This is a genomic window from Croceivirga sp. ABH4_376, from assembly GCF_056160685.1.
On record NZ_JBSWXQ010000003.1, the window covers coordinates 57672 to 288357 of the forward strand.

General features: G+C 37.7%; 196 protein-coding genes, 5 tRNA genes, 1 pseudogene and 2 riboswitches (2 of these 204 only partly in view). Of the genes and pseudogenes, 66 read left to right on the forward strand and 136 right to left on the reverse strand.

Going from position 1 to position 230686, the window contains the following annotated elements:
* On the forward strand, positions 1-399 hold the 3' portion of the coding sequence (locus ACXAGS_RS08760; RefSeq protein ID WP_474906181.1) for a hypothetical protein. It extends 42 nt beyond the left edge of the window; 399 of the gene's 441 nt are visible here — the last part of the coding sequence; the start codon falls outside the window, past its left edge; the stop codon is at positions 397-399.
* A gap of 64 nt (positions 400-463) precedes the next feature.
* On the opposite strand, the gene ACXAGS_RS08765 is transcribed toward ACXAGS_RS08760, so the two are convergent.
* From ACXAGS_RS08765 to ACXAGS_RS08785, 5 genes are all read right to left on the reverse strand, one after another.
* The gene (locus tag ACXAGS_RS08765; protein ID WP_474906182.1) at positions 464-1138 is read right to left on the reverse strand and encodes a head GIN domain-containing protein; all 675 of its coding nucleotides are present in this window, start codon (positions 1136-1138) and stop codon (positions 464-466) included.
* A gap of 122 nt (positions 1139-1260) precedes the next feature.
* The gene (locus tag ACXAGS_RS08770; protein ID WP_474906183.1) at positions 1261-2343 is read right to left on the reverse strand and encodes a chorismate mutase; all 1083 of its coding nucleotides are present in this window, start codon (positions 2341-2343) and stop codon (positions 1261-1263) included.
* Positions 2344-2354: 11 nt separating this feature from the next.
* Positions 2355-3215 (reverse strand): prephenate dehydrogenase, encoded by an 861-nt coding sequence (locus ACXAGS_RS08775; RefSeq protein WP_474906184.1) that lies wholly within the window; start codon positions 3213-3215, stop codon positions 2355-2357.
* Between the two features lie 2 nt (positions 3216-3217).
* Positions 3218-4360 (reverse strand): pyridoxal phosphate-dependent aminotransferase, encoded by a 1143-nt coding sequence (locus ACXAGS_RS08780; protein ID WP_474906185.1) that lies wholly within the window; start codon positions 4358-4360, stop codon positions 3218-3220.
* Positions 4357-5187, reverse strand: a complete 831-nt coding sequence (locus ACXAGS_RS08785; RefSeq protein WP_474906186.1) for a prephenate dehydratase — start codon at positions 5185-5187, stop codon at positions 4357-4359. Before ACXAGS_RS08785 ends, ACXAGS_RS08780 begins: the two co-directional genes overlap by 4 nt.
* 389 nt (positions 5188-5576) lie before the next feature.
* On the opposite strand from ACXAGS_RS08785, the gene gldA reads away from it, so the two are divergent.
* Positions 5577-6473: a gliding motility-associated ABC transporter ATP-binding subunit GldA gene (gene gldA / locus ACXAGS_RS08790; RefSeq protein WP_474906187.1), complete on the forward strand. Its 897-nt coding sequence runs from the start codon at positions 5577-5579 to the stop codon at positions 6471-6473.
* Here gldA and ACXAGS_RS08795 read toward each other — a convergent pair.
* Positions 6460-6855 (reverse strand): group III truncated hemoglobin, encoded by a 396-nt coding sequence (locus ACXAGS_RS08795; RefSeq protein ID WP_474906188.1) that lies wholly within the window; start codon positions 6853-6855, stop codon positions 6460-6462. The two genes, gldA and ACXAGS_RS08795, sit on opposite strands and share 14 nt — an antisense overlap.
* Position 6856: 1 nt before the next feature.
* Complete coding sequence (locus ACXAGS_RS08800; RefSeq protein ID WP_474906189.1) at positions 6857-7138, reverse strand: hypothetical protein; 282 nt, start codon at positions 7136-7138, stop codon at positions 6857-6859.
* Positions 7139-7301: 163 nt separating this feature from the next.
* Here ACXAGS_RS08800 and ACXAGS_RS08805 point away from each other — a divergent pair, with 163 nt between their 5' ends.
* Positions 7302-8735: a pyridoxal phosphate-dependent decarboxylase family protein gene (locus ACXAGS_RS08805; protein ID WP_474906190.1), complete on the forward strand. Its 1434-nt coding sequence runs from the start codon at positions 7302-7304 to the stop codon at positions 8733-8735.
* Position 8736: 1 nt separating this feature from the next.
* Here ACXAGS_RS08805 and ACXAGS_RS08810 read toward each other — a convergent pair whose 3' ends face one another.
* The 25 genes from ACXAGS_RS08810 to ACXAGS_RS08930 all read right to left on the reverse strand — a co-directional run bounded on the left by ACXAGS_RS08810 (position 8737) and on the right by ACXAGS_RS08930 (position 40528).
* Positions 8737-9780, reverse strand: a complete 1044-nt coding sequence (locus tag ACXAGS_RS08810) for a serine hydrolase domain-containing protein (RefSeq protein ID WP_474906191.1) — start codon at positions 9778-9780, stop codon at positions 8737-8739.
* Between the two features lies 1 nt (position 9781).
* Entirely contained in the window at positions 9782-10549 is a 768-nt protein-coding gene (locus ACXAGS_RS08815; RefSeq protein WP_474906192.1) for a head GIN domain-containing protein, read from the reverse strand.
* Between the two features lie 9 nt (positions 10550-10558).
* A complete protein-coding gene (locus tag ACXAGS_RS08820; RefSeq protein ID WP_474906193.1) occupies positions 10559-11659 on the reverse strand; it encodes an acyloxyacyl hydrolase in 1101 nt (366 codons plus the stop codon).
* 63 nt (positions 11660-11722) lie between these two features.
* Positions 11723-12676, reverse strand: a complete 954-nt coding sequence (metF, locus tag ACXAGS_RS08825; protein ID WP_474906194.1) for a methylenetetrahydrofolate reductase [NAD(P)H] — start codon at positions 12674-12676, stop codon at positions 11723-11725.
* A gap of 107 nt (positions 12677-12783) precedes the next feature.
* A complete protein-coding gene (gene metH, locus ACXAGS_RS08830) occupies positions 12784-15489 on the reverse strand; it encodes a methionine synthase (protein WP_474906195.1) in 2706 nt (901 codons plus the stop codon).
* The gene (locus tag ACXAGS_RS08835; RefSeq protein ID WP_474906196.1) at positions 15486-15836 is read right to left on the reverse strand and encodes a four helix bundle protein; all 351 of its coding nucleotides are present in this window, start codon (positions 15834-15836) and stop codon (positions 15486-15488) included. Before ACXAGS_RS08835 ends, metH begins: the two co-directional genes overlap by 4 nt.
* Before the next feature lie 15 nt (positions 15837-15851).
* On the reverse strand, positions 15852-16850 hold the full coding sequence (locus tag ACXAGS_RS08840; RefSeq protein ID WP_474906197.1) for a homocysteine S-methyltransferase family protein: 999 nt from the start codon (positions 16848-16850) through the stop codon (positions 15852-15854).
* A gap of 115 nt (positions 16851-16965) precedes the next feature.
* Positions 16966-17090, reverse strand: a riboswitch (SAM riboswitch).
* A gap of 128 nt (positions 17091-17218) precedes the next feature.
* Positions 17219-18280: an NAD(P)/FAD-dependent oxidoreductase gene (locus ACXAGS_RS08845; protein ID WP_474906198.1), complete on the reverse strand. Its 1062-nt coding sequence runs from the start codon at positions 18278-18280 to the stop codon at positions 17219-17221.
* A 98-nt stretch (positions 18281-18378) separates the two neighbouring features.
* Complete coding sequence (locus tag ACXAGS_RS08850) at positions 18379-18957, reverse strand: precorrin-2 dehydrogenase/sirohydrochlorin ferrochelatase family protein (RefSeq protein WP_474906199.1); 579 nt, start codon at positions 18955-18957, stop codon at positions 18379-18381.
* A complete protein-coding gene (cobA, locus tag ACXAGS_RS08855) occupies positions 18957-19766 on the reverse strand; it encodes a uroporphyrinogen-III C-methyltransferase (RefSeq protein WP_474906200.1) in 810 nt (269 codons plus the stop codon). The genes ACXAGS_RS08850 and cobA overlap by 1 nt, the downstream gene beginning before the upstream one ends.
* Positions 19767-19769: 3 nt before the next feature.
* Entirely contained in the window at positions 19770-21860 is a 2091-nt protein-coding gene (locus tag ACXAGS_RS08860) for a HEPN domain-containing protein (RefSeq protein ID WP_474906201.1), read from the reverse strand.
* Between the two features lie 197 nt (positions 21861-22057).
* Positions 22058-23305, reverse strand: a complete 1248-nt coding sequence (locus ACXAGS_RS08865; RefSeq protein ID WP_474906202.1) for a sulfate adenylyltransferase subunit 1 — start codon at positions 23303-23305, stop codon at positions 22058-22060.
* An 82-nt stretch (positions 23306-23387) separates the two neighbouring features.
* On the reverse strand, positions 23388-24344 hold the full coding sequence (gene cysD / locus ACXAGS_RS08870) for a sulfate adenylyltransferase subunit CysD (protein ID WP_474906203.1): 957 nt from the start codon (positions 24342-24344) through the stop codon (positions 23388-23390).
* 44 nt (positions 24345-24388) lie between these two features.
* The gene (locus ACXAGS_RS08875; RefSeq protein ID WP_474906204.1) at positions 24389-25006 is read right to left on the reverse strand and encodes a phosphoadenosine phosphosulfate reductase domain-containing protein; all 618 of its coding nucleotides are present in this window, start codon (positions 25004-25006) and stop codon (positions 24389-24391) included.
* A gap of 6 nt (positions 25007-25012) precedes the next feature.
* Entirely contained in the window at positions 25013-25279 is a 267-nt protein-coding gene (locus ACXAGS_RS08880) for a DUF2061 domain-containing protein (protein WP_010519084.1), read from the reverse strand.
* Between the two features lie 158 nt (positions 25280-25437).
* Positions 25438-25845, reverse strand: coding sequence for an RrF2 family transcriptional regulator (locus tag ACXAGS_RS08885; RefSeq protein ID WP_474906205.1), 408 nt, complete (start codon positions 25843-25845; stop codon positions 25438-25440).
* Positions 25846-25867: 22 nt separating this feature from the next.
* Entirely contained in the window at positions 25868-27031 is a 1164-nt protein-coding gene (locus ACXAGS_RS08890; RefSeq protein ID WP_474906206.1) for a trans-sulfuration enzyme family protein, read from the reverse strand.
* Positions 27032-27052: 21 nt separating this feature from the next.
* Positions 27053-30439, reverse strand: coding sequence for a bifunctional aspartate kinase/homoserine dehydrogenase I (thrA, locus tag ACXAGS_RS08895; protein WP_474906207.1), 3387 nt, complete (start codon positions 30437-30439; stop codon positions 27053-27055).
* Positions 30440-30481: 42 nt separating this feature from the next.
* Positions 30482-31759 (reverse strand): O-acetylhomoserine aminocarboxypropyltransferase/cysteine synthase family protein, encoded by a 1278-nt coding sequence (locus ACXAGS_RS08900; RefSeq protein WP_474906208.1) that lies wholly within the window; start codon positions 31757-31759, stop codon positions 30482-30484.
* A gap of 108 nt (positions 31760-31867) precedes the next feature.
* Positions 31868-31988: riboswitch (SAM riboswitch) on the reverse strand.
* A 162-nt stretch (positions 31989-32150) separates the two neighbouring features.
* Positions 32151-32690: a DinB family protein gene (locus tag ACXAGS_RS08905; protein WP_474906209.1), complete on the reverse strand. Its 540-nt coding sequence runs from the start codon at positions 32688-32690 to the stop codon at positions 32151-32153.
* A gap of 83 nt (positions 32691-32773) precedes the next feature.
* Positions 32774-33391, reverse strand: a complete 618-nt coding sequence (locus ACXAGS_RS08910) for a class I SAM-dependent methyltransferase (protein ID WP_474906210.1) — start codon at positions 33389-33391, stop codon at positions 32774-32776.
* Positions 33392-33447: 56 nt separating this feature from the next.
* Positions 33448-35385 (reverse strand): CocE/NonD family hydrolase, encoded by a 1938-nt coding sequence (locus tag ACXAGS_RS08915; protein WP_474906211.1) that lies wholly within the window; start codon positions 35383-35385, stop codon positions 33448-33450.
* Between the two features lie 114 nt (positions 35386-35499).
* Positions 35500-36753: a methionine adenosyltransferase gene (gene metK / locus ACXAGS_RS08920; RefSeq protein WP_474906212.1), complete on the reverse strand. Its 1254-nt coding sequence runs from the start codon at positions 36751-36753 to the stop codon at positions 35500-35502.
* Between the two features lie 179 nt (positions 36754-36932).
* Complete coding sequence (locus ACXAGS_RS08925) at positions 36933-39623, reverse strand: carboxypeptidase regulatory-like domain-containing protein (protein WP_474906213.1); 2691 nt, start codon at positions 39621-39623, stop codon at positions 36933-36935.
* Positions 39623-40528, reverse strand: a complete 906-nt coding sequence (locus ACXAGS_RS08930; RefSeq protein ID WP_474906214.1) for a GLPGLI family protein — start codon at positions 40526-40528, stop codon at positions 39623-39625. Before ACXAGS_RS08930 ends, ACXAGS_RS08925 begins: the two co-directional genes overlap by 1 nt.
* A gap of 178 nt (positions 40529-40706) precedes the next feature.
* Here ACXAGS_RS08930 and ACXAGS_RS08935 point away from each other — a divergent pair, with 178 nt between their 5' ends.
* The 3 genes from ACXAGS_RS08935 to ACXAGS_RS08945 all read left to right on the forward strand — a co-directional run bounded on the left by ACXAGS_RS08935 (position 40707) and on the right by ACXAGS_RS08945 (position 42779).
* Positions 40707-41324 (forward strand): deoxynucleoside kinase, encoded by a 618-nt coding sequence (locus ACXAGS_RS08935; RefSeq protein ID WP_474906215.1) that lies wholly within the window; start codon positions 40707-40709, stop codon positions 41322-41324.
* A 174-nt stretch (positions 41325-41498) separates the two neighbouring features.
* A complete protein-coding gene (locus tag ACXAGS_RS08940; protein WP_474906216.1) occupies positions 41499-41942 on the forward strand; it encodes a hypothetical protein in 444 nt (147 codons plus the stop codon).
* Positions 41943-42077: 135 nt separating this feature from the next.
* Positions 42078-42779, forward strand: a complete 702-nt coding sequence (locus tag ACXAGS_RS08945) for an energy transducer TonB (RefSeq protein ID WP_474906217.1) — start codon at positions 42078-42080, stop codon at positions 42777-42779.
* Between the two features lie 73 nt (positions 42780-42852).
* Here the strand turns inward: ACXAGS_RS08945 and ACXAGS_RS08950 are convergent, their stop codons facing one another.
* The 4 genes from ACXAGS_RS08950 to ACXAGS_RS08965 all read right to left on the reverse strand — a co-directional run bounded on the left by ACXAGS_RS08950 (position 42853) and on the right by ACXAGS_RS08965 (position 49654).
* Positions 42853-45273, reverse strand: coding sequence for a sodium-translocating pyrophosphatase (locus tag ACXAGS_RS08950; RefSeq protein WP_474906218.1), 2421 nt, complete (start codon positions 45271-45273; stop codon positions 42853-42855).
* Between the two features lie 140 nt (positions 45274-45413).
* Positions 45414-45962, reverse strand: a complete 549-nt coding sequence (locus ACXAGS_RS08955; RefSeq protein ID WP_474906219.1) for an inorganic diphosphatase — start codon at positions 45960-45962, stop codon at positions 45414-45416.
* A 70-nt stretch (positions 45963-46032) separates the two neighbouring features.
* On the reverse strand, positions 46033-48528 hold the full coding sequence (locus tag ACXAGS_RS08960) for a DUF5686 family protein (protein WP_474906220.1): 2496 nt from the start codon (positions 48526-48528) through the stop codon (positions 46033-46035).
* 145 nt (positions 48529-48673) lie between these two features.
* Positions 48674-49654 carry a pyruvate dehydrogenase complex E1 component subunit beta gene (locus ACXAGS_RS08965; RefSeq protein WP_474906221.1) on the reverse strand — a complete coding sequence of 327 codons (981 nt, stop codon included), beginning with the start codon at positions 49652-49654 and terminating at the stop codon, positions 48674-48676.
* A 161-nt stretch (positions 49655-49815) separates the two neighbouring features.
* Here ACXAGS_RS08965 and ACXAGS_RS08970 point away from each other — a divergent pair, with 161 nt between their 5' ends.
* The 5 genes from ACXAGS_RS08970 (at position 49816) to ACXAGS_RS08990 (ending at position 54988) form a co-directional block, all read left to right on the forward strand.
* Positions 49816-50562: an electron transfer flavoprotein subunit beta/FixA family protein gene (locus ACXAGS_RS08970; RefSeq protein ID WP_474906222.1), complete on the forward strand. Its 747-nt coding sequence runs from the start codon at positions 49816-49818 to the stop codon at positions 50560-50562.
* A gap of 27 nt (positions 50563-50589) precedes the next feature.
* Positions 50590-51558, forward strand: coding sequence for an electron transfer flavoprotein subunit alpha/FixB family protein (locus tag ACXAGS_RS08975; protein ID WP_474906223.1), 969 nt, complete (start codon positions 50590-50592; stop codon positions 51556-51558).
* Positions 51559-51649: 91 nt separating this feature from the next.
* Positions 51650-52279 (forward strand): bifunctional nuclease family protein, encoded by a 630-nt coding sequence (locus ACXAGS_RS08980; RefSeq protein WP_010518312.1) that lies wholly within the window; start codon positions 51650-51652, stop codon positions 52277-52279.
* A gap of 10 nt (positions 52280-52289) precedes the next feature.
* Positions 52290-53810 (forward strand): NupC/NupG family nucleoside CNT transporter, encoded by a 1521-nt coding sequence (locus ACXAGS_RS08985; RefSeq protein ID WP_474906224.1) that lies wholly within the window; start codon positions 52290-52292, stop codon positions 53808-53810.
* A 353-nt stretch (positions 53811-54163) separates the two neighbouring features.
* Positions 54164-54988: a thymidylate synthase gene (locus tag ACXAGS_RS08990; RefSeq protein ID WP_474906225.1), complete on the forward strand. Its 825-nt coding sequence runs from the start codon at positions 54164-54166 to the stop codon at positions 54986-54988.
* An 80-nt stretch (positions 54989-55068) separates the two neighbouring features.
* Here the strand turns inward: ACXAGS_RS08990 and ACXAGS_RS08995 are convergent, their stop codons facing one another.
* Positions 55069-56481: a hypothetical protein gene (locus ACXAGS_RS08995; RefSeq protein WP_474906226.1), complete on the reverse strand. Its 1413-nt coding sequence runs from the start codon at positions 56479-56481 to the stop codon at positions 55069-55071.
* 221 nt (positions 56482-56702) lie between these two features.
* On the opposite strand from ACXAGS_RS08995, the gene ACXAGS_RS09000 reads away from it, so the two are divergent.
* From ACXAGS_RS09000 to egtD, 4 genes are read left to right on the forward strand one after another with little or no spacing between them, the layout of a single operon-like run.
* A complete protein-coding gene (locus ACXAGS_RS09000; protein ID WP_474906227.1) occupies positions 56703-57407 on the forward strand; it encodes a response regulator transcription factor in 705 nt (234 codons plus the stop codon).
* Complete coding sequence (locus ACXAGS_RS09005) at positions 57404-58903, forward strand: sensor histidine kinase (protein ID WP_474906228.1); 1500 nt, start codon at positions 57404-57406, stop codon at positions 58901-58903. Before ACXAGS_RS09000 ends, ACXAGS_RS09005 begins: the two co-directional genes overlap by 4 nt.
* A gap of 43 nt (positions 58904-58946) precedes the next feature.
* Complete coding sequence (gene egtB / locus ACXAGS_RS09010) at positions 58947-60107, forward strand: ergothioneine biosynthesis protein EgtB (protein WP_474906229.1); 1161 nt, start codon at positions 58947-58949, stop codon at positions 60105-60107.
* A gap of 8 nt (positions 60108-60115) precedes the next feature.
* The gene (egtD, locus tag ACXAGS_RS09015; protein ID WP_474906230.1) at positions 60116-61087 is read left to right on the forward strand and encodes an L-histidine N(alpha)-methyltransferase; all 972 of its coding nucleotides are present in this window, start codon (positions 60116-60118) and stop codon (positions 61085-61087) included.
* 33 nt (positions 61088-61120) lie between these two features.
* On the opposite strand, the gene ACXAGS_RS09020 is transcribed toward egtD, so the two are convergent.
* Both ACXAGS_RS09020 and ACXAGS_RS09025 read right to left on the reverse strand, forming a co-directional pair.
* Positions 61121-61417, reverse strand: coding sequence for an isoamylase early set domain-containing protein (locus tag ACXAGS_RS09020; RefSeq protein WP_474906231.1), 297 nt, complete (start codon positions 61415-61417; stop codon positions 61121-61123).
* 153 nt (positions 61418-61570) lie between these two features.
* On the reverse strand, positions 61571-62665 hold the full coding sequence (locus tag ACXAGS_RS09025; protein WP_474906232.1) for an aminotransferase class V-fold PLP-dependent enzyme: 1095 nt from the start codon (positions 62663-62665) through the stop codon (positions 61571-61573).
* A 46-nt stretch (positions 62666-62711) separates the two neighbouring features.
* Between ACXAGS_RS09025 and ACXAGS_RS09030 the strand changes: the two genes are divergently transcribed.
* Both ACXAGS_RS09030 and ACXAGS_RS09035 read left to right on the forward strand, forming a co-directional pair.
* A complete protein-coding gene (locus tag ACXAGS_RS09030) occupies positions 62712-63098 on the forward strand; it encodes a 2TM domain-containing protein (protein WP_080318198.1) in 387 nt (128 codons plus the stop codon).
* Positions 63095-63586 carry a dihydrofolate reductase gene (locus ACXAGS_RS09035; protein ID WP_474906233.1) on the forward strand — a complete coding sequence of 164 codons (492 nt, stop codon included), beginning with the start codon at positions 63095-63097 and terminating at the stop codon, positions 63584-63586. Before ACXAGS_RS09030 ends, ACXAGS_RS09035 begins: the two co-directional genes overlap by 4 nt.
* On the opposite strand, the gene murI is transcribed toward ACXAGS_RS09035, so the two are convergent.
* From murI to ACXAGS_RS09075, 8 genes are all read right to left on the reverse strand, one after another.
* On the reverse strand, positions 63587-64366 hold the full coding sequence (gene murI, locus ACXAGS_RS09040; RefSeq protein WP_474906234.1) for a glutamate racemase: 780 nt from the start codon (positions 64364-64366) through the stop codon (positions 63587-63589).
* A 78-nt stretch (positions 64367-64444) separates the two neighbouring features.
* Positions 64445-64954, reverse strand: coding sequence for an OmpH/Skp family outer membrane protein (locus ACXAGS_RS09045; RefSeq protein ID WP_010518326.1), 510 nt, complete (start codon positions 64952-64954; stop codon positions 64445-64447).
* A gap of 45 nt (positions 64955-64999) precedes the next feature.
* Positions 65000-65851: an OmpH/Skp family outer membrane protein gene (locus ACXAGS_RS09050; RefSeq protein WP_474906235.1), complete on the reverse strand. Its 852-nt coding sequence runs from the start codon at positions 65849-65851 to the stop codon at positions 65000-65002.
* 104 nt (positions 65852-65955) lie between these two features.
* On the reverse strand, positions 65956-68586 hold the full coding sequence (gene bamA, locus ACXAGS_RS09055; RefSeq protein WP_474906236.1) for an outer membrane protein assembly factor BamA: 2631 nt from the start codon (positions 68584-68586) through the stop codon (positions 65956-65958).
* Positions 68558-69298, reverse strand: a complete 741-nt coding sequence (locus ACXAGS_RS09060) for an isoprenyl transferase (protein ID WP_474906237.1) — start codon at positions 69296-69298, stop codon at positions 68558-68560. Before ACXAGS_RS09060 ends, bamA begins: the two co-directional genes overlap by 29 nt.
* A 2-nt stretch (positions 69299-69300) precedes the next feature.
* Positions 69301-69987 carry a type IX secretion system protein PorG gene (porG, locus tag ACXAGS_RS09065; protein ID WP_474906238.1) on the reverse strand — a complete coding sequence of 229 codons (687 nt, stop codon included), beginning with the start codon at positions 69985-69987 and terminating at the stop codon, positions 69301-69303.
* 136 nt (positions 69988-70123) lie between these two features.
* On the reverse strand, positions 70124-71005 hold the full coding sequence (locus ACXAGS_RS09070; protein WP_474906239.1) for an NAD kinase: 882 nt from the start codon (positions 71003-71005) through the stop codon (positions 70124-70126).
* Between the two features lies 1 nt (position 71006).
* Positions 71007-71663, reverse strand: coding sequence for a CBS domain-containing protein (locus tag ACXAGS_RS09075; protein WP_474906240.1), 657 nt, complete (start codon positions 71661-71663; stop codon positions 71007-71009).
* Positions 71664-71750: 87 nt separating this feature from the next.
* On the opposite strand from ACXAGS_RS09075, the gene ACXAGS_RS09080 reads away from it, so the two are divergent.
* The 7 genes from ACXAGS_RS09080 to clpX all read left to right on the forward strand — a co-directional run bounded on the left by ACXAGS_RS09080 (position 71751) and on the right by clpX (position 78874).
* Entirely contained in the window at positions 71751-72464 is a 714-nt protein-coding gene (locus tag ACXAGS_RS09080; protein WP_474906241.1) for a pyridoxine 5'-phosphate synthase, read from the forward strand.
* Positions 72464-73234 (forward strand): alpha/beta fold hydrolase, encoded by a 771-nt coding sequence (locus tag ACXAGS_RS09085; protein ID WP_474906242.1) that lies wholly within the window; start codon positions 72464-72466, stop codon positions 73232-73234. The genes ACXAGS_RS09080 and ACXAGS_RS09085 overlap by 1 nt, the downstream gene beginning before the upstream one ends.
* A 133-nt stretch (positions 73235-73367) precedes the next feature.
* On the forward strand, positions 73368-74951 hold the full coding sequence (locus tag ACXAGS_RS09090) for a G-D-S-L family lipolytic protein (RefSeq protein WP_474906243.1): 1584 nt from the start codon (positions 73368-73370) through the stop codon (positions 74949-74951).
* Positions 74952-75021: 70 nt separating this feature from the next.
* Positions 75022-75372, forward strand: coding sequence for a phage holin family protein (locus ACXAGS_RS09095; RefSeq protein ID WP_474906244.1), 351 nt, complete (start codon positions 75022-75024; stop codon positions 75370-75372).
* A gap of 92 nt (positions 75373-75464) precedes the next feature.
* Positions 75465-76787 carry a trigger factor gene (tig, locus tag ACXAGS_RS09100; RefSeq protein ID WP_474906245.1) on the forward strand — a complete coding sequence of 441 codons (1323 nt, stop codon included), beginning with the start codon at positions 75465-75467 and terminating at the stop codon, positions 76785-76787.
* 84 nt (positions 76788-76871) lie between these two features.
* On the forward strand, positions 76872-77552 hold the full coding sequence (clpP, locus tag ACXAGS_RS09105; protein ID WP_474906246.1) for an ATP-dependent Clp endopeptidase proteolytic subunit ClpP: 681 nt from the start codon (positions 76872-76874) through the stop codon (positions 77550-77552).
* Between the two features lie 86 nt (positions 77553-77638).
* Entirely contained in the window at positions 77639-78874 is a 1236-nt protein-coding gene (gene clpX, locus ACXAGS_RS09110) for an ATP-dependent Clp protease ATP-binding subunit ClpX (RefSeq protein WP_474906247.1), read from the forward strand.
* A 66-nt stretch (positions 78875-78940) separates the two neighbouring features.
* Here the strand turns inward: clpX and ACXAGS_RS09115 are convergent, their stop codons facing one another.
* Both ACXAGS_RS09115 and ACXAGS_RS09120 read right to left on the reverse strand, forming a co-directional pair.
* Positions 78941-79483 carry a hypothetical protein gene (locus tag ACXAGS_RS09115; RefSeq protein WP_474906248.1) on the reverse strand — a complete coding sequence of 181 codons (543 nt, stop codon included), beginning with the start codon at positions 79481-79483 and terminating at the stop codon, positions 78941-78943.
* Between the two features lie 165 nt (positions 79484-79648).
* Positions 79649-81163: a GH3 auxin-responsive promoter family protein gene (locus tag ACXAGS_RS09120; RefSeq protein ID WP_474906249.1), complete on the reverse strand. Its 1515-nt coding sequence runs from the start codon at positions 81161-81163 to the stop codon at positions 79649-79651.
* 83 nt (positions 81164-81246) lie between these two features.
* On the opposite strand from ACXAGS_RS09120, the gene ACXAGS_RS09125 reads away from it, so the two are divergent.
* Positions 81247-82041 carry a DUF2797 domain-containing protein gene (locus ACXAGS_RS09125; RefSeq protein ID WP_474906250.1) on the forward strand — a complete coding sequence of 265 codons (795 nt, stop codon included), beginning with the start codon at positions 81247-81249 and terminating at the stop codon, positions 82039-82041.
* Positions 82042-82046: 5 nt separating this feature from the next.
* The gene (locus ACXAGS_RS09130) at positions 82047-82394 is read left to right on the forward strand and encodes a tRNA-binding protein (RefSeq protein WP_474906251.1); all 348 of its coding nucleotides are present in this window, start codon (positions 82047-82049) and stop codon (positions 82392-82394) included.
* A 7-nt stretch (positions 82395-82401) separates the two neighbouring features.
* Here the strand turns inward: ACXAGS_RS09130 and ACXAGS_RS09135 are convergent, their stop codons facing one another.
* Genes ACXAGS_RS09135 through sppA form a run of 3 tightly spaced genes read right to left on the reverse strand, consistent with a single transcriptional unit; the run spans position 82402 to position 87646 of the window.
* Positions 82402-85134: an AsmA family protein gene (locus ACXAGS_RS09135; RefSeq protein WP_474906252.1), complete on the reverse strand. Its 2733-nt coding sequence runs from the start codon at positions 85132-85134 to the stop codon at positions 82402-82404.
* Between the two features lie 31 nt (positions 85135-85165).
* A complete protein-coding gene (locus ACXAGS_RS09140) occupies positions 85166-85879 on the reverse strand; it encodes a queuosine precursor transporter (protein WP_474906253.1) in 714 nt (237 codons plus the stop codon).
* 6 nt (positions 85880-85885) lie between these two features.
* A complete protein-coding gene (sppA, locus tag ACXAGS_RS09145) occupies positions 85886-87646 on the reverse strand; it encodes a signal peptide peptidase SppA (RefSeq protein ID WP_474906254.1) in 1761 nt (586 codons plus the stop codon).
* A 68-nt stretch (positions 87647-87714) separates the two neighbouring features.
* Here sppA and folK point away from each other — a divergent pair, with 68 nt between their 5' ends.
* Complete coding sequence (gene folK, locus ACXAGS_RS09150) at positions 87715-88860, forward strand: 2-amino-4-hydroxy-6-hydroxymethyldihydropteridine diphosphokinase (protein ID WP_474906255.1); 1146 nt, start codon at positions 87715-87717, stop codon at positions 88858-88860.
* 122 nt (positions 88861-88982) lie between these two features.
* Here the strand turns inward: folK and ACXAGS_RS09155 are convergent, their stop codons facing one another.
* Positions 88983-89513, reverse strand: coding sequence for an RNA methyltransferase (locus ACXAGS_RS09155; protein ID WP_474906256.1), 531 nt, complete (start codon positions 89511-89513; stop codon positions 88983-88985).
* Between the two features lie 131 nt (positions 89514-89644).
* On the opposite strand from ACXAGS_RS09155, the gene mutS reads away from it, so the two are divergent.
* The 3 genes from mutS (at position 89645) to ACXAGS_RS09170 (ending at position 92554) form a co-directional block, all read left to right on the forward strand.
* Positions 89645-92227 (forward strand): DNA mismatch repair protein MutS, encoded by a 2583-nt coding sequence (gene mutS, locus ACXAGS_RS09160; protein WP_474906257.1) that lies wholly within the window; start codon positions 89645-89647, stop codon positions 92225-92227.
* A gap of 75 nt (positions 92228-92302) precedes the next feature.
* Positions 92303-92375: transfer RNA gene (locus ACXAGS_RS09165), tRNA-Gly, on the forward strand.
* 94 nt (positions 92376-92469) lie between these two features.
* Positions 92470-92554: transfer RNA gene (locus tag ACXAGS_RS09170), tRNA-Leu, on the forward strand.
* 44 nt (positions 92555-92598) lie between these two features.
* Here ACXAGS_RS09170 and ACXAGS_RS09175 read toward each other — a convergent pair.
* Both ACXAGS_RS09175 and ACXAGS_RS09180 read right to left on the reverse strand, forming a co-directional pair.
* Positions 92599-93801, reverse strand: a complete 1203-nt coding sequence (locus ACXAGS_RS09175; protein ID WP_474906258.1) for a hypothetical protein — start codon at positions 93799-93801, stop codon at positions 92599-92601.
* Positions 93802-93948: 147 nt separating this feature from the next.
* A pseudogene (locus ACXAGS_RS09180) lies at positions 93949-94380 on the reverse strand (sodium-dependent bicarbonate transport family permease); the annotation flags it as partial.
* Between the two features lie 57 nt (positions 94381-94437).
* Between ACXAGS_RS09180 and ACXAGS_RS09185 the strand changes: the two are divergent.
* Positions 94438-94749: a LysR substrate-binding domain-containing protein gene (locus ACXAGS_RS09185; protein ID WP_474906259.1), complete on the forward strand. Its 312-nt coding sequence runs from the start codon at positions 94438-94440 to the stop codon at positions 94747-94749.
* Positions 94750-94794: 45 nt separating this feature from the next.
* On the opposite strand, the gene ACXAGS_RS09190 is transcribed toward ACXAGS_RS09185, so the two are convergent.
* The 3 genes from ACXAGS_RS09190 to ACXAGS_RS09200 form a co-directional block, all read right to left on the reverse strand.
* Positions 94795-96111, reverse strand: coding sequence for a Gfo/Idh/MocA family protein (locus ACXAGS_RS09190; RefSeq protein ID WP_474906260.1), 1317 nt, complete (start codon positions 96109-96111; stop codon positions 94795-94797).
* 2 nt (positions 96112-96113) lie between these two features.
* Positions 96114-97493, reverse strand: coding sequence for a 3-keto-disaccharide hydrolase (locus tag ACXAGS_RS09195; protein WP_474906261.1), 1380 nt, complete (start codon positions 97491-97493; stop codon positions 96114-96116).
* A 79-nt stretch (positions 97494-97572) separates the two neighbouring features.
* Positions 97573-98586: an alpha/beta hydrolase gene (locus tag ACXAGS_RS09200; protein WP_474906262.1), complete on the reverse strand. Its 1014-nt coding sequence runs from the start codon at positions 98584-98586 to the stop codon at positions 97573-97575.
* 85 nt (positions 98587-98671) lie between these two features.
* On the opposite strand from ACXAGS_RS09200, the gene ACXAGS_RS09205 reads away from it, so the two are divergent.
* Positions 98672-99922 (forward strand): NRAMP family divalent metal transporter, encoded by a 1251-nt coding sequence (locus tag ACXAGS_RS09205; RefSeq protein WP_474906263.1) that lies wholly within the window; start codon positions 98672-98674, stop codon positions 99920-99922.
* A 277-nt stretch (positions 99923-100199) separates the two neighbouring features.
* Here ACXAGS_RS09205 and ACXAGS_RS09210 read toward each other — a convergent pair whose 3' ends face one another.
* The 7 genes from ACXAGS_RS09210 to ACXAGS_RS09240 all read right to left on the reverse strand — a co-directional run bounded on the left by ACXAGS_RS09210 (position 100200) and on the right by ACXAGS_RS09240 (position 111857).
* A complete protein-coding gene (locus ACXAGS_RS09210) occupies positions 100200-102131 on the reverse strand; it encodes an OmpA family protein (RefSeq protein WP_474906264.1) in 1932 nt (643 codons plus the stop codon).
* A 14-nt stretch (positions 102132-102145) separates the two neighbouring features.
* Positions 102146-103120, reverse strand: coding sequence for a PorP/SprF family type IX secretion system membrane protein (locus ACXAGS_RS09215; protein ID WP_474906265.1), 975 nt, complete (start codon positions 103118-103120; stop codon positions 102146-102148).
* 14 nt (positions 103121-103134) lie between these two features.
* A complete protein-coding gene (locus ACXAGS_RS09220) occupies positions 103135-107337 on the reverse strand; it encodes a T9SS type B sorting domain-containing protein (RefSeq protein ID WP_474906266.1) in 4203 nt (1400 codons plus the stop codon).
* 140 nt (positions 107338-107477) lie between these two features.
* Positions 107478-108362, reverse strand: a complete 885-nt coding sequence (fabD, locus tag ACXAGS_RS09225) for an ACP S-malonyltransferase (protein WP_474906267.1) — start codon at positions 108360-108362, stop codon at positions 107478-107480.
* Positions 108363-108412: 50 nt separating this feature from the next.
* Positions 108413-108925: a gamma carbonic anhydrase family protein gene (locus tag ACXAGS_RS09230; protein ID WP_474906268.1), complete on the reverse strand. Its 513-nt coding sequence runs from the start codon at positions 108923-108925 to the stop codon at positions 108413-108415.
* A 4-nt stretch (positions 108926-108929) separates the two neighbouring features.
* Entirely contained in the window at positions 108930-109664 is a 735-nt protein-coding gene (locus tag ACXAGS_RS09235) for a LytR/AlgR family response regulator transcription factor (RefSeq protein WP_474906269.1), read from the reverse strand.
* Positions 109665-111857 carry a tetratricopeptide repeat-containing sensor histidine kinase gene (locus ACXAGS_RS09240; RefSeq protein WP_474906270.1) on the reverse strand — a complete coding sequence of 731 codons (2193 nt, stop codon included), beginning with the start codon at positions 111855-111857 and terminating at the stop codon, positions 109665-109667. It abuts the gene before it with no gap.
* A 222-nt stretch (positions 111858-112079) separates the two neighbouring features.
* Between ACXAGS_RS09240 and ACXAGS_RS09245 the strand changes: the two genes are divergently transcribed.
* On the forward strand, positions 112080-113261 hold the full coding sequence (locus ACXAGS_RS09245; protein WP_474906271.1) for a vWA domain-containing protein: 1182 nt from the start codon (positions 112080-112082) through the stop codon (positions 113259-113261).
* Between the two features lie 55 nt (positions 113262-113316).
* Here ACXAGS_RS09245 and ACXAGS_RS09250 read toward each other — a convergent pair whose 3' ends face one another.
* On the reverse strand, positions 113317-114312 hold the full coding sequence (locus tag ACXAGS_RS09250) for a PorP/SprF family type IX secretion system membrane protein (protein ID WP_474906272.1): 996 nt from the start codon (positions 114310-114312) through the stop codon (positions 113317-113319).
* 120 nt (positions 114313-114432) lie between these two features.
* Here ACXAGS_RS09250 and ACXAGS_RS09255 point away from each other — a divergent pair, with 120 nt between their 5' ends.
* The 4 genes from ACXAGS_RS09255 to ACXAGS_RS09270 all read left to right on the forward strand — a co-directional run bounded on the left by ACXAGS_RS09255 (position 114433) and on the right by ACXAGS_RS09270 (position 118671).
* Positions 114433-115329, forward strand: coding sequence for a NifU family protein (locus ACXAGS_RS09255; protein ID WP_474906273.1), 897 nt, complete (start codon positions 114433-114435; stop codon positions 115327-115329).
* 52 nt (positions 115330-115381) lie between these two features.
* Complete coding sequence (locus ACXAGS_RS09260) at positions 115382-115582, forward strand: dodecin family protein (protein ID WP_010518444.1); 201 nt, start codon at positions 115382-115384, stop codon at positions 115580-115582.
* 62 nt (positions 115583-115644) lie between these two features.
* A complete protein-coding gene (locus tag ACXAGS_RS09265; protein ID WP_474906274.1) occupies positions 115645-117750 on the forward strand; it encodes a thioredoxin domain-containing protein in 2106 nt (701 codons plus the stop codon).
* Positions 117751-117837: 87 nt separating this feature from the next.
* Positions 117838-118671 (forward strand): mechanosensitive ion channel family protein, encoded by an 834-nt coding sequence (locus tag ACXAGS_RS09270; RefSeq protein ID WP_474906275.1) that lies wholly within the window; start codon positions 117838-117840, stop codon positions 118669-118671.
* On the opposite strand, the gene tsaB is transcribed toward ACXAGS_RS09270, so the two are convergent.
* From tsaB to gtfA, 25 genes are all read right to left on the reverse strand, one after another.
* Positions 118668-119348, reverse strand: a complete 681-nt coding sequence (tsaB, locus tag ACXAGS_RS09275; protein ID WP_474906276.1) for a tRNA (adenosine(37)-N6)-threonylcarbamoyltransferase complex dimerization subunit type 1 TsaB — start codon at positions 119346-119348, stop codon at positions 118668-118670. The two genes, ACXAGS_RS09270 and tsaB, sit on opposite strands and share 4 nt — an antisense overlap.
* 17 nt (positions 119349-119365) lie before the next feature.
* Entirely contained in the window at positions 119366-120706 is a 1341-nt protein-coding gene (locus tag ACXAGS_RS09280; RefSeq protein WP_474906277.1) for a TolC family protein, read from the reverse strand.
* 44 nt (positions 120707-120750) lie between these two features.
* The gene (locus ACXAGS_RS09285; protein WP_474906278.1) at positions 120751-121860 is read right to left on the reverse strand and encodes an efflux RND transporter periplasmic adaptor subunit; all 1110 of its coding nucleotides are present in this window, start codon (positions 121858-121860) and stop codon (positions 120751-120753) included.
* A 37-nt stretch (positions 121861-121897) separates the two neighbouring features.
* Complete coding sequence (locus ACXAGS_RS09290; RefSeq protein ID WP_474906279.1) at positions 121898-123154, reverse strand: ABC transporter permease; 1257 nt, start codon at positions 123152-123154, stop codon at positions 121898-121900.
* A gap of 2 nt (positions 123155-123156) precedes the next feature.
* The gene (locus ACXAGS_RS09295; RefSeq protein ID WP_474906280.1) at positions 123157-124386 is read right to left on the reverse strand and encodes an ABC transporter permease; all 1230 of its coding nucleotides are present in this window, start codon (positions 124384-124386) and stop codon (positions 123157-123159) included.
* Entirely contained in the window at positions 124379-125080 is a 702-nt protein-coding gene (locus ACXAGS_RS09300; protein ID WP_474906281.1) for an ABC transporter ATP-binding protein, read from the reverse strand. The genes ACXAGS_RS09295 and ACXAGS_RS09300 overlap by 8 nt, the downstream gene beginning before the upstream one ends.
* Before the next feature lie 92 nt (positions 125081-125172).
* Complete coding sequence (locus ACXAGS_RS09305; protein ID WP_474906282.1) at positions 125173-126285, reverse strand: efflux RND transporter periplasmic adaptor subunit; 1113 nt, start codon at positions 126283-126285, stop codon at positions 125173-125175.
* 31 nt (positions 126286-126316) lie between these two features.
* The gene (locus ACXAGS_RS09310) at positions 126317-127573 is read right to left on the reverse strand and encodes an ABC transporter permease (protein WP_474906283.1); all 1257 of its coding nucleotides are present in this window, start codon (positions 127571-127573) and stop codon (positions 126317-126319) included.
* A 2-nt stretch (positions 127574-127575) separates the two neighbouring features.
* Positions 127576-128820 (reverse strand): ABC transporter permease, encoded by a 1245-nt coding sequence (locus ACXAGS_RS09315; RefSeq protein WP_474906284.1) that lies wholly within the window; start codon positions 128818-128820, stop codon positions 127576-127578.
* Between the two features lie 86 nt (positions 128821-128906).
* Complete coding sequence (locus ACXAGS_RS09320) at positions 128907-129140, reverse strand: hypothetical protein (RefSeq protein ID WP_474906285.1); 234 nt, start codon at positions 129138-129140, stop codon at positions 128907-128909.
* Complete coding sequence (locus ACXAGS_RS09325) at positions 129133-129663, reverse strand: DUF420 domain-containing protein (RefSeq protein ID WP_474906286.1); 531 nt, start codon at positions 129661-129663, stop codon at positions 129133-129135. The genes ACXAGS_RS09320 and ACXAGS_RS09325 overlap by 8 nt, the downstream gene beginning before the upstream one ends.
* A complete protein-coding gene (locus ACXAGS_RS09330; protein WP_474906287.1) occupies positions 129664-130407 on the reverse strand; it encodes an SCO family protein in 744 nt (247 codons plus the stop codon).
* Positions 130388-131020, reverse strand: a complete 633-nt coding sequence (locus ACXAGS_RS09335) for a hypothetical protein (protein ID WP_474906288.1) — start codon at positions 131018-131020, stop codon at positions 130388-130390. Before ACXAGS_RS09335 ends, ACXAGS_RS09330 begins: the two co-directional genes overlap by 20 nt.
* A gap of 117 nt (positions 131021-131137) precedes the next feature.
* A complete protein-coding gene (locus ACXAGS_RS09340) occupies positions 131138-131521 on the reverse strand; it encodes a cytochrome C oxidase subunit IV family protein (RefSeq protein ID WP_010518462.1) in 384 nt (127 codons plus the stop codon).
* Between the two features lie 30 nt (positions 131522-131551).
* Positions 131552-132529 carry a cytochrome c oxidase subunit 3 gene (locus tag ACXAGS_RS09345; RefSeq protein WP_474906289.1) on the reverse strand — a complete coding sequence of 326 codons (978 nt, stop codon included), beginning with the start codon at positions 132527-132529 and terminating at the stop codon, positions 131552-131554.
* Between the two features lie 91 nt (positions 132530-132620).
* Complete coding sequence (locus tag ACXAGS_RS09350; RefSeq protein WP_474906290.1) at positions 132621-133205, reverse strand: cytochrome c oxidase subunit 3; 585 nt, start codon at positions 133203-133205, stop codon at positions 132621-132623.
* A gap of 10 nt (positions 133206-133215) precedes the next feature.
* On the reverse strand, positions 133216-134115 hold the full coding sequence (gene cyoE, locus ACXAGS_RS09355) for a heme o synthase (RefSeq protein ID WP_474906291.1): 900 nt from the start codon (positions 134113-134115) through the stop codon (positions 133216-133218).
* Positions 134116-134259: 144 nt separating this feature from the next.
* The gene (locus ACXAGS_RS09360) at positions 134260-134964 is read right to left on the reverse strand and encodes an energy transducer TonB (protein WP_474906292.1); all 705 of its coding nucleotides are present in this window, start codon (positions 134962-134964) and stop codon (positions 134260-134262) included.
* Positions 134965-135033: 69 nt separating this feature from the next.
* The gene (locus tag ACXAGS_RS09365) at positions 135034-135444 is read right to left on the reverse strand and encodes a VanZ family protein (protein ID WP_474906293.1); all 411 of its coding nucleotides are present in this window, start codon (positions 135442-135444) and stop codon (positions 135034-135036) included.
* Complete coding sequence (gcvH, locus tag ACXAGS_RS09370) at positions 135413-135793, reverse strand: glycine cleavage system protein GcvH (protein WP_474906294.1); 381 nt, start codon at positions 135791-135793, stop codon at positions 135413-135415. Before gcvH ends, ACXAGS_RS09365 begins: the two co-directional genes overlap by 32 nt.
* 85 nt (positions 135794-135878) lie before the next feature.
* A complete protein-coding gene (sov, locus tag ACXAGS_RS09375) occupies positions 135879-143069 on the reverse strand; it encodes a T9SS outer membrane translocon Sov/SprA (protein ID WP_474906295.1) in 7191 nt (2396 codons plus the stop codon).
* Positions 143070-143074: 5 nt separating this feature from the next.
* Positions 143075-143656 (reverse strand): Holliday junction branch migration protein RuvA, encoded by a 582-nt coding sequence (gene ruvA, locus ACXAGS_RS09380; protein ID WP_474906296.1) that lies wholly within the window; start codon positions 143654-143656, stop codon positions 143075-143077.
* A gap of 3 nt (positions 143657-143659) precedes the next feature.
* A complete protein-coding gene (locus tag ACXAGS_RS09385) occupies positions 143660-145954 on the reverse strand; it encodes an NADP-dependent malic enzyme (RefSeq protein WP_474906297.1) in 2295 nt (764 codons plus the stop codon).
* Positions 145955-146056: 102 nt separating this feature from the next.
* Positions 146057-147331: an MFS transporter gene (locus ACXAGS_RS09390; RefSeq protein ID WP_474906298.1), complete on the reverse strand. Its 1275-nt coding sequence runs from the start codon at positions 147329-147331 to the stop codon at positions 146057-146059.
* Between the two features lie 136 nt (positions 147332-147467).
* Positions 147468-148922, reverse strand: a complete 1455-nt coding sequence (gene gtfA, locus ACXAGS_RS09395; protein ID WP_474906299.1) for a sucrose phosphorylase — start codon at positions 148920-148922, stop codon at positions 147468-147470.
* Positions 148923-149211: 289 nt separating this feature from the next.
* On the opposite strand from gtfA, the gene ACXAGS_RS09400 reads away from it, so the two are divergent.
* Positions 149212-150243, forward strand: coding sequence for a LacI family DNA-binding transcriptional regulator (locus tag ACXAGS_RS09400; protein ID WP_474906300.1), 1032 nt, complete (start codon positions 149212-149214; stop codon positions 150241-150243).
* Here the strand turns inward: ACXAGS_RS09400 and queG are convergent.
* The 11 genes from queG to ACXAGS_RS09455 form a co-directional block, all read right to left on the reverse strand.
* A complete protein-coding gene (queG, locus tag ACXAGS_RS09405; RefSeq protein WP_474906301.1) occupies positions 150226-151149 on the reverse strand; it encodes a tRNA epoxyqueuosine(34) reductase QueG in 924 nt (307 codons plus the stop codon). The genes ACXAGS_RS09400 and queG overlap by 18 nt on opposite strands.
* Before the next feature lie 2 nt (positions 151150-151151).
* The gene (gene ruvB / locus ACXAGS_RS09410) at positions 151152-152174 is read right to left on the reverse strand and encodes a Holliday junction branch migration DNA helicase RuvB (protein WP_474906302.1); all 1023 of its coding nucleotides are present in this window, start codon (positions 152172-152174) and stop codon (positions 151152-151154) included.
* Between the two features lie 14 nt (positions 152175-152188).
* Positions 152189-152980, reverse strand: coding sequence for a GIN domain-containing protein (locus ACXAGS_RS09415; protein WP_474906303.1), 792 nt, complete (start codon positions 152978-152980; stop codon positions 152189-152191).
* 170 nt (positions 152981-153150) lie between these two features.
* Entirely contained in the window at positions 153151-154971 is a 1821-nt protein-coding gene (locus tag ACXAGS_RS09420) for a cytochrome c oxidase subunit I (RefSeq protein ID WP_474906304.1), read from the reverse strand.
* A gap of 38 nt (positions 154972-155009) precedes the next feature.
* Entirely contained in the window at positions 155010-156074 is a 1065-nt protein-coding gene (locus ACXAGS_RS09425; protein WP_474906305.1) for a cytochrome c oxidase subunit II, read from the reverse strand.
* Positions 156075-156098: 24 nt separating this feature from the next.
* Positions 156099-157442: a quinol:cytochrome C oxidoreductase gene (locus tag ACXAGS_RS09430; RefSeq protein ID WP_474906306.1), complete on the reverse strand. Its 1344-nt coding sequence runs from the start codon at positions 157440-157442 to the stop codon at positions 156099-156101.
* 10 nt (positions 157443-157452) lie between these two features.
* A complete protein-coding gene (locus ACXAGS_RS09435) occupies positions 157453-158022 on the reverse strand; it encodes a c-type cytochrome (RefSeq protein ID WP_474906307.1) in 570 nt (189 codons plus the stop codon).
* 2 nt (positions 158023-158024) lie between these two features.
* Positions 158025-158552, reverse strand: a complete 528-nt coding sequence (locus tag ACXAGS_RS09440; RefSeq protein WP_474906308.1) for a DUF3341 domain-containing protein — start codon at positions 158550-158552, stop codon at positions 158025-158027.
* Complete coding sequence (gene nrfD, locus ACXAGS_RS09445; protein ID WP_474906309.1) at positions 158552-160297, reverse strand: NrfD/PsrC family molybdoenzyme membrane anchor subunit; 1746 nt, start codon at positions 160295-160297, stop codon at positions 158552-158554. Before nrfD ends, ACXAGS_RS09440 begins: the two co-directional genes overlap by 1 nt.
* 32 nt (positions 160298-160329) lie before the next feature.
* Positions 160330-163464: a TAT-variant-translocated molybdopterin oxidoreductase gene (locus ACXAGS_RS09450; RefSeq protein ID WP_474906310.1), complete on the reverse strand. Its 3135-nt coding sequence runs from the start codon at positions 163462-163464 to the stop codon at positions 160330-160332.
* Between the two features lie 30 nt (positions 163465-163494).
* On the reverse strand, positions 163495-164841 hold the full coding sequence (locus ACXAGS_RS09455) for a cytochrome c3 family protein (RefSeq protein WP_474906311.1): 1347 nt from the start codon (positions 164839-164841) through the stop codon (positions 163495-163497).
* Between the two features lie 219 nt (positions 164842-165060).
* On the opposite strand from ACXAGS_RS09455, the gene ACXAGS_RS09460 reads away from it, so the two are divergent.
* Positions 165061-165441, forward strand: a complete 381-nt coding sequence (locus tag ACXAGS_RS09460; RefSeq protein WP_474906312.1) for an SPOR domain-containing protein — start codon at positions 165061-165063, stop codon at positions 165439-165441.
* Positions 165442-165490: 49 nt separating this feature from the next.
* On the opposite strand, the gene infB is transcribed toward ACXAGS_RS09460, so the two are convergent.
* The 4 genes from infB to ACXAGS_RS09480 all read right to left on the reverse strand — a co-directional run bounded on the left by infB (position 165491) and on the right by ACXAGS_RS09480 (position 170233).
* On the reverse strand, positions 165491-168262 hold the full coding sequence (gene infB, locus ACXAGS_RS09465) for a translation initiation factor IF-2 (protein ID WP_474906313.1): 2772 nt from the start codon (positions 168260-168262) through the stop codon (positions 165491-165493).
* Positions 168263-168304: 42 nt separating this feature from the next.
* Positions 168305-169537, reverse strand: a complete 1233-nt coding sequence (gene nusA / locus ACXAGS_RS09470; RefSeq protein WP_474906314.1) for a transcription termination factor NusA — start codon at positions 169535-169537, stop codon at positions 168305-168307.
* Between the two features lie 12 nt (positions 169538-169549).
* The gene (rimP, locus tag ACXAGS_RS09475; protein WP_474906315.1) at positions 169550-170011 is read right to left on the reverse strand and encodes a ribosome assembly cofactor RimP; all 462 of its coding nucleotides are present in this window, start codon (positions 170009-170011) and stop codon (positions 169550-169552) included.
* Positions 170012-170161: 150 nt separating this feature from the next.
* Positions 170162-170233: transfer RNA gene (locus tag ACXAGS_RS09480), tRNA-Gln, on the reverse strand.
* Positions 170234-170400: 167 nt separating this feature from the next.
* Here ACXAGS_RS09480 and ACXAGS_RS09485 point away from each other — a divergent pair.
* Positions 170401-173748: a DUF2723 domain-containing protein gene (locus ACXAGS_RS09485; protein ID WP_474906316.1), complete on the forward strand. Its 3348-nt coding sequence runs from the start codon at positions 170401-170403 to the stop codon at positions 173746-173748.
* Between the two features lie 60 nt (positions 173749-173808).
* Here the strand turns inward: ACXAGS_RS09485 and ACXAGS_RS09490 are convergent, their stop codons facing one another.
* The 3 genes from ACXAGS_RS09490 to ACXAGS_RS09500 form a co-directional block, all read right to left on the reverse strand.
* Positions 173809-174105: a thioredoxin family protein gene (locus ACXAGS_RS09490; protein ID WP_010518491.1), complete on the reverse strand. Its 297-nt coding sequence runs from the start codon at positions 174103-174105 to the stop codon at positions 173809-173811.
* A gap of 88 nt (positions 174106-174193) precedes the next feature.
* Positions 174194-175420, reverse strand: coding sequence for a metallophosphoesterase (locus ACXAGS_RS09495; protein WP_474906317.1), 1227 nt, complete (start codon positions 175418-175420; stop codon positions 174194-174196).
* Positions 175421-175473: 53 nt separating this feature from the next.
* Entirely contained in the window at positions 175474-176193 is a 720-nt protein-coding gene (locus ACXAGS_RS09500; protein WP_474906318.1) for a copper homeostasis protein CutC, read from the reverse strand.
* 38 nt (positions 176194-176231) lie between these two features.
* Here ACXAGS_RS09500 and ACXAGS_RS09505 point away from each other — a divergent pair, with 38 nt between their 5' ends.
* Positions 176232-177230, forward strand: a complete 999-nt coding sequence (locus ACXAGS_RS09505; protein ID WP_474906319.1) for an isoaspartyl peptidase/L-asparaginase family protein — start codon at positions 176232-176234, stop codon at positions 177228-177230.
* A 158-nt stretch (positions 177231-177388) separates the two neighbouring features.
* Positions 177389-180223: a DNA polymerase I gene (polA, locus tag ACXAGS_RS09510; protein ID WP_474906320.1), complete on the forward strand. Its 2835-nt coding sequence runs from the start codon at positions 177389-177391 to the stop codon at positions 180221-180223.
* Positions 180224-180272: 49 nt separating this feature from the next.
* On the opposite strand, the gene ACXAGS_RS09515 is transcribed toward polA, so the two are convergent.
* On the reverse strand, positions 180273-180830 hold the full coding sequence (locus tag ACXAGS_RS09515) for a hypothetical protein (protein ID WP_474906321.1): 558 nt from the start codon (positions 180828-180830) through the stop codon (positions 180273-180275).
* Between the two features lie 193 nt (positions 180831-181023).
* Between ACXAGS_RS09515 and ACXAGS_RS09520 the strand changes: the two genes are divergently transcribed.
* Positions 181024-181482: a hypothetical protein gene (locus tag ACXAGS_RS09520; protein ID WP_474906322.1), complete on the forward strand. Its 459-nt coding sequence runs from the start codon at positions 181024-181026 to the stop codon at positions 181480-181482.
* A gap of 37 nt (positions 181483-181519) precedes the next feature.
* On the opposite strand, the gene ACXAGS_RS09525 is transcribed toward ACXAGS_RS09520, so the two are convergent.
* From ACXAGS_RS09525 to ACXAGS_RS09535, 3 genes are all read right to left on the reverse strand, one after another.
* Entirely contained in the window at positions 181520-182698 is a 1179-nt protein-coding gene (locus tag ACXAGS_RS09525; RefSeq protein ID WP_474906323.1) for an acetate/propionate family kinase, read from the reverse strand.
* A gap of 25 nt (positions 182699-182723) precedes the next feature.
* Positions 182724-184823: a phosphate acetyltransferase gene (pta, locus tag ACXAGS_RS09530; RefSeq protein WP_474906324.1), complete on the reverse strand. Its 2100-nt coding sequence runs from the start codon at positions 184821-184823 to the stop codon at positions 182724-182726.
* A 193-nt stretch (positions 184824-185016) separates the two neighbouring features.
* Positions 185017-185463, reverse strand: a complete 447-nt coding sequence (locus ACXAGS_RS09535; RefSeq protein ID WP_474906325.1) for a MarR family winged helix-turn-helix transcriptional regulator — start codon at positions 185461-185463, stop codon at positions 185017-185019.
* Between the two features lie 117 nt (positions 185464-185580).
* Here ACXAGS_RS09535 and hppD point away from each other — a divergent pair, with 117 nt between their 5' ends.
* From hppD to ACXAGS_RS09560, 5 genes are all read left to right on the forward strand, one after another.
* The gene (gene hppD / locus ACXAGS_RS09540) at positions 185581-186711 is read left to right on the forward strand and encodes a 4-hydroxyphenylpyruvate dioxygenase (protein WP_474906326.1); all 1131 of its coding nucleotides are present in this window, start codon (positions 185581-185583) and stop codon (positions 186709-186711) included.
* A gap of 81 nt (positions 186712-186792) precedes the next feature.
* Positions 186793-187950 (forward strand): homogentisate 1,2-dioxygenase, encoded by a 1158-nt coding sequence (locus ACXAGS_RS09545; protein WP_474906327.1) that lies wholly within the window; start codon positions 186793-186795, stop codon positions 187948-187950.
* Between the two features lie 78 nt (positions 187951-188028).
* On the forward strand, positions 188029-189249 hold the full coding sequence (fahA, locus tag ACXAGS_RS09550; RefSeq protein ID WP_474906328.1) for a fumarylacetoacetase: 1221 nt from the start codon (positions 188029-188031) through the stop codon (positions 189247-189249).
* A gap of 6 nt (positions 189250-189255) precedes the next feature.
* Complete coding sequence (locus tag ACXAGS_RS09555; RefSeq protein WP_474906329.1) at positions 189256-190131, forward strand: flavin reductase family protein; 876 nt, start codon at positions 189256-189258, stop codon at positions 190129-190131.
* 1 nt (position 190132) lies between these two features.
* A complete protein-coding gene (locus ACXAGS_RS09560) occupies positions 190133-191236 on the forward strand; it encodes a pyridoxal phosphate-dependent aminotransferase (RefSeq protein WP_474906330.1) in 1104 nt (367 codons plus the stop codon).
* Between the two features lie 32 nt (positions 191237-191268).
* Here ACXAGS_RS09560 and ACXAGS_RS09565 read toward each other — a convergent pair whose 3' ends face one another.
* Together ACXAGS_RS09565 and ACXAGS_RS09570 are read right to left on the reverse strand one after the other, a co-directional pair.
* The gene (locus tag ACXAGS_RS09565; RefSeq protein ID WP_474906331.1) at positions 191269-191766 is read right to left on the reverse strand and encodes a hypothetical protein; all 498 of its coding nucleotides are present in this window, start codon (positions 191764-191766) and stop codon (positions 191269-191271) included.
* A 72-nt stretch (positions 191767-191838) separates the two neighbouring features.
* On the reverse strand, positions 191839-194517 hold the full coding sequence (locus tag ACXAGS_RS09570) for a DUF5916 domain-containing protein (RefSeq protein WP_474906332.1): 2679 nt from the start codon (positions 194515-194517) through the stop codon (positions 191839-191841).
* A 232-nt stretch (positions 194518-194749) separates the two neighbouring features.
* Between ACXAGS_RS09570 and rplM the strand changes: the two genes are divergently transcribed.
* The 10 genes from rplM to ACXAGS_RS09620 all read left to right on the forward strand — a co-directional run bounded on the left by rplM (position 194750) and on the right by ACXAGS_RS09620 (position 205017).
* The gene (gene rplM / locus ACXAGS_RS09575) at positions 194750-195205 is read left to right on the forward strand and encodes a 50S ribosomal protein L13 (protein WP_474906333.1); all 456 of its coding nucleotides are present in this window, start codon (positions 194750-194752) and stop codon (positions 195203-195205) included.
* Positions 195205-195591 (forward strand): 30S ribosomal protein S9, encoded by a 387-nt coding sequence (gene rpsI, locus ACXAGS_RS09580; protein ID WP_474906334.1) that lies wholly within the window; start codon positions 195205-195207, stop codon positions 195589-195591. Before rplM ends, rpsI begins: the two co-directional genes overlap by 1 nt.
* Before the next feature lie 220 nt (positions 195592-195811).
* Positions 195812-196615 carry a 30S ribosomal protein S2 gene (gene rpsB / locus ACXAGS_RS09585; RefSeq protein ID WP_474906335.1) on the forward strand — a complete coding sequence of 268 codons (804 nt, stop codon included), beginning with the start codon at positions 195812-195814 and terminating at the stop codon, positions 196613-196615.
* A 71-nt stretch (positions 196616-196686) separates the two neighbouring features.
* Positions 196687-197511 (forward strand): translation elongation factor Ts, encoded by an 825-nt coding sequence (gene tsf / locus ACXAGS_RS09590; RefSeq protein ID WP_474906336.1) that lies wholly within the window; start codon positions 196687-196689, stop codon positions 197509-197511.
* A 124-nt stretch (positions 197512-197635) separates the two neighbouring features.
* Complete coding sequence (pyrH, locus tag ACXAGS_RS09595; RefSeq protein ID WP_474906337.1) at positions 197636-198343, forward strand: UMP kinase; 708 nt, start codon at positions 197636-197638, stop codon at positions 198341-198343.
* Between the two features lie 42 nt (positions 198344-198385).
* Positions 198386-198940: a ribosome recycling factor gene (gene frr / locus ACXAGS_RS09600; RefSeq protein WP_474906338.1), complete on the forward strand. Its 555-nt coding sequence runs from the start codon at positions 198386-198388 to the stop codon at positions 198938-198940.
* Positions 198941-199014: 74 nt separating this feature from the next.
* On the forward strand, positions 199015-201411 hold the full coding sequence (locus ACXAGS_RS09605) for an efflux RND transporter permease subunit (protein WP_474906339.1): 2397 nt from the start codon (positions 199015-199017) through the stop codon (positions 201409-201411).
* Between the two features lie 71 nt (positions 201412-201482).
* Complete coding sequence (asnS, locus tag ACXAGS_RS09610; protein ID WP_474906340.1) at positions 201483-202916, forward strand: asparagine--tRNA ligase; 1434 nt, start codon at positions 201483-201485, stop codon at positions 202914-202916.
* Between the two features lie 38 nt (positions 202917-202954).
* Entirely contained in the window at positions 202955-204412 is a 1458-nt protein-coding gene (gene rpoN, locus ACXAGS_RS09615; protein ID WP_474906341.1) for an RNA polymerase factor sigma-54, read from the forward strand.
* The gene (locus ACXAGS_RS09620; RefSeq protein WP_474906342.1) at positions 204412-205017 is read left to right on the forward strand and encodes a hypothetical protein; all 606 of its coding nucleotides are present in this window, start codon (positions 204412-204414) and stop codon (positions 205015-205017) included. Before rpoN ends, ACXAGS_RS09620 begins: the two co-directional genes overlap by 1 nt.
* On the opposite strand, the gene ACXAGS_RS09625 is transcribed toward ACXAGS_RS09620, so the two are convergent.
* The 8 genes from ACXAGS_RS09625 to ACXAGS_RS09660 all read right to left on the reverse strand — a co-directional run bounded on the left by ACXAGS_RS09625 (position 205012) and on the right by ACXAGS_RS09660 (position 210130).
* Complete coding sequence (locus ACXAGS_RS09625; protein ID WP_474906343.1) at positions 205012-205695, reverse strand: porin family protein; 684 nt, start codon at positions 205693-205695, stop codon at positions 205012-205014. The two genes, ACXAGS_RS09620 and ACXAGS_RS09625, sit on opposite strands and share 6 nt — an antisense overlap.
* Before the next feature lie 79 nt (positions 205696-205774).
* On the reverse strand, positions 205775-206257 hold the full coding sequence (locus tag ACXAGS_RS09630) for an ExbD/TolR family protein (RefSeq protein ID WP_010517693.1): 483 nt from the start codon (positions 206255-206257) through the stop codon (positions 205775-205777).
* 11 nt (positions 206258-206268) lie between these two features.
* On the reverse strand, positions 206269-206877 hold the full coding sequence (locus ACXAGS_RS09635) for an ExbD/TolR family protein (protein ID WP_474906344.1): 609 nt from the start codon (positions 206875-206877) through the stop codon (positions 206269-206271).
* Positions 206878-206885: 8 nt separating this feature from the next.
* The gene (locus tag ACXAGS_RS09640) at positions 206886-207332 is read right to left on the reverse strand and encodes a hypothetical protein (protein ID WP_474906345.1); all 447 of its coding nucleotides are present in this window, start codon (positions 207330-207332) and stop codon (positions 206886-206888) included.
* Between the two features lie 30 nt (positions 207333-207362).
* Entirely contained in the window at positions 207363-208097 is a 735-nt protein-coding gene (locus ACXAGS_RS09645; protein ID WP_474906346.1) for a MotA/TolQ/ExbB proton channel family protein, read from the reverse strand.
* A gap of 78 nt (positions 208098-208175) precedes the next feature.
* A tRNA-Ser gene (locus ACXAGS_RS09650) sits at positions 208176-208263 on the reverse strand.
* Between the two features lie 62 nt (positions 208264-208325).
* Entirely contained in the window at positions 208326-209360 is a 1035-nt protein-coding gene (locus tag ACXAGS_RS09655; protein WP_474906347.1) for an asparaginase, read from the reverse strand.
* A gap of 2 nt (positions 209361-209362) precedes the next feature.
* Positions 209363-210130: a TatD family hydrolase gene (locus tag ACXAGS_RS09660; RefSeq protein WP_474906348.1), complete on the reverse strand. Its 768-nt coding sequence runs from the start codon at positions 210128-210130 to the stop codon at positions 209363-209365.
* Between ACXAGS_RS09660 and ACXAGS_RS09665 the strand changes: the two genes are divergently transcribed.
* The gene (locus ACXAGS_RS09665; protein ID WP_474906349.1) at positions 210129-210614 is read left to right on the forward strand and encodes a retropepsin-like aspartic protease family protein; all 486 of its coding nucleotides are present in this window, start codon (positions 210129-210131) and stop codon (positions 210612-210614) included. The two genes, ACXAGS_RS09660 and ACXAGS_RS09665, sit on opposite strands and share 2 nt — an antisense overlap.
* 2 nt (positions 210615-210616) lie before the next feature.
* Here the strand turns inward: ACXAGS_RS09665 and odhB are convergent, their stop codons facing one another.
* From odhB to ACXAGS_RS09695, 6 genes are all read right to left on the reverse strand, one after another.
* Positions 210617-211831, reverse strand: a complete 1215-nt coding sequence (gene odhB / locus ACXAGS_RS09670) for a 2-oxoglutarate dehydrogenase complex dihydrolipoyllysine-residue succinyltransferase (RefSeq protein ID WP_474906350.1) — start codon at positions 211829-211831, stop codon at positions 210617-210619.
* Positions 211832-211865: 34 nt separating this feature from the next.
* Positions 211866-214661 (reverse strand): 2-oxoglutarate dehydrogenase E1 component, encoded by a 2796-nt coding sequence (locus ACXAGS_RS09675; protein WP_474906351.1) that lies wholly within the window; start codon positions 214659-214661, stop codon positions 211866-211868.
* Between the two features lie 119 nt (positions 214662-214780).
* The gene (locus ACXAGS_RS09680; protein WP_474906352.1) at positions 214781-215131 is read right to left on the reverse strand and encodes a hypothetical protein; all 351 of its coding nucleotides are present in this window, start codon (positions 215129-215131) and stop codon (positions 214781-214783) included.
* A gap of 18 nt (positions 215132-215149) precedes the next feature.
* A complete protein-coding gene (locus ACXAGS_RS09685) occupies positions 215150-216433 on the reverse strand; it encodes a metal-dependent hydrolase family protein (protein ID WP_474906353.1) in 1284 nt (427 codons plus the stop codon).
* Positions 216434-216519: 86 nt separating this feature from the next.
* Positions 216520-217545, reverse strand: a complete 1026-nt coding sequence (gene galE, locus ACXAGS_RS09690; protein WP_474906354.1) for a UDP-glucose 4-epimerase GalE — start codon at positions 217543-217545, stop codon at positions 216520-216522.
* A gap of 3 nt (positions 217546-217548) precedes the next feature.
* The gene (locus ACXAGS_RS09695; protein WP_474906355.1) at positions 217549-218706 is read right to left on the reverse strand and encodes a DegT/DnrJ/EryC1/StrS family aminotransferase; all 1158 of its coding nucleotides are present in this window, start codon (positions 218704-218706) and stop codon (positions 217549-217551) included.
* Between the two features lie 91 nt (positions 218707-218797).
* Here ACXAGS_RS09695 and ACXAGS_RS09700 point away from each other — a divergent pair, with 91 nt between their 5' ends.
* From ACXAGS_RS09700 to ACXAGS_RS09710, 3 genes are all read left to right on the forward strand, one after another.
* Complete coding sequence (locus ACXAGS_RS09700) at positions 218798-220033, forward strand: 3-deoxy-D-manno-octulosonic acid transferase (RefSeq protein ID WP_474906356.1); 1236 nt, start codon at positions 218798-218800, stop codon at positions 220031-220033.
* A gap of 37 nt (positions 220034-220070) precedes the next feature.
* Positions 220071-221447: a sugar porter family MFS transporter gene (locus ACXAGS_RS09705; RefSeq protein ID WP_474906357.1), complete on the forward strand. Its 1377-nt coding sequence runs from the start codon at positions 220071-220073 to the stop codon at positions 221445-221447.
* A 101-nt stretch (positions 221448-221548) separates the two neighbouring features.
* The gene (locus ACXAGS_RS09710) at positions 221549-221716 is read left to right on the forward strand and encodes a hypothetical protein (RefSeq protein WP_474906358.1); all 168 of its coding nucleotides are present in this window, start codon (positions 221549-221551) and stop codon (positions 221714-221716) included.
* Positions 221717-221788: 72 nt separating this feature from the next.
* On the opposite strand, the gene ACXAGS_RS09715 is transcribed toward ACXAGS_RS09710, so the two are convergent.
* Positions 221789-222064 (reverse strand): winged helix-turn-helix transcriptional regulator, encoded by a 276-nt coding sequence (locus tag ACXAGS_RS09715; protein WP_474906359.1) that lies wholly within the window; start codon positions 222062-222064, stop codon positions 221789-221791.
* Positions 222065-222218: 154 nt separating this feature from the next.
* On the opposite strand from ACXAGS_RS09715, the gene ACXAGS_RS09720 reads away from it, so the two are divergent.
* A complete protein-coding gene (locus ACXAGS_RS09720) occupies positions 222219-222734 on the forward strand; it encodes a VOC family protein (protein WP_474906360.1) in 516 nt (171 codons plus the stop codon).
* A 124-nt stretch (positions 222735-222858) separates the two neighbouring features.
* The gene (locus tag ACXAGS_RS09725) at positions 222859-223362 is read left to right on the forward strand and encodes a GyrI-like domain-containing protein (RefSeq protein ID WP_474906361.1); all 504 of its coding nucleotides are present in this window, start codon (positions 222859-222861) and stop codon (positions 223360-223362) included.
* A gap of 35 nt (positions 223363-223397) precedes the next feature.
* Here ACXAGS_RS09725 and ACXAGS_RS09730 read toward each other — a convergent pair.
* A tRNA-Leu gene (locus tag ACXAGS_RS09730) sits at positions 223398-223479 on the reverse strand.
* Between the two features lie 102 nt (positions 223480-223581).
* On the opposite strand from ACXAGS_RS09730, the gene ACXAGS_RS09735 reads away from it, so the two are divergent.
* Positions 223582-224976 carry a dipeptidase gene (locus ACXAGS_RS09735; protein WP_474906362.1) on the forward strand — a complete coding sequence of 465 codons (1395 nt, stop codon included), beginning with the start codon at positions 223582-223584 and terminating at the stop codon, positions 224974-224976.
* A 174-nt stretch (positions 224977-225150) separates the two neighbouring features.
* Here the strand turns inward: ACXAGS_RS09735 and ACXAGS_RS09740 are convergent, their stop codons facing one another.
* Positions 225151-225288 (reverse strand): hypothetical protein, encoded by a 138-nt coding sequence (locus ACXAGS_RS09740; RefSeq protein WP_474906363.1) that lies wholly within the window; start codon positions 225286-225288, stop codon positions 225151-225153.
* Positions 225289-225578: 290 nt separating this feature from the next.
* Here ACXAGS_RS09740 and ACXAGS_RS09745 point away from each other — a divergent pair, with 290 nt between their 5' ends.
* The gene (locus ACXAGS_RS09745) at positions 225579-226679 is read left to right on the forward strand and encodes a DUF4407 domain-containing protein (protein ID WP_474906364.1); all 1101 of its coding nucleotides are present in this window, start codon (positions 225579-225581) and stop codon (positions 226677-226679) included.
* Here ACXAGS_RS09745 and rfbD read toward each other — a convergent pair.
* From rfbD to ACXAGS_RS09765, 4 genes are all read right to left on the reverse strand, one after another.
* Complete coding sequence (rfbD, locus tag ACXAGS_RS09750) at positions 226676-227539, reverse strand: dTDP-4-dehydrorhamnose reductase (protein WP_474906365.1); 864 nt, start codon at positions 227537-227539, stop codon at positions 226676-226678. The two genes, ACXAGS_RS09745 and rfbD, sit on opposite strands and share 4 nt — an antisense overlap.
* A gap of 77 nt (positions 227540-227616) precedes the next feature.
* Positions 227617-228840 carry a response regulator gene (locus ACXAGS_RS09755; protein WP_474906366.1) on the reverse strand — a complete coding sequence of 408 codons (1224 nt, stop codon included), beginning with the start codon at positions 228838-228840 and terminating at the stop codon, positions 227617-227619.
* Between the two features lie 30 nt (positions 228841-228870).
* Complete coding sequence (locus ACXAGS_RS09760; RefSeq protein WP_474906367.1) at positions 228871-230100, reverse strand: glycosyltransferase; 1230 nt, start codon at positions 230098-230100, stop codon at positions 228871-228873.
* Positions 230101-230103: 3 nt separating this feature from the next.
* Positions 230104-230686, reverse strand: partial view of an MATE family efflux transporter gene (locus ACXAGS_RS09765; RefSeq protein WP_474906368.1) — the 3' portion only. Its footprint extends 680 nt past the window's final position; the window shows 583 of its 1263 coding nt (coding positions 681-1263); its start codon lies beyond the right edge, outside the window; the stop codon is at positions 230104-230106.

A 230686-nucleotide genomic window follows, 5' to 3' on the forward strand; every position in this document is an offset into this window, starting at 1 on the left:
ACCGTAAATGTACAAGCGCAACAATACAAGGTTATTACCAGTGTTGAATCTATTGTACCAAATGGTTTAGGTAGATCAAGGATTATTAATGCCCAAGAAGAGAAAGATTATAGAGAGTTTACCTCTGTACAGACCGAAGAGGATAATACCAGAAACAAATCTAAACGAGACGAAATACGTGTTAAGAATTTTGAAGAAACCAAGTTATTGAACTTTTACAACATTGGTGGTATTCGTTTTCAAAATATAGCCGCTAATGATGCTTTGATTACTTCTATGATAAACGACATGGTTTCTCAAGGATGGCAATTAGAGCATGTAATCAGTGCCGTGGAAAGCGAAGGCGGAAAAGGAGACGGACAAGGTATATTTATTACGCGTTATATCTTTAAAAAGTAAAACGATTTTACAAAAAATAAAAAGCCCCAGCCTACAGCTGGGGCTTTTTATTTTTTCTATCAATTTAATTTCTTACCCGTATACTACCGCCTACCAAGGTTTTCTTCCTTACCTTCTTTGGGTTTCCAAAAATATCCACATCTCCGCCAGCTTTAACATTTACATCTATACTTTCAGAAGCATAGACTTCCGCTTCTCCTCCTGCAGATATTTTTACTTCAGATGCCATAGTTCTTAATTCCCTGCCTTCAAAAATACCTCCGGTGTTCAATGTTACCGTTTGGTTCTCTGCTAAACCAGACACTTCTAAAATACCACCTGTAACGGCTCTCATTTCTGCATACTCTACATCTAAACCGGCAATAATTCTAGCGCCTTCTTGTGTTCTTAATTCAATTCTATTCTGCTCTATAAGTTCATTACAGACAATTTTTGCGCCTTCATTACCATCTATAACGTCAATATCCTTATAGTACACTTCTATAAACGTATCTTCTCCGGTAAACTTTTTGTCCAACTGCATTCTAAGTTTTAAAACGCCATCGTTATTGGTCCATTTAATATCGTCTACATTTAGGCCTTTAATAATGATTTTATCCTCGTCTGATTGGATTAGATTGACTTCTATCAAATCAAAAACTTTGATTTTATGAAAATCACCAACGTTATTTTCTATCATCCGTTGAGAAAAAACTGAAGATGAAATGGCCAATATTAAAAGGGCAACTATTTTTTTCATGACTGTTTGTTTTTTGTTTGCCTTAAAGATGACACCTTTTTTGATTTGTTACACTTGTAAAAATAAAAAGGCCATTTCTATATAGAAATGACCCTTTTGCCTTGACACTAAGATTTTAACTACTAAGAGTTGATTATCTTCTCTTGGTGGTTAATAGATTCTTGGTGAATTGCTTTAAACATTTTTAAAACGAATTCTTCACTTAATCCATGCTGCTCACCCTCTAAAATCATTTTACCTAAGATAGTATTCCATCTATTGGTTTGTAAAACAGCAACGTTCTTTTGTTTTTTCAACTCACCAATACCATCAGAAACTTTCATCCTTTTACCTAAAGTCTCAATCAATTGGTTATCAATAACATCAATCTGTGCTCTTAGGTTACTTAAATGCGCATTGTATTCTGCTTCTGGATCACTTTCTTTTCTGATTTTTAGATCTCTCATGATTTGAACCAATTTCTCAGGAGTTACCTGCTGTGCGGCATCACTCCATGCATTATCTGGATCATGGTGTGTTTCAATCATCAATCCATCAAAATTTAAATCCAAAGCAGTTTGCGAAACATCAAAAATCATGTCTCTCTTACCTGTGATATGAGATGGATCATTGATCAAAGGTAAATCTGGAAATCTGTTCTGAAATTCAATCGCCATTTGCCATTCTGGGATATTTCTATACTTGGTCTTCTCATACGTAGAAAACCCTCTGTGTATTGCCCCTAGCTTTTTAATACCTGCAGTATGCAAACGCTCTATACCACCTAACCACAAGGCTAAATCTGGGTTCACAGGATTCTTTACCAAGACAATTTTATCCGTGCCTTTTAGGGCATCTGCCAATTCTTGCATTATAAACGGGCTCACCGTAGAACGTGCGCCGATCCATAACAAATCCACATCGTGCTCCAAAGCCAAATCTACGTGTGCTTTATTAGCAACCTCCGTGGCCGTTTTTAAACCGGTCTCTTCTTTAACTTTTTGCAACCACTTTAATCCTATGGCGCCTACTCCTTCAAAATTTCCTGGTCTTGTTCTTGGTTTCCATATCCCGGCACGGTAATAATTTACATCGGTGTCTTTAAGCTGGTGTGCAATTTTAAGCACCTGCTCTTCGGTTTCTGCGCTACATGGACCTGCAACAACTAATGGATGTGGCAACGCCATATCATCCAACCATTTCCTCATCTCTTTTGAATTTTCCATAATCCTAATCTCTATTTTTTAGTAAGTGGTATTCCGTTTAATATTTGTTTTATTCTATTGGTATTGTTCATTTCTTCATAAAGTCCATCAAAATTATCCTCCTCCATCATTTTTTTAAAGGATTCTAAGTTATTAATGTACTCTGTTAGTGACTCTAACACATTCGCTTTGTTCTGCTCAAAAATTGGCGCCCACATCGCAGGGGAACTTTTGGCTAACCGCACCGTACTTTCAAATCCACTCCCAGCCATGTCAAAAATATCACGCTCATTTTTTTCTTTCTCAATAACCGTCTTTCCTAACATAAAGGAGCTAATGTGTGATAGATGGGATACATAAGCTATATGTTTGTCATGGTTATCCGGATTCATATACCGTATTCTCATGCCCAGTTTTTCAAACAAGGCCAATGCCTTTTCTTGTAACTTAAATGCCGTCTGCTCTACCTCACAGATAATATTGGTTTTGCCATTGTACAATCCACTTATTGCTGCAGATGGGCCAGAAAACTCCGTGCCCGCTATAGGGTGGCAAGCCAAATAATTTCTTCGTTTTGGATGCGCTGCCACAGCCTTACAAATCTGTGCTTTGGTAGAGCCCGCATCTATAACTACAGTTTCTTCCCCTACATGGTTTAGTATGATGGGTAACTCCTTGGCCAAAATCGTAACCGGAATGGCAACAATTACCACATCTGCATTTGCCAAACCTTTATACGTAGTACCCGCGTCTATTAAGCCTAAAGCAATAGCTTCTTCTATGTGCGATGCATTTGCGTCTATACCTTCTATGCGTACCTCTGGATGGGTTTCCCGAATGTCTTTTGCAAAAGACCCACCAATTAAACCAATGCCAACTACAACTACCTTCATGCTTAGAATCTTTCTATGGCTTCTTGTATTTTTTCTTCTTTTACGCAGAGCGAAAAACGGATGTATCCTTCACCGTTGGACCCAAAAATGGTTCCTGGAGCAATAAAAATATCCTTATCGTATAGCACCTCATCAATAAAACTTTCGGAGTCTTTGGCACCTGCTGGCAGTTTACACCAAACAAACATGCCAACGGCATTGGTATCATAAGTGCACCCTAATTTATCAGCTAATTGATAAATTAGTGCTCTTCTTTTTTGGTAAACTTCATCCAAAGCCTCAAACCATTCTTTACCGCTTTCTAAGGCAGCTACGGCTCCTTTTTGAATGCCGTAGAACATACCAGAGTCCATATTACTTTTAACCTTAAGCACCGCATTTATATGATGGGCATTACCCAATAACATCCCTACACGCCAACCCGCCATATTAAAGGTTTTGCTTAACGAATTTAATTCTAGGGCCACCTCTTTTGCTCCGGGTAAGGATAACATACTGCTTGGGTTATTGGCCAAAACAAAACTATACGGATTGTCATTCACCAATAAAATAGAGTTGCGCTTGGCAAATGCCAATAGTTCTTGCATTTGCTCGGTGGTTGCGGTTGCTCCTGTTGGCATATGCGGATAACTCACCCACATTAATTTAACCTTGCTTAAATCTTCTTTCTCTAGCGCTTCCAAATCTGGAAACCATCCATTCTCCGCAGTTAAATCATACGTTTTTGGTACTGCTTCTACCAATTTGGTTACCGACCCATAAGTAGGATATCCTGGATTAGGCAACAGCACCTCATCACCTACATTTAAAAAGGCCATGCTAATGTGCATAATCCCTTCTTTAGACCCCATTAAAGGCAGTACCTCTGTATTGGCATCTACAGCCACATTAAATTTATCTTGATAAAATTTGGCAATGGCCAACCTTAATTCTGGCAAGCCCTGATAACTTTGGTATTGATGTGCGCCTGCATCTAAAATAGCTGCACTTAGCGTTTTTAACACCTTAGGCGAAGGTGCCAAATCTGGACTACCTATACCCATGTTAATTATTGGCTTCCCTTCTGCCATAAGCCCACGCACCTCTCTTAATTTTCTAGAGAAATAGTATTCTTGTACCGAGTTTAATCTGTCTGCCGTTGTCATTTTATCAATGCATTTTTATATTCTCCCAATACCCTAAAATCTTCTGCCATTATATCTAGTAAGCTTTTTGCTTTGGTAAAATTTTGATATGCATCAAAAGTCACATCAACAAAGAAAGCATACTTCCAAGGGGTTTCTATTACGGGTAAGGATTGTATTTTAGTAAGGTTAAGGTGGCAATCGCTCATTACATTAAGCACCGTTGCCAAACTACCTCTTTTATGGTCTGTTATAAACCTAAGAGATGCTTTGTTAATTGCTTCTTTAGGCCATTCCTTATTCTCCTTTTTTAGGATTATAAAACGCGTAGCGTTATTTTTTATGGTTTGTATAGCTGGCGCAATAATTTCCAAATCGTATAGCTCTGCAGCTACATCTGGGGCTATTGCGGCTACATGTGTTAATTGTTTTTCTTGGATTTGTTTTGCAGTTTCTGCTGTATCCACATCTTCTACCAGCTTAATATGGTCATACTGCTTTAAAAAATTTATACACTGCAACAATGCCATAGGATGGGAGCGCACTTCTGTTATTTTAGAAATATCTTGCCCTTTTAACACCATTAAGTTATGGTTGATGTTTAAGTACTGCTCGCCTATAATGTGCAAATTATTATGATACACTAAATTGTAATTGGGAATTATGCTCCCCGCAATAGAGTTTTCTATGGCCATGACCGCCTTGTCCGCAGTACCATCCAAAACACTGGCTACCAACTTATCAAAAGACAGGCACTCTACCAAGCTAATGGCATCTCCAAAGTAGTCTTTGGCTACCTTGTGGTGGTTACTTCCTTTTATTCCTTGTATGGCTATTTTTAAATCCATTGCAAAAAAAAAGTCCCGAATTTAACATCGGGACCTTATAGTTTTATTTTGTTACATATAGCTAGAACAGTCCCGTACCTCTTTGGTAAAAGAAGTAAAAATAAAAACGGTTCCAGAAATATAATTTGCTCATCTTGTTGTAAATGTTCGGCTAAGATTACCCTTTCTTTAGGAATGACAAAGTTAATTTTTCAATTTTTAGAATTTTTAACAAAAACGCTCATATTGCTGATTTTTATCGCATAAAAAAGCCGATTTATTATTAAAATCGTACATCATCGAACACTTTCCCAAAAGTGTGCTCTGGAAACCTTCGCTTTATTAATTATCCTCAAATTCACTTCTAAAAAAAATAAGTAAAACGTACTTTTGGCGGTAAATACCTGTATATGTCCATAGTTGTAAAAGATATTGTGAAAACTTACGGCGAACAAAGAGCCTTAGACCAAGTCTCCTTTTCTATTGATAAAGGAGAAATTGTTGGTTTTCTAGGTCCTAATGGCGCTGGCAAGTCTACTATGATGCGTGTATTAACCACCTTTCACGCTGCAGATACAGGTAGCGCCATAGTTAATGGTTTTGATGTTAACACCCAAGCTAAAGACGTACAAGCTAGTATTGGCTTTTTACCAGAGCACAACCCGCTATACCTAGATATGTATGTTAAGGAATACCTTTCTTTTAATGCGCAAGTACATAAAGTAAAGAAAAATCGTATTGCAGAGGTTATAACACAAACGGGACTAACACCAGAGGCCCACAAAAAAATAGGGCAACTTTCTAAAGGATACCGCCAACGTGTTGGCCTTGCAGCAGCTTTACTGCATGACCCGGAAGTACTAATTCTAGATGAACCTACCACTGGTTTAGACCCTAATCAGCTTATAGAAATAAGAAAACTGATACAAGAAATTGGTAAAAATAAAACTGTAATGCTTTCTACGCATATTATGAAAGAGGTAGAAGCCGTTTGCGACCGAGTAATTATAATCAACAAAGGAAAATTAGTGGCAGATAAATCACTAGAAGATTTAAGACAAACGGAACAACAAATTATAGAAGTAGAATTTGACTACCGTGTGGAGGATGTATTACTTCAAAAGCTTCCTAACGCGGTGCATGTAAAAAATACTGGCGGTTTTGTCTACGAAATTACTTTTGACAGCCAAAAAGACATGCGCCCAGCGGTATTTGATTTTGCGCATGACAATCAACTTAAAACATTGCAATTAAGTAGAAAAAACAAAAATTTAGAAGGTCTATTTACCGAGCTCACTTCTGCTTAAGTTTACGGTGCTCATAGATAGTAAAGAACATACGCACGCTCATATTTCTAGCGCGCTGCTTGGCTTTTTCTGCTGTTGCACCCTCAAAATAATTATCTAGCGTAGCAATCCAATGGCGTAGCCATATACCAAAATGGTAATTATCTACGGCACCATTAAATCTTGCATCTACCTCGGCATGCACCAACAACGGATTTCCTAAGTATTTTTGTTGGTAAAAGAGGTTGCTCTCCCAAAAGTCCGTGAGCTTATCTAAATGAGCAGGCCAGTCTGTTATGGTCTCATTAAAAAAATGACCTATCTCTTTATCCTTACGCACCCTATCATAAAACCGATGCACTAGAAGAGCAACATCTTCTCTAGAAGCTATTTCCGTTTTCATCTTAAATTAAATTAGCCCCTAAAACTAGGCTACTTACCAATAGGCTCAAAATAAAAATATTAAATGTAATCTTAGAAGGCAGCTGTGCTAATACAGCCGCATTAAAAGACATACACCCCATAACCACTAAAAACAATTGTATCATTTGAAAAACACCTATACCTTGCATTAAGACCGCCATAGCCGCAACAGCGCCAATACAACTTTGTATCATTACAAATATGCTGGCATATCCCGTTTCGTTTTTTCTATACTCTCCCAAAAATTCATTATACGTTGTCATACCTGATAATTTTTAATTATGGTGTAAAAGTATCTGGGTCCGTTTAGGTAAAATATGACATATGTCAGCTAGCATGTTCTTTTGTGTTTAAAAAAGAATACTGCCCTAAAGTTTTATTAGCCTAAGGCGATGGGTATCTTTGCAAAAAAATAAATTCCATTGCATGAGCAAGTCTAATCCACGTTTAGAACTATCTAAAGAAGAAATGAAAGCTTTAGGGTACGAAATTATAGATGCCATTGTGGACCATCATCTTACCCAAGACAAAAAGCTTCCTGTGGCCGTAGGCACGCGTGCAGAGATGGATTCTATTTTTTTGGAAGAAGCCCCAGAAAAAGGAATGGACGCACAAAACGTGCTAGATTTTGTTTTAAAGAATGTTATGGTCAATAGCACTTTGTTATCACACCCTAAAGCCTATTCTTTTGTACCTGGCCCAAGTAATTATGTGAGTGTTATGGCAGATGCCTTGGCAACTGGTTTTAATGTTTTTTCTGGAGGATGGTCTGCATCCCCTGCAGCTGCGGAACTAGAGATTATTACCATACAATGGTTGTTAAAGATTTTTGGCTTCCCTAAAAAGAAAGGTGGCGGAATTTTTACCTCTGGTGGCTCTATGGCCAATTTAACCGCTTTAACCACCGCACGAAATATTAAGTGCGGGAAAGATTTTTCTAAAGCCGTAATTTATTTGTCAGACCAAGCACACAGTTCTAATGTAAAGGCCATTCGCGTTATTGGTTTTAGAGAAGAGCAAGTACGGATTATACCCACAGATAGCGAGTTTAACTTCCCTATCAACAAATTAAAAAATGCCATTGCCAAAGACCGTTTAGCAGGTTTACAACCGTTTTGCCTAATTGGTACTGCGGGCACTACCAATACAGGTACGGTAGACCCCTTAACAGAATTGGCTGCTATCTGTAAAAAAGAAGACATATGGTTTCATATTGATGGTGCCTATGGCGGCGCAGCCATTTTAGCACCCAAAGGAAAAAAAGCACTAAAAGGAATAGAAAAGGCAGATTCTGTTACCATTGACCCCCATAAATGGTTATACCAACCTTACGAAATGGGTTGTTTACTGGTAAGAAATCACAAACATTTAAGCCACACCTTTACAGAAAAGCCAGAATATCTAAGGGACGTAGAAGGAAATACTTCTGAAATTAATTTTTATGATTTAGGCATACAGCTTACTAGGCGTTTCCGTGCTTTAAAATTCTATATGTCTATTAAAACCTACGGTTTGCAATCTTTTCGTGATGCCATTGCGTACAATATGGACTTGGCGGAACAACTAGAAGAACAAATGCGAAAAAGTAGTCTTTGGGAAATTGTGCACCCTGCAACCTTAGCCATTATCAACTTTAGGTACAACCCTATTGGAAAAAATTATTCCGCCAAAAAGTTAGATAAGCTTAACCAATACATATCAGAAAAGGTAGTGAGTTCACAAAAGGCATTGTTGGTAACTACCATATTAAACAATCAAATTGTATTGCGCATGTGTTTGATTAATCCGCGCACCACCATGGCAGATGTGCAAGAGACACTAGAACTTTGTGAAGCGTTTGCCGCAGAAGCGGATAAATAAATTAGGTGATTTTGGTTAAAATATCATCCCAAAAGGGTTGCACCTTGGGGTCTGTACAATTGGTTAATAAAACCGCGACCAATTGCTGCTCCGGATATACAAATAAATTGGAATAGGCCCCTACACTATTGCCCACATGGCCAACGTATTTTCTACCCAAAACATCTTGGCTTACCTGGAAACCTAATCCGTAATACGTGCTTTTACCATTTACCTCTTGGGCGGTCAGCAACTCTTTATAGGTTTCTGGTTTCAATATGGTTTGTTGTAGCAGCTCCTGTCCTAATTTGGCAATATCTGCACTAGTAGACAAATAACCGCCACCCGCCAATTTGTAATAATTATCTACCTCACTGGCCGCCCTGAAACCCATACCACAACGGGTAAAAAACGGCACAGTATCAACTGCTTTTCTTGGAGATTTAGTTTGATGCATCCCTAACGGAGTTAGAATTTCTTTGCTTACATAATCTTCAAAAGGCATTTTTGCAGCATTTTGTAGCGCTATAGCGAGTAAAACAAAATCTAAACTGTTGTACAAATACCCCTTCCCAGGTTCAAAGACTAAGGGGTCGTTTTTAAAAAAAGTGACACTCTCTGCTATCTCCCAAGGTTTGTTCCAAGCATATTCCTTACCCTTGTAACTACGTATTCCTGCGGTATGACTTGCCAATTGTCTCAGCGTAAAGTCATATTTTTTTTTAGGATAATCTGGAACGTGCATGTAAAAAGAATCGTCCCAAGAAACCAATCCTTGTTCCACCATTTTCCCAAAGGCCAAACCCGTAATGCATTTAGATATACTAGCAATTCTAAATACCGATTCTGCTGGTTTTATAGCTTCTTGTTGTAGGCTGGTATTGGTATAGCCTTTTTGCAAATAAATTTCTCCTTTCTTAAGGATAGTCACAGAAATGCCTGGAACTTTATTTTCTAGGACCAAATTACCTAAGGCGGAATTCACATAGGTTTTCCCTTCCAAATTAGCCAGCGACACTGGCTTCTTGCGGCTAAAAATGCCAAAAAGGGTATTCCACCACGCCATACTAATCCTTAAAAATTAGTTTACCTCTAAATTCTTCTGTTACCCTAACCGTTTCTGGTCTGTTAAAACTCACCACATCTCCATACCCCCTAATAACCCCGATTAGGCGTTCTTGCGGATTTACCAAAATATCGTTAGAACCTCTATGGTTTAGATTTACATTGGTAGTGGTAAGTTCTTGCGCTTCAATACGGGTATCCCCTGCAGCTACGGTAATATCAAGATTGGTAGTATTACCTTTTAGATTGAAGTAAGCGATGCCGTTTACCACTATAGATACGGTAGTAGTATTTAAATCGAGTTCAAAAGAACCATCTGTAGTTTCCGTTTCTGGATTATTAAAACTTTCCGAAACTAAGCGAAGCGTAGGATAACTTAATACCCCATCACTAGAAATGGCAAGCCCGGTACTGCTTCGTATTTCCTCTAAATTGGGCGCTGTAACATATACTGTAGACAACCCATAATCCCGTAGCAGGTTACAGCCATTTTCATTTTTTACAATTAAACGCCCCTCTACTACTTCCGCAGAAATTTCATTTAACAAATATTCACCAGATTCTATACTAACTTTCTGCTCTGGACCTTCTTTAAGTACTAAATTTAATTGCTCAAATACCGTAATCTTGGTAAAGTTGGGCAAAGCTACTTCCACCTGTTGCAAATCGCCTGCATTTTGAAAACAATCTGAAGCATTTTCTGAGTTACAACCTAGGAAGATAAGCGCCACCGCACTATACAAAACCACTATTAATTTTCTTTTCTGCATCGTTCTAATTTATAACCGCACTCCAATACCAAATTCTAGCGCCTCTGCTGCCGCACCATGAGATTTTAAGGTAATAGCTCCAAAAACCTTATCACCAAAATAGCGTTTTAAACCTACCCTGTTGTACACTTTTCCTTCAAAATCAAAAGGGTAATACACGTAATATCCCAATTGGGTAACTACACTTAGTTTGTTAACAAACAACTCGTGCCCCAAAAACAAGCCTACACGTTTATAATCATCATCTAGCTGTACGTCCATCTCTGGAAAAGAAGTGGCTTGAAAAGCAATAAGTTCCTTTAAAAAATTAGAGAAGAAAGCATCTGCCCCAAATTGAATAGCACTTTTTCTACCGAAGCGTTTGTCTGCATACGCAGATGCAATTACAAACCCATACTGGCCACTATTAACTACATCGCTCTCATTAACACCACCACGCAAAACCAAATTCAACTTAATGGGCTCTTTATATTTTGGCTCCTTATCATACGTTATGAAATCTGGTCTATCTTCTGCATTTAAATCGTACGTAACCCCTACATTGAATGCAAAAGTATTGGTAGAGGTATTGGGTGCCTTAAAATTAGCATTAGAATAATGGATTAAAGACAAACCGGCCTTAACACCAAAACGGTCTATAAGTCGCTCCTTATTGTAATTAAGCATTACCATTGTGGAACTCAATAAATGAGAACCGTAAGCATTGTTTCTAAAGTTATTGGCCTTATCATACGGATTGGTATTGTAGCTAATTCCCTGTGCTACCCTAAACTGTAGATTTCGTTTTAGAAAATAGAAATTATAATGCGCATATAGCCCAAAATGCTCCCCTAAGGTGGTGTTGTTCATGTCTTGATAGACAAAAGTGAAACCCGTATCTGGATAACCAAAATCTGCTTCCCACTTTTGTTTGCCAAAGCGTTTTCTATTAAATCCTAAAATAACACCCCCAGGATGGTTTTTAATTAAATGCGAAATATCCGTGTTGTGCAATAATACAGATCCATAAAACTGATTGGCTTCTAACACAAAATGTGGGGCATCTTGCTTTTGTTGTGCCCTAGCGCAGATAGACAAAACCAAGAAAAAAAGTATCCAAGCTTTTTTCATAAGCCCCCAAAGGTATTTAATCTAATGGCAATCTACCAAAGATATGCGCAAGGGTTATGTTAATTAAAACAGGGCTGCCGCAATAGCTTTAATATTGCTAGACTTACCCATGGAATAATAATGCAAAACAGGAACGCCAGCATCTTTTAATTCTTTAGATTGCTGTATGGCCCATTCTATACCAACTTGCCTTACCGCTTTATTATCTGGGCAGGCCTCTACGGCATCTATTAAATCTTCGGGTAAGTTAACCCAAAACACTTGGGGCAATAAACGTAAATGCTTTTGTACGGCTAAAGGTTTAATCCCCGGAATTATAGGAATAGTAATCCCAATTGCTCTTGCGGCATCTACGAATTCAAAATATTTTTTATTGTCAAAAAACATCTGGGTTACTACATAATCTGCCCCAGCGTCTACTTTTTCTTTTAGGCGTTTTAAATCATTTTGAAGACTTGGCGCCTCCAAATGCTTTTCAGGATAACCCGCCACACCAATACAGAAATTTGGTGTGTGTTCCATCTTAAGTTCGTCTATTAAATATTTACCTTGGTTTAATGCAGCAACCTGTTCTACCAAGCCTTTAGCGTAGCTATGCCCACCTTCACAAGGGCTAAAATACTGCTCGCCCTTCATGGCGTCTCCACGTAGTGCCATGATATTGTCTATACCCAAGTATTGGCAATCTACCAACATGTATTCTGTCTCCTCTTTGGTAAAACCACCACAAAGTACATGGGGTACGGTATCTACATTGTATTTGTACTGCAAAGACGCACAGATACCAACAGTACCCGGACGCATACGTGTAACCTTTTTTTCTAAAAGCCCATTTTTTTCTATGTACACATACTCCTCCCTAGAGGTAGTAACGTCAATAAATGGTGGTTTAAACTCCATTAAGGGGTCTATATTATCATACAAATCTTGTATGTTTTTACCCTTTACCGGAGGTACAATTTCAAAACTGAATAACGTTTCTCCCTTAGCGTTTGCTATATGTTCGGTTACTTTCATAAGCCTCTAACCCGCCCTCTCCAAAAGAGAAGAAATTTTACGGGGACTATTTTTATTTGTTAGTTTTCAAACTTTTATCGCTCTTAATCAATATTACCTTTTAACGGTCAAGGAGCTTCTGCAATGTTAGGTGCCAACCATCTTTCTGCAACTTCCTTTTCTATGCCTTTACGATTAGCAAAATCTTGTACTTGGTCTTCTTTTATCTTTCCTAATCCAAAGTATTTAGCTTCTGGATGCGCAAAATAATACCCACTTACACTGGCTGCGGGCCACATGGCCAAACTATCTGTCAATTCCACCCCAATGGTTTCTTCTACCTGCATTAATTCCCAAATGGTTAGCTTCTCTAAATGGTCTGGACAGGCAGGATAACCCGGTGCAGGACGTATACCCCGATAACTTTCTTTGATAAGTTCCGTATTGTCTAAATTCTCTGCATTGGCGTAACCCCAATAGTTAGTGCGCACCTCTCTGTGCAAATATTCTGCAAATGCCTCTGCCAAACGGTCTGCTAATGCTTTGACCATTATACTAGAATAATCGTCATGGGCAGCTTCGTATTTTTCTGCCAATTCTTTGGTTCCAAAACCTGCCGAAACACAGAAACAGCCAATATAATCTTGTAACCCACTTTCTTTAGGTGCAATAAAATCTGCTAACGCGATATTTGCCACACCATCTCGTTTTTTAGTTTGCTGTCTTAGTGTTCTAAAAACGGTGGCTTCACTACCTGGTACACCCAATTCAATGTCATCATCATTTATCTGATTGGCAGGGAACAACCCAAAAGTAGCTTTTCCTTTTAGCAATTCTTCCTCTAAAATTTCTACAAGCATTTTCTGCGCATCTGAAAACAGTTCTTTTGCTTGTGCACCTACCACCTTATCTTCTAAAATTTCTGGATATTTTCCATGTAAATCCCAGCTTCTAAAAAACGGCGTCCAGTCTATAAAGTCTACTAAGACTCTCAAATCAAAATCTTCTAAAACCGTAGTTCCTAAAGCCTTTGGTTTTACAATATCTTCTGGTTTAAAATCGATTTTTAATTTATTCGCTCTAGCCTGTTCCAAAGTCAAGTATTCTTTATGCTTGGAACGATTCAAAAACTTTTCCCTAAAGCTTTCGTAATCTAACTTTACCGACTTTTTATAGGTATCAGATGATTCTTTTTGAAGCAAATCGCCCACCACGGTTACCGCTCTAGACGCATCATTTACATGTACGACTGCATGTTTATATACTGGGTCTATTTTTACTGCAGTATGTGCTTTACTGGTAGTTGCCCCTCCTATTAACAAGGGCACATTAAAGTTTTGGCGTTCCATTTCTTTGGCCAAGAAAACCATCTCATCTAAAGAAGGTGTTATTAATCCACTAAGACCAATTACATCTACCTGCTCTTCTATTGCACGATTGATAATTACCTCTGGCGGTACCATGACCCCTAAATCTACAATCTCATAATTGTTACAAGCCAATACCACCGATACAATATTTTTACCAATATCGTGCACATCGCCTTTTACAGTAGCCATTAGCACCTTTCCGTTAGCCCCCGTAGATTTGTCCTTAGATGCTTCTATATAAGGTGTTAGGTAGGCAACCGCTTTTTTCATAACCCGAGCAGATTTTACCACCTGGGGCAAGAACATTTTTCCGCTCCCGAACAAGTCGCCCACCACATTCATACCCGTCATTAAATTGCCTTCAATAACGTGCAATGGTTTTGCTGCCTGTTGTCTAGCCTCTTCTACATCTTCTATAATATATTGGTCAATACCTTTTACTAAGGCTCTGGTTATACGGTCTTGCAATGGCTCTTCTCGCCAAGATAAATCTACCGTACTTTCCTTGGTTTTTCCTTGAAAGGTTTCTGCAAACTCTAATAATCGCTCTGTTGCATCATCCCTTCTATCTAAAATCACATCCTCTACGTGTTCTAAAAGGTCTTTAGGGATATCATCATAAACCTCTAACATAGTTGGGTTTACAATACCTATATTCATGCCCGCCTTAATAGCATGGTATAAAAATACAGAGTGCATGGCTTCCCTAACGGGATTATTACCCCTAAACGAAAACGAAACATTACTTACCCCACCACTTACACTACAATACGGCAAGTACTGGCGCACCCAACGCGTAGCCTCGATAAAATCAATTGCGTTTTTTCGGTGTTCTTCCATTCCCGTGGCTACGGGGAAAATGTTCAAATCGAAAATGATGTCTTCTGGAGCAAATTTTACTTTATCTACCAGAATTCGGTACGAGCGTTCCGCAATTTCTATTCGCCTTTCATAATTATCTGCCTGGCCAACCTCATCAAATGCCATTACAATAACGGCCGCCCCATATCTCTTGATCAATTTGGCATGGTGAATAAACTCTGCCTCACCTTCTTTTAAACTAATAGAATTTACGACACATTTACCTTGTACCACTTGTAATCCAGCCTCTATAATTTCCCATTTAGAACTATCTATCATGATAGGCACACGGGCAATATCTGGCTCGGCGATTATTAAATTTAGGTACTTTACCATGGCCGCCTTACCATCTATAAGGCCATCATCCATGTTAATATCTATTATCTGTGCGCCACCTTCTACCTGATGTCTGGCAACATCCAAAGCCTCTTCGAACTTTTCTTCCTTTATTAAACGCAAAAAACGCTTAGAACCAGCCACATTGGTGCGCTCCCCTACATTTATAAAGTTACTTTCTGGGGTTATGACCAAGGGTTCTAGACCACTCAACCTCAAAAACCGTTGACCGTTATTCGTTTTATGTTGTTCGTTTGACAGACTCATAACTTTCTATGGTAATTAATGAATCCATTGAGCAGTTTTTTAACTCGCTCAATTTCATTTAAAATTTCACTTTCATTGTGCCGAAGATATTCTAAATCTGACGCTAAAATTGTTTGAGTCTCCAACTCAAACAAAGAACCTCTGGCGATATGCAAGAAATTAATCGTGTCTTTAGCAGTCTGCCTTCCACAGCCCTCGGCTATATTTGAGGAAACCGATACCGCACATCTTCTAATTTGAGAAGTAAGACCATAACGCTCATCATCAGGAAAAGCCTTTGAAAGCAAGTATATTTTCTTTACTAATTCTCTAGCTTGCACCCAAACATCCAATTCTTTGTAATCCATCCTTTCGACCTACGATTAACGTTTAACGGATAACGGGCGAGGCGCATAGCCAGCAGCCAATTTTGCTATCGCACTAATATGTTCTGGCGTAGTTCCACAGCATCCACCCACAATATTCACTAAGTTTTTATCTAAATATTCTTTTATCTGTGCGGCCATTTCTTCTGGAGTTTCATCATACTCTCCAAAAGCATTTGGTAGACCAGCATTAGGGTGTGCAGAGGTGAAAAAATCTGACTTTGCAGAAATTACCTCTAAATGGGGTGTCAATTGTTTAGCACCCAAAGCACAATTAAAACCTACACTTAGTATGGGTAAATGCGAAATTGAAATTAAGAAAGCTTCTGCGGTTTGTCCGGATAAGGTTCTGCCAGAAGCATCCGTAATAGTACCGCTAACCATGATGGGCACTTCTATATTGCGCTCTTCTTTTACCTCTTCTATGGCAAAAAGTGCGGCTTTGGCATTTAGGGTATCGAATATGGTTTCTACCAACAATAAATCAGCTCCACCATCTAACAATGCCTCTACTTGTTGTTTGTACGCCACTCGTAACTCATCAAAAGAAATGGCTCTAAATCCAGGGTCGTTTACATCTGGACTCATACTAGCTGTTTTGTTGGTTGGGCCAATACTACCAGCCACAAACCTTGGCTTTTGTGGCTCTTTGGCAGTAAATTCTTCCGCAACGCGCTTGGCTATTTTGGCCGACTCGTAATTAAGTTCGTACACCAAATCTTGCATGCCATAATCTTCCATGGCAATGGTAGTCCCAGAAAAAGTATTGGTTTCTACAATATCCGCTCCAGCTTCAAAATATTTGGCATGCACGGTGGCAATGGCTTCGGGCTGGGTTATGGATAATAAATCGTTATTGCCTTGTAAAGGACTTGGCCAGTCTTTAAAACGCTCTCCCCTAAAATCTTCCTCAGTAAATTTATAGCGTTGTAGCATGGTACCCATGGCACCATCCAAAACTAAAATGCGCTCCTTTAAAACTTCTTCAATCTTCATATCTACAAAGGTCACCAAAATTGGTGACGTATTATTTTAGTAGGCTAGCAAAGTTACAAGGGTACACAAAAGACTGTTGTTTTTGTTATCCTTCTTCATTAACGCTGCTTTAATAAGGCAACAAACCCTGAATTGATTTCAGGATGAAGTAGAATGTAGCACCTTCATTGCTTAGCATATTTAAAGCAAGGGTTGCTAAGGTTTCAACGGGTCTATTCCCTCCACCTTTCTTGATAACCTACATTATTTTTAATGAACTGCGTGCAAAGAAAAGGCCCTTGCTGGTTAAATACAAAAAAACCGTTTCTTTTATCACAAAAAAGCCTCCCTTGGTAAGGAGGCTCGCTAACTCAAACTCATCTAAGATTTTAGACGATACTTTGCACCACCTCTTTTTTGGCTTCTTTCTTGGATCCGTCGAATCCTTCTACACCGCCAACCGTGGTATACTTCATTACAAATCGTTTATCTGGATTTATAATTTGATAGGCATATTGACACATTACCGCTGCTTCATGAAAGCCCGATAAGATTAGTTTTAACTTTCCTTCGTACGTATTCACATCACCAATAGCAAAGACTCCCGGTATATTGGTTTGGTAATCTTTGGCATTATTTACTTTAATAGCATTCTTTTCTATCTCTAGACCCCAACTACCTATAGGTCCTAATTTAGGAGATAGACCAAACAATGGAATAAAATAATCGGTCTCTACGTACTTGGGTTCCACACCTTGTTCTGTAGACTTTATAACTACCGCTTCTATAGAATCCGCGCCATGCAATTCTTTTACTTCTGCTTTGGTGTGTAACTTAATTTTACCCACCTGCGCTAATTCTCTTGCTTTTTCCACAGAGTCTAAAGCACCACGGAATTCGTTTCTACGGTGTACCAAATGTACCTCTGAAGCTACATCTGCCAAGAAAATAGACCAATCTAGGGCAGAATCTCCCCCACCAGCAATTACCACTTTTTTATCCCGATACACTTCTGGGTCTTTTATCATGTATTCCACACCTTTGGTCTCATAGATATCCAAATTTGGAATTTGCGGCTTTCTTGGCTCAAAAGAACCCAAACCACCAGCAATAACAACCACTGGCGCATGGTGTTGCGTACCCAAATTAGTAGTAACAATGAACGAACCGTCTTCTTGCTTATCTAAAGTCTCTGCACGCTCTCCCAAGGTAAATCCTGGCTCAAAAGGCTTTATTTGCTCCATTAAACGGTCTACCAAATCGCCCGCTAAAATTTCTGGATAAGCAGGAATATCATAAATTGGTTTTTTAGGATAAATCTCTGAGCACTGCCCACCCGGTTGTGATAATGCATCTATAATGTGGCATTTAAGTTTTAACAATCCTGCTTCAAACACAGTGAACAATCCTGTTGGTCCTGCACCAATAATAAGTATATCAGTCTTTATCATGTTATCTACTTTTGTATTTCCGCTAGCGCGGGAATTTCAATCTATTTTAATTTTCTTTTTCTAATGCTTTCTCTTTGACCGTGATTATTCACGGTCAGTTATTTTTTATTGACCAGCTTTTCTGTAATCTGATTCATCTGGTCTACTTTCTCTTCAAAATTGCCCTTAATGGTTTTTCTATACTCATTAAGGTTCTTTACCATTTGGTCTATGTCTTCTGGAATTACTTCTTCAAAAAACTGACGTAAACGTTTTGCTGTTGTCGGCGACTTCCCATTGGTAGAAATAGCAACTTTTACATTCCCTTTAGTAACAATTCCCCCCATGTAGAAATCGCACAAAGGCGGGTTATCTGCAACATTCACCAATTTACTCTGGGCCCTACAGTCATTATACACTTGTATATTCACTTCTGGCACATCTGTAGTAGCCACTACAATATGTTTACCTTCTAAATATTTAGGGTGATAAACATCGGTTATCATAGTCACATTAAATGCATTGGCCAATTCAACAGTTGCTTCTCTAAACATAGGAGATACCATTGTTACTTTTGCATCTGGACTAGACTTGGTTAAAAAATGCAACTTTTCTTCGGCTACAAATCCACCGCCAATGATAAGCACTTCTAACTGCGAGGTTTTTAGGAAAATGGGATAAAGATTATTGCGTTCCATTAGGCTTGTACGTTTTGTTCTTGTTGTACTGCTAAGATACGCGCTCTATGCGCCACCACATCTCCTATAATAATGATTGCAGGATTGGACAGCTGCTGCTCCTTTGCCTTGGACTCTATGGAAGCAACAGTGCCAATACCTATTTTTTCATCTTTTCTAGTACCATTTTGTATAATGGCAACCGGAGTTTCTGATTTACCTTCTTGTTGAAACAAGGTCATGATTTCTGCTAATTTGCTCATGCCCATTAAAATCACCACCGTTGCGGAAGATTTTGCGGCCAACGCCACGTCTTTAGACAATTTATGTTCCTTTGTTGTACCGGTAATTACCCAAAAACTTTCTGCCGCGCCTCTTTTAGTAACTGGAATATTTTGATAGGCAGGAACGGACACCGAGGAAGAAATACCGGGCACCATGGCTACTTCTAAGCCAAAACCAGCGGCATATTCCATCTCTTCTGCACCACGACCAAACACAAATGGGTCGCCACCCTTAAGGCGTACTACGTGTTTTCCTTCAAGGCCACGTTGTACAATTAGCTCGTTTATTTGTTCTTGTTGGTAACTGTAACAACCTTTGCGTTTCCCCACAAAAATTTGTTCTGCTTGCGGGGCATACTCCAATAAATCAGGGTTCACTAGGGCATCAAACAGAACCACGTCCGCACTTTTTAAGGCTTTTATACCTTTAAGTGTAAAAAGGTCTGCGTCTCCTGGTCCGGCCCCTACCACAGTAAGCTTACCATCGGTCCCAAATGGCCCTGAAAATGGAGTAGTGTTTTCTGTATGATTGTTACTATGACTCATTTTTTAGGCTTCTTGTAATTCTAGATTTCTAAATGCTTCTAGTTTGGCCAATACCTGTTTGGCGTCTTCTAAATAACTTTTAGCAAATGCTTCGGTAGGTTGGTTTTGATTTAGTTGTAGCACCAAATCACTAAAACCATCTTTAAAATCTATTTTATTAGTTTCAACAAACAAGGCATCAAAATCCTTGATGATGCTGTTGTGGGTATTTACCTTAGTCTTTTCTGATGTCAATAAGGCTTTTGCGGAATTTACCATAGACTGATAGCTATAGTAAATACTTGCTGCCCATTTACCTTGTTCTAGGGCTTCTGCAGCATTATCAATTTTCTCTTGGCTTTCAAAAAATAGCGTAGCTACCAAATCCACAATCACCCCTGCACATTCTCCTACACCAATCTCTTTTTTGTATTTTTCTGTATTTCCCCAGTCTACAAAATCTTCTGCGGTAAGATTATCTACATCCGTTAACTCTTTAAGAAAATCGTAGAAGTATAATTGGCCCTTTTCTGCATAATAGGCATCAAAAGATTTACCTTGCCCGTTAGCTTCATAATCATCCAAGATTAAGCGCAATGCCTGCGGCCCTCTTTTAGAAGGTACTTTAACCACTTTATCTGCAAACGTTCCGTTACCATTACCGTGGTTACCACCACCTAGTAAAACCTGTAATGCCGGCGCCACCAATTTATCCTTGGTACGTACACTCATCCCTTGAAAACCTATGTGCGCCATGTTGTGTTGCCCACAGGCATTCATACATCCGCTGATTTTTATAACCACATCTGGATTGTTGATGTACGATGGGTATTCCGCCTTAATTACACGCTCTAACTCTTCTGCAATACCAGTACTACTGGCTATACCTAGATTACACGTATCCGTTCCTGGGCATGCCGTAATATCCAAAGCTTTGTTATACCCAGCTTCTACAAAACCAAGTTTTTCTAATTCTTGGTAGAAGAAAGGAACCAACTCCTCTTTTACATAAGGAATTAAGATATTTTGACGTAGCGATAAGCGTAACTCACCAGCTGCATATTCTTTTACAAGATTCGCTAATTTTCTTGCTTTGTCCGTATAAAAATCGCCCAACAAAACTTTAATACCAATAGCTACGTAGCCTTCTTGCTTTTGTGGAATTACGTTGGTGCTTTTCCACAACTCGTATGCTAAAGTTTCTTTTATTTCTATTGTCGGAACTTTTTGCTGCGCGATGTTCACCTTTGGGTACGACTCGGCATCAATAGGATAGGTTTGGTGAGGTACCGCTGTTTTTTCTTGCTCTAGTAATTCTTTAAACGCATCTAGACCAATGTCTTTCAGCAGAAACTTCATTCTTGCCTTGGCTCTACTTTTACGCTCCCCGTATCTATCGAAAACGCGAATAACCTGCTCCATTAAAGGAATTATTTGGTCTGATGGCAAAAAGCTATACAATTCATCTGCATGCCTTGGTTGGGAACCCAAACCGCCGGCCAACATCACCTTGAAACCTTTTACACCATTCTCTATTTTAGCAATGAAACCCAAATCGTGCATGTAAGACAAGCCCGTATCTGCATCCGAAGCAGAAAATGAAACTTTGAACTTACGCCCCATTTCTTGCCCAATAGGGTTTCTAAGAAAGTACTGAAAAACAGCATGTGCATATGGCGAAACATCAAAAGGTTCGTCCAAATCTATCCCAGCAGTCTCACTAGCAGTTACGTTACGCACGGTATTACCACAGGCTTCCCTAAGGGTAATATCGTCTTTTTCTAGCTGCGCCCACAATTCTGGAGTACGTTCCAAATCCACATAATGAATTTGTATGTCTTGCCTTGTGGTAATGTGCAAACGACCGGTAGAAAACTCGTCCGAGACATCGCAGATACGTAACAATTGATTTGCAGTAACCTTACCGTAAGGTAGTTTAATACGAATCATCTGCACGCCCGGCTGTCTTTGACCATAGACCCCACGGGCCAATCTAAGACTGCGGAAGCGCTCCTCGTCTACCTTACCTTCTTTAAACTGGCGAATCTTCTTCTCCAATTCAATGATATCCTTTTCTACTACTGGATTTTCTATTTCGGTTCTAAAACTTTGCATTGCCACACCCGACCTTTCTAATGGAAAGGAGCACTTTACGGTAATATTTAATTAAACTTTTACTATCCTATTTAAACCTCTCAAAAGAGCGGAAAACTCCTTAGAGGAAGTGGTATTTTAAATAATTTATAATTCCTATAGATTTTATAGGTTATAAGTCTAAAAAATTCTGGAACCTTACGCTCCAGAACTTCATTTTATTCTATAAAGCCAACGCCAGCTGTAGCGTTAGACCGTGCATCTATCAATATAAAAGAACCGTTGGTTCTATGGTCTTTAAATGCATCGTAAAAGATAGGCTTGTTCAATTTAAAGCTCACTTTTGCAATATCATTCATACCCAAACTTGTTGCCGCTTCATCTATACCCGTATAGTCTGGTTTAATTTTATGATGAATAGCATCTACTTTAGCCAACACCTTATTGACCCCATGCTGTACCACGTATTTTTTACCAGGAGTAAGTTGGTCAGAATCCATCCAAGATACCGTTGCGGTAAATTGCTTTTCTATCTGCGGCAAATCGTCTGCCTTAACCAACATATCTCCCCTACTCACATTAATCTCATCTTCTAGCGTAATGGTTACCGAAGACCTTCTAGATGCCGTTTGGAATTTTTTATCGTGAAAATAAATTTCCTTGATTTTAGAACGCGTTTGTGATGGTAAGGCTACCACCTCATCCCCTACACTTAATTCGCCACCGTACACTTTCCCAGCAAAACCACGAAAATCATGATAATCGTCTGTTTTAGGACGAATTACATATTGCACCGGAAAACGAGGTGTTCCCGTATTGTAGATATCTTTTAAATCTAATTCTTCTAAATGCTGTAGCAATGTTTGTCCTTGGTACCAAGGCATTGCATCAGATTTGTGAACTACGTTATCACCTTTTAATGCACTTACTGGAATAAACGTGATGTTCTGATCTTGATAATCGCGTTTCGCCATTAATTCCTCAAAGTCTACTTTTATGGCATTAAAAGTGTCCTCTGCATAATCTACCAAATCCATTTTATTGATAGCAACAATGACATCTTTAATGCGAAGCATGTTATTGATAAAAAAGTGTCTGTAGGTTTGCTCAATAACCCCCTTACGCGCATCGATTAAAATAATCGCCGCTTGAGAAGTAGAAGCACCGGTAACCATGTTACGGGTATATTCTACGTGCCCTGGAGTATCTGCTATAATGTAACTCTTGGTTGGTGTAGAAAAATAAATGTGGGCAACATCTATAGTGATACCCTGCTCACGCTCTGCCACCAAGCCGTCTGTTGCCAAGGAAAAATCCAAATAGTCATAACCACGTTGCTTACTGGTTTTTTCTATGGCTTCTAATTTATCTGTAGTCAAAGATTTTGTATCGTATAACAAACGTCCAATTAAGGTACTTTTACCATCGTCTACACTCCCTGCTGTTGCTAATTTTAAAACTTTCAATTTCGTTTATCGTTGTTAGTTCATAGTTGTTGGTGGTATTCGTAGAAATGTAGCAACGAACAACCAACGGCCATCAACTAGATTAAAAATATCCTTGTTGTTTACGTTTTTCCATGGCAGCCTCAGAACGCTTATCATCTATACGTGCTCCACGCTCAGAGATAGACGATTCACGAATTTCTGCCACTACTTTTGCTATGGTATCCGCATTGGATTCTACCGCTGCAGTACAAGACATATCCCCTACTGTTCTAAAACGAACGGTACGTTCTTCTACCACCTCATCTTCTGCTCTAAAAACAACATCATCTTCTGCGGACCATATTAAGCCGTCTCTCAAGAAAATTTTACGTTGGTGTGCAAAATAGATAGAAGGTATTTCAATTTGTTCTCTTTCTATGTAGCTCCACACATCTAGTTCTGTCCAGTTACTTATTGGAAAAACACGTACGTTTTGCCCCAATTCTATCTGGCCATTTAGCATATCGAACAATTCTGGACGTTGGTTCTTTTCATCCCACTGCCCAAAATCATCACGCACGGAAAAAATACGCTCTTTAGCACGCGCCTTTTCTTCGTCTCTGCGGGCACCACCTATACACGCATCAAACTTAAACTCTTCAATAGCGTCTAATAAAGTAGTTGTCTGTAGCATATTTCTACTAGCATACTTACCCGTTTCTTCCTTTACCTTTCCTTGGTCTATGGAATCTTGTACATTACGCACTATCAAATCCAAGCCCAATTCTTCTACCAACCTATCTCTAAATTCAATAGTTTCTGGAAAGTTATGTCCCGTATCTATGTGCATTAACGGGAACGGAATTTTTGCAGGCCAAAATGCCTTTTGTGCCAAGCGCACTAAGGTTATAGAGTCTTTACCTCCAGAGAATAACAACACGGGCTTCTCAAATTGAGCTGCCACTTCTCTGATAATATAGATAGCTTCGTTTTCCAGTGCATTAGCCACATCTCCTGTTGCGCCCAATACTTGCGAATCCGTTGCCGAAATTTCTTTTGTTACTGTGTCCAAGGTCATATTTTTATTTAGCCAACGCAGTTGGCGTTCTTTCTAATCATCTATTAGGTATGCAATCCACATTCACGGTTTTCTAAAACCTTTGTAGGATCAAAATACTTATGTTCGTTAGGTAAATTGTATTGTTTTAAATAGGCATCTAATTGAGCATCGCTGTAGTTGTAAAAAGGACTCACCTTTAATACTCCGTCTTTGCTCAAACTTAAAATATCTAAAGAATCCCTAAGTGCTGTCTGCCCCTTTCTTAAGTTGGTAAACCATACATCTGGCTTATGCTCTGCCATTGCTCTTTGAAAAGGCTCTAGTTTTACTTGCTCTGTAAATAGCTTATGTCTTGGGTCATCTATTTGCGGAATACCCATTACTGCATCTCTATGTGCTACTGTTTGTTTTGGCACATATAATTTTACGTTTAGCTTTAAACGCGCTATTAATTCTTCTGCATGCTTGTAGGTATTAGGGGTGTTATAGCCCGTATCGCACCAAATTACTGGAATATTAGGAGCCACGTCTGTTACAGCGTGTAATATGGCCACCTCGTATGGTCTAAAATTGGTGGTTAATACAGGGTTATCACCGTGCTGTAATGCCCATGCTATGATTTCTTGTGGCGGAATACCTTTTAGTTGTGCATTCCATTTTGGTAATTGATCTTCTGACATAGCTTTTTATTTTTTACCCCAACTAATGCTGTTCCAAATACGTTCGTGAAAAAAGTAAAGCACCATCTTAGTTACCAGCTCTATTAAACCAATAGAAAAGGCCAAGGTTAACGTACCCGTAACTATCCAAGAAATTATTACCGTATCTATTGTACCTACAATACGCCAGCTTATACTTTTAGCAATGCTACGCTTAGGACTTTCTGCATTTTTGTCCTTTGCATAGGTGCTTTTCTCTTTTTTGGAATCTACAACAAGTTGATCTGCAATCATAATCTTATTATCCTATCTATTTACTAGAGATTACAAACATAGGGCAATTTTTTATACCAAAATGCAGAATAAGGTTAAATTTCACATTTACCCTACCGTTTTAGTAGATTATTAAAAATTAGGTGATTTTTTTAAGAAAATTTAAGATGGAATCTATCTTATAGCAGGTCTGCCAAGGTGTTATTTCTGTACACTTCTAGCGCACTATCCCTAACTTGAAGCATTAATTTGTGCACGGAACAAGTAGCTTCGTCCGGGCAATCATCACAAGATTCATAAAAATTTAGGCTTACACAAGGCACCATAGCAATAGGCCCTTCTAAAACCCGCATTACCGTGGTCATAGGGATGTCTTTTGGCTCCTTAATTAAATAATAGCCACCGCCTTTTCCTTTTTTAGAACCCAAAAAACCATTGCGCCTTAAAGACAACAGAATACTTTCCAAAAATTTTTGGGAGATATTCTCTTCTTTGGCAATTTCTGCAATTTGCACTGGGGTTTTACCCTCTTGTTGTGCTAGGTAGGCCAAAGCCTTTAATCCGTACTTGGTTTTTTTGGACAGCATAGTACGAATATAGTGAAAATGCCTATCCCAATGCCTGACTTATATCTGCAATAATATCATCTATATGCTCCAAACCTACCGATACCCTTACAGCACCTTCTGTTATACCTGCTTCTAAACGCTGTTCTGGCGTTAATTTGCTATGCGTTGTAGATGCTGGATGCGTAACAATACTACGGGCATCACCTAAATTGGCAGATAACGACAATAACTTAATGGAATCAAAGAATTTTCTACCTGCTTCTAAACCACCTTTAACTTCAAAAGCTACTACACAACCACCAGCTTTCATTTGCTTTATGGCAACGTCATATTTGGGGTGCGACTTTAAAAATGGGTACTTAACCCAATTAATCTTGGGGTGCGATTCTAAATACTCGGCAAGCTTTAGGGCGTTTTCGCAATGCCTATCTACACGTACCGCCAGAGTTTCTAAACTTTTGGAAAGCACCCACGCATTAAAAGGCGAAAGTGCCGGCCCCGTAATTCTTGAAAAACGATATACCTTATCTACCAAATCTCCCTTACCTACAGTAATACCGCCCAAGACCCTACCCTGACCATCTATTAACTTAGTTGCCGAATGAATAACCAAATCGGCTCCAAATTTCATGGGTTGCTGTAAGTAGGGCGAAGCAAAACAGTTGTCTATTATCAATATGAGGTTATGCTTTTTAGCTATTGCTCCCAGCACCTCCAAATCTACAATATCCACACCCGGATTTGTAGGTGATTCGGCATATAATATTTTGGTTTTTTCCGTGATAAGACCTTCAATCTTATCTACCTCATTAACACCAAAATAGCTGGTTTCTATGTTCCATTTGGGTAAGAACGAGTTGAATAGATTAAGCGTAGAGCCAAAGATACTTTTAGAGGCAACAATGTGGTCTCCGCTTTCTGACAAAGCAGCAAAAGTGGAAAAAACTGCAGCCATACCTGAGGCAAATGCAAAACCAGCCTCCGCACCTTCCATCTCGCAAATCTTTGCCACAAATTCATTGTTATTAGGATTGCTGTAACGCGAATAGATGTTTCTATCTTTTTCTTCTGCAAAAGAAGCACGCATATCTTCAGCGTCATCAAAAACAAAACTAGAGGTAACGTACATAGGTACGGAATGCTCTAGGTATTGTGACCGTTCTAGTTGATTTCTTATTGCATTGGTTTCAAACTTATTCTCCATTCTCCTTTTCTTTTAAAAAAACTAGCCTTTCTCTGCTATGCGCAAAATATCTCCAAATACACCGCGTGCAGTTACCGCAGCACCCGCGCCGGCACCTTGTATGGTAATTGGGTTCTCACCATATGATTCCGTATAAATTTCAATAATGGAATCTGAACCGGTTATTTGCCCTAAAGCACTTGACTTGGGCACTGACACCAATTTTACTTCTAACACTCCTTTATCTTGTTGCAAATCGCCATGCAAATCGCCCACGTATCGTAGAACATGGTCTGCATCTTGATTTTCTTTTACCGCTTTAAATTCGGCATCCAACTCGGTTACGCGTTCCAAAAAGACATCTTGCTCTACAGCTCTCAATTGCTCTGGAATCAAATTTTTAATTTCAATATCTGTAAACTCGTTCTCCAATTCTAGCTCACGTGCCAGAATCAACAACTTTCTACCCACATCGTTCCCAGATAAATCCTCTCTTGGGTCCGGCTCCGTGTATCCCTTCTCTTTTGCTTCTAAAACTACTTTAGAAAAAGGCACATCGTTCACGGAAAACGTATTAAAAATATAACTTAAAGAACCCGAAAACACCCCTTTTATGCGGGTAATATTCTCACCTGACAAATGCAACAATTTAATGGTGTCTATCAAAGGTAAGCCTGCCCCCACATTTGTCTCGTACAAATACTGTTTACGGTTGGCATTCAACTCCTTTCTAACATCTTTATAAAACTGATAATCAAGGGTGTTAGCTATTTTATTAGACGATACCAAGTCGAAACCGCCTTTAATAAGTTTGCTATAGTTTAGCACAAATTCTGCATTCGCCGTGTTGTCTACAGCGATTAAATTTTCTAAGTGATTTTCTTGTGCAAACTTTATAAGCGTGTCTAAATTATATGCTTCTCCCTGCGCTAGGAGGTTCTCTTTCCATTGTGTACCAATTCCTTTTCTATTTAACAGCACTTGCTTAGAATTGGCAATCGCGAAAATATTTACCTCTATTCCCTTTCTATCTACAATACTTTCCTTAGACGCTAAAATTTGGTCTATAAGCGTACCACCAACGGTACCTACACCAAAAATGGCTAGGTTAATTCGCTTTGCGATACCGAAAATTTGGCCGTGCATAACATTTGCCGCTTTGTGCAAATCTTGTTTATGAAACACCAAACTGATGTTTTTTCCAGATACTGTATTATTGAATAAAATGGGCACCACCTTATTCTTAATCAATGCATTAAAGGGTTCATGAAAGGAACTCAAATCTTGCCCTACTACGGAAATTACCACCACTTCTTTATTTACTGAAATACTGTTAACGTCTTTAGAACCAAAATCATTGGCAAATTCATCTTCAAGCGCTTTTTTCGCATCCAAAGCACGCTTGGCATTTACTACCAAACCAATACCTCTTTCTGAGGAGCCTTGAGATATGATACCCACACTTATATTTCTACGTCCCAACGCATTAAAAATACGCGCATCTACACCCGCTTTACCGAGCAAACCACGACCTTCTAGGTTAATTAGGGCCATGTTTTCCATAACACTCAAAGAAGTAATCCCCTGTTTACCGCCATCCGCGCTAATTAGCGTGCCTTTTGAGTTTGGATTGAATGTATTTAAAATTCGTAATGGAATATTCTTTTCTAAAAGCGGAATTATGGTTTTTGCATGGAGAATATAAGCCCCAAAATTAGCTAGCTCATTGGCCTCTGCAAATGAGAGTGAATCAATAATTTTAGCATCGGTTACCACATCTGGATTTGCGGTAAAAATACCATCTACATGCGTGTAATTCAGTAATTCTTCTGCATCTAAGAAATTGGCAAAAAGAGATGCCGTGTAGTTACTTCCATTTCTACCCAAGGTAGTGGTTTCTCCTTTTTCATTAGAGGCGATAAAACCCGTAATTATTGGCACCGCATCTGGTTCTAACTGGGCAAATTTTTCTACTACCTTAATTTTGGACAAACCTTCATCTACCTTTGCCTCACCAAAAGCGTTATCCGTTTTTATGAGCTGGCGCGAATCTATAAATACCGCATTAATACCCTTTTCTTTTAACAATCTGCTCACCAATTGGCCAGAAATAAGCTCACCAAAAGACAAGACTTCATCTTTGGTTTTGGCACTATAATCCCCCAAAAGAGCAACACCGTTCAGTTTACTTTCTAGTACCGAAAGTTCTTGGCTCATATCTACCTGGGCCAAACCTGCCTGTTGGTATAGGGCAAAACTTTGTAAATCCGATTTATAATCACCCCCAGATGCTGCTTTTTCTAACAAGCGCTCTAAGGTGTCCGTAGCTTTTTCTCTAGCAGAAAGTACAACCGCTAAACGTTCGCCCGCAGCAACCCTTTGGGTTAGTATATCTAAAACCGCATTTAATCCTTTACCATTGGACAAAGAACGACCACCAAATTTTAAAACCTTTAATCCAGATTGTACGCGTTGTTGCTCAAATACAGGGCGAATTAAATTTTCTAATTGTTTAAATTCGATTAAAAACGCATCGTGGCCATGTAACGATTGTACTTCACCGTAGGTAACATTGCTACTACTTTGGGCTAATCTTTTGTAGGTTTCCTTGTTTTCTTCTGCCGTAAAAAACAAATCGGAATTCACCCCAATAATGTGTATGCGTATGTTGCTTTCTTCAATCTTAGTGAAAATGGTTTCGCCATTGCGAGTTATATCAATGGTCTTAAGCAATTGGTTCATCAACTTATATGCTGATAGTTGAAAACGCTCCTGCAACTTTTTACCATGGTGCATTAACCAACTTTCTACGTTAAACACATTGAGCTCCTCATTGGTACTTCTTTTAAAGCGTTCTTTAAAAGACTCCGGCGTACGGTAACACAACATAGCATGCATACGGGCATCATGCACTGGATTTTTAGAATTGACCAAGAACTGCTCTTGAATTTGACAGTTGGCAATAAGCCAATCCGTAGATTTCCAATCCGATGCTACAGGAATTAAATTATCGGCAATGTCAGGATTCAACGCAATCATTTCCCAGGCAATGCCGCCACCCAAAGAACCGCCTACCAAAGCGTGTAAGTGGTTTACCTTAAGCAATTCTAATCCTTTTAGAAAAATACGCGCCATGTCGCCTGCCACAAAATCCTTATAGTTTTCTATGACAAAACCATCAAACCCATTACCCGGAATGTTAAATGCCAACACGGTATAAATTTGGGTATCTATGCATTTTCCTTCTCCAATAATTTCTGACCACCAGCCATCATCTCCCGTAACATTTGAGTTACCTGTCAACGCATGATTCACCATCACAATTGGGGCCGTGTGCAATTCTTTACCAAATAGTTGATACGACAATTGAATGTCTTGCGTAGCTCCGCTTAGGGTCTTGAAATTTTCTATCTTAAATTGATGTAACATGTATGCGTTTAAATTACTTAGGGCAAACCCTAGTTAACTGTATTATTTTACCGCAGCAAAAGCCTGTTCTAAATCAGCTTTTAAATCTGCTATATCTTCTAAACCAACAGACAAGCGAATCAAGTCTTGGGTAACCCCTGCGCTTTCTTGCTGCTCCACACTCAATTGCTGGTGTGTGGTACTTGCTGGGTGAATGATTAAAGATTTGGTATCACCAATATTGGCTAGTAAAGAGAAAACTTTGGTTGCGTCTGTTAATTGCTTAGCCGCTTCAAACCCACCTTTGACGCCAAAAGTAACAATACCACTTTGTCCTTTAGGCAGATATTCTTGCGCAAGATTATTATACTTACTACTTTTTAAACCGGGGTAATTTATCCAAGCTACTTCTTCCCTACCTTCTAACCATTCTGCCAATGCCAATGCATTTTCACTATGCTGTTTTATTCGTACAGGCAAGGTTTCTAATCCTTGAATAATTTGGAAGGCGTTAAACGGACTTAGTGCTCCGCCAAAATCTCGCAACCCTTCTAAAATCAACTTAAAAGTAAATGCCGCCGCACCTAAGGCCTCATGATACACTAAGCCATGATAACCTGCAGAAGGTTCTGTAAATTCTGGGAATTTTCCGTTGCTCCAGTCAAACGTGCCAGCATCTATGATAGCACCACCTAAAGAATTTCCTTGCCCACCTATGTACTTAGTTAACGAGTGTATTACCAAATTGGCACCATGCTCAATAGGATTTAGTAAGCCCGGTGTAGCTACCGTATTATCTACAATAAAAGGAACCTGTGCTGCTTTTGCCTGTTTAGAAATCCCTTTTAAATCCAACACATCTAATTTTGGATTCCCCAAAGATTCTACAAAAATGGCACGTGTATTTTCTTGCACTGCCTTGCCAAAATTCTCAGGGTCTTCTGCATCTACAAACGTAGTGGTAATACCCAACCTTGGTAAGGTTACATTTAATAAATTATAGGTGCCGCCATACAAACTGCTAGAAGCTACAATATGGTCTCCTGCTTTTAATAAAGTTAGTAAACCAGTAGAAATGGCAGCGGTACCAGATGCAAAAACTACAGCACCTACGCCACCTTCAATAGCTGCCAAACGCTCTTGCAAAATCTGATTGGTAGGATTGTTTAAGCGTGTATAGATAAAACCAAGTTCTGCCAAAGAAAATAAATTGGCCGCATGGTCCGTATTATTAAATACGTAAGAGGTAGATTGGTAAATAGGAACAGCTCTTGTACCGCCTGTTTGGGTGGTGTCATGACCTGCATGTAAAACGTTGGTTGCAAATTGTGAATTACTCATGTGTTCTGTTTTTATCGACTAATTAAAATTGATTACTAAAAGCCAACGACGTGCTTGTCGTAAACAGGTATAAAAAAGTTATAAGAAGATAGATGAGAAATTCTCTGTGTGTTATCCTTCCCTAATGGGTAGAATGTAGCACCTTCTTAAAGCACCTGCGGTTGCTGGGAGCATTCAAGGGTTGCTAAGGCTTCAAAGGGTCTATTCCCTCCACCTTTCTTGATAACTATTCAATACGTGTGTGAACTTTACAGGACAAATATAAAGGCAGAAAAATTACAATTCCTAATGTTTTACCATTTTTTAAAGGATTTGGACTTTTCTATTGAATTTATAACAGTTACTTATCGCTTTGGTTTGATGCAGACCTAACAACCAATTTTTAATTCAATTATTGATACAGCACATACCGGGGCGGTGTAATACCATTCAATCTTAAATAAACAATCATCTGAGCTCGGTGATGCGTAATATGGTCTGCCAAAAGCATACAGATTTGCCGTTTGTTCCTATCTAAACCAAAATAATCTAATCGATTGTCCAGTTCACTAGAATCTAATTGCTTTAATATTGCAATAGCCTCCTTAAACGTGGTATTCAGAATTGCTAGCATTTCTTTTTTTGACTTTCCCTTAGTTTTGTACACTGTATCTTCTTGCCAAGTTGGAGTTTTTATTTCACCTAGTAAGGTTTTAGAATGCCAGTTTAAGGCAAAGCCAATATGCAATAGATTTTGGGCAAAACTCAAGGATTCTTCTGATGCCTTATAGTGATAATTTTCCTCTGGCATAAGCTCCGCTACTTGCTCTACATACTTTTGCGAATTTTCTAATCGCTCTACAAAATCGGACACAAAAACAGTTTCTTGCGCTTGCATTGGGTAAGAAACAAGCAGTATAAAAAGCATATACACAAAAGATGAAGTTTTCATGAGTCTTAGATTTGTTTTAAACTTAAACAATAATCGCCATAAACCGAATTCTAAAAAAGTATACTGATTCAAAAATGGGTTTTCTATTTACATTGATACAAAGTAGTGATAATTACACCTCCATTTGTGGTATCTGGAATAGTTATCAATTGCTTTTTTGCTATTGGTTTAAAGTTAAAGGGTGCCAATTCTAGATTAACACCGCTATTTTTTCTTAAACGTATGTTTCTACCGGAAATAATATCTAGATTAGGCTGATATTCCCCTTCTGGGAGGTGTTCGGTTACAATTAGATACTTGTACTGATATAACTTCGGCAATATGCCTTCAATCTCTTTATTGGATAAATGTTGTAGTACCTGCCTTAGAATAGCACAATCTGCCTCTGGCAGTTCATCTTCTGCCAAATTTAAACACTTAAAACGCACGCCATCCAAGCTATACTTTTCTTGGTTGAATTGAATAAGTGCTGGTACGATATCTACTCCAATATATTCCGAAGCGTAAGGAAGCAGCTGCTTCCCTATATTGAAATCCCCACAGCCTAAGTCGCAAACCGTAATCGGTTTTGTAAATCGGTCTAAAAACTGGGATACCACAGAGATATAGGGCGTAACAAATTCTGGATGATGAGAACCATGACCCGAATAATATAGATTGCTCCCTTTACCCCAAAAACCTAGTTCATAGATTTGCTCCATAGCGTCCTTGGTAGGCCAAGGACGCTTTTTTAAACTATATTTTATGGAGTTTGATTTCACTGTAGCACAGTAAATTCAATATTGGAATCTGTAAACACCGTATGTGTCTGTGTTTTAAAATCAGACGCTTTAGCCTTGAAAATATTATCCACATAGGTTTGCGGATTTAAATCAATTAGCGGAAACCATGTACTTTGAACCTGAATCTGCAGTTTGTGCCCTTTTTTAAAGGTGTGAAAAACATCTTGCAGTTTTAGGGTAACGGCAGTCTTTTCATTGGGGGTAAAAGGTTCTGGTTTTGAAAAACTATTTCTAAACCTTCCCCTTAAAACCTCACTTCTTACCATTAAATGGTAGTTGCTCATTTTTAGGTGATCTTGCATTTCTTCATTAGTTTCTACATCTTCGGGGTGTACATCTATAACCTTAACTACCCAGTCTGCCGCAGTACCAGTTGTGGCCACCTGTAAATTGGCCAATATGGAACCCGCCATGGTTAAATCTTCGTCTAACACCTCGGTTTCAAAAACCAAGACATCTGACCTACGAGCCGCAAAACGTTGGTCGTCTGTCATGTATTTTCTAGGTGTAAAAACAGATTTAATATCTTCAGAATACGGTACTGGTTTCTTTACATTACTAACAAATTGAATACCGGAGGTAGCTTCTTGATTCACCGTTAACTTTTCATCGGCACTCAAGTAAAAGGTCTTTTTAGAAGTGTTTTTGGGTGGCCATGCATCAAATTGAGACCAATCTTTTTTACCAGAGTCAAACACATAGGCTTCTGGTAGTCCAGAATCCTCGTCACCTTCCCCTTTCAAGAAATGATGAAAAAATTTAGTTTCTATTTGATCCTGATAAAAAACGGAGATAGAATCACCAAAATAATAATTACCTACTAAATTTCTTTCGCTTCTGCGTGCCCATCTGCCATGGTCCCAAGGTCCAAATACCATTGTGTTATATGCCCCTTTGTTGTGCTTTTCTATATTCTTGTATGTCTCTAAAGGACCATACAGATCTTCGGCATCAAACCAGCCACCTACAACCATTGTTGCAACATGGCTCTTGGTTTTATCTAAATGTTGAATTAAACCACGGCTCTGCCACAACTCATCATAATTTGGATGCTCTTTTAACTCGTTCCAGAAATAATCGTCTGTTTTACCTTCTGGTCGCATTTTAGGGGTATCCGCTGTTTCATATTCAAAAAATCGGTCTAAATTCTCTAACGGTCCTTGGTCCAAGAAAAACTGATATTGGTCTTCTGTTCCTATGTTTGGCAAGGTATACCAGGCCGTATCTATTGGGCTGTCCCCATTTGGCCTAGGTGTACCAAAAAGAGAGGTGGCCCTAAAATAACTTAACATATAAGCTCCGTTGTGATGAAAATCGTCAAAGAAAAAATCGCCAATACATGCCTGTGGCGAAGCGGCTTTTAAGGCAGGATGCGCATCTATGGTAGCGTAGGTAGCATACATTCCAGGATATGAAATTCCCCATACCCCAACTCTACCGTTGTTGTTTTTTACATTTTTTACCAACCAATCAATAGTATCATACGTGTCCGTACTTTCATCCACTTGTTCATTACTTGTTTTGTTAGGGATGTATGCGCGCATATTCTCATAATGTCCCTCACTCATCCACCTACCCCTTACATCTTGGTAAACTACAATGTAGCCTTCTTGCATCATATTAACGTTTGGGGCTATTTTACTTTTAAACTCACCTTCTCCATAAGGCGCGGAACTATAGGGTGTTCGCTGCATAATTATTGGATATTCTTGGGAGGTATCTTTTGGAGTATATATGGTGGTATGCAAATTTACCCCGTCTCGCATGGGTATGTCTACTTCTTGTTTGGTGTAATTATCGGCAACGTAATTATCTGATAATTCTGCATTTGTATCAGCTTTGCCGGTCTTTTTACATGCTTGGGCAGCAATTAGGAATACAACTAATACGGTGTACTTAAAGATAAACTTCATAGATGGTCTGTTTGTTAGCATTTAAAACTACGAAGTTTTTAATTTTATTTAAACTAAAAAACCGCTAATTGCTTAGCGGTTTCTTCTATTCTAAATCTTTTTTAGATTATTCTTCTAAATTTCAAAAGCAGCTTTAACCGCATCTACTTGGTCTAATTTTTCCCAAGTAAACAACTCTACCTCTTTTTCTATTCTACCGTTATAAGGAGACTCATAAACCTTGGTTACGGTTTGCGGGGTTTTACCCATATGCCCGTAAGCGGCGGTCTCTAAATAGATAGGGTTACGTAGTTTTAGACGTTCTTCAATAGCAAACGGACGCATATCAAACAATTCTGCTACTTTCTTAGCTATTGCACCATCAGACAAATTAACTTTTGCCGTACCATAGGTATCCACAAAAATAGAGGTTGGCTCTACCACACCAATAGCATAACTAACCTGCACCAAAATCTCATCTGCAACCCCTGCAGCCACTAAATTTTTAGCAGCATGCCTTGCCGCGTATGCGGCACTACGGTCCACTTTGCTCGGGTCTTTACCACTAAAGGCACCTCCACCGTGAGCCCCTTTACCCCCATAGGTATCTACAATAATCTTACGACCAGTAAGTCCAGCATCCCCGTGGGGACCCCCAATAACGAATTTACCTGTAGGGTTTATATGATAGATAATATCATTAGTAAACAAAGCTTGTACATAGCTTGGCAATTGCTCCTTAACACGTGGTATTAAGATTTCTATAATGTCTTTTTTGATTTTTGCCAACATGGCATCGTCCGTATCAAAAGCATCGTGCTGGGTAGAAACCACAATTGTATCTATACGCTGCGGCACGTTTTCATCAGAATATTCTATGGTAACCTGCGCTTTGGCGTCTGGGCGTAAATAAGATATTTCTTTACCTTCTCTTCTTAAATCCGCTAAAACCTGCAAAATTTTATGAGAGATATCCAGAGCCAATGGCATGTAATTTTCGGTTTCCTTAGTGGCATAACCAAACATCATCCCTTGGTCTCCTGCACCCTGCTCTTCTTTGGTTGCACGGTCTACACCTTGGTTAATATCTTGACTTTGCTCGTGAATTAAAGAAATTACACCACAAGAATCTCCGCTAAACTGGTATTCCCCTTTGGTGTAACCTATTTTATTAATTACCTCTCTAGCTATGGTTTGCACATCTAAATAAGTATCGCTCTTTACTTCACCGGCCAATACTACCTGACCTGTAGTTACCAAAGTCTCACATGCTACTTTGCTTTCTGGGTCAAATGCCAAAAAATTATCTAATAAGGCATCGCTAATCTGGTCTGCTATTTTATCTGGATGTCCTTCACTAACGGACTCCGAAGTAAATAAATAGGGCATTCGTTTCAATTTTATGGATAGATTTGACGAAACACCCCAAAGAAGTTAACACCACTTTTTAGCATTTTTTTATTTCCGCCGAAAACCAGTTTCAACTTCTGAGGTTGCAATCAGTCAAATCCTTCCTCATTAATGGAGGACAAAAGTAGGAAGCCAAATGCTTTTGACAAAATTGAAAATTATAATTCGTACTTAATTTTAAATATCAGATACCTTGGTTGCACAAAATAGGCAGAAGTACTGATAAAATTGTCGTTATAGGTATCCCTATTAAGCACCTCATTATTGGTTAAATTGGTTGCTTCTATGCTATATTCCCATTTGCTTTTAGGCTTTTGATAGGATAAACTGGCATTTAAGAAACCGTATTTATTTTCTACCGTTTCTGCCTTATCTCTATAAAAATAGTAATCGTAGTCTGCCAAAAACACAAAGCCGTTTAAAAAAGCGGCATCAAACTTAGCAAAAGGTCTATCTGTATAAAATGTGGAATTAGTAGCACCCGTATTATAGTCATTTACCGTGTAGCGGTAACCCAACTCTAAATTAGGTGCATTTACAAAACTACTACCCACAGAAGCCGTATAATTTTGGGTGAAGGATTGCGAATTTTGAGCATCACCGTTCACAATGTTATTGGTGTTACCATAAGAAAGTCCGGTTTGGGCACTAACTTTTACCTTACCAAAAGTTCTTTGGTAATTACCGTTTGCAGAAAGGGTCTCATCTTCTAAATTGGAATTTATAGGTGAATTTACCTGATTTATGCCAGTAATACTGGTATTGGTCTTAAAGGCATCAATGCGTTTGCTGTAAGAGGCATTTGCAAAAATATTTTGCTGATTAAACATTTTAAAGCTGAAAAAGTTTAAGCTCACATTGTGATACAACGCACTTTCTAAATCGCGATTACCTTGATATAACGTATTGTAATTGTTAAAGATATAGCCAGAAGCAAAGCTATTGATATCTGAAAAACTACGCGTAATGTTATAGTTTAGGCGCAAACTCTCCGAATCTTTAAATTGATATTGCATAAACATATCTGGCACTATATTCACTAAATCATCGCTTACAGAAGTTCCCAACTGAGCGTTAGTAGCCTTATAAGCATGCACATGAAAACCAGGATTAAACGTAAACTTACCGGCAACTAGCTTGTAGTGCATACCCAAGTAAGCATCAGAAAAAGAAAAGTCAACATCGTTATTTAGCTCACTCTCATTAAAATTTTGCGTAGTACCGTTATCTAAAATTTGAAATATTTTAGAATTAAAACGTTGCTCACTTACCGTAGTACCCAAGGTAAAGTTTAAATGACTTTTAGGAGAGGTTACCCAAAAATAATCCAGTTTAGCATCTAATCGATGCGTTTGGGTGTACTGATCCTGATTTACATTATACACAGACTGCTCTTCATTAAAAGGAATAGTCCCTAAAAAAGGTTGCTGCTGCCTAATGGCATTATAAAACGGGTTTTCATCTGCATACTCATAACTAGCCTCCAAAGCAAAAATATTGCTTTCGTTTGCCGTGTAATATACATTACTGTTTTGGGTAATTGTTGTTGGTCTTTGGCTGTTTTGTTCAGTAATATTATCTGTAGTAGTTGTTAGCGACAAGGTGTTTGTTAATTCTTCCTCATCCGACAACCTTACCAAAACATCATAATTCCATTGAAAACTATCGTTAGGCTTGTAATTAGACCCCAATTTTATAAGCCCCAGTTTAGAAACTTGGTCTGTACTAGCGCTGGTTTGTTCTGTTTCGTTACTTGCAATAAAAACCCGGCTTGCATCCGTTTCCATTAGGGTATTGGTATAGGAGTAGATTCCAAAGCCATTTAATTTCCAAACATCTGATGGCTTTAAGGTAAAGTTTAAAGCACCAAATTTAGTGTCTATCTCTTTTGCCCTATCGTTTTGTGCCGTACTTATTCCTAATCCGCCAGAACCGGTAGAAAAGCTTGTACCCACATTGTTACGGGTAGCCCCTTGAAAACCTCCTGTAAAATTCCAATAATCCCTTCTAGAAAAAGCTACTTCGCCCACATTATTGAGATTTGTAAGCAGGTTTAAGCTAAAATCAGGGCTATAGTAAAACAGCTTAGGGTTAGCAGTATACCTGCCATCCAGACCAGCACCACCAGTAATTTCTCCAAACCAAAACTTCTTTTTACCCGCTTTAAGTTTTAAATTGATAGCTACATTATCTTGGTTATTGGTAACACCTTTTAATTGGGAGACTTCACTATAATTACGTAATACTTCTATCTTATCTAAAGCGTTGGCAGGAATATTTTTAACAGCAAGCTTAGAATCGCCATCAAAAAAATCCTCCCCCTCTACCATTACCTTGGTTACCGTTTTACCTTCTACTTCTATCTCTCCGTCATCATTTACTTCTACCCCGGGTAAACGACTTAAAACATCTTCTAATTTCTTTTCTGTTCCCGTTACAAAAGAGTCGGTATTATAAATAATGGTATCGCCTTTTATAGAAACTGGAATTTCATAGACCACCTCTACCTCATCTAAACTTTCTGCTGCCTCAAATAAAACTATATCTAGATTAACATCTTGTGCCGTTGTGGCCAACGGAATTTCTTTAGTAGTAAATCCTAAGAAACTTACTCTTACCGTGTAGGTAGAATTTGCCTTGATACTAAATTGAAATTTACCTTCTGGGCTGGTAATTCCAAAGCCATCTAACGCCTGCCCTTCTTGGTTTACCGCCATAACATTGGCCATATCCAATGGATTTTGAAGACTATCTTTAACCATACCTTTTAGGGTAATGTTTTGTGCCAGTGCTCCTACGGTAAAAAGTAAACTCCCTACCCATACCGTAATTCTATATGTACCCTTCATTAGCCTCTTGGTCTAAATCCGCCTTGTCTACCTCTGTTTCCCCCTCTAAATCTTTCAGACATTTCTTCCATCTTTTCCACAAGAATCTCATCATACTCGTTTTGGGTAACCTCTTTACCTTTTTTAGGCGCTTCAATTTTAGATTTCTCTGCTGGATTTAGCACCAATTTAGAACAAAGGATTACGGTTTTATCATCGTGAATTTCCAAAATCAGTCCTGGCAAGCCCCAATAATTTCCTGGCCCTGTACTTACTGGAATTTCCGGAGTATACCACGCTACAACTTCTTTCTCTGTAGGTTGGTTAATTCGGCTTAAAAGCGAATTACTTCCTTTTGCCGTGGTGCTATCCTTTTGTATGGTTTTTTTCTCCTCTTCTCCTGGTGGAGGTGGAGGGCCAAAGCCTCTAAACGCATTAACTTTGGACGTATCTATTGTTTTAATTGCCGTTGCTTTGTAGGCCGTATAGTTCCCTATTTTCTTGGTTTCTGCACCTAATTTCCATTGCCATTGCTCCAAACTGTCTACTACCAAAAATACTTTTCCAAATAGTTCTTTTTGACTTTTAAATGTTTTGGTCTGTACATCTTTGTAGTAAATTCCAGAAGAGCCACCCATCATCATTCTAAAACGGCCTCCCCTACCATCGGTATTGGGTGTTTCCAAAGCTTGCTGTTCTGTGTACAAGCTTGCAGTTCTATTAAAATTTAAGTCGTAGGTACGCTCCATACCTTTTTTCATCCGTTCCATTATCTCGGCCTTTCTGTCCTCTGGTATGCGTCTACCCTCTAAATTAATATCTAAAGTTGTCTTGCTTTGATACGTTGCTACGCCTTGAAAATCTTGAGCGCAAATAAATCCCAAATAAAAGATGGTACAAACGGTTAAAATGTGGTTCAATTTCATGTATATGGTTGTTTTATGAACTTTAGACCTCTTCTCGCAAAAAAGGTTTAATCTGTCTTAAAAAAATTTGAATATTATTTTTCTTTTTTACCTGCTTAAAAAGATTTTTTAGGACCTAGGATTACTTGTATATTGCAGCCCCCTATTCATTTAAGAACTCTGTTTAAAAAAAACGAACATGCACGTTGCCATTGCAGGAAATATTGGAGCTGGTAAAACCACTTTAACTACTTTGTTAGCCAAACATTACAATTGGGAAGCACATTTTGAGGATGTTGTGGACAATCCTTATTTGGACGATTTTTATACTCAAATGGAACGCTGGAGTTTTAACCTACAAATCTATTTCTTAAATAGTAGGTACAGACAAATTTTAAATATTAGGGAAGCCGGTAAAAAGGTAATACAGGATCGTACCATTTATGAAGATGCACACATATTTGCCCCAAACCTGCATGCCATGGGTCTAATGACCAATAGGGATTTTGACAACTACAAAAGTTTATTTGAATTGATGGAAAGTTTGGTGCAACCGCCAGACTTATTGATTTATCTAAGAAGTTCTATCCCAAATTTGGTAAAACAAATACATAAAAGAGGCAGGGACTATGAGAGCAGTATAAGCATAGACTACCTAAGCCGATTGAACGAACGCTACGAAGCCTGGGCCAACACCTATGAAAAAGGAAAGCTATTGATAATTGATGTTGATGATATCGATTTCGTATCTAACCCAGAAGACCTTGGTAATATAATCAACAGGATAGATGCAGAGATTCACGGACTGTTCGAGTAACAGTACCAATTCTCAGTTGTTCTTAAATTGCCTGTCTTCGATGTTTTGCTCTTTTTATCGTCAAAAGAATTTTTTAGTTTAATCAACTAAAATAGTTGCATTTAAACGAGTTGCGCTTATATTGTTTTCTTCTAGACCTAATTTTGTTACAGAAAATAATGATAGAAGGAATAGATGTTAAGTATAAAACAATCCCCCCATTATCACCGTGCTTTTCAAGAACTTAATTATGCGCATGGCGATTATTATTTGTTTGAGCATTTTATTATTGCAGAAATTAAGGAAGATATAATCTTTAATTGGAAGGAGCATGCCAAAAAAGTAGTGGCAGAAATTTCAGATTTATATGAAAATAACGGCCAAGACTTAGTTTATATCTCTAACCGGGTAAACAACTACTCTGTTGTACCTACAGATTGGGTTCATTTTTTTAAGTACCAATACAATTTAAAAGGATATGCAGTAGTAGCATCCAAAAAAGGGAAAGCATGGTATAATAGCCTTTTAGAAAAAATGTTTGTTCGCAACCAAATGCAAACATTTTTGGATTTGCACGAAGCTATTGAATGGGCAGAAAGTCTTTACCCTGCAAAAAAGAAGCTACGCTCTGCAGTTTAAGAAACCAAACTAACTAAATATAAAACCCTGTCAATTATTAGTTTACTCATTAATTGGCAGGGTTTACTCATTGTTGGTTTTACCCATAACCAATGCTTACTACATTAAAGACACTAATTTTAAAATTTAAGTGTCATGAATGTAAAAAAGCATCCAAAAACTCAATTAGAACCCCTTAGGAATTTGTTTTTTGTAAGTGGTTTAGCATTAATTCTTTGCTTAAGCTACCTAGCTCTTGAGTGGAAAACCTACAAGCCCTTACCTCGTTATAAACAAATTAGCGCCCAACTTACTAGTCTAGACGAGGCACCCCCTATTACCTATCATACATTACAAGAACCACCTAAAAAAAGCTATACTGCTCCAACAATCATTAAAATTGAGGAAGACGATGCAGGAACAATTGAAGACCTAATTGAAATACCCAGCGCAACAACCCACAACATTTTGGCCGTAAACCAAATTACCGTGATTGAGGAACCAGAGGACGAAATAATTCCTATTAACCTAGTTGAAGAAGCACCAATTTTTCCCGGGTGCGAAAATGCGATCGACAAAAAGGCCTGTTTTCAAGAAATGATGCTTCTACATATAAAAAACACGTTCAAATATCCTGAGCAAGCCATAGCTATGAATTTGCAAGGTAAGGTCCATGTTTTATTTACTATTGATAAAGGTGGGGTAATTACCAATGTACAACTGCGTGGACCTCATAAAATTTTAGAACAAGAAGCAAGCCGAATTATGGCGAAATTACCGAACATTAAACCTGGAAGACAAGGCGGAAGACCGGTTAAAGTTCCGTTTTCAATACCAATTACTTTTAAACTGCAGTAAATAAAAGAAGCCACCTTTTAAAAGGTGGCTTCTTAAATAACTCGGGGAAGTTAATTTGTAGTACATAAATATACTATTCTATTTTTAGTTCTACCTGTTCTAGACTTTTAAGTTTAGCTTTTACCTCTTCCTCAGTTCCCGTGAATACTTTTTCTGTTGCCTCTCCATCTACACTAGAGGTAACAGTAGCAGTAACCGTACCATCCTCGTTCTTAAGCATTTCTACTTTTACTTCTTTCTGTTTTGTTTGCACATCCGAAAAATGGATTTCTTTATCTGCAGTTAATTCATGACGTTTTCCATCTTCATCAATCCATACCCTCTTTTCAATATTTACAGCCATTTCTGTACTATCCGCACTTACTGCTATACTTGGGGCAATTACCAAAGCAACTACACTCATTAATTTTAAAAGAATATTTAAAGAAGGGCCAGATGTATCTTTAAATGGATCACCAACGGTATCCCCCACAACTGCTGCTTTATGTGCATCCGTTCCCTTGCGGCCATCACTTTCTATGGTTTTTTTAGCGTTATCCCAAGCACCCCCGGCATTAGATTGGAATATGGCCATTAAAACCCCACAGGTTGTAACACCTGCCAATAGCCCACCTAGCATTTCTGCACCACCAATAAAACCAACAGCAACAGGAACTGCAATTGCCAGTAAGCCCGGTAATACCATTTCCTTAATAGAAGCTTGTGTAGAGATGGCCACACATTTATCATATTCCGCTACACCGTCTGCCGCATCAAAAATAGCACGCTGTTCTGGAGTAGCTTTGGACATATCCGTATCTACCGCTCGCATAACTTCTAAGGCTGCTTTTAATTGCGGTATGTCTCTAAATTGTCTTCTAACCTCTTCTATCATGGCCATTGCCGCCCTACCTACTGCATTCATGGAAAGAGCAGAGAATACAAAAGGTAGCATGCCACCAATTAACAAACCAGCCATAACCGTAGGTTTAGACACATCTATACCGGTTACACCAGCAGTTTGCATAAACGCTGCAAATAAAGCTAGAGCGGTTAAGGCTGCAGAGGCTATGGCAAAGCCCTTACCTATGGCCGCCGTAGTATTACCTACTGCATCTAACTTATCTGTACGCTCACGTACTTCTCCCGGTAATTCTGCCATTTCTGCAATACCACCGGCATTGTCAGAAATGGGTCCGTAGGCATCTACTGCCAATTGTATTCCCGTATTGGCCAACATACCAACCGCCGCTATGGCAATACCATAAAGGCCAGCAAAATGATGAGAGACTAAAATGGCCGCAGCAATTAAAATAATTGGAAACATAGTAGACATCATACCCACGCCCAAACCAGCAATGATATTAGTAGCGGCGCCGGTCTCTGACTGACGCACGATGCTATTTACCGGTTTGGTTCCGGTTCCCGTATAATACTCCGTAACCTTACCAACCGCTAAACCAGCAATTAAACCTGCCAAAACGGCTATAAAAACACCTAAAGAACCGTATTCTACACCATTGAAAGACCAACTTTCTGGCAGCATCATATTTATAATAAAGTAACAGGCCACCAACATTAATCCGGCAGAACCAAATTCACCAATATTTAAGGCAGTCTGCGGATTGCCCCCATCTTTAACTTTTACAAAAAACGTTCCTATAATGGACATTAAAATACCTACGGCGGCAAGTACCAAAGGAAGATAAACCGCTCCCAACCCATCAAACGAAGACTGGAATGCCGGTATTTGCGTAAATGCAGCACCCAACACCATAGTACCAATAATAGAACCTACATAGGATTCAAAAAGGTCTGCACCCATACCGGCTACATCCCCTACATTATCTCCCACGTTATCTGCAATGGTCGCAGGATTCAACGGATGATCTTCAGGAATACCCGCTTCTACCTTTCCTACCAAATCTGCCCCAACATCTGCCGCTTTGGTATAAATACCACCCCCAACACGCGCAAAAAGCGCAATAGAGGAGGCTCCTAAAGAAAAGCCAGATAAAACATTTAACACTTCGCCCAAGGCCCAGCCTTGACCGCTATATACCATAAATAGGCCACTTAATCCTAAAACACCAAGACCAACAACACCTAGCCCCATTACTGCGCCTCCTGCAAAGGCTACCTCTAAAGCTTTCCCCAAAGAAGTTCTTGCCGCTTGCGTTGTACGTACATTTGCTTTTGTTGCCACCTTCATTCCAATGAAACCGGCCAGTGCGGAACAGATAGCACCTACAATAAAGGAAACGGCAACCATGCCATTAGAACCTGTCTCATTGCTCCCTTTAAAGAATAGTAGAATTGCAACGGCCAGTACAAAAACGCTTAGTATTTTATACTCTGCTTTTAAGAAAGACATGGCTCCGTCGGCAATATTTTTGGCTATACGGGCCATTTTTTCATCGCCCACATCTTGTTTAGAGACCCATCCGGATCTAATAAAAACATACAACAGTGCCAACACACCAAATGCTGGCAAAAAATTCACAAGTTGCTCCATAGTTTTAAATCAGTTTAGTCAGTTAATTATTATTCTGTTAATTTTTTAAACATCTTCTAAATGTAAGCAATTGTATAGGAATAAAAAAAGCCATCTTTTTCAAGTAAAAGATGGCTTTATAATTTTATTGAAGCGAGAACTTATATCATAAATGTTCTATTGGCTTTGTGTTCGCTATTCTCATAACGCTCTACACATTCTTGGAAAATTTTTATTGCTTCTTGTGCATCTCCCCAACCACCAGTATCTACTTTTTTCTCTTCTAAATCTTTGTAAACCGCGAAGAAATGCTCTATTTCCTTCATTCTGTGCGGGTTTATTTCACTAATATCTTTTTTTCTGTTCCATACGGGATCGTTAACCGGAACACAGATAATTTTTTCATCAGGTCCTTTTTCATCCGTCATATGAAAAACACCTATAGGACGCACCTCCATAACTACCATTGGAAAGGTTGGTTCCGTACCCAATACCAAAACATCCAATGGATCTTTATCTAAAGCCAAGGTTTCTGGTACAAAACCATAATCTCCAGGATACATCATGGATGAAAATAATGTTCTATCAAAACGGATTTTATTCAAGGCGAAATCATACTCATATTTGTTTCTACTTCCTTTTGGAATCTCGATAAGAACATCAAATGTGACTGTGTTTTTTCCTTTATTTTCTCCTGCTTGCTTAGCCATATTTTAAATTTTAGGTTGCAAAAGTAACGTAAACAATGGATTTCTATGTTAATTGTAGTTCAATTATTGTCTAAAAATTAAAACCAAACGTTCCTGTAACGCCAAATGGACGCGCATTTGGAGCCTCGAGATAATTTCCTCTAAAATTAAAATCGATTCGCAAGATTTTAAAAATGTTACCCACACCAAAAGAATACTCATAATACGGTTTGTTTTCTGGCGCCAATAACGGAATATTCGTTGGGGAGCTTAATCTAACATTTGCTTCGGAAATACTGCCCCAAGCTGCTCTTACCCCAACTATCTCCCTAAGGTTTAAATTACGCAACCATGGAACCCTTGAGAACAACCGACCATTAAAATTATGTTCTAAATGTACGGTAGCATATGTATCTGTAACAAACTCATAGAAATCTAAGTTTGGAAAGGTATTATACAAAGAGAAAATGGTTTGGTTACCAGGAACCACACTAAGTAGCCCTAAAGGCACCTCACCAAAGGTTTTTCCAAGCTCAACGGTACTCAACAATCGCCCAAAACCTCCCAATTGCCAGGGTTGGGTATAAGAGAATTGTAAGCGCTCATAATCAAAATCGCTTTCTAGAAAACCTTTAGAGCCTTTGGTATAATTTAAAACCAACGTACTTATATCATCATCTACGTCATAACGTTCTACCCCGTAACCAATAACCCGCCTGCCAGGCGTATAGATTAACGTGGTGTTGATATCAAATTGTTTAATTTCAGATGAGATCCCAGTGGGTGAACTGTCGTCTAGATAATCCAAACTAAAGTTATTGGGCAATGCAGAACTCAGCGTTCTAAAAGACGCTCCCACACTAAACCTTAAGTTCTTTACCGGCTCTGCCTCTAAATTTAAAACTGAAAGGTTAATGTTGGTTAGCCTATCATTATTTCCTACGGAGACCAATGAGGAAGATGCAATACTCCTACCTAGAACATCTGTTGTACTGGTTAAACTTAAACCCAATTGTTCTATATCCCTTCTATTTCCTCCTGAAAGAATAATTCTATTTTTACGATCTAACAATACTTTACCAGAGATTCCGTATTTAAACTTTTTATCGTCAAACCCGTAGGCAGTGTATGCTTCTAATCGCCAAGGATCATTTTGACCAAAATAGGTACGTGCACCACCCCTAACCCTGATGCCCTCTGCATCGTTTATACCAAAAGTGCTGTATAAATCCCCTATATCTACATTCCACTTATCAATTTCAATGTAACCAGAGCCCAACACACTGGCTATGTTATAATAGGTTTTAAACTTAGGTACCGTTTTAAGGGTATCTAACAATTTAAAAATGCCTTCTTCATCATCATTTAATTGCTCTAAACGGGCATTTGTCCAAAAAAGGCTATCGCGTTCAAAAACCCTTGGGTCATAAGGGTCTGCTTTTGCCTTATAGAAATCTACTGGCCTTTCTAAATTAAAACTATAATTATCGTATACCGTGGTGCGTTTACCATAAACGCCCTTGGACTCCTCTTTTTTACTAAAAGCAAAGTCGGTTAACATATAATCCCTCTTCAAAAGAAACACCGAATCACTGACCACGTCAAAGTCTTGCTCTATATAAATATCCTTTACCCAATTTATATTGGCACTTTTGGTTACGGCTAGATTAATTTTTTTCACGGCAAAACTGGTATCCGCCACCCAAAAATCTCCCTTAAAGGTTAATTCATTCTTACGTCTTGGGTAGTAGATTATATTATAACACCATTTATTATCTATATAACTGCTATCTGCCAATACATAATTGTAGGTATCCACGCCAGTTTTAGACAGTGGGCTGGTAAAGCTCTTATCATAAAACTTAAGGTAATTATTGTAAATATCGTAGTCTGAATAAAGGTCTTCTATAAAAGCGGTTATAGCTTGGTTACCCGCAAAACCAGAACTTTTATTACCCAAAACATCTTCTTTTTCTGCTTGAATTTGATTATTACCGTAAACCTTGGAAAAAACCTCGTTTAAGAACATGGGTAGGTAGGTCTTTCCTGTAATTCTAGAGGTATCTAAATCCTCGAACATAAACTCTAATCCTTTAAACGCCTTACTCTTGATCAAAGCAGAGTCTATGGTGTTCAAATCAAACTCTATCTTTTCATATTTATCGTATTGATAGCTTTTGTACTTATAGACCCCGTTTTGCCTTTTTTTAGCCCAAATTTTCTTGAGTATTTCTATTGCGGGGTTATTTTTTTTAGATTGTTTACCCGTGTACACCACAACCTCGTCTAATTGCTCCGCAGATTCTTGTAAAACAATTACCATCTCATAGGTTACCCGTTTTTCCAAGGCTATTTCTTTGGTCTCGTAACCTATATAAGAAACTAAAATTGCATTATAAGTGTTATCTGATTCTAAATAAAACCGCCCATCATCATTGGTAATAGTACCTTCAGACGCCGCTTTAAATAAGATATTTGCAAAGGGTACCCCTACCCCGTCTTGATCCACCACAATACCACTGATTTTCGTTTGCGCCAGACCAGAAACGGTAAATAATAAGAAAAGATATAAAAGGAATTTCTGCATGTAGTACACATTTCTTGGGGTTGCAACACCCAAATCCACAATAGGTCAACTAGTTTTTAATCGCAAGGTTCAAAAACCATTCCTTAAAAAAGAAAAGCCCCATCAATCTAAATTGAAGGGGCTAATATACCGTACTTAAACGGTTTTAGTCTTTATATAACACTTTATTAACAGCCTTAATAACGTCATCTTTGTTTGGCAACCATTCTGCCAACAAAACTGGTGAATAAGGCGCAGGTGTATCTGCAGTATTCAATTTTACTATAGGTGCATCTAAGTAATCAAATGCTTTATCTTGTACATGATAAATAATCTCCGTAGCTACATTTCCAAAAGGCCATGCTTCTTCTAAGATTACCATTCTATTGGTTTTCTTAACGGATTTAATAATAGCATCTATATCCATTGGGCGCACCGTTCTAAGATCTATGATCTCACAAGATATACCATCTTTCTCTAATTCATCTGCCGCCTTGTAGGCTTCCTTGATAATTTTACCAAAAGAAATAATGGTAACATCTGTACCCTCTCTCTTAATATCTGCAACACCTAAAGGGATAGTAAATTCACCTTCTGGCACCTCTCCTTTATCACCATACATCTGTTCAGACTCCATAAAAATTACGGGATCATCATCTCTTATAGCAGCTTTTAATAAGCCTTTTGCATCTGCAGGGTTAGAAGGCACCACTACTTTAAGACCTGGACAGTTGGCGTACCAACTTTCAAAAGCCTGGGAATGCGTTGCCGCTAACTGACCAGCCGAAGCTGTTGGCCCCCTAAAAACAATAGGACAATTAAACTGCCCTCCGGACATTTGCCTAATTTTGGCTGCGTTGTTAATAATTTGATCTATACCTACCAAAGAGAAATTGAAGGTCATAAACTCAATTATAGGTCTGTTACCGTTCATTGCAGAACCGACACCGATACCCGCAAAACCAAGTTCGGAAATTGGCGTATCCAAAACACGTTCTGGACCAAATTCATCCAACATTCCTTTAGAAGCTTTGTAAGCACCATTGTACTCTGCCACCTCTTCTCCCATTAAATAAATGGTGTCGTCACGTCTCATTTCTTCGGACATGGCTTCCGCGATAGCTTCCCTAAATTGTAGTGTCTTCATATATAAATGGAGTGGTTTATTAAAAATGCAAGCAAAAATAGCAAATTAAACAGGAACCCTTAAGTCAAAAAAAGTAAAAAAACATAAAAATTTATTATGCATGCATAATAAATTTAGGAAAATTAGCTATCTTTACGAGCGTAATAAATTAACCTAATACTATGAAAATATTAGTTTGTATAAGTAATGTTCCTGATACTACATCTAAAATAAACTTTACGGACGGCGATACAAAGTTTGACACAAATGGTGTTCAATTTGTGATTAACCCAAATGACGAGTTTGGATTAACCCGTGCCATGTGGTTTAAAGAAAAACAGGGTGCTACCGTACATATTGCAACCGTAGGTGATGCCAGCGTAGAACCTACAATGAGAAAAGCTTTGGCCATAGGTGCCGATGAAGGTATTAGAATAAATGCCACACCTACAGATGGTTACTTTGTTGCCACACAGTTGGCAGACGTAATTAAAAAGGGCGAATATGACTTAGTCATAGCTGGCAGGGAGTCCATTGATTATAACGGTGGTATGGTTCCTGGTATTTTGGCTGCAATGCTAGGCATGAACTTCGTTAACACATGTATTAATCTAGAAGTGGACGGTTCTACCGCAACTGCCGTAAGGGAAATAGATGGCGGAAAAGAGAAAGTAAGTACTACTTTACCTTTAATTATTGGAGGTCAAAAAGGTTTAGTTGAGGAAAGCGATTTAAAAATACCTAACATGCGTGGTATTATGATGGCCCGTAAAAAAGCCCTTAATGTGGTTCCTGCTACTGATAGCAACCCACTCACCAAGGATCAAACCTTTGAAAAACCAGCTGCAAAAGGCCCTGTTAAATTAGTAGATGCTAGCAATGTTGCAGAGTTGGTTTCTTTACTTCACAACGAAGCCAAAGTAATTTAATCCATTTCATCAATTTAAAAAGTACACATGTCAGTTTTAGTATATACAGAATCAGATAAAGGAAAATTAAAAAAGAATGCTTTTGAAGTAGCTTCTTACGCCTATGATGTAGCCTCTAAAATGGGAACAACGGTTACAGCCGTTTGTTTTAACGTAGAAGATGCAACAGAATTGGGTACTTACGGCGTTAGCAAAGTATTAAATATTAGCAACGATCAATTAAGCACTTTTAACGCCAATGCCTATGCTAGTGCAATACAACAAGCGTTAGGAGCAGAAGCTGCAAAGGTGGTAATTATCAGTTCTAGTGCAGATGCTAAGTTTTTAGGCGGGTTGTTATCTGGAAAGCTAAATGCAGGTTATGCTCCAAACGTGGTTAGCGCACCAGATAGTGCCAGCCCATTTGTAGTAAAACGTACCGCCTTTAGTAACAAGGGCTTTGCCCACACCGAAATAACAACAGAAATTAAAATTGTTGGGGTATCTAATAATGCCTTTGGTGTTATAGAAAACCAAACTACCGCAGCCGTGGAATCTTTTTCACCAACTATTAGTGATGCAGATTTAGGCGTAAAATCAGTTGAAGTAGATAAAGTGGTTGGTAAGGCTACTATTGCAGATGCAGATGTTGTTGTTTCTGGAGGAAGAGGACTTAAAGGTCCAGAAAATTGGGGAATGGTAGAAGAACTTGCCGAAGTTCTTGGAGCTGCAACAGCATGTTCAAAACCGGTATCTGATTTGGGCTGGAGACCCCATAGCGAGCACGTAGGACAAACCGGCAAACCAGTTGCCAGCAATCTTTACATAGCTATTGGTATTTCTGGTGCCATACAGCATTTAGCGGGTGTAAGTGCCTCAAAAACTAAAGTTGTTATCAACAATGACCCAGAAGCGCCATTCTTTAAAGCTGCCGATTATGGTATTGTAGGCGATGCTTTTGAAGTGGTACCGGAACTCATAGAAAAATTAAAAGAATTTAAAGCTCAAAACGCTTAAATTTTGTTAATTTGCCTTTTGGAAGCGGCTGTTCAGATTCGGTTTAGGCCATATTTTTGAACAGCCACTTTTATTTTAGGCAAAAGTTTATATGAGTTTAGTACGATTAAAGATTAAGGGGATATCTTATAGCCAAACCCAAAATGGCGCCTATGCCCTAATTTTAAATGAAGTAGACGGAGACCGAAAACTCCCCATTGTAATAGGTGCTTTTGAAGCACAATCTATTGCTATTGCCCTGGAAAAGGAAATAAAGCCACCCAGACCATTAACACATGATTTGTTTAAAAACTTTTGTGATCGCTTTAGCATCCAGGTAAAGCAGGTTATTATCCACAAATTGGTAGATGGGGTTTTCTATTCAAGCATAATTAGCGAAAAGGAAGGACAAGAAGAAATTATAGACGCAAGAACCAGTGATGCCATTGCATTGGCACTTCGGTTTAATGCCCCTATTTTCACCTATAAGACCATTTTAGACAAGGCTGGTATCTTTCTGAAATTTTCCGCACAAGAAAAGGAAGAGGAAGATAGCGATGAAAGCATTTTGGTTGATGAAATACTTCAAGAAGGAGAAACCGTAGAAATTGATTCTAACCCAACAGGTGCTTACAGAGAAATGTCTCTAGAAGAACTGCACAAAGAACTGGATAAGGCCGTAGCTAAAGAAGATTACGAAAAAGCGGCTAAACTGCGAGACGAAATATCCAAAAGAAAATAACCTTTACTTTATGAAACCAACCAAGATTTGGTGTCTGTTTTTATTGGGCCTATGTGCCTTACCGCTAGCAGCACAGGAACCCATGGTTATAGACAGTTTGGCTAATAATCTACCTAATGTTGGTCTTAACAGCACCTCGGCAGATTTGGTTCCTAATCAAGGTTTTACCGTTAAAACATTGTTTAGAGGCATCTTAGGCATGGCAGCCTTAGTACTAATTGCCTTTTTGTTCAGTGCCAACAGAAGAGCAATAAATTGGAAAACAACAGCCATTGGGCTTGGCATACAACTATTAATTGCCATAGGAGTATTAAAAGTTTCATTTGTTCAGGTAATTTTTGAAACCATAGGTTCCGTATTTGTAAGTATACTTGATTTTACACGGGCAGGTAGTCAATTTTTATTTGAAGGACTTGTAGTGGATATGGATACATTTGGCTACATTTTTGCTTTTCAGGTATTGCCTACAATCATATTTTTTTCTGCGCTAACTTCAGTACTTTTTTATCTAGGTATTATACAAAAAGTAGTTAAAGGCTTAGCCTGGCTACTAACAAAATCCTTAGGTATTTCTGGTGCGGAAAGCCTATCTATAGCCGGTAATATTTTTCTAGGGCAAACCGAAGCCCCCTTACTTATAAAAGCCTATTTGGAAAAAATGAATAGGTCTGAGATTTTATTGGTTATGGTGGGCGGAATGGCCACTGTAGCTGGTGCTGTTTTGGCCGCGTATATTGGATTTTTAGGTGGAGACGACCCGGATTTGCGCCTCATCTTCGCAAAACATTTACTAGCAGCTTCTGTTATGGCAGCACCCGGTGCAATTGTAATTTCTAAAATTCTTTACCCACAAACTGAAACGATTAATACCGATGTTCAGGTTTCTCAAGACCGCATTGGAGCCAATTTTTTAGATGCCATTGCCAATGGCACAACAGAAGGGTTAAAACTTGCCGTAAATGTTGGGGCAATGCTATTGGTATTTGTAGCTTTTATAGCGATGATAAATGGCATTCTAGGAGGCGTTGGAGAATATACTACTTTGAACACATGGATATCTGTAAACACTCCGATAAATGGCATGCTAGGTGGGGCAGGAGAATATACTACTTTGAACACATGGATATCTGCAAACACTCCTTATGATTCATTTTCTTTGGAAGCTATTCTAGGAACCGTTTTTGCACCTTTAATGTGGCTTATTGGTGTTAACAATGAAGATGTTATGCTAATGGGGCAATTATTGGGCATAAAATTGGCAGCCAGTGAGTTTATAGGATACATTCAATTGGCCGAGCTAAAAAATGTGGCCAATAGCGCACATTTTACCTATAACAAATCGGTAATTATGGCTACCTACATGCTTTGCGGTTTTGCCAATTTTGCTTCTATCGGCATACAAATTGGTGGTATTGGTTCTTTAGCACCGGGACAACGTAAAACTTTATCTGAATTTGGTATGAAAGCCGTTCTGGGTGGCTCCTTAGCTTCCCTACTTTCTGCCACTATTGCGGGAATGATTTTAGGTTAATCGTAAATTCCAGGTTTTTTTAATAAAATTTTCAAGTAAGGTTAACGAGGTTGTTTTAACCTCTATGTTATTTATCTTGGAATAGCCTTGCGATCACTGAAAAATCTTTTTTTAAGCACAAGGTGTAGGTAATAATCAATTCTCATCCATCCTAAAAAAAAGACCAAATACTTAAAAAATAGGTATTTACTTATTATCCAATTCTATACTACCTTCCTAGATTTTAACCAGTCCATTTCCGGTTAATAAAAAGTGTATAATCCTCAAAAACAAAAATGGATTCAGGTTGAATAATCTGCTACTTTTGATTTCAGTTTTAGTCTCACTTAAAAAGAGACAGAAGAGCGCTTTTTATGAAACAATACCACGACTTATTAAAACACGTCCTTGCAGAGGGCAATCAAAAAGGAGATAGAACGGGCACCGGAACTTTAAGTGTTTTTGGTTACCAAATGCGATTTGATTTACAAGAGGGTTTCCCCATGGTGACCACAAAAAAATTGCATCTAAAATCAATTATACATGAGCTACTTTGGTTTTTAAAGGGTGACACTAACATTGCTTACCTACAAGAAAACGGCGTACGTATTTGGAATGAATGGGCAGATGAGAATGGCAATCTTGGACCTGTTTATGGGCACCAATGGCGCAATTGGAATAGTGAAGAAATTGACCAAATAAAAGAGGTAATTGACACCTTAAAAAACAACCCAAATAGTCGTAGAATGTTGGTTTCTGCTTGGAACCCAAGTGTTATGCCAGATACTTCTGTATCATTTTCAGAAAATGTAGCCAATGGCAAAGCGGCTTTACCTCCTTGCCACGCCTTTTTTCAATTTTATGTAGCCAACGGCAAGTTAAGTTGTCAATTATACCAACGTAGCGCAGACATCTTTCTTGGGGTACCTTTTAACATTGCATCCTATGCCTTGTTTACCATGATGATGGCTCAAGTTTGTGGCTATGAAGCTGGGGAATTTATCCACACCTTTGGAGATGCTCATATTTATAATAATCATATGGAACAGGTAGAACTGCAACTAAGCAGAGAACCTAGACCATTGCCTATAATGGAATTAAATTCGGATATAAAAGACATTTTCGACTTTACATTTGAAGATTTCACCCTAAAAAATTACGACCCACACCCACATATTAAGGGTGCCGTAGCCGTATAAACACAAAAAGCCCAAACCTTTCGGTTTGGGCTTTTTAAATAAACAAAACACTTAGAAAAGACCATTCTTTTCCATAGCAATTAGTTTCGTGTTACCGTAATACTATTAGATAGCCCGTACAAACCTTCTAAATCATCTACATTATTCCCCATTGCCAGACCTGTTAGGCCATCCTCATAACGCATATACCAGATTAAACATACTCCTGTACCCGCGCCATCAAAATCTACACCTTCTACCGCAGCCAATGTTGGTGGCAAGCCTAAGATGTTACCTTGGTCGTCTGTAATTACCCAAGTACTATTACTACCTGTAGCAGCACTACTATCCAAACTAATACCACTCACCATATCTGGATTACCATCTACCTGAAAAGTAAAAGGACCACCAGAAATTACCCCAGCATTTGGATTTCTATAAACACTTACACTATTAGACAACGCGAAGAAACCATCCAAATCGGCTGCATTTGCTCCAGCTTCTAATCCCACAATACCATCTTCATAGGTAATGTGCCATATTAAGCAAAGGCCTATGCCTGCGCCATCAAAATCCACCCCTTCTACGGCTTCTAATGTTGGTGGCAAACCCAAAATATTAAGGTCTGCATCTGTAATTACATAACCTTGATTGCTACCTGTTAGCTCAGTTTCGTCCAAAGTAATACCACTTACCATATCTGCACTACCATCCACTGAAAACATAAAAGGTCCGCCAGAAAGTGTACCTGCATTTAAGGCATTTCTATTTACGGTTACAAAATTAGACACAGCAAATTGCCCTGTAAGATTATCTAGGTTACCGCCTTGTTCCAATCCGCCCAACTCGGCCGAATACGTTAAGTGATAAATGTAACAAGAACCAACGCCAGCTCCATCAAAATCTACCCCCATTATAGCTTCTAAGGTTGGTGGTAAACCCAAGATATTCTTAGCATCATCTGTGATAACATACGTTTGGTTATCTCCCGTTACATTAGCCGCATCCAATGCAATTTCAGATACCATATCTGGCATGCCATCTACCACAAACTCATACGGTCCGCCAGATAACATTCCGGCGTTTAGACCGCCACGATTCACAACAATAAAGTTGGATAAATCAAATTCTCCTTCTAGATTGTCCAAATTCTGTTCGGTTTCTAAACCCATTAAACCCGTTTGGTAGGTAATGTGGTAAATATAGCATACGCCTTCTCCTGCCCCGTCAAAATCCACACTTTCCAAGGCTTCAAAAGTTGGCGGTAAGCCCAAAATGTTTTTGGCATCGTCCGTGATTACAAAAGATTGTACATCACCTTGCCCTGTAAAATTGTCTAGCGTTATTCCGCTTACCATATCTGGCACACCGTCTACGGTAAAGTTAAAAGGTCCGCCTGCCAGTGTGCCGGCTTCTAAATTTTCTGGAGTTGTAGTGCTGTCGTCATCATCTGAACAAGAAACTACGACTAAGGCCAATACTGCTACCAGCCATAATGATTTAAAGTGGTTCATTGTTATATTTTTTAAGTTTTGACAAAGGAACCCACCGCAGGTTGCAAACTCTTCACAGAAACCTAAACATTTATTACATCTTGATTTTCAATACTTTAATCGATATTTTATTGCCGTATTGTTAGCCTTTTAAGAAAAGGGCGACTATTTTATCACAAACCATCACAATACCTTGCGTACTTGTGAACTTTTCGTGAAACATTATGTCTTATTTAGCCCATATGAAGCAGGTATTGATTATTGAGGACGACCCAGAAATTATCCATTTATTGGAACTCCATTTAAAAGACTTAGACTGCCAAGTGGAAACCGCCACAAGAGGAACGGAAGGCTTAGAAAAAGCTTTAAACTTACAACCAGACCTCATTGTTCTAGATGTAATGTTACCAGAAGTAGACGGCATAGAAATTTGCAGAAGACTACGTGCCGCACAACTACATAGCCCCATTTTAATGCTTACGGCAAAATCTGAAGAAATAGACAAAGTACTAGGATTAGAAATGGGTGCGGACGATTATTTGACCAAACCCTTTAGTGTACGGGAATTTTTGGCACGGGTAAAAGCCATATTTAGACGTGGCAATATGAGCGCTCCAGTAGAATCTACCCCCAAGGATACTAAAAAAATGACCTTTGGCGAATTGGCCGTAGACCTAGAATACAGAAAGGTTACCTTAAACAATCAAAAAATAGATTTAAGCCCAAAGGAGTTTGACTTACTGGTATTGCTCTCTAGCAATCCCGGTAAAAGTTATGACCGCACCAAACTGCTTAACCTTATTTGGGGTTATGATTTTCAGGGTTACGAGCATACCGTAAACTCACACATAAACAGATTACGTTCCAAAATAGAACCAGACATGGGCAACCCAAGATATATTTTAACCTCTTGGGGCGTAGGCTATAAATTTAACGAAGAAGTATGAAAGAAAACCTCTATTCTAACCGACTTATTACCAAACTGATTTTTTCTTTCTTAGCGGTACTACTCTTAGCCGGTATTGGTTTTACGATGGCCACATTTTATTTTTCCAACCACTATTTATCCGAGACCACCCAACGATTGCACGCAAATTTGGCGCAAGATTTAATTGATGAAAAATTTGTTTCTGAAAGCCCCATAGATAGCTTGGGAAATGTAAACAAAGCACTATTTGGTGAAATTATGCACGATATGATGGGGATTAATCGTGCTATAGAAGTTTATCTTTTAGATATGGAAGGAAAAGTACAGTATTCTGTTGTTCTAGACCATAGCGACCCAAAAAAACAAGAAAAGCAAGTAGCCTTAGCTCCCATTGAAACTTTTATTGCGCAAAATGGAAATGGCTATATTTTAGGAGACAACCCTAGAAACCCAGGAGAAGAACAAATATTTTCTGCAGCCAAATTTTCTAAAGGCGGTAAGGAAGGCTATATCTATATCATTTTAGCTGGACAAGATTATAGTAACACCAAGGAGCTTTTGTTTGGGGGTTATGCACAGAAAATGGGCTTGGGCATCTCTATCCTTACCTTATTTTTTGCTGGTCTTTTAGGCATTCTATCTATCTGGTATTTAACCAAAAACTTACGGGAAATTAGTTATGCCGCCAAGCGTTTTCAACAAGGTGATTTGGAGTACCGAATTGCTGACCAAAACAAAACCGATTTAACGGGGCTTGCCAATACCTATAACGAGATGGCAGATACCATATTGAAAGATATGGACCATATTAAATCTTTAGAAAATATGCGCAGGGAACTTATTGCTAACATTAGTCACGACCTGCGTACGCCTCTATCCGTGATACAAGGTTATATAGAAACGCTTAAAATGAAAGAAGGGCAATTATCCGAAAGTGATAAAGAACGCTATATGGATATTATAAGTTCTAGTGGTGAACGCTTATCCAAGATGATAGCCCAATTGTTTGAGTACTCTAAATTAGAAGCAAAGCAAATAACACCAAAAAAAGAACCTTTTTTATTGAGTGAATTGGCGCATGACATTTGCAACAACTATGAGGTACTGGCACAGAAAAAGAATATTCAATTTTCACTAGACATTCCAGAAAATGTGCCTTTGGTATTTGCAGATATTTCTTTGGTAGAACGCGCTATCCAAAACTTAATAGATAATGCCTTAAAATTTACGCCAGAGAACGGCACGGTTACCCTTCAATTAATAAACAATAATAAAGAAGTTGCTATTTTAATAAAAGATGATGGCCCAGGAATTACGGAAGAAAATCAGGCTTTAATTTTTGAACGCTACAGACAAACCAAACAAAGTCATGAAAAAGAGGGGGCTGGCCTTGGTTTAGCCATTGTTAGAAAAATTGTAGAACTGCATAATGCCAGCATCAAGGTATTAAGCAAACCCAATGAAGGAACTGTTTTTAGCTTTTCTTTACCAATTTATAACATTTCTAATGCGTAGCAGCCCCTTATTTAATGCGTATATTTAGAAAAAATCGCTATACATGCCTTCATCGCATCCTATGTTGGAATTTTTCTTAACTACAAGAAAACAGTCCGAACTACTTTGTGCACCTCTTTCTACAGAAGATTATGTTGTACAACCCATAGCAGATGTGAGTCCTCCAAAATGGCACTTGGGCCATACTACTTGGTTTTTTGAAGAGTTTATACTTAAACCACACGTTAAAAACTATAAAACCTATCATGAGGAGTTTTCTTTTGTTTTTAACAGCTATTATGAAACTGTTGGCAAACGCGTAGTGCGTGCAGACCGTGGCAATTTAAGTAGACCCACTGTTGCCCAAATTTATAGTTATAGAGAACAAGTTAACCAAGCTATTGCATCGCTATTTGATGCGCCCGTTTCCAAAGAGGTATTAGGACTATTAGAAATTGGGATACATCATGAAAAACAACACCAAGAACTATTACTTACGGACATTAAATATATTCTTGGTCACAATCCATTGTTGCCTAATTATGACGATGGAATTGTTGAATATCCTACTGATATAAAACAAACGGAATGGATTTCCATCGATGAAGGTGTTTATGAAATAGGTCATCAGGGCGATGCCTTTTGTTATGATAATGAATTAGGTAGACATAAAGTTTACTTACATAATTTTAGTATTAGAAGCACCTTAGTCACTAATAGCGAATTCTTAGAATTTATAAACGATGGCGGTTATAAGCGTTTTGATTTATGGCATGCAGAAGGATGGGATTGGGTAACCAAAAACAACATTAAAGCGCCAAATTATTGGCATTTAGTTGCAGAAGAGTGGCAGTATTATACCTTACAAGGCTTACGTGCTATTCAACCTGATGCTCCTGTAGCACATATTTCGTTTTACGAAGCTTTTGCTTTTGCGCAATGGAAGGGTTTACGGCTGCCCACGGAATTTGAATGGGAAATTGCCAATGAACAGTTACAATGGGGTAGCCGTTGGGAATGGACAGAAAGTGCTTACCTACCCTATCCAAATTATAAAAAAGCAGATGGTGCTTTAGGCGAGTACAACGGAAAATTTATGGTGAGCCAAAAAGTACTACGCGGTGGTTCTATAGCCACACCAATACAACACACACGCCACACCTATAGAAACTTTTTTCACCCCCAATTAAGGTGGCAATACACTGGCCTTAGACTGGTAAAATAAAACACTAAATGGAAAGAACAACAACACCTAAAACAAACACAGTTTTTGCCAAGGAGGTAAAAGAAGGGCTTAGCAACAATCCTAAATATTTATCCTCTAAATACTTTTATGATGAAATTGGAGACAAGCTTTTTCAGCAAATTATGGCATTGCCCGAATATTATTTGACACGAGCGGAGTACGATATTTTTAAGCAACATAAAACACAAATAACTGCTAGTTTCTCTTCCCCTCAAGTACCGTTTAATTTATACGAGCTTGGTGCCGGTGATGGCACTAAAACCAAATTGCTTTTAAAGGAACTTCTAGATCAAAAATATCAATTTGAATACCGCCCCATAGACATTAGCGCAAACGCTTTAGCACAGTTGAGTACATCATTGGCCAATGAATTACCTAGCGTACCTGTGCAACCCATACAAGGCACCTATTTTGATAGTTTAAAAGAAATGGGGCAAACCCAAGAAAAGAAAAAAGTAATCTTATTTTTAGGTTCTAACATTGGCAACTTAAACCATAAACTTGCGGTAGAATTCTTAATGAATATTGCACATATTCTTAATAAAGATGATTTGTTTTTTATGGGGATGGACCAAAAGAAACACCCCAGGGCAATCTTAAACGCGTATAGCGACCCATCTGGTATTACCGCCGCTTTTAATAAAAACGTTTTAACCCGAATTAATACTGAATTGGGAGGCAATTTTAATTTGGAAAAATTTATTCATTGGGAAAGTTACAACCCAGAAACGGGTACTGCCAAAAGTTATTTGGTGAGCAAAATAGCGCAAGAAGTTACCATAGACGCTTTAGAGCAAAGCTTTAGGTTTGATGCTTGGGAAACCATACATACCGAAATTTCTCAAAAGTATGATGATGCTATGGTATCCCAAATGGCAGAAGATGCCGGTTTACGTATAGTTAACCAATTTACAGATGCAAATAGTACGTTTAAAAACTACTTATTTACTATCGCATAAAAAAAGCCCCGCTTTACAACGGGGCTTTTATATTTAAAGTTCTATCACGGCGTTTTCTGCGCCAGCATAATCATTCCATTGGTAACGGTCTGCAGACTCATCATTTACGTAGCTTTCGTCTACAATATAACGAAACTCATAGGTATTTTCCTTAGGTAATTCAAATGTTCCCTTAAAGGTTCCATTCTTAAGTTTTTTAAGCGCACTTCCTTTTGGATTCCAATTATTAAAATCGCCTACTACAACTACATTTTCTGCTTCTTTTGCAGGCACCGTAAAGGTTACCTTACAAATTGGCTTGCTTTTTAGGTACTGTTTTTTGATTGCCATGACAACTAATTTTCATTAAAAATTCAGCTACAAAGCAACTCATAAAAGTATTAATTGTCAACAGGTTAGCATCGATTTATCATTTTAATAAATTCCCCTTAATCTAACGAAGACTTTCTATAAAAAAGTAAGATTTTTTTGTCATAAATAGAATTAAACCACTTTCTTTAACAAGTTTACAATTTCTACAATATCTTCTAAAGTATTGAAAAAGTGAAAACTAAATCGAATTCTACCCCCACGCATGGAACAAACTATACCATTTGCCAATAGTTCTTTAAATAAAGCTTCATCTCCAGAAATACTAAATATGGTGCTATGTTCGGTTCTATTTAACACCTGACGCTCCAACAGACCTAGGGTATTAAACTGATCAAAGGCATAGCTAGAAAGCGCTTTGTTTTGTTTAGCTATGTTATCCTTTCCTAAGCTATCTAACCAACTGGTAGAAAAACCTAAAGTTCCAAAAGCAAGTGAATCTAAATGACCTGGCTCAAAATACTTATTAAAAGACACTTCGCTTTTCTTGTTAAAATCCCCTTCTACAGAGCCAAAACCAAAATTGGTTGCTTTCAACCATTTTTCCGCTTCATTAGAAAAAATTATAAATCCGTTACCATAGCCACCCAACATCCATTTGTAACCACTAGCCAGAAGCACATCAATTTTACTGGCTTCAAAATCCAAAGGATAAGCTCCGCAGTATTGCGTACCATCTACCAACAATAAAACCTCTGGATACAGCTCCTTTAATTCAGCAAAAAATGATGGCTTTAGCATAAAACCATTTAACCATTGCACCAGACTAACAGCAACAACAGTAATACCTTCTTCCTTTATTGCTGTTTTTATACCTTCTTCAAGGTTAGTAGCTAATTCAATATAATGCAGTTGATGATTGGTTTGTTCAAACGGCCAAAGTAAACTTGGATAATCTTCTTTGATAAGTAGAATTTTTTGCCTCTCTTTTAATCCAGGAACAACCATACCCATACCGTAACTAAAACTAGGAATTAGCGCAACTTGGTGTGGCTTGCAATTAAAAAATTCTGCCAATTGCATTCTAGTATTTCCAATAACCTTTCTACCAGAAACAAAATCGTCACTAGCCTTTAAGAACAAATCCAAATCGCGTTCCTGTCTCCATTCTAACAACTCTTCATAAAATGGCCCAGCTGCCGCACAATTAACATATACCTTGTTCCTTAGCACGGGAAACTCCTTTCTTATTTGCTTTATATCTAGCATTATTGCGGTGTATTTCAGTTATATTTGTTTATAAAGATAACCAAAGATGTTTTCTAAAAAGAAGCCAAAAAACGATATAGAACTGGAACAGCACGAACTCTTGGAACACGCCCAAAAAAGAGTTAGGCAAAAGAAAAACCTATTTACACATTTTGTTATTTTTTTAATTGGAAGCGTCTTTCTGGTACTGATCAATAAAATTTTAAAATACGGAGAAAACTACAACTGGTTTATTTGGGCCATAACCGTTTGGGCCTTTTTATTTGTGATACATTTAGTAAATGTTTTTGTAACCCAAAAATTCATGGGTACGGAGTGGGAAAGAAAGCAGCGCGAGAAGTTAGTGGCCAAGCAAAAAAAACGTATTGCTGAAATTCAAAAGGAAATTGAAACCGATTTCCCCTTATCTCAAATCAATAAAAAAAAAGAATGAACCAATTAATTCTAATTGCCGCAGCAGCTGAGAATAATGCCTTAGGAAAAGATAACGATTTGCCTTGGCACCTACCGGATGATTTTAAGCGGTTTAAAGCCTTGACTACAGGCCACAAAATAATCATGGGTAGAAAAACCCTAGAAAGCTTTCCTAGTCCTTTACCCAATAGAGAACACATAGCCATAACAAGGGATAAAAACTATAAGCCTAAATTTCCTTGCACAGTAGTACATTCCATAGAAGAGGCATTAAGCCTTATTGCTCCTTCTGAAGATGCTTTTATCATTGGCGGAGGCGAAATTTACGCGCTTGCCATGCCTTTTGCCACCAAAATTGAATTAACCCGGGTACATGCAGATGTAGAAGCTGACGCCTTTTTTCCAGAACTGGATGAAGATACTTGGCAATTGGAGCAAGAAACGTTTCATGATAAGGATGAAAGGCATGAATATGCATTCACCTATCGAACCTACACCAGAAAATAATTAAAAGTCCAAATACGACACCTTAGCCTTTGTATGCGACACAAACTCTTTTAAGAGAACCGCATCCTTATTACTGTAAAGAAAATGGTCTACTGTAGCTGTTTTGGACTCCAGAAGGTTATTTTGTTCCAAAACTGCCCTAGTTTGTTTTGCAACCGCTAAACCTGAATCCAAAATGGTTACCTCTGGAGGCAATAGCTCTTTAAGAATAGGAATTAAATAAGGATAATGCGTACAACCTAAAACCAAACAATCCATTCCTTTTGCAAGCATTGGATTTATGTAAATGGCAAGTAAATTCCTCATTTCTTTAGATTGCAGTTTACCTTCTTCTATTAACTCTACAAGTCCAGTACCTACCTGCTCTATAACCCTAATCCCAGAAGCATGCATTTTTGTGGTATTGTAAAATAAACTACTGGATAGGGTGCCCTTTGTAGCCAATACTCCAACCACACCAGTCCGGGTTTTAAGAGCGGCTGGTTTAATAGCAGGCTCTATACCAATAAATGGCACTTTATACGTGGCCCGTAAAGTAGATATAGCATTTGTGGTAGCTGTATTACAAGCAACTACAATCAATTTAGCACCTTTAGTTAATAGAAATTCGGTGTTTTTAATACTAAGTGAAAGAATCTGCTCTTTGGTTTTTTCTCCATAAGGTGCATTGGCACTATCTGCCAAAAACAAGGTAGACTCATAAGGCAACAGCGCTACAATTTCTTTCCAGATAGATGTACCGCCAATACCCGAATCAAATATACCAATAGGTTGTTTCATGCACTAAAAATAAAAAACCATTGGTATTTGGTAATTTCCAAACGCCAATGGTTTCTATTAATTTTTAACTAACTTCTATTAGAAGCCCAATTCTTGCTTTACAGAAGGCAATAAATCTTTTCCTTTTGCTACGATTAAACCACCGCCCTGAGAGGCATCGATTACGTAATCGAATCCTTGTGCCGCGGCTACTTTTTCAATAGCTTTTTTGGCCTTTTCGGAAATTGGAGCAAATAATTCTGCTTGCTTTTGTTGCATTTCTTGCATTGCCGCAGCTTCTGCTTCCTGAATATTCTTTTCAAAACCTTGTAACTCTACCGCTCTCTTGTCATTCTCTTCTTTAGATTTAGAAGCCGCTTCGTTAGAGTATTGCGTATACTTATTTCTAAGTTCTGTCATAGAACCTTCTAATTGTGCCTTGTATGTTTCTTGAAGCTTTTTTAGCTCTGATTGTGCAGCCTTCATTTCTGGCATTTCTGACAAAAGTTTGTTTACGTCAATATGGGCAACTTTACTTTGTGCATTTACAAAACCTGTTGTCGCTACCATCAACACCAACGCCACAACAATCTTTTTTACATTTTTCATAATTTTAAATAGCTTTAATTTGAGTATAAATTCTAGTGTTCAGTTTTAATTACTAGTTGAATCCTTTTCTTTTTTCTTTTCTTCTTCTAATTTTTTTCTTTCCTCTTCCTTAGCCTTTCTTTTGGCTTCTCTTTCTTCTAACAATTTCTTTCTACGCTCTTCGTAGGCCTTTTTACGCTCCTCCCTTAGCTTTAGTTGATCTGCACGCTTTTGTTCAGCGGCTTTTGCATTACTTTCTTTTAAGGCCTGGGCTTTTTCTTGCCTTTCCCTAAGGGCATCACTTATTTCCTCATCTTCTACAGCTTGCTCTTCTTGAAACTTGCGTAGCCTATTCTTATCGTTCTGTGCTTTGTTACTGGCACTTACTTTTCTAGTCCTTGCTATTTCCCTAAGGACCATATCACTGATATCGTGCCTTTTTTCGGAATACAACATTACAACATCTGCAGATTTATCAAAAATAAAATCATATCTTTTATTCTGACCTATTTTTTGTACCTCTGTGAACACCTGGTCTTGTATAGGCTGAATTAATAATCGCTTCTGCAAAATCAAATCGCCTTGAGGTCCAAAACGGTCTTGTTGATAAGCCAATGCTTCGGTTTGTAAGATTTGAATTTCCTCTTCTCTTTCCGCAATTAACTCATCCGTGAGCAACACCTTCTCCGCAGCTAAATCTTTTTTCATTTGATCTACCTCTGCCAATTTCAGTTCAATCTCTTGCTTCCACTTATCTGCTTTGGCATTTAATTGTTCTGTTGCTTCTCGGTACTCTTCTACATTTTCTAAAATGTATTCCATATCTACATAACCAATTCTTACCCCCACTACACGTTGTGCCGTAGCGGTCATGGCCATGATTAGGCACCCTAATACTAAGAACGTTTTTGTCTTCATTTGTTGAATCCGAATTTTACATAGAAAATATCGTGCCAAAAATACTATTTAGTTTAAAATGAGCATGTTAAACAACTTGGTTTTAGACAATAATTTCTAATCTATTAAAATTGTTGACCAATAATGAAGTGGGTTTGCCAACCGCTTTTTACACCAGGATTAATGTTATCGTCATCAAAACCATAACCAAAATCTATTCCTAACAAACCAAATGCAGGCATAAAAATTCGTAATCCCACCCCAGCTGATCTCTTTAACTGAAACGGATTAAACTCCTGAAAATTGTTGAATGCATTACCCGCCTCTAAAAAAGATTGTACGTAGATAGATGCTGAAGGTTTTAAGGTTAGTGGATACCTAAGTTCTAAAGAGAATTTATTGTAGATGGTACCACCTTCCCTATCCGTACTTCTAGTAGATGGGTTAAAAGATGTAAAGGCCAGTGAACTATTATCATAACCCCTTAACTGTATAACATCCCGGCCATCTAAGGTAAAATTACCAAGGCCATCTCCACCTACAAAGAAACGTTCAAATGGCACATCTCCTATATTATTATTGTAGTTACCTAAGAACCCAAACTCTGCATTGGTACGCAAAACCAATTTACCAACTAAGTTAGTGTACCAATCTCCCTTGAATTTAACCTTATAAAACTCTAACCACTTAAAGCGCTCTTCTTCTAAATTTTCCAATTCATTAACTTCTTGCGTGGTTAATGTACGCTCTCTAGCTGTATCCGTAAGTTCATCTACCCTATCCGTAATAGCCCCATAATCCTTGTTGCTAAACAAAGAATAGGGTGGTGTAAATTTTGCGGTTAATTCAAAATTAGAACCACTCATAGGAAAAATACGGTTTGGCCCTTGAGAACTTCTAGACAATCCAAATGTATAGGTTATGGAGTTGGCACTACCATTACCAAAATTGAACAAGCCCAAGTTGTATTCGTTAAAATCATAATACTGATAACCTAAGGAATGGCTAACTGTAAAAAAGTCATCTGGCCATTGCACACGCTTTGCCAAACCAGTGGAAACGCCTGTAATAGAGAAACTACGATCCTTATTCACCTCAATTCTACCGGTGTTAGAAAAATTGGCCAAGAACTGTTGGGTTCTAGAAAAACTTAAATTAAAACGAACGGGTTTTTTACCATTTAACCATGGTTCTGAAAAATTAAGACTGTACACCCTAAAGGTTCTACTACCTTGTAATCTTAAAGCAAAGGTTTGCCCATCTCCCATAGGAACAGGCTTATAGGCCTCTTTATTAAATAAGTTTTGTATGGAAAAGTTATTAAAAGACAATCCTAAAGTTCCTATAAAACCACCTCCACCAAAACCTCCTTGTAGTTCTATTTGGCTAGAACCTGCTTCTACTAGATTATAATTAATATCAACGGTACCGGCATCTGGATTTGGATTTTGAATATCTGGAACAATCTGCTCTGCATCAAAAAATCCTAATTGACCTAGTTCCCTAACACTTCTTACAATGTTTTCCTTGCTATACTTTTGACCAGGTCTTGTACGCAACTCCCTAAAAACAACATGGTCATTAGTCTTATCGTTACCGTTTACTGTTACGTGATCCAAGAAAGTTTCTTTACCCTCAATAATGCGTATCTCAAAATCAATAGTATCATTTACCGCAGAAATTTCAACTGGGTTTATTTGCGAAAACAAGTAACCATTATTTTGATACAGGTTTGTTAAGTCTATGGCATCTGGCTTACTATTATCTGCAATACGTTTTTTAAGCAATACACCATTATAAGTGTCTCCTTTTTTAACACCCAAAACTTGAGCTAGCTCTCTATCCGTATATACCGTATTACCAACAAAATTAATGTCGCCAAAATAGTATTTATCCCCTTCTTCTACCGTTATCTTAAGCTTAATATTGTTTTCGTTTACCTGAACAAAAGTATCTGACACTACACGGGCATCCCTATAGCCACGTTCTGCATAGGTATCTACCAAATTATCTAAATCTTCTTGATAATCATCTTCAATGTATTTAGACTTTTTCCAGAAGCGGTAAAACTTTTTCTGCTTGGTTTTCTTTAAAGACTTCTTTAAACGCTTATCCGATAACTTTTCATTACCAACAAACTCAATTTCGTTAATTTTTACCTTTTCACCTTTCTTAACGTTTATCACCATCTTTTCAGAGTTGGTACCAACCGTATCGGGAGCTGTGGCAATGGATACTTGTGTATTTAAATACCCTTGTTTTCTATACTTATTTTCCAGGTAACCTTTTGAGTTCGCAATTAAACTCTTAGTAAGCTTTTTACCTTTTTTCAAGTCGGTATCATCTAAAATACCTTGAACTTTCTTTTGTTTTACCCCATAAACGGTAATGTCTGATAAGGTAGGACGCTCTGTAATCTGTAGTTGCAGAAACACCTTATCTCCTTCTACATAGTGATAAAAAGCAATATCACTAAACAAATCTAGGTTCCATAGCTTTTTAATGATTCCGCTAAGCTCTTCTCCAGGAACTCTGATGGGTTGCCCTACCCTAAGACCAGTATAAGTCTTAACGGTTTGTTCGTTATAGCTTTGTAGCCCAGTTACTTCTATACCACCTAAGATATACTCTTTGCTAGACTCCAAGGAGGTTGGTTGGGCTATTGCTACTTGTGCAAATAAAAGGACAGGAATTAAAAATAAGCCTAAAGAGGTATTTTTTAGGCGGTTAGTTAAGTTGTTCGCTAGTTTTTCCAAATCTTCGTTCTCTATTCTGGTAATTTATTATTGCATCTACCAGATGCTCTTCATTAAAATCGGGCCAAAATACGTCAATAAAATATAATTCGGCGTATGCTATCTGCCAAAGTAAAAAATTACTGATTCTGTGTTCTCCGCTAGTACGGATTACAAGGTCTACATCTGGCAGGTTATGCGTGTAAAGATGTGTATTAATAAGGTTCTCGTCAATATCCTCTATTGAAATTATATTATTTTTAACTTTGGATGCGACGCACTTTACCGCGTTTTTAATTTCTTCCCTTGAACCATAGCTAAGGGCTAATGTTAGCACAAGCCCAGTGTTCTTGGCAGTTTTACTTATAACATCTTGCAGTTCTTTAGCTGCTTTTTGCGGCAAAGCTTCTAGATTACCTATTGCGTTTAGCCTTATGTTATTATCCTCAAAAGTCCTTAATTCTTTCCTAAGAGACCCTATTAAAATCTTCATTAGAGTTTGGACCTCTAACTTTGGCCTTTTCCAGTTTTCCGTAGAAAAAGCATAAAGTGTAAGGCATTCGATATTAAGCTTAGCACAGCTCTCTACCGTTCTTCTAACAGCAGTTACTCCATTTTCATGACCAAAAACACGTAATTTACCCCTTTGTTTTGCCCACCTTCCATTGCCATCCATTATTACAGCAATATGTCTAGGTAATCTATGCTTATCTATTTGGTCTAGGTTGCTCATTTTTATTCAAAACAATCTTGGCAGGGTTTTCTACCAAAAGTATAGGTTAACGTAAATCCTGAAAATACGTACCAGTCGTCACTCAGAATATTTCCAAATTTAAACTCATCAAAATTGGAACCTTCCGGATTACTGGCGTCCAAGTTATCGGTAAAAGTATAGCGCGCACCAATTTCCACACCTAATATTAAAAATTGATTAAGCCGATACTTTGCCCCAATTGTCATTGGAATTGCGAAACTACCATCTTTTTGGTTAATATCCTGAACTTGTTGTGCATCAATGTAGTTAAAATCATACCTAAAGTAGGTAAGCCCAGTATACAAATAGGGTGTAAATGCAGGTCCTAGCTTATGTAAATTGTATTCCACAAAATTAAATTCCAATCCTGCAGAGTACTCCGTAATCTTATTCTCTACCCTGTATCCACGTTGCTCCCTAGAAGCCATATTACTCTTGGCATCATCCATTACAACCTTACCATGATACACACTACCACGATAGGCAAACCGTTTGGCTTTGTTCCATTTAAACAAACCGCCAAAAGCCACTCCCGTTGGCAATATATAATTAGTGCTCCCTACATCTGTAATGGTATTGGCACCACCAGCAAACAAACCTACCTCATAGGTCTGTGCTTGGCCCCAGACACCAAAGCAAAGCATAATAACAAAGAATATTTTTCTCATCTACCTATTCCTAATTTTACACTGATTCTCCAGCGATATAAAAAAGGCATGCAAATATAACAATCCAAAATTGCCATAGTTTTCATTGCCATAAACTGTTCCTCAAGTAAAACAGTTTTAGCGCTTATTTATTGTTCTAATTGCGTTTGTCTTCTCCCCAAAGCAGTTTGTTTCTCAAAGTTTTAAGAAAACTCTCTGCTTTGTATTCAATCATCTTAATGGTGAAGTCTGCCTTTTTTATAATTATTTCGGTTCCATTTGGGATGGTAGCTATTCTAGAGTCTAGAGAGAGTAAATGGTTTTCTTCCCTGCCGGAAACCTTTATTCTTATTTCGGTATTATCCGCTATAACAAAAGGGCGTGCATTTAAGTTATGTGGTGCTATGGGGGTAAGCACTAAAGCTTTGGCCGAGGGTGCGATTACCGGCCCGCCGCAACTTAAAGAATATCCGGTTGAGCCTGTAGGGGTAGATAAAATTAGGCCATCTGCCCAGTAAGACGTTAAATATTCGTTGTCTAAAAAGGTTTCTACCGTAATCATAGATGTAGTATCTTTTCTACTTACGGTAATTTCATTAAAAGCAAAATTTAAATCCCCAAAGTGATGTATTTCCGTTTCATCTGACAACGCCACCAAACTTCTTTCCTCTATACTATAATGCCCCTTTAAAAACTCCGTTACCACTTTAGATACATCTTCCTTTTTAAAGGTAGATAAAAAACCAAGCCTACCGGTGTTAACCCCCACTATAGGAATACCCAAATCTTTGATGTAGGTTACCGCCCGGAGCATGGTTCCGTCCCCTCCAAAACTCACGAACATATCAAAATCCTTATCTAAACCAGAAGTTTTATCAAAGGTGGTATAGTTATATACGAATAAAGCGGTTGCAATTTTCTTTGCAAACTTTTTTTCTACGGCAAATTGCGCGTTAATTTTTTGAAGTTCGGTTATTAGTTGAATTACAAAAGGTATATCTTCTTCCAATATAACCTTACCGTAAATGGCTACCTTCATATTAAACGTTAAGGTATTTATTTAAATAATCTGAACGCTGTTTTAAGTCTTCCAAAAATTGGTCGTCATTGTTTCCAAAAAGAATATTGTAGCTGTAACGCCTAAAGGTTTGTATTACCTCATTTAGATTGGCATTTGCTATTTTTAAGGTCACCTGCACCAAGTCGTTCTCATTATCCGTAATCAATGCCCCCAACAATTTACCGTTATTGGTCTCTACAATTTGGGCAATTTCGCTCATAGAATAATCCTTTACTCCCTTTGAAACAACTAAAATACCTCCCGGTTCCGTAAAAAATGGCGTACCTATAAAAAGCGTTACAATATCATTTAAATCATAATAGCCTAAAAAACGTTGAGATGCGTCCAATACGGGAACCAAATTAGCATCGTTACGGGCAAAAGCCTCTAAAACATCTAGCCAAAGTGTTTCTGTAGTAACCGAAAAAGTCTCTAGTTGATACCTAAAATCTTCAATACTTTTCCCTGGCTCAAAACAATCTTGATCATTCTCTGATAGCAGACCCAAGTACTCGCCTTTATCCACTACCGCAACGTGGGAGAACATGGTTTCTTCAAAAAATGTAATTACATTGTCCAAAGTATCCTTAATATGAAAAACCGGTAAGGTGTTTATTAATTTATCTTGAATATGCATAACCTTTAACTTACTAACAAAACTACACATTAATAGTGAGCAAAAGGCGTGCCTGTTTTGTATTTTTGGACTTATTTAAGTTATAGTATGACAAAATTAAGCGTAAACATAAATAAGTTGGCCACCTTAAGAAATAGTAGAGGAGGCAACGTACCCAATTTAACACAATCTACATTAGATATTGAACGCTTTGGCGGGCAAGGTATAACCGTACACCCTAGGCCAGACGAACGCCATATTAAATACCAAGATACCAGAGACCTAAAGCCTATTATAACCACCGAGTTTAACATAGAAGGCAATCCCATTCCAAAATTTATAGACTTGGTTTTAGAAGTAAAACCTGCCCAAGTAACCCTTGTACCAGATGCTGTAGACGCCATTACATCCAACGCGGGTTGGGACACCATTAAAAACCAAGCATTCTTAAAAGATGTAATTACAACGTTTAAAGAACACAATATTAGAACATCCATCTTTGTAGACCCAGATGTTAAGATGGTAGAAGGAGCCGTAGCAACAGGAACAGACCGTATTGAGTTATACACAGAAGCTTACGCCGAAGCTTATGCAGCTGGCAACCTCAAGGGAATAGACCCTTTTGTGGCGGCCGCCATAAAAGCTCAAGAAGTAGGCTTGGGACTAAATGCGGGCCACGATTTAAATTTAGAAAACATCAAATTTTTCAAAGAGAATATTCCGGATTTATTAGAGGTATCTATAGGGCATGCCTTAATCTGCGAATCTATTTACTTAGGCCTAGAAAACGTTATAAACATGTATTTACACCGTTTAAAATAATGGAAGTCTTACATTCAAAAATATTGGGCGAAGGCAAACCCCTACTAATATTACACGGTTTTTTGGGAATGAGCGACAATTGGAAAACGCTAGGCGCCAAATATGCCGAAAATGGTTTTGAAGTACATTTAATTGACCAAAGGAATCACGGCAAAAGCTTTCATTCAGAGCTTTTTAATTACGATGTATTGGCAGAAGACCTTAAAAATTATATGAACCAAAAAGGTATTTCTAGTGCTTATTTACTAGGTCATTCCATGGGTGGCAAAACCGTAATGCAATTTGCCGTAAGTTTTCCGGAAAAAGTAGATAAATTAATTGTTGCAGACATTGGACCAAAGTTTTATCCACCTCACCATCAAGCCATATTAAATGCACTTCAACAATTAGACTTTAATGCAATAAGTAGTAGAACTGAAGCAGACGAACATTTATCAGAACACTTGAAAGATTGGGGCATAAGGCAATTTCTGCTTAAAAATCTGTATTGGGTACAAAAAGGCAAGCTGGGCTTTAGGTTTAATCTAGAGGTACTTAAAGATAGGATGGAAGAAATTGGTGAAAATATACAAGCTACCGATAGTTTTAACGGAGCTACTTTATTTTTAAGAGGAAGTAAATCTGAATATATTTTACCCAATGATTATTCCGAAATACAGAAACACTTTCCTAATGCAAAAATAGAAACCATAGATAATGCTGGGCACTGGCTACATGCCGAAAATCCAAAAATGTTCTTTTCAAAATCACTAGAATTCCTAAATCAATAAAAATTGACAGTTTTTATTATGCATGCATAATTTTTTATCCTTAAAAATTGCATGAATCATAAATATAATCTAGATTTGGTTTAACTGTTATTAACAATAATTTCAACTTAAACTAACTCAAATATTTAGGTGTATGAAAAAGTTCCTTGCCCTTTTACCAATTATGGGGCTGCTCTTTATTTCTTGTGAAGATGATGATACTACAGACGGTACGGTAACACCGGAACCAGATCCAGTAAACTATAGTAGTGGATCTGCAGACTTTTCTAATTACGTTGCTATTGGAAACTCTTTAACGGCAGGTTTTTCTGATAACGCCCTGTTTATTGCTGGGCAAGAAGCATCTTTTCCTAACATGTTGGCTGGTGCATTTGCCGAAGCTGGCGGTGGGGATTTTTCCATTCCTTTTATGAATGACAATTTAGGAGGCATGACGCTTGGAGGACAATCAATATCCGACAATCGTCTTATACTTTCTTTTACATCTGGCTCTCCGGCTCCTGTTAATGTAGAAGGCCAAGGTTCTACGGAAATATCAAATACCTTATCAGGACCTTTTAACAATATGGGTGTACCTGGCGCTAAAAGTTATCATGTTTTAGCTCCTGGTTACGGTAACGTACAAGGGGTAGCCTTAGGATTGGCCAACCCTTACTTTGCTCGTTTTGCTTCTGAGCCAAATGCTACAATTTTGGGAGATGCGGCTGCACAAAATGCTTCTTTTTTCACATTATGGATAGGCAATAACGATGTGTTGGGTTATGTTGCAGCAGGTGGTGATGGAGAAAACCAATTGGGTAATTTAGACCCATCTACTTATGGTTCCAATGATATCTCTGACCCAATGGTGGTTGCAGGTGCAATCCAAACCATTTTACAAACTATGACAGCAAATGGTGCAAAAGGGGTAATAGCAAACTTACCTGATGTAACAACTATTCCGTATTTAACCACGGTGCCTTTTGCTCCTTTAAGTCCAGCTAATCCAGACTTTGCTCCGCAAATCCCTGCATTAAATGCTCAATTTGCTGGGCTAAATCAAGTATTTGACGCCCTAGGAGTTCCAGAACGAAAGTTCACTTTTTCTACTACAGCGGCTAGTTCGGTTATTATAAAAGATGAAAGTCTAGTAGACTTATCTGCTCAAATAACCCAGACACTAATAGCTGTTGGTACAGACGCCGGTACAGCTCAGGTTTTAGGTTTCCTTTATGGGCAAGCTAGACAAACTACCGAAGAAGATTTATTGGTATTACCAAGCTCCAATGTTATAGCCACCTTAAATGAAGAAGCTTTTGCCACCTTACAAGGTTTAGGCTTACCCGCAGCAACCGCCGGCCAATTGGCTGTTAACGGTGTTACATATCCTTTAGAAGACAAATGGGTTTTAACTCCAGCAGAACAAATGGAAGCCAATACTGCTATGGAAAGTATAAATACCATAATACAAGGTCTTGCCACACAGTTTGATATTGCTTTTGTTGATGCCAACGCAATCTTAACAGACCTTAGGGAGAATGGCATTACTTTGGCGGATGGAAGCTCTGTTACTGCAGATTTTGGTACCGGTGGCGGTTTTTCTTTAGATGGTGTACACCCATCGCCTAGAGGTTATGCCATATTGGCCAATGCGTTTATAGATGCCATAGAAACAAAATACGATGCCACATTGCCTAGCGTAAATCCGTTAGCGTACACCGGATTGTACATTAACTAATCCAAACTTTAACAGTTAATTAAAAGCATCGTTTTAAAACGATGCTTTTTTTTACCCTAAATTTTAAACTATGAAACTCATATTAAGAATCTTACTTAGCGCCGTAGCCGTTTTTATACTTGCACATGTTTTACCGGGGGTTGGCATAGACAGTTACTTAACAGCAATACTTGTAGCCGTAGTACTAAGTCTACTCAATTTTTTGGTTAAACCCATTTTAGTAATCTTAACGCTACCCATAACTATAGTAACATTAGGGCTTTTCCTATTAATCATCAATGCCCTTATAATTCTATTAGCAGACAGCGTAATTAGCGGATTTAGTGTAAGTAGTATTTGGTGGGCTTTATTATTTAGCTTACTCCTATCCTTTTTACAATCTATCTTGTTTTCACTACTTAAAGAAGACGCTAAAAATTAATCTTTAGTAACTGATTTGCAATTGCTTAAAAACTTGTTGAACAAAAGAAAATGTACTACTTTTGCCAGCCATCAATAAAATTGAATATTTAGATGAATATTTCCAAAGAGCAGATAGACGATTTAAATGCAGTTGTAAAGGTTGAGATTACCAAGGCGGATTATGAAGACAAGGTAAACGATATTCTCAAGAATTACAGAAAACAAGCCAATATTCCTGGCTTTAGAAAAGGACAGGTTCCTATGGGGCTGATAAAAAAACAATATGGTAAGGCCGTATTGGTAGACGAAGTAAATAAGTTATTACAAGATAATCTTAACAAATACCTAACCGAAGAAAAATTAGATGTTCTTGGTAATCCACTACCAAAACAGCAAGATAATTTTGATTGGGATAGTGATACTTTAGACTTTGAGTTTGAATTAGGTCTAGCTCCGGATTTTGATGTTAAGTTAAAGACCAAAAAAGCCATTACCCAATACAAAATAGTTGCGGACAAAAAAATGGTAGATGAGCAGGTAGAACGTATTCAAAAACAGTACGGTAAAATCATCTCTAAAGATGCTGTAGAAAAAAACAGTGAAGTAACTGGAACGTTTACCAACAGCGAAAAGGAAATTACTAAAACTACAACCGTTGAAGTAGATAAGCTAAAGAGCAAAAAAGCTAAAGATGCTTTAGTTGGCAAAAAAGTAGGTGATACTGTTACTTTGAACACCAAGGGTTTATTTACAGAAGATTACATGTTGGCCTCTGCTACCGGTTTATCTAATGATGAGGTTAAAGATTTAAAAATTGATTTGGAATTCACTATTGAAGAAATCAATGAAAGAGAACCCGCAGAATTAAATCAAGAATTGTTCGATAAACTTTTTGGAAAAGACAACGTTACTTCAGAAAAAGAAATGAAGGACAAAATCAAAGAAGATTCCGAGAAGCAATTTGAACAACAAGCTGATCAGAAGTTGCTAAATGACGTAACTGAAAAGCTAATAGACGAAACTACTTTTGAACTACCTGCCGGTTTCTTAAAAAAATGGATTCAATTTAGTGGTGAAAAAGAGCTAACGGAAGCGGAAGCGGAAGAAGAATACGAAAAGTCTGAAAAGGGATTACGCTATCAATTAATTGAAGGTAAAATCATTAAAGAAAATGACCTTCAAGTACAATTTGACGAGCTTAAAGAATTTGCCAAAGGATTTATTAAAACTCAAATGGCACAATACGGACAGTTAGACCCTAAGGAAGAAGAATTAGAAGGTATTGCCGCTAGAGTATTAGGCAACCAAGATGAAGTTAAGCGTCTTTCTGAGCAGTTAATGAGCCAAAAATTGTTAGATCTTTACAAAGAAAAAGCTAATCTTAAGGCTAAAGAGGTAAGCTATGAGAACTTTGTAAAAGAGGTTTACGGATAGCGTTTTAAATAATTGTATCTTTACGGTTCTGAAATTTTCTATTTCAGAACCTTTTTTTTGTCTAAAAATAAGCGATAAAATCCTATGGATTACGGAAAAGAATTTGAAAAATACGCTACTAAGCATCATGGAGTTAACAGCATGTATTACGATAAAATCGTAAGCAGTATGTTCCCAGTAAACCTTACCCCTAACATTATAGAAGAAAGACAACTTAATATTGCGGTATTTGATGTTTTCTCTCGTTTAATGATGGATAGAATTATCTTTTTAGGAACAGGTATCAATGACCAAGTAGCCAACATTGTGCAAGCACAATTATTGTTTTTAGAAAGTACAGATGCCAATAAAGACATCTCTATATATATTAACTCTCCTGGTGGCGGTGTTTACGCAGGGTTAGGCATCTATGACACTATGCAGTTTATAAAACCAGACGTTGCCACAATTTGTACGGGTATTGCCGCCTCTATGGGCGCCGTTCTTTTGTGCGCCGGAGAAAATGGCAAACGTAGTGCACTACCCCATTCTAGAATTATGATCCACCAACCTTTATCTGGGGCCCAAGGGCAGGCAAGCGATATTGAAATTGCAGCTAAAGAGGTATTGAAAATAAAAGACGAATTATACGACATCATAGCCAAACATTCTGGCCAAACCTTTGATAAGGTTTTTGAAGACAGTGACCGTGATTTTTGGATGAAAGCAGACCAAGCCAAGGAATATGGTATGATAGACGAGATTTTAACTAGAGACAAAGCATAAATTCGATGTACGAACTGTCGTTCATCGAAACGGTGAAAATTTAATTACAATATTACCGTTAAATAGAATTCAAGTACAAAAGCATAATGGCGAAGGAGAATTTAGAATGTTCATTCTGTGGCAGAAAAAAATCAGAAACCAATTTATTGATTGCTGGTTTGGACGCGCATATTTGTGACCGCTGTATAGAACAAGCTTACAGCATTGTCTCAGAAGAATCTAAGCAAGCAAAAAACAACGATTTGTCCTCAGAACTGGTTCTAAAAAAACCGTTAGAAATCAAAGACTTCTTGGACACATTTATAATTGGCCAAGAACGGACAAAAAAGGTTATGAGTGTTGCGGTTTATAACCATTACAAAAGGCTATTACAACCAAAAAGCGCAGAAGACGGTATAGAAATTCAAAAAAGTAATATCGTTATGGTTGGGCAAACGGGTACAGGTAAGACCCTTATGGCCAAAACCATTGCTAAAATGCTTAACGTACCTTTAGCTATTGTAGATGCAACCGTTCTAACAGAAGCGGGTTATGTTGGGGAAGATGTAGAAAGCATCCTAACCAGATTGCTACAAGCAGCAGATTATAATTTGGACAAGGCAGAACGTGGTATTGTTTTTATTGATGAAATAGACAAAATTGCCCGTAAAAGCGATAATCCATCCATTACCAGAGACGTATCAGGTGAAGGCGTACAGCAAGGCTTGCTTAAGTTATTAGAAGGAACAACGGTAAATGTACCACCAAAAGGAGGTAGAAAACATCCAGACCAAAAGTTCATTGAGGTAAATACAGAGAATATTTTGTTTATAGCGGGTGGTGCTTTTGATGGCATTGAGCGCATTATCACCAAAAGATTAAATATGCAAGCTGTGGGCTATAGTGCCTCTAAAGCTGAAGATAATTTAGATAGCGAGAATATATTGCAATACATTATTCCAAAGGATCTTAAGGAATTTGGATTGATACCAGAAATCATTGGTAGATTACCGGTACTAACCCATATGAACCCTCTGGACAAAAAAACGCTAAGAGCTATTCTTACAGAACCAAAAAATGCTATAATAAAGCAATATGAAAAGCTTTTTGCAATGGATGAAATTGAATTTACCATTACAGAACATGCGTTAGATTATATTGTTGAGAAGGCAATTGAATACAAACTTGGAGCTAGGGGTTTACGCTCTTTATGCGAAGCAATTTTTACGGATGCCATGTTTACACTACCTAGTAGTGATGAAAACGAGTTCAAGGTAACTAAAGATTACGCTGAAGAAAAACTTTCTTATGAAACCATTAAGAAGCTAAAAGCAGTTTCTTAAATTGACCACATAAACAAAAAAAAGGGACCAAATGGTCCCTTTTTTTTGTTTAGCTTATTTGGTGTATTATACCGCCTTTTTGGTCACTTTATTTAAAAGCTCCATACAAATTTCGCTTATGTATTTTTCGTCCGAGTAGAGTTCGTGACCAAAATTTTGGATTATAGTAGGTTCTAGTTTCATGGTCTTGAACCAAGCCTCTGTAGGTTTATATTTATCCAAATCACCATAAACCAAATTAATGGCATTACACAACGGGCGTTCTTTTTCTAATCTTAATCTTGTTGCAGAAATTGCCGTTAAAGATTTTAATGGCATTCCCAAAAGTGCTGCTTTCCAAGCGATAGTGCCTCCAGCGCTGAATGCCAAAATATGTTTCGCTTCTTTTACCTTGCTTTTTAAATGTGCAGCGGCTGTTTCCAATCCGCCTTCTACAAATGCTTTATGTATATTTTCACCTGAATTAACCGGCAATTCTAAATTGGCCAACTGTTGAATATCGTGGAACTCAATATCATAATATTGTTGCAAATACCCAAAATAAGAAGTTATCCAAAGCCCTTTCTTTACGCCCCACATATCTGATAGGACAATCAGTTTTTCTGCCATAGTTAATGTTTTAAGATTTTAGTTTAGTTTCTCAAAAGTGAGTAGAAAACGAGAATCTTTCTAAAATATTGGGCAAGTATATGATAATTTCGATAAAAAACACATTATTCACGAAAACGTTTGCGTAACACTGTCTAATCTTAATATCCCTAGCCATAAATGGTATTATCCATTTAGTTGCAATAGTTCCTCTAAATACCCCCTACTATTAGATAACCTTGGAATCTTATGTTGCCCTCCTAACTTATCTTTAGATTTTAACCAATCATAGAATAAGTTTTCCCTAGCAACATGTAATTGCGGCATGTTCAGTGTAATATTATTATAACGTTTGGCTTCGTAATCAGAATTAAGCGCTTTTAGTGCATTGTCCAATAATTCTGCAAAATAGGCCACATCTTCCGGTGCTTTTCTAAACTCAATTATCCACTCATGGGCACCTTTGTCATTATCCTTCATAAAGATTGGGGCCACCGTGTAATCTTTAATTTGCGCATCCGTCTTTAAACAAACCTGTTTAAGTGCCTCCTCAGCATTTTCTATTATCAACTCTTCGCCAAAAACATTTATGTGATGTTTGGTCCTACCTGTTATTTTTATTCTATATGGATCAATAGACGTAAATCTAACCGTATCTCCTATCTTATAGCGCCACAAACCCGCGTTGGTAGTGATAACCATGGCGTAGTTAACACCTTTTTTCACCTCCCAAAGCGGAACTGCCGTAGTTTTGCCACCTGCACCCAATTCCATTGGAATAAACTCATAAAAAATGCCATAGTCTAGCATTAACAAAAGTTCATCAGAATTATTACGATCTTGAATTCCAAAAAATCCTTCAGACGCATTGTAGGTTTCGTAATAATTAAAACGTTTTCTGGGTAGTAGCTTCTTATACTGCTCACGGTATGGTGCAAAAGAAACCCCGCCATGAAAATAAACCTCTAAGTTTTCCCATATCTGGAATAAATGGTCTTTTCCTGTTTTTTCCAAAACGTTATTTAACAACACCAACATCCAAGAAGGCACGCCCGCCAAACTGGTAACATTCTCTTTTATACTTTCCTCTATGATAGCAGCCATCTTATGCTCCCATTCGCTCATTAAAGATACCTTGTTGCTGGGCGTACTGCTATATTCTGCCCATAATGGCATATTATCAATTAGTATGGCAGATAAATCACCAAAAAAACTACCATTATCCTCATACAATTCCTTGCTACCTCCTAAACGCAAACTCTTGCCCGTAAAAAGTTGAGAGTTCTCATTATTATTCAGGTACAGACACAATAAATCTTTACCTGATTTGTAATGGCAATCTTCTAACGCCTCAGCGCTTACAGGTATAAATTTACTTTTAGCATTGGTGGTACCACTACTTTTTGCAAACCACTTAATATTGGTTGGCCAAAATAAATTTTGTTCGCCTTTACGTGTACGTTCAATTAATGGTGCTACCTCTTCATACTGTACAATTGGCACCCTAGCCACAAAATCCTCATAGGTTTTTATACTAGCAAAATCATATTGTTTGCCCAATTGGGTATGTTTTGCATAGGTTATCAAGTGCCTTAACACATCTTTTTGTACATCTATAGGATACTTTAAAAAAAGTTCTATTTGATGGAAACGTTTTTTAAGCAGCCAAGAGGCGATTGAGTTGAATAATGGTATTGGCATTTTCGGTATTTTTGGCCTAAATAGTTTTAGCGCCATTAGCTAAAATAACTTTTATTTCAAATTTGTTCAAATAAAACTATTGCATGATTTACGAAGGTGTTTTAAAGAAAATGCGTACCGAATTTAAGTCGCCCATACAGTATTATTTAATGCTAGGTTCAGATTTTATCCATATGAACCAGGTATTGGACAAAACCGTTAAAATATCTTTTATAAAATATGAGTGCCTTAATTGTGGTTTAGACAAACCCATTTACCGACAAGGATTTTGTAGAACTTGTTTTTTTGAAGTACCACAGGCAGCAGATTGGATTATGAAACCCGAATTGAGCAAAGCCCATTTAGACCAAGAAGAACGGGATTTGGATTATGAAAAAAGAATGCAGCTACAGCCCCATATTGTGTATTTGGCCAATAGTAGCAATGTAAAAGTTGGGGTAACCAGAAAATCCCAAGTTCCTACTCGCTGGATAGACCAAGGTGCCCATGAGGCCATTGAAATAGTTGAAACACCCAATCGTTACTTGGCCGGAATAACAGAAGTTGCACTTAAAGAATTTGTGAGCGATAAAACCAGTTGGCAAAAGATGCTTAAAAACAATTTGGAAGATGTAGACTTGGTAGCATGGAGAGAAAAACTTAAACAATACATTCCCCAAGAAGCACAAGATTATTTTATAGCATCTAATACAGAAACACAATTAGATTTTCCTGTATTACAATACCCCTTGAAAGTAAAGAGTCTAAACCTAGACAAAACACCAGTATACACAGGTGTTCTTAAAGGAATTAAAGGGCAATATTTACTATTTGAAGACGAAACTGTTTTTAACGTGCGCTCTAATGAGGGATACTACGTTGGAATAGACATTAACTAAATAAAATGGAAAGTAATAACAACTTAAGCTGGAACCAGTTTATGCAGGTAGAAATGCGTGTAGGCACTATTCTGAGCGCAGAACTATTTAAAGAGGCCAGAAACCCAGCATACAAAATGCAAGTAGACTTTGGTCCAAAATTGGGGGTCAAAAAAACATCTGCACAAATAACCGTACTGTATAGACCAGAGGAGTTAATTGGCAAACAGGTAATAGCCGTGGTTAATTTTCCTCCCAAACAAATAGCCACAATTATGAGCGAATGTTTGGTAATGGGAGCGGTAGGCAACAACAAAGAAGTAACCTTACTACAGCCAGAGAGAAAAGTTCCTAATGGAACCAGAATTGGATAGGTTAGTTTTATTTAACCGTATCTTTCTTTTTCTTTTTATTACCCAAAAGACCACCTAAAATATCTTTAGCTGCATCTTTTACGGCCTCATTTTTAGTGGCAGTAGAATCTGTCTTAATTACCGTAGAATCTTTGGATTTTTTTTCACCTCCTAACAAGCTACCCAATACATTCTTGACCGTACTTGCGTTTGTAGCAGCAGTATCTTTTTGTATTGAATCTTTGTTCTGATTAAGTAGGTTACCCAGTAAATCTTTAGCCTTATCCTTACCTTTATTTACTAGCTTTTGCTTTTCAATCTCTACCAACTTAGTGGTTAACTGTTTTACCCCAGATGTTAAATCCGTTTCCACTTTTGGTGCAGTATAGGCCCCACCAACATTTGCTGTAACAGGAATGGTTAAATTTTCAAGACTGGCATCGTCTATTCTTGCAATTAAATTATTTACCTCATCTCCCAAATATTTTGCAGGCACGTTAAGTACCGCTTTATAATCTAGATTTTTATCAAAAGAATGGCTCCCCGCTACGTTTATTGTAATATCCTTATATTTTATATCAAAAGGTTTAACGGAAACTTTACCATCCTCAAAAGACAATTTGGTTTTCAAGTCCTTTAAATCCAATTGCCCCAAGTTTACAAAATTTAACTTACGGTCCAATGCCGTAAGCAAAGGGGCACTTTCTTCATTAATTTCAGTAGCTAATAATTGAGCCAATAAATCTCCAGTTAAAGAACCTAAAATAGGTGTCATGTCATCATTTAAATTACCTGCCAACTTAATGTCCGTATTAAATGTTCCTTGCAATGCATTAGCCACAGGAGCCAATACCTTGAACAAATCCAGAGCTTTAAAAGATTCACCAATCTGTATCTGATTCATTCCTAGTGCAACGTCAAAAGTAGTTATTGGGCCTTTGGTAGAAACTTTCCCGTTAAGTCCTAATTTACCGTTGAATATAGAGGAGGTTAAATTCTCCAAAACAACGGATTCATCTTTAATAAACAAGCTACCAGATACATCTTTTAAAGTAAGATTATCGTATAATACCGTATTGGCGTTAGCAGCTACGGTACAATCTAAAAACGAAGGGATTTTTATCCTCTCCGTGGTTTCCGAAGCCACTTCTGGATTATTATTGGCAACTTCTTCCGTGGTAGCTACCGCTTCATCTACCATAAAATCATTCACCGAAAATGTATTAGAATTTAGCTTAAAATTACCCTCTATATTTTCATCGTTAAAAAGATAACCTAACAGATTAGTTAACGTACCTGAAGCATTAAAATCCGTTTTACCTGTTTTACCTTTGAAGCTGGTAACGGTTACCGTTGTAGGGTTAAAGGTTAATCCGGCTTCGCTAATGGCTACAGGATTTTTCATTTCCTCAGAATTGTAATTAAACCCTGTTAGACTTGCTGTGCCGTTAGTCTTGGTGTTACTATAGGCCTTCCTTTCTATTGAAGCCATGTCAAAGGCCGTGGTAACATCTGCTGTTAAAATACCAGATAAATTTAAATCTGCTGGCACAGGATAGGCCCTAGAGATATTGGCTAAATTCATTTTACCATCCATATGTGCATTAACCTTTGTATTACCCAGCAAATCCCTAATCTTAGCATTAACATTGAACTGGTCTTGATCAATTTTAAAACTAAGCTTGTCTATATTTACATAAGTATCTTCCGTAATACCCGTTTCATTATTGATTTTGGTATCTATAAATACATTTTGAACCGATTTTGGTAAGTCTGGATATTTAAAAGAAGCGTTATCCGATTTAAGGTTTATGTTGAATTTTGGGATGTGTGTTTCATCAACTATTCCGTTAAACCTACCATTAATTTCAAAATTACCCGTTGTACTTACGTTTTCTATGTTTTTGGAGTAGATTTCTGGAATTACCGCCAAAAAGTTTTTAAAATCTGAAGATGGTGTTTTAAACGTAATATCTACCTCTTGGTTATCTGGGTTAATTTTTATAGAACCATCAAACACCAATGGCAACTGATTTACCAAGGCTTTATTTTCCAAGAATGAATAGGTATTGGTTGCTAAATCTATTTCTAATAAGGCATCCAAGGCCACCTTGTTCTTGTTCAGGTATTTGGTTTTATCCAATTCAAAAGAGACTAAAGCATCGGTATGTGTATCTAATTCTGATTTTTCCAAAGATAAATCACCGGTACCTTCATGATTCATTTCCAACACTTCTAAGTGCATTCCTGTTGAAAAATCGTCGTAGATAACCTTTGAATCTTTAATGGAGTACCCTTTCAAATCAAAGCTAAAACTGCTATCTGCAGCCGTTTCTGAAGCATTAGTAGAAGTCGTCTCTTTGGCAATGTCGTAATTGGCGTTGCCTAAACTATCTACTTTTATATGTAATCTGGCTCCTTCCAAGGTAAATTTATCTATACCTATTGGCTCTTCTGCCCCTTTGAACAACTCCTTAATACTCATGCTCAAAGCTAAATCTTGAGCTTTAAAAAGTGTATCGCCCACAAAAGGTTCTTTGTTGGTTAAACGAATACCCTTTAATCCAACATGTGCATTTGGAAAACTTTTTATCAGACTTAAATTGGCTTCATCAAAATCTAAAGTAGCATTGATGTTTTGATTCACCTTATTTTTAATTATAGTGGCAATTTTACCTTCTAGAAAAAAAGGTAACGCAATAACCAATGCAAGTACCACTAAAAATAGTATGCCTATAACTTTAAGAACTCTTTTTTTCATAACCGAAGAATCTTTTAAACAAAATAAGGAGTTAGCTATTAGCCAAGGTAATTTCCTCTCCTATTTTTAAGTTAAATCTTTTACGTATTACATATACGAAGAAATACAGCAAAGGGGTGTCCAGAATGGCGATAAATACCTTAAAAAGGAATCCACTGATGATTAAGCCATAAAATTTATCCCAAGGCAAAACTCCAAATATACACAACAGGCCTACTACGGTGAACGTATCTACAAATTGCGAAGCAAACGTACTAAAATTATTACGTACCCATAGGTATCTACCCTTTGTTAGCCGTTTCCAAAAATGATAGATAGAAATATCTATGTATTGTGCAAAAAGGTACGCTAACATAGAGGCCAAAACCCCTAAAGGAGATAAACCAAACACATTGGTGAAAGTTTCATCCCCCACCGGGCTAGCAGGTATGGCTGGGGCATAATTGGCCACCAAAATAATGAGCATGGAGAAAAAAGACGCAAAAATACCCGCGGTAACTATTTGATTTGCCTTTTTTTGACCAAAAATTTCCGAAATCAAGTCGGTAATTAAAAATGTGACCGGATAGGGTAAAATACCAACAGAAATCTCAAACAGTGGGGCTCCAAAAACCATTATATCACCAAACGGCTGCCAATAAAAAAACTTCTGGAAAATTAAATTAGAGACCACCAATGAGGTTATGAACAAAGCCCCCATGTATAAGTAAAGCTTAAAAGCTAATTTTTGGTCTTTAGGCTTCATTCTAAACTATTTAATCTTTAAGGTGTAAGGCATTCTGGCCTGTATTCCTTTTTGCTCCGTAAACGATTTTAAGTCTTTTAGCCTGCCATAGGTATCCTCACCTAGTTCTTCTTTTATAATTGCTTCTCCCAATTTAATTTTAGCAGAGCTTAAATCTTCCATCATACGCTCAAATTCCGATTTGTATTTTGGAAACTTTTTAACTCCATAGGTTTTAAGCCCTGCCATTTCAGCTGCTTCGGCAATAGCATCTTGCATATCGCCCAACTCATCTACCAAGCCATTTGCTTTGGCATCCACACCACTCCACACTCTACCTTGAGCAATATCATTAACAGCTTCTTTAGTCATTCCCCTACCATCTGCCACACGTTGCAAAAAGGTATCATAGGTTTGTTCTATACTTTCCTTTACATGCATTCTAAACGTATCCGTCATTGGTTCAAATACGGAATATTCCACAGAATTAGCATTGGTGCCAACCTGCTCCGCATTAATACCAATATCATTGGCCAATTCGTGCGCGTTGGGTATGGTTCCAAATACTCCTATAGACCCTGTAATGGATGTTGGTTCCGCAAAGATCTTATCGGCTCCAGCAGCGATGTAATAACCTCCAGAAGCGGCCACGTTTCCAAATGAAACTACCACCGGTTTCTTTGCCTTGGTCAAGGCTACCTCTCTCCAAATTATATCGGACACCAATGAGCTGCCCCCCGGAGAATCTACACGTAAAACTACCGCTTTAACCTTATCGTCTTCACGAGCTTTACTTAATGCCTTTTCCATTACACCTTGCCCAATGCTACTTTTACCCCCTTCTCCATAGATAATTTCTCCTTGTGCATAAATCACGGCTATAGCGTTATCACCTTTTGGCTTATTCTTTTTATCAGCATATTTAATATACTTATCCAAGGCAACATAATTTATTTCTTCCGATGAGGAAACCGCTAAGGCGTCTTTAATTCTATCTTCATATTCGTCTACATACAGCAAATCATCTAGCAAACCAACATTCTTTGCCATTACAGCGGTTCTACCACCAAGCGTATCTGCAATAGTGTTTAATTGAGAAACGCTTAGCGACCTACTTTTACTTACATCTTCCAACATTACGTTCCAAATGGAAGTCAATAGCTCTTTAAGTTGGGTACGGTTGTTATCGCTCATTTCATTTTCCAGAAAAGGTTCAACTGCACTTTTATATTTGCCATGGCGCACTACTTCCATTTTAAGACCCGTTTTTTCTTGTAAATCTTTAAAATATAATACCTCTGAAGCCAAACCTCTAAAATCTAAAATCCCTTGCGGATTTAAATACACCTTGTCTGCAACACTACTTAAATAATAATCTTGTTGGGCATAAAAATCCGAATAACTGTAGACAAACTTACCCGAACCTTTGAAATCGTTTAAAGCCCTTCTAATTTCTTGGGTTTGTGCCAAACCAGCCAACAGAAATCCAGAATTTATACTAATCCCTTTAATTCTATCGTCTGTTTTAGCTACCGCTATAGCATGTAAAATCTTATCTAAACCCTGGCCTTGTTCGAAAAGCGCGGAAAAAGGGTCTTCCATGTCGCCACCTTGGTAATCATATATAGGTTCTTCAAAGCTTAGTTCAAGAACAGTATTATCCTTTACGCTTACTTCTTCCCCAGCACTACCCAATAAGGCGGTAAATAATATAAACATGACGAAGAGAATACCAAAAGCAATTAAACAGCCAATAATTGCGGCCAATAGATTTCTTAAGAATTTCATTTAGAATTTATTTAAGCCTCAAAGATAACCAATGTGCCCATCTTTTATTTACTTTGTTGATTGGTATTATGAGTACAGAAAAAACCGTTTACATCTCCATAGGCAGCAATACAGGAAACCGCTATGTTCATTTACAAAAAGCCATTTTTGAAATGGGCAAGCGCTTGGGGCCGGTATTGGAGATTTCTGCCATTTATGAAAACGAGGCGGTAGGGTTTGAAGGCGGTCTTTTTTACAATGCCTGCCTTTCCTTAAACACCAAATTTGGCCCTAATCAAGTTCTTGCCCAATTGCTACAATTGGAAAAAGAAATGGGCCGCGAGCGTTTAGCAGGCCAAGGCTATGTTTCTAGACAAATAGATTTAGACATCTTGTATTATGGAGAAGACATTGTAAATAACGAGGATTTGACCCTGCCACACCCAAGATTGCAAGAGCGCAGCTTTGTACTTAAACCATTGGCAGATATAGCACCGCAGTTTTACCATCCCATATTGCAAAAAGACACCCGTAATTTATTGATGGAACTGCGAGATAAGAACCCATTAACAAAAACGAAACTTAAACTCTATAAAGACCGGAATCATTTTTTTTCTAGGTTACAACTTATTTCCATAGAAGGAAATATTGGCGCCGGAAAAACCACATTGAGCCAAATGATTGCTGATGAATTCAATGCCAAACTGGTATTGGAACGGTTTGCGGACAACCCATTTTTACCCAAATTCTATAAAGATCAAAACAGGTATGCTTTTGCATTAGAAATGTCTTTTTTAGCCGACCGTTACCAGCAATTTATGGACGACACCAGCCAGTTTGATTTATTCAAACAGTTTATGGTTAGCGATTATGATATTTTTAAGTCTTTAATATTTGCAAAAGTAACTTTACAACAAGATGAGTTTGATTTGTACCGAAGGGTGTTTAACGTAATGTATAAAGAGGTAAGAAAACCAGATGTGTACGTTTACCTTTATCAAAATACGGAAAGACTTCTGGAGCAAATACAAAAGCGTGGCCGGGCTTATGAACAAGACATTAAGCCAGATTACCTTAACACTATTAATAAAAGCTATATGGATTTCCTTAAGAGTTATCCAGAGCAGAACGCACTTATTATAGATATGCAAGACCTTGACTTTGTAGAAAATAGAGCGGATTATGAAATAATTCTAGACGCAATAGAAACCAAAATCCTATCTAAATACTCTTAAGATAATTTTTAGAAAATATTTGGATTTAACAAAAGGTTTTCATTTATTAGCGGCCTGTTAAGTCAGAAACTAACTAACTCAAACTATATGTTATCCCCGGTTTTTACCGGGGTTTTTTGTTTTTACCCCTTAAGTTTATTCCAGATATCCCACACTACAACTCCAGTACTAACCGAAATATTTAAGGAATGTTTGGTACCAAATTGGGGAATTTCCAACACCACATCTGCTTGGCTCACCACACTTTGTTGCACCCCTTTAACTTCGTTACCAAACACAAAAGCATATTCTTGGTTGGCATCTAATTTAAAATTATTCAATAAGGTTGCATTTTCAGCCTGTTCCAAAGCCGCCACAACTACGCCATCTTCTTGCAGCCTCTTTACCAAAGCCAAGGTATCTTCTACATACTCCCAAGCTACACTTTCCGTTGCTCCAAGTGCTGTTTTGTTAATATCCTTATGCGGTGGCTTAGCCGTAATACCACACAAATAGATTTTCTGTATTAAAAAAGCATCTGCGGTTCTAAAAACAGAACCGATATTATTTAAACTTCTAATGTTATCAAGAACAAGTATTACCGGTAGTTTATCGGCGGCTTTAAATGCGGCCACATCCAAACGGTCTAACTCCTCATTAGCCAACTTTCGCATTAATTATTCACTTTTAAGGTGTAAATATCAACAAAACTACAAGAAACCTTGGCAACTTCATATTTTCGAAAGACCTAATTAAAATTGAAGTAAGCGTGGCCGGTAAGAAGACAAAAAAAGTAACGCCTTTGATGCAGCAATACAATGCAATCAAGACCAAGCATCCAGATGCTTTATTACTTTTTCGTGTAGGAGATTTTTATGAAACATTTGGAGAAGACGCCATAAAAGCCGCTCAAATATTAGGTATAGTTTTAACCCATAGAAACAATGGAGGAGACCAAACGGAATTGGCCGGTTTTCCACACCACTCTTTAAATACGTATTTACCTAAATTGGTAAAGGCAGGTGAACGTGTTGCCATTTGTGACCAATTAGAAGACCCAAAACAAACCAAGACTATAGTTAAACGCGGTGTTACGGAATTGGTAACACCTGGAGTTGCACTTAACGATGACATTCTAAACGCCAAAAGCAATAATTTTTTAGCTGCTGTACATTTTGGCAGAAAAAAACTAGGTATAGCTTTTTTAGATATTTCTACAGGCGAATTTTTAACCGCCGAGGGTTCTATTGCACAAATAGATAAATTACTACAGAATTTTGGCCCCAATGAAATACTTATTTCAAAAAAATGTAGAAAAGAATTCAGTGAAAGTTTTGGAACTAAACTACACACCTTTTTGTTGGAAGATTGGGTTTTTCAAGAAGATTATACACAAGAAAAATTAAATGGTCATTTTAAAACAAATTCCTTGCAGGGCTTTGGGGTAGATCACCTACAATGCGGTACAATTGCTTCTGGTGCCATTTTACACTATTTATCCGAAACACAACACAACCAACTACAACACATAAGCAAGTTACAACGTATTGCGGAAGAAGAATTTGTTTGGATGGACCGTTTTACCATTCGTAATTTAGAGTTGTACGGAAGTAACAACCTAAATGCCGTTACGCTGCTACAGGTAATTGATAAAACCATTTCTCCAATGGGCGGCAGAAACTTAAAACGTTGGTTGGCCTTACCCCTTAAAAATAAGGAGAAGATTAATGGCCGTTTAGAGGTGGTAGATTATTTGACCAAAAACAATACGGTGTTAACCCAGTTAAGGGCACATATAAAAGAAATGGGCGATTTGGAGCGTCTAATTTCTAAGGTGGCCACTGGTAAAATAAATCCGAAAGAAGTAGTTCAATTAAAAAACTCATTGGCCGCTTTAGTTCCTATAAAAAAACTATGCGTTGAAAGTACGGACCCTGCCCTTTTAAACTTTGGTGAGCAAATTGACCCATTGCCCGCCTTATTTGAAAAAATAAGCAGCACTTTAAGTGACGAGGCTCCCATACAAATTTCTAAAGGCGAAACTATAGCCAAGGGCTATTCCCAAGAATTGGACGAATTGCGTGCATTAGCTTTTTCTAGCAAAGATTATTTAGACCAAATGCTACAACGCGAAAGCGAAGCTACTGGTATTACTTCTTTAAAAATAGCCTCTAACAATGTGTTTGGTTACTATATAGAAGTCCGCAATTCCCATAAAAGTAAAGTGCCCACCTCATGGGTACGCAAACAAACTTTGGTAAATGCAGAACGCTATATTACAGAAGAATTAAAAGAATACGAAGCTAAAATATTAGGCGCTGAAGAGCGTATTTTAAGTTTAGAACAACAGCTCTTTTCCCAATTATTGGTTTGGATGCAAGAATACATAAGCCCCGTACAGGCCAATGCACATCTAATTGCACAATTAGATTGTCTTGGCGGGTTTGCCCAGCTAGCAACAGAAAACAATTATAACAAGCCTAAGGTTAGCAATACCAGTACGCTATCTATCAAAGAAGGTAGACACCCGGTAATAGAAAAACAATTGCCGTTAGGTGAAAGCTATATAACGAATGACGTTTACCTGAACCGGGAAGACCAACAAATAATTATGATTACCGGTCCAAACATGAGTGGTAAATCGGCCATATTAAGACAAACCGCACTAATTGTTTTACTTGCCCAAATGGGAAGTTTTGTACCTGCCGCAGAAGCAGAAATTGGCTTGGTAGATAAAATTTTCACAAGAGTTGGGGCTAGCGATAATATCTCTATGGGCGAATCTACCTTTATGGTAGAAATGAACGAAACAGCCTCTATCTTAAATAATCTTTCTGAAAACAGTTTAATTCTATTGGATGAAATAGGACGGGGTACCAGCACCTATGACGGTATCTCTATTGCATGGGCCATTACAGAATATTTACACGAGCACCCTTCTAAGGCAAAAACCTTATTTGCCACCCACTATCATGAATTAAATGATATGACCAATCGCTTTAATAGAATCAAAAACTATAATGTTTCTGTTAAGGAGCTAAAAGACAATGTACTATTTCTTAGAAAATTGGTACCAGGAGGTTCAGAACACAGTTTTGGAATACATGTTGCAAAGATGGCCGGTATGCCACAACAAGTAATTTTAAAGGCCAATAAAATTCTTAAAAAACTTGAAAAAACACATGCAACTGAAGAAAACTCCGCAAAAATTGATGAAGCACAAGACGAAATGCAATTGAGCTTTTTTAATTTAGATGACCCACTTTTGGAAGAAATAAAAGAGGAAATACTTCATTTAGACATAGATACGCTTACTCCAGTTGAAGCTTTGATGAAACTGAATGAGATAAAACGCTTGCTCAGCAAAAAGAAAAAAGCAACTTCTTAAAAAATTGCTTTGCATTTTAAAGAATTGTATTAAATTTGCATCCGCATCGGGAAAATCGATGACGTTCTTAAACATGCGAAAATAGCTCAGTTGGTAGAGCATCACCTTGCCAAGGTGGAGGTCGCGGGTTCGAATCCCGTTTTTCGCTCTTGCGCTGCTCGAGTGGCAGCCTTTTTTGTTTGAAGTTCAAACAGCTTTGTAGGTTACTTTATCAACCTAAATTTTTAGGTACCCTACGAAAGGCTCGGATGGTGGAATTGGTAGACACGTTGGACTTAAAATCCAATGACCATTGCGGTCGTGCGGGTTCAAGTCCCGCTCCGAGTACAAAGACCCTTCTTAATCTTTAAGATTTTGAAGGGTTTTTTATTTTATACCTTTTTAAAGCCCTTAAACCAAATGCTATATCCTGTAAAGGTTTTCAGGTAGCGCCCAATCAATTCCAAGTCATCATTATCCTTATGCAATACGTAAAATGGATAATCTTCTGTTTGTAGGTAACAAGGACAGAAATTTGTGGCTATTACCCTTGTTAAAGTTTCATATAATCTTTCGTGATAGCTGCTTCCCAAGTAAATATGACCTTGGGTAATATCGCCCTGGGTAATAACAATAGCATCTTCTATTGATTCGGTAGTACAACTTCGCTTTAAAAGGGCTCCATTATTATCTAGTTGTTCAATTCCAAAAATAATTTGGCTTCCGTTTAACCGCTCATTGGATTGCTTCAAATATGCTAATACTTTATCCAGGTCTACATTACTAATAGTTGCGCTAAAATCATAATATGGATGATTTATAGGATCAAAAACAACCAAATAATTTGTGATGCCAAAACGGGACAACTCCTTTATTAAGCTATCAAGTATACCAATTGTCTTCTTTACGGGCAGGTTCAAGAAATAATAACTTTGGTCTTGCTTACATGTCGCATTTTGCACAGTACTTAACGGCAATTGGGATTCCTTAATGGTTATTGAAAGTAAAGGGTCAACTTTAATATTGGTCTCTTTATTTAAAATACTAGAGTGGTTGTTTATTTCTATTTCTAAATGATCTAAAAACAAATTAAGTTGCCAATAATCATTACTACATGCAAAATCATCTACAACCTTTTCTATATAGGCAAGAACCGAATCTGCCTTGCAATTAACTGTGTAGTGATAATGTCCAGAATTATAATTACGAATTGTTTCCGAATTATAAAAATGATGCTTCCCTTTCCAATCTATCACAACCTCATGCCCTAATACCGAGAACAATGCTAAAATTTTATATAGACCACCCGTCAATGTCTTTGCATGGATGATTACAGCACCTTCAATTGGTTCCAACCTATAACTATCCAATTCTATAGTAATATTTTCAGTTTGTGAAAAGCTAATCTCTAGTTCGGTATCAGAAATTAAATTGAGATTTAAAGCATCTATATCTTTCAATTCGGGCTCTAAAACAGTATAAAATGCTTCGGTACTAAACGGCCGAGCTTTTAAATTACCTACAAATTCAAAATCTAACTTTTTGTAACAAGAAATCTCGTTGTGGAATAAGTTTAAACCAGATGTTTTGCTCATTTTTTATAACCGTTTAATTAACCACTAAATAAGTGATTATAATTCAGTTAACCTTAATACCAATGAAAAATCCCTTGAAAACGCAACAGTAATCAAGGGATTTACGTACTACTAGAAATCGCAGCTGTTTCTATGTTTTATATTTAGCTATTTCATAGTTATCATAAACATATAGAGCGGCATTCCCAAGGTAATATTAAAAGGAAATGTAATGGCCAACGCCATAGGCAAGTACAAACTTGGATTTGCCTTTGGAGCCGCAATGCGCATAGCGGCAGGCACTGCTATATACGAAGCACTAGCTGCTAAAATTGACAATAAAAATCGGTCTCCGTCATTTGTTAAGAACAAACCAGACAACTTTGCTATGAGCACTCCATTTATAATTGGAATCACAATAGAAAAGACCAATACCAACCAACCCTTTTTTAGTAAAGCACCAATTTTTTTACCACTAGTAATTCCCATATCCAATAAGAATACCGCTAAAAAGCCTTTAAAAATATCCGTGGTAAATGGTTTAATGCCCTCTGCCTGAGCATCATTTGCTACATAACCAATGCACAAACTGCCTAGAATATTTTTGAAAACGAACCACTGCTGTTTAGAGAATATGGCTCTGCCACTAGAAATGCAATGGAAAGCTTTATTAAACAGCAGGATCTATTAGTAAAAAAGAAAATTGAACTTACCTCTAACGAAGCTTTAAAGCAAGCTGTGATAGCCGGTTTGGGCTATATTTTTATGCCTATGATAGGTATAAAAAACGCGGTAGAAATGGAACAGATTTCCATTATACCCTATAAAGGATTACCAATTATTACAGAATGGAATTTAGTTTATCTTAAAAAGAAAAAACTTTCGCCAGTAGCACAGGTTTTTGTTACGTACATTCATGAACAGAAAGATACCATTAACCAGCAACATTTTTCTTGGGTAAACCAATAATCACAGTTTACCCAAGAAATTTAGTTTTTTGCTAGCTAAATAGTATTATAATTTGGGTTCCCAGCCTTTTTCATAGTCGCGCTTCCAGTGCTCCATAATTTTTTTATTATTGCTGATTTTACCGGTGGCCGCATCAATTTTTAAGGTTTCGCCAGCCTCTTGTGCCATATTGCCTAAATGGCATAATTGGGTAGAAATTGCCGCATCTTGAATATCTGAATGCAACGATACATCTTCTCTAATCGCTTTAAAAAAGTTCCCTACATGGTTTACATCCAAACCACCTATACCTTGGGTGTTTGTTGTAGCGCTTTGATTGGGCTCATTTTCCAGTTTAATCAAATTACCACCTAAATCATACAATTTGTAAAAATTACGATCCAACTCTATTGTACCCTTACTCCCATAAATAATTGCTCCACGGCCAGGTCTTTCTGGTTTCATTATACCCCTACTATGTCCGGTCCAGGTAATAAATTTGTTGTCTGGAAAGGTATACGTTACTTGTTGATTATCTACAAATTGCCAATCGTCTTGATATGTATATTTACCACCAAAAGATGTTACCGTTGCAGGTACATTTACCCCCAACGCCCATCTACAGATATCTATTTCGTGTGTTCCATTGTTATGTATTTCTCCTGTACCCCAAGTCTTGAACCAATGCCAATTGTACGGATGCACATTGTCCCTAAAATTCTCTCTAGGAGCTGGTCCTTGCCATAAATCCCAATTAAGATGTTCCGGAACTTGTACTTCTTGGCCTATTCCTATACTTCCACGGTTATTAGAATAATACGCCTCTCCTTTATATACCTCACCTATAATACCCTTTTTAATATCTCTAATAGCGCTAATTGATGTTTGTGCAGAACGTTGTTGGTTTCCCATCTGAACTTTTTTACCATATTTCTTTTGGGCCTGCATGAGCAAATCATTTTCCCATGGGTTATGGCTACAAGGTTTTTCTACATAAACATGTTTACCTGCCTGTAAAGCCATAATGGCCATAGGCGCGTGCCAGTGCTCTGGAGTTGCAATAAAGACCGCATCTACATCCTTATCTTCTAAAACCAATCTAAAATCCGTACTTTCTTTAGGCACATAGCCAATTTCTTCTAAACACCATTTGGAGTGGTCTTTTAAAATTTTTGTATCTACATCACAATTGTATATAATTTTTGCGTTTAGATCTGCATTTATAGCGATTACATGGGCCTTTGCCCTACTACGCACCCCTATAACAGCGCAATTTATTTGTTCGTTTGGAGATAACCAGTTGGCTGTGTTAATCTGAGGTATTACGCTTAAACCTATAGCCCCTACCCCGCTTTTTTTAATGAAATTTCTTCTTGTACTCATAGTTATTTGGTTGAAACAGGTAAGATTTTTATGTTTTTGAAATAAACTTCATGCCCATGGTCTTGTAGTAAGATTGGGCCTGCCTCTACCATGCCAAAACTTGGCCACTTGGCATACTTACTTTCATTAACCAATTGTTTATAAGCAGCTGAACCTCGTTCATACTCCACTATTTTTTGATGGTTAAGGTAGTGTGTCACGCTATTGTCCCTAGCCACTATATGAGCTGTATTCCACTCACCAATAGGGTTAACCAATTTGTTTTCGTCTGCTTTGATTAAATCATACAAGGATCCCATTGTTCGGCTCCCCTCATGATTACCCAATTTGGCATCCGGGTGCCTGGCATCATCCAGAATTTGAAATTCCAGCCCAATCGCGGAACCTTCACCTTTATTCAATTCTGGATCCACATAATATTTTATACCACTATTTGCGCCTTCTGTAATTTTAAAGTCTACTTTAAACTCAAAATTGGCATAAGTATCTGTGGTAATAATATCCCCACCAGCGGTGGACTCACCTCCTCCGGTTTCCAAAACTTTAAGGGTACCATCAGTTATTTCCCATCCTTTATCTGGAAAATCATCTAGCTTAGCACCTTTCCACCCCTTGGTTGTTTTCCCATCCCAAAGCAACTGCCAACCCGCTTGCTTTTCAGCATCCGTCAATTGATTTTTAGTATGCTTCAGTGGTAATGGCGAAGGTTTACTATACTCAGATAGATTTTCGGTTAGTATATTCAGGTTTCTCCATTGTACTTGTGTACCTGCTTTTTGTGATTTATCTATACTGTGTACCTGCAAGGCAATAAATCCTTCTGCCGTTTTATCATCTAGCAAATGTGCAACGGGAATTCCATTAACCCAAGTTTTTAGGGTATCGGCAATTGCTTCAATACGGTAATGGTTCCATCCTGTTTTATCAAATGCCTTTTGGCCCTCAGGGTTATCTGCTACGTTATGCAGCCAGCCTCTTCTTGCTTCATCATACACACCACCACTCCAAGCACGGTCAGATGGATCAATTTCTATTTGGTAACCATGAACCCTACCATTCATGTATTCCGGAATACTGTTGCTTCTAATTTGTATACCAGAATTCATACTGGAATCCAATTTTACCTCTAGTTCCAAGATAAAATCGCTGTACAATTTATTGGTTGTTAAAAAAGTGTTGGGGGTGTTGTGCTGCGTGGTGCCCACAATGGAATTATCCGTTACAGTATATTCCGCTTTGCCTCCCTTTTTAGCAAACCCTTCTAGGTTTTCACCGTTAAATAGTGGTTGCCACGGAATGGTGGTCTTTTCTTCTTGTTTACAAGAAAAAAAAAGGCAGGTTACTAGAGCACCATATAGCATGGTACGAGCAGTGTTTTTCATTGGTCTTTGGTTTAAATTTATCTGTTTGAACATTCAAGATACCAAATAAAAAACATCTAATGCAATCGATTTTGTTAACCTATTCTTTCTTGGGCACTATACCTAAAATAGTTTCTATAAAACGATACGTTTTTTGCTTAACGCCTTCTAAATCTTTAGATGTTATGTAAGACGTCATAACATGATTAGCAGCATTGGGGAAAGCATATTTTTGTTTTTTCTCTTCTGCAGTACCCAATTGCTCAAACATGTTTAACATGGCTGGCACGGAAACAACGCTATCTTGATGCAGTTCGTCTTTATAGTAATATCCTAAAAAAACAGGCTGGGTAACGGCAGCAAATGTTTCTGGCTCCATGGTATCATCTACCAAGGCCTGTAAATGGGTAAGGGCTTCTAAACGATATTTGGTGGTCCAATATTGATTCTTTAGCTCAATTTCGGTATCAAATTCGTGGTAATCACTACCCTTTACCATTTTAGCCAATTGCAAGCCCCAAGGCATGGCCAATAGTTTAGCACTAGCATCAAATATTTCAATATTGGGCGAATATAACAACAGACTATGAATAGCCTTATTTTCTTTAGCAAGATACAGCCCCAAAGTACCACCTGTTGAAGTTCCCATTACAATTACCTTTTCCCCTATTTGTTCGCCAATAGCAATTGCCTCTTTGGCAGAGACAATAAGTTGGTCCGCGGTCATATTCACCATAGGGTCTTCTTCCTCTAATCCGTGACCGGCCAACCTAGGCAAAAACAGGTTCATACCATAGCGTTTTGCCGTGTCTATATGTAAAGGAGCACCTTCCGCTTGGCTGGCAGACCAACCGTGTAAATACACCAAACTGTAAGCCGTTTTCTTAGGAACGCTATCTGCCCAAACAATACGGGCTTGGTTATCTGGTTTTATATTTTTCAGCTGCTTTTCCCTAGCATTAATGGTTTTTTCCAGTTTACGCAAATCCCTAGTCACTTTAGGTGATTTCAGTTTAAGGTTGGGCCTTTTTACCCTTGGTCCCATTACATAGCCTAATACCAACACACCAACAATTGCCAAAACCCAAATCATAATTTTCTTAAGTGTTTTCATCTTTAACAACTACCTTAATACAAATAAATATAGTATTTCTAAACCTTAGTCAAAAACAGTACTTTAGTTTGTATTTTTCGCTAGAATGAACAACCTTAAACACCTATTTAAACAATTAGGCCCAGGTATACTTTTTGCTAGTATGGCCATAGGCACCTCCCACTTGGTATTATCCACAAAAGCAGGCGCACAATACGGATGGGTCATGATTTTACCCATAGTCTTAGCCAACTTGTTAAAATACCCGTTTTTTGAGTTTGGGGTTAGATACACCAATGTTTCAAGAAAATCCCTTATTTCTGGTTATTTGGACCTAGGAAAGCCTTTTTTATATGGTTATGGCATAATAACATTAGTAAGCTGCTTTACCATTTTAGCAGCTCTTTATGTGGTTACAGCTGGTTTACTTATAAATCTTTTAAAACTCGACCTTAGCTTAAATCTAGCGGCATTTCTTTTATTTTTTACAATAAGTTTTCTCTTAATTATCGGCCGTTATAAATTATTGGAACAATCGCTAAAACTAATTGTATCAATGTTATTTATTGCCTTATTGGTAGTAACCTTAATGGCACTTAACAAAGGACAAGTTACTCCTAAAGAAGATTTTACAGCACCATCGGTTTTTAATGAAATGGGTATTTTGTTTCTTATTGGTTTGGTGGGATGGATGCCTACCGCTGTAGAAGCATCTGGCTGGGTAAGTATGTGGAGTGTAGAAAAATTAAGATTAAAAGGTTCTAAAATCTCAATAAAAGAGGCCTTAAGGGAATTTAATATTGGATATGTAATTACTAGTGTACTTGCCTTATTTTTCTTGTCAATAGGTTGTTTAACCTTGTATGGCACCAACACCGACTTAAGTGGGAGCGCAGTTATTTTCGCCGACCAAATTGTTACCTTGTTCACGCAATATTTGGGCAATTGGGCCTACGGTCTTATAGCTATATCGGCTTTAGCTACTATGTTTAGTACCTGTATGACGGCGCACGACGCACTGGCAAGAGTAAGCCTGGATATAGTGGAAAAATTAAGTTTACCACAAAAACGTAATGTTCAAAAATATAGATTTGCCTATATGACAATAGGGCTTGCCCTACTTAATTGGTTTGTTATTTACCAATTTAGTGCCAATATGGGCAATTTAGTAGCCCTAGCCACCTTTTTTTCTTTTGTTTTTGCTCCTATTTTAGGTTGGATGAATCTAAAAACGGTAACGCAATCCAACTTTCCCAAAGAGTACCGACCAAATGCCATCTTAAAAGGATTGAGCTATTTAGGGATTGTATTTTTAAGCGCATTTTCCTTCTATTATTGTTATATTTTGGTGTTTTAACACTTCTTTTAGTAGGATTAACAGAATAAACTTGACTTTGCGCGAATTTTCTTAAACCTTTATACGTTCAAATTTAATTATGCGATTAATTTATATTAAGAGAGAGACCAAAAACGAAAGACGTTATTCTAAAAAAATGGGCATGTTCTCCCCAAAAGTAACATACATTAAAAAATACATTGCCGGTATACCTTACAAAACGATACACAAATACCGCGAAACCTATTACGGCCAAGTTAAGTGTTGTACAGAATGTAATTTGGCTTATTAAGCCATCCTAATCAAATAAGATATTATCATTAAGTATTACCAGTAGGGAGCGTTGGTTCTGTTGGTGCAGCATTTCTAAACAGAATTTACCGTTGGTACAATTGTTAAGAATCTTATCTTCCCCATAACCTACGGAATATAATATATTACTTGCTGGCATACCATTGGCTATTAAGTACTTTTTAATAGCGTCTGAACGGGCTTGTGTTATTCTAAAATTGGTTGCACTACCTCCCCTACTATCCGTATGGGTTTCTATACGTAATTGCATGTTGGGGAAAAATTTAACGGCTTCAATAGCTTTATCCAACTCCACAGCAATTTCTGGTGTTATTTTACTACTACCTCTTTGGAAAAAGAATTTGCGCAATTTAATTACCTTTTGCCCCTCTTTTTCGGTTACTAAATCATCATACAAGGCGATTGATGGATTAAAGGATGCTGCTTGCAGACCTTCCATCTCTTCTTGAGAGTATTTTTGTAAATAGGTGGAGTATCTCTCTTTAAAAACCTCAACGGTGATACCTTCTTGCCATGGCACCTCTATCCTATAATTTCCATCCGCATCTGCCTTAGTCGCTTTTAATACCTCTCCGTCTAAATTTAATAACGCAATTGAGGCCTCTGCCACCCCAGTACCCGAGTTGTTATTTTTAATTTGACCATTTAGTACAAATGTTTTTAAACCTGGTTTTTCGTCTACAAGAAAACCGTAAATATCATCACTACCCTTACCGCCTTCTCTATTAGAAGAGAAATAACCAAGTAAACCTTCACCATGGTTTTGTATGATAAATCCAAAATCATCTTTCTCTGAATTTATTTGGGTTCCCAAATTTACGGGTATGCTATAGGTGTCGTTGTCCGTTACTTCCGTTTTGTAAATATCCATACCGCCCAAACCGTAGAATATATCTGAAGCAAAATATAAGGTACCTTCAAAAAGGTAGGGTGCAATTTCGTTACCAAAAGTATTTACACGAGGCCCTAAATTTACCGGAGCACTCATAACCTGGCCATTATTGGTGGTTACGTAATACAAATCCGTACCACCATAACCATCTCCAAAATCTGCTGCAAAGTATAATCTTCCAGTATTTTCATCATAATAGGGATAATAGAAAGAAGTACTTAAATCGCGCCACAAGTATCTAAAATCGCCATCTATTCTTTGCATACCAATAGACAGGGCATTTTTTCCTTTTTCATCAAATTCTAACTCACCTTCAAAAGTGTTGGACAATACGTAAAAAACAGCATTTAACTTTTCGGAATAAAATGGTGTAGCTTCGTGATACTCTGAATTTTTTATGGCTTTAAAACCTGAAATATTAGAAAGCGTACCATCTTCCTTTATTTCGCCCTCAAAAATATCTAGATAACCAGCAGATGCCGCATCAATCTTTTTACCTAATGGCTTGCGAGCTGAAGTAAATAAAAGCTTGTCTTTATAAAACGTGGGTGAAAAATCTTCTTTAGCGGTATTGGCACCTATATCAAATACGTTGAAATCTAAATTAACCTTTGCAACATCATTGAACAATAAGTCATTATTAAATTCCATATTTTCTATTAGTTGTGGCGAAAGGTCAATACTATCATGCTCCATTAATTCCTTAACACGCTGTACATCTCCTGTTTGCTCCAAGCTTCTAAAAAGACGATTAATACGCTTATCTCCCAATTTTACATCATCAACAAACAATTGCAAATACAACTCGTTTGCCTTTTTGTACGATTTGGTCATAAAATAAGCATCTGCCAAATTCAATTTTTGTTCCGTAGCCAAGGCATATCCCTTGCCCATATCTTTCTCATAGGCCGCAATAGCCTTGTCATAAGCATAAGAAAAGAAATAATCGTCCCCTTTGGATTTACGATTTTGAGCTTGCGCAAAGCTTACTACAATTAGCAGAATAAAGAATATACTTTTTTTCATCGTTATACTACACTTTAGAAAAATCTAGGAGAATCTATTTGTTTGGGTTTTCCTTTTAAGTTCTCTTTTTTGGCCCTACCGCCATTGGCTCCATTGCCACCTCTACCAAAATAAAATTTTAAGATAGCCTCGTGAGAGCCGCTGTTGTATTCTCCCAACCCATTGGTATTATAATCATAAGAATACCCAAAAAAGATACTATTAGAAATTTGAAAGCCCGCCAGACCACTAACTGCATTACCAAACCTATAAGACGCACCAACAGTTACCGCATCTGCAAACAAGAAATTAGCCGAAAGGTTGGCATTAACAGGAGCGCCATTTAAATAGTTTAGTAAAAAAGCCGGTTTAAATTTGGTGTTATCCGATAGATTAAATACGTAACCCGCAATTAAATTATACTGTATTTTGTCTTCAACAACTGTAGCTACCTCATCATTATAAATACCGTTGGTTAAAAAATTAGGAATAGATGCCCCAATGTACCAGTCATCTGAATAAAGGAATAAACCTGCCCCAACGGTTGGATAGAAGTTATTGGAATCTTGACCGTTTACGCCAGGATCACCTGGGTTTTCAAAAGTTCCCTTAGAATAATCTATGTTTAACAAAGATCCTCCTGCATCTACCCCAAATGACAAATAGGTGTCAGAATCCAAATTTACTTGATAAGAATAGGCAAGGTCTATATAGGTTTGTTGCAAGGGCCCTATTTCATCGCTAACCACGTTAAAACCCATTCCCATTTTATCATTTTTAAAAGGATGGTTTATACCAAACCTAAGCGTTCTTGGCGCACCTTCTATATCTATCCATTGCGCTCTGTACAACAGGGATAAATCCGTATTTGCTACAGAACCTACGTACGCAGGATTAAAGCTGCCTACGTTGTACATATACTGAGTGTATTGTGGTTCTTTTTGCCCAAAGACCAATAAATTGGCACTAAGAAAACAAAAAAGCACTATAAGTTTATAAGGGTTATTCATGGATAGTGTTCGTGTTATCGTATAATTTGAATCCAACCTTTGATTACATCGGTACCATCACCTAAATCCAAGGTATAGAAATAGGTTCCTTTGGGTAATGCACCATTTTCTCCAGTTCCATCCCAATCACTCTGGTAATTCCGTTTTTCATAAACAGCATTGCCGTACCGGTCAAAAATCTGAAGGTAATTGTTAGGATAATCTCTTGCTGAAACTAATGTAAGCCTATCGTTTATACCATCTCCATTAGGGGAAAAGATATTGCATATGGTACCCGGATCTACACATTCCGTTGTCTGTACTTCTACTACTACCGAAGCCATATTGTTACTAGGGTCTATATCTTGCGGAACTACTTGGTCTATAGTTACCGTATTGGTAAAATCTGTATTACCCGCCGCAGCAACCGTACCGGTTATCCTTAACGTTACCTCTTCACCACCATCTAGTTGTGGAATAGACCAAATTCGCAATTGGGCATCAAAAGTAGTGCCTTCCGCCACTTCCACGCTGGTTATTATAAAGGCCGAAGCATCACTCAAAACCTCTGACACCAAAATATTCCTTGCTACGCCATCTTCCGTTAAATTGGCTACTGTAATGGTGAAAACAATTTCTTCCCCAGTTAACGGCTTAACCACATCTACTATCTTTGTTATCTCTAAATCTGAAGCGATTGCCCCACATGCCTCACTATCAATATAGGGATCACAAGGATCTAACGGATTAGAAGCTACATCTGGAACCAAGGCTGTAGTTGGGTCATCTACCACCAAAACTTCTTCGCCATCCGTTAACCCATCCATATCCGTATCCGCAAGAAAAGGATCTGTACCTAAGTCCACCTCTTCACTATTAGTAAGTCCGTCAGAATCGCAATCATCACCTGGAAGCGGTGTTCCCCCTACGGAATCACAAGCGTCTAGAGGATCGGTCTGGTCTACATTTACTTCTTGGCCATCTAAAATACCATCACCATCTGTATCTGGATTATTAGGATCTGTACCTATAATTTCTTCTTGGTCATCATTTAAACCATCATTATCGGCATCTAGTAAACAATTAACCGCGGTTAAGGTTACTTCTATGGAATTATTGGTACAAGGTGCCTCTGCTGATGTGGTAGTAAATCTAAACGTATAGTTTCCTTGGGCAAGCCCCTCAAAATCAACAATGTTATCTGCGCCAATACTTACTGTTTCTTCTCCGCTCACAAATTCCCACGTACCTGGGTCCTCACCTTCTAACACCTCATCTAAATCTAATGTTGTAGGGTTTTCTGGACCTGCAACCGTACATGCTGAAGTATCTACTATGGTACCGGTGCTTGGCCCTTCTAATACCGTAACCACAACCTCTTGCCTAGCTGAAGCACAGCCATTGGCAAAAGCCTCTACAAAATAACTTGTGGTTTCCGCTACCTCTGGCGTAAAGGTTTTAGAAGTACTTAAAATAGTATTGTCTGTTGCAGTTGCATACCATCTAACACTGGCTCCTACTGTGGCATCTGCCGTAATTGTTGCCACACCACCATCACATATAGTATCTCCATTTGCTACCGTTAATTCAGGAGTTTCGTTCAGCACCAAGGTAATGGCTATAGTTGGGCTAGCACATTCATTGGCCTCATCAAAATAAAAACCATAGTACGTACCAGGGGTAGTAACCAAATTACTACGGTGTGCACTGGTTACCAATGGATCTGGGTTAGGGCTCCAACGCAATTCAGTTCCATTTGGTGCATTGCCCGTAACAAAATCATTCAAATCTGCATCAACTACGTCACAAAAATTATTGTTAGCAGAGTCGTCTCTTGTAGGTGCTTCGTTACCCGCATCACAATCAAAAGCACAATCAATTACCCTAATCAAAAGTGTATCCGAAGCATCACTGCAGGAACCTTGGGCCGTATTTGTTGTATAGGTGAAAATATAATCACCCAATGGTGCTCCTGCAAAATTGACCTCATTACCTGAACCAATTACAACCTGACCACCAGAAGGGTCTGTGGTCAATGCCCATGTACCGGCATCTGCCCCTGTTATTCTATCGTCTAAGTCTGCGGAAGCATTGTTACCACCTGCAGTAGTATTACAAACTTGAAAATTATTTATAGTGCCCGTGCTAGGGGTTTGGTTAAATACAATAGCTACACTAATTGCCGGACTTGCACATTGGTTTAGACTGTCATAGAAAAAACCGTAGTACGTGGTGCTTTCATCTGCAGTATTGTTGCTAATATGTGTACTGGCATCGGTAAAATCAGCATTACTCTTACTCCATTTTAAAGTAGCACCTGTTGGCGCTGCATTGGTTACATATACATTAAGATCCGTACTGGTAACATCACAAAATTCCGTAGGTGCACTTGTATTTAAATTTGGTGCTGTGTTGCCAGCAGCACAACCATCATCATTTAACAAGGTAACAGTAGCCGTATCCGAAGTGTCTATTAAACCACCAAACATGCTTGCCGTAGATAGACTAACCAAAATAGTTTCGTTGTCTTCTATTTTGGCATCGGCGATTGGTGTTATCTGAAAAGTTTTGGTTTCGCCGGCGGAACCGGTAAAATTCATTTGCCTAGAACCTCCTGTACTATAATCGTTATCTGCCGAAGTTGCAGTACCATCTGCCAAAATCCCGTTTACCGTAAAACCTGTAGTTACCGCACTGTCTAAGGTTGCAGTTACCGTAATGGCGCCATCGTCTTCATTTTCGCTAACATCTTCTATTGTAATGCTCGCCGTATCTTCACTTTCTAAGTTTATTGTTACCGTATTATCTGAACCTATAGTGTAACCCGTACCAGCAGTTAAGGTAATTATAATGTTCTCTGTAAGCTCCACAATAGTATCATCTATTGGTGCTATGTTTACCACAACAGTAGATTGACCATCTATAATAGTGGCCACACCGCTTAAAGCAGTATAATCTGTATCTGCTGTTGCCGAACCACCAATACTATAATTAACTGATAGGTCACCACCAGTTAAATTGTCTTGGTCTAACTCAATGGTAAAACCGCCATTGGTTAACGGAGACTCTGCCGCATTACTAGCGTTACTAATTTCTGCTTCAAATTGGTCGTCATCTTGGTTTATAACAGCAACCGTTTTTGTTCCTAAACCATCAAAAGCAGCATCGGCCGCTGGCTCTTCAATCGCTACATTTATATTTACGGTAACATCACCATCTACCTCTGAATCGTCTACACCCGTAACCGTAATGGTTTGTGGGGTGTCCCAGTCGGCAGCGATAAAGGTTAACCTATCGCTATCAACTATAACTTCACCATTATCTTGAGAAACCACAAGTACATCTATGTCTCCTTGCGGCTCTGCACCCAATACCACGGTAAATGTTGCTGTTGTTGTTTCGTCCTCGCTAACCGGCCCGCTAATTGCAGAAACTATTAAATCGGCAGTGTCATCATCAGTATTAGTAACTTCTATTGCCGTATTTGGCAAACCATCAAAATTATCGTCCGTAGCAGCTTGATCTATGCTTAAAATTATTTGATAGCTTTGATCAGCGTCATCTACAAAATCATCTACACCCGTTACGGTAACCTGTTGGGAAACATTCCAATTTGCAGGAGAAAATGTTAAACTAGTTTTGTCTACCGAGCCTTCTCCAGAAGCCGCCGAAGCATCTACAATTATTACCACATCTGAGTCTGGTTGTGCCGTTAATGAAACATTAAAAACATCTGAACCTCCAGCTTCAGTAGTGGTCAAATTTGTTTTGTCCACATTACCACCCGCAACATCGTCATCTAAAAAACTGGACTCGCCTGTATCATCTGCAATGGTTGCATTTGTAGGATTTGACAATATTATACTAATAGGCTTATCCCCGTCAATTAAGAAGTTGCCATTTAAAGTGACCAAAATATTTTCATTCAATCCATTTCCAGATAAATTACCCAGGGTGATTGTGTTAATTGAACCATTTTCATTACCTCCTATTATTTCATATTGAACAGAAGAACTACTTAATAAATCTTGATTATTTAAAGTTACAGTGAATGTTAAGGTAGTAACATCCCCATCATCACCTTCGTTTACTGGCGTAGGATCGTTTATAGTAAAGTTTTGCGCGTTCATTCCCGTAAACACAAAAAAGAAAGCAACAATAAAAAAATAGTTTTTAAAGGCAGAAAATAGCTGGGTGGCCGCAAAGCGGTTGGGTAGCTGGTGGGTTATTATTTTCATACTGTGTATCAACAAAGTAAATAGTGTTCTGTTCGTGTTCGGGGACACCAAATATTAGAAAAAAAACATAGATTTAAACAAAAAGGTGGATTAAATCTATGTTTCTTAAGATAAACGGCTAAAAGCCCCGTTATAACTACCTACGTAAGTTCTACGCCTTGGGTTTCCGCACTGCGGTCTATTTTCTTTACCAAGCCTTGCAACACCTTTCCTGGACCTATCTCCGTAAAGGTCTTGGCACCATCTGCCAGCATTTGTTGCACACTCTGCGTCCACTTAACCGGAGCTGTTAATTGAGCTATTAGGTTTTCTTCTATTTCTTTAGAACCCGTAACCGCGGTTGTGGTCACATTTTGATACACCGGACAGCTAGGTTCCTTAAATTGGGTTGCCGCTATGGCCGCCGCTAATTCTTCTCTAGCCGGCTCCATCAATGGCGAGTGGAACGCCCCACCTACCGGTAAAACCAAGGCTCTACGCGCACCCGCTTCTTTCATTTTTTCACAAGCTGCCTGTATGGCCGCTACCTCTCCAGAGATAACCAACTGCCCCGGGCAATTGTAATTGGCAGGTACCACAATACCTTCTGTTTCTTCGCATAATTTTTCTACCAAGGCATCTTCCAAACCTAGTACGGCCGCCATGGTGCTTGGTTGTAGCTCACAGGCTTTTTGCATAGCTTGTGCCCTTTGGGAAACCAACTTTAGACCATCCTCAAAATTTAATGCACCGTTTGCTACCAAAGCAGAAAATTCGCCTAAAGAGTGGCCTGCAACCATGTCTGGCTTAAAGCTATCTCCCATTACTTTAGATAGAATTACGGAATGTAAGTATATCGCCGGCTGGGTAACCTTGGTCTGTTTTAACTCTTCTGGCGTTCCTTGGAACATAATGTCCGTTATGGAAAAACCTAAAATTTCATTGGCTTTTTCAAAAAGTTCTTGTGCCAGAGGGTACTTCTCGTAAAGGTCTAACCCCATACCTACAAACTGCGCCCCTTGACCGGGAAAAATATATGCATTCATTTTCTATCTGTTTAGTGTTACGCAAAAATAGGAAAAGCGGCGGACTAGCCCTATTCTTTAAACCAACTACTGTATTTTACATAGTTATTGGCAATACGGTCTATTTCGCCCTTACTTAATTCTGGGCTTACTTCTTTAATTTTACGCGCGGGCATACCTGCAAATATGGTTCCCGACGGTACCCGTGTACCTTTGGTTACCACGGCACCGGCCGCTATGATGCTATTGGATTCCAAAACACAATCGTCCATAACAATTGCACCCATACCCAACAAAACGTTATCTTGTATGGTGCAACCGTGCACAATGGCATTGTGTCCTATAGAAACATTATTACCTATGGTTGTAGGGCTTTTTTGATAGGTACAATGGATAACCGCCCCATCCTGAACATTAACTTTATTTCCCATTTTTATATAATGTACATCGCCGCGTAAAACCGCGTTGAACCAAACACTGCATTGGTTGCCCATATTAACCTCCCCAACAATTGTGGCATTTTCCGCAATAAAACAATCGGTTCCCCAAACTGGGGTTTTACCATTTACCGTTTTTATAAGCATAGCATTACGATTTAAAATGAGATAACAAGGTTGCCTTTTTAGAAGCAGAGACAGAAAGTTCTTTATCATTGGTCAATATAACCGAACCGCCCTTTCCCTTTACATATTTTACAATTTCGTTTAAGTTTACCAGATACGATTTATGAATGCGAACAAATGGGAAATCTGCCAGTGCTTCTTCAAAATACTTTAGTGTTTTGCTTACTACTATCTTGCGTTCTTTTAGGTAAATTTCTGTATAATTATCATCTGCCTTGCAAAAATAAATCTCCGACACGTCTAGGACCTGGAAACCATCTTGTTGCGGTATGGTAATTTTTCCTTCGGTCTTGGCAAAACTACTTTTAAGTACTTTACCGGTTATTTCACCTTCCTTTATTTTAATGGCCTCTACATATTCTACCGCTTTAATAAGCTCATCTATATTAATAGGCTTCATTAAATAATATGCCGCATGGTTATTAAGGGCGTCTAGGGCGTAATTGTTATAGGCCGTTACAAATATGACCTCGAAATTGCGGTCTGGAAACTCCTCCAACAAATCAAACGCATTACCAAAAGGCATTTCTACATCTAAAAACACCAAATCTGGCTTGTGCTCCGTAATTGCGGCAACCCCTTGCTTTATACTATCTGCCTCTGCCAAAAGTGTTACGGACGGGCAGTATTTAGCCAAATAATTACGTAAAATTTCACGACTATTGGCTTCATCTTCTACTAAAACAGCTTTAAGTTTCATCTAGTCTTTTTTTAGGCGTAATACTACTTTGGTTCCTGTCTCATCCTCGTTTAAATCGTTTATGGTTACATCTACCTTATTCTTGTACATATCGTTTAAAATAGCAATACGCTTTTTAATATTACCCATGCCTTTTGATTTTTGCCTACGCTGATTATCGGTTTTAAGGTTGGCAGAATGCTTTCGCCCTATACCATTGTCCGTAACCGTAATTTCTAGCATATCTTCTTGTGGTTGTGTTACCGATACAATAAGCTCACCCTTATCTTCTTTATAGCGAAGCCCATGCCACACGGCGTTTTCAATATAAGGCTGCACCAACATAGGCGGAATTTGAAATGCATGAATATCCACCTCGTTTGCAATTTTGATATCGTAATCAAACTTATCCGGAAAACGGGAATGCTCTAACTTAAGGTACAGTTTTATAAGCTCTAGCTCTTTGGTGAAGGGTATAAAGTCTTCTTCTGAGTTTTCTAGCACCGTACGCATGAGTAAGGAAAAATCGCTAAGGTACCTATTGGCACTACGTTCATCGCTCTTGGCAATATAATTGTTCACGGAGTTTAACGCATTAAATATAAAATGCGGATTCATTTGTGAGCGTAATGATTTTAAAGCGAGTAAATTATTGGCCAATTTTTGTTTTTGATTGCTTCTATAAAAAAAGAAAGCAGTTAACGCAAACAACGCCATCCCCATAACTAAAGAATAGATTAGTACCTTTTGCCAATTGGCACGGGTCTCGAACAATTTCTGTTCGGTCATGGCCAAACTATACTTACTTTGAGACAACTCTCTTTCCTGCTCCAAAGACGAAATACGATTTTGCTTGTTGGCCACCTCTCTATTTAAGCGGGCCAATCTAGAAAGCTCCTGTTCCTTTCTAATGTATAGTGTATCTACCAAAGAAACGTACTCTTGGTAGGTTTTATATGCCTTATCAAAATCCCCTCGATACTCATACACCTCAGATAGTTTACGAGTGGCATCTTTTTGAACTACTAAATCATTATCAGAGTCTGCCTCTACAATACTTTTTTGCAAATAAGGAATGGCTTCTGCCAATTTTTCTTGCGCTATGTACGCATTGGCAATTTTATAGTTGATGCGTTGGGTAGTAATAGAGTCTTTTTGCGCAGGTTCATCCTTTAAAAGCACCTTCTTTTTAGGCAAACGTTTTAACTGACTAAGATTTTCTTTTCGCAATTGAATTTCATCGTCATAACGGTTAGTTTGATTGTAAAAATCGGCCACCTTTTCTTTTTCCAGAACTTCTCTCTCCGGTGCTTGCTGCTTACTTAATTTAATTGAATTGTTGTAGTAATCCTCTGCCTCTATTTGCCTATTCTGAGCCGCAAAATTATCTGCTATTTTGGTACTTAAATCAATTACCTTAGGGGTTACTTGATTTTTTTCTGCGATTTTTAAACCAGACTCATAAAACTGCTGTGCCAGTTTACTTTTACCCATGCCTTTATGGGCATCTCCTTTAAGTTCTTCTTTTTCTATTCTTTGGTATGGCGGCATATTTTTTACCGCATCTAATTTTTCTAATTGGTCCAAAGCGGCACCATACTCTTTACTTAAAACATAGGCTTTGGCCAAGAGCAAGGTAGTGCGTACGGTTTTTTTTGCATCTAGGGCGTCTTCTAGATTAGCAACAGCCAAATCAAATTGTTTATGATATAAGTATACTTCTCCTAATAGGGTTAAGCTATGATTTACTTGTGTTTTGCTGGGTTCTAGTGTTGTATTGGATATGGATTTAGAAATAAAATCCAAACTTTTTTCAATATCTGTTTTCTTGTAAAAGTTTGCAGAATCTAAATAGCGCTGGTGTTCAACAGCCGTTGTTGCCCTAGAACCACCCCTAGCACTTGGTTCAAAATCTTGCACTTCTACAATAATCTCTTCTTTAGAGGTAATCCTATGAAATACCGTTTCAAATTCAGGACTTCTAAAAACAATTTCATCACCAATATTGGCACGGATTTTAAACTCACCTAAACCATTGGTAGTAGTATATTCTCCTTTATCCGTGCTTACCGAAACACCTGAGATAGGCATCTGATTATCTTGGGATCGCACCAACCCCTCTAACATAAATCCTGATTGATTCTGCTGACCGTAAAAAGGTTGTACGGAAAGCATAGCCATAGACAAGGTTAGAAAGAATAGAAACTGCCTCATAATTAAAGGTAAACTTAGACTATTTAGATGGCACTAGAAAATGACTAATAACCACACATAGGAGATAAAAATTAGAAAAAGTTAAGTTAACTCACTGAAGTACAAATTAAACTAACCAACAAGGCTTATTCCCTAATAATGAATTTTCTACCTAAAAATGCTCCTTTAGGTTTGTGATAAACAATATTGAAAAGAAGCATATTAATTACAAAAACAATCATCATGAAAAAAAACATTTTAATCGGTTTAAGTTTATTAACCTTAGGTATTGGCTACGTAGAGGCCTCCCGATTGGCTACCAAAGAAGCGGCTGAATTGAGAACCGCAATACAATTAGATGACAAACTACAGCCTGTAAAACCTAAAAAACAATATGTGAAAATCGCTTTGCTATTAGATACGAGTAATAGTATGGACGGGTTGATTAATCAGGCAAAATCACAACTTTGGGATATTGTTAATGAATTCTCCTATGCCAAATGCGGAAATGGTAGTACTCCAGAATTACATATAGCGCTTTACGAATATGGAAATGATGATTTAACGGCACGCGAAGGTTATATTAGACAAGTACTTCCATTTAGTAGTGATTTGGACGATATTTCAGAGAAACTATTTTCTTTAACCACCAACGGCGGCGAAGAATATTGTGGTGCCGTAATAAACACTTCTTTAAAACAGTTGGATTGGGGAAAGAACCCAGACGACCTAAAATTGGTTTTTATTGCAGGTAACGAACCATTTACCCAAGGCCGAACCAACTATAAAGATGCGGTTTTACAAGCAAAAGAGAAAGATGTGGTTATCAACACCATTTTCTGTGGCAATTATACCCAAGGAATAAGTACAAAATGGAAAGATGGCGCCCAACTTAGCGGAGGGGATTATATGGCAATAGACCACAATGCAGAACAAATTTATGTAGCCACCCCATTTGATAAGATTATAATAGAGCTAAACTCTAAACTTAATAGCACATATGTGGCCTACGGCTCTACAGGTTCTAATCGATTAAAAAAACAACGTTTGCAAGACAATAACGCTTATGAAATGGAGGCCGAAGTAGCCGTAAGCAGGGCCGTTAGTAAAAGTTCTAAGCTATATAAAAATTCTAGCTGGGATTTAGTAGACGCCGTAGAGGAAGATGCCGTTGCTATTGAAGAAATTGCACCAGAGGCTTTACCGGCCCCGTTAAAAGGCAAATCTGAAAAAGAGATTAAGGCCTATATTTCCCAGAAGAAATCTGAACGCGCTAAAATCCAGGCCGAAATACAAAAAACCAATGCAAAAAGGGAAGCGTATTTGGCAAAACATCAAAAAGAAAATGCAAAGGGCGAACTAGAAAGCGCCCTACTACAAGCCATTAAAAAGCAGGCCGCTAAAAAAGAACTGAACTGGAAATAACAGAATAATTTTTAAAGATAAGGGCAGTTGTTTACAACTGTCCTTTTTTTTGCTTTTAGTTGGCTGCAGGGCAATAGCAATTGTACCTCTTTTCTTCTTGCTTGCCAAAATCATAACCCAGGGTTATTTGGTGAAAACCTCCATTATCAAAACGAATATCTCCAGATTGATAAGAATAGTTATATGAAAACAAAAAACGGTTGATATTTACACCAACAATAGGTGTGAACAATTGCAAACGCTGTTCGCCAAACGTACCATCTTGTTGAAATTGCGCGCCATCAAAACTTCTTCTGTAAGATAAACCTCCCCACACCGTGGTTGTAGAGTTTAGGTCTTTATACACTTTTAGGTTAAGGTCAATTGTCTTTTCCTTGGTAAAGTCTGTCATCTGGAACAAGGTAGAAGGCTCAATTCTAAAATCGCCCTTACCAAACACATAGCCCGCAGAAAGTAAATAACGTCTTAAATTGTCAAATTCTGCCAAGGTATACAAATCCCTGCCGCTACCTAACAGGTTCAAAATAGCAGCATGTGCATAGAATTCTAGAAAGTTGTAACTAACACCTAAATCTGTATTAAAATAACTAGTAGTATTTTTAACGCCACTAATTAATGGATCTTGCCGAATAGATATAAATTCAGATTCGTCCAAACTACTTAAAATTACACCAGCACTTAATCCAAAAGACAATTGATTCAAGGTTCTAAAATCGCCCCCCAATTGTAAATGATGTGCGTACGTACCTTTAAAACCGGTTTGGGAATGATAACCATTGGCATCATTAAAAAGAATAAAACCAATACCACTTTTGCCACCTACCCTAAAATTCGCATTTAACGTTTGTAAACTAGGAGCTTCATCTACATTAAACCATTGCTTTCTGGCCGTGAGTCTAATTTTACCGCCTTCTCCTATACCTGCCATAGAAGGATAAACCAAGTAATAATTATCTGCTAAGTAATCAAAATAAACAGGAATTCCCTCTTGTGCTTTTGTTGTACCAAAAAACAAAAGAAGCATTGCCAAGGTTGGTATAAGTTTATTCATCTGGTTGGGGCTAAGTGTATCTCTCTAATTAATAAAACAAAAAGTATAACGGTAATAAAGTAACATTATTATATCTATGTAACGCCAAGATTACTTTGTACTTTTGTAGAAATTTTAGCCATGAAAGATTATAACATAACCGTAGTAGAGACCAACAATCCTGCTATTTTGAAGTTTGAGGCAAATCATTTTCTAGTAAAGGACAATTACGAGTTTAAAAATATAGATGAGGCTAAAAAATCGCCTTTGGCCCAACAGCTGTTTCATTTACCTTTTATAAAAACAATTTATATCTCTGGGAATTTTGTAGCCATGGAGCGTTTTGATATTGTAGAATGGAACGATGTTAAAGACGAAGTTGCCCAAAATCTAGTAGAATATTTAAATGCGGGAGAGCCTGTTGTTATAGAAGATACTGAAAACAACACACCCATTTCTGTCTATGCAGAGGTTACACCTAATCCTGCAGTTATGAAATTTGTAATGAACAAAGTTATTGTTCCTACTATTTTTGAGTTTAAAAATATAGACGAGGCAAAAGGATCAGAATTGGCCAGTCAATTGTTTCACTTTCCATTTGTAAAAGAGGTTTTTATAGACCAAAATTATGTTTCCATCACAAAATATGATGTTGCAGAATGGAACGAGGTAACTATGGAGGTTAGAGAGTTTATCCGCGCCTACTTTGCAGATGGTAAGGAAGCTGTTTCTGCTGAAGCACTTTCTAAAACAAAGGCGGCCAATAAAGTACAAGCAAAACCTGAAGTACAACAAGATGAAACTTCACAAGCCATTATCTCTATACTAGAAGAATATGTAAAACCAGCAGTAGCCAGTGACGGCGGTAATATCATGTTTGAGTCTTACGATAGTGAGACTAAAAAAGTTAACGTTATTTTACAAGGTGCTTGCAGTGGCTGCCCTTCTTCTACGTTTACCCTAAAAAATGGTATAGAAACGATGTTAAAGAACATGTTGGGTGAAAAGGTAAGTGAAGTTGTTGCCATAAATGGCTAATGTTTTTAAATAGAATTTCTTATCTTCTAAGAGAATTCTAAAAACATTAACTATGGCAATTTTAAAAGTGATTGAAGTATTGGCTAATTCTAGTAAAAGCTGGGAAGACGCCACAAACAAAGCGGTAGAACAAGCTGCAAAATCGGTTAAGCACATCCGTTCCGTTTACGTTAACGAGCAAAGTGCCACGGTAAAAGACGGCAAAGTAGATGAATACCGTGTAAACGTAAAAATTACTTTTGAGGTAAATTAAATAGAAAATACCGCATAACTTAGCGCCTAATCAGGCGCTTTTTTTGTACCCAATTCTAAATTATGAAACAATACATATTTGGTTTATTTCTAGGAACACTTTTTCTAGTTGGCTGCCAAGAAACCCAAAAGAAAATGGAACATAAATACACCAATGCTTTAGTAGACGAAACAAGTCCATATTTATTACAGCACGCCCATAATCCCGTAAATTGGAATGCATGGAAACCAGAGGTTTTAGAAAGGGCAAAAGAAGAAAACAAACCCATACTGATAAGTATAGGTTATGCTGCTTGCCATTGGTGCCACGTTATGGAAGAAGAATGTTTTGAAAATGAAGAGGTAGCAAGCTTGATGAACGAAAATTTCATCAATATTAAAATTGACCGCGAAGAGCGTCCAGATGTAGACCAAATTTATATGGATGCCATACAAATGATGACCGGTAATGGGGGTTGGCCCTTAAATATAGTTGCGTTGCCAGATGGTAGACCATTTTGGGGCGCCACTTATTTACCAAAAGACAATTGGACTAAATCGCTCAAAAGCCTAATTGACCTCTATCATAACGATCCTGAAAAAGTACAGGAATATGCGGAAAAACTAGAACAGGGCATACAGGCCATAAATCTAGTAGAAAACAAAACCTCCAAAATAAATTTTACTAAAGACGAATTAGATTTAGCCGTACAAAATTGGAGTACTAGTTTTGACACCTATCTTGGCGGCTACAAAAGGGCACCCAAATTCATGATGCCCAATAACTTGGAATATCTTTTACATTATGCCACAGCCAATAAAAACGAAAGCATTTTAGAATATGTAAACACTACCCTGACTAGGATGGCTTATGGCGGTATTTTTGACCCAATTGATGGCGGTTTTTCTAGGTATGCCGTTGACGTTAAGTGGCACGTACCGCATTTTGAAAAGATGCTGTACGACAATGGGCAACTAATAAGCCTATACAGTAAAGCCTATGCAGTGACCAAAAATCCGCTATACAAAGAAACCGTAGAAAAATCTGTAAGTTTTGCCAAATTAGAATTACTAGATAATAATGGTGGATTTTATTCTAGCTTAGATGCAGACAGCAAAAACAGTAACGGTGAACTAGAAGAAGGTGCCTATTACGTTTGGACCGAAAAAGATTTGGATAGCATTTTAGGTAGTGAATCCAGCATTTTTAAAACCTACTACAACATTAATAGCTACGGCCATTGGGAAGAAGACAAATATGTTCTTATCAGAGATGCAAGCGATAATGAAATTGCAGATAGCCTAGGAATAGCTACAACTAACTTAACACAACAAATAGCTAAAAATCTTAAAGAACTAAAAAAAGTTAGGGACCAAAGGGAAAAGCCAAGATTAGACGATAAAATCCTAACCTCTTGGAACGGACTAATGCTAAAAGGATTAACCGATGCTTACCGTTATTTACAAAATGACAATTACCTACAATTAGCATTAAAAAACGCTAATTTTCTAGAACAAGAAATAATACAAGAGGATTTTTCGGTGTATAGAAACCATAAGAACGGCAAAAGCAGTATCAATGGTTTTCTAGATGACTACGCAACGCTCATAGAGGCGTTTATAGGCCTTTACGAGGTAACTTTTGACGACCATTGGCTAACGCTAGCAAAAAATCTTACAGACTATGCCATTACACATTTTAAAGACGATGAAAGTAACATGTTTTACTATACTTCTGATCTGGATGATAAATTGATTAGACGAAGTATAGAAACAAACGACAATGTTATCTCCGCTTCTAATTCCATAATGGCCAACAACCTTTATAAACTACACAAAATCTACATGAAAGAACCGTATGGAGAAATTGCTTCTGCCATGCTTAACAACGTGCAAGACAATTTTATAAAAAGCGCACAAGGTTTTTCTAATTGGATGCACCTTATCTCATACCAACAGAATAATTTTTACGAAATAGCCATAGTTGGTGATGCGTATAAAAAGATAGCCCGTGAGTTGAGCAAGGAATATATTCCCAACAGCATACTAGTTGCTACAAAAGATGACCAAAGTTCAATAGAATTATTACAAAATAGGCACGTTCCAGACCAAACCTTAATTTATGTATGCATAGAAGGTTCTTGTAAATTACCAGTTGCCACCCCGGAAGAGGTGTTAAAACAACTATAATTCTCACGCTAATTTTAACCCAGTTTTAATTTCATTAATTTGAAATGTTAAAATCTATGCCGTAGGTTGGCAGCCTAAAATAAAACTATGTTAGAAGAATTTCAGAATTACGAAAAACACATAAACAAAGCCATAGAGTGGTTTTGGGATTTGGTACCCAATTTAATTTTGGCCATTATTATACTTTTTGCTGGTTTATGGTTTATTAAAATCATAAATAAGTTAGTTCGTAAATTTTTTGCCAAAAAAGACTATGACGAAACTTTAGAGAGTTTTTTACAAAGCTTCATCAGTATTGGTCTAAAAGTGATGTTGTTTGTGTTGGTGGTAACCCAACTAGGTGTACAAACCTCTTCATTAATTGCGATGATTGGTGCCGCTGGTTTAGCCATAGGTTTAGCCTTACAAGGATCCTTATCCAATTTTGCCGGAGGCGTATTAATTCTTTTGTTCAAACCATTTAGGGTGGGCGATTTTATATCTGCCCAAGGTATAGATGGCACAGTAAAGGAAATTTCAATTTTTAATACGAAACTGAATACTTTTGGAAACCAATTAGCCATTGTACCTAACGGCCAATTGGCTAATGGTAATATTGTAAATTATAGCGCAGAACCTATTCGCAGGGACAACTATATTGTAGGTATAGGCTATGGTTCCAACATTAAAAAAGCCAAGGATATTCTGCTGGCACTTTGCGAGCAAGATGAACGCATACTCAAAGAACCTAAACCCGAAGTTTATGTAGCTGAATTAGCAGATAGCTCTGTAAATCTTTCTTTACGCTGGTGGGCCAAAAATGAAAATTTCTGGGGCGCCAAGTTTAATCTTATTGAACAATCTAAACTTAAGTTTGACGAGGCGGGTATTGAAATACCTTTTCCGCAACGGGTTATACATTCAGAAGAAATAGACGATTAAGCCTTTTTCTTCTTAGTCTGTAACACAAAATCCTTAAGATAATAGGGTTCAAAATAGGCAACATCCTCAAACAGTTGTTGCTCAAATCTAATAAAAGACAATTGTGCCATTTGCGCTGCAGATGGCACTTTTTCATGATGGTAAACAAACTTTACCTCTCCCAGTTCCCCTTTACATTTTTCAGCTCCGTTACCTACCAAATGTACCTTTCCCTTACTGGCAAAATGCTGAAATGAATTTGCATCAATAATTTCAGCTTCGGTTGCTCTTAGCGCGTTATATTCAGCATCAAAAACACAGGAATAAACCTCCATACGTCTTGCATCCAAGACGGGAACAATAAACTCATTGGGCTGTACACTAACTTGCTGCGCCAAACTTTCTAAGGTTGGAATAGCGATTAATGGCTTATCCAGAGAAAAACACAAACCTTTAGCTGCAGACACCCCAATTCGCAGACCTGTATAAGAACCAGGTCCCTTACTCACCGCAATTGCGTCTATGTCTAAAAAAGACAAAGAAGCCTTTTGTAAGGCTTCTTTTATAAAAATATGTAATTGTTCTGAATGCGAATAATTAGCAGTGTTTTCTTCTACTAAGGCAACTGCTTTACCATCTACGCCAATACTTACAGAACAATTGGTTGTTGCTGTTTCTAAATTTAAGATTGTAGCCATACTAGCTACAAAGATACCTAGTTCAATTGTATTGGTAAACCAAAATAAAATTCTAGAATCTTAATTCTAAAAATATAATCGTACTTAGTTCTAATTACGTTTGCTTCTGCATCATCTACACGAGATTGTGCTTGGCTAAAAGCAAAACTATTCATTAACCCAACCTCAAAACGATCTTTTGCATATTGAAAAGCGGTTCTTCTTGCCTCCAAAGTTTTTTGTGCGGCCTCATAAGATTTTCCAAAAGTTTTTACATCTGCATAAGCTTGCTGTACAGTAGCCTCTAAATCTAGCTTATCTTGCTCGTATTGCAATTTTATACGCTCCAAGCTAATCTGAGAACGTTTTACATTATTACGGGTACTCCATCCATTAAATATTGGTACATTCAACTGTGCACCGTAAGAAATACCATCGTTTAACCATAATTGGTCTACAAACTTTACATCTTCACCAGTAAATGGGTTTCTGTTCTGATCAGAATATCTGGTATTGTAGTTAAAGAAAGCTCCTAAAGTTGGCATGTATGCTCCTTTAGCAATCTCTACATCTTTCTCTGCTAGTTCAACATTTGCCTTAGACAACTTTATGTCGTTCCTAAAGGTCAAGGCTTTGTCAAAAATTGTTTTGGCAGATTGTTGTAAGATATCACTTGGTGGCACTTCAAAGGTCTCATCAGCAATATCAAACGTTTCGTAATCCGTTATTTGTAATAATTGGGCAAGACTAATTCTAGAAATGAGTACTAAGGCCTCATTATTTACTATTTGTTGTTCTTGTGAGGCAGCGGTTGCTTCAATCTCTAACAAATCTCCCTTAGGTACAACACCAGCTTCTACCAATTCTTTTGTTCTATTTAAGTCTTGTTGTGTTACTACAAATTGCGCTTCTGATACTTTTAAGGCTTCTTTATTGGACAACACTTGCAAGTAAGCATTGGCAACGTTCAAACGAATATCATCTTTTAAATCATCTAAACGATATTGTGATGCTAGAGCATTCATCTTTGCTCTTTTCAGGTTGTTATAATTTCTCAATCCGTTAAACAGGGTTACACTAGATGTCATATTCATGGAAGAAGACAAAATAGTACCGGATACCAGATTATTAGTAGTTGGATCCAGTATTAAACCGGTATTTCCAGATAAAGAGGCTTGGCCGTTTAAATCTGGCAACAAATTACCAACTGCGTCTGATTTCTCAAGTTTTACGTTTTCCAAATCCAACTCCAATTGGGCAACGGTTATGTTGTGGTCTACGGCATAGGTAACGCACTCTTCTAAGGTCCATTTTTTAACCTGTGCCGAAGCCATGCTCACGGCACCTACAAGTGTTAGTATAGCTATTTTAAATTTCATTCGTTTTTTGATTTTATGGTTTCTTAAATCAGTTATCAACTGGCCTAATTATCCGTAGATTTCTTTTCTAGTTTGTTCCAAACTTTAATTTTGTCACCTTCACTTAAACCAGAAACAATTTCTACGTCAATTCCATCGCTAATACCCAATTCTACATCCTTACGTTCGTATTGGTTTTCTCCGGTTTCTACCTCTACATAAGGTTTTTCCGTATCCTTATCAAACTGTAAAAGTGCTTCTTTTATAGACATTACATCTTTCTTTTCATCTAAAACAATAGAAGCGTTTGCAGAGTATCCTGCGCGGATGTTCATACTATCGGTCACTACCAAATCCCCTTCAATTTTAAATTGAACCGCTCCTTCTTCTTCAACACCTTTAGGAGCAATAAATTTAAGTTTGGCATCAAATTTACTTTCTTCCAAAGCGCCTAAGCTAATTTCTAAGGGCATACCCACGTGTAGCTTCCCTACCTCAGCTTCGTCCACTTCTCCTTCAAATATCATCTTACCCATATCTGCTATCGTTGCTATGGTTGTACCATCATTAAAGTTGTTACTTTGTATTACTTGATCGCCTTCCTCTACCGGAATCTCTAAAATAGTACCGTTAACAGTAGCTCTAATATTCGTGTTTGCACTTGAAGAACCACCGGCAGATCCTTTAAGAATTATCTGGTAATCGTTTTGTGCATTTTGCAATTCCAATTTGGCTTGATCAAAAGCTAATTGAATATTCTGAAAGTCTTGCGCAGACACTACGCCCTTATCAAATAGGGTTTTGTTCCTTTTATAATCGGTCTCGGCATTGGTCAATGCTACTTTTGCATTGTTAACCCTACCTCTTGCTTGGTATACAGACTGTTCGTTAGGAACTACTTTAATCACCGCAATTAATTCTCCGGCCTTAACTTTAGCCCCTTCTTCTAAATAGACTTTTTCTATGATTCCAGAGATTTGTGGTTTAATTTCAATTTCGTCTTCTGGAATTACTTTACCGGTAACAATAACCTTATTGGTAATATCTTTTTTCTCTACGGTCTCTGTTTTAAACAGTTGCTTTGGTTTACTGTTCTGCTTTAAGAAAACCACGATTGCGCCAAGGATTACAACGACCCCTAGCCCTACTAAACCGTATTTTACAAATTTGTTCATTGTATTACTTTTTGTATTTGATTAGTTATTTTGATTTTTATTCTTCTCTTAGTGCCTCTATTGGCCTAATTTTTAATGCTCTATTGGCTGGTATTAATCCTATAAGTACACTTAGCCCTACCATTAACACAAAGGATATGGTAAATTGAGGTATGGTTATCATTGGATTCACGAAAGGAAAATCTTCTCCGGAGCCAAATGCCGCATTTAAACCCGAAAGAATACCTATTGAAATAGCGAAACCGATTAAACCTGCAAAGGCAGTTAATACAATTGCTTCTAACACGATCTGCCGTTTTACTATCTTAGGTGTTGCCCCCATGGCCCTACGTACCCCAATTTCTTTAGTACGTTCCTTAACGGTTATTAGTAGTATATTACTAATGGCTATAACCCCTGCTAACAGGGTAAACAGGCCAACAAAGAACGAAAAACCTTTAAGCACAGTGGTAAAGGCAGAGATATTGCTGAAAATTTCAGAAAAATCAAAACTACCAATAGCTCTTTCATCTGTTGGGGCTATATCGTATTTATTCTTAAGTAGGGTTTTTATTTGCGACTCTACAAAAGAAACTTTTGTGTTGGCATCTACGGCAATGGCCATCCACCCCATACGATTACCAGAACCAAACGCTTTTTGAAACGTGGTAAAAGGTATAAATACCGCATTTTCTCCATCAATGTTGATGTTGTCATTTGGCTTATACATGCCCACAATGGTAAAAAACACTCCATTGATTCTTAATTCCGTACCTATAGCCTGCTCTCCTTTGTCAAAAAGCAATTCATACGTTTCTTCCCCAATAACACAGACTTTTTTAGCTTCATCAATATCACTTTTGTTTAAAAACCGGCCCTCTACCAGCTTCTTTTTAGTGATTTCATCTATCTGCGGAAAATCTCCATAAACTGCCGATCCACTGGTACGGCCTTTTCTGTAAACTGAAACCACACCCCTATGAGAACCCAATTCTATCCGAGGGGCCAACACTTCAATTTCTGGAATGTTCTTTTTAAGGATTTCTGCGTCTTCTATTTTAAATTGAATTCTTCTACCTCTCTCAAATCCTTTATAGGGTTCTGAAGTTGCCTGGGCCCAAACAAAAAGACTGTTAGAAGCCGTACCGGCAAAAATCTTATCAAATCCATTGCTCATACCATTGGTAGAACCCAATAGCAAAACCAAAATAATCATAGCAAAAATCACCCCTAGCATGGTCAGGAACGTACGGAACATATTTTGCCCCAACGTATGAAATATTTCTGACCACATGTCTCTATCAAATAACCACATAACTATTTATCGCTTAATGCTACAATTGGTTTAACTTTTGCTGCTTTCATAGCAGGTAGCAACCCTGCCAATACACCGGCAACAATTAGAATAATGGTTGCCGTTACTACAACCCCAAGACTTACGTTAGGATTGCTAAATGCAGGAGATTGTATGGTAGGTCCTATTATGGCAAGGATAATCCAAGCAAATAGTAACCCAACGAAACCAGAAATAGCGGTTATAAATACAGATTCTAGAATAACCAAGTTCACTATTTGGCTAGGTTTTGCCCCTAACGCTTTACGAATGCCTATCTCTTTAGTACGCTCTTTAATGGTAAATACCATGATGTTACCAATACCCACAATACCTGCTATCAAGATTAAAAACCCCACACCAATACCTATAAACCTTAATACTGCCGTGAACTTACTTATATCATCAAATGCTTGAGCATAGTTCCAAACCCCAATTGCCGCTTGATCGTCTGGGTGCACGGCATGCCTCCTTTTCATCAATATCTCTAAACGATCAGAAAATTCTAACGCCTCCGTTAAGTCATAATTTGGATTATATGTAAGCGCTATAGAGTTTATGAGGTTGGTATTGCCATAAATTCTCTGGTAAGTAGTCATTGGCGCATAGATAACCCGTTCTGCATTGTCATCTCCTTCATCCGTGAATACACCAATAACCCTAAATGGTAATCCATTAAACTCTACAAACTTTCCAATTGGGTCTTCCTTTTTAAAGAGGTCTTCGGCCACTTTTCTACCAATTACGGCCACTTTGGCCTTGTTTATATAATCGGCTTCATTAATATATCTGCCAGACATCATCAATGTCTTTTCAATCATTTGATGGTCTGGAGCCACCGCTTGTACGGAATAAGAACCGGTTTCGCTTTTATATCTTGCCGTTGTACTTGCCCTATACCTACCACTTATGTATTCTATATCTTTTGGAAAACTGGCCTTTATGTATGCAATATCATCATCTTTGAACTGAATTCTACGATCGGCCTCAAAACCGCCATACGCTTTAGAGGTTACACCAGAACGAACAAAAATTGAATTATTGGCATCGTCATTAAATTGGGTATAAAACCCATTTTGCATACCATTAACTGAGGCAAGTAACATTACCAATATAAAAATTGCCCATCCAACAGAAAAACCAGTCAAGAACGTACGAAGCTTGTTCTTTTTTATGGTATTAAAGATTTCTTGCCAAACGTCTCTATCAAACATACTGTTCGGCTCTAACTTGTTCTACCTTTTTATCCTCTACGATTACACCATCCTTTAGGTGAACTATTCGCTTGCACATTTCTGCAATATCTGGTTCGTGGGTCACTACTAAAATAGTATTGCCCTCGTCATTGATTTTCTGTATCAAATCCATTACCTCATAGGAGGTTTTACTATCCAAAGCTCCTGTAGGCTCATCTGCCAGAAGTACTTTAGGTTCCGCGGCCAATGCCCTTGCAATTGCCACCCTCTGCTTTTGACCACCAGACAATTCACTAGGTAAATGATGCGCCCAATTTTTAAGACCAACCTTTTCTAAATAGGCTACTGATTTATCTTGACGCTCTTTTCTACCCACTTTCTGATAGTATAAAGGCAATGCCACATTTTCCGCAGCCGTTTTATAATTAATTAGGTTAAAAGATTGAAAGATGAACCCTAAAAACTTATTTCTATATTGTGCAGCTTTTGTTTCGTTAAGGTCTTTGATAGGAACACCATCTAAATTATATTCACCACTATCTGCCCCATCTAACATTCCCAAAATGTTTAATAAAGTAGACTTTCCTGATCCTGAAGAACCCATTATGGCAACTAATTCACCATCTTCTACACTAAAATTGATTCCTTTTAAAACGTGTAGTGAATTACTACCCATTCTATAAGATTTATGAAGATCTTTAATTTCTATCATGATTGGTTAATTTGCTATTTGGCTAGCTTTTGCTATTTGACTATTGAAAAGTTGATTTGTTACAAAGCGAATCTAAAAATTGTGTTAAAGTATTAACGCTCACCTATTTCCTCTTCCACGTTGTTCCAAATTTTAATTTGATCACCTTCATGGATGCCGTTTTTTACTTCTACGTAAATACCATCACTAATACCTAATTCTACTGGTCTTTTTTCAAACTTTTGGTCTCCTACGGCAATTTCTACAAAGGGTTCTTTTGTTGCATCATCAAACTGGACTAGTGCTTCTTTTAAAGCTAGTACGCTATCTGCTTTGGCCAAGATTATTGAGGCGTTGGCACTAAGACCAGCTCTAATAAAGGTAGTATCGCTTTTGGTCAAAGTTCCTTTTATTTCAAACTGTATGGCGCCATTTTCTTCTACCCCTTTTGGTGCTATGTAATCCAATACAGCATCAAACACTTGGTCTTCTATGGCCCCTACGGTAATCTCTAAAGGTAAATTTTCTTTGATTTTACCTACTTCAGATTCATCTACCTTACCTTCAAAAATCATTTTTTCAACATCTGCAATAGCAGCAATAGTTGTACCCTCATTAAAATTGTTACTTTCTATTACTTGATTTCCTTTTTCTACAGGAACATCCAAAACCATTCCATTGACCGTTGAACGAATTAAAGTGTTTGCTTCGTTTCCATAACCGCTGGCCGTTCCTGTTTTAATAATGTCGTACCTTTTATTTGCCGCATTATAGGTTTGCTTAGCTTGATCAAAGGCTACTTGCGCGCGCTCCAAATCAGTTTTAGAAATCACTCCTTTTTCAAAAAGGCTGTTTTGGCGTTCATAATTTCTGCGCTGATCATCTAAATCTATCTTTGCCCTATCAATAGCATCCCTAGCATCATTTACCGCACTTAAATTAGGCACCACTTTTATCTTAGCCAGCAAATCGCCACTTTTTACATAGTCTCCACCTTCTACAAAGACTTCTTCTATTACTCCGGAAATATTAGGTTTAATAAGCACTTCTTCTAAAGGCAAAATACTACCTGTAGCTACTGTTTTTTTAACAATGGTCTGTTTACTCGGCTCCTCAGTTTTATACACTATTGGGTCTTCTGCATTTTTTTGGTACAAATAGTACATAGCACCCCCAAAACCTAAAACAATGGCTGCTAGAATTAATATGGTTATCGATTTTTTCATTGGTTACTATTTATTTTTGATTGATTATTCTTTACTCTGTTCTTAACGCCTCTATAGGTCTAACTTTGATGGCCGAATTGGCAGGTAAAAAACCCGCTAACAGGCCTGCAAACATTAATACAGCAAGTGCTCCTGCAACCACATTGACGCTTACACTAGGATTCATAAACATATCTACTGGCCCAACACTATCTAATAATGCGTTAATACCGTAAATGGTTAACGCCCCAAAGATGATACCCGTCATCCCAGAAATAAGTGTAAGAAATATAGATTCCATTAAAATCTGCTTTTTAATACTCCAAGGTGACTCGCCCAACGCTCTTCTAATCCCAATTTCTTTGGTTCGTTCTTTTACCACAATTAGCATAATGTTACTTACACCTATTATTCCAGAAAGCAAGACAAAAGTTCCTACGATAATCGCTATCCATCTAATGCCAGAGAAGAGACTTTCTACCCTTCTATATTGTTCATATAAATCAAAATGCCCCACTGCCCTGCTATCTTCTGGATGCACTTTATGGTTGGCTTTCATTAAATCTATAATCTGATTTTTTAAAACCGAAATGGAATACCCGTCTTGAGCGGTAATAGCCATCCAGCCTACAGTTTCTCCCATGTTAAATGCTTGCGAAAAAGCCGTAAAGGGTACAAATATTTCTTTTTGTCCTTCTTCATTACCATTGCTGGAATTCTTTTTATAGGTACCTATAACTAAAAAATTAACACCTTGTATTTTTATATAGGTTCCTAACACCTTCTCGCCTTTGGCATATAATTCGTTTTTAACACCCAAACCAATAACGGCCACCTTTCGTTTTTCGCGGATATCATTATGATTAATAAACCTTCCGGAAGTTACCGTCATTGGATCTTGGTTTATTATTTCAGGATAATCCCCATAAACATTATAGGCTCCTGTATTTAGACCTCTTACTACATTGTTGTTTCCTCCAAAGCCACCCAATTGGTTTCTTGGCGAAACAAACCGCAAGTGAGATACATTGTCTTTTATTGCAGTAACGTCTCCAACCTTAAAATTAAACCTGCGGTCTTTAGGCAAACCTTCATAAGGCTTGGTAGTTCTCCTTGTCCACATAAACATGGTATTGGTGGCAATATCTCCAAAGTCTTGTTTAATACCATTTTCCAAACCTTTACCGGCCGCTAGTAAAACAATGAGAATAAAAATGCCCCAGAATACCCCAAAAGCAGTCAACAAAGTTCTAAACCAGTTACTGGTCAACACTTCTAATATTTCTTTCCAACGATCCTTGTTAAACATACCTACTCGTCTCTTAAAGCTTCTATGGTATGCACTTTAGCCGCTCTCCATGCGGGAAAAAATCCCGCGATAGTACCTGCCACTACCAATACAATCACCGTTGTAAACGCCACATTAAAATTTACGGACGGGTTCAAAACATAGTCAATCTCTATATGCGGACCAACAATTTCTAATAACGCCATGCTAAAAATGAGCCCTGCAAACCCAGAGATAGCGGTAACAAAAATGGCTTCGTGCAAAATCATCCCTATTATAGACCAAGGTTTTGCGCCCAGGGCCTTTCTTATACCAATTTCCTTAGTACGCTCTTTTACCACGATCAACATAATATTGCTAACCCCTACCACGCCCGCTATTATGGTGCACACGCCTACAAACCAGAAAAAGATTTTTATATTATTTGTTAAGCCGTAGTACCTTTTTGCTTCCTCCATGGCACTCCAGACCTCTAGCCCACTGGTATCATCTGGCGCAATGGTATGGCTTTGTTGTAAAAAAGATTTTAAATTGGCTTTAAAGCGCGTGGCCTCTACCACGGCATCATCAAAATTATCTTTGGCGGGCAATGTAAAAGACATGTTGTTTACACGGTCACCACCATTAAATACTTTTTGGGCTGAAGTTATAGGAATGTAAATACGCTCTTCTTCCCGGTCTTCATACTCCGTGAACACCCCAATAATTTTAAACGGTATACCGGATAACTTTATATATTCTCCAATTGGTGTTGCAACATCTTTAAATACATCTGTTCGTATTTTTTTACCAATTACCGCAACTTTTGCTGTTGTTGCTTCGTCTTGATAATTAATGAACCTGCCATCTATCATCTTCGCGTTTTCTATGAACTGAAAATTGGCAGAAACACCCTGTACGCCATAAACCAAAGATTCTTTTTTATAGTTTACCGCTACGTTATTGACAAAAACACGTGAGGAGCCATACTCTATCTCCTCTTGAAATAGTGCTGTGGCTTTGTTATAATTTTCATTGGTTAAGGTTATACGCCTACCCGGATTAAGACCTTTATGTTCTTTAGAAGTTACACCTGGCCATACCCACAAACTAGTTGCGGCATCTTGTTTAAACTCTTGCTCTATACCATTACGCATTCCTTGGCCAAAGCCTAGAAGAATTACAAGAATAAATATACCAGAGGCTACGGAAATACCTGTTAGAAAGGAACGGAGTTTGTTCTTACGTAAGGTATCAAAGATTTCTTGCCATCTTTCGATGTCTAACATTTGATTGGTTTTTTTGATTGATGAATACCCTAGGGTATACCAATAAGACTAACCAATTTGCAATATGTTACAGTAAAATTGAATTTTTATGCCGTAGTAGAACGCATTTTACGATAGATAAAATAAAATAACCCTCCAACCAATATATATGGAATAGCCATAAGATAAACTATACCATTATTTATTCCTTCGGCCCTGCTATTGTCTGCCTCGCTCTCTAAGGCAGCTCTACACATGGCACATTGTGCATTGGCTGTTTCTGGAATTAGCACCAAAAAAACCGCTAAAACTAAGAGTATTAAGTATCTAGTATTATACATAATAAGGAGATATCATCAAATAAACCACAACACCTGTAACAGCAACATACAACCAGATAGGAAAGGTAAATCTGGCCCATTTTCTGTGCGCAACAAAATCCCCCAAATAAGATTTACTGTAGGTAATTAATACCAAAGGGATTATGGCTATAGACAAAACAATATGTGTTAACAAGATAAATAAATAGATTGCTTTAATAGCTCCTGTACCACCAAAGGGGGTAGAATCCGATGTCATATGATAAGCTACATACATCACCAAAAACAACAATGAAAACACAATACAGGTTGTCATTAGATTTTGATGTAATTTTTGGTTGCCTTTTTTTATGGCAACTACAGCCATTATTAAAAAAATTGCAGTTAAACCATTAATTGTTGCGTAAATAGGAGGCAAAAAAGACAAAGGTTCCACATTTGGAATCTTAAACATAAACAATACCGCCACTACAACTGGGATAAGTATGGACAAGACAGTTATCCACACCTTAATCTTCTTTTCATTCATCTGTACCGTACTCATCTAATCCTTCAATAATTTATTAATATCCTCCTTTAAAATGGTGATTTGTTGCGTTTCGCCCTCTGCATTTACACCTTGTTTTTCTGTTATTGTGCCGCGGTAATAAATTAGTGGATTTCCAAACTGATCCACCCTTGACCGTAAATATCCATTTTTATCTACCAAAGCAAACATACCGCTATGTTCAAAACCACCAGGAGCGTCTTCAACTTCGTTGGCAAAAATATAGAACCCCTCTTTTGCCAGCTTATGAATAGCTTCTTGATCACCAGTTAAAAAATTCCAATCTTTATCTGTGGCACCATATTTAGCGGCATACTCTTTTAATCTTTTCGGTGTATCATACCTGGGATTAATGGTAAAAGAAGCAACGCCAAAGTTTGCTTCATCTTTAAATTCGTTTTGAATTTGAACCAAATTTTGGGTCATTACAGGGCAAATGGTTGGGCAGGTGGTAAAAAAGAAATCGACCAAATAAACTTTACCCAAATAATCTTTATTGGTTACCCAAACGCTATCTTGATTTAAAAAGCGAAACGCCGGCACCTTTCTTTTTTTTCCATTATTAACAATGAAAGCCAGTTCTTCTTCCATTCTAGTACCGTTCATTCTATCGTTTTGAACTACAGTACCCTCTTTAACCCGCTTGGTAATCTCATAAACAGCAAAGATTCCGAAAATCAAAACTATGGTAGATACCCAAACGTAGGTGTATTTCTTTTTGCTATTTGACCCTTGTGGCATTGTTCTTTTTTAAAGCTAAACGATATTCTGCTAGGATGATTCTTACATCATCTATCATTTTATTTGTTAATTCTGCCACCGATGTAGCATCAAAACCATATTTAACACCTTCGTCCTCATCATCTGTTCTTCCTCTAAGATTACCCTCTTTATCAATAATAAAAACCAAGGGAGTACCATAATCATTACTTAAGGTTTCTTTAGTACCCAAACTAGAAAATAGGTTTTGTATTTGCATCGGCGATGCCCCTACAAAATTCCATTTATCGGTATCCGAAAGTTTACCAATTTCATATTTTAAATCTTCTACTTCCTTATCTTGACCTGGAGTTACCAATACGATAAACTGAAAATCTGTAAACTCTGCAAAGCGTTTGTATATTTTTTGATTCAGATTAAAAATCATACCCTTTTTATCGGAAATATTTTCTCCTAAAAAAACAAGTATGGATATCTTATCTGTAAATGTTTTACCAGAATCAATAGTACTGATATTGGTAACATTTTCTTGAAGCACGGGTAATTTTCCAAAGTTGTTTACCCCGGTAGCAAAAAAGAGATAAGCCACCACTGGTAAGACAAACAATACAAATAGAACAAAAGTCTTTTTCATAGCAAAAAGTTAACCAGAGTCCATCTCTAACTGTACAATAAACACAGACAAATAGTTAACTACAAAAATAAAAAAAGGCGGTTTTAAAACCGCCTTTTTAACTCTTAAATATCATAATTAGAAGTTCCAAGATAGATATCCATTTTTAAATACATCATAGATATAAGTTGCTTCAAAAAGCAATATAAATACCAAATAGATGATCAAATAAATAGGAGTCCAAACAATTGCTCTTCTCAATGAACTTTTTTCGTCTCTTAAATGCATAAAATCCCAAGCAATGTAATAGGCTTTAACCAATGTTAGGATAATGAAAACCCAGTTTAATAGTTTCATGTCCAGTATATAGGTCTTCATAAAGAAATCTGGTTTGTAGATACCTAAAATTACTTCTACCGCAGTTATGATAGAAAGAAAAATAAGTACACCCCAAATTTTCTGTATGTTGGACTTAAACTTTACTAAACCTCTAAATATTTCTAATTTATGTTCGTGTGCCATTTTAATACTTTTAAATACGTTGTACGGTGATTAAACTAAGTAGAAGAAGGTAAATACAAATACCCATACCAAATCTACAAAGTGCCAGTAAAGACCTACTTTCTCTACCATTTCATAGTGACCTCTTCTTTCATATGTTCCTAAAACAACATTTAAGAAAATAATCACATTAATTACCACACCTGAGAATACGTGGAAACCGTGAAATCCTGTAATAAAGAAGAAGAAATCTGCAAACAAGCGGCTGCCATACTCATTTCTTACCAAGTTAGCACCTTCTACTACTCTTACCGCTTGGTTTACCTTAGCCAAGGTCTCTGAACGATTTAAAATAGTTTTATGCCCTTCTTCATTAATTTGCTCCGTTCGCACCAATATATTAGGATTATCTTTTAATCCTGCCAACACTTCGTTTAAAGAATATGAAGGCAAAGAACTTTCTCCCATATACCAGATACCAGCATCTTTAGTATGTTGTTCTCTTGTTTCTGGCATAGACTTTGCAAAATCGCCTATAGCAATTCGCTTATTATCATTAGCAGCATCTACAAACTGTAGAATTCTGCCTCCTTTGGTTTCTAAAGCTCCATAATCACCTCTAATAAATGTTGCCCATTCCCAAGCCTGAGAGCCCACGAAAATTGCACCACCAATAATGGTAAGGAACATGTAGATGATTACTTTGTTTTGTTTCATTTTATGACCTGCATCTACCGCCAATACCATTGTTACGGAAGACATAATTAAAATAAAGGTCATAAAGGCAACATAAATCATAGGATAGTTACCATGGAAAAACGGTACGTGCGTAAATACCTCATCGGCAATAGGCCATGTTTCAATAAACTTGAATCTAGAGAATCCGTATGCGGCCAAGAAGCCAGAAAACGTTAAAGCATCTGACACTATAAAAAACCACATCATCATTTTACCGTAGCTAGCACCAAGGGGCTTATTGCCACCACCCCATACACCATCTTCCGTACCGGTTGTTACCGTTGTTTCCATAAAAAAATTTCGTTTTAATAAAACTTTAGCAAAAATACATCTTTTACCCTTTTCTAAAAGCCTCCTAATGGAAAACTTTTAGAAAGGCAATTTATTTTACAAAGTACATAAAGAGTACCAAGTAAATCCACAGAAAATCTAGAAAATGCCAGAAGGTAGCCCCTAGATCCAATCCTAAATAATCCTCTTTACTATATCTGCCCCTTAAATGATTCACAATCACAATTAATAAGGACATTATACCTGCAGCAACATGTATAATATGTACAAAGGCAATAAGGTAAATAAAAGACATTTTTATATTACTTGTTGGCCCTGTAAAACGATAACCATGTTCCGCAATCATTTCATTAAAACCTAAAAACTGTAATACAATAAAAGTTATCCCTAAAATTAGTGTACCTATCAGACCAATTGTGGTTAAACCATTGTTGCCTTTTTTAATGGCCATTTTAGCAACTATATAAGTAACACTACTTAAAACAATAACTATGGAACTATACCAGAATAATTGTGGCAGCTCTACTGTTTCTAACCAATCTTTACGTTTACTACTAACAATGTAGGCACTTGTCCAACCTGCAAAGCCCATAATTAGACTTACAATACCAAACCAAAGCATCATTTTTTTTGCCCTAGCATTTTTTAACTTAGCAGAACCCTGTGTTAAATCCATACGTTTTACCTCAAATAAATTTATCTACTACATAAACTATCTGCATAAGTGTAATATAACTTACACTAGCCAACATTAGTCGTCTTGCAGACACGTTATCCTTATTTCTATATAACTTTAACCCAAAGACCAACATAACCATTCCCATTGCAAAAACTAAAATTGCTGCTGGTATGGATAGTGTTAGTTTACCCGTAAAACCAAAAACTGGAATAATAGATATCACAATCATCCAAATGGTATACAGTATTATCTGCAGTGCAGTACCTTCATCCTTTTTACCCGTAGGTAACATTTTAAATCCACCCCGGGAATAATCGTCATGTAGCATCCAGCCCAATGCCCAAAAATGTGGAAATTGCCAAAAAAACTGAATCATAAATAAGGTACCTGGTTCTATTCCAAATTCATTGGTAGCAGCAACCCAGCCTAACATAAATGGTATTGCCCCCGGAATAGCACCAACAAAAACCGCTAGCGGAGTTATCGTTTTTAATGGCGTATATACACTAGTGTATAAAAAAATAGAAATAGCCCCAAACAAGGCTGTTTTCGCATTAATTTGATACAAAACCAAAATCCCCATCAATGTCATACAAACCGCAATAGTCATTGCCATGGCTACAGACATTCTACCCGCGGGAATGGGTCTGTTTTTGGTTCTATTCATTAAACTATCAAGGTCTCTTTCTATAACCTGATTATAGGCATTGGACGCACCTACCATACAATAGCCTCCTAAGCCCAATAAAACTATATGTAAAACATTTATGGTATCTGCCCCTAAGAGAAAGCCTGCAATGGAAGAAAAAACGACACTAACAGCAAGTCTTACCTTAGTAATCTCCTTAAAATCTGCTATAACTAAGGGTAAAGTGGTTTGCTTCATTATGCCTACGGCGGACTTCATTTTCCTCTTTAAATTGGCCTGCAAAGATACGCTTGTAGCCCTATTTTTGCAATGTAGTTTAAGTATTAATTTGAATTTCAACTAAAAGGCATAAAAAAAGCCCCAGATTTCTCTAGGGCTTTTGTATACTAAAGTAGCTTTAACCTACTGTAATTTAAATGTAATTGGAATACTAAAAGGAACCTTAACTGGACGCCCTCTTTGTTTACCAGGAGTCATTTTAGGCAATTTGTTGATAATTCTTAACGCCTCTGCCTCTAAATTTTTGTCTGGTCCACGCATTCTAATGTTACCGATGCTACCATCTTTCTGAATTGTAAACATTACAGCTACCCTACCTTGAACACCCATTTCTTGGGCAATTTCTGGATAACGGAAATTTTTACGGATATGCTTTTGCATTTGCTCTTGAAAACAAGCCTTCTTATCACCGGCATTTTCACAACCAGGAAAAACAGGTACATCTTCAATAACCGCAAAAGGTACAGATATATCTTCTTCTACCTCTTCTACCTCTACTTCTTCTACTTCCATGATTTCTTCTTCCTGGCTAGTTTCTGTAGATTCAATTACGGTTTCTTCCACTTCTTCCTCATCTTCTACAACCTCAATTACCTCTGGTGCAGCTGGTGGCGGTGGTGGCGGTGGTGTTTTTATCTGCTCGGTCATTGGCACTTCTTCGTCCAATTGATCCTCAACGTTCAAGGCAATATCATAATCATTTACCTCATCATACTTTTTCCACTCTAGACCTTGCCAAACTAAAAACATAACTAAAGCAAGACCTATAACAAAGTAGAGACCACTATGCCTACCTACATCTGCTTTTGGATTCTTTTTCGGTTCCATATATCTGTTTTGATTTTTTCGTTCTGGGCTAATTTAACTAAATATTTAAATAATGAACAATTTGCCGCCTCAAATTAAGGTAGAAATTAGGGAACGGTACCTTTGAGTGAGTAAACCGGCCAAAGTTGCCCCAGCCGTATTGGCCCAAAAGTCTAAAAAATCTCCTTCTCTACCCAAAGCCATGTACATTTGGAGTACCTCAATGACTGCACCATATAGTATAGCCATACTTACAACAAAGATTATTGCTCTCTTATTTATTCTTTTCCAATTGCTTTGTACCACAAAAACGCCAAGTATAGTTGCTACAAAGTAAAATGTAAAATGTACTGCTTTATCCAAATGAGGTATATCTACACCTATAGTAGGACCATCTGAAAACGAAAATAAGCTGAGTGATGTTATGAGCACCAACCAGCTTATTAATCCTATTAGATATATATTTTTCTTAAGCGCCAACAACTTCCTTATAGTCTGCATCACTTAACAAACTTGCCACTTCATCTTGATTGGCAATTTTAATTTTTATCATCCAACCTTCACCATAAGGATCACTGTTTACCTTTTCTGGCTCATCCTCTAAAGATTCATTAAATTCAATGATCTCACCAGATAATGGCAAAAACAAATCAGATACCGTCTTAACGGCTTCTACCGTACCAAAGACTTCGTCTTTATCTAAAGTCTCATCTAAGGTTTCTACTTCTACATATACAATATCTCCAAGTTCACCTTGTGCAAAATCGGTAATACCCACGGTAGCAACGTCTCCGTCTATTTTAACCCACTCATGGTCTTTAGTGTACTTTAATTCTGAAGGAATATTCATTTTGTTCATTTTAGAGTCGACACAAATTTAAACCTTTCCTTAGCTATTCAAAGTAAAAATGTGCTAATTCTATTTTGTTATAGGATTAATTTCCAAAATTGTAACGAATAGTAAAACCAGCATTTATGGTTGTCTGTGGAAAAGCTGTAGATACTTTAAACTGAGAGAAGCTATGATCATAGAAGAACAAGGCATTTAAGTTCTTGCTTAATGCATAATCTGCAGAGAACTTAATACTCCATAAATCTTGACCCGAAGTTATTTGGTTATTATCTATATCCAAATTACGGATAATGGTTACATTATCTCTTACGGAAAGGTCTGCCTTTAAATTTAAATCTCCTTTTAATCGCGTACGCTCACCGCCAATATTGGTAACAAATTTTACATCTTTAAAGCGATAACCCAATCCTAGGGTATATTCTTTTCCGTTAATTTCGGTAAGCAAGCTGTTGTCAAAACTTAAGGACAAGGTTCTATCCGTTCTAACTTCTGCTAAAACGCTCAAGGAGTTTTTCATTTCAAAATCCATTCGCATTAATGGATTAAACTCATCGGTTAATACCACGTTGCCAATTAAATTCTCTGGAAGCACATTCCCCGTCTCACCATTAATGGGCGCTTGATTTTCCTTAAGCAATTGTTGCCGTTCTAAATTAGTCTGAAAAGAGTTTACGCTATAGGCCGCTCTATAACCATGTTGTAAGGAAAAACGCTTAAATTTCTTTTTAAACCATTTGTTCTTCATTAAACCTGTGTACTTTAAATTCCAGTTTGGAATTGGAATTTCCCTGAAAGCATCTAGGTTTACACGATTTACATCTTGACCGGTGTAGGCAGCAAAAAATGCTGGCAATAATACATCTTGACTAGTTTTACCGTATCCGCTAGGAAACCCGTCTTCATCAGTATCTGCCACCACAACGCCACGATCATTTACAATTCTATTTGCTATAGTTATACGGTTATCCTTGAACTGTTGAAACGTTTCAGAGTCAAACTCATCGCTTTTATTAAAGACCGTACCAATCATTACCGTTGATATGCTAAAATTACCAAAGCTATTTACCAAGCCTGTTTGGCCCTGACGCCATAGGTCTGGCACATAGTTTTCTTGCAAACTATTGGTTGTTTGCCTATCTGCGGTTAAGTCTATGGTTAAATCTGGAATAGGGTTTGCAGTTGCCGTAATATTCAGGTTCTTTACATTGTTTTGCATGTATTGCGAATTGAATTCTGTAAAGTTGGTTAACCAACCTCTTCTAGCCGCTTCAAAACGAACATTTCTTTGGCTACCGAACACAAAACCTACGGACGGCCTTGCCGTACCTATAAACCCAATAGATTGTGTATAACCAGGTAAAACCTTACCGTTGTTTTCGCTATAGTTAACATTTACCCGCTTAACCATGGTAACAAAGTCTATTAGCGCATTTAAACCCTTGCTGGTTTTACCTTTTGGTTTTTCATCTTTTGCACCATCCTTTGGATTGCCTGCTTTATCCCTTCTTAACACACTTGCTCGTGCCACTGGCAATTTTCCATCTCTTTTTTTCAATCCTAAGAAATCATAAAAACGTTGCATGGTCAAATTTGCGGTCAGATTATGCGTATTGGCATTCTGCACCGTATTAATTTGCGCTTCTGGGTCTCCTAGTGCTTCTCTTGCCACCTCTGCCAAAGCATCCCCTCCACGTTGCCAATCAAAATTACTGGTATAGGTATATTGGGCCTTTATAAAATTCAAGAACGGAACCTTATCAAAAGGCAATTCATAATTCAACTGCATTTGCTGGGCATGTCTATTGGGCTCCCCTATATCAAAAAACCCATCCCATAAATCCAATAACTCGTTAACACCAGATTCTTGGTCCCCATCAACATTAAAGTAGTTTCTTACTATATTATTGTTAGAAGCGGTTAGGTTTAAACGAAGTGATTTGGTAATACTGTAATTTAATGCATACTGCCAATTAAACAAATAATTACGTTGTTGTAGCAATGGCAAATCCAATGCCTCCACACCCGGTTCCAAAACATCTCTAAACCTTTGTTGATTAAAAGACCTATTATAATTGGCATTTAAAGAAACGCTTGTAGGCAACAAGTTAAAATTGAGTTCTTTTAGCCATTGCCAATATTTACCCGTAAGCAATGAATCTTTTTTTGCAAATGGTGCTACGGGTGCTGGTTTAAAATTATGGTTATAGACAAAACCTGTAGTAACGTTTTCATCTTGTAAATCTGCAATTTCAAAATCTCTGTGACTGGTTTTGTTGTAAGAATAATTAAAGGTGAAATTCTCAATATCATAGAAATTTTCTTCAGCTTCTTCGCTTCTGTTTTTACGCACACCAATAAAATTAACGCTTCTGCGTTTGGTGTAATCTTCTGCCTGCTCTTGTGTTTGCTCCGCTTGTTCTGCTGTAGGTGCGGCCGCCACAAGGTCATCAAGTTTTAAATCGTCATAAACGGGATCGAACTCTGGCGTAATTAACGTTTCTGATATTCCAAAGTTGAATGGCAATTGCAACCCCCACTTCTTAGGAAATAATTGCCCAACATTAACATTAGTAACCACATCATAAGAAATTGCATCTTCCCTAGCTCTTTCGTTTGGCATTTGGTCAATAGCACCAAATCCAGAGGTACTGGTACTGGCTGTTGCGCTTACATTTGCAAAATCTGCCATATTTGCATCTAGTGCGGCAATGGCCGCCCAACCCCCATTATTATCTAGCCCGGCCAAACGTAGTTCGTTAAACCAAACTTCTCCCCTAGCTGGCAAATCATCTATGTTCTTAACCCCAACCATCATACTACGTATGCTACCAAAAGAGGGGTTACCCCTTATCCCTATCCTGTTTCTACCAAGGGTACGTGGTGCAAATTCATCTACCTCCGTGACTACACCATCTATAACTTCATAGAAACGTAATTCGTTCAAAGGCACACCATCATTACGCTGTGCTATCCGAAGCGATTTTACTTTGTTTAAATCGTCTAAAGAAATATCAATTTCGTTTACTTCTGGCCAAATGCCTTCAGAATCCGTGGTACCATAAGGCGTAAATTGCAAAGCACGTTCTATCTGGTAAAAGTTTTCAGAAAAATCCGTACCAATTCTCAAGAAACCTACTAAAGGTGTAGCATCATCAGAATAATCCGTGTTAAATAACTTTTCGGCATGCATAAACATTTTAATACGCTCATATTGCCTTACGTCTACATTAAGATTTTTAAAAACACCTCTAGCATCACCAGACTCTAAGTTCTTAACAGTAAATGCCAATGATTGTTCGTTTTGATTGATAATTGTGTTATTGTTGTTCAGTTGCTCACGCACCACCCCTGGAGGTAATTTATATGGAATGGGCTCCCTGGTTTCGTTTTCTTGAATATTTACCGTGTTAACTTCCGCAACCGTACCATCATCTCCGGGAATATCATCTACCCCTGGCTGTAAGGTTTTGGTGTAGGAACGCCAGTCGCCACGCACCAAATCCAAGGTTGCAAAACGCAAAACAACATCGTCCTGAAAACCGGTCATGTACATTCGCATAAAGCTAATGGACCTAAAATCTGAAATACCCCCAATAGCATCGGTAAAATCGGTTAGCGGAATTTTATATTGAATCCATCTGTAATTTCTAGGTGTACCATCTGGAACCCTAGTTCCTGTTGCCTGACCTTCCCTAATGTCTGTTACATATTCATCATCTATAGTAGTATTAGGTTTTATCGGAATACGGTATTCATAATAACTATTTACCGTGTTCATGGTTAAATCCCTATCTACATCTTCTACATCTGGCAAAGTGGTAGCCCCCCTATTGGTATTGGTTACTTGAACAGGTGAGTTACCTTGTGGGTTGTTATAATCATAGTAGCGCTCTAAAATACCACCTTCCCTATTTAAATAGTACTGGTAGTTATCTAAAGCCGGGTCATTTGCAGGGCCATTATAAATAGAAGCTTCTTCGGCGTCATCCAAGCCATCATAACCAATATCTTGTAAGGTTCTACTGTTCTCGTCTGCATCAAAGGCATAAACTAAAGCCTGCGTAGAAGGTACTTCTCCCCAAACGGTTTGTCTTGGGGTCTCCGTATTGGTTGGCGTAGGCAATCCATTTTCATATTGCTTTCTGCCATCCTTTAATATATCTTCAGAAATGTTACCCAGATTAAGCACCAACTCTCCTGCGTTTGTATTGCTTGTTTCCCCATCTACATATGGGTCTAGTACCCAAAACTGAACAAATTCTACATTGGATTGCTCAAAATTAGTACTACTTAATGAGCGCATTATACCGGCCCAATTATCTTGAGTAGCCCCTGTGAAACTTGGATTTGCATTGTAAGGCCCTTTAGCCGAAGGAAAATAAGCCAAATCCAAAGTACCTTGAACGGTGGTCTGCCCTTGGGCTATATCTGTCTCTGGAAAAACCTCGCTAATAAATACCCTTCTGGTTGCATTGGATGAAATGTCGCTATCTGAAATTCCAGATGGACGCTGGTTGGTATAAAAAATAGGGTCTATGGTGTACCAAGCCATTTTAGCTCTGTTAAAACCGGTCTCTAAATTTTGAACCCCTTGAGAGAATTCTACGGGTGGGCTCGCCAAAGCCCAACCTAATGAAGAACGGATATCTATTAAAGCCTGCGCACCTTCAAAATCGTCTAGATATGTGGTTGTTTCCCCTTGAAAATCTGCATTCTTGGGTGAATTTGGTTTTAAAAAGGCTACCTCACCACGTAGCGAAATATTAGATGGAACATCCGTATCTATATTGGGCAGCTTATTGGCCAAGCGCGTTAGAAAAGGTACTTCTGTACTAAAGTTGGTGTTTATTCCAAAAATGGTATTGTTTACAGGCTCTACACCGTAATTAGATTTTTGTGTAAGTGGCCTTTCGTTCAAATTCAACAAGGTACCACCTAATACAAAGTTTTTGTTAAATTGATGCTCTACATTTATACCGGTAAACCTTCGTGTTTGCTGACCAAATACAGCATTGTTCTCTACAGATATATTTATTGGCGTATTGGAAGCTTCAAGACTTGGATCCAAGATTTGAACAGTACCAGCCTGATAGTTCACCGTATAATCTATACCCTCTTGCAACTGCCTACCTCCTGCGGTTACCCTAACAGAACCTTGAGGTACGTTAAAAGCCCCAATTGGAATACCATTATTGCCTTGACTTTTATACCTACCTTTTAACTGAAACCTATTTTTCTCTGCTTCTTGCAAAGAAGCTGCCTTGGTTTGGGCATACATGTTCCTAAAAACATATTTTTCTTGGTTTTCATTGTAAGTTGTTGGTTGATTATAATCTTCTACACCTGAATCCAACAAGTTAAAAAGATACTCACCAAACGGCTCCACTTTGGTAAAGATAACCCTTCCGTTTTGCGTATCTACGGTTATACCGGGTACATAATCAAAGAAACCATCACCACCTGGTTGTACATCGTTATAAATATTTAACCGATCTAGATTAAACACATTAATAAGAATACGATCCTCAAGACCACTTGGCCAACCCGTAGCTGAATTTACCGGAGTTATGTAATTTCTTGGTGTAGGATCTGTATATAAAATATTTAATTTGAAATCTTCCTCGCTTAACTGATAAGCACCAGTCGAGTAGATATTTTTCATCATTAAATCCCAGATAGGATCTTCTACATTGGTAATGTTACTTTTAAGCAACTTAAGTATCAACGTATTATTTTCTATGATTGGATTAGCACCACCAGAGACAGTAGTAGCATCTACCCCACCATTGGCAAACTCACCAACTTGATATACGTTACCTTGATAGGTATATTGGAAAGCAACACCCAAAACCTCATCATTGCTCAATCTTTGGTTTAAAGAAATATATCCTAATTGGGTATTAAAATCATAGTCCCTACCTACTTCTAACTTTCTGGCATTTTCTAAAATGGCATAATCAAACCCTTGATTCATTTGATAGCCTCCTAATGCAGCCGCATTAAAACCTTGCTCTACCGTTGCTATATCCCTAATGGCATTTGTTAAGGCACCACCCTGACCCAATTGTGCCGGATCAAAATCGTTATTACTGTTTCTTGGCAAAGCACCATTACCGTTTACATTAAAAAAACTTGCCGGTGGCGTGCCTTCTTTACCTATTCTGGTACGTTCCTCCCCGTTGGGCCCAATTCTACCCTCACCAAGATCTTGTAAAGCTACAATGTTTCTAACATTTGTTACTAGTTGGGTTCTATTGGTTATCCAAACCTCCAAACGGGTAATTTGCACTTGGCTTTGGATAAACGGATAGTTTTGTAGTGCCGAATCATAATTATCCCTAAAATATTGGGATAAGAAAAAGTGTTTATCCTCATCATAATCCAAAGCGGTTAGGGCAAACTCATTAATGGTACCACCACCTTGTGCCACCACCGTATTGTTTTGTGAGCGTTGCTCTGAAAACACTGCGGTAACCGTAGTTTTACCAAACTGTAATTGCGTTTTTACTCCAAATAAACTTTGCGCGCCCGTAATAAGCGAGCTATTAAGTGGCATGTTAACATTACCAATTTCTATTTTTCTAAGTATATCGTCTTCTGTTGGGGTGTAATCTAATTTTACCAGGTTTTGAAAATCAAAAGTAGCTTCGGTATCATAGTTAGCTGTAACCTGTAATCGTTCACCAACATTACCTAATAAACTCAAGCTAATGCGCTGATCAAAATCAAAAGCCAGATTGGTCCTGTTTCTGGGAGAAAGCGCCGGATTGTCATTTTTTTGCCAAATAACACCTAAATCCATGGCCACAGACCCTTGCGGAATAACCTCTATAGTATTGCCACCAAAAATAGATTCAAAGAAATTATTGTTTACATAAAAATTTGGCAACAAGTTCTTACGGGCTTCTTCGCTCCCTTCTTTTTTACCCGTAAAGGCATCTATCTTTTCTTTAAAATAAGATTTTATACCTTCCTTTCTTACCAGATCATAGTACTGTTCCGGTGTTAAAAATATTGGATGGTTTACGTTGAATTCGCCAACACTTTCTGTGTAAACGTAGCGATCTATGGTTGGGTCATATTGGTATTTGGCAACAATACTATTCGGATTTTCCAAAAGTATTTTACCTAATGCCACACCAGTCTGGGTAGAATCCTGTGGCTGTTCGTTATCTTGAGCTTGGACACCCAAGGTCAAGAAAACAAAAACTATACATACAAATAATGGTTTAAACCCAACGGATTTAAACAGAAGAAACACCCCTCTTTTCAAACTAGTTACAAATTTTTAAGCGCCTTTTTAATAATGTCCTCTACGCTCAGGGAGGCATCTGTGGAAAGCACACGATCAATCACTTTTTCTGACTGTCTTCTTGTGTAACCAAGAACCTCTAAAGCAGATAACGCTTCTTCTTTATTTGTATTGTTTGATTTAATGGAAACTTCGTCTAAATCGTAAACCTTTAAAATCTTATCCTTAAGGTCTAAAATTACGCGCTGTGCAGTTTTGGCCCCTATCCCTTTTACACCCTGTATGGTAGCCACATCTTCACTTGCTATTGCATCTCTTACCTGGGTAGGATCTAATGAAGATAACATTGTACGTGCCGTACTGGCACCTATGCCATTTACGGAGATTAATAGTAGAAAAATTTCTCTTTCTGCCTTTTGGGCAAAACCGAATAAGGTATGCCCATCTTCCTTGACCTGTAAATGGGTATACAATAATACATTTTCCTCACTTGGTAAAAGGGAGAAAGTATGCAAAGATATGTTTAGGAAATACCCCACTCCATTACAATCTACAATGGCATAGGTAGGATTTTTTTCTACTAATTTCCCTTTTAAGTAAGCATACATATCTTATTGTTTTGTTTTCGCCATTCTACGCTTTTCTCTTTCCTGCGCATCTATTACCGCAACAGCAGTCATATTCACCATCTCATCTACGCTTGCCCCTAACTGTAAAATATGAACCGCTTTTCTTAGGCCAACCATTATAGGCCCAATGGAGCTAGCACCATTAAGTTGCTTTAGCAATTTATACGTAATGTTAGCGGAATCTAAGTTGGGAAAGATAAGGGTATTCACCTTTTGATTGGATATTTTTGAGAAGGAAAAATTCACATCGCTCATTTCTTTACTTAAAGCAAAGTCTGTTTGCACTTCTCCATCCACTACCAAAGCAGGATATTTTTCATGCAGGATTCGTACCGCATCATTTACTTTTTTTGCTTTAGGGTGATTACTAGAACCATAATTGGAATAAGACAGCATGGCAATAACAGGATTAAACCCGAATGTTGAAGCCACTTGGGCGGTCATTTGTGTAATTTCTGCCAGTTCTTCTGCAGATGGGTCTATATTAATAGAGGTATCTGCCAAGAAAAGCGGACCACGTTCTGTAATCATTATGTTAACAGTAGAAGCCTTTTGCACCCCATTTGCCTTACCTATTACCTCAAAAACAGGCTTTAACACTTTAGGATAGGCCCTTGAGTACCCAGACAACATACCATCCGCAGCACCTTCCAAAACCATCATAGCACCAAAATAATTGCGCTTACCCATATTTACGGTAGCACTATAAAGAGTTTCTCCCTTTCTTTGCCTAAGCTCATACAAGCGTTGCGCATATTTTTTACGCAATGCTTTAAATTCTTCTGCCCTTGGATCAATAATCTCCACATCGGCATCAAACTCCAACTCTATTTTTAGTTCCTCAATTTTTTCTTTATTTCCTAACAGAATAGGAATAGCAATACCCTCTTCATATACAATTTGAGCTGCTTTTAAAACATCTAGCAACTCAGCCTCCGCAAACACAATCTTTTTAGGGTTTACTTTAGCCCTATTATGTAGCATACGTACCACCTTGTTATCATTACCGGAACGCTGCAGTAGCTCTTCTTCATACTTATCCCAATCCTTGATTGGCGAACGCGCCACCCCGCTATCCATAGCCGCTTTGGCAACTGCTGGAGGAATTTTAGCAATAAGTCTTGGATCAAATGGTTTTGGTATTATATAATCTCTTCCAAATGTTAACCTAGTGGTATCATAAGTAATATTTACTTGCTCTGGCACAGCTTCCTTAGTTAAATCTGCCAAGGCCCTTACCGCTGCCATTTTCATATCCTCATTTATTTTGGTTGCCCTAACATCTAAAGCACCCCTAAAAATAAAAGGAAAACCAAGCACATTGTTTACTTGGTTAGGATGATCGGACCTACCCGTGGCCATGATTACGTCTTCTCGCGTCTTTATTGCCAAATCATATGCTATTTCAGGATTTGGATTGGCCATAGCAAAAACTATAGGGTCATTTGCCATGGTCTTAAGCATTTCTGGCGACAAAACATCTGCCATAGAAAGACCTATAAAAACATCTGCATCTATCATAGCCTCTTCAAGCGTATCTATTTTCCTATCCGTAGAGAATTCCGCTTTTTGACTACTGAGGTTATCCCTATCTGAACGAATTACCCCCTTACTATCCAGCATTACAATATTTTCCCGCTTGGCCCCAAATGCCCGATAAAGTCTTGTACAAGAAATTGCGGCGGCCCCGGCACCACTAACCACAATTTTAACTTCATCCATTTTCTTTTCCGCAAGTTCTAACGCATTAAGCAATGCGGCAGCAGAAATAATTGCAGTTCCATGTTGGTCATCGTGCATAACGGGTATGTCCAACTCTTCCTTTAACCTTCTTTCAATTTCAAAAGCCTCAGGTGCCTTAATATCCTCTAAGTTGATACCGCCAAAAGTGGGCGCAATTATTTTTACGGTTTCTATAAATTTATCTACGTCTTCCGTATCCAATTCTATATCTATACCATCTATATCCGCAAAAATTTTAAACAGTAAACTTTTACCCTCCATTACGGGCTTGGACGCCTCTGGTCCAATATTACCTAGACCTAGTACAGCCGTACCATTAGAAATAACAGCAACCGTATTTCCTTTAGAGGTATATTTATAAACGTCTTCTTTGTTTTTGTGAATCTCCAAACAAGGTTCTGCTACCCCTGGAGAGTAAGCCAAAGCCAAGTCTCTTTGGGTTGCGTAGGGTTTTGTAGGAACTACTTTTATTTTTCCAGGCTGTGGCTTAGCATGATATACTAAAGCCTCTCTGCGTTGTTTTTCGTTGCTCATACCTTGTTCGGATTTTGCGGATAAAGGTAAGAACTCTGGCAAAAGTAAACTATGCTAATTCAATCAATCTAAAAATGAATTGCAAAAATGTTACCGTACGGCTTAATCTAAATGCTGTTCTTGTTTTTGTTTTGGCATGTTCAAGCGCAAGGCCAAGACAAAAGCAATAAAGAAAAACACCCCTGCAAAAAGGATAGCGTTTACAGAATTACCGCCAAGAAAATTGGTATATATTGGACCAAAACTCACCGTTTGTATGCCCATTGGAATTACAATCATCATATTTAGGATACCCATATACACCCCCCTGCGGTCTTGAGGAACTATTTTAGAAACCATACTATAGGGAATACCCATCATAGCTGCCCAACCAATACCAAATAATACCATTGGAACTAAAATATATGTAGGATCACTTATGTGCGGAATTATAAATAGACAAATGGCCGTACCCAGCAAACTAAAAGCGTATACTTTTTTATTACCAAATTTCATGGCAATTGGCACCAATATTAAAGCTACGATAGCTGTAGTAACGTTGTAAGTTGTACTCATCTTGGCCGCTTGTGCTGTAGCTTCTGATGTATCCATACGCATGGTAACCCTAAGCAATGGAGTAATAAATTGCCAATAAATAAAAAGGGCATACCACTGGAACAAATAGACCGCGGATAGCTTCCATAAGAACTTTGGCATATCCTTAATAGCCAACCAAATTTCCTCAAAAGGCTTTAATACACGTTTGGAAAAAGGCAACGCTTTATGCTTGTTAATTTCTGCCATTTCCTCTTCGGTTGGCGGAATTTCCGGTGTGGTCAAAACAGACCATAAAATAGTTGCAATTGACAAGAAAGCACCAATAAAGAAAGAGTAATAAAGCCACTTTGGCACTTCTCCTGAAATTTCTTCTCCACCACCAAACCAATCTTGAAATAAGAATATTGAAGCATTGGCCAACAGAATACCTGCACCAACAAATAAACTTTGCATTTGGTACCCAATGTTAAATTGCTTTTCCGGCAATTTATCCCCTACAAAAGCCCGGTAAGGCTCCATGGCCATATTGTTACCTACATCTAAAATCCATAGTAACCCAACGGCAAACCAAAGTGCAGGACTTAATGGAAAAGCAAATAAACATAAGCTACCTAAAATAGCACCTATTAAAAAGAAAGGTTTTCTACGACCAAACTTTGAGCTCCATGTTTTGTCTGAAATAGCTCCAATAATTGGTTGTACAATTAATCCTGTTATGGGGCCCGCTAAATTTAATAAGGGTAAAGTTTCTTCTTTTGCCCCTAGAAACAAAAAAATAGGGTTTATTGCACTTTGCTGTAGACCAAAGCTGTATTGAATACCTAAGAATCCGACATTCATATTGAAAATTTGCCAAAAACTCAACTGAGGTTTAGGTATCTTAAGCATAATAAAATTAGTTTAGTTCAATTAGTTTAAAACCCAATATAGCCAATTATTGCATTTTAAAAGCAGCTTTTTTTCAATTATAACGCTCTTAATTCTTAAATAAAATAGCGTCACCGTTATTAACACCCTCAATCTGAAACTTAGCAGATTCCAGATCAGCTTTTAAGGAAATCCAATCCTCGTTTTTCTCCCACCTTAGCGATAACGAACTTGATTCATTATCCATTTGTAATTCACCATTAAAAGCATTAGCAGTGTTTCTAATTTTCATCAATTCGGCCAGACTTTTAAAAAGAGAAGTCTCGGTTTTTTCCTTCACTTCTTCTTTAGTATAATAGTGTCTATTGATATCTCTACCTACATTTGTTTTGGCAAGCAGCTCCATGTCATTATCATCTCCAAAAAGCCCTACGTAATAAACTTGCGGTATACCAGGAACAAAAAACTGTATGGCCCTTGCCAACAAGTAAGCATCTTCGTCTTTTCCTAAAGCTTCAAAATACGTACAATTAACCTGATATAAGTCTAAATTGGAAGCTGCAGCTCCGGTTGCCTTTAAACTTCTACCTTCGCTTTTACGGTGCATGGTTTTTACAATTTCATCCAAGGTATCGTCTGGAATTAAACCGGGAACACCGTTTTCCGAAGCGACATCTACAATACCAATACCATCGTGCGTGTCTAAAACGGTTACTACATTCTTGGGGGCAACTTTTAACCAGTTAACCAAATTGTCAGCGTTTTTGTTGTACAAAGTATCCAACACCAAAACTGGCAAGGCAAAGTCATACACCAAATCTACTTTTTTTGCTATTTCAATTTGTGTTTTGTAAAAAGAATGTATTTCCACTAATACGGCAATACCCTTAGCATGTGCTTTCTGGGTTAGGTCTGCTATAAAATCAAATGTCTCAGGAATCATAAAACAAGAAGTTCCTGCTTTTTTAATTGCATAACCGGCCGCATCTAACCGTATCATATTTATACCAGCAGCTTCATAGATACTTAAAATATCCTCTAAATAGGAGACACCTTTTGCAGCGTTTACATCTATATCTACTTGCTTAGGCGTAAAAGTGGTCCAGATAAGTTTTTCAGACCCATCTTTGAATTTCATTTTATTAAAAGGAAAACCAGGTCTTGGACGGTAAATATTTATTAACTGTTCATCTGTGGCTCCGCTTGGAAATACCTTATCGTAAGTAAGGAAAAGACTAGCGTATTCTGATTTGTCTCCTTTTTCCAAATAATCTTGGAATTCCATAGAGTCTGACGACATATGATTAACAATCAAATCTGCCATGACATCCACCGATTTACTCAATTTTAATACATCGTCCCAATTACCAATGCGAGGATCAACCAACTTGTGATCAATTGGATCAAAACCGGCATCTTCCCCGTCTATAGGATCAAAAAATGGTAAAATATGGACGCCTCCAAATAGGTCTTTTAACTCGTTTTCAACTAATTTGTTTAAATCTGCAATATTTGCTGCTCCTATACGATCAACATAAGTGATCAACTGCACTTTATTCTCCATGAAAACCTTTAATTTTGCCGTTTAGTTCTTTGTTAACGTTTTTAAAAACAAAGAGTGAAAGTCTTGACCAAAACTTCCACTCTTTAAAAACAGACTCATAAATACTTAAACCACTGCAAAAAAATGACTATGCGACCAAACATATTTAGTGTCATTTCTTTAACAACGCATTGCTAAAGTATTTTAAGTTTTCTTATTTTAGAAAAATTTTAACACTAAAACGTTTTCGATTTTTAGATTTAAATAGTAGGCTTAAATTTAATTTTGTTTTTATTAACACAAAACCATCATGAGCAGAACCACCTTGCAACAAATAGCTTTAAGTTTAGATATATCTGTAACTACAGTGTCCAAAGCATTAAATTCATATCCTGATGTTAGCAAAAAAACTATTGAACGGGTTAAAGAAGCTGCAGAAAGATTAAACTACAAACCTAATTCCTTTGCGGTTAACCTTAGAACCCAACAGTCTAAAACCATAGGTTTAATTATTCCTGAAATAGTACATCAATTCTTCTCTAACATAGTAAAAGGGGTAACTGATGAAGCTGAAAAGAACGGCTATGTTGTAATTGTTATGCAAACCAATCAAAAATTTAAACGAGAAAAAGAAACCGTAGAATTTTTGATAAACAAACAAGTTGACGGAATTTTGATTGCACTATCTGACGAGACGGTAGATTACGAACATCTTTTGAAGTCACAAAATTTGGATACACCTATTGTAATGTTTGATAAAATTGCCACTACAGTAGGGTGCTCAAAGGTTCTAATTGATGATGTTAAGGCTGCCTACGAAGCCACTGAACACTTAATAAATTCTGGATGCAAGGAAATTGTACACTTTAGAGGTCCGTTGCACTCACAAAACGCGATTGATCGTTTAGAAGGTTTTAAAAATGCCTTACTAGATCATGATTTACCTTTTAAAGAAGAGAATGTTTATTTGTGCGAAGAGATGTCTTTTGATGTAGGAAGAGCTCAGGCCCAAAAAATGTTAGATGAAAATTCGAATGTAGACGGGATATTTATAAATACAGATTTGGTAGCTGTTGGCGCAATGGCAGAAATTAAGGATAGGGGCTTAAAAATTCCTGAGGACATCTCTGTAATTGGTTTTGGAAATTGGTTTTTATCTTCGGTTATTACTCCATCGTTAACAACCGTAGCCCAACCAAGTTTTAGTATGGGTAAAATCTCATTTAATATGTTGTTATCTGAATTGACTAACAAAAGAAACAATACCGAAGTAACGCACGAGACCATACATTTACCTACTGAATTAATCTTAAGAGGCTCAACCTTACCGCTTGAGGAATGATAAGTTTCGCATTAGACCCTCATATTTGGTTCTTTTAACTGCAGATTTTTTAAATATTTCTTTGAATACTTCTTGGGTAAGTTCTTCCCACTCTGATTTAGAGTAGTTTAAGAGTTCCTCTTTAGGTTTAAATTCAGGTTCATCATGTGGCTTGGAAAAACGATTCCAAGGACAAACATCTTGACATACATCACAACCAAACATCCAATTATCCATTTTTTCAGAAAATGTGGAAGGGATGGCCTCTTTCAATTCAATTGTTAAATAAGAAATACACTTACTACCATCTACTACATAGGGCTCTATAATGGCTTGGGTAGGGCAAGCATCTAAACAGGCGGTACATGAGCCACAATGGTCTGTTGTTGGTAAATCATATTCCAAATCCAAATCGACAATTAACTCTGCAATAAAATAAAAACTACCAACCTTTTGCGTAATTAGATTGCTGTTTTTACCAATCCAACCTAATCCGCTTTTAGCGGCCCAGGCCTTATCTAAAACAGGGGCAGAATCTACAAAGGCCCTACCTTCTACCTCACCTATTGTTTCTTGAATGAAGATTATAAGCTGTTTTAACTTGTTCTTGATTACATAATGGTAGTCCTCGCCATATGCATATTTAGAAATCTTATAACTATCGGTTCTTTGTTTTTCTTCTGGATAATAGTTAAGCAATAAACTTATTACAGATTTAGAACCTTCTACCAGTTTAGTTGGATCTAACCGTTTATCAAAATGATTGGCCATATAGCCCATCTGCCCATGCCTATTAGCCTGCAACCACTTTTCTAGTCTTGGAGCCTCCTCTTCCAAGAACCCTGCTTTAGAAATACCACATGATAAAAAACCGAGGCGTTCCGCTTCGGTTTTTATCATTTTTGAATGGGTTGCTTTTAAAGTCATAATTAAAACAAGCCTCCTTGTGTTCCTTGACGTATTCTGCCCAAGTGTGTATAAGCCTTCTCCGTAACCTCCCTACCTCTTGGCGTGCGCATAATAAAACCTTGTTGTATTAAAAATGGCTCATACACTTCTTCTATAGTTTCGGCACTTTCAGAAACGGCCGTTGCCAATGTTGTAATACCCACTGGTCCGCCTTTAAATTTATCGATAATGGTGGCTAATATTTTATTATCCATTTCATCTAAACCATGGGTATCTACGTTTAAAGCTTTTAAGCCAAACCTTGAAATTTCAATATCAATATTTCCATTACCCTTGATTTGGGCAAAATCTCTAACCCTTCTTAGCAAAGCATTACAAATTCTAGGAGTACCCCTGCTGCGACCGGCAATTTCTATAGCAGCCTCATTGGTAATGGGTACGTTCAATATTTGTGCACTCCGTTCCACAATGGTGGATAGCAGTTCCGTATCATAATATTCCAACCGGCTAGAAATACCAAAACGCGCACGCATTGGTGCTGTCAATAAACCAGATCGGGTGGTTGCCCCAACCAACGTAAATGGATTCAAATTGATTTGTACCGTACGGGCATTTGGCCCTGTTTCTAGCATAATATCAATTTTAAAATCTTCCATTGCAGAATATAAATATTCCTCAACTATTGGACTTAACCTGTGTATCTCATCAATAAAAAGAACATCTCTTTCTTCCAAATTGGTAAGTAAGCCAGCTAAATCTCCAGGTTTATCCAAGACAGGCCCAGAAGTAACTTTTATACCTACTCCCAGTTCATTTGCCAAAATATGTGCTAAAGTAGTCTTACCTAGACCAGGGGGGCCATGAAACAAAGTATGATCAAGAGCTTCTCCTCTTAAATTAGCAGCTTTAACAAATATCTCTAAATTCTCTAATACCTGCGCTTGACCTGTAAAATCATTAAAACTAATAGGCCTTAATGCTTTTTCAATATCAAATTCTTCTCTAGAAAAATTATCGGTACTAGGATCTAAATTCTCGTTCATGCTGTAAAGATACCTTAATTGGTTTTCTTGAGAAGTTGAGCTGAATCTTCAAATGCAGACAGATTTATAGATGGTGAACCAAACAAATACGTTTTTGACTTGCCTGTAAGTTGTAAATCTACCTTCTCCAATCCATTAATCCTTGCAAAACTTTGCTCCCTAGCATTTAATTGTATTTGGTTAACTTGAAACAGCTCACCATCTAATTTACCATCTTGGAAAATGGCTATTTCCATCTCCTGTGCGGCACCCAATACATTTATGGTTGACCTATCTAAAATTTCAATGGAAAACTTTTCTGCGCGTGCATTTAAATCCAATTTAGCTTTGCCTCTAGACATCACAGAAACCGAATCAGCATCTAAATTTAGTTTTAAGGCGGCATCCCCTTCAACGTTTATCCGCATAGCTATTGCCGATGCTTCCATTTCCATATTGGAATTTCCATATTGGCTTATATCTAACATATCCGTTTTTAAAACATCGATTGCTGTTAACTCCCCATCTTCTACTATTAATTTGTCTAAACTAGTATATCTTATTTCTAACTTTAGTTCTTTCTTTGAGGATACTTGATAGTAAGAAGATATCTCCAACATTCCGTCTTGCACCTCCAATTTTATGATGTCGGTTAGATTGTCATCAGCGGTAAGTAGATAACCCGCTTCAAAAGATTTCTTTAAACTAACCTCTATATCGTCTTTAAGTTTTATTGACGTAAATTCCGGTAAGCTTTCACTTACTTCAATCACGGTTCTGCTACCTTTTATTTTTGGTTTCTTTTGAGCATGAGCGACGGCAATCATTGTGAATAAAACTAACACGAATGATATGATTTTTCTATAATACAACATGGAGTAGTGTTCTTAATACTACTGCATATTACAAAATAATATTAGCGAAACCAATATGCCATAGTTACTAAAACAAAAGGCCCATCATAAGACGGGCCTTTTGTTATGTATATAAACTAAAATTAATGATGCATTTCTTCCTCGTTATCTTGTAAAGGAACTGTTTGTGGCACAAAATCTTGCCCCGCAATTATGTACTCGCCATTTTCATAAGTCTTACTATAATCATATGCCCAACGGTGAACATGTGGTATTTCGCCTGGCCAGTTACCATGAATGTGTTCCATAGGTGTTGTCCATTCTAAAGTGTTTGATTGCCAAGGGTTCAAACCACCTTTTTTACCATAGAAAATACTACTGATAAAATTGTAAATGAAGATAAGCTGAGCCAATGCCGCAATAATAGCAAATACCGTCATTAGAATTTGAACATTGGTTAATTCATCGAACATTGGAAAAGCCGTATTCTGATAATACCTTCTTGGCACTCCAGCCATACCTACAAAGTGCATTGGGAAAAAGACCCCATAAGCACAAACCGCTGTTATCCAAAAATGCACATAACCTAAATTCTTGTTCATCATCCTACCATGGAACATTTTTGGGAACCAATGGTAAACACCTGCAAATAACCCATAAAGCGCAGAAATACCCATTACCAAGTGAAAGTGAGCTACTACAAAATAAGTGTCGTGTACATTTATATCCAGAGTACTATCTCCTAAAATAATACCAGTTAAACCACCTGTAATGAAAGTGGATACCAAACCTATAGAAAACAACATTCCTGGATTCATTTGTAGGTTACCCTTCCATAATGTGGTTATGTAATTAAATGCCTTAACAGCAGATGGTATAGCAATTAACAAAGTAGTGAAAGTAAATACAGATCCTAAAAATGGATTCATACCAGATATAAACATATGGTGACCCCATACTATGGTAGATAAAAACGCAATTGCTAAAATAGATGCCACCATTGCTCGGTAACCAAAGATTGGTTTTCTAGCGTTGGTAGACATAACTTCAGATGTTATACCTAAAGCAGGAAGCAATACGATATATACCTCTGGGTGACCTAAAAACCAGAATAAGTGCTCATATAATACTGGAGAACCACCCTGATAATGCAAGACTTCACCTTGTATAAAAATATCTGACAAAAAGAAAGAAGTACCAAAACTTCTGTCCATAACCATCAACAACGCTGCCGACAGTAATACTGGAAAAGAAATGATACCGATAATTGCCGTTACAAAGAATGCCCATATCGTAAGTGGTAATCTGGTCATAGACATCCCCTTGGTTCTTAAGTTAATTACAGTAACAACGTAATTTAAAGAACCCAATAAAGAAGATGCTATAAATATAGCCATTGAAACCAACCAAAGAGTCATACCTGCCCCGGAACCTGGCTGCGCCATTGGTATTGCACTTAAAGGAGGGTAGATTGTCCAACCCGCTGCTGCTGGGCCTGCCTCTACAAATAGAGAACATACCATTATTACAGAAGATAAAAAGAACAACCAATAGGATACCATGTTCAAGAAACCAGATGCCATATCCCTAGCACCAATTTGCAACGGAATTAACAGGTTACTAAAAGTACCACTTAAGCCTGCCGTTAATACAAAGAAAACCATAATGGTACCGTGAATGGTAACTAAAGCCAAATAAATATCGGCATCCATTACACCATCTGGCGCCCACTTTCCTAATACTGCTTCAAAAATTGGAAAAGATTCTCCTGGCCAAGCCAATTGCATTCTAAACAATATAGACATTGCAATACCAATAAAGCCCATAATAAGACCAGTTATAAGGTATTGCTTGGCAATCATTTTATGATCTTGACTAAAAATGTACTTTGTGATAAAGGTCTCTTTATGGTGGTGACCATGATCATCATGTCCATGATCTACAACTGCATGTGCTGCTGACATAATTCTTAAATTTTATTTATTTCCTTTTCTAGCCTAAATTATTCTGCTGGTGACATAGATTCACCAAAAGTCTTTTGTTCTGCCAACCATTTATTGTAGTCTTCTTCACTCTCTACAATAATTTTCATTTGCATGTTGTAGTGAGATTTACCACAAATTTTATTACATAACAAAACATAATCAAACTCCCATGGTTCACTGTTTGGCCTACCCTCGGCTGCCCATTCAGCCCTAATCTTATTAGTTCTTTTAACCTTTTCAACTACCTCAGGATCTTGTCTCATCTCTTCGGTGGTCTTAATTGGTGTGAAGGAAAACTGGGTAATCATACCTGGAACACAATTCATTTGCGCTCTAAAATGAGGCATATAAGCTGAATGCAACACATCTTGAGAACGCATATTAAAATTCACCTTTCTACCCACTGGTAAGTGCAATTCCTTTACAATAATATCATCCTGTCCATTTGGATCCGCTTCATCAATTCCCAAAACATTAGCTCTATCAATATCTATAAGGCGTACACTAGCATCACCTAGAACATTATCTGTCCCAGCATATCTGGCCGTCCAGTTAAACTGTTGTGCATATAGTTCAATTACAATAGGGTCGTCTTCCTCATTAATATCCATGATGTTTGTCCACGAATAAAGACCCCAAATAATTAAACCCGCTAAAACAATAACAGGAATTATAGTCCAAATGAATTCCAGTTTATCGTTATCAGCAAAAAACAAAGCTTTTCTTCCCTTTTCACCTCTATATTTATAGGCAAAGTAGTGTAATAAAGCTTGAGTTATAGTTTGAACAAAGAAAATGATAGCAAAAGAAACCCACATTAAAGTGTCATAGTTATCACCATGAGCTGACGCTGCCGACGGCAATAGCACCTTGCTATATTTTGCAAAACTAAAGATGGTAATTCCGTAAATAAATATCAAGAAGGCGAACATTAGATAACCATTGTTTTTGTTATCCTCATCATTCGCTACAAGACCATTTATTGCATCTGCCCTAAGTTGTGACAATTCAAAAATCTTAGTCATTTGCCAAATTGCAATACCAACTAAAACTAAAACTGCCAATATCAATACTGTTGTCATCTTTTAACTACTTCTATCTCGATATTAATAATGAAATTGTCTACTCTCTTCAATTAGCGGATTACGCTTAGGCATTAAATCTTCTTTAGCTAATGCATTGAATACAATAAATATGAACAAGCCTGCAAAGAATAAAATACCACCAATTTCAGGTACACCTAAATGCCAATTTTCTCCTACTGTAGCTGGCATTACCATATTGAAAACATCCATGTAATGCCCAAATAGGATGATGATACCTGTCATCACCACAAACCAGTTAACACGTTTGTAATCGCTATTCATTAACACCAATAATGGGAAAATGAAGTTTAAAACCAACATCCCAAAAAATGGTAATTTATAATGTTCAATTCTTGAAATATAGTAAACAGCCTCTTCGGGAATATTTGCATACCAAATCAACATAAACTGACTGAACCATAAATACGTCCAAAAAATACTAACCCCGAACATGAATTTTGCCAAATCATGAATATGGCTATTGTTTACTTCAGGCAACAACCCTTTTGATTTAAGATATATAGTTACCAAAGCAATAGTTGTAATACCAGACACAAACATACTCGCAAATACATACCATCCAAATAATGTACTAAACCAATGGGGATCAAAGCTCATTATCCAATCCCAAGACATCATAGACTCAGTAACCAAATAAAATACTAAAAATGCTGCAGAAATTCTGAAGTTCTTTTTAAAGTTGGAATTGTCATCAGATTGATCCTGCGCAAGGGATAATTTTCTAGAATAAAATCTGTATGCAATCCATCCTGCAAGAAATATGGCCGCTCTGATTATAAAAAATGTAGGATTTAAATAGCCCGCTTTTCCTTGGATTAAAGCATCGTGTTTAACCACTTCTGGATCAGCCCAAGTAAATAAGTGGTTAATGTGTAAAACAGATAGTACAAGGATAACAAAAACAATTATTCCTCCTGGTGCCAAATAAGCAGTTATACCCTCCATGATTCTAAATAAAATTGGAGACCAACCTGCCTGTGCGGCACGTTGAATTGCATAAAACGCTAACACCCCTAAAGATATCATAAAGAAGAAAAAAGCCGCTACATATAAGGCAGACCAAGGTCTATTTTGCATTTGATGAAATACGTGCTCATCATGTGCAGCATCGTGTCCACCATCATGCGCCTCTTCAGCATGGGAATTACCATGCGTATCTGCAACAGCATGATCCGCAACTTCACCATGACCGCCACCATGGCCATCGTGTGCAGCTGCAATCTTAGCTTTAGCTTCTTCTACGGAACTAGGTGCAGTAACAAAGCCAGTTACTAAACATATTGCACCAACTACCATTAAGATAATTGAACCTATTTTTAATCTATTTGAAAACGTATATCTCATCCTAGTTTTCTTATTTGGAAAGGTCTTGTTTTAATTTCATTACATACTCGGATACCTGCCACATCTCTTTCTCACTTTTAAATTGAGAAGCATATGAGCCCATGGAGTTTAGGCCATAATAAACGGTATGATAGGTACTGCCCACGGTTATATTTCTAGCAACATCGTCATAAGAAGGTACACCTAATATCTTTTCACGCTTAACTAAAGTACCCTGACCATCACCTTTTACACCATGACAAATAGCACAGTAAATAGCATAAAGCGCTGCACCTTCTGCAATATTTTCTTCGTAGTTTAAACTATCTAGTGGACTTGCCTGCAAACGAGCTAGTTCTTTACCTTCTGGTGTATTATCAAATTCATAAGGTAACCATTCTCTATTTACTGTATTGGCAGGAGGTGTTAAGGCCTCAGTACCATCCACAAATAAACCATTATCTACACCCTCATATGTTTCATAGCCAACAGACTCATACATATTTGGCATGTATTGATAGTTAGGGCTGTTCTTATCAGAACAAGATGATGCTGAAATAATTAACCCTAAGCCTAAAATTATCTTTACGAATTGCTTCATTGTTATGCGTTCTTTTCTTTTACAGTTACTTCAACGGCTCCTGTATCTAACAATAGCTCTTTTAATTCAGCTTCATTACCATGAACTCCTATTTCCATCAAAAAATGGTCATCAGTAGTTCTCTTGTCTGGATTCTCGGCTTCTTTGAACGGCCACATTTTACTTCTAAGGTAAAAGGTGATTACCATAAGGTGAGCAGCAAAAAAAACCGTAAGCTCAAACATAATTGGAACAAATGCCGGTAAGTTTTCTAAATAACTAAAACTTGGTTTACCCCCTATATCTTGTGGCCAATCTTCTATCATGATAAAATTCATCATTGTGATAGCTACCGTAAGACCTAAACAGCCATATAAAAAAGCCGTAATAGCTATTCTTGTGTCAGATAAGCCCATAGCCTTATCTAGACCGTGAACTGGAAAAGGAGTGTAAACCTCTTCAATATGATGACGTTCTGCACGTACTTTCTTCACAGCATTCATAAGAATGTCGTCATCATTGTAAATTGCATGTATAACTTTAGACGCCATTATTGCTTTTTATCGTTCAACAATTTTGCTTGACCTGCCCAGTCATCTCGAAGAGCCCTACCCGGAAACTTACCTGTAATAGTGTCCAAAAGCTCGTACTCTCTTTCAGTCATTCTAGCAACCTGAGCAAAGGTGTAAATTCCTATTTCATTTAGGTTACGTTCCATTTCTGGACCAACCCCTTTAATTTCTTTTAAATCGTCTGCAGATTGCGTAGTAGGATCAAATGTACCTATAGAACTCAAAAGTTCATTAACACCAACTTTATCACCTACAGCCGGCACAACCTCTCCCATTAACACATCTTGTGTTATTGGTTCTTCTGTAACCTTTCCTCTTGCAGGCATCTCGTACATTGGCTTACCTTCTTCTCTTAAACGTTTGTAACGTTCACCTGAAGATTTCAAAATTGACTTAACCTCTGCCTGCGCTATTACAGGGAATGTTCTTGAGTACAATAAAAATAGTACAAAGAAGAACCCTATGGTACCAATAAATATTCCTATATCTACAAATGTTGGAGAGAACATTGTCCAAGACGATGGTAAGTAATCTCTATGTAAAGACGTAACAATAATCACAAAACGCTCAAACCACATACCTATGTTCACCACAATAGATATAAAGAAAGAGAACATAATGCTTGTTCTAAGTTTCTTAAACCACATAAATTGCGGAGAGAATACATTACAAGTCATCATAGACCAATATGCCCAAGCGTAAGGACCCGTAGCTCTATTTAAGAAAGCGTACTGCTCATATTCCACTCCAGAATACCAAGCAACAAAAAGCTCTGTAATATATGCACAACCAACAATAGAACCCGTAATCATAATTACGATATTCATTAACTCAATATGTTGTACCGTGATATAAGCTTCTAAATTACAAACCTTACGCATAATGATAAGTAAGGTGTTTACCATGGCAAATCCTGAGAAAATAGCCCCAGCCACAAAGTAAGGAGGGAAAATTGTAGTGTGCCACCCCGGTATAACGGAAGTAGCAAAGTCAAAAGATACGATGGTATGTACGGAAAGTACCAAAGGAGTTGCCAAACCAGCTAAAACCAATGACACTTCCTCAAAACGTTGCCAGTCTTTAGCTCTACCTGTCCAACCAAAACTCAACAAGCTATATATTTTTTTCTGAAATGGTTTAATAGCACGATCACGCAACATAGCAAAATCTGGTAATAAACCGGTCCACCAGAACACGAGCGAAACGGATAAATAGGTAGAAATCGCAAATACGTCCCAAAGCAAAGGTGAGTTAAAGTTTACCCATAATGAACCAAATTGGTTTGGAATAGGCAATACCCAATAAGCCAACCATGGTCTACCCATGTGAATAATTGGAAACAGACCAGCTTGTACCACAGAAAATATAGTCATTGCTTCTGCAGAACGGTTAATAGCCATTCTCCATTTTTGCCTAAACAATAACAATACCGCTGAAATTAGCGTACCTGCGTGGCCAATACCTACCCACCATACAAAGTTGGTAATATCCCAAGCCCAGTTTACGGTCTTGTTAAGACCCCAAACTCCAATACCGGTAGAAACCGTATAAATAATACAACCTAATCCCCAAAGGAAAGCTACCAATGCAATGGAAAAAACAATCCACCATTGCTTATTTGCTTTGCCCTCTACCGGTCTGGCGATATCCACAGAAATATCGTGGTAATCTTTATCCCCAAGTACCAAGGGTCTTCTAATAGGTGCTTCGTAATGCGACGCCATATTGACTACTTCTTAGTTTTTTTATTCTTTGGTTATGCTTCGTTAGTATTTCTAACTTTTACGTGATAGAACACATTTGGCTTTGTACCAACATGCTCCAATAAGTGATATGCCCTTTCATCATGCTCTAATTCTGCAATTAATGAACCTTCTTCATTTACATCACCAAAATGCAAGGCACCGCTACTACAAGCTGCAGAACACGCCACTGCATTATTGAATTCACCTTTTTCTACAGGTCTACCTTCACGCTTCGCATTTAAAATTACGGATTGCGTTTGTTGTATACAGAAAGAACATTTTTCCATAACACCTCTAGACCTTACAACAACATCAGGATTCAATACCATTTTACCCAAATCGTTGTTCATATGAAAATCAAACTCGTCGTTATTGTTATATAAGAACCAGTTGAATCTACGTACTTTATACGGACAGTTGTTAGCACAATATCTAGTACCCACACATCTGTTATAAGCCATATGGTTTTGACCCTGACGACCATGAGAAGTTGCCGCTACTGGACAAACAGTTTCACAAGGTGCGTGGTTACAATGTTGACACATTACAGGCTGAAAGGCTACCTGAGGATTAACAGAAGGGTCTTCTAATTCTCCAAAACCACCTAATGAACCATTATCTCCAGAAAGACCGCTGAAGCCATCTTTCTTCTCATTGTCTTGTTCAAAAGTTTCTTCTGATGAATAGTACCTATCAATACGCAACCAGTGCATATCTCTAGAAACTCGCATTTCTTTTTTACCCACCACAGGAACATTGTTCTCTGCGTGACAAGCTATAACACAAGCACCACATCCGGTACAAGCATTTAAATCGATAGATAATTTAAAATGATGCCCTACTGAACGATCAAAACTCTCCCACAAATCAACTTCCGGAGAAGTTACCAATGTCTCTTGATGATCTAAAGAAACATGGGGAATCGGATTCCATTCATGCGCATCTTTTGTATTGAAATCTTTAAGAGTAGTTTCCTTGATGATATCACCTCTACCCATTAAAGTGTTATGCAATTGTATACATGCAAATTCGTGTGTACCGGCCGCCTTACTAATAGAAACAGACTGAACAGCATTAAAACCTTTGTAAACCTTAAACGCATTAACACCTGTTTGCATTTCTTCTTGCAACCCATCTTTTCTTCCGTAACCAAAAGAAAGACCTACAGTACCTTTTGCTTGACCTGGCTGGATTAATACCGGCACATTCTGCAACGTTACACCATCAACGGTAACATTAGCATAGCTACCATCCAGACCACCATTAGCCACATTATAATTCTCCAACCCAAGCGCTTCCGCATCTGTTTTGGACACTGTTATGTAGTTATCCCAACTAACTCTGGAAATTGGATCAGGAAACTCTTGCAACCAAGGGTTGTTTGCCAGTTTTCCATCACCCATTCCGGTTTTAGGATACAAAACCAACTCCATTCCATCCACTTTAGCAGAAGCTAAAGCCCTTAGCGCAGCACTTAAAGTAGATGCCGCCCCAACAGTTTCTTCGCTCGTAGTGTTTTCCTCCGTTGTTTCCACTTCAACAGCAACATCAGCTTTTGGCATTTCATAAACACCATCTTGCAAAGCCTTATTGAAATTACCGCCTTCTCCTAGTATATTCGAGGTCCAATTTTCTTTTACGAAATCGTAATAAGAAACATCACTTCCCATCCACTTAAGAAGAGCAGATTGAAACTGACGGGTATCGAATAATTCTTTAATTACCGGCTGGGTAAGACTATAAAATCCTTTTTTAACTTGAACATCTCCCCAAGACTCCAAATAGTGAGAAACAGCAGCCACATGCGTAACAGCATTAGCCGTCTCGTCTTGGTTATATGAGAAAGAAACCGAAACATCAACATTAGCCAAAGCTTCCGTAAATTCCTTTGAATTTGGCAGCGAATACGCTGGGTTAACCCCATCTATAAATAACATTCCAACTTTCCCAGCCTTCATGTCCGCAATAAGCTTATTTACCTTAGCAGCATTACCTTGCCTGATAAATCTTGGCGCAGCAACATCAATAACCTTGCTACCTAAAACTTGGTTGGCAGCCAATGCAGCCGTTTGAGCATTAACATCACTCAAACCTGTCACCACAACCACGTTACTTTTTCCTACTTTTTCTATTTCAGCAACAAGCGTATTTACTAACGCATCTATATTAGAGTCTCCTCCAGATACCGAAACACCATTTAACTTACCACTTAATTTTGCTAGAACTAACTTTTGGTTTGCCGTATTCATTGGAATACGCTTATCCGCATTAGCACCAGATAAAGACATATTAGCCTCAAACTGCACATGGCGAGACATTTTACCATTTTTAGGCACACGCTTCTTAGCATAGGCCGCATCAAATCCACCACCTTGCCAATCACCTAAGAAGTCAGCACCAAAAGATATAATCAATTCGGCCTTAGAAAAATCGTAATCCGGTAAAGCACGTTGCCCGTACATTTTTTCAAAAGCAATAACCGCAGCTTCTTCAGAAATAGCATCGTAGGTAACATGATTAACATTTTCATACTTATCAGCAAAAGCAGCAATCAGCTTTTCCGTAGAAGGACTAGCATAAGTCTGGGTTAATAAAGCAATTTGCTTACCAGAACCCTGTAATGCATTTAATTTGGATTTTACCGTAGCATCTAAAACATCCCAAGAAACAGGCTCACCACCAGCCAATGGCCCCTGCAAGCGCTTACTATCATACAAATTAAGAACAGAAGCATTAACCCTTGCATTAGCACTACCCATTACAGAAGCCCTATCATTATTCTCTATCCTGATTGGCCTACCTTCCCGGGTCCTAACCAAAATACTTGCAAAATCATAACCATCCGCAATAGATGTAGCAAAATAACTAGGAACACCAGGAACTATATTCTCTGGCAATACTACGTAAGGGACAGATTTATGAACAGGACCTTCACAGGCAGCCATTGTAGCGGCCGCAGTGCTAAACCCAACATATTTTAAGAAATCCCTCCTTGTAGTATTTGACTCCTCTAACGTTTCCTTATCCCCAAGAAAATCATCTACAGGTATGGGCTCCGCAAACTCATTTTGCTTTAGCGTCTCAACAATGGAATTGTTCGGATCTAATTCCGCTTCACTTTTCCAATATTTCTTGTTTGATGCCATATTTATATATCGAAATAACTTCTTTATTAATTAATAGTGGCATTTACCACATTCCAAACCACCCATTTGAGCAGCTGTCAACTTTTCCACCCCATACTTCTTAGAAAGCTCGTCATGGATTTTTTTATAATATCCATTATCAGCCAATTGCACCTCTGTCTCCCTGTGACAGTTAATACACCATCCCATAGTCAAGGGCGAATATTGATACATTATTTCCATTTCCTCCACAGGACCGTGACAAGTCTGACACTCAATTTTACCCACAGTTACGTGTTGGGAGTGATTGAAATAAGCAAAATCAGGAAGGTTATGAATTCTCACCCATTCCACAGGCTGACTTTCACCAGTATATTTCTGATTCTCTTCATCCCAACCAACAGCCTTATACAGTTTTTTTATCTCACCGGTATAGAACTCATTGGTATACCCGTTAGCCAAGTCTTCAGCAGAAGGCCCTTCAGGATTCCCCTTGTATTCATAAATAGATTTATGACAGTTCATACAAACATTCAAAGATGGAATACCGGAGTGCTTCGATGACCTAGCAGAAGAGTGACAATACTTACACTCTATCTTGTTATCACCAGCATGGATTTTATGCGAATAGTGAATTGGCTGCACGGGCGCATAACCTTGATCCACACCTATCTGTGACATCCAAGAGTAAGCAAAGTATGCACTACCCAACAACAAAACAACCACAGAACACAACACCAAAAACTGATTCTGAGCAAAAGCTTTCCAAATTGGCAAACGCCCTTCTTTCTCATTCTCAAGAACCACCCCATTAGCCTCAGCTATTCTTCTTAGGGTTCTGTTCACCAAAATTAACATAACCACCAACAAACCGAAAACCACAGCCAAGGCACCGAGAACAACTTCATTGGAGATTCCCGAAGAACTTGCAGCAGTCACAGCTTCACCCGAAGCGGCCGCAGGCGCTGCAGCAGCCTTTGGAGGCGCAGCGGTGTACGCTAAAATATTATCAATATCCTCATTAGATAAGGTTGGAAAAGCGGTCATAGCCGCCTTATTGTATTCATTGTAGATTTTATTGGCATAAGCATCGCCAGAAGCAATCATACCAGGGCTATTCTTAATCCACTTATACAACCATTCCTTATCCAAACCTTCATCCTCTGCCAATCGTGTTTCCACATTAGCCAAAGCAGGACCCGTCATCTTACGATCTAACGCATGACAAGCAGCACAGTTTTGATTGAACAATTGCTTACCCTTAGCTGGGTCCCCATCTACAGAAGCACCTTCAGCAGCATCTTGAGCCACTACGGATACCGTTATCATCTGCGAGAACAGAAGTAAACCTAAACCAATAATCTTTGAAAATTGAATGCGGTTGAACACCTTTTTCATATTAACGTAATTGCTGTCTTATTTTTGGCACGATGTTTTCTTTTGAAGCTTAGATATTTAGCTTTTACACCGTTTCAAATTGCTGACAAAAATACGACACAGCAGGGTTTTTTTAAATGTTAAGGTATTTATAATAGTTAATTTATAATTATTCTAAATAAAGCTAAACCGTAATGTTTAAGGTTTATAAAGTACATTTGCTTACAGAAGAATTAAAGGATGAAACATAAGTTTATTTATACATCGCTGTTTTCCATGTATTTTGGATTAGCTTGTGCCCAAATAGAATCAAATGAAGGCACTGTTAACATTCAACAACCACAAGAGTTGGAGAAAATGGTTGCCATTTACAAAAACGCAAACGCCAATAGCGGTTATTACCAAATACAGGTTGGTTTTGGCGATAGAAATACCGCTTTTCGTCTAAAAGAGGAAGTAGATAATGATTTCCCTACATGGTATTCTAAAATTGAATTTCAAGAGCCCACGTACCGGGTTAGATTGGGTAAGTTCCGAGATAAATTAGTAGCGGACAGAAAGTTCCTAGAAGTACGTAAAAAATACCCTAGAGCAATGCTCTTAAAAATAGAAAAGGATTAAGCTCAACACTTAATCCTTTTTTTTATTTCCTTACCTTCTTAAAAAAGGTTTACAGTTTCTTTTTAACCGCAACTTCTTGGTAAGCTTCTAAAACATCATCTATTTGTATATCATTGTAGTTCTTAACCTGTAGACCACAATCATACCCTTTAGAAACTTCTTTTACATCGTCTTTGAAACGCTTAAGCGAAGCTAGCTCTCCAGTATAGATTACTACACCATCACGAATCAATCGTATTTTGGAATTTCTATAAATCTTACCACTAGTTACCATACAACCAGCAATAGTTCCGATTTTAGAGATTTTAAACGTTTCCCTAATTTCTGCGGTACCGGTAACCTCTTCTTTCATTTCTGGAGACAACATTCCCTCCATAGCATCTTTAAGGTCATTTATAGCATCGTAGATAATAGAGTATGTTCTAATATCAATTTCTTCCTTATCTGCAACCATTCTAGCATTACCCATTGGCCTTACATTAAACCCAATGATAATAGCATCAGATGCACTTGCCAATAACACATCAGACTCCGTAATGGCACCTACACCTTTGTGAATGATGTTTACCTGAATTTCATCGGTAGATAGTTTCTGGAAAGAATCTGTTAAAGCTTCCACGGAACCATCCACATCACCCTTAAGGATAATATTAAGCTCTTTAAAGTCGCCCAACGCAATACGCCTACCAATTTCATCTAAGGTTATATGGCGTTGCGTACGTACGGATTGCTCACGTTGCAACTGAGAACGTTTAGCGGCAATTTGTTTTGCCTCACGCTCATCTTCCATTACATTAAACTTATCACCAGCTTGCGGTGCTCCATCCAATCCTAAAATAGATACTGGCGTAGCAGGCCCTGCTTTTTTGATATCTTTTCCACGCTCATCATGCATGGCTTTTATTTTACCACTACAAGTACCGGCCAACACATAATCACCAATAGACATGGTTCCATTTTGCACCAACACGGTAGATACATAACCCCTACCTTTATCCAAGAAGGCTTCTACAACAGTACCCATAGCCACCCTATTTGGGTTTGCCTTAAGCTCCAATAATTCTGCCTCTAATAATACTTTTTCCAACAACTCTTTTACACCCTGACCTGTTTTAGCAGAAATATCATGAGATTGGATTTTACCACCCCAATCTTCTACCAAAAGGTTCATTTGCGCCAAACCTTCTTTAATTTTATCAGGATTTGCCGTTGGCTTATCAACTTTATTTATCGCAAAAACAATTGGCACACCCGCTGCTTGGGCATGGCTTATTGCTTCTTTGGTTTGCGGCATGATATCATCATCTGCTGCAACCACAATAATTGCTATATCTGTTACTTGAGCTCCCCTAGCACGCATAGCTGTAAACGCCTCGTGACCAGGTGTATCTAAGAATGCGATTTTTTGACCATCTTCCAAAGTAACACCATACGCCCCAATGTGCTGGGTTATACCCCCACTTTCTCCGGCAATTACATTTTCTTCCCTAATGTAATCCAACAAGGATGTTTTACCGTGATCTACGTGACCCATTACCGTTACAATTGGCGCCCTGGCAACTAAATCTTCTGCTGCATCTTCAATTTCTTCAATAGACTCCTCTATTTCCGCGGTTACAAACTCTACTTCATAACCAAATTCATCCGCAACAATGCTTAAGGTTTCAGCATCCAATCTTTGGTTCATGGTAACCATCATTCCAAGAGACATACATGCAGAAATAATCTGGGTAGACGATACGTCCATCATAGTGGCCAATTCGTTTACGGTAACAAACTCCGTAACTTTTAGCAACTTGCTTTCCTTTTCCTGCTGCTGTAAATCTTTCTCGGTCTGTTGCCTGTGAAGGTCTCTTTTCTCCCTTCTATATTTGGCTCCCTTACCTTTAGAGGATTTACCTTGAAGTTTTTCCAAGGTTTCCCTAACCTGTTTTTGAATTTCTTCTTCAGTAGGCTCTACCTTTGGAACATTAGTTCTTTGACCTCCTTTGCGGTTATTGTTTCTACCTCTGTTATTACCCTGACCTCCGGGTTTATTACTTACAATACGTTTACGCTTGCGCTTTTTATCACCGGCCGGACCTTTTTTGTCGTCTTTCTTTTCTTCCTTCTTCTTCTTTGGACGTTGAAACTTGCTTAGGTCAATTTTGGCACCAGTGATTTTTGGACCAGATAATTTTTGATACTTTGTTTCAAGCGTATCCGAACCCAACGTTGGGGCAGGCTCTTCTTTATCTGTAGTTGCCTCTTCTTTTTTTGCTACTGGCTTAGGCTGCTCCACTTCCTTTTTAGGCTGAGCTTTCTCTGCCACCACCTCGGGCTTTTTAACTGGCTCTACAGGTTTTGGCTTTTGCTCTTCCTGCTTCTTTTCAGCAGGCTTTTCTATCACCTTTTCCTGTACAGGCTCAGGTTTTTTCTCTTCTTGCTTAGGTTCTTCTTTTACCGCTCCAGGTTTTTTACCCAAATCTATTTTACCGACCGTTTTAGGACCAGAAAGCTCTACCCTACCTTTAATAACTTCTCTTTCTGCCTGGCGCTTTTCTCTAGCAATACGTTTTTCCTCTTGCTCGCGCTCCATCTGCATACGAAGCTCTTCCTTCTCTTTCTGCTTTTCTTCCGCAACCTCTTTAGAGGCTACTTTCTTGCTCTTATCGGTCTGGAATTCATCCAACAGCACTTGATATACTTCACTAGATATTTTGGTAGTTGGCCTAGCGTCAATATCATGACCTTTAGACGACAAATAGTCTACCGCCCTATCCAATGAAATATTCAATTCCCTTAGAACTTTATTTAATCTTATTGTTGGGTTTCCTGCCATAAAAATTCTATACTCCCTTAAAATTTGCTGCTAATATATACTTTAATCTTCAAATTCAGCCTTTAGAATACGTACCACTTCGTTCACTGTCTCTTCTTCTAAGTCTGTACGCTTAACCAAATCTGTAACATCTTGCTCCAACACACTCCTAGCAGTGTCCAGACCAATTTTCTTGAATTCCTCTATAATCCAAGCATCTATTTCATCAGAAAACTCGGTAAGCTCAACATCTTCCTCAACACCTTCTCTAAACACATCTATCTCATAACCTGTAAGTTGGCCCGCCAACCTGATGTTATGACCACCGCGCCCAATTGCCTTGGACACCTCTTCTGGTTTAAGATAAACCTGCGCTGTTTTTTTCTCATCGTCTAGTTTTACACTGGTAACCCTTGCCGGACTTAAAGCCCTGGTCACCATTAACTGTGCATTGTTAGTGTAATTGATAACATCAATATTTTCATTACCCAACTCCCTAACAATACCGTGAATCCTAGAACCTTTCATACCCACACAAGCACCTACCGGATCTATTCTATCATCATAGGAATCTACAGCAACTTTCGCTTTTTCCCCAGGTATTCTAACCGCTTTTTTTATGGTAATTAATCCATCAAAAACTTCTGGTATTTCCTGGAAAAACAACTGCTCTAAAAATTTAGGTGCCGTTCTGGACATTATAATAGCTGGCTTGTTACCCTTAAGCTCCACACTTTCTATAATACCCCTAACATTATCTCCTTTTCTAAAAAAGTCAGACGGTATCTGTTTGTCTTTTGGCAAAATAATCTCATTACCCTCATCATCTAAAAGGATAACCGCTTTATGCCTGATATGATGCACCTCAGCAGTGTAAATCTCACCCTCTAAGTCCTTGAACTGCTTGTAAATTGTGGTATTATCGTGCTCATGGATTTTAGAGATTAAATTTTGACGCAACGCTAAAATTGCCCTTCTACCTAAATCCATCAACTTAACTTCTTCAGAAACATCTTCCCCAACTTCAAAATCGGGCTCAATTTTTCTAGCTTCTGATAATGAAATTTCCTCATTTGGCTCTTCAACCTCTCCGTCTTCAACAACCACACGGTTCCTCCATATCTCCAAATCCCCTTTATCCGGGTTAATAATGATATCAAAGTTATCGTCCGAACCGAATTTCTTTTTAAGGGCATTACGGAATACTTCTTCCAAAATAGCCATTAGCGTTACCCTGTCTATAAACTTATCATCCTTAAACTCTGAAAAGGATTCAATAAGCGCCATGTTTTCCATTGCGGTCTACAATTAAAATTTTATTACAACTTTAGCTTCAATAATATCAGAAAAATCAATTACTTGTTCTTTCTGTACGGTATGCTTTCCCTTGCCAATTGGTTTTGGTTCTCTAACCTTCCAAACAAGGGTAATGTTCTGCTCCGAGGCCGCCTCTAATTTTGCCTCAATAGTATCTTCTTGAGTCCTAACTTTTAGATTGCGCCCAATATTCTTTTTATACTGCCTAGGCATTTCTAACGGTGTTGTTGCCCCTGCAGAAGTAACTTCTAAAGAAAAATCAATTTCCTCTCGATCCAAATTATGCTCAATTGCCCTGCTCACGTCCATACAGTCTTTAAGACTAATACCCGCATCGCCATCCAAAACAACTTTAATATGATTATCCGCACCTACGGTGAATGAAATCAAAAACAAGTCTGGCCTTTTTTCCAAAGCGCCATCTAACAAAGCCTTAACGGTATCTTTAAACATAAACTAGTTAGCAAAAGAAGAGGGGACCTTAAGTCCCCTCTGATTACTTTTATATTCGCTTTCAGCATTGCAAATATATGATAATTAACTGGTTTGCAAAAACTGATAGAAAATAAAAAATCCCACACACAGAGAGGGGATTTTTACTTGTTGGCCTACAAGGACTCGAACCTTGAACGACTGAACCAAAATCAGCTGTGTTACCAATTACACCATAGGCCAGTACCATTTTGAGCGTGCAAATTTAATACAAACTTTTTGTAACGCAAACATTTTTTTGAAATATTAATTTCTAAAAGTTCGTTTTTCCTGTTAAACCTTTTAGAAAAACCGGGTTTCCTTTTTTAATATTTTGGTAAATTCGCCCCCATAGGTAAACCTAACACCACATGTTCGAGAAAAATTACGACAAATGGAACACCATCTTTGGATGGATCGCTTTTGCAATTGCACTAATAACGTATAGCTTAACCGTGGAACCCACCGGTAGTTTTTGGGATGCTGGAGAATACATAACCACCTCCGCCAAACTACAAGTTGGCCACCCACCAGGAGCCCCTCTTTTACAAATGATTGGTGCCTTTTTCTCAATTTTTGCTTTTGGTGATGCAAGTAAGATTGCTTTAATGGTAAACCTAGTTTCTGTTGTTTCCAGTGCTTTTGCCGTTTTATTTACCTTTTGGATAATTACCAATCTAACTCGAAAGCTGGTTAAAAAGAACAAAGGTCTAAACAACCATAACATTTTAGCCATTTTTGGTAGTGGTATGGTAGGTGCCTTAGCCTTTACCTTTTCTGATAGTTTTTGGTTTAATGCTGTAGAAACAGAAGTGTATGCCATGGCCAGTTTAATCATGGCATTATTACTTTGGCTAGGTTTAAAATGGACTGATCGTTTGGATGACCCTAGGGGTAACAAATGGCTTTTACTTATTTGCTTTGTAATTGGATTGGTTTTTGGAATTCAATTTATGGGCTTTTTAGCCATACCAACCATTGGCCTCTTATATTACTTTAAAAAATACAAAGAGGTAACGATTAAAAACTTTCTACTAGCCAATATTGCAGTTGTTGCCATTTTAATGCTGGTTTACAAATTCTCCCTAACCTACGTATTAAAATTGTTTGGATGGAGCGAGGTATTCTTCATCAACCAATTAGGGCTACCTTTTAATTCAGGAACTATAATTATGGGATTGCTCTTTGTAGCAGTGTTTTATTTTGGATTGAAATATACTAGAGACAAAAAATATTACAACGCCAATTTAATAGTGCTTTGTTTTATGTTCTTAATACTTGGTTTTTCTTCTTGGTTAATGTTACCTATAAGAGCAAATGCCAGAACGGTAGTAAATGAGAACAACCCAGAAGATGCCCGTTCTTTGTTAGCCTATTACAATAGAGAGCAATACCCTAGCCCTGAAAGTCCATTTTATGGTGCTTATTACTCTAACTCGTTTGCTGGCCCTGGAGATGACATTGATGAAAAACCAAAATATGAAAAGGACGAAAAAGCAGGCAAATATGTGATTGTAAACAATTACAAAGACGCCTTACAGGGTCCTAATAAAAAACATATTGGCTTTTTACCAAGACTTTGGAGCGAGCAGCATGCAGAAAACTACATGCGCTATTTTGGCCGCCTAGATTTTAAGATTAAACCAGAATACATATCGGATTTACAACTTAGGGATGCCGTAAAGCAATTTAAACAACTAGACGCAGAAGGTGAAATTGATACCGAACAATACATTAAGTTTCTTAGGAGCTTTTCAGATTACATAGATGTGCAACCACCTAGCTTAGGCCAGAACTTATCCTATTTACTAGAATTTCAATGGAGTTACATGTATATGCGTTATTTTATGTGGAACTTTGTTGGCAAACAAAACGACGTACAAGGCAGGTATGACAATAACGGCCAATGGCTCAGCGGAATAGGCTTTATAGACAGTATACGTTTAGGCAGTCAAGATAATTTGCCTTCAGAAGTTTTAGATAACAAGGCTAGAAATACGTATTTCTTTTTACCGCTTTTGTTGGGAATTATTGGTCTGGTATTTCAAATAAGCCGTAACCCAAAACATTTTTGGGCTCTATTTGTGTTTTTCCTATTCACTGGTTTGGCTATTCAATTTTACACCAACCCTACCATCTTTCAACCTAGAGAAAGAGATTATTCCTTAGTTGGTTCTTTCTTTATTTTTTGTATTTGGATTGGCATTGGTGTGTACGGATTGTTCGATGAGCTTAGAAAATTTTTGAATCCAAAACTATCCGCACCAATTATTACCATGGTGTGTTTATTGAGTGTGCCTTTTGTTATGGCTTATCAAAACTGGGACGATCATGACCGTTCTGGTAGATATACAGCCAATTCTAGCGCAAAGGCCTATCTAGCCTCTTGCCAAAAAGATGCCGGAGCTATTTTATTTACCATTGGGGATAATGATACCTTCCCATTATGGTATGCCCAAGAAATCGAGGGCTACCGTACAGATGTTAGGGTAGTAAACACTAGTTTATTTGCTACGGATTGGTACATTGACCAAATGAAACGGAAAGCATATGAAAGCGACCCTATACCTTCTCAATTAACTCATGACAAGTATAGTTATGGTACCAGAGATGCAGTTTATTACCAAGGAGTAACCGAAAACAGATGGAGCATTAAAGATTTTATGAACTGGATTGGCAGTGATAAGCCGCAGACCAAGTTTAAATATCTATTAGAAAAGCAAGGAAGGGATTTAAGTGGTTTTTCTGAAAGTAATCTGGATATTGTTTACTATCCTACCCATAAGATTAGAATTCCTGTTAACAAGGAAAACGTATTGGCTAGCGGATTGGTTAAACCAAAAGATAGCGCGCTAATTGTAGATTACATAGATATAGATTTACCCCAAAGTGCATTGCCTAAAAACAGGATTTTAATGTTGGATATTATTGCCAATAATGATTGGAAAAGACCCATTTATTTCTCTGGTGGTAGTTTTGATAGTGCAGAATATATTTGGATGAAAGATTACCTACAGCTAGATGGTCTTGTTTACAAATTAGTACCTATTAAGACCGAAAACCAAAGCCCTTATGAAATGGGCAGGGTAGATTCCGATTTAATGTTCAACATAGTCAAGAATTGGGAATGGGGCAACGCCGGAAGCTCAGATATTTATCACGACCCGCAAACACGCTCCCAAGGCCTGTCCTTTAGAAGTAATCTGGCACGATTGACCGAGACATTAATAGCAGAAAACAAAATAAACAAGGCCAAAGAAATTATTGATATAAGCATGGACAACATGCCTATAGAATATTTTGGATTCTATGCGTTTGTAGAACCTTTCTTAGATGGATATTACAAGGTTGGCGAAAAACAAAAAGCACGTGAGACTTTTGAACGCCTCAAGAAAATTTACCAAGAAAGACTTGAATACTACGCAAACATTCCAAGGGATGAACAATATGAGAACATTGAAGAAATCTTAAGTAATTTAGAGAGATACCAAAGTATTGTATTCCTTTTAGACGATAATAACGACAGTGAATTTGCAGAAAAAGAATCTCTAATTCTAAGAGAATATATTGGATTATTCAACAATTTTATTGATGATTCTGAAACCCAAATGCCTCCCGTAAATAGTTTACCGGAATCTGAGCGATTAGAAATTCCGATAGACACTATACCGGATGACACCAGCTTAATACAAGAAGACAATGTTTCCGTGGAAAATTAATCCACGGAAACATTGTCCTTACTAAAAATTACGGTAAAAAGATTAACCAGGGGCAGTTACCTAGATATACTCGTTTAAAATACCTATTAATGTATTGGCATCGGCTTCTCCACTTTGGCGCCACACCATCTCACCTTTCTTGTATATCATAAGCGTTGGTAAGCCCTTAATCCTAAGTGCCTGTGACAACTCTTTATTCTTTTCCACATCAATCTTAATCACTTTTCCCTTATCGCCTAAAGCTGCGGCTACATCTCTTAACACCGGGTGCATAGAGGTAGAAGTTTCGTTCCAATCGGCATAGAAATCCAATAAAACGGGTACGTTCAAATCAATAAGTTCTCCAAATTTCGACATGGAATATGCTTTTATAAAATCAAAAGTAAGAAAAATAGTTAAAGCTTAATTTCACAGAAACCTTAACAAACCAGCATTCGAGTTAAAATCAAGTTAAACCCTTCTTTTTTAATTTTATCACGGTTACTTCTGGCCAAATACCTACCCTACCAGGGTACCCCAAAAAACCAAAACCCCTATTTACGTTAATATACTGGCCAAATTCTTCGTAAATACCGGCCCAATAGGTGTAGCGCCATTTAACTGGACTCCACTTAAACCAACCTGGAATCTCAATACCAAATTGCATTCCATGGGTATGCCCACTTAACGTTAAATGGTAATGGTGGTCGTCATGTATAATTTCTTGCTCCCAGTGAGAGGGGTCATGACTCATAACTATTTTAAAATCATCTTTTTGTATACCTGCTACCGCTCTTTTTAAATCACCCGCTTTTTTAAAGCCGCCTGCTCCCCAATTTTCTACTCCTATCAAAGCAATACGAGCACCATCTTTTTCCAAATAGCTGTTTTCATTCAATAGCAATCTAAAGCCCATTTCTTTTTGCATGGCTTTTAACTCTTCTAAGTTTTTAGCCTTAGCCTCACTAGTTTCCCATTCTACATAATCACCATAATCATGATTGCCAAGAACCGAGAACTTACCATCCTTTGCTTTTAACGACCCAAAAAGCGCTTTCCATGGTTCCATTTCGCTAGCCATATTATTCACCATGTCGCCAGTAAACAATATAACATCGCTATTTTGTTGGTTTATTAGATTTACACCATATTCTATTTTCTTGTAATCATCAAAACTACCGGAATGTATATCAGATATTTGGGTAATTTGATAATTATGAAACGCTTCTGGCAAATCATCAAACTCCAATTCGTAGCTTAAAACCTTATAATTGTACTTGCCCTTGTACATACCATAGAGCAATGCCCCAAAAGGCAAGGCTGCCAACCCTAATCCCAAAACACTTAAAAATCTACGCCTTGTTGGTATGGTAAACTCCTTATCTGTATGGAACCATTTATTATAAGTACCTACCAAAAGCCTAAAAATATCTTCACCAAAAAGAAAAAGTATCGTAATTAATTGAAAAGATAGCATAGCCAAAAGAAAACCAAATGCGTAACTCTTAGGTCTACTTAGCACTCTACCAGAATCCGCAATAGAAAACTGATAGATAAAATTCCCTATAACTAGGAGCGATATAAATATAAAGCAGTAGTGAACCCAAGGTTGCCTTGTTGCGGTGCGTATGCCTTGCAAAGCATAAAAACCCATAATTAGGTAAACCACAATAAAAAATATCCAGCGAAGCATAGCTTTTTTAACAAATATATTGGTTTACCTAAGGTAAGTCTATGTATTTCACATTATTTAACGGCATCTACCACCTGCTTAATAGTTTCTAACTGACTATAAGCAACATGATGTTCCGCAAGATGTTTGCTAGCGTTCATAGGTATTTTTCTGTTCACCGAAATTGAATTTTCAAATCCTGATGCAGAAAGATGAATAGCCCTTAAGCCCGCATTTTTAAACAATTTGGCATTGTCTATAGAAACCCCGCCACCTGCCATAATGGTAATGCCAGTTTTAGTTTGCCAATTTGCTAGTGTTTCTATAGCATCCTTAGCACTCAAATGTTTACCAGATGTGAGTATCGTTTGCACTCCAATATCCTCTAAAGCCAATAAATCCTTTTCAGGCTCTGACAACCAATCAAACGCTCTATGAAAGGTAAAGGAAGTTCCTTGACATTGTTTCACTAATTCTTTGTTCTTTTCTATGTCCAACCTATTATCCCTGGTTAAAATCCCAGAAACAATACCCTGTACACCTAGAGACAGACAAAAATCAATATCTGCCTGTAGCACCTTAAATTCATCTTTTGTGTAGGTAAAATGGGCACTTCTAGGCCTAACCAACACATGAACCGGAATGGAAACGGCTTGCAAAACCGTTTTCAACATTCCCGCAGATGGGGTAACCCCACCAACACCCAACTCTGAACAGAGCTCTATCCTGTCAGCACCAGCGTTCATCGCCCGTATGGCGGAGGTAAGCGAATTGGCACAAACTTCTACCAACATATTCCTATATTTAAAAAGCTAAAAATAAACAACCATAGATGAAACGGAGAAAATTCTTAAAAAATTCCAGCCTAACCACTGCAGCGGCAATTTCTGCACCAATTATTGCTTCTTGCAACAATGCAGAAACGAAAAAAGAAACACCAAGCGCTGTCTCAGCCCCTATAAAGCCAATAGCAGTCTGCACTTGGGATTTTAAAAATGCCACGGCCAAAGCCTGGGAAGTTTTAAGCCAAGGTGGCACTGCGTTAGATGCTGTAGAAGAAGGGGTACGCGTAGAGGAAGCAGACGAAAAAAATGAAACCGTTGGCAAAGGAGGCAGACCGGACCGTGATGGTAACGTAACCTTAGACGCCTGTATAATGGATAAAGATGGAAACTGTGGTTCTGTTGTTTATTTACAAAACATAGCACATCCTGTTTCAGTTGCCCGTAAGGTAATGGAAGAAACACCACATATCATTTTAGCTGGTAAAGGAGCTGAACAGTTCGCCTATGAGCAAGGGTTTAAAAAAGAAGACCTTTTTACGGAAAGTACCAGAAAACAATACGAAGAATGGAAGAAAACTTCTAAATACGAAACAATAATCAACATAGAAAACCATGATACCATTGGCATGCTTGCCATTGATGAAAAAGGCGATATTGCAGGGGCTTGTACTACTAGCGGAATGGCGTATAAAGTGGCTGGCCGTGTTGGTGACAGTCCAATTATAGGTGCCGGCCTTTTTATTGATAATGAAGTAGGCGGCGCTACCGCAACGGGTGTGGGCGAAGAAGTAATACGTACTGTTGGTAGTTTTTTAATCGTAGAACTAATGAGGCAAGGTAAAAGTCCTCAAGAAGCATGTGAAGAAGGGGTAAAACGTATTATGGCAAAAAATAAGGACCGTAAAGATTTTCAAATTGGTTTCTTAGCCATTAATAAAAACGGAGAAACTGGGGGTTATTGCGTGCACCCAGGTTTCACATACAGGGAGTACTCCCCTAACGGACATGAAAATGTACAAGTCAAAAGTTTCTATGAAAAAGCTTAACTAAGCTTTTTAAACACATATTGAAAGAAAATAATCGTTCTGATTTTGGCAAAAAGCTCTAATTAGAACGATTATTTTTTTATCATCTATTCAATCCACTGGTTCAATTCTTAAATCTCGTTGGTAATCTTTAAATTCGTGCTTCTAACACAAATCTGATGTCCGAACAAAAAAGACTATTTCTTTTAGACGCCTATGCCCTAATTTTTCGTGGCTATTACGCTTTAATTAAAAATCCCCGTATTAATAGTAAAGGCATGGATACCAGTGCCATTATGGGATTTATGAATTCCCTTTTTGATGTTATGCGAAGAGAACAGCCAGACCATTTGGCCGTTGCATTTGACAAAGGAGGTAGCGTGGAACGTACAGAATTGTTTGAAGAATATAAAGCCAACAGAGATGAAACGCCAGAGGCAATTAAAATTGCCGTGCCGTATATACAAGCTATTTTAAAAGCCATGAAAATACCTGTTGTAGAGCTAGAGGGTTATGAAGCAGATGATTTAATTGGTACGTTATCCAAGCAGGCCGAAAAAGAAGGCTACAAGATATTCATGGTAACCCCAGATAAGGATTTTGGACAATTGGTAAGTGAAAACATCTTTATGTACCGCCCTGCCCGTATGGGGAATGGTATAGAGATTTGGGGTATTCCAGAGGTGCAAAAAAGATTTGGGGTAGAACGCCCAGAACAGGTTATTGATTATTTAGGGATGATGGGCGATGCGAGCGATAACATACCTGGATTACCTGGCGTTGGAGACAAAACCGCAAAGAAGTTTCTGGAGCAGTTTGGTAGCATGGAAGGCTTGCTGGCCAATACGGACCAGTTAAAAGGAAAAATGAAAGAAAAGGTTGAAGCCAATGCGGAGTTAGGTAGACTATCCCGACAACTTGCCGAAATCAAGACCGACTGTGAAGTAACATTTGATGCGGATGATTATGAAATCTGTCCACCGGATGCCGAAAAAGTACAAGAGCTTTTTGAAGAATTAGAATTTAGACGCCTAAAAGACCAATTTTTAAAATTGTATGCTGGTGAGGCAGAAGCTGGCACCCAAGTTAGCAGCACACCAACCGCCAAAAAAGAGGCCAAAATAGCAGGCAGTGGCCAATTTACCTTATTTGGTGGAGACCCCGCAGAGGCGGCCGCCACTATAGCAGAAACCAATAGCCGTAAAACTATAAAAGATGTTAGCCACCATTATCAACTAGTAGAAGATGGTATGGCAACTGAATTGTTTTTGCAGCAATTATTGCAACAAACTTCGGTTTGCTTTGATACGGAAACCACTTCTTTAAATCCTTTAGAAGCAGAATTGGTTGGTATTGCCTTTAGTTGGAATGCCGGTAAGGGTTTCTATCTTCCCTTTCCAGAAGACCAAGTGGCAGCAAAGGAAAAAATTGAAATGATAAGGCCTTTCTTTGAATCCGATACCATAGAAAAAATTGGACAAAACTTAAAATATGATGTTAAAGTAATGCATCGTTACGGAGTAGATGTGAAAGGAAAGTTGTTCGACACCATGTTGGCCCACTATCTTATTAATCCAGATATGCGCCATAACATGGACGTACTATCAGAAACCTATTTAAATTATACTCCTGTTTCTATAACCGAGCTTATTGGTAAAAAAGGTAAAAATCAATTAAGTATGCGGCAGGTACCCCTAGAAAAGCAGACGGAGTATGCCGTAGAAGATGCAGATGTAACCTTTCAATTGGCACAGCATTTTAAACCTGAGTTAGAAGAAGCCAAAACCACTAAATTATTTGAAGAAATAGAAATTCCGCTGTTACGCGTTTTGGCAGATATGGAATCTGAAGGCATTAACTTAGACAAAGACTTTCTTATTTCCCTATCAACAGAGTTAGATAACGACATTAAGAGCTTAGAGCAAAAAGTATATAAAGCTGCTGGAGAAGAATTCAATATAGGTTCTCCCAAACAGCTAGGCGAAATATTATTTGGCAAACTTAAATTGGTAGACAAACCAAAAAAGACTAAAACAGGTCAATTTTCTACTTCGGAAGATGTGTTGTCTTACCTAGCAAAAGAGCACGAAATCATAAAACACGTGTTGGACTACCGTGGTCTTACCAAGCTTAAAAGTACTTATGTAGATGCGCTACCAGAACAAGTAGAAGAAGCTACCGGTAGGGTACATACGGATTATATGCAAACCGTTGCGGCAACAGGTCGTTTAAGCAGTAATAATCCCAACCTACAAAACATACCTATTAGAACAGAACGCGGCAGACAAGTACGTAAAGCTTTTGTACCCAGAGATGAAAACTATGTGCTTTTAGCCGCAGATTATTCTCAAATAGAGCTACGTATTATAGCCGCTTTAAGTGAAGAAGATACGATGATAGAGGCCTTTAAAAATGGAATGGACATCCACGCTTCTACTGCGTCAAAAGTGTTTGGCGTACCCCTAGAAGAAGTTACTCGTGAACAACGTAGCAATGCCAAAACAGTAAACTTTGGAATAATCTATGGTGTATCTGCTTTTGGTCTAAGCAACCAAACCGATTTAAGCCGAGCGGAAGCCAAAGAATTAATAGACACCTATTACAAAACCTATCCTAAACTTAGAAATTATATTAGTGAGCAGGTGGACTTTGCACGTGACAACGGCTATGTACAGACCGTTCTAGGCAGGCGCAGATACTTAAAAGACATTAATGCCGGAAACCAGGTAGTACGCGGTGCCGCAGAACGAAATGCCGTTAACGCGCCTATACAAGGTAGTGCGGCGGATATCATAAAAATTGCGATGATCAATATCCATAAGAAATTAGAAGAAGGTAACTACAAAACGAAAATGTTACTACAGGTACATGATGAATTGGTTTTTGATTGCCATAAGGATGAGTTGGAAGAAATGAAGCAATTGATACAGTCTGAAATGGAAAACGCCTACAAACTATCCGTTCCTTTGGATGTGGAAGTAGGCATTGGTCAAAACTGGTTAGAAGCGCATTAAAAAAAAGCACCCAAATGGGTGCTTTTTTTTTATCAATATTATTTACTATTTAGTTTCCAAAACTACCTGCTAATCTTGGTCGCTGTTTTTTTCCTACCTTAAATGCATCTAAAAAGGCATTCCACTTGATTCCAAATTTGTAAGGTTTTAAATCAAACCACAATTTAACCGATCCTTGATGAGAAGAAACCTTTAGTGGTTTCTCCAAATTAAACTCCAAATACTCAAATTCATTGGCCTGTTCTACCAAACCATCGCTATAAGAAAAGGTGTTACCGTTGCCATTTAAATAAAAACGTAACCCAGTATATGTTCCAAGGGGTAATTGCATCATTTGTCTAGTTTGTAAAAATAGACCACTATACATGCTCTTTAATTGCACTCCTTTTTGACCAAAAAAATCTAGCACCTTATATTCTTCTCCGCTATCTGAAATAGCGGTAATCTTTGATAAATTAAGCACCATCTCAGAAACTTCAAGTTCTTGAACCATTTCGTTCTTTAAAACCACCTCAATTACTTCTTCTTCATTTTCCGTTCTAGTAGCATTACCAAATGCATACGGAATTTGCTGCCATGCTGTTGGATAGAATCTTGTATGTTTCATAACAATTCCATTTTATTTTAGGGTACAAAATTCCGAAGAGAGTATAGCTTGGACATCAAATTAATTTTCCAATAACTATGCTAAATTACCCTGCTACCACACTTTTATCTAAATTTTAGGTTAAATTAGCAACCATGAGTTCTTATCTTACGTTATGATCCAAAGTGGCGATACCCTAGCAGGGTATGTAAACATGACCAAATTAACTAGCTTGTACAACAAGCTATCCGTATTTGTAAAGGATTTTGAGGGTAAGACTGTACCAAGAACCATTGCAGCAAGTGAAGTGGATATGGTAGTTTTTGGTAATGGAGAAAAACTTTATACCATACCTTTTAAAGAAGCTGCAGAAGCGGTAACCTTGAACAAAGCAAATACAGGCCACAAATTTGTTAAACGCTTATATAGTTCTAAATACTTTAAGTTGTACCAATTTAGAAATAACGAATTGGTGATTATACAGAAAGGTTCCAAAGCAGGAGAATCTACCTTATCTACTAAATGGGCTTTAGGTTTTAGAAAACAATTAGGCGCAATGCTTGGAGAAAATTGTACAGACTTAGGGAAAAAGGTTAAAGAAAAGGAATTTAGAAATAACTCCGAAGACCTAATTGCTTTTATGAAAGCCTACAAAGAATGTATGGACGAGTAATTTAAAGAAAAAGGCTTCCAAATTTGGAAGCCTTTTTTTATAAAGTATTTACTTCTAACGCTATTGCCAATTCTTCATTAGTAGGCACTACAAGCACCGGCACTGAATTTTCTTTCGAAATATTTCGAGTGTTAGCAAGTCGTTTATTGTTTAAATCAGCATCCAAATTTATATTAAAACAATCCAACCCTTCACAAGATTCCCATCGCACTTCATCACTATTCTCTCCTACCCCTGCTGTAAAAATCAAAGCATCAACTCCACCCAAGGCCGCTATATAAGCTCCAATATATTTTTTAATACGATACGTATAAATGGCCATAGCTAAAGCCGCATCTTTATCACCATCCTTTCTTTTCTGTAAAACGGTACGCAAATCGTTATCACCTGCTATACCTAACAGGCCACTTTTCTTGTTAACGGCATCCTTTAAATCGGAAACCGAAAAACCTTTTTCATGCAAATAAAATAAAACAGAAGGATCTAAATCTCCACTGCGGGTACCCATCATTAAACCTGGTAAAGGGCCTAACCCCATGGTTGTATCTATACAAGTACCATTTTTAATAGCTGCCATGCTACAGCCATTTCCTAAATGGATAGAAATTATCTTATGTTTTTCTTCCAAACCTAAAAAAGATACACCTTTTGCTGCAACGTATTTATGAGACGTCCCGTGAAAACCATAAACCCGCACACCGTAATCTGTATACCACTCCTTTGGTACGGGATAACGATATGCTTTAGCTGGTAGATCTGCATAAAAAGAAGTATCAAATACAGCATATTGCTTAACGTCTTTAAAGATTTGTTCAGCAACCTCAATACCTTTTAAATTAGCAGGATTATGTAGCGGAGCCAAACCAAAAAGCTTTTTAATCTCTGCCTTCACCTCTGGTGTAGCCAACATACTTTTCTTTAAAACTTCCCCACCATGTACCACTCTATGACCAATGGCAAACAAATCTGACGGTTTTTCTATAAGCTTTACGGCTCCTTGCATTAACCATTGGGCTACTTTATTAAGACCAACTTCAAAATTAGGGACTGCAGTTAATTCTCTAACGTCATCTTTTTCTTCCGAAGTAAAATTGACAATACTTTTATCTTTTCCAATTTCTTCTATAGCTCCTTTTGCTAAAACAATTTGCTCCGGTAATTGAATTAATTGAAATTTTAAGGAAGAACTACCCGAATTTAAAACTAGGATTTTCAATGTTATATGGGTTTAGTTGAATATTTTAATCTTCTTGTGCCTGTACTGCGGTAATAATTACTGTATTTACAATATCATCTACCGTACAACCCCTGCTTAAATCGTTAATAGGTTTATTTAGTCCTTGTAATACCGGCCCTATTGCCAATGCTCCCGTTTCTCGCTGCACCGCCTTATACGTATTGTTTCCCGTATTTAAATCTGGAAAAATCAACACATTGGCCTTACCGGCAACCAAAGAATTTGGCATCTTTTTTTGCCCTACCTGTAAGTCTACTGCAGCGTCGTATTGTATTGGACCTTCAATTAACAAATCAGGATTACTTGCTTTAACCAATTTAGTAGCTTCACGCACTTTCTCTACCTCTTCTCCTTTACCAGATTCACCTGAAGAATATGATAACATTGCCACCTTTGGTTCCAAACCGAAATTTTTAGCCGTTTGCGCAGAAGAAATAGCAATTTCTGCCAGTTGTGTTGCTGTAGGATTTGGGTTTACGGCACAGTCACCATAAACCAACACTTTGTGTTCTAAACACATAAAGAATACAGAAGAAACTACATTTACATTGGGTTTTGTTTTTACAAACTGTAATGCAGGTCTTATGGTATGCTGGGTGGTATGCACAGCCCCAGAAACCATACCGTCTGCGTCTCCTGAAAAGACCATCATTGTACCAAAATAAGAAACATCCCTCATTAAATCTTCCGCTATTTTTCGGGTAACGTTTTTATGTTTGCGCGCTTCATAGAGCGTTTCTACATACTGGTCAAACTTTACATATTCTGATGGATTGATAATAGCTACTTTTTCCAAATCTATGGCTAACCCACTATTTGTAATTTTATCTTTAATTGTCTTAGGGTCTCCTAACAATGTTACTTTTACCACTCCGTCTCTACTCAGTATTTCGGTAGCTTTTAAAATGCGGTCATCTTCCCCTTCTGGCAAAACAATATGTTTTTTATTAGCCGTTGCCATCTCCATAATTCGGTAACGGAACATCTTAGGCGTTAAAACATCGGTTTTAAAATTGGTAAACTTATTAATGAGATAATCTACATCTACATGCGAATTAAATTCTCTAATAGCTGCGTTAAACTTTGTTTTATATTCCAATTTCAACTTAGGTACAATACTATCTAGTGCTAAGGCCGTATTAAACGTATTTGTTTTCACCTTTAGAATAGGCACCGTTCGCTTTAACCCTTCTAGGAGATTAATTACTACGTTATCTACATCATGAATTCCTGTTAAGACGATACCAGATATTGATGGGTAGTTTTTAGATTGATTGGCCTGCAACGTTCCTAAAATAATATCCAAACGGTCCGCTGGAGTAACTACCACACAACCTTCGCTCATAAATTCAAGATAATTTTTCAATTGCATGGCTGCAATAGACACTCTATGCATTTGTTTTTGGTTCAACTCTTCTTCGCCAAACAAAACCTGTGCTTCTAGTGTTTCTGCAACTTCTGATAGCATGGGGGCAGAAAGTGTAGGAATCTGCGGAATGGCAGAGAACAATTTCTTTTTGCCCGTACCTCCCAATTTTTCACGAAGCATAGAAAGATAATCGTCCGTATCGGCTTCTTTAACTTTGTTTACTATGGTACCTATAACTTCACAATTGAACTCTTCAAACTGGTCTAAAGCAATATGTAATTGACGGGCCAATTCTTTAGGTTTTTTACCCTTACCATTTCCTATAAGCAAAACCGGCGCACCAATATTTTGGGCAATACGTGCGTTTATTTCAAATTCAAAATGACTGTTTTCCCCAACAAAATCGGTTCCTTCTATCAGAACCACATCGTGTTTCTTCTCTAGATTCTTATAATCAACTATTATCCTTTCTATTATACGCTCAAACTTACCTTCTTCCAGCAAATCACTCATTTCACTAGCTTGAAATGAGAAAGATTCATCATATGTTTGTTTAGAATTTACCATGCCCAATACCAAGGTAATGTTGTCATCCTTTTCTTGGGTGTCTAGGATGATGGGTTTAAAATAACCTACGGTTCCCGTACGTTTTAATAAAGTATCTACAATACCTACAGACACTAACGATTTACCACTATTTGCTTCTAAACCGGATATATAAATTGACTTTGTCATTAATTATTCTGATTTCTTTAAAATTAAGGATTGAAGTACAAATTATCCTGTACTTACCAGATTTTTTGCATTCTCAATTAGACCATTAGTTATGTAGCTATAATCTAAAGGAAATACCGTTTCAAATTTCTAGTAATTGGTAAAAGTTAACTATGACGATTGTCAGGTTTATTTGGAATTATAAGGAAAGTTATCAGCTAGCTTCATAATTAGCTCCTAGCGTATCCAATACTTGTAAAAAAGTTGCAAATTCAGTAGGCTCCATATCTTTAACCGCCAACCGCCGCAAACGTAAAGCTTCTGGCAGCACTTTTTCTACAACTTCTGCTCCATTGGTAGTCAGCTCTAATTTAAATCGTTTTAAATCACCTTCAAAACGCGTTTTTTTAATCCAACCTTTTCGTTCTAAACCACCAATAACCCTAGAAATAGTGGCTCTATTTCTAAAATTAAGCTGGGTTATTTCACGCTGGGAAGCCTCTTCTCCCATGTTATATACCTGATGCATAATTACCCATTGCTCAATGGTCATTTGCACATCCAAACTATCAAATGCTCGTAGATAAGCATCTTGTATTTTCCGTAATACTAAATCTAAATGTAGACCTATACCGTGTATTTCATCAATCTTGTTCAACATACTGCCGCAAAATTTAACCTAAAATTTCTACAAATTCCTAGCACCATTCAATTTTTCTTTTATTTTTGTTGCATCAACAACAATAAATCAAAAGCATTAAACTAAAACTACTGCAATATGGAAGCAAAAACACTAGAGCAACAACATACAGAATTAGACTTTATGCCAATAAATGGCACCGATTATGTAGAACTTTATGTTGGCAATTCGCTACAGGCGGCTCACTACTATAAGACAGCTTTTGGATTTCAATCCTTAGCGCATGCTGGGCTAGCAACCGGCTTAAAAGACCGCGAGAGCTATGTGGTAGTGCAAGATAAAATTAGATTAATCCTTACATCTCCTCTTAAAAGCGGTACTACAATTGGCAAACACATAGACCAACACGGTGATGGTGTTAAGGTGGTTGCACTTTGGGTAGAAGATGCTACACAAGCTTACAATACTGCTATGGAAAGAGGCGCAAAATCTTACCAAGAACCTATTACCGAAGAAGATGCTAACGGTAAAGTAGTACGAGCAGGAATCTACACCTATGGCGAAACCGTACACATGTTTGTAGAGCGCAAAGATTATAACGGTACTTTTTTACCGGGCTTTACCAAATGGGAAACACCAAATTACAACCCAGCCCCAACTGGTTTAAAATACGTAGACCATATGGTTGGTAATGTAGGGTGGAACAAAATGAACCACTGGGTAAATTTCTATGAGAAGGTAATGGGCTTTAAAAACATACTTTCTTTTGACGATAATGACATTTCTACCGAGTATACTGCCTTAATGAGCAAGGTAATGAGTAATGGTAACGGCCGTATTAAATTCCCAATAAATGAACCTGCAGAAGGCAAGAAAAAATCGCAAGTTGAAGAATATTTAGATTTTTATGAGGGTGAAGGCGTGCAACACATAGCGGTGGCTACGGACGATATTATTAAAACGGTACGCGATTTACGCTCAAGAGGGGTAGAATTTTTACGAGTACCAGATACGTATTACGATGTGGTTACCGACCGTGTAGGTGAGATTGATGAGGATATTGCTCCGCTAAAAGAATTAGGAATTCTAGTAGACCGTGATGATGAGGGGTATTTATTACAAATCTTTACCAAACCAGTAGAACCAAGACCCACCATGTTCTTTGAAATTATACAACGTAAAGGTGCACAATCTTTTGGCAAGGGTAATTTTAAAGCCTTGTTTGAAGCAATTGAGCGCGAACAAGAGTTAAGGGGAACCTTACATTAATTGGTTACTATTGCGCAATTGGCATTGTAGTTTTCCGTAACTTAATACCAATTGCTCAATTTAATTTTTAACTAAAAACATATGCCTATATATCATAAATTAGGAAAGATACCTCCTAAGCGCCATACCCAGTTTACCAAACCAGAGGGCGGCTTGTACTATGAGCAACTATTTGGCACAATTGGGTTTGATGGCATGAGCTCTCTATCCTACCATATTCACCGGCCTACACAGGTAAAAGAAATTGGTAAAGCCGTAGATGTATCGCCAAAAATAGCCGTGGCTAAAAACATCACGTCTCGCAAATTTATTGGGTTTGATGTTGCTCCTAAGGACGATTTTCTAGAGGCTCGCGAACCTTTATTAGTAAATAGCGATGTGCATGTGGGGTTGGCAGCTCCTAAAAAATCTTTAACCGAGTATTTCTATAAAAATGCCGATGCAGACGAAATGCTTTTTATTCACAAAGGTTCTGGCACGTTACGTACTTTTTTAGGAAATATTCCTTTTGAATATGGCGATTATATAATTATTCCCAGGGGAATGATATACCAAATAGATTTTGACACAGAAGATAACCGAATTCTGTATGCAGAATCCTTTTCACCTATTTACACGCCTAAAAGGTATCGTAATTGGTTTGGGCAATTGTTAGAGCATTCTCCTTTCTGTGAGCGCGATTATAAATTGCCGCAAGATTTACAAAGCTTTGACGAGAAAGGCGCTTTTACCCTAAAAATAAAAAAACAAGGTATGTTGCATAGCTTAGTCTACGCTACACATCCATTTGATGTTGTGGGCTGGGATGGCTACAATTTTCCTTACGGATTTAGCATACATAATTTTGAACCCATAACGGGCCGTGTACACCAACCACCACCAGTACACCAAACTTTTGAAACCAATGCCTTCGTGGTTTGTTCTTTCTGTCCACGTTTATACGATTATCATCCTAAAGCAATTCCTGCACCTTACAATCACTCAAACATAGATTCTGATGAGGTTTTGTATTACGTTGATGGCGATTTTATGAGCAGAACAGGTATTGGGCCTGGTTATATCTCACTACATCCAGCAGGTATACCCCACGGGCCACACCCTGGTACGTACGAAGCTAGTATTGGTAAAAAAGGTACCGAAGAACTAGCCGTGATGATAGATACATTTAAACCGCTAATGGTTACAGAAAACGCCCTAAAAATAGATGATGGGGCTTATTATAAGTCATGGGTAGAATAAATAAAATTATCCAACAATAGAACGAACACTCCTTAATAAAGTAACGTTTTCTGCGCGAGCAGAAATGATAAGAAAGCTATGATAGTAAACATACCCGCTAATTCAGATTTTAGCATTCACAATATTCCTTTTGGCATTTTTTCTACTAAAGATAGAAGCCCTAGAGCAGGGGTTGCCATCGGCAATCATATTCTAGACCTAGCTGCTGTGGCAGAATTGGATGTTTTCAATTTTAACACCGCTGTTTTAGAACGTTCAGACCTAAATGATTTCATCGCTCTTGGAAAAGAAATCACCTCTAAAGTTAGAACCGATATTCAAGGATGGTTGCAAGACGACAATTCTGTTTTAGCCAATAAACCAGAACTTTTTGTATTACAAGAAGATGCGCAAATGCATATGCCGGTTTGCGTTGGGGATTATACCGATTTCTACTCAAGCATTGAACATGCTACTAATGTTGGCAAAATGTTTCGTGACCCAAAAAATGCACTTTTACCTAACTGGAAACATATTCCCGTAGGGTATCATGGCAGGGCGAGTTCTATTATTGTAAGTGGGCAACCCATACACAGACCAAAAGGACAAACCTTACCCAAAGATGCAACGCAGCCAGTCTTTGGACCTACACAACGTTTGGATTTTGAATTGGAAATGGGATTCGTTGTTGGCAAGACTACCCAAATGGGAGATGCCATTACTACTAGCCAAGCAGAAGATTATATTTTTGGATTGGTACTATTCAACGACTGGTCTGCTCGTGATATTCAGAAATGGGAATACGTTCCTTTAGGGCCATTTTTAGCAAAGAATTTTGCCTCCTCCATTTCTCCTTGGATTGTAACCTTAGAAGCATTGGACCAATTTAGGGTTCAAGGGCCAACACAAGAACCTAACGTACTCCCCTATTTAGAATACGAAGGGGCAAAAAATTATGACATTAACCTAGAGGTTACCCTAACTCCAGAAAATGGAGAAGATACTACAATTTGCAAGAGTAATTTTAAATACATGTATTGGAATATGGCGCAACAATTAGCGCACCACACGGTAAATGGCTGTAACGTACATATTGGAGACATGATGGCTTCTGGAACCATTTCTGGCAAAGATGAAAACAGCTACGGTTCTATGCTAGAGCTAGCTTGGATGGGCACAAAACCCATACAATTAAAAGACGGTACAGAACGTAAATTTATCAATGATGGGGATACTGTTACCATGCGCGGTTATGCAGAAAAGGAAGGTAAACGTATTGGTTTTGGAAAGGTTAGCACAAAAGTTTTACCTGCAAAATAAAATATCATGGCTATAAAAACCATTGACCCCAATAGCATATCACAACCAGAGTTACACAGTATTCTTTTAACGGCAGTGGCACCTAGACCCATTTGCTTTGCCAGTACAGTAGACAAAGAAGGCAATGTAAATCTGAGTCCATTTAGCTTTTTTAATGTCTTTAGTTCTAATCCGCCTATTCTTATATTTTCTCCGGCACGCTCTGGGCGAGATAACAGCCTTAAGCATACACACGAGAATGTAGTTGCTGTACCAGAGGTAACCATCAATATTGTTAACCACGCTATGGTAGAGCAAATGTCACTTGCTAGCACTGCGTATGCTAAGGGTGTAAACGAATTTGAAAAAGCTGGCTTTACCCAATCTCCTTCAGAAAAAATAAGACCACCCCGAGTTGCGGAAGCCCCCGTTGCCTTGGAATGCACCGTACAAGAAGTTATAGAGCTAGCACAAACGCCAGGAGCAGGAAATTTGGTCATTGCCAAAGTAGTAAACGTACACCTAAACGAAGATTATCTTACCGATGGGCAATTAGATACTACCAAATTAGATTTGGTTGGGCGTATGGGAGGCAGCCATTATGTACATGCCAATGGCGAGGCCCTTTTTGAGATACCAAAACCCATACGGACACTTGGCATTGGTGTAGATACACTGCCAGAAGGTATACGTAATAGTAGTGTATTAACAGGAAATAATTTAGGACGATTGGGCAATATGGAAGCCCTACCTACTGCAGATTTGATAAATTCCATAGTTAAAGAAATGGACCTGCCAGCTACCAAAATTGAAATTCACCAACTAGCAAAGTCTATTCTAGAAGACGGCGACACCATCAAAGCTATGGCACTATTACTGCATGCCGAAACACTAAACGAGTAACATGAACAACGATATTACCAGCAGTTTTAAACCGTTTTTACAACCCAAGGAGGTTTATAAAGGCGGCAAAAACATACCGCCTAGCAACAAAAAAATATACAAGCTCTCTTCAAATGAGAATCCGCTTGGGGCATCCCCAAAAGCCGTTAGAGCCGCCAAAGCAATACTAGACAAAGTAGACCTTTACCCAGATCAAACGGATATACGATTACGGGAAGCACTAACAACAGATTTTAATAATGAGATTTCAGCAGACCAATTTATAACTGGAAATAGTGGCTCCGAAGTTATAGACATGCTTTTGCGAGCTTTTGTAAGAGAAGGAGATGAAGTAATTTTCTCCAATCCGTGCTTTTTACCCTATTCTGTTTTTTCTAGATGGTATGGCGGCAAGCAAATAGACATCCCTTTAAAAACACCTAATTACGATTTAGATGTGGATGGTATTTTAAATGCTATTACAACAAAAACCAAGGTTATCTTTTTAACTACACCCAACAACCCCACGGGAACCTATATCCCTAAGTCGGTTTTGGATGATTTTTTTAAACGTGTTCCAAAAAGCATTCTGGTAGTATTAGATGAAGTATACCGACACTTTGCAGATGCGGACGACTATGTTACCGCATTACACTATGTAAAACAAGGCTACAGTGTAATTGGGCTAAATAGTTTTTCTAAAACGTATGGATTAGCGGGGTTACGCATTGGTTATGGCTATACTACAGCGACCATTGCCAATTACTTACGATTAATCCACAAACCGTTTTTATTACCCATTACTTCCATAGAAGCGGCAATTGGTGCATTAAATGACCACGATTTCATTCTAGAAACCGTAAAAACGGTTAAAGAAGGTAGAAAAATGATTTCCGAAGCATTTGATGAACTCAACATAAAATATTGGCCCAGCCAAGCTAACTTTTTTATTATTGAGCCACCCTTTCCAGAAATGGAATTTACCGATAAAATGATGCAAGAAGGAATCATGGTTAGGCCCGTTACACAGTTTGGTGCACCAGGTAAGGTACGCATAAGTATTGGCAATAAAGAAGCCAACCTTGCTTTGATAAAGGCATTCAAAAACATAAAAACCCGAGACTAGCTCGGGTTTTTCTTTTGCTTTGTATAAACTTCTTATTGCTTGGTAAAAATAAGTGTTCCTTCAGTCAAATTTTCATCATCAAATTCATTACCAGCAATAACCATCGTATCACCTTCTATTTGTACCGTGATGGTTTCTTCTTCAGCATTTTCGTTGATAAAAGTAAGCTGGTCACCTTCTAAACGCCAAATTGAAGTTGCCATATCGCTTTCAGTTGGGCATGGAACATCCAACCCTGTTGGACCTGAATTTACTTCTATATAGGACAGTTTATCAGTTGCCGTAACGGTACCTTCTGCATCAAACTCAAAAATTAATAATGCACAATTTTCCGCATTCAATTCATCCACAATTTCTTCAAACAAATTTAATTGCGTGGAGTTTTCTTCCTCTATTTGCACATCTGTCAACAACCAAGTACCCACAATAGGGCTTACCGCCAAGCTATCCATTCCAGAATCGTCCTCATCGTTAGAACAAGCCATTACCACTAAGGCAGCAAAGACGCTTAAAAAAATGTTCTTTTTCATATTAAATCAATTTTTTGACTGCTCTAAAAACGAAAAAAAAATCAAAAAAGTGTTTAGCTAAAGTTTAAGCTTTTAAAAAACAAAACGATAGGTAGCCTTAAGAAGAAAGATATTTTGTGGTGTTTGCCCAAAAACATTGTTACCTAAGTCATTTAACAAACCAGCCATTGGGTCACCAGACCTGGATACATCTTGAGACCATACCAAGAAAATCTCGGAACCAGGAATATACTCCCAACGCAATACTAGATTAGACCTGAATTGAACAAAAGAAAAATCAGGATTACCAAAACTAAAGTCAGTAGTACCGTCTAAATCCGTATCCACTTGGTAGGTATCATCTACCAAATTAATTTGCTGCGGTGTGTAAGCTTCAAATCTATTTTCAAAAGTATCGGCAACAGGATTGGTAACATTTTTAAAACTAGCATATCTACCCCTAGAAATAAAAGGTTGCCCCCAATATTGTATGGTTAAGTTGGGGTTAATGGTATAATTTAAACGAAAAGACATGCTTAAAGTTCGTTGTTCTATAGCCCCATTTAGATATACTGTTTCGCCCCCCACTTCTAAATTATCTACAAACTGTAATTTATCATTATTTATTTGGTAAGAGGGATACGCAGAAATCCGTAAAGCATTTATAGGTTGATAGGTAAAGCCCGCTTCTACGTAGTAGGTATTGATAGAATTATCAAACGCTTTACGGCCATTATGAAATACGTTGAAACGAATTTTTTTTCTATTGTCCGTATTTATGCCATTCCAGAAACTCATCCATGGAGAACGTTTCAACCTTGGACCACCTCTTAGGGCAAAATTAGAATATTGTATGGGAGCGTAGTTAAAACCTAAATTTGAAAACCAATTGCCTTTCCAGTTTTGCCAACTATTGGTATTGAATTGTAAATAATTATGATTGCCCCCAAAATCCCATGCAGACCAATGATTGTAATTGATACCAACACGTCTAAAGGTACTATCAGGTTTTAAAGTTTGATACCCAACCCAGGTGTAATGCCTTATATCGTCTGATTCTCTTTGAAACCCAATATCATTTAATTCCAGTTCCGGGGAACGCCACGTGCCACCTGTTTCAAATTTCCAATGGCCATTACCTACTTTCCCTAACTGAATATTCCCCGCGGTTCCGGTTAAAGAAGTTCTATTTTCATCTACCTCCAAATGGTCTGCACCTACCCGCTGAAACAAATGCCTAATAGTTTGTTGTGTATTGAGTATGGCTTCCTCGCTTCCTTTTACATGACTAAAAACAACATTACCACCAACGTACCAATCCCTATTATTCCATTGGTGTTTAAAATCTAGTGCACCCGTATAAGCCGAAGTGTGCAAAAAGTTTAAACTTTCTGGTAAATCTGCACGGTTGGTAGCAGTAAAAATACCACCCACATAAGAATTGCGCTCGTTAAAATCTTTTTGTAAACGCCCTACAAAATAATTGGTTAGCGGTTCCACTATTTCCTTTCTTCTATCACCGCCTGCATCTACGGTAGCAAACCTTTTGGCAGTAACACTTTCTAAAACACCAATGGCCCAACCATCTTTTGTTTTTCCACTGAATTTTGCCGCACCAATAATTGGCGTTTTATCTGGTACATCTGCAAATTCACCATCCCCTACATTGGGAAAACCATGTGGCGTTCTACCAATACGCCTAGAGTAGAAAACGTTATCCGAACCAAAAGTGTTGCCCGCTTCAGAATTAGAAACCCGAAAGTCAAAGATGTTTTTGTTTTCTACAAAAAACGGACGTTGTTCTTGAAAGAATATTTGAAAACCGTCTAGCGCAATGGCAGACGGGTCTGCCTCTACTTGGCCAAAGTCCGGATTTACGGTTAAATCCAACGTTAAATCATTAGTAACCCCAATTTTAGCATCAAGACCAACAGTAATATTGGTATCGTCTCCATCTCTAAATGGATTTCCCTCTTCCGCCTCATAGGTTTCACCCTTAGCAACGGTGTATGGCTGTATTTCTAGCTGTTTTTGAGGCTCTAGATTTTTTAATCCATGAAGTTCACCAAACTCACTTACCCAACCTGGCTGGTCTACTGGTTTTCTTTGCCATAAAGAGCGTTCTTCTCCCCTAAAATAACGCCTTGTAGATTGGAGGCCCCACACCTGATTTGGTGCATCCCCAAATTTAAGCTGACTCAAAGGTATTTTTATTTCTGCCGTCCAACCCTCATTATCTACGTTGGTTTTAGTATACCAAATAGGATTCCAACTCGCATCCCAATTATTACCATTATTAGAGATAAATTCGTCCCCCTTTACACCAGCAGCAGTTACCGTGAATGAAAAAGCGGTACGTTTATCATGATAACTATCTATATTAAATTCTACCCAGTCTCCATCAAAACCATCTCGCCTAGATAAACGTTTTACAATTTTGTCGGGCTCATCATCTAAGCAACGAACACCAATGTAAAGGTATTTGGCATCATATATAATTTTAAATTTTGTTTGATGGCTTGGCGGTGTATTTTCATCTGGTTGATTTTCGATATAGTCCGTAGCCCACTCTACAGCTCCCCATATGGTATCATCTAAAACCCCATCTATATTAGGAGGGTTTTCTATGGGTTTGGTAACATAAATTTTTTTGGTCACAATAGTTTGCTTTAAACTATCCGTAAGGCTGGTTGGCGGTTCTTCTTGTTGCTGTGCCCAAGAAAAAGAGAAAAGAAATCCAACCATAACAAGGGTTATGGAAGTCTTTATCATGTTGTTCGTTTTTTGATTGATGTAGCCTAAAGACCATATAAATCGAGGCATGTTACAGTTCCTTAATCTTTTTAAGATTTATTTAACAAACATCCCTTAAAGTGGTTTTAATAATGCCTATTTTTGCGGTTTGAAAAATATTTGGGCACAAGCGTTTGTAATTCAATCTAATAATTGTACATTTGCAGCCCGTTTATCGGAAAGGAATTAGAACTAATACGATTTCAGAGCAGTGGATACATTAAGTTACAAGACTATATCTGCCAATAAGGCCACAGTAAACAAGGAGTGGTTATTGGTTGATGCCGAAGGAGAGACCCTAGGAAGATTGGCTTCTAAAGTTGCCAAAATCCTAAGAGGAAAACATAAGACCAACTTTACACCTCACGTGGACTGTGGAGATAACGTTATTGTTATCAATGCCGACAAGATTACGATGACTGGTAACAAGTGGAATGAAAAAACCTACTTGCGCTATACTGGTTATCCTGGTGGGCAGCGTTCTACTACAGCTACTGAATTGTTGGAGAAACACCCAGAAAGATTAATAGAGAAATCCGTTAAGGGAATGTTGCCTAAAAATAAATTAGGTGCGGAGTTGTTCCGTAACCTTAAGGTTTATGCCGGTGCTGAGCATGACCATGAGGCACAAAAACCTAAGACATTAAACTTAAATGAATTCAACTAATGGAAGTGGTTCATAAAATAGGAAGAAGAAAAACAGCTGTTGCCCGTGTTTATTTAACAGAAGGTAGCGGAAACATTACTGTTAACAAAAAAGCATTAGAGGACTATTTCTCTACTGGTACTTTACAATATAAGGTTAAACAACCTTTTGCCTTAACTGAAACCGAAGGTGCTTACGATGTAAAAGTAAATGTTTACGGTGGTGGTATTACCGGACAAGCAGAAGCTATTAGATTGGCATTATCTAGAGCAATGTGCGAAATCAATGAAGAGAATCGTACAGTTCTAAAACCAGAAGGCTTACTAACTCGTGACCCAAGAATGGTAGAGCGTAAGAAATTTGGTCAGAAGAAAGCTCGTAAGAAATTCCAGTTCTCTAAACGTTAATATTTCAAGCACGGGAAACCGTGCTTTTTATATACAGTTCATTGAAAATCCCGAAGCTTGCCCTTCGGGTATTATTTTATCAAAAACAAAAGTTGTCGTTGTTCCAAAAAGGAAAACAGCTTTTTGGAAATTAGTTTAGCATCTAAATGCTAAGGGCGAAGTATTATACGGACCACCTTTGCATTGCTATCTCAACGGAACGTAAACTAAGAAAACAAAAATGGCAAACATTGAAGTAAAAGACCTTTTAGAGGCAGGTGTGCATTTTGGCCACCTTACAAGAAAGTGGAATCCAAACATGGCTCCTTACATCTACATGGAGCGTAACGGTATTCACGTTATTAATCTTTACAAGACTGCTGCTAAATTAGAAGAAGCACAAGAAGCACTAAAGAAAATTGCTGCTTCTGGCCGTAAAATTCTTTTCGTAGCAACCAAGAAACAAGCTAAGGACATTGTAGCAGACAAAGTATCTGCAGTTAACATGCCATACATCACAGAAAGATGGCCAGGTGGTATGCTAACCAACTTTGTAACTATCCGTAAGGCTGTTAAGAAAATGGCTTCTATAGATAGAATGAAGAAAGATGGTACTTTTAACACGCTATCTAAAAAAGAGCGTTTACAAGTAGATCGTTTAAGAGCCAAATTAGATAAGAACTTAGGTTCTATAGCTGATATGACTCGTTTGCCAGGCGCAATTTTTATTGTTGATACCATGCGTGAGCACATTGCAGTAAAAGAAGCATTGAAATTGAATATTCCAATCTTTGCAATGGTAGATACCAACTCTGACCCAAGACCAATTGACTACATCATTCCTGCGAATGACGATGCTGGAAAGTCTATTGAAATTATCTTATCTGAAGTTACCAAGTCTATTGGAGAAGGATTAGCTGAGCGTAAAGCTGAGAAACAAAGCGCTAAAGACGAGGCAGCTCCTAAGAAAGAAAACAAGAAAGAAGCAGCAAAAGCAGAAGCTCCAAAGGCAGCAGCAGAAGTTGCATCTTCTGAGGAAGAGTAATTTAACATTGTCCTAAAACAAAACACAAAGTTTGTGTTTTACTTTATACATAATATTCAAAAACAAAACACATGGCAAAGATTACAGCCGCTGAAGTAAATAAATTAAGAAAAGCCACTGGTGCAGGTATGATGGACTGCAAAAAGGCATTAGTAGAAGCAGAAGGTGATTTTGACAAAGCAATTGAAATCCTTAGAAAAAAAGGACAAAAAGTTGCTGCTAAAAGAGCCGACAGAGAATCTTCTGAAGGTGCTGCCATTGCTAAAGTTAACGATGCAAAAACAAGTGGTGTTGTTATCTCTTTGAACTGTGAAACAGATTTCGTTGCTAAAAACGATGGTTTCGTAGACTTAGCTAACCAATTGGCTGAATTGGCTTTAGGTTTTGATTCTAAAGACGCTTTTCTTGCCGCTGATTTCAATGGCGTGAGTGTTGCAGACAAATTAACCGAGCAAACAGGTGTTATTGGAGAGAAAATAGAGATTGGTAGCTTTGAAAAATTAGAAGCTGCATTTGTAGGTTCTTATATCCACGCCGGTAACAAGATTGCTACTTTAGTTGGCCTATCTAAAAGTGTTGATGGCGCAGAAGAAGCTGCCAAAGACGTTGCTATGCAAGCCGCGGCAATGAATCCTGTAGCTTTAAATGAAGATGGCGTTGATCAATCAATTATCGACAAAGAAATAGAGATTGCCAAAGACCAATTACGTCAAGAAGGTAAGCCAGAAGCTATGTTAGATAACATCGCCAAAGGTAAACTTAACCGTTTCTTTAAAGATAACACTTTGGTAAACCAAGCGTTTATTAAAGACAGTAAGCAAAGCGTATCAGATTACGTTAAATCTGTAGATAGCGATCTTACTGTAACTGCTTTTAAAAGAGTAGCATTAGGATAATTTTCCTAATAAAAATATATTCCAAAGCCTTAGTATTTCTACTAAGGCTTTTTTTATGCGTTCCAGTTTGGTATTACACATCCATTATTTTGATTATTTTTGTTCGGATTTTAAAAACCTGTCCATGCAATACAAAAGAATTCTTCTAAAATTAAGCGGTGAAGCCCTTATGGGAAAACAGAATTATGGCATAGATGCCGAACGCTTAAAGGAATACGCAGAGGACATAAAAGCAGTAATAGACAAGGGCGTGGAAGTTGCCATTGTTATTGGGGGCGGCAATATATTTAGAGGCCTAAAAGGGGCTAGCGAAGGCATGGATAGGGTTCAAGGAGACCACATGGGTATGCTTGCTACCGTTATCAATGGCCTAGCCTTGCAAAGCGCCCTAGAAATAGCTGGCGTTGAAACCAGGTTACAATCTGCCGTTAAAATAAATGAGGTAGCAGAACCATTTATTCGTAGAAGAGCCATTAGACACTTGGAAAAAGGTAGAGTGGTAATTTTTGGAGGTGGTACCGGAAACCCTTATTTTACAACTGATTCTGCAGCCGTTTTAAGAGCAATTGAGATAAAGGCAGACGTTATTTTAAAAGGTACGCGAGTAGATGGTATTTATACGGCAGATCCAGAAAAAGATAAAAATGCCACCAAATTTGATAGTCTATCTTTTACAGAGGTACTATCCAAAGGCTTAAAGGTTATGGATACCACCGCTTTTACTTTAAGTCAAGAAAACGAATTACCCATTGTTGTATTTGACATGAATACAAGAGGCAATTTGATGAAAATTGTTTCCGGAGAAAATATTGGAACTGTAGTAAATAACTAATTTGGCCTACAATTTGTAGCGCATCGATTAAAACAAACCCAAATGGACGAAGAAATTACATTTGTACTAGACGCAACAAAAGAAGGAATGGATGCCGCCATGAGGCATTTAGAAAAATCGTTTGTAAAAATACGCGCCGGTAAGGCTAGCCCAGCAATGTTATCTGCAGTGATGGTAGAATATTATGGCTCCCAAACTCCATTATCTCAAGTATCTAACATTAACACACCAGATGGTAGAACCATAAGCGTACAACCATGGGAGAAATCTTTACTAGGAGAAATTGAAAAAGCAATTATGAACGCTAACCTAGGTTTTAACCCTATGAACAATGGAGAAAACATAATTATCAACGTACCTCCATTGACCGAAGAACGTAGAAAAGAACTAGTTAAACAAGCAAAAGCAGAAGCAGAAGACGCAAAAGTTGGTGTTCGTAGCGCTAGACAAGACGCTAATAAGGAACTAAAAAAGTTAGATATTTCCGAAGACTTATTAGCAAATGCAGAGGTAGACGTTCAAGAATTAACGGATAAATACATTAAAAAAATTGAAGACGTCTTAGCTATTAAAGAAGCTGAGATAATGAAGGTTTAATCACTCTTAAATTTTCAAGATTACTAGGTGGCGTTTACAGGGTTTTCTACCTTTGCCACTGATTTTAAAGAAGGATGGTTAAAAAACTTACAGAAGGATTCTGGTCTGCGGTAGCTAGGTTAATACTCCGTAACAGAATCCTTATTCTTTTACTACTTGTTGCCGCAACGGTGTTTTTTGGTTTACAATGGAAAAACATGCGCTTTTCCAATACTGAAGCAAACGTACTACCAGATGACCATCCTCAAACGGTGCAATACGCAGAATTTGTCTCAAAATTTGGTCAAGAAGACAACGCCATTGTTTTAGCCGTTAGAGATTCGGCCCTCTTTAACCCAAACAATTTTAACCGCTGGAATAAATTAAGCAAGCAATTCCAAGCCATACCAGAGGTAACATCCGTTATCTCTACAGAAAACTTGCAAGAGTTGGTAAAGGATCAAGAGGCCAATGCATTTAAGCTACAACCCCTCTACACCAAAACTCCCAAGACTTACCAAGAAGTAGCAGCCATAAAGGATAAATTGTTTGAGCAGCTACCGTTTTACGAGAATCTTCTTTTTAACAAAAAAACTGGAACGGTAAGAACGGTAATCTATATAGATAAAGATTTACTGAACACCAATGTAAGAAATGAGTTTATACTTACCGACTTAGAAAATCTGGTAGATAATTTTGAGAACGAAACAGGTTTAGATGTTAGGGTGTCTGGCATGCCTTATATAAAAACTTGGAACTCTAAAATAATAATTGATGAGATAGGTAAATTTATACTAGCTGCGCTGGTGGTTACCTCTCTAATCTTCTTCTTCTTTTTTAGAAGCTTTAGAGCTACTTTAATAGCCATGTCCGTAGTGGTGGTTGGTGTAATGTGGGCGTTTGGGGTTTTAGGCTTGTTTCAATATGAAATAACCATTCTTACAGCACTAATTCCACCTTTGATAATTGTTATTGGTATTCCCAACTGTATTTTTTTAATCAATAAATACCAGCAAGAAGTTAAAAAACACGGAAACCAAGCAAAATCGCTACAACGGGTAATCATTAAAATTGGTAACGCCACTTTAATGACAAACATAACCACTGCCCTAGGCTTTGCAACGTTCATTATTCTAGACAGTGATTTGCTAAAAGAATTTGGTATAGTTGCCTCCATCAATATTATTTCTATCTTTTTACTTTCTCTTTTAATTATACCTATAGTTTATAGTTTTATGCCAATCCCCAAAGAGAAGCATTTAAAACATTTAAACAAAAAATGGGTAGACCGCTTTGTAGGTTGGATGGAGAATGTAGTGCGTAACCATAGAATCGCTGTTTACATTACCGCTGTCACTGTTTTAGTTTTAAGTATCATTGGAATATATCAAATTCAAATTACGGGAAGCCGCATAGAAGACTTACCTAAAGACGCTAAGTTTTTTAAAGATATTCGGTTTTTCGAAGAGGAGTTTAATGGGGTAATGCCAGTAGAGTTAGTAGTAGACACCAAAAGGAAAAATGGGGTATTAAAGCTAGCCACCCTACGGAGAATGGATAGAATAAGTAAAGAAATTGAACATATTCCTGAACTGTCTACCCCGGTATCGGTTGTAAATTTAGCTAAGTACTCCAAGCAGGCCTTTTATAATGGTATGCCAAAATATTATCAACTGCCAACTTCCCAAGAAAATACTTTTATACTAGACATGGCCAGCAAGTCTAAGGGTAATGCTAATTTATTGGAGAGTTTTGTGGACAGTACGGGACAGGTTGCGCGTATGACGACTTTTATGCGGGATGTTAAAACACCCAGAATGGAAGAAATTGAAAACGATTTATTAAAGTCCATTGAAAAGATTTTTCCACAAGAGCGTTACAACGTTTATATAACCGGTAAAGCCATTTTATTTTTAAAGGGAACCAAGTATTTAATAAAAAACCTGATTCTTTCGCTAGCATTGGCTATTGGGTTAATTGCCATTTTTATGGCATATTTGTTCCGTTCTTTTAGAATGATATTGATATCCTTAGTACCAAACATTTTACCCTTGGTTATAACAGCTGGTTTAATGGGTTATCTTGGAATTCCTATAAAACCGAGTACTATTTTAATTTTTAGCATTGCATTTGGTATTTCCGTGGACGACACCATTCATTTCCTTGCGAAATATCGTCAAGAATTAGCTGCAAACAAGTGGCAAATTAAAAAATCGGTATACAACTCGTTAAGGGAAACCGGCGTAAGCATGTTCTATACCTCAATAGTATTATTTTTTGGCTTTTCGGTCTTTATAATTTCAAGTTTTGGAGGTACGCAAGCCATGGGCGGTTTAGTGTCTGCCACCCTACTCTTTGCCATGCTGAGCAATCTTATATTATTGCCGTCTTTGTTGCTTTCACTAGAGCGTAACATTGCCAACAAAAAAACCTTTAAAAAACCGCAAATTCGCGTATTGCCATTACCAGACGAAGAGAACGATAAACCTTAGAATTTTCTAGCATTTAAGCTCTGTTTAGTTTTCTCAAAAAGCTATCTTTGAAGCTTAAATTTAATTAGATTATGGCTCGATTATCGGTAAGTGATTTATTGAAAACAGAACCTACATCACAAGATGTAACAGTAGAAGGATGGGTAAGAACTTTTAGAAGCAACAGGTTTATTGCGCTAAACGATGGTTCTACGATAAACAATATACAATGCGTGGTAGATTTTGAGAATTTGGATGAAACCACTATCAAATCCATCAATACAGGTTCTGCCATAAAAGTTACCGGTCAATTAGTAGAAAGCCAAGGTAAAGGGCAATCTGTTGAAATACAGGTAAGCGATATATTCATTCATGGGGCGGCCGATCCAGAAACATATCCTATTCAACCTAAAAAACACTCGTTAGAATTTTTAAGGGAAAAGGCTCACTTGCGCGTTCGTACCAGTACGTTTTCTGCAGTAATGCGTTTGCGTTCCGCATTGAGTTTTGCCATTCATAGCTATTTTCAACAAAATGGCTTTTATTATATGCATGCACCTATAATCACCGGTTCCGATGCAGAAGGTGCAGGAGAAATGTTTAGGGTTAGTACATTAGACGCTAAGAACCCGCCTTTAAAAGAGGATGGCGGTATAGATTATAAACAAGACTTTTTTGGAAAGGAAACCAATTTAACGGTATCTGGTCAATTAGAAGCGGAAACCTACGCTATGGGCTTAGGAAAAGTATACACTTTTGGCCCTACGTTTAGAGCAGAAAACTCCAATACCTCTAGACACCTTGCAGAATTTTGGATGATTGAGCCAGAAATGGCCTTCTTTGATCTAGATGCCAATATGGATTTAGCCGAAGACTTTATTAAATGGGTTATAGGTTATGTTTTGGAAAACTGCCAAGACGATTTAGCATTTTTAGAAAAGCGTTTATTGGACGAGGAAAAGACCAAACCACAGGCAGAGCGTAGCGAAATGGCGCTTATAGAAAAATTAAAGTTTGTTGTAGACAACAACTTTAAACGCGTAAGCTACACCGAAGCCATAGACATTTTAAGAAATTCTAAGCCGAATAAGAAAAAGAAATTTGAATATCCTATAAATGAATGGGGTGCAGATTTACAAAGCGAACATGAACGCTTTCTTGTAGAAAAACATTTTAAGTGCCCTGTAATATTGTTTGATTATCCTGCTAAAATAAAGGCATTTTACATGCGCTTAAACGAGGATGGAAAAACCGTTAGAGCCATGGATGTCTTGTTTCCAGGAATTGGAGAAATAGTTGGTGGATCACAACGTGAAGAACGCCTAGATGTACTTAAGGAAAAAATGGCTGCACTTAACATTCCCGAAGAAGAATTATGGTGGTACCTAGATTTAAGAAAATTTGGAACGGCAGTTCATAGTGGTTTTGGTTTAGGTTTTGAGCGCTTGGTATTATTTGTGACCGGTATGGGTAACATTAGAGATGTAATTCCATTTCCACGAACACCACAAAACGCAGAATTTTAGAGAATTCTTTAACTTTATAAGTAAACGGAACAAATTCTATGCTTAAACAAAGTCTGCAGTTTAAATTATCACAGAAGCTATCTCCACAGCAAATCCAATTAATGAAACTTATTCAATTGCCAACACAGGCGTTTGAACAAAGGTTAAAACAAGAATTGGAAGAAAACCCTGCTTTGGAAAGTGGTAAGGTGGATAATAATGAACTTACAGACGATTACGGCGATAATTACGATGATTCTCAAGATAGCGAAACCATAGCAGCAGAGGACATTAATATAGACGATTATTTAAGTGATGATGAAATTCCAGACTACCGTACACATGCCAATAATTACTCAGCAGATGATGATGAGAAAAGCGTACCCTATGCAGCTGGAATTTCATTTAATCAATATCTACTTAATCAACTAAGTACAATTTCCTTAGACGACCAAGAATGGGCTATTGCCGAATACTTAGTAGGTTCTGTAGATGAAAGTGGATACATACGCAGACCTATTTCTGACATTGTAGACGATTTGGCCTTTACCCAAAACATTTATACGGAAGAAAGCACCGTAATATCTGTTTTAAAGACGGTACAAACTTTAGATCCTCCAGGTGTTGCCGCACGCACGTTAGACGAATGTCTAGTCTTGCAACTCAAAAGAAGGGAGCAAACACCTTCTGTTAGTCTAGCAACTGTATTAATTGAAAAGTCTTTTGAGCAATTCACCAAAAAGCATTACCAAAAATTAATCAGCAAGCATGATATTACCGAAGAACAACTAAAGGCTGCTATTCAGGAAATTGAACGTTTAAACCCAAAACCAGGCGGTTCCTATGCTAGCAACAACAGAATAGTTGAGCATGTAGTTCCAGATTTTAGTATTAGAATTTTAGATGGTGAACTAGATTTAACTTTGAACGGACGTAACGCCCCGGAACTTCACGTATCCAAGGAGTACACCAACATGCTAAAAGGCTATAAAGATGCCAAGGAAAAAAGTAAGTCCCAGAAAGACACCGTTCTCTTTATAAAACAAAAACTAGATGCTGCCAAGTGGTTTATAGACGCCATTAAACAAAGGCAACAGACACTTTTTGTTACCATGAACGCTATAATGGAATACCAAAAAGAATATTTCCTTACTGGTGACGAACGTAGACTAAGACCAATGATTCTTAAGGATATTGCTGATGAAATTGGAATGGATGTATCTACCGTTTCCAGAGTTGCCAACAGCAAATATGTAGATACTCCTTATGGCACCAAGCTTATAAAAGAATTTTTTAGCGAGGCCATGAAAAATGAACAAGGAGAAGATGTTTCTACACGAGAAATAAAGAAAATACTTGAAACCGTTATTGGCGAAGAAGATAAACGCAAACCGCTAACTGATGATAAACTTGCCAAGTTATTAAAGGAAAAAGGCTATCCTATTGCTAGAAGAACAGTAGCAAAATACAGAGAACAACTAGGGCTGCCCGTAGCCCGCTTAAGAAAAGAAATTTAATGCGGTACTTTTGGCGAGTACTGTCCTATGTGTTCCACCCATTATTGGTTCCAATAGCTGGTACGGTTTCCTATTTTTTGGTTACACCTAAATTTAATCCACTAGCCTTACAAAGCGGAAACATTTTACCCATCTTTATACTTACGGTAATTATCCCGATTATCTTTTATTTGATTCTAAAAAATTTAGGCATAGTAAAATCAGTTTTTGCACCAACCATTAAGGAACGTAAATACCCCTTGTATTTAAGCATGATCATTTACCTAATGATTTTATATAAGGTAATACCTCTAAATTATATTAATGAACTTTATTTCTTTTTTGTAGGACTATTAATAGCAACATTTGCCACTCTTTTAATACTGTTTATAAAGATTAGAGCCAGTATTCATTTAATGGGCCTAGGCAGCCTTCTTTTTTACCTAATAGGACTTAGCATACACTTTGAAAGAAATATAACCATAGCAATTGCCGCTTTGACCTTAATGTGCGGTATGGTGGCAACTTCTAGACTGTATATGAAAGCGCATTCTCCAAATGAACTTCTTATTGGTTTCTTATTGGGTTGCATAAGCCAGTTTTTTACCTTCAAATACTGGTTATAAAATATAAAAGATTAAACCCACCCTTAATGGTCTAATGTTTATTGGCTCATTATTTAATAAGGCATTTTCATCCAATAAATTACTAAGCGAGTAGTACAAATGTAAATTCCAAGTGTTATAACCAACACTTAAGCTTAATCCATATTGCCACTGTTCTACATTTGCATTGTGGAAAGAAGTTTTAATGCTTTCCGTTACAAGTTTAGAATTGCTTGCAAATATATAGGCCGTTTTTACCCCTGCATAAACCCTCCAAAATCTATACGTATCAGCTCTAGAACTACGCCATCTTATCTCAAAAGGCAAGTTTACGCCATAGGTGCCTATTTTACTTCGTTTAATAGCATCTTCGCTCGTAGCTATTCGGTAACTGATAAAATTTTCACCATTATCCGTAGCAATTAAATTAGAGTAATAGCTATTTATAGAAAACCCAACCCCTAAGCCTAATCCAAAATTACGCCTTTGGTTAAGCGGAATATCCTTAATAAAGTTAAGCCCTAAACCATAACTTAAATTACGCTGAATTACATTTGCCGGCTTTTCTTGCAACAAATTATACCAAACAGCAGCAGAAAACTGATCTTCTAGGTATTTATCGTCTAAAGGAATACTGTCTTTGACTTGGGCGCAGATAAACCATGGTAATACCAATACACCTATAAATAATTTCAGCATTAATTCTCTAATTAGTAATTCAAAGTAAACAAAAAAGCATCCCAATGGGATGCTTTTTTTATAAATCTATAATATTCTACTATTGAAGGTTATTAAATGCATCACCTTCATAAGTTGTATAATTTACTTTTAAAGCATTAACCTTTCTAAGCTCTTGTTTAATATCAGATATAAGACCCATATTAGCATCTTTATCTACTTTTAAGGCCGTAGTTAATACATTTTGTAATTCCTGTGGCTTCTTAGCTCTCTCTGCAAGAATATAAGAACCTACTTCGTCTACATTAGCAAATTTATCGTTCAATTGAATTTTAGGCTCAGTTCCATATACACCTTGGTATTCCTTTGTAGGCTTACCAACATAAATATATATTACCCGATCCTTTTTTTCCAACTTCTTAACCTCACTTGCGTTTGGCAACGTATTCTCCACTAATAAAGAACTGTCTTTCATAGTTGTTACCGTCATAAAAAAGAACAATAACATGAATACGATATCTGGCAAGGAAGCTGTTGAAACCGCCGGAATATCTCCATCTTTTTTCTTAGCAAACTTTGACATAAGATCTAATATTAATTATTACCGGATGTTTCTGCTTCTGACAACTTCTGTGGAAACAAATCTTGAATCTTTTTCACCTTTTCTTTTAAGTCATCTCTGACAGCAGTAGGCGTTTCAGGGTTCAAATATTCTGATTCCATATCAGTAAAGTCTCTACCGTATCTGGCCTGCGCCTCACGGTTTCTCAAATCGTTATACGCACCTACCAATTCGTTTTGAACCGTTATATAGGTGCTATAATTAGTTTCACGATCGTTCTTCAAAGAGATAATTGCTTTGGATGGATTATCCGATGAATTAGGATCTTTCTTTCCCTTACAGTAAGTACAAGAACCATCGCCACCGTTTTCCAAAAACGCAATTGCAGATTCACGCAAATCCGTAAGTTCCATCAAATTGTCCTCAACCAGCAACTGACCGTTTTTATTAATAACGACAGTAAAAATATTCTTTTGCTTTATTACAACATCAGTATCAGGCGGTTCAATTGGCGGCAACATACGATCTAAACCTGCATCTGTTTCTATAGTAGTAGTTACTAAGAAAAAGATAAGCAGAAGGAACGCGATATCCGCCATGGAACCAGCATTTACTTCAGGTGCTCCTTTTCTTCTTGGCATAATCTGTTTTATTTACCGAATAATTTTTTAACTCCTGGGATAATCATCAACAACACGGCAATACCAGTCATAAAAAAGAACACATTTAAAAGCATTCCAATTGTTTTAACCGTACTAGCCTCTGGCTGAATATCTTTTCCACTAAATGTATCTACAACAGCTTGAGCTTCATCACCACTAGAAAGGGCGTATCCAACGATAAAGACAACAACTAAGCCACCTAAAGCAAAAAGTGCTTTTTTAAGACCTCCTGGTGTAGTCACCATTTTCTTAAGTCCCCAGAACAAGGCCAAAATAGCAGCAACTGCTAACAAAACCCATGTCATTGCGAACATTAAGCTAATACCTGCGCTATTGATTGCTTCTGGATCTTCTGGATCCGGCATCATAAAGAAACTGGCAACAGCCGCTATGATACCTATAACAATCAATACATATTTAATTATTTTATGCATATCTCGATAGATTTTTTATACAGTTAATGATTACTTTTTATGGGCAGCCAACATATCAATCAATGCGATTGAAGAGTCTTCCATATCATTTACTATACTATCGATTTTAGCAATGATGTAGTTATAGAAAATTTGAAGGATAATCGCAGTAATCAAACCGAATACCGTGGTTAAAAGTGCTACCTGGATATCACCAGCAATCAAAGATGCACTTAAGTTACCTACAGCTGCAATTTTCTGGAATGCTTGAATCATACCAATTACCGTACCCATGAAACCAAGCATGGGAGCAATAGCGATAAATAAAGACAACCAAGAAACATTTTTCTCTAATTGACCCATTTGTACACCACCGTAAGCAACTACCGATTTCTCTGCAGACTCTAAACCTTCTCCTACTCTGTCCAAACCTTGGTAATAGATAGAGGCAACAGGCCCTTTTGTGTTACGACAAACTTCTTTTGCAGCTTCTACACCACCAGAAGCTAGAGCATCTTCTACTTGTTGTTTCAATTTAGCAGAATTAGTTGTAGCTAGGTTAAGGTAAATAATACGCTCAATAGCAACAGCCAAACCTAAAATTAAACATAACAATACGATACCCATAAAAGTTGGCCCACCTTGGATGAACTGCTCTTTTAATACTTGGGTAAAACTTTTGCTTGCTTCGGCAGCTGCCTCGTCTTGCAACAGCGCCGCTGAAGCTGTTGTAGTACCTAAAATAAACATTCCAGCAGTAGCCAGAGTAAAGGATATTTTTTTCATTGTGTCCAAACTTAAATTTAGTTAGTTAATAATGTTAAAGATATAAAAAATTCGCAATTAAAAAATTTAAAAGCCTAGCAGAGAGGAAGGGATTCGAACCCTCGATACACTTTTGGTGTATACACACTTTCCAGGCGTGCGCCTTCGACCACTCGGCCACCTCTCTTTGTCCTTTTATTAAGGGCGAGCAATAAACAAAAAAAATATTAACTAGTAAAATTTGAGAAGTTAATTTTGGGACATCTCCCCACGTATAGAAGTCTCAAAAATGGACTTGAACAAGGTGGAATCCACTTCTTGACCTAATAAATACATAGCTTTAGTTACTGCAGACTCCGTGGTAATATCCTTACCACTAATAAGTTGTAGCTGCTTTAAAGTAGTACTGGCCTCATAATGCCCCATTACCACCCCACCGCCAGAACATTGGGTTACGTTTATAATGTGCAAGCCCCTACTTTTAGCACTTTTTAACGTATTTAAGAACCATTGGTCTGTTGTAGCGTTACCCGCACCATAGGTTTCCAAAATTAGAACACGTAAATCTGGGGTATTAACAACCGCCTCTAAAAGGTTTTTATTGATTCCCGGAAATAACTTCAAAACAGCAATATTGGTATTCATAACCTTATGCACTTGTAACTTCTTGCTATTCTTTACCCGGTACAAAAATGAATGCTGTGCTTTTAAATGAACACCAGATTCTATTAAAGGTGGATAATTGGGGGAGGTAAAGGCTTCAAAATGCTCTGCGTTAATCTTAATAGTTCTATTACCCCTGTACAACTTGTATTCAAAGTATAGGGCAACCTCTTGCAGCAGAGGCTCATCCTTTTCTGTAAGGGTCGCTATTTGTATAGCGGTAATCAAATTTTCCTTAGCATCCGTCCTAAGATCACCTATTGGCAATTGTGACCCAGTTAGAATTACCGGTTTTCTTAAATTCTCTAACATAAAACTCAAAGCAGAAGCCGTATAAGCCATGGTATCACTACCATGCAACACCACAAAACCATCAAAATTTTGATAGCCCTCCTCAATAATCGAAGCAATCTCTACCCAGTAGGAAGGATTCATATTTGATGAATCAATTGGAGAAGCAAAAGAAACCGTATCAATAGCACATTCTATTTGATTGATCTCCGGTATTTTTTGCAACAATTGGTCAAAATTAAATGCCTTGAGCGCACCGGTTTCATAATCTTTGACCATACCAATGGTACCGCCAGTGTAAATCAATAATATTCTAGCTCTTTTACCCATAACTAAATACCGAACACTTGCTTAGAATTAGCTGTTGTTTGCAATGCTATCTCTGAAAGTGGCAAATCGTAAATTTCCGCTAATTTTTCTGCCACGTTTATTAAGTACGAGGGTTCATTGCGCTTACCACGGTAAGGGGTTGGCGCTAGATAAGGCGCATCTGTCTCCAAAACAATATGCTTTAAATCAATTTGATCAAGAAACTTATCAATTTTCCCATTCTTAAAGGTAACCACGCCACCTATACCCAGTTTCAAATTATAATCTATTGCCTTTAAGGCTTGCTCATAACTACCCGTAAAACAATGAAAAATACCAAATAAATCCCCTCCCTTTTCTTCTTCTAGAATTTCAAACACCTCATCAAAGGCATCCCTACAGTGAATAACTATGGGTAATTTATGTTGTTTGGCTAATTGTATCTGATACCTAAATGCCTCCTGTTGCATAGCCAATGTGGACTTATCCCAATACAAATCAATTCCAATTTCGCCTACGGCCACATAATTATCCACATTCAATTCTTTGGCAACATGATTTAATTCTGCCTTATAATTCTCCTTAACGTGCGTAGGATGCAAACCTGCCATTAAAAACACCTTATCTGGATATGCGTTTTTTACCTTTTTCATCCCAGCAGTATAACTTGCATCTATAGCCGGAACAAAGAAGCGGGCCAAACCATTGTTAAAGGCTCGCTGCATCATAGCATCTTGATCTTCTTCAAAAGCCTCGCTGTAAATATGTGTATGGGTATCTGTAAATATCATGAGGACAAAAATAGCCTTATCTTTACAGCTTTTGCTTAAGATGACTTTGAAAAAATACTTAAAGTCGAAAGACTATACACGCATCCCCTTGCGATTAACCGCAACCAATCATTTTGAAATTTCTGCCAAAATAAATGGGATAAGTGGCAGATTTATTTTAGACACGGGAGCATCTAACACCTGCATAGGCACGGACAAACTCACCTATTTTGACCTTAAATCTGAAGCTTCTGAGATTAAAGCGGCAGGAGCGGGAGCTATTAATATGGACACTCTTATAAGCACAAAAAACAAAATAGCTATTGGCGATTGGACGTATAAAAAACTAAGTATAGTTGTTTTTGACCTTACACATGTAAACACGGCCCTTATAAACCACAATGCCCTTCCCGTGGATGGCATTATTGGTGCAGACATCCTAAAAAAGGGAAAGGCAATTATAGATTATGACAAAAAATGTCTATTCTTAAAAAAACGAAAGTAGCCTTAAAGCTCTAGCGCTTTTTTCACGTTGTTATTCATTAGCAATTCTTCTGGGTTTTCTAAAGCTTCCTTAACGGCAACCAAGAAACCAACAGATTCTTTACCATCTATTATTCTATGATCATAGGACAATGCCACGTACATAATTGGCGCTATTGCTATGGCCCCGTCCCGTACTATTGGCCTTTCTACGATATTATGCATACCTAGAATAGCACTTTGCGGTGGATTTATGATAGGCGTAGACAACATAGAACCAAAAACACCACCATTAGTAATGGTAAAGGTACCTCCCGTCATTTCATCAACCGTAATTTCTCCTTCCCTAGCTCTAATAGCTAAACGTTTTACTTCTGCCTCTACCCCTCTAAAAGATAAATTTTCTGCATTTCTAATTACTGGTACCATTAAACCTTTAGGACCAGAAACAGCAATACTTATATCACAGAAATCATAAGAAATCATTTCTTTACCGTCTATCATAGAGTTCACGGCAGGGTACATTTCTAAAGCCCTAACACAGGCCAAAGTAAAGAAAGACATGAAACCTAGGCCTACACCGTGCTTACTTTTAAATTCTTCCTTGTACTGCTTACGTAATTCAAAAATAGGCGTCATATCCACCTCATTGAAAGTTGTAAGCATAGCCGTTTCGTTTTTAACCGAAACCAATCGCTCTGCAACTTTTCTACGTAGCATAGATAATTTTGAACGCGACTCACCCCTTCTTCCACCTGCTGGAGACCCCATAGATGGTTTTGCGTTCAACGCATCTTCTTTAGTTACTCTTCCATCCCTACCTGTTCCTTGAACGTCTGCAGCCGGGATTCCTTTTTCACTTAATATTTTTTTAGCCGCCGGAGAAGCTGTACCCGTAGCGTATGATTCTTTTTTGGGAGCCTCAGGCTTAGGAGCTGCTTCCTTTGGAGCCTCTTCTTTTTCTTCCTTTTTTGCAGGTGCAGCATCGCCTTCAGGTTTTTCTGCACTTGTATCTATAAGACAAACCACTTCGCCTACTGCTACCGCATCGCCTACCTCTGCTTTAAGGGTTATTATTCCACTTTCTTCAGCAGGAAGTTCAAGCGTTGCCTTATCAGAATCTACTTCTGCAATTGCCTGGTCTTTTTCCACATAATCACCATCCTCTACTAACCATTCTGCGATTTCCACCTCGGTTATGGATTCCCCAGGGGATGGTACTTTCATTTCTAGAATCATAATATTATGCTAGTTTATTAACTCTTTGTTTTTATTATCTTTTAAAGTTGTCTTTAGTTTTATCAAAGACATATTCAATTACTTCTGAATGTCTTCTTTGAGAACGTACCGCACTACCTGCAGCTGGTGCCCCATAGAATCTTCTAGACACTACCCTAAATGTTTTTGCTTCTTCTAAATGCATTAGCAAGTGGCCCCAAGCACCCATATTTCTAGGTTCTTCCTGAGCCCAAACAATCTCTTGAGCATTTACATATTTATTTATGACAGCCCTTATTTCTTCTGCCGGAAGTGGGAATAACTGTTCTAAACGAACTAAAGCAACATCTTCTCTTCCCAGCTCTTCACGTTTGGCATCTAAATCATAATAGAATTTTCCGGTACAGAACACTAAAGATTTAACTTTATCCCCATTAACATTTACATCATCTATTACCTCTTGAAAACTACCATTGGCCATTTCTTCTTTTGTGGAAACCACCTTTGGATGCCTTAAAAGACTTTTTGGGGTAAAAACTACCAAAGGTTTTCTAAACCCAAACTTCATTTGCCTTCTAAACAAATGGAACAAGTTGGCAGGTGTAGTTACATCTGCCACGAACATGTTATCCTTGGCACATAACTGCAGATAACGCTCCATTCTAGCAGAAGAGTGCTCTGCACCTTGACCTTCATAACCATGGGGCAATAACAACACCAGACCGTTTTGCATTTTCCATTTGTCCTCTGCTGAAGACAAATATTGGTCAATTACAATTTGGGCACCATTGCTAAAATCCCCGAATTGTGCTTCCCAGATAGTAAGCGTTTTTGGACTGGCCATGGCATAGCCATAATCAAAGCCCATGACTGCATATTCTGACAACAAGGAATTATAAATATCCAAACGTCCATTTTGATGCGCTCCAAGTTCATTTAAAAGAACTACTTCCTCTTCATGCATTTCGGTCTTTACTACCGCATGTCTGTGCGAGAAAGTACCCCTTTCCACATCTTGCCCCGTCATACGCACATCAAAGCCTTCTTCCAATAAAGTTGCATAGGCTAAGAGTTCTCCCATAGCCCAATCTAACTTATTGTCCTCAAAATACATTTTCTTGCGCGCATCTATTAAACGGACAATCTTGCGCAAAAACTTTTTATCGGAAGGTAATTCGGTAATAACTTTAGCCAATTGGGTTAGCTTATCCAAATCATAAGAGGTATCAAACTCCGACAACATTTCAGTTTCGGTAACCCGTTCAAAACCTTCCCACTCATCTTGCATAAACGGAGTAATCACCGTTTTTTCAATTTTACGGGAATCCAACAAGTCTTCCTCTAAACTCTTTTTATATTCTTCCTCTAGATTTTTTACATAGTCTTTATCTATAACACCTTCTGCCATCAATTTGGCGGCATATATATCCCTTGGGTTATCATGCTTGGAAATAGACTTATATAACAATGGTTGCGTAAATTTAGGCTCATCACCTTCATTATGGCCATATTTTCTATATCCTAACAAATCCAAGAAAATATCGCGCTTATAGCGCATACGGTATTCTAGCGCAAAAGTTGCCGCATGAACAACTGCCTCAACATCATCTGCATTAACATGTAAAACAGGAGACAATGTAACCTTACCCACATCTGTACAATAGGTAGAGGAACGTGCATCTAAATAATTGGTAGTAAATCCTATTTGGTTGTTTACTACAATATGTATGGTACCAGCAGTAGTGTAACCATCTAATTTAGCCATTTGTATAACCTCGTATACAACTCCCTGACCAGCAAAAGCAGCATCTCCGTGCACCAAAATCGGTAGCACTTCCGCATTATTATCCGCGTGGTCCTTATCTTGTTTTGCCCTTGCTATACCCTCTACAACCGCGTTTACGGTTTCTAAGTGAGATGGGTTAGGTGCAATATTCATATTAACAATCTTACCACTATCGGTTTCCCTTCTTGAGGTCCAACCTAAATGATACTTAACGTCACCGTCAAAAATAGCCTCCTCATAATCCTTACCATCAAATTCACTAAAGATATCCTTTGGCGATTTTCCAAAAATATTGGTTAGTACGTTTAACCTACCACGGTGGGCCATACCCATAACAAATTGCTTAACCCCCGCGTCCGCAGCTTTTTCTACAATTACATCAAGAGCAGGAATTAAGGATTCACCACCCTCTAATGAGAAACGTTTTTGCCCAACGTATTTGGTATGCAAGAAGCTCTCAAAAGAAACAGCCTCGTTTAATTTTCTTAAAATTTGTTTTTTCTGGTCTACAGAAAATTTTGGATGATTATCATTTACATTTAACCAATCCTGTATCCACTGTATACGCTCCGGAGTACGTATATACATGTACTCCACACCAATAGCATCGCAATAAATACGTTCTAAATGCCCTACAATATCTTTAAGGGAACTAGCCCCAATGCCTAAAATGCTACCTGCATCAAAAACTGTATCCAAGTCTGCATTGGATAGGCCAAAATTTTCTAGCGCTAACGTTGGTTCGTATTTTCTACGCTCCCTAACCGGATTGGTCTGGGTAAACAAATGCCCGCGAGAGCGGTAGCCATCTATTAAACGTATTACTTGAAATTCTTTCTGCAACGATTGCGGCATTTGAACGGACTGACCGTTAACGTTGGCCGCAACACCAGCATTTGACGTTTGTACATCCAAATCGTCCAAAGCACTTTCCATACCAAAATCAAAACCTTGAAAAAAGGCTCTCCAACTTGGTTCTACGCTATCTGGATTTGAAATGTATCTATCGTACTGCTCCGCAAAAAAAGCTGTGTGCGCAGCATTTAAAAAGGAATATTTGTCCATTTTGAGGTTTCCCGAGTTCTTTCGTAAAAATTATGACAAAAATACAATAATTGAGTTACCTAGCATATAATCAACAATGTTCTTATTTTAATTTTTTCATAAATTCCAAAATCACCTAATTATGTTGCAAACTTCTTTCTTACGGCAATTTTCTTATAAATTCTATTTATAATCAAATTTGTGGTTTGCCCAGAAGTTGCTACAACGTCTTCCCATCTAGTATTAACAAGCTCACTTTCTGGAATATCCATTACATACATTAGATTCAAGAATTTAGAATATTTCTCCATTAAAAGAACATAAATCTTTTCTTGTAAAATGGCTTTGAGTTTTACTGGCGACAGTTTAACATCTAGTTTAATGGCGATATTGGCCAGCATAAAATCTTTTTGCAATTGATCCACTACATCTTTGTACCAATTTTTTTCAATTGCTTTTTCTAATACCCCTATACCATTTGGCCATTCCATTAGTTATTTCTATCCGTTTTATTGTTTATACACCGTACCATTTTTCATTACAAAGGTTACATTTTTAAGCAAAGACACATCCTGCAAAGGATTACCTTCTACCGCTATAATATCTGCCATAAAACCCGTTTTTAGTTCACCCAATTTCCCTTGCATACCTAAAAGGTTGGCATTGGTAATGGTAGCAGAATAAATAGCCTTATCTACGGGCATACCTGCCTCTACCATATAAACAAACTCTCTTGCGTTTTCTCCATGCTTAAATACACCGGCATCCGTACCAAAAGCAATAGGCACCCCTTTTTTGTAGGCCTTAGTGAACATATCTTGAATTTTTGGTCCAATTTCGCTTGCTTTCTTGGCAACCACAGGAGGAAAGTAACCTGGTTTTTTTGCATTCTCCGTAACCTCTTTACCAGCTGTAATCGTCGGCACTAAATAAGCATCATATTCTTTCATTAAATCCATGGTAGCCTCACTCATTAAAGTTCCGTGCTCAATGGTTTTTATACCACCTTTTACAGCCCGTTGCATACCTTCGTCTCCATGAGCATGTGCAGCCGTAAGCATACCGTAGTCTTTTGCGGTTTCTGTAATTGCTTTAATTTCCTCTATGGTAAATTGTGGGTTTTGACCACTCTTGGCAACACTTAAAACACCACCTGTTGCCGTTATTTTGATAACATCCGCACCGTCTTTATAGCGCTGCCTAACAGCTTTTTTTCCATCTTCTGGAGAATTTACCACCCCTTCTTTTGGCCCTGGATCTCCCATTTCGTCCCAAGTTCTTCCATTAGTAGGGTCTGCATGACCGCCAGTTGTAGCAATAGCCTTGCCTGCCGTAAAAATTCTAGGCCCCACCACATAACCTTTATCTATTGCTTTTCTAAGGGCAATATTTACGCCACTACCCCCCAAATCCCTAACAGTTGTAAAACCTGCCATCAGTGTGTTTTTTGCGTAAATGGTAGATTTAAACGCTACATCTACATCATTTAACGTATACCTATCTATATAGGTGGTAGGACTAGATTCACTTTCTATATGAACATGCATATCTATAAAACCAGGCAAGACCGTTTTGGACTTTAGATCTATCACTGCTACATTTCCACTTCCATTTTTATAACCGTTTTCTATTGCAATAATTTTTTCTCCATCTACTACAATAGTCTTTTCCTTTTGCATCTTTCCTGTTCGCACATCCATAACGGCACCACAATGTAAATAGGTTTGTTGCGCATTAAGTTGACCTAATATAAGCAACACAATGGTTACGATTGCGAATTTAAAATTCTTCATAGTTATTGAATTTAACGGTTATTTAGTTGGAAAAAGGTACAAAAAAAGAGGGCAATGCCCTCTTTCTATAAATATTCTTTGTCTAATTATTTAGACCTTACTTTTTTCTCCCATTGCCAGGCAGAACTCATAGCTTCATCCAAACTTGATTTAGCTTTCCAACCCAAAACCTCATTAGCCCGGCGGGTATCTGCGTAAGCTTGTATCACATCTCCCTCTCTTCTCGGTGCAATTCTATAATTCAATTTTTCTCCAGAGACTTTTTCAAAACTATTTATTACTTCTAAAACAGAACTACCCTTTCCTGTTCCCAAGTTAAAAATCTCGTAGTTTGCATCGTTCTTTTCTGTAATAAGTCTTTGTAAAGCGGCAACATGTGCCTTTGCCAAATCTACCACATGAATATAATCACGAATACAGGTTCCATCCGCTGTTGGGTAATCGTCTCCAAATACGGATAATTGCTCCCTTAGGCCAATACCCGTTTGGGTAATAAAAGGAACCAGATTTTGCGGCACACCCGTAGGTAATTCACCAATCTCAACAGAAGCATGGGCCCCAATGGGGTTAAAATACCGTAATGCAATGGCTTTTAATTGTGGATTTACCTTACAGGTATCTTTAATTATCTCTTCTCCTACCTGTTTGGTATTACCGTAAGGCGATTCTGCTGGTTTTACCGGAGCATCTTCCGTTATTGGCAATTCATCTGCTTGACCATACACCGTACAAGACGAACTGAATATAAAATTAGCTTCTCCTTTTTGGGTTAACTCCTGCAATAGGTATACAAGAACCCCTAAGTTATTTTCATAGTACAACAGGGGATTCTCAACACTTTCACCAACGGCTTTAGAAGCCGCAAAATGTATTACCCCAGTTATATCTGTATGTTTTTGAAAAAAATCTTGAACCTTTTTCTTTTCTCTTAAATCGAATTTTTCAAAAATTGGTTTTTTACCAGTTATGGCAACAATACCATCCAATACAGCTTCAGAAGAATTGGAAAGATTATCTATAATAACTACTTCAAAACCTTCGTTTTGTAACTCTACAACGGTATGCGAACCTATAAAGCCCAAACCTCCGGTAACCAATATTTTTTTACTCATGTTTTAGTGTTTATTTACAAAATTGATGACTAAGTCTGTTATATGTTTAATTTGTTCGTCATCCAATTCCGTATGCATTGGCAGGGAAATAACCTCCTTTACCAATTGATTGGTTACAGCAAAATCCTTTTCATCATACCTATCATCTATATACGCCTTTTGCCTATGTAAGGGAATTGGATAATACACACCACAAGGAACGCTATTCTCGTTTAAATGTTGCACTAAGGCATCCCTAGTTCCATTTAAAATTCGCAATGTATATTGGTGGTATACGTGACAGGTACAAGTAGCACACGTTTTATCGCAGTTGGTCTTTTTTACTGGCACCACAATATGCTCTTGACCGGCAAAAGCTTTATCATATTTTGCAGCTGCCGTCTGTCTTTTAGCATTATAGGTATCCAAGTGCGGTAATTTAGCACGCAGAACACCTGCTTGTATGCTATCTAACCTAGAATTAACCCCAACAACATCATGGTGATAACGCTCATACATACCATGGTTTACCACACCTCTTAAGGTATGGGCCAATTCGTCGTCATTAGTAAAAATAGCGCCACCATCTCCATAGCAACCAAGATTTTTAGAAGGAAAAAAACTAGTGGATGCCACATGCCCTAGGGTTCCTGATTTTCTCTTGGATCCATCCTTAAAAATATAATTTGCCCCAATGGCTTGGGCATTATCTTCAATTACATACAAGCCATGCTTTTCTGCCAAATCCATTAATGCCTCCATATTGGCACATTGTCCAAACAAATGAACGGGAACAATAGCTTTTGTTTTTGGAGTAATAGCCTTTTCAACTGCTGTAATGTCTATATTGAAAGAATCTGGCTCAACATCTACCAAAACCGGCGTTAGACCCAAAAGGGCAATTACTTCAACCGTAGCGGCAAATGTAAAATCTGCCGTAATCACTTCATCACCGGGCTTAAGACCCAAGCCCATCATGCATATTTGAAGTGCATCTGTTCCGTTTGCACAAGGAATAACATGTTTAACACCAAGATATGCTTCCAATTCAGATTGAAAAGCCTTGACCTGAGGACCATTTATGTAAGCCGAAGTATTTAACACTTCTTCAATAGCCCCGTTCACGGCTTCCTTTATGCCATTGTACTGACCTTGAAGGTCTACCATTTGTATTTTACGCATACTACCAATTTGTAAATTCAAAATTAGCAAATAAAGCACCATGGCACTGCTATTCTTTTAAAGAAATGTAATTTAGCGCAAAGCAAAATCTGTGAGTTTTCTTTACAACCTAAGCCTTTATTTAGCTACAGCCGTGTTGCGGATAGTAGCGCTATTTAATCCAAAAATCAAGCTATTTGTTGCGGGTCGCAAGCATACCTTTAAACAACTTGAGCAAAATCTTAACCCTACGGACAACGTAATATGGATACATGCCGCTTCTTTGGGAGAGTATGAACAAGGACTACCTATTTTAGAAAAGTTAAAGACTAATTACCCTGACCATAAATTTCTTTTAACCTTCTTTTCTCCTTCGGGATACGAGGTAAAAAAGGGGAAAACTCCCGCAGACATTGAAACCTACCTGCCTTTAGACACGCAAGAGAATGCACGCAGAATAGTAGATTTGGTTAAACCCAGAATTACCATTTTTATTAAATATGAAGTTTGGCCAAATCTACTAGCCCAACTTAAAAAACAACAATGCCCTACCCTACTGGTTTCTGGTATTTTTAACCAAAAACAAGCCTATTTTAAGTTTTACGGCGGCTTTCTAAGAAAGGCACTTAAAAACTTTGATTATTTCTTTGTACAAGACCAAAACTCTAAAGCGCTATTACGTAGTATTGGTTACACTAATGCTAGTATTAGCGGAGATTCTAGATATGACAGAGTTACCCAGATAATTGAGCAGAACAACACCTTGGAATTTATGGAAGTCTTTCTTCAAGGGAAAAATTGCATGGTTGCTGGCAGTACATGGGCACCCGGGGAAACACTTTTGATAGATTATATAAATAAGGATAAGTCTAATTATAAATTTGTAATTGCCCCACACGATATAAAGGCACAACACGTGGAATCCATCTTCAATTCATTGAAAGTTCCTAAAATGAAATATTCAGAATTAGACCTAGGACGAATTGGAGAGGTAAAAGTTTTAATTTTAGACACTATAGGTATTTTAACCAAAGTATATTCTTACGCAGATATAGCCTACGTTGGAGGTGGTTTTGAAACCGGATTGCACAATACCTTAGAACCAGCCGTATTTGGCATTCCCGTAATAATAGGACCCAAATACCAAAGGTTTATAGAAGCCGAAGCATTAGTAAACAATAAAGGGGTGATTTCTGTAAAGGACAGATTTGATTTTAACACTACACTTTCCAAATTAGTAGAAAACCCGACCGAACGCACCCATCTTGGCAGGGTCAACATGGATTATATCTTCAAAAATAAGGGTGCCACGGACCAAGTTGTGGCCTATATAAATAAACATCTTTAAAATTGCTTAGTTTTATCTTAACTAACAAACCAAACCAATGGATAAGAGAATACTAAGAATATCAATGACTGCAGCCTTGGCAGGCTTTCTTTTCGGATTTGACACCGTTGTTATCAGTGGTGCCAACCAACCCATTAAAGAACTCTGGGACACCAATTGGTTTTTAGGCGATTCTATTTTTACCTTTCATGGTATTTTTATCATGTCCATGGCCCTATGGGGTACCGTTTTGGGTTCACTATTTGGTGGTATACCAACTGATAAACTGGGCAGAAAAAAGACCTTATTATGGATTGGTATTTTATATTTTCTTTCTGCCGTTGGTTCCGCTTTTGCACCAGAAGCCTACAGTTTTTCTTTTTTTAGATTTATAGGCGGTGTTGGTGTTGGTGCTTCTTCCGTTGCCGCACCTGTTTATATTTCTGAGATTTCAAATTCATCTAATAGAGGCAGGCTTACAGCAATGTATCAGTTCAATATTGTGTTTGGCATCTTAATAGCCTTTATATCCAACTACGTTATTGGTACTTTCTTCAATGAAAATGAAGCTTGGCGCTGGATGCTAGGCGTAGAAGGTATCCCTGCATTAATTTACACCTTCATGGTGGCTAAAATTCCAAATAGCCCAAGATGGCTTTTAATGAAAGACCATGCTGATGCATTGGTTATAAAATCTCTTACCCTATTGGGCATACAAGAAGATGAAGCCAAAGTAACCATTACGGAAATAAAGGTTTCCATGGCAGAAAATGTAAAAGACAAAAAAGAAAAGCTATTTTCTGGTAAATATAACAAACCATTACTATTAGCCTTTTTAATCGCGTTTTTCAATCAGCTTTCCGGTATAAATTTTGTGCTATACTACGCACCAGAAATTCTAGAAAGAGCAGGTCTAGCCTCTGGGGAGTCCTTATTTAGCTCTATTAGTATAGGTGTAATAAATCTATTATTCACGTTTGTTGGTTTGGCACTTATAGACCGTTTGGGCCGAAAGCAACTAATGTACATAGGGTCTATAGGTTACATAGTAAGTCTTGCCATGGTTGGGCTTTGTTTTTACAAAGGTTTGAGTTCTGCACTGTTATTAACCTTTATTTTGGTGTTCATTGCATCACATGCAGTAGGTCAAGGCGCTGTAATTTGGGTATTTATATCTGAAATTTTTCCAAACAAGGTGCGCTCCTACGGACAGTCTTGGGGAACGGGAACCCATTGGGTGTTTGCTGCTTTAATTACATTGTTAACGCCAACCTTTTTGGATAGCGAAATAGGCATTTTCAAAGACAATCCATGGCCAATTTTTATATTTTTTGCGGGAATGATGGTATTACAATTACTTTTTACCGCATTCATGATGCCCGAAACAAAAGGTATTTCTTTAGAAGAATTAGCAAAAAGATTAGGCAAAAAATAATGTTCTTCAAAAATTGAACTTCTGCAATACGTATAGGCAAACAAGCAGTTAATCGAGTATTATACTGATTCTTAGGATTGAACAGGTTAAATTTCATTATCTTGATAGGAAATAATCAACCTATGGCAGAGAACACTACAGGTTTTAGTTTTTTAGCTGGCTTCTTACGTATTATGGTAACCGTACTGGTGGTAATACTAATTGCGATACCCGTTTGCATTGTTTGCGACATTTTAGGGGTATTTGATGCTTTAGGCCTTCACTTTTAAACTGAAATTAAAACAGAAGACTATAAAAGCCTCTCATCTTGGGAGGCTTTTTATTTTATACTGCTTAACAAATCAACCTCCATGTATGGTCTTACCCCAAGTATCCAAAGAAATAAGAATTTCTTTTAAAGTAAACCCTTTCTTGGTTAGGCCGTACTCTACTCTTGGGGGCACCTCTGGAAAAACCTCTCGGTACACAAGATGGTCTCGTTCTAACTCTCGCAAACTTTGGGTAAACATTTTATTGGAAATTGCCGGTATTTTAGCTTGTAAAACGCCGGATCGTTGCGGACCTTCCAATAGATGAAAAAGGATAAGTGGCTTCCATTTGGTTCCAATGAGTTCCATCGTTTTGTTAAGAGGGCAATAAATTTTATTATTTTTCAAAACTGCAAATAACTGATTTTGTTCTTTTTACTCTTTTAGACACTATAAGCATAAAAAAGCAAGTTATTGTTTAGCAAGCAACTAATTAACAACTTTGCCTCAAAATTAAGATAACATGAAAGAACAAAAAACATACCCACGTACATTTTCCCATATTGGTATTACCGTGCCAGATATTGCTGCCGCTGTATCCTTTTATGAAGAAGTAATGGGATGGTACGTAATTATGCCACCTAGTCTTGTAAAAAAAGAAAAAGAGACCGCTATTGGCCAAATGTGTATAGATGTTTTTGGTGAAAATTGGGAAACCTTTGAAATTGCCCACCTATCTACTTCTGATGGCGTAGGAATTGAATTATTTTCTTTCCCTGAAACACCAAAAGACAAACCAGACTTTAATCCCTTTAACCCAGGATTATTTCACTTTTGTGTACAAGACCCAAATATTGAAACGTTAATAGAAAAAATTGTTTCTCATGGTGGGAAACAACGAATGCCCATTAGAGCCTATTATCCAGATAACAAACCCTATAAGATGTGTTATGTAGAAGATCCTTTTGGTGTAGTTTTTGAAATTTACACCCATAGCTATGAGCTTACCTATTCCTCCGGTGCATATGCGGACATGTAATTAACTAAACTTTAAAAAAGTATAGTAAACAAAACTTAGGCGCTTCATATTAAGCGCCTTTTTCATTGTAAATAGTTGCTAGATATAATTTATACTTTAGCCCCAATTGAAATTTTAGGATAAAATGAAAGACCACGAGTTTCCAACACCAACAATAGAACACTTTTCCGAACTACAATTGATAGGCCTAAGTTTAGAAATGAGTATTACCCAAAACACTACGGGCTTATTATGGTCCCAATTTGGACCAAGAATTAAGGACATAGAAAACAAAACAGCTAACTATAAACTATCCTTACAAGAGTACCCTATCGATTATTTTAAAAAATTTAGTCCAGACAAAAGCTTTATAAAATGGGCGTTAGTGCCGGTTTCTGATTTATCTAGCATTCCAGAAGGCCTAGCATCTTTTACGTTAAAAAAGGGCTTGTATGCTGTGTTTAAGTACAAAGGGCCCAGCAATGACCCATCCATTTTTCAATACATTTTTACCAAATGGCTGCCTAATTCTGAATACGTACTAGACAATAGACCACATTTTGAACTGCTAGGGGAGCTCTATAAAAATAATGATGCACACTCTGAAGAAAAGATTTGCATACCTATAAAACCAAAAGAAAAAGCATAAAAAAACCCTTCTTTTTAAGAAGGGTTTTAAAGTTGTGCGGATGAAGGGAGTCGAACCCCCACGCCTCGCGGCACTAGATCCTAAGTCTAGCGTGTCTACCAATTCCACCACATCCGCAGTTCAAATCGGGATGCAAATATACTTCAAATTTTGAATTGTAAAACAATCAAAGAAGAAAAAGTTCTTTTTAGTACTTTTATCCTAAGAAGTACTGATTAAATGAAAAACGTAAAAGAATACATTGAAGCGAATAAAGAACGCTTTTTAAATGAATTAATCGATTTATTAAAAATTCCATCTATAAGTGCAGACACGGCTTTCTCTCAAGATGTAATAGACGCAGCTAGAGCCGTAGAAAAGGCATTAAAAGAAGCTGGTTGCGACACCACGGAGATTTGTGAAACGGATGGTTACCCCGTTGTTTTTGGCGAAAAAATTGTTGACCCAAAACTACCAACGGTCCTTGTATACGGGCATTACGATGTACAACCCCCGGATCCAATGAATCTATGGGATTCTCCACCATTTGAACCCGTAGTCAAAAAAACAGATTTGCACCCAGACGGGGCCATCTTTGCCCGTGGGGCCTGTGATGATAAAGGCCAGTTTTACATGCACGTAAAAGCAGTAGAATACATGATAAAAGAAAATGTATTGCCGTGTAATGTAAAATTCATGATAGAAGGCGAAGAAGAAGTTGGAAGCGATAGTTTAGAGGCCTTTTTAGATAAAAACCGTGACAAGTTAAAGAACGATGTGATCCTTATTTCCGATACGGGTATGATTGCAAACGATGTTCCTTCTATTACCACGGGATTAAGAGGATTAAGTTATGTAGAAGTGGAGGTAACCGGACCCAATAGAGATTTACATTCTGGAATATATGGTGGTGCCGTACCTAACCCCATTAACATACTATCTAAAATGATAGCCTCTTTACATGATGAGAATAATCGCATTACCATCCCCGGTTTTTATGATAAAGTAGAAGAACTTTCTGCAGAAGACAGGGCTTTAATGGCAGAGGCTCCTTTTAACGTAGAGGATTATAAAAAAGCGTTGGACATTGGTGATGTTTATGGCGAAAAAGGATACACTACACCAGAACGATATTCCATAAGGCCAACTTTAGATGTTAATGGTATATGGGGCGGTTACACGGGCGAAGGTGCCAAGACCGTAATTGCCAGTAAGGCCTTTGCTAAAATATCCATGCGTTTGGTTCCAGACCAAGATCCAGATGAAATCACCCAATTGTTCATGGATCATTTTACGGCCATTGCCCCAAAAGGAGTAAAAGTTAAGGTAAAACCCCATCATGGCGGATTACCTTATGTTACTCCAATTGACAATATTGGTTACCAAGCAGCCGCAAAAGCTTATGAGACTACATTTGGTAAAACAGCAATACCCGAACGTGGTGGGGGAAGTATACCAATAGTGGCATTGTTTGAGCAAATTTTAGATAGTAAGATAATTTTAATGGGCTTTGGATTGGATAGTGACGCCATACACTCACCCAATGAGCATTTTGGCATTTGGAACTATTTAAAAGGTATTGAGACCATACCTTATTTTTTTAAGTATTATACAGAATTTGCTACACAGCAATAAAATGTAAGAGGCCATTGGTAATGGCAGGATGTTGTTCAATCATCCGGTTCTAGATAACACTACACCAAAACATCTAGAACTTGCTTTACCTAATGGCCTCTTTCTGTTAATGGTACTTTAAAAACTTGGGGGATTAGACTTGGGGGAAAATAGTACCATTAAATAATATTTCGTTTAACAAGCAATTGGCTTGTACACCGCAATTACCAATTCGGTATCTGTAAGTTCTACATCGCAAATGCTAAATTCTTTTTGGGCATTGTTAAAGATGACCATGCCACTATACATCTTGTTGTTGCTTAAATTTTTCATGGAGCTAAATTTTATAGTTTGTTGTACTTGTTTTTATTATTTGATTCAAAAGTACCACGGCAAACCCGTTAAAAATTAGCAGTACTCCTTAGCCGTAGTAAAGTGTAGACGAATGGTATTTTAGGTAAGACCAGCTAATTACATTGTATTATAGCTTTGGTTCTTATGCTTGTAGTTAGTCGGCAATAAATGCCGTTGAACTAGCAATTTGGCTCTATTTTAGCAGAATTACTGTAACAAAGTGGTAGGGTTTGCGTTCTAATACCATTAATCAAAGAACGAACACTATTATGTTAGGTAAATTTTTTATTCTCTGCTCTGGGGCAGATGCAGATGTTTTGGATACCTGTTCCAAAGCAGAACAGAACAAATATGCAGGTATAGGCGCTACCGTATTCTTTACCGCTTTAATGGCATTTATTGCCGCCTCTTATGCCCTTTATACAGTTTTTGACAATTATTATATCGCTATTGGATTTGGTTTGGTTTGGGGACTTTTGATTTTTAATCTAGACCGCTATATTGTTAGTACGCTCAAAAAGAAAGAACGGAAATATCAAGAAGTACTGCAAGCAATACCTAGACTTGTATTGGCCTTAATTATAGCCGTAGTGATTTCGAAGCCGCTGGAACTTAAAATTTTTCAGAAAGAAATTGACCAAGTTTTACTTACTGAAAAAAATAGAATGTCCTTGGAGAACCAAGAAGATATAGCGCTACAATATCAACCTAAAATTTTAAAACTTGAAGAAAATATAAAAAGGCTCCAAAATGAAATTAGCACAAAGGAAGCTAAGACCAATGCCTTATACGATATTTATATTAACGAAGCCGAAGGCACTGCTGGTACCGGACTTTTAGGTAAAGGTCCCGTATATAAAGAAAAGCGTGAAAAACACGATGCCGCTCTAGCAGAACTAAACGCTTTAAAACAAACCAATACGGAAAAAATAAATTTACTAGAAGATGAAATTAGCCAATTAAATACCGCTTATAAAGAACAAGTTATACAAGACCAACCGGTAATTAATAATTTTGATGGATTAATGGCTAGGATAGATGCCTTGGGTAAACTGCCTTGGTTACCCTCCTTTTTTATATTTCTACTATTTCTTGCAATTGAAACCGCCCCAATTATTACAAAACTTTTATCTAGTAAAGGTGAATACGATTTTAAAATTGAAGAAGCGGAAAGCGTGGTTGCGACATGGGTAAACCAAAAAGTTACACAGCGAAAATTGTTAATGGATACCGATGCCGAGTTAAACACGGAAATTTACCAAGATTTAAAAAGTGAAAAAGAGCTATATAATTATAAAAAGGAAAAAGCACAAGCCCTGTTAAAACTACAAGCAGATGCTTTTCATAAAGTACAGACAAAAGGGCTTTAAACGCTTTCCTTTTTTAAAGCACCTACCGCCTTTTTTAAGCTATCTCTCCAGTGTGGTATGGCAATATCAAAAGTGCCCTTAATCTTGGACTTGTCCAAAACACTATATTTTGGGCGCTTTGCTGGTGTAGGATATGCTGCGGATAATATTGGTTTTAATCTAACATTGGTAGAAGACACATCAAATATCTCCTTAGCAAAATCATACCAACTGGCAACACCTTCGTTACTGTAATGATATACGCCGTAGGCCGTACTACCCAGTTCAATTATATGCAACATTACCTCTACTAGGTCTTCTGTATATGTAGGGGTTCCTAACTGATCGTAAACAATACTTAGCTCTTCCTTTTCAGCTCCCAGCTTAACCATAGTTTTTAAAAAATTATGACCATATTCTGAATACAACCAAGATGTTCTAAAAATAAAATGTTCCGGTAAGGTTTCTGCAATGTAGCGTTCTCCTTTATATTTAGAATCGCCATAAAAACCAAGTGGCCTAGCTATATCTTTTTCACGATAGGGTTCGTTCAAAAATCCATCAAAAACAAAATCGGTAGAAATATGCAATAAAACTACATTATACAGCTTACATTGCGCCGCAAGGTTCTTAGGTCCAATACTATTTACCTTTCTGGCCAAATCTATTTCTTGTTCTGCCAAATCTACTTTAGTATATGCCGCACAATTTATACAGTAGTCATAGCTTTTAGACGCAAATAAAGCTTTAACCGCTTCGGCATTTGTAATGTCTAGTTCTGATGAAGATTTAAAATCGAAATCAAAACTAGGATAGTTATGGGCCAAACCTGCGATGGTTTGTCCTAATTGGCCCTTTGCGCCCGTTACCAATATTTTCATACGTTAAAGTAGTTTTATTTCAGAATGTAAGCTATTAAGTTAACGGTTTACTTTTAAAACTAGTATATAGATTTTAATTAAGATGTGGCAGAAACTGAAGTATTGTTTACAACAGTTTTTGGTGTGTTTACTGCTTTTGCATTACGGTCTTTTTTCTTTTTTAACCTGTAATGAAATGCAATTTGTGCTAATTGAAATACAATTTTAGCGGAGTCTTTAAAGGATAGTTTGGAACCATCTGCATGTATCCAACGTTTTAAAGGTTGTTCACAAATTATAGCGATAGCTTGTTGCCTACCATAAGTATTGCTAATTCTTTTAAAAATTTCAACATCAAACAACCATCTGGTTAAAAAAGGTTTACTAAATACCAAAGTAGCAATTTCCCTATCCATTATTTTTGCTCCACATTGGGTGTCATTAAATGGCATTCTTAAAATAGACCGTATTAAAAAATTTATGGTCTTGCTAATTATGGCCCTGGCAGATTCTTTATTTATATCTGCACCCATTCTGGCCATTCTAGAACCACTGACTATTTTATAGTCCGATTTTCTTATAGTCTGCACCAAATCGTCAAAATCCTTAAAATCCGTAGATAAATCGGCATCTAGATACCCAATATAATCTAACTGTGGATCTTGTGCCAAGTGTAACGTACCCAAACGCACCGCTTCTGCTTTACCCCCGTTTTGCGGACAATCATAAACACTAATGTGGTCTTCATGACCTTCTTTTAGTTTGTTTAGAACAGCCAAGGTGTTGTCTATACTACCATCATTTACAAAACAGAGGTGATATCCTAAGTTTTGCTTAACAAAGGCCTGAAATTCATCGCTTAACAAACGTTCTTCCTCATTATAACAAGGTATTACTACACCAACCACATATTCTTGTAACATCTGGTTCGTGTTTTGTTTTTGTGTATTATTGGATTGCTCTGGCACACCAATTAAATTTTTAACACGAGCGGCCACCTCATTAAGACTAACCGGTTTTTTCATGTAATCACTAATACCTAAGTCGTAGCCTTTTAGAATAGTTTCCTCGTCCGTGTTTCCAGACAATACCATAATAGGAACATGTGAATTCTTAGTATTTCTAAAATACTGCACCAATTCCAAACCACTAATTTGTGGCATATTAATATCCGCAATGACCAAATCTGGTTCAAATTCGTCAAAAACCGCTTTGGCACTAACACCGTTACTGGCAATTCTTACTTCATAACCAAGTTCTTGAAGTCTTTTCTGTAAAGACATTAAGATTAACTGCTGATCATCTATTGCTAAAATTTTCATTGTTGTAAGTTTTATGTTGAAATACTGGTGTTATGCCAATATTTTTTCTGTTTTATCCTCTAAGTTTTCTTTGCGTACCTTTCCTCTGCGTCTTGCTATCTCTTCAAATAAATCTAAGTACATAGCAGTAATTTTAGACATTGGCAACGAGGTAGCGGCCTGGTAATTGGTTTGTCCTAATTCTACCCTGTAGGCATCATTAACCAATATTTTTTCTATTGCATTAGCCAGTGAATCTGAACTATCTGCTTCAAAGAATTCACCCGTATAGCCTTCTTCTCTAACCAATATTCCTAAATCACCTAAATCTGGTAGCACCACTGCTTTACCATAGCTGCCTGCTTGGTGCAGTACCCCAGAACTACCCGTGGTAGAAGTATATGGAAAAACAGCTACTGCACTTTCCTGAAAAATACGTTGTACATCTTCTTCTGGAACATACCCCGTAAATCTTAATTGGGGTACGTGTTCGTATTTTTTTGCAACAGCCGCCAAGTAACCAGGTGTATTAGGGCTATCTGTACCAGCAATTACAATTTCAATATCTTCTTGGGTTCTTTTTCTAATTTGTTCTACGGCTTCGATCATAACCTCTACCTTTTTATACGTGCCAAATTTTCCAAATGCCATTACTTGCTTTGGACCTTTTGGTAAGGTATAATCTGGTTGCGGCGGTAGTTCAAAGGTGCCGTGTGGTATTAACTTTATATTGTCTTTTTTATACTTCGCCTTAAGCGTTTTAACATATTTGCTAATGGTTACGGCTACTTCATCTGACGCCAATACGAAACGGGTTAATGTAGTACCAATGAAATTATAAATAGCTGCCAAAACTTTATTATTGGTAAAGCCGGCATCTTTTAAATCTACGGTCTCCATTATATTATGTAAGAGAGACACCGTGGGCACACCGCTAACCTTAGTAATAAAAGGTAAAAGTAACCCCAAGGCAGCAGGTACTTTTTTGTCCCCAAACTTCATAAACTGCAGATTATACAATACTGCATCTGGTTTTGTTTTTCTTATGGCTTTGCTAATATTAAATACATTGCTATAGCTGTTAAATTGCCAGCATTCTTTTACGGTAACCTTGCAACCATCTTCCTTAAAATTTAAATCTTTTTCACCCTCTGTCTTATCACACAACAAAATCAATTCTTCTACACGATTTTGCATTCTAAAATGCTTTACCAGATAATATGCATACTCCGTAAGAGTTACTTTACTGGGCGGATAAGCTGTTACTATTGCTAATTTCATAGGTTAAGGATTATCTATATTAGTTTGGGAATTAAATATTTCTTTATTTAAAAAATAGAGTAATTGCACAACCAATAAAATGGCCATTGCAATGATTTGCATAAGAATTACCGTATTTAGGCTATCATGAAAAAACAGTATCAACACTATTTGGGACATCCCCAAAATACCTGAAAGGATAACCGGAACATAATGATCTAGGGACAAAAAGTAATAGGCAAATATGTTACTTAAAGCAAATAATGAAGTTGATAGTGCATATTTCCACAACAAGTGTGATATCTCTAAATAGGCCTTGCCGAACATTAGGCTGACTACTGTTTCTGGTATTAAGAAACAAACACCAACAATGAGTAGGGCCAACCCACCAATGTAGGTTACGTATTTAATTAGTACCGGTGCTGTTGGCTTACCTTCTTTACGGTTATTTACAACCGTGGGCAATAAAAGCATTACAAACATCCAAGCCGCAAAATAAACTACCCTGCCAATTAGTGCCAAAGAGGCATACAAACCTGCTGGTTTAGCTTCAAAAAAGTGCTTAACCAATAGAATATCGCTATTGTTTATAATAATTTGTGTTAGT

Bases quoted from the DNA above. Each gene is read 5' to 3' on its own strand.
- ACXAGS_RS09280 (WP_474906277.1), bottom strand. From the start codon at position 120,706: ATGAAATTTAAAATAGCTATACTAACACTTGTAGGTGCCGTGAGCATG.
- queG (WP_474906301.1), bottom strand. From the start codon at position 151,149: ATGACTTTAAAAGCAACCCATTCAAAAATGATAAAAACCGAAGCGGAA.
- ACXAGS_RS09265 (WP_474906274.1), top strand. From the start codon at position 115,645: ATGAAACAATACATATTTGGTTTATTTCTAGGAACACTTTTTCTAGTT.
- ruvA (WP_474906296.1), bottom strand. From the start codon at position 143,656: ATGTATGCTTACTTAAAAGGGAAATTAGTAGAAAAAAATCCTACCTAT.
- ACXAGS_RS08860 (WP_474906201.1), bottom strand. From the start codon at position 21,860: ATGCAAAGTTTTAGAACCGAAATAGAAAATCCAGTAGTAGAAAAGGAT.
- metF (WP_474906194.1), bottom strand. From the start codon at position 12,676: ATGAAAGTAACCGAACATATAGCAAACGCTAAGGGAGAAACGTTATTC.
- ACXAGS_RS09260 (WP_010518444.1), top strand. From the start codon at position 115,382: ATGGCAATTTTAAAAGTGATTGAAGTATTGGCTAATTCTAGTAAAAGC.
- ACXAGS_RS08780 (WP_474906185.1), bottom strand. From the start codon at position 4,360: ATGACAACGGCAGACAGATTAAACTCGGTACAAGAATACTATTTCTCT.
- frr (WP_474906338.1), top strand. From the start codon at position 198,386: ATGGACGAAGAAATTACATTTGTACTAGACGCAACAAAAGAAGGAATG.
- ACXAGS_RS09455 (WP_474906311.1), bottom strand. From the start codon at position 164,841: ATGAAAAAGGTGTTCAACCGCATTCAATTTTCAAAGATTATTGGTTTA.
- ACXAGS_RS09555 (WP_474906329.1), top strand. From the start codon at position 189,256: ATGGCTATAAAAACCATTGACCCCAATAGCATATCACAACCAGAGTTA.
- ACXAGS_RS08890 (WP_474906206.1), bottom strand. From the start codon at position 27,031: ATGGAGAATAAGTTTGAAACCAATGCAATAAGAAATCAACTAGAACGG.
- ACXAGS_RS08795 (WP_474906188.1), bottom strand. From the start codon at position 6,855: ATGAAAACGGAAATAGCTTCTAGAGAAGATGTTGCTCTTCTAGTGCAT.
- nrfD (WP_474906309.1), bottom strand. From the start codon at position 160,297: ATGGCGTCGCATTACGAAGCACCTATTAGAAGACCCTTGGTACTTGGG.
- ACXAGS_RS09660 (WP_474906348.1), bottom strand. From the start codon at position 210,130: ATGATATTTACAGATACCCATACACATATTTACAGCGAGGCTTTTGAA.
- fabD (WP_474906267.1), bottom strand. From the start codon at position 108,362: ATGAATGCATATATTTTTCCCGGTCAAGGGGCGCAGTTTGTAGGTATG.
- ACXAGS_RS08995 (WP_474906226.1), bottom strand. From the start codon at position 56,481: ATGAACCACTTTAAATCATTATGGCTGGTAGCAGTATTGGCCTTAGTC.
- ACXAGS_RS08875 (WP_474906204.1), bottom strand. From the start codon at position 25,006: ATGTCAGAAGATCAATTACCAAAATGGAATGCACAACTAAAAGGTATT.
- ACXAGS_RS09025 (WP_474906232.1), bottom strand. From the start codon at position 62,665: ATGCTAGATATAAAGCAAATAAGAAAGGAGTTTCCCGTGCTAAGGAAC.
- ACXAGS_RS08940 (WP_474906216.1), top strand. From the start codon at position 41,499: ATGTTAAGTATAAAACAATCCCCCCATTATCACCGTGCTTTTCAAGAA.
- galE (WP_474906354.1), bottom strand. From the start codon at position 217,545: ATGAGTAAAAAAATATTGGTTACCGGAGGTTTGGGCTTTATAGGTTCG.
- ACXAGS_RS08850 (WP_474906199.1), bottom strand. From the start codon at position 18,957: ATGGAACGCAATAATCTTTATCCCATTTTCCTAAAAACCTCGCAGTTA.
- metK (WP_474906212.1), bottom strand. From the start codon at position 36,753: ATGCCCTATTTATTTACTTCGGAGTCCGTTAGTGAAGGACATCCAGAT.
- ACXAGS_RS08815 (WP_474906192.1), bottom strand. From the start codon at position 10,549: ATGCAGAAAAGAAAATTAATAGTGGTTTTGTATAGTGCGGTGGCGCTT.
- tsaB (WP_474906276.1), bottom strand. From the start codon at position 119,348: ATGGCTACAATCTTAAATTTAGAAACAGCAACAACCAATTGTTCTGTA.
- ACXAGS_RS09125 (WP_474906250.1), top strand. From the start codon at position 81,247: ATGATTTACGAAGGTGTTTTAAAGAAAATGCGTACCGAATTTAAGTCG.
- ACXAGS_RS09505 (WP_474906319.1), top strand. From the start codon at position 176,232: ATGAAACGGAGAAAATTCTTAAAAAATTCCAGCCTAACCACTGCAGCG.
- ACXAGS_RS09215 (WP_474906265.1), bottom strand. From the start codon at position 103,120: ATGAATAACCCTTATAAACTTATAGTGCTTTTTTGTTTTCTTAGTGCC.
- ACXAGS_RS09400 (WP_474906300.1), top strand. From the start codon at position 149,212: ATGAGCAGAACCACCTTGCAACAAATAGCTTTAAGTTTAGATATATCT.
- ACXAGS_RS09240 (WP_474906270.1), bottom strand. From the start codon at position 111,857: ATGAGGCAGTTTCTATTCTTTCTAACCTTGTCTATGGCTATGCTTTCC.
- ACXAGS_RS09695 (WP_474906355.1), bottom strand. From the start codon at position 218,706: ATGCGTAAAATACAAATGGTAGACCTTCAAGGTCAGTACAATGGCATA.
- odhB (WP_474906350.1), bottom strand. From the start codon at position 211,831: ATGATTCTAGAAATGAAAGTACCATCCCCTGGGGAATCCATAACCGAG.
- ACXAGS_RS08925 (WP_474906213.1), bottom strand. From the start codon at position 39,623: ATGAAGGGTACATATAGAATTACGGTATGGGTAGGGAGTTTACTTTTT.
- ACXAGS_RS09245 (WP_474906271.1), top strand. From the start codon at position 112,080: ATGAAAAAAAACATTTTAATCGGTTTAAGTTTATTAACCTTAGGTATT.
- ACXAGS_RS09185 (WP_474906259.1), top strand. From the start codon at position 94,438: ATGGAAAGCTTTATTAAACAGCAGGATCTATTAGTAAAAAAGAAAATT.
- ACXAGS_RS09305 (WP_474906282.1), bottom strand. From the start codon at position 126,285: ATGAAAAAATCGATAACCATATTAATTCTAGCAGCCATTGTTTTAGGT.
- ACXAGS_RS09460 (WP_474906312.1), top strand. From the start codon at position 165,061: ATGAAACATAAGTTTATTTATACATCGCTGTTTTCCATGTATTTTGGA.
- ACXAGS_RS08885 (WP_474906205.1), bottom strand. From the start codon at position 25,845: ATGCTGTCCAAAAAAACCAAGTACGGATTAAAGGCTTTGGCCTACCTA.
- ACXAGS_RS09200 (WP_474906262.1), bottom strand. From the start codon at position 98,586: ATGAAAACACTTAAGAAAATTATGATTTGGGTTTTGGCAATTGTTGGT.
- ACXAGS_RS08960 (WP_474906220.1), bottom strand. From the start codon at position 48,528: ATGCAGAAATTCCTTTTATATCTTTTCTTATTATTTACCGTTTCTGGT.
- ACXAGS_RS09075 (WP_474906240.1), bottom strand. From the start codon at position 71,663: ATGCATATTCAAGATAAATTAATAAACACCTTACCGGTTTTTCATATT.
- ACXAGS_RS09420 (WP_474906304.1), bottom strand. From the start codon at position 154,971: ATGTCAGCAGCACATGCAGTTGTAGATCATGGACATGATGATCATGGT.
- ACXAGS_RS09545 (WP_474906327.1), top strand. From the start codon at position 186,793: ATGCCTATATATCATAAATTAGGAAAGATACCTCCTAAGCGCCATACC.
- ACXAGS_RS08975 (WP_474906223.1), top strand. From the start codon at position 50,590: ATGTCAGTTTTAGTATATACAGAATCAGATAAAGGAAAATTAAAAAAG.
- ACXAGS_RS09285 (WP_474906278.1), bottom strand. From the start codon at position 121,860: ATGAACAAATTTGTAAAATACGGTTTAGTAGGGCTAGGGGTCGTTGTA.
- ACXAGS_RS09365 (WP_474906293.1), bottom strand. From the start codon at position 135,444: ATGCAGACTATAAGGAAGTTGTTGGCGCTTAAGAAAAATATATATCTA.
- ACXAGS_RS09640 (WP_474906345.1), bottom strand. From the start codon at position 207,332: ATGCATAAAATAATTAAATATGTATTGATTGTTATAGGTATCATAGCG.
- ACXAGS_RS09360 (WP_474906292.1), bottom strand. From the start codon at position 134,964: ATGGAACCGAAAAAGAATCCAAAAGCAGATGTAGGTAGGCATAGTGGT.
- asnS (WP_474906340.1), top strand. From the start codon at position 201,483: ATGGCTCGATTATCGGTAAGTGATTTATTGAAAACAGAACCTACATCA.
- ACXAGS_RS09645 (WP_474906346.1), bottom strand. From the start codon at position 208,097: ATGAAAAAAATATCCTTTACTCTGGCTACTGCTGGAATGTTTATTTTA.
- ACXAGS_RS08835 (WP_474906196.1), bottom strand. From the start codon at position 15,836: ATGGATTACAAAGAATTGGATGTTTGGGTGCAAGCTAGAGAATTAGTA.
- ACXAGS_RS09140 (WP_474906253.1), bottom strand. From the start codon at position 85,879: ATGAAGCCTAAAGACCAAAAATTAGCTTTTAAGCTTTACTTATACATG.
- nusA (WP_474906314.1), bottom strand. From the start codon at position 169,537: ATGGAAAACATGGCGCTTATTGAATCCTTTTCAGAGTTTAAGGATGAT.
- ACXAGS_RS09325 (WP_474906286.1), bottom strand. From the start codon at position 129,663: ATGAGTACGGTACAGATGAATGAAAAGAAGATTAAGGTGTGGATAACT.
- clpP (WP_474906246.1), top strand. From the start codon at position 76,872: ATGGATTACGGAAAAGAATTTGAAAAATACGCTACTAAGCATCATGGA.
- pta (WP_474906324.1), bottom strand. From the start codon at position 184,823: ATGACAAAGTCAATTTATATATCCGGTTTAGAAGCAAATAGTGGTAAA.
- rpsI (WP_474906334.1), top strand. From the start codon at position 195,205: ATGGAAGTGGTTCATAAAATAGGAAGAAGAAAAACAGCTGTTGCCCGT.
- ACXAGS_RS08990 (WP_474906225.1), top strand. From the start codon at position 54,164: ATGAAACAATACCACGACTTATTAAAACACGTCCTTGCAGAGGGCAAT.
- ACXAGS_RS09205 (WP_474906263.1), top strand. From the start codon at position 98,672: ATGAACAACCTTAAACACCTATTTAAACAATTAGGCCCAGGTATACTT.
- sppA (WP_474906254.1), bottom strand. From the start codon at position 87,646: ATGAAATTCTTAAGAAATCTATTGGCCGCAATTATTGGCTGTTTAATT.
- ACXAGS_RS09120 (WP_474906249.1), bottom strand. From the start codon at position 81,163: ATGCCAATACCATTATTCAACTCAATCGCCTCTTGGCTGCTTAAAAAA.
- ACXAGS_RS08880 (WP_010519084.1), bottom strand. From the start codon at position 25,279: ATGATTGCAGATCAACTTGTTGTAGATTCCAAAAAAGAGAAAAGCACC.
- cyoE (WP_474906291.1), bottom strand. From the start codon at position 134,115: ATGAAGTCCGCCGTAGGCATAATGAAGCAAACCACTTTACCCTTAGTT.
- ACXAGS_RS09115 (WP_474906248.1), bottom strand. From the start codon at position 79,483: ATGGCAGAAAAACTGATTGTCCTATCAGATATGTGGGGCGTAAAGAAA.
- ACXAGS_RS09565 (WP_474906331.1), bottom strand. From the start codon at position 191,766: ATGAAAAAGAACATTTTTTTAAGCGTCTTTGCTGCCTTAGTGGTAATG.
- ACXAGS_RS09740 (WP_474906363.1), bottom strand. From the start codon at position 225,288: ATGAAAAATTTAAGCAACAACAAGATGTATAGTGGCATGGTCATCTTT.
- ACXAGS_RS09070 (WP_474906239.1), bottom strand. From the start codon at position 71,005: ATGAAGGTAGCCATTTACGGTAAGGTTATATTGGAAGAAGATATACCT.
- ACXAGS_RS09315 (WP_474906284.1), bottom strand. From the start codon at position 128,820: ATGTTAGACATCGAAAGATGGCAAGAAATCTTTGATACCTTACGTAAG.
- ACXAGS_RS09655 (WP_474906347.1), bottom strand. From the start codon at position 209,360: ATGGGTAAAAGAGCTAGAATATTATTGATTTACACTGGCGGTACCATT.
- ACXAGS_RS09235 (WP_474906269.1), bottom strand. From the start codon at position 109,664: ATGAAACTTAAAGCTGTTTTAGTAGAAGATGAAGCCAATAGTCGTGAA.
- ACXAGS_RS09345 (WP_474906289.1), bottom strand. From the start codon at position 132,529: ATGGAAACAACGGTAACAACCGGTACGGAAGATGGTGTATGGGGTGGT.
- ACXAGS_RS08945 (WP_474906217.1), top strand. From the start codon at position 42,078: ATGAATGTAAAAAAGCATCCAAAAACTCAATTAGAACCCCTTAGGAAT.
- ACXAGS_RS09760 (WP_474906367.1), bottom strand. From the start codon at position 230,100: ATGAAATTAGCAATAGTAACAGCTTATCCGCCCAGTAAAGTAACTCTT.
- ACXAGS_RS09495 (WP_474906317.1), bottom strand. From the start codon at position 175,420: ATGCTTCGCTGGATATTTTTTATTGTGGTTTACCTAATTATGGGTTTT.
- thrA (WP_474906207.1), bottom strand. From the start codon at position 30,439: ATGTTACATCAATTTAAGATAGAAAATTTCAAGACCCTAAGCGGAGCT.
- ACXAGS_RS09175 (WP_474906258.1), bottom strand. From the start codon at position 93,801: ATGAGCAAAACATCTGGTTTAAACTTATTCCACAACGAGATTTCTTGT.
- ACXAGS_RS08935 (WP_474906215.1), top strand. From the start codon at position 40,707: ATGCACGTTGCCATTGCAGGAAATATTGGAGCTGGTAAAACCACTTTA.
- ACXAGS_RS09335 (WP_474906288.1), bottom strand. From the start codon at position 131,020: ATGAAAAAGACTTTTGTTCTATTTGTATTGTTTGTCTTACCAGTGGTG.
- ACXAGS_RS08965 (WP_474906221.1), bottom strand. From the start codon at position 49,654: ATGAAGACACTACAATTTAGGGAAGCTATCGCGGAAGCCATGTCCGAA.
- ACXAGS_RS09735 (WP_474906362.1), top strand. From the start codon at position 223,582: ATGAAAAACGTAAAAGAATACATTGAAGCGAATAAAGAACGCTTTTTA.
- ACXAGS_RS09415 (WP_474906303.1), bottom strand. From the start codon at position 152,980: ATGATTGCCGTCGCTCATGCTCAAAAGAAACCAAAAATAAAAGGTAGC.
- ACXAGS_RS09715 (WP_474906359.1), bottom strand. From the start codon at position 222,064: ATGGAACTCATTGGAACCAAATGGAAGCCACTTATCCTTTTTCATCTA.
- ACXAGS_RS08800 (WP_474906189.1), bottom strand. From the start codon at position 7,138: ATGACAACGTATAATGAATTTTTGGGAGAGTATAGAAAAAACGAAACG.
- infB (WP_474906313.1), bottom strand. From the start codon at position 168,262: ATGGCAGGAAACCCAACAATAAGATTAAATAAAGTTCTAAGGGAATTG.
- ACXAGS_RS09230 (WP_474906268.1), bottom strand. From the start codon at position 108,925: ATGCTTATAAAAACGGTAAATGGTAAAACCCCAGTTTGGGGAACCGAT.
- ACXAGS_RS09220 (WP_474906266.1), bottom strand. From the start codon at position 107,337: ATGAAAATAATAACCCACCAGCTACCCAACCGCTTTGCGGCCACCCAG.
- ACXAGS_RS09745 (WP_474906364.1), top strand. From the start codon at position 225,579: ATGTTAGGTAAATTTTTTATTCTCTGCTCTGGGGCAGATGCAGATGTT.
- ACXAGS_RS09535 (WP_474906325.1), bottom strand. From the start codon at position 185,463: ATGTTGAACAAGATTGATGAAATACACGGTATAGGTCTACATTTAGAT.
- gldA (WP_474906187.1), top strand. From the start codon at position 5,577: ATGTCCATAGTTGTAAAAGATATTGTGAAAACTTACGGCGAACAAAGA.
- ACXAGS_RS09035 (WP_474906233.1), top strand. From the start codon at position 63,095: ATGAACCAATTAATTCTAATTGCCGCAGCAGCTGAGAATAATGCCTTA.
- porG (WP_474906238.1), bottom strand. From the start codon at position 69,987: ATGAGAAAAATATTCTTTGTTATTATGCTTTGCTTTGGTGTCTGGGGC.
- ACXAGS_RS08765 (WP_474906182.1), bottom strand. From the start codon at position 1,138: ATGAAAAAAATAGTTGCCCTTTTAATATTGGCCATTTCATCTTCAGTT.
- folK (WP_474906255.1), top strand. From the start codon at position 87,715: ATGAGTACAGAAAAAACCGTTTACATCTCCATAGGCAGCAATACAGGA.
- ACXAGS_RS08810 (WP_474906191.1), bottom strand. From the start codon at position 9,780: ATGGCGTGGTGGAATACCCTTTTTGGCATTTTTAGCCGCAAGAAGCCA.
- ACXAGS_RS09385 (WP_474906297.1), bottom strand. From the start codon at position 145,954: ATGAGCAACGAAAAACAACGCAGAGAGGCTTTAGTATATCATGCTAAG.
- ACXAGS_RS09320 (WP_474906285.1), bottom strand. From the start codon at position 129,140: ATGTATAATACTAGATACTTAATACTCTTAGTTTTAGCGGTTTTTTTG.
- ACXAGS_RS09050 (WP_474906235.1), bottom strand. From the start codon at position 65,851: ATGAAGACAAAAACGTTCTTAGTATTAGGGTGCCTAATCATGGCCATG.
- ACXAGS_RS09295 (WP_474906280.1), bottom strand. From the start codon at position 124,386: ATGTTTGATAGAGACGTTTGGCAAGAAATCTTTAATACCATAAAAAAG.
- egtD (WP_474906230.1), top strand. From the start codon at position 60,116: ATGGAAAGAACAACAACACCTAAAACAAACACAGTTTTTGCCAAGGAG.
- ACXAGS_RS09000 (WP_474906227.1), top strand. From the start codon at position 56,703: ATGAAGCAGGTATTGATTATTGAGGACGACCCAGAAATTATCCATTTA.
- ACXAGS_RS09620 (WP_474906342.1), top strand. From the start codon at position 204,412: ATGCGGTACTTTTGGCGAGTACTGTCCTATGTGTTCCACCCATTATTG.
- ACXAGS_RS09500 (WP_474906318.1), bottom strand. From the start codon at position 176,193: ATGTTGGTAGAAGTTTGTGCCAATTCGCTTACCTCCGCCATACGGGCG.
- ACXAGS_RS09685 (WP_474906353.1), bottom strand. From the start codon at position 216,433: ATGAAGAATTTTAAATTCGCAATCGTAACCATTGTGTTGCTTATATTA.
- ACXAGS_RS09195 (WP_474906261.1), bottom strand. From the start codon at position 97,493: ATGAAAAACACTGCTCGTACCATGCTATATGGTGCTCTAGTAACCTGC.
- polA (WP_474906320.1), top strand. From the start codon at position 177,389: ATGTCCGAACAAAAAAGACTATTTCTTTTAGACGCCTATGCCCTAATT.
- ACXAGS_RS09430 (WP_474906306.1), bottom strand. From the start codon at position 157,442: ATGAGATATACGTTTTCAAATAGATTAAAAATAGGTTCAATTATCTTA.
- ACXAGS_RS09440 (WP_474906308.1), bottom strand. From the start codon at position 158,552: ATGGCGTCTAAAGTTATACATGCAATTTACAATGATGACGACATTCTT.
- ACXAGS_RS08905 (WP_474906209.1), bottom strand. From the start codon at position 32,690: ATGAAAACTTCATCTTTTGTGTATATGCTTTTTATACTGCTTGTTTCT.
- ACXAGS_RS09630 (WP_010517693.1), bottom strand. From the start codon at position 206,257: ATGTCAAAGTTTGCTAAGAAAAAAGATGGAGATATTCCGGCGGTTTCA.
- ACXAGS_RS09310 (WP_474906283.1), bottom strand. From the start codon at position 127,573: ATGTTTAACAAGGATCGTTGGAAAGAAATATTAGAAGTGTTGACCAGT.
- ACXAGS_RS08840 (WP_474906197.1), bottom strand. From the start codon at position 16,850: ATGAAGATTGAAGAAGTTTTAAAGGAGCGCATTTTAGTTTTGGATGGT.
- ACXAGS_RS09190 (WP_474906260.1), bottom strand. From the start codon at position 96,111: ATGAGTACAAGAAGAAATTTCATTAAAAAAAGCGGGGTAGGGGCTATA.
- ACXAGS_RS09155 (WP_474906256.1), bottom strand. From the start codon at position 89,513: ATGCGAAAGTTGGCTAATGAGGAGTTAGACCGTTTGGATGTGGCCGCA.
- cysD (WP_474906203.1), bottom strand. From the start codon at position 24,344: ATGACCTTGGACACAGTAACAAAAGAAATTTCGGCAACGGATTCGCAA.
- ACXAGS_RS09490 (WP_010518491.1), bottom strand. From the start codon at position 174,105: ATGTCGAAATTTGGAGAACTTATTGATTTGAACGTACCCGTTTTATTG.
- ACXAGS_RS08955 (WP_474906219.1), bottom strand. From the start codon at position 45,962: ATGGCTAAGCAAGCAGGAGAAAATAAAGGAAAAAACACAGTCACATTT.
- ACXAGS_RS09090 (WP_474906243.1), top strand. From the start codon at position 73,368: ATGAAAAAGTTCCTTGCCCTTTTACCAATTATGGGGCTGCTCTTTATT.
- ACXAGS_RS09250 (WP_474906272.1), bottom strand. From the start codon at position 114,312: ATGAATAAACTTATACCAACCTTGGCAATGCTTCTTTTGTTTTTTGGT.
- ACXAGS_RS08930 (WP_474906214.1), bottom strand. From the start codon at position 40,528: ATGAAATTGAACCACATTTTAACCGTTTGTACCATCTTTTATTTGGGA.
- ACXAGS_RS08775 (WP_474906184.1), bottom strand. From the start codon at position 3,215: ATGAAGGTAGTTGTAGTTGGCATTGGTTTAATTGGTGGGTCTTTTGCA.
- ACXAGS_RS08950 (WP_474906218.1), bottom strand. From the start codon at position 45,273: ATGGAGCAACTTGTGAATTTTTTGCCAGCATTTGGTGTGTTGGCACTG.
- ACXAGS_RS09625 (WP_474906343.1), bottom strand. From the start codon at position 205,695: ATGCTGAAATTATTTATAGGTGTATTGGTATTACCATGGTTTATCTGC.
- ACXAGS_RS09570 (WP_474906332.1), bottom strand. From the start codon at position 194,517: ATGATAAAGACTTCCATAACCCTTGTTATGGTTGGATTTCTTTTCTCT.
- ACXAGS_RS09135 (WP_474906252.1), bottom strand. From the start codon at position 85,134: ATGAAAAAAAGAGTTCTTAAAGTTATAGGCATACTATTTTTAGTGGTA.
- tig (WP_474906245.1), top strand. From the start codon at position 75,465: ATGAATATTTCCAAAGAGCAGATAGACGATTTAAATGCAGTTGTAAAG.
- ACXAGS_RS09435 (WP_474906307.1), bottom strand. From the start codon at position 158,022: ATGAAGCAATTCGTAAAGATAATTTTAGGCTTAGGGTTAATTATTTCA.
- ruvB (WP_474906302.1), bottom strand. From the start codon at position 152,174: ATGAACGAGAATTTAGATCCTAGTACCGATAATTTTTCTAGAGAAGAA.
- ACXAGS_RS08785 (WP_474906186.1), bottom strand. From the start codon at position 5,187: ATGGATTTAAAAATAGCCATACAAGGAATAAAAGGAAGTAACCACCAC.
- ACXAGS_RS09755 (WP_474906366.1), bottom strand. From the start codon at position 228,840: ATGAAAATTTTAGCAATAGATGATCAGCAGTTAATCTTAATGTCTTTA.
- ACXAGS_RS09390 (WP_474906298.1), bottom strand. From the start codon at position 147,331: ATGAATGTCGGATTCTTAGGTATTCAATACAGCTTTGGTCTACAGCAA.
- ACXAGS_RS09045 (WP_010518326.1), bottom strand. From the start codon at position 64,954: ATGAAAAATGTAAAAAAGATTGTTGTGGCGTTGGTGTTGATGGTAGCG.
- ACXAGS_RS09020 (WP_474906231.1), bottom strand. From the start codon at position 61,417: ATGGCAATCAAAAAACAGTACCTAAAAAGCAAGCCAATTTGTAAGGTA.
- rimP (WP_474906315.1), bottom strand. From the start codon at position 170,011: ATGTTTAAAGATACCGTTAAGGCTTTGTTAGATGGCGCTTTGGAAAAA.
- ACXAGS_RS09665 (WP_474906349.1), top strand. From the start codon at position 210,129: ATGAGGACAAAAATAGCCTTATCTTTACAGCTTTTGCTTAAGATGACT.
- ACXAGS_RS09080 (WP_474906241.1), top strand. From the start codon at position 71,751: ATGACAAAATTAAGCGTAAACATAAATAAGTTGGCCACCTTAAGAAAT.
- ACXAGS_RS09030 (WP_080318198.1), top strand. From the start codon at position 62,712: ATGTTTTCTAAAAAGAAGCCAAAAAACGATATAGAACTGGAACAGCAC.
- egtB (WP_474906229.1), top strand. From the start codon at position 58,947: ATGCCTTCATCGCATCCTATGTTGGAATTTTTCTTAACTACAAGAAAA.
- ACXAGS_RS09450 (WP_474906310.1), bottom strand. From the start codon at position 163,464: ATGGCATCAAACAAGAAATATTGGAAAAGTGAAGCGGAATTAGATCCG.
- ACXAGS_RS08805 (WP_474906190.1), top strand. From the start codon at position 7,302: ATGAGCAAGTCTAATCCACGTTTAGAACTATCTAAAGAAGAAATGAAA.
- ACXAGS_RS08980 (WP_010518312.1), top strand. From the start codon at position 51,650: ATGAGTTTAGTACGATTAAAGATTAAGGGGATATCTTATAGCCAAACC.
- ACXAGS_RS08915 (WP_474906211.1), bottom strand. From the start codon at position 35,385: ATGAAGTTTATCTTTAAGTACACCGTATTAGTTGTATTCCTAATTGCT.
- ACXAGS_RS09485 (WP_474906316.1), top strand. From the start codon at position 170,401: ATGTTCGAGAAAAATTACGACAAATGGAACACCATCTTTGGATGGATC.
- ACXAGS_RS09340 (WP_010518462.1), bottom strand. From the start codon at position 131,521: ATGGCACACGAACATAAATTAGAAATATTTAGAGGTTTAGTAAAGTTT.
- gcvH (WP_474906294.1), bottom strand. From the start codon at position 135,793: ATGAATATTCCTTCAGAATTAAAGTACACTAAAGACCATGAGTGGGTT.
- clpX (WP_474906247.1), top strand. From the start codon at position 77,639: ATGGCGAAGGAGAATTTAGAATGTTCATTCTGTGGCAGAAAAAAATCA.
- ACXAGS_RS08770 (WP_474906183.1), bottom strand. From the start codon at position 2,343: ATGGAAAATTCAAAAGAGATGAGGAAATGGTTGGATGATATGGCGTTG.
- ACXAGS_RS09520 (WP_474906322.1), top strand. From the start codon at position 181,024: ATGACCAAATTAACTAGCTTGTACAACAAGCTATCCGTATTTGTAAAG.
- cobA (WP_474906200.1), bottom strand. From the start codon at position 19,766: ATGAGTCATAGTAACAATCATACAGAAAACACTACTCCATTTTCAGGG.
- ACXAGS_RS09515 (WP_474906321.1), bottom strand. From the start codon at position 180,830: ATGAAACATACAAGATTCTATCCAACAGCATGGCAGCAAATTCCGTAT.
- rpoN (WP_474906341.1), top strand. From the start codon at position 202,955: ATGCTTAAACAAAGTCTGCAGTTTAAATTATCACAGAAGCTATCTCCA.
- ACXAGS_RS09255 (WP_474906273.1), top strand. From the start codon at position 114,433: ATGAAAGATTATAACATAACCGTAGTAGAGACCAACAATCCTGCTATT.
- ACXAGS_RS09290 (WP_474906279.1), bottom strand. From the start codon at position 123,154: ATGTGGTTATTTGATAGAGACATGTGGTCAGAAATATTTCATACGTTG.
- ACXAGS_RS09330 (WP_474906287.1), bottom strand. From the start codon at position 130,407: ATGCCACAAGGGTCAAATAGCAAAAAGAAATACACCTACGTTTGGGTA.
- ACXAGS_RS09680 (WP_474906352.1), bottom strand. From the start codon at position 215,131: ATGGAATGGCCAAATGGTATAGGGGTATTAGAAAAAGCAATTGAAAAA.
- ACXAGS_RS09725 (WP_474906361.1), top strand. From the start codon at position 222,859: ATGAAAGACCACGAGTTTCCAACACCAACAATAGAACACTTTTCCGAA.
- ACXAGS_RS09350 (WP_474906290.1), bottom strand. From the start codon at position 133,205: ATGGATTTAACACAGGGTTCTGCTAAGTTAAAAAATGCTAGGGCAAAA.
- ACXAGS_RS09095 (WP_474906244.1), top strand. From the start codon at position 75,022: ATGAAACTCATATTAAGAATCTTACTTAGCGCCGTAGCCGTTTTTATA.
- tsf (WP_474906336.1), top strand. From the start codon at position 196,687: ATGGCAAAGATTACAGCCGCTGAAGTAAATAAATTAAGAAAAGCCACT.
- murI (WP_474906234.1), bottom strand. From the start codon at position 64,366: ATGAAACAACCTATTGGTATATTTGATTCGGGTATTGGCGGTACATCT.
- ACXAGS_RS09720 (WP_474906360.1), top strand. From the start codon at position 222,219: ATGAAAGAACAAAAAACATACCCACGTACATTTTCCCATATTGGTATT.
- ACXAGS_RS08845 (WP_474906198.1), bottom strand. From the start codon at position 18,280: ATGATAAAGACTGATATACTTATTATTGGTGCAGGACCAACAGGATTG.
- ACXAGS_RS09060 (WP_474906237.1), bottom strand. From the start codon at position 69,298: ATGAGCAACCTAGACCAAATAGATAAGCATAGATTACCTAGACATATT.
- ACXAGS_RS09130 (WP_474906251.1), top strand. From the start codon at position 82,047: ATGGAAAGTAATAACAACTTAAGCTGGAACCAGTTTATGCAGGTAGAA.
- rfbD (WP_474906365.1), bottom strand. From the start codon at position 227,539: ATGAAAATATTGGTAACGGGCGCAAAGGGCCAATTAGGACAAACCATC.
- rpsB (WP_474906335.1), top strand. From the start codon at position 195,812: ATGGCAAACATTGAAGTAAAAGACCTTTTAGAGGCAGGTGTGCATTTT.
- mutS (WP_474906257.1), top strand. From the start codon at position 89,645: ATGCAGCAATACAATGCAATCAAGACCAAGCATCCAGATGCTTTATTA.
- gtfA (WP_474906299.1), bottom strand. From the start codon at position 148,922: ATGGAGAATAAAGTGCAGTTGATCACTTATGTTGATCGTATAGGAGCA.
- ACXAGS_RS09560 (WP_474906330.1), top strand. From the start codon at position 190,133: ATGAACAACGATATTACCAGCAGTTTTAAACCGTTTTTACAACCCAAG.
- ACXAGS_RS09605 (WP_474906339.1), top strand. From the start codon at position 199,015: ATGGTTAAAAAACTTACAGAAGGATTCTGGTCTGCGGTAGCTAGGTTA.
- ACXAGS_RS08985 (WP_474906224.1), top strand. From the start codon at position 52,290: ATGAAACCAACCAAGATTTGGTGTCTGTTTTTATTGGGCCTATGTGCC.
- ACXAGS_RS09425 (WP_474906305.1), bottom strand. From the start codon at position 156,074: ATGACAACAGTATTGATATTGGCAGTTTTAGTTTTAGTTGGTATTGCA.
- pyrH (WP_474906337.1), top strand. From the start codon at position 197,636: ATGCAATACAAAAGAATTCTTCTAAAATTAAGCGGTGAAGCCCTTATG.
- ACXAGS_RS09705 (WP_474906357.1), top strand. From the start codon at position 220,071: ATGGATAAGAGAATACTAAGAATATCAATGACTGCAGCCTTGGCAGGC.
- ACXAGS_RS09210 (WP_474906264.1), bottom strand. From the start codon at position 102,131: ATGAAAAAAAGTATATTCTTTATTCTGCTAATTGTAGTAAGCTTTGCG.
- metH (WP_474906195.1), bottom strand. From the start codon at position 15,489: ATGAGTCTGTCAAACGAACAACATAAAACGAATAACGGTCAACGGTTT.
- ACXAGS_RS09675 (WP_474906351.1), bottom strand. From the start codon at position 214,661: ATGGACAAATATTCCTTTTTAAATGCTGCGCACACAGCTTTTTTTGCG.
- hppD (WP_474906326.1), top strand. From the start codon at position 185,581: ATGGAAGCAAAAACACTAGAGCAACAACATACAGAATTAGACTTTATG.
- ACXAGS_RS08900 (WP_474906208.1), bottom strand. From the start codon at position 31,759: ATGAGTAATTCACAATTTGCAACCAACGTTTTACATGCAGGTCATGAC.
- ACXAGS_RS09005 (WP_474906228.1), top strand. From the start codon at position 57,404: ATGAAAGAAAACCTCTATTCTAACCGACTTATTACCAAACTGATTTTT.
- ACXAGS_RS08910 (WP_474906210.1), bottom strand. From the start codon at position 33,391: ATGGAGCAAATCTATGAACTAGGTTTTTGGGGTAAAGGGAGCAATCTA.
- ACXAGS_RS09300 (WP_474906281.1), bottom strand. From the start codon at position 125,080: ATGATAGAAATTAAAGATCTTCATAAATCTTATAGAATGGGTAGTAAT.
- ACXAGS_RS09635 (WP_474906344.1), bottom strand. From the start codon at position 206,877: ATGCCAAGAAGAAAAGGAGCACCTGAAGTAAATGCTGGTTCCATGGCG.
- ACXAGS_RS09270 (WP_474906275.1), top strand. From the start codon at position 117,838: ATGTTAGAAGAATTTCAGAATTACGAAAAACACATAAACAAAGCCATA.
- ACXAGS_RS09085 (WP_474906242.1), top strand. From the start codon at position 72,464: ATGGAAGTCTTACATTCAAAAATATTGGGCGAAGGCAAACCCCTACTA.
- ACXAGS_RS08970 (WP_474906222.1), top strand. From the start codon at position 49,816: ATGAAAATATTAGTTTGTATAAGTAATGTTCCTGATACTACATCTAAA.
- ACXAGS_RS08820 (WP_474906193.1), bottom strand. From the start codon at position 11,659: ATGAAAAAAGCTTGGATACTTTTTTTCTTGGTTTTGTCTATCTGCGCT.
- fahA (WP_474906328.1), top strand. From the start codon at position 188,029: ATGATAGTAAACATACCCGCTAATTCAGATTTTAGCATTCACAATATT.